At 38.6% G+C, this 230,686-nt stretch carries 229 protein-coding genes, 2 tRNA genes, 1 rRNA gene and 1 pseudogene (1 of these 233 cut by a window edge); 125 read left to right on the forward strand and 108 right to left on the reverse strand.

The features are described 5' to 3' along the window. Positions 1–58 precede the first annotated feature (58 nt). Both CSP5_RS00005 and CSP5_RS00010 read left to right on the forward strand, forming a co-directional pair. Positions 59–2,446, forward strand: coding sequence for a DNA topoisomerase I (locus CSP5_RS00005; RefSeq protein WP_148689384.1), 2,388 nt, complete (start codon positions 59–61; stop codon positions 2,444–2,446). Further along, entirely contained in the window at positions 2,439–3,323 is an 885-nt protein-coding gene (locus tag CSP5_RS00010) for a presenilin family intramembrane aspartyl protease PSH (protein ID WP_021789619.1), read from the forward strand. The genes CSP5_RS00005 and CSP5_RS00010 overlap by 8 nt, the downstream gene beginning before the upstream one ends. Before the next feature lie 59 nt (positions 3,324–3,382). Here the strand turns inward: CSP5_RS00010 and CSP5_RS00015 are convergent, their stop codons facing one another. Beyond that, complete coding sequence (locus tag CSP5_RS00015; protein WP_148689385.1) at positions 3,383–6,490, reverse strand: S41 family peptidase; 3,108 nt, start codon at positions 6,488–6,490, stop codon at positions 3,383–3,385. Between the two features lie 138 nt (positions 6,491–6,628). Here CSP5_RS00015 and CSP5_RS00020 point away from each other — a divergent pair, with 138 nt between their 5' ends. Beyond that, positions 6,629–10,012 carry a S53 family peptidase gene (locus CSP5_RS00020; RefSeq protein ID WP_148689386.1) on the forward strand — a complete coding sequence of 1,128 codons (3,384 nt, stop codon included), beginning with the start codon at positions 6,629–6,631 and terminating at the stop codon, positions 10,010–10,012. 2 nt (positions 10,013–10,014) lie between these two features. Here the strand turns inward: CSP5_RS00020 and purH are convergent, their stop codons facing one another. Further along, entirely contained in the window at positions 10,015–11,484 is a 1,470-nt protein-coding gene (gene purH / locus CSP5_RS00025; protein WP_021789616.1) for a bifunctional phosphoribosylaminoimidazolecarboxamide formyltransferase/IMP cyclohydrolase, read from the reverse strand. Between the two features lie 268 nt (positions 11,485–11,752). Here purH and CSP5_RS00030 point away from each other — a divergent pair, with 268 nt between their 5' ends. Both CSP5_RS00030 and CSP5_RS00035 read left to right on the forward strand, forming a co-directional pair. Then, entirely contained in the window at positions 11,753–12,955 is a 1,203-nt protein-coding gene (locus CSP5_RS00030) for a methionine adenosyltransferase (protein ID WP_021789615.1), read from the forward strand. A gap of 327 nt (positions 12,956–13,282) precedes the next feature. Then, entirely contained in the window at positions 13,283–14,077 is a 795-nt protein-coding gene (locus tag CSP5_RS00035) for an MBL fold metallo-hydrolase (RefSeq protein ID WP_021789614.1), read from the forward strand. Positions 14,078–14,121: 44 nt separating this feature from the next. On the opposite strand, the gene CSP5_RS00040 is transcribed toward CSP5_RS00035, so the two are convergent. Further along, positions 14,122–14,361 (reverse strand): hypothetical protein, encoded by a 240-nt coding sequence (locus CSP5_RS00040; protein WP_021789613.1) that lies wholly within the window; start codon positions 14,359–14,361, stop codon positions 14,122–14,124. A 142-nt stretch (positions 14,362–14,503) separates the two neighbouring features. Between CSP5_RS00040 and CSP5_RS00045 the strand changes: the two genes are divergently transcribed. Continuing rightward, positions 14,504–15,034 carry a DUF367 family protein gene (locus tag CSP5_RS00045; protein WP_021789612.1) on the forward strand — a complete coding sequence of 177 codons (531 nt, stop codon included), beginning with the start codon at positions 14,504–14,506 and terminating at the stop codon, positions 15,032–15,034. Here the strand turns inward: CSP5_RS00045 and CSP5_RS00050 are convergent. The 5 genes from CSP5_RS00050 to CSP5_RS00070 form a co-directional block, all read right to left on the reverse strand. Next, entirely contained in the window at positions 15,024–16,415 is a 1,392-nt protein-coding gene (locus CSP5_RS00050; protein ID WP_148689388.1) for a metal-binding protein, read from the reverse strand. The genes CSP5_RS00045 and CSP5_RS00050 overlap by 11 nt on opposite strands. A gap of 2 nt (positions 16,416–16,417) precedes the next feature. Further along, entirely contained in the window at positions 16,418–17,449 is a 1,032-nt protein-coding gene (locus tag CSP5_RS00055; RefSeq protein ID WP_148689389.1) for a DUF1611 domain-containing protein, read from the reverse strand. Beyond that, on the reverse strand, positions 17,449–18,402 hold the full coding sequence (locus CSP5_RS00060) for a pyridoxal-phosphate dependent enzyme (protein ID WP_021789609.1): 954 nt from the start codon (positions 18,400–18,402) through the stop codon (positions 17,449–17,451). Before CSP5_RS00060 ends, CSP5_RS00055 begins: the two co-directional genes overlap by 1 nt. Positions 18,403–18,649: 247 nt before the next feature. Further along, a complete protein-coding gene (locus tag CSP5_RS00065; protein WP_021789608.1) occupies positions 18,650–19,405 on the reverse strand; it encodes a D-aminoacyl-tRNA deacylase in 756 nt (251 codons plus the stop codon). Then, the gene (locus CSP5_RS00070) at positions 19,405–19,824 is read right to left on the reverse strand and encodes a hypothetical protein (protein ID WP_172399360.1); all 420 of its coding nucleotides are present in this window, start codon (positions 19,822–19,824) and stop codon (positions 19,405–19,407) included. Before CSP5_RS00070 ends, CSP5_RS00065 begins: the two co-directional genes overlap by 1 nt. A 57-nt stretch (positions 19,825–19,881) precedes the next feature. Between CSP5_RS00070 and CSP5_RS00075 the strand changes: the two genes are divergently transcribed. After that, entirely contained in the window at positions 19,882–22,227 is a 2,346-nt protein-coding gene (locus CSP5_RS00075; protein WP_148689391.1) for a valine--tRNA ligase, read from the forward strand. 57 nt (positions 22,228–22,284) lie between these two features. Further along, positions 22,285–22,788, forward strand: a complete 504-nt coding sequence (locus CSP5_RS00080; protein WP_148689392.1) for a hypothetical protein — start codon at positions 22,285–22,287, stop codon at positions 22,786–22,788. Between the two features lie 50 nt (positions 22,789–22,838). On the opposite strand, the gene CSP5_RS00085 is transcribed toward CSP5_RS00080, so the two are convergent. Then, entirely contained in the window at positions 22,839–23,828 is a 990-nt protein-coding gene (locus CSP5_RS00085) for a VIT1/CCC1 transporter family protein (RefSeq protein WP_148689393.1), read from the reverse strand. Positions 23,829–24,072: 244 nt separating this feature from the next. Here CSP5_RS00085 and CSP5_RS00090 point away from each other — a divergent pair, with 244 nt between their 5' ends. Continuing rightward, positions 24,073–25,431 carry an acetyl ornithine aminotransferase family protein gene (locus CSP5_RS00090; RefSeq protein WP_021789603.1) on the forward strand — a complete coding sequence of 453 codons (1,359 nt, stop codon included), beginning with the start codon at positions 24,073–24,075 and terminating at the stop codon, positions 25,429–25,431. On the opposite strand, the gene CSP5_RS00095 is transcribed toward CSP5_RS00090, so the two are convergent. After that, positions 25,423–25,944: a PDDEXK family nuclease gene (locus tag CSP5_RS00095; RefSeq protein ID WP_077076747.1), complete on the reverse strand. Its 522-nt coding sequence runs from the start codon at positions 25,942–25,944 to the stop codon at positions 25,423–25,425. The two genes, CSP5_RS00090 and CSP5_RS00095, sit on opposite strands and share 9 nt — an antisense overlap. 185 nt (positions 25,945–26,129) lie before the next feature. Between CSP5_RS00095 and CSP5_RS00100 the strand changes: the two genes are divergently transcribed. Next, the gene (locus tag CSP5_RS00100; RefSeq protein ID WP_021789601.1) at positions 26,130–28,007 is read left to right on the forward strand and encodes an AMP-binding protein; all 1,878 of its coding nucleotides are present in this window, start codon (positions 26,130–26,132) and stop codon (positions 28,005–28,007) included. Here the strand turns inward: CSP5_RS00100 and CSP5_RS00105 are convergent. Next, positions 28,004–29,029 (reverse strand): hypothetical protein, encoded by a 1,026-nt coding sequence (locus tag CSP5_RS00105; RefSeq protein ID WP_077075761.1) that lies wholly within the window; start codon positions 29,027–29,029, stop codon positions 28,004–28,006. The genes CSP5_RS00100 and CSP5_RS00105 overlap by 4 nt on opposite strands. Before the next feature lie 419 nt (positions 29,030–29,448). Between CSP5_RS00105 and CSP5_RS00110 the strand changes: the two genes are divergently transcribed. Continuing rightward, positions 29,449–29,829, forward strand: coding sequence for a DUF6015 family protein (locus CSP5_RS00110; protein ID WP_241810760.1), 381 nt, complete (start codon positions 29,449–29,451; stop codon positions 29,827–29,829). 50 nt (positions 29,830–29,879) lie between these two features. Here the strand turns inward: CSP5_RS00110 and CSP5_RS00115 are convergent, their stop codons facing one another. Continuing rightward, positions 29,880–30,248 carry a hypothetical protein gene (locus CSP5_RS00115; protein WP_021789597.1) on the reverse strand — a complete coding sequence of 123 codons (369 nt, stop codon included), beginning with the start codon at positions 30,246–30,248 and terminating at the stop codon, positions 29,880–29,882. Positions 30,249–30,411: 163 nt separating this feature from the next. Between CSP5_RS00115 and pyrG the strand changes: the two genes are divergently transcribed. The 7 genes from pyrG to CSP5_RS00150 all read left to right on the forward strand — a co-directional run bounded on the left by pyrG (position 30,412) and on the right by CSP5_RS00150 (position 39,189). Next, entirely contained in the window at positions 30,412–32,025 is a 1,614-nt protein-coding gene (pyrG, locus tag CSP5_RS00120; protein WP_021789596.1) for a glutamine hydrolyzing CTP synthase, read from the forward strand. A 6-nt stretch (positions 32,026–32,031) separates the two neighbouring features. After that, a complete protein-coding gene (locus CSP5_RS00125; RefSeq protein WP_021789595.1) occupies positions 32,032–35,298 on the forward strand; it encodes a DNA polymerase II large subunit in 3,267 nt (1,088 codons plus the stop codon). Beyond that, the gene (locus CSP5_RS00130; protein WP_021789594.1) at positions 35,295–36,074 is read left to right on the forward strand and encodes an ATP/GTP-binding protein; all 780 of its coding nucleotides are present in this window, start codon (positions 35,295–35,297) and stop codon (positions 36,072–36,074) included. The genes CSP5_RS00125 and CSP5_RS00130 overlap by 4 nt, the downstream gene beginning before the upstream one ends. 141 nt (positions 36,075–36,215) lie before the next feature. Then, the gene (locus tag CSP5_RS00135; RefSeq protein WP_021789593.1) at positions 36,216–36,554 is read left to right on the forward strand and encodes a PadR family transcriptional regulator; all 339 of its coding nucleotides are present in this window, start codon (positions 36,216–36,218) and stop codon (positions 36,552–36,554) included. A 34-nt stretch (positions 36,555–36,588) separates the two neighbouring features. Next, positions 36,589–37,251 carry a DUF3834 domain-containing protein gene (locus CSP5_RS00140; protein WP_021789592.1) on the forward strand — a complete coding sequence of 221 codons (663 nt, stop codon included), beginning with the start codon at positions 36,589–36,591 and terminating at the stop codon, positions 37,249–37,251. Further along, positions 37,244–38,455, forward strand: a complete 1,212-nt coding sequence (locus CSP5_RS00145; RefSeq protein ID WP_148689394.1) for an MFS transporter — start codon at positions 37,244–37,246, stop codon at positions 38,453–38,455. Before CSP5_RS00140 ends, CSP5_RS00145 begins: the two co-directional genes overlap by 8 nt. Before the next feature lie 116 nt (positions 38,456–38,571). Then, positions 38,572–39,189 carry a superoxide dismutase gene (locus CSP5_RS00150; protein WP_021789590.1) on the forward strand — a complete coding sequence of 206 codons (618 nt, stop codon included), beginning with the start codon at positions 38,572–38,574 and terminating at the stop codon, positions 39,187–39,189. A gap of 236 nt (positions 39,190–39,425) precedes the next feature. On the opposite strand, the gene CSP5_RS00155 is transcribed toward CSP5_RS00150, so the two are convergent. Further along, a complete protein-coding gene (locus CSP5_RS00155) occupies positions 39,426–40,331 on the reverse strand; it encodes a phospholipase D-like domain-containing protein (protein WP_021789589.1) in 906 nt (301 codons plus the stop codon). Between the two features lie 111 nt (positions 40,332–40,442). Here CSP5_RS00155 and CSP5_RS00160 point away from each other — a divergent pair, with 111 nt between their 5' ends. The 11 genes from CSP5_RS00160 (at position 40,443) to CSP5_RS00210 (ending at position 50,073) form a co-directional block, all read left to right on the forward strand. Next, the gene (locus CSP5_RS00160) at positions 40,443–41,117 is read left to right on the forward strand and encodes an N-glycosylase/DNA lyase (protein WP_083705150.1); all 675 of its coding nucleotides are present in this window, start codon (positions 40,443–40,445) and stop codon (positions 41,115–41,117) included. 67 nt (positions 41,118–41,184) lie between these two features. After that, complete coding sequence (locus CSP5_RS00165; RefSeq protein WP_021789587.1) at positions 41,185–41,463, forward strand: hypothetical protein; 279 nt, start codon at positions 41,185–41,187, stop codon at positions 41,461–41,463. Positions 41,464–41,641: 178 nt separating this feature from the next. Continuing rightward, positions 41,642–41,941 (forward strand): hypothetical protein, encoded by a 300-nt coding sequence (locus CSP5_RS00170; RefSeq protein ID WP_021789586.1) that lies wholly within the window; start codon positions 41,642–41,644, stop codon positions 41,939–41,941. Between the two features lie 7 nt (positions 41,942–41,948). After that, positions 41,949–42,518 carry a V-type ATP synthase subunit E gene (locus CSP5_RS00175; protein ID WP_077075765.1) on the forward strand — a complete coding sequence of 190 codons (570 nt, stop codon included), beginning with the start codon at positions 41,949–41,951 and terminating at the stop codon, positions 42,516–42,518. Then, the gene (locus CSP5_RS00180; RefSeq protein ID WP_021789584.1) at positions 42,518–43,576 is read left to right on the forward strand and encodes a V-type ATPase subunit; all 1,059 of its coding nucleotides are present in this window, start codon (positions 42,518–42,520) and stop codon (positions 43,574–43,576) included. The genes CSP5_RS00175 and CSP5_RS00180 overlap by 1 nt, the downstream gene beginning before the upstream one ends. Continuing rightward, complete coding sequence (locus CSP5_RS00185; protein WP_148689395.1) at positions 43,573–43,902, forward strand: V-type ATP synthase subunit F; 330 nt, start codon at positions 43,573–43,575, stop codon at positions 43,900–43,902. The genes CSP5_RS00180 and CSP5_RS00185 overlap by 4 nt, the downstream gene beginning before the upstream one ends. 4 nt (positions 43,903–43,906) lie before the next feature. Beyond that, a complete protein-coding gene (locus CSP5_RS00190; protein WP_077075766.1) occupies positions 43,907–45,661 on the forward strand; it encodes a V-type ATP synthase subunit A in 1,755 nt (584 codons plus the stop codon). Then, positions 45,661–47,037, forward strand: coding sequence for a V-type ATP synthase subunit B (locus CSP5_RS00195; protein ID WP_148689396.1), 1,377 nt, complete (start codon positions 45,661–45,663; stop codon positions 47,035–47,037). Before CSP5_RS00190 ends, CSP5_RS00195 begins: the two co-directional genes overlap by 1 nt. Positions 47,038–47,041: 4 nt before the next feature. After that, the gene (locus tag CSP5_RS00200) at positions 47,042–47,707 is read left to right on the forward strand and encodes a V-type ATP synthase subunit D (RefSeq protein ID WP_021789580.1); all 666 of its coding nucleotides are present in this window, start codon (positions 47,042–47,044) and stop codon (positions 47,705–47,707) included. Positions 47,708–47,815: 108 nt separating this feature from the next. Next, the gene (locus CSP5_RS00205) at positions 47,816–48,142 is read left to right on the forward strand and encodes a hypothetical protein (protein WP_148689397.1); all 327 of its coding nucleotides are present in this window, start codon (positions 47,816–47,818) and stop codon (positions 48,140–48,142) included. A gap of 2 nt (positions 48,143–48,144) precedes the next feature. Continuing rightward, positions 48,145–50,073: a V-type ATP synthase subunit I gene (locus CSP5_RS00210; protein WP_021789578.1), complete on the forward strand. Its 1,929-nt coding sequence runs from the start codon at positions 48,145–48,147 to the stop codon at positions 50,071–50,073. A gap of 3 nt (positions 50,074–50,076) precedes the next feature. Here the strand turns inward: CSP5_RS00210 and CSP5_RS00215 are convergent, their stop codons facing one another. The 7 genes from CSP5_RS00215 to CSP5_RS00245 form a co-directional block, all read right to left on the reverse strand. Further along, positions 50,077–50,715, reverse strand: coding sequence for a hypothetical protein (locus CSP5_RS00215; RefSeq protein WP_021789577.1), 639 nt, complete (start codon positions 50,713–50,715; stop codon positions 50,077–50,079). Beyond that, the gene (locus CSP5_RS00220) at positions 50,693–51,724 is read right to left on the reverse strand and encodes a pyridoxal phosphate-dependent aminotransferase (RefSeq protein ID WP_148689398.1); all 1,032 of its coding nucleotides are present in this window, start codon (positions 51,722–51,724) and stop codon (positions 50,693–50,695) included. Before CSP5_RS00220 ends, CSP5_RS00215 begins: the two co-directional genes overlap by 23 nt. Positions 51,725–51,993: 269 nt before the next feature. Then, a complete protein-coding gene (locus CSP5_RS00225) occupies positions 51,994–52,623 on the reverse strand; it encodes a cupredoxin domain-containing protein (RefSeq protein ID WP_077075768.1) in 630 nt (209 codons plus the stop codon). Between the two features lie 165 nt (positions 52,624–52,788). Next, a complete protein-coding gene (locus tag CSP5_RS00230; RefSeq protein WP_021789574.1) occupies positions 52,789–53,742 on the reverse strand; it encodes an NAD-dependent epimerase/dehydratase family protein in 954 nt (317 codons plus the stop codon). A gap of 59 nt (positions 53,743–53,801) precedes the next feature. After that, the gene (locus CSP5_RS00235) at positions 53,802–54,350 is read right to left on the reverse strand and encodes a ZPR1 zinc finger domain-containing protein (protein ID WP_021789573.1); all 549 of its coding nucleotides are present in this window, start codon (positions 54,348–54,350) and stop codon (positions 53,802–53,804) included. Beyond that, entirely contained in the window at positions 54,334–55,392 is a 1,059-nt protein-coding gene (gene fni / locus CSP5_RS00240) for a type 2 isopentenyl-diphosphate Delta-isomerase (RefSeq protein ID WP_021789572.1), read from the reverse strand. The genes CSP5_RS00235 and fni overlap by 17 nt, the downstream gene beginning before the upstream one ends. After that, a complete protein-coding gene (locus tag CSP5_RS00245; protein WP_021789571.1) occupies positions 55,392–56,120 on the reverse strand; it encodes an isopentenyl phosphate kinase in 729 nt (242 codons plus the stop codon). The genes fni and CSP5_RS00245 overlap by 1 nt, the downstream gene beginning before the upstream one ends. A gap of 131 nt (positions 56,121–56,251) precedes the next feature. On the opposite strand from CSP5_RS00245, the gene CSP5_RS00250 reads away from it, so the two are divergent. Together CSP5_RS00250 and CSP5_RS00255 are read left to right on the forward strand one after the other, a co-directional pair. After that, positions 56,252–56,323, forward strand: a tRNA-Ala gene (locus tag CSP5_RS00250). A gap of 49 nt (positions 56,324–56,372) precedes the next feature. Continuing rightward, positions 56,373–57,662, forward strand: coding sequence for a site-specific integrase (locus CSP5_RS00255; RefSeq protein ID WP_148689399.1), 1,290 nt, complete (start codon positions 56,373–56,375; stop codon positions 57,660–57,662). A gap of 28 nt (positions 57,663–57,690) precedes the next feature. Here the strand turns inward: CSP5_RS00255 and CSP5_RS00260 are convergent, their stop codons facing one another. Beyond that, a complete protein-coding gene (locus tag CSP5_RS00260; RefSeq protein ID WP_148689400.1) occupies positions 57,691–58,206 on the reverse strand; it encodes a hypothetical protein in 516 nt (171 codons plus the stop codon). Between the two features lie 353 nt (positions 58,207–58,559). Between CSP5_RS00260 and CSP5_RS00265 the strand changes: the two genes are divergently transcribed. The 11 genes from CSP5_RS00265 to CSP5_RS00315 all read left to right on the forward strand — a co-directional run bounded on the left by CSP5_RS00265 (position 58,560) and on the right by CSP5_RS00315 (position 66,251). Next, positions 58,560–58,910, forward strand: a complete 351-nt coding sequence (locus tag CSP5_RS00265; RefSeq protein WP_148689401.1) for a hypothetical protein — start codon at positions 58,560–58,562, stop codon at positions 58,908–58,910. A 3-nt stretch (positions 58,911–58,913) separates the two neighbouring features. Beyond that, the gene (locus tag CSP5_RS00270) at positions 58,914–59,321 is read left to right on the forward strand and encodes a hypothetical protein (protein ID WP_148689402.1); all 408 of its coding nucleotides are present in this window, start codon (positions 58,914–58,916) and stop codon (positions 59,319–59,321) included. A 6-nt stretch (positions 59,322–59,327) separates the two neighbouring features. Further along, complete coding sequence (locus tag CSP5_RS00275) at positions 59,328–61,103, forward strand: ATP-binding protein (protein WP_148689403.1); 1,776 nt, start codon at positions 59,328–59,330, stop codon at positions 61,101–61,103. A gap of 188 nt (positions 61,104–61,291) precedes the next feature. Continuing rightward, positions 61,292–61,519, forward strand: coding sequence for a hypothetical protein (locus CSP5_RS00280; protein WP_148689404.1), 228 nt, complete (start codon positions 61,292–61,294; stop codon positions 61,517–61,519). 123 nt (positions 61,520–61,642) lie between these two features. Continuing rightward, positions 61,643–62,395 (forward strand): ParA family protein, encoded by a 753-nt coding sequence (locus CSP5_RS00285; RefSeq protein ID WP_148689405.1) that lies wholly within the window; start codon positions 61,643–61,645, stop codon positions 62,393–62,395. After that, the gene (locus tag CSP5_RS00290; RefSeq protein WP_148689406.1) at positions 62,395–62,667 is read left to right on the forward strand and encodes a hypothetical protein; all 273 of its coding nucleotides are present in this window, start codon (positions 62,395–62,397) and stop codon (positions 62,665–62,667) included. Before CSP5_RS00285 ends, CSP5_RS00290 begins: the two co-directional genes overlap by 1 nt. Positions 62,668–62,774: 107 nt before the next feature. Then, positions 62,775–63,308 (forward strand): DoxX family protein, encoded by a 534-nt coding sequence (locus CSP5_RS00295; RefSeq protein WP_148689407.1) that lies wholly within the window; start codon positions 62,775–62,777, stop codon positions 63,306–63,308. A 183-nt stretch (positions 63,309–63,491) separates the two neighbouring features. Then, a complete protein-coding gene (locus CSP5_RS00300) occupies positions 63,492–63,929 on the forward strand; it encodes a P-loop NTPase family protein (RefSeq protein WP_148689408.1) in 438 nt (145 codons plus the stop codon). Beyond that, positions 63,907–64,212, forward strand: coding sequence for a hypothetical protein (locus tag CSP5_RS00305; protein WP_148689409.1), 306 nt, complete (start codon positions 63,907–63,909; stop codon positions 64,210–64,212). Before CSP5_RS00300 ends, CSP5_RS00305 begins: the two co-directional genes overlap by 23 nt. Positions 64,213–64,299: 87 nt before the next feature. Continuing rightward, positions 64,300–64,905 (forward strand): recombinase family protein, encoded by a 606-nt coding sequence (locus tag CSP5_RS00310; protein WP_148689410.1) that lies wholly within the window; start codon positions 64,300–64,302, stop codon positions 64,903–64,905. 260 nt (positions 64,906–65,165) lie between these two features. Then, on the forward strand, positions 65,166–66,251 hold the full coding sequence (locus CSP5_RS00315) for a Cdc6/Cdc18 family protein (RefSeq protein WP_148689411.1): 1,086 nt from the start codon (positions 65,166–65,168) through the stop codon (positions 66,249–66,251). 630 nt (positions 66,252–66,881) lie between these two features. On the opposite strand, the gene CSP5_RS00320 is transcribed toward CSP5_RS00315, so the two are convergent. After that, positions 66,882–67,262, reverse strand: a complete 381-nt coding sequence (locus CSP5_RS00320) for a winged helix-turn-helix transcriptional regulator (protein ID WP_241869820.1) — start codon at positions 67,260–67,262, stop codon at positions 66,882–66,884. An 80-nt stretch (positions 67,263–67,342) separates the two neighbouring features. On the opposite strand from CSP5_RS00320, the gene CSP5_RS00325 reads away from it, so the two are divergent. The 7 genes from CSP5_RS00325 to CSP5_RS00355 all read left to right on the forward strand — a co-directional run bounded on the left by CSP5_RS00325 (position 67,343) and on the right by CSP5_RS00355 (position 72,015). Continuing rightward, the gene (locus CSP5_RS00325; RefSeq protein WP_148689412.1) at positions 67,343–67,576 is read left to right on the forward strand and encodes a heavy-metal-associated domain-containing protein; all 234 of its coding nucleotides are present in this window, start codon (positions 67,343–67,345) and stop codon (positions 67,574–67,576) included. Positions 67,577–67,589: 13 nt separating this feature from the next. Then, positions 67,590–69,029, forward strand: a complete 1,440-nt coding sequence (gene merA, locus CSP5_RS00330; RefSeq protein WP_172399361.1) for a mercury(II) reductase — start codon at positions 67,590–67,592, stop codon at positions 69,027–69,029. Between the two features lie 5 nt (positions 69,030–69,034). Next, complete coding sequence (locus CSP5_RS00335; RefSeq protein ID WP_148689414.1) at positions 69,035–69,409, forward strand: DUF302 domain-containing protein; 375 nt, start codon at positions 69,035–69,037, stop codon at positions 69,407–69,409. A gap of 467 nt (positions 69,410–69,876) precedes the next feature. Next, entirely contained in the window at positions 69,877–70,419 is a 543-nt protein-coding gene (locus tag CSP5_RS00340) for a cupredoxin domain-containing protein (RefSeq protein WP_148689415.1), read from the forward strand. A 20-nt stretch (positions 70,420–70,439) separates the two neighbouring features. Beyond that, positions 70,440–71,000 (forward strand): helix-turn-helix transcriptional regulator, encoded by a 561-nt coding sequence (locus tag CSP5_RS00345; protein WP_172399362.1) that lies wholly within the window; start codon positions 70,440–70,442, stop codon positions 70,998–71,000. A 56-nt stretch (positions 71,001–71,056) separates the two neighbouring features. After that, positions 71,057–71,416, forward strand: a complete 360-nt coding sequence (locus tag CSP5_RS00350) for an SHOCT domain-containing protein (RefSeq protein WP_172399363.1) — start codon at positions 71,057–71,059, stop codon at positions 71,414–71,416. Positions 71,417–71,424: 8 nt separating this feature from the next. After that, positions 71,425–72,015, forward strand: a complete 591-nt coding sequence (locus CSP5_RS00355) for a rusticyanin (protein ID WP_241869821.1) — start codon at positions 71,425–71,427, stop codon at positions 72,013–72,015. 321 nt (positions 72,016–72,336) lie between these two features. Here CSP5_RS00355 and CSP5_RS00360 read toward each other — a convergent pair whose 3' ends face one another. The 4 genes from CSP5_RS00360 to CSP5_RS00375 form a co-directional block, all read right to left on the reverse strand. Further along, complete coding sequence (locus tag CSP5_RS00360) at positions 72,337–72,729, reverse strand: DUF302 domain-containing protein (RefSeq protein WP_148689419.1); 393 nt, start codon at positions 72,727–72,729, stop codon at positions 72,337–72,339. 4 nt (positions 72,730–72,733) lie between these two features. Then, positions 72,734–72,925 (reverse strand): SHOCT domain-containing protein, encoded by a 192-nt coding sequence (locus CSP5_RS00365; RefSeq protein ID WP_148689420.1) that lies wholly within the window; start codon positions 72,923–72,925, stop codon positions 72,734–72,736. A gap of 88 nt (positions 72,926–73,013) precedes the next feature. Next, positions 73,014–73,427, reverse strand: coding sequence for a hypothetical protein (locus CSP5_RS00370; RefSeq protein ID WP_148689421.1), 414 nt, complete (start codon positions 73,425–73,427; stop codon positions 73,014–73,016). Between the two features lie 144 nt (positions 73,428–73,571). Further along, positions 73,572–74,099 (reverse strand): TRASH domain-containing protein, encoded by a 528-nt coding sequence (locus tag CSP5_RS00375; protein ID WP_148689422.1) that lies wholly within the window; start codon positions 74,097–74,099, stop codon positions 73,572–73,574. A 75-nt stretch (positions 74,100–74,174) separates the two neighbouring features. Here CSP5_RS00375 and CSP5_RS00380 point away from each other — a divergent pair, with 75 nt between their 5' ends. Continuing rightward, positions 74,175–74,315 (forward strand): YHS domain-containing protein, encoded by a 141-nt coding sequence (locus tag CSP5_RS00380; protein WP_021795528.1) that lies wholly within the window; start codon positions 74,175–74,177, stop codon positions 74,313–74,315. 11 nt (positions 74,316–74,326) lie between these two features. Beyond that, positions 74,327–76,435 carry a heavy metal translocating P-type ATPase gene (locus CSP5_RS00385; RefSeq protein ID WP_148689423.1) on the forward strand — a complete coding sequence of 703 codons (2,109 nt, stop codon included), beginning with the start codon at positions 74,327–74,329 and terminating at the stop codon, positions 76,433–76,435. 53 nt (positions 76,436–76,488) lie between these two features. On the opposite strand, the gene CSP5_RS00390 is transcribed toward CSP5_RS00385, so the two are convergent. Next, positions 76,489–77,307 carry a DUF4396 domain-containing protein gene (locus CSP5_RS00390; protein WP_197685805.1) on the reverse strand — a complete coding sequence of 273 codons (819 nt, stop codon included), beginning with the start codon at positions 77,305–77,307 and terminating at the stop codon, positions 76,489–76,491. A gap of 980 nt (positions 77,308–78,287) precedes the next feature. Next, positions 78,288–79,538: an MBL fold metallo-hydrolase gene (locus CSP5_RS00395; RefSeq protein WP_148689424.1), complete on the reverse strand. Its 1,251-nt coding sequence runs from the start codon at positions 79,536–79,538 to the stop codon at positions 78,288–78,290. Positions 79,539–79,783: 245 nt separating this feature from the next. Here CSP5_RS00395 and CSP5_RS00400 point away from each other — a divergent pair, with 245 nt between their 5' ends. From CSP5_RS00400 to CSP5_RS00410, 3 genes are all read left to right on the forward strand, one after another. Beyond that, positions 79,784–82,153: a site-specific DNA-methyltransferase gene (locus CSP5_RS00400; RefSeq protein WP_148689425.1), complete on the forward strand. Its 2,370-nt coding sequence runs from the start codon at positions 79,784–79,786 to the stop codon at positions 82,151–82,153. Next, the gene (locus tag CSP5_RS00405; RefSeq protein WP_148689426.1) at positions 82,153–84,942 is read left to right on the forward strand and encodes a BPTD_3080 family restriction endonuclease; all 2,790 of its coding nucleotides are present in this window, start codon (positions 82,153–82,155) and stop codon (positions 84,940–84,942) included. Before CSP5_RS00400 ends, CSP5_RS00405 begins: the two co-directional genes overlap by 1 nt. A 637-nt stretch (positions 84,943–85,579) precedes the next feature. Continuing rightward, positions 85,580–87,415 (forward strand): ATP-dependent nuclease, encoded by a 1,836-nt coding sequence (locus CSP5_RS00410; protein ID WP_171970398.1) that lies wholly within the window; start codon positions 85,580–85,582, stop codon positions 87,413–87,415. 157 nt (positions 87,416–87,572) lie between these two features. Here CSP5_RS00410 and CSP5_RS09635 read toward each other — a convergent pair whose 3' ends face one another. After that, positions 87,573–87,749, reverse strand: coding sequence for a hypothetical protein (locus CSP5_RS09635; RefSeq protein ID WP_171970399.1), 177 nt, complete (start codon positions 87,747–87,749; stop codon positions 87,573–87,575). Positions 87,750–88,419: 670 nt separating this feature from the next. On the opposite strand from CSP5_RS09635, the gene CSP5_RS00415 reads away from it, so the two are divergent. Next, on the forward strand, positions 88,420–88,800 hold the full coding sequence (locus CSP5_RS00415) for a hypothetical protein (RefSeq protein WP_145983887.1): 381 nt from the start codon (positions 88,420–88,422) through the stop codon (positions 88,798–88,800). Here the strand turns inward: CSP5_RS00415 and CSP5_RS00420 are convergent. Next, entirely contained in the window at positions 88,797–89,615 is an 819-nt protein-coding gene (locus CSP5_RS00420; RefSeq protein WP_021789429.1) for a hypothetical protein, read from the reverse strand. The two genes, CSP5_RS00415 and CSP5_RS00420, sit on opposite strands and share 4 nt — an antisense overlap. A 399-nt stretch (positions 89,616–90,014) precedes the next feature. Here CSP5_RS00420 and CSP5_RS00425 point away from each other — a divergent pair, with 399 nt between their 5' ends. Both CSP5_RS00425 and CSP5_RS00430 read left to right on the forward strand, forming a co-directional pair. Further along, positions 90,015–90,851: an ABC transporter permease gene (locus tag CSP5_RS00425; RefSeq protein WP_077075776.1), complete on the forward strand. Its 837-nt coding sequence runs from the start codon at positions 90,015–90,017 to the stop codon at positions 90,849–90,851. Between the two features lie 2 nt (positions 90,852–90,853). Next, a complete protein-coding gene (locus CSP5_RS00430; RefSeq protein WP_021789427.1) occupies positions 90,854–91,786 on the forward strand; it encodes an ABC transporter ATP-binding protein in 933 nt (310 codons plus the stop codon). Positions 91,787–92,329: 543 nt separating this feature from the next. Here the strand turns inward: CSP5_RS00430 and CSP5_RS00435 are convergent. Then, complete coding sequence (locus CSP5_RS00435; protein WP_145983889.1) at positions 92,330–92,875, reverse strand: hypothetical protein; 546 nt, start codon at positions 92,873–92,875, stop codon at positions 92,330–92,332. Positions 92,876–93,233: 358 nt separating this feature from the next. Then, a complete protein-coding gene (locus CSP5_RS00440) occupies positions 93,234–93,803 on the reverse strand; it encodes a dihydrofolate reductase family protein (RefSeq protein ID WP_077075778.1) in 570 nt (189 codons plus the stop codon). 1,137 nt (positions 93,804–94,940) lie between these two features. On the opposite strand from CSP5_RS00440, the gene CSP5_RS00445 reads away from it, so the two are divergent. The 6 genes from CSP5_RS00445 to CSP5_RS00470 all read left to right on the forward strand — a co-directional run bounded on the left by CSP5_RS00445 (position 94,941) and on the right by CSP5_RS00470 (position 98,766). Further along, on the forward strand, positions 94,941–95,201 hold the full coding sequence (locus CSP5_RS00445; RefSeq protein WP_021789424.1) for a ribbon-helix-helix protein, CopG family: 261 nt from the start codon (positions 94,941–94,943) through the stop codon (positions 95,199–95,201). Positions 95,202–95,388: 187 nt separating this feature from the next. Further along, a complete protein-coding gene (locus CSP5_RS09850) occupies positions 95,389–95,628 on the forward strand; it encodes a PIN domain-containing protein (protein ID WP_197683163.1) in 240 nt (79 codons plus the stop codon). 281 nt (positions 95,629–95,909) lie between these two features. Next, positions 95,910–96,470 (forward strand): helix-turn-helix transcriptional regulator, encoded by a 561-nt coding sequence (locus CSP5_RS00455; protein ID WP_077075779.1) that lies wholly within the window; start codon positions 95,910–95,912, stop codon positions 96,468–96,470. A gap of 56 nt (positions 96,471–96,526) precedes the next feature. After that, positions 96,527–96,886 carry an SHOCT domain-containing protein gene (locus CSP5_RS00460; protein WP_021789421.1) on the forward strand — a complete coding sequence of 120 codons (360 nt, stop codon included), beginning with the start codon at positions 96,527–96,529 and terminating at the stop codon, positions 96,884–96,886. A 1,180-nt stretch (positions 96,887–98,066) separates the two neighbouring features. Next, entirely contained in the window at positions 98,067–98,351 is a 285-nt protein-coding gene (locus tag CSP5_RS00465; protein WP_021789420.1) for a DUF6364 family protein, read from the forward strand. Further along, positions 98,326–98,766, forward strand: coding sequence for a type II toxin-antitoxin system VapC family toxin (locus CSP5_RS00470; RefSeq protein ID WP_021789419.1), 441 nt, complete (start codon positions 98,326–98,328; stop codon positions 98,764–98,766). The genes CSP5_RS00465 and CSP5_RS00470 overlap by 26 nt, the downstream gene beginning before the upstream one ends. 191 nt (positions 98,767–98,957) lie before the next feature. Here the strand turns inward: CSP5_RS00470 and CSP5_RS00475 are convergent, their stop codons facing one another. Then, the gene (locus CSP5_RS00475; protein ID WP_172399364.1) at positions 98,958–99,401 is read right to left on the reverse strand and encodes a type II toxin-antitoxin system VapC family toxin; all 444 of its coding nucleotides are present in this window, start codon (positions 99,399–99,401) and stop codon (positions 98,958–98,960) included. Further along, a complete protein-coding gene (locus CSP5_RS00480) occupies positions 99,376–99,612 on the reverse strand; it encodes an AbrB/MazE/SpoVT family DNA-binding domain-containing protein (protein ID WP_148689428.1) in 237 nt (78 codons plus the stop codon). The genes CSP5_RS00475 and CSP5_RS00480 overlap by 26 nt, the downstream gene beginning before the upstream one ends. Before the next feature lie 1,317 nt (positions 99,613–100,929). Between CSP5_RS00480 and CSP5_RS00485 the strand changes: the two genes are divergently transcribed. Next, positions 100,930–101,193, forward strand: coding sequence for a hypothetical protein (locus CSP5_RS00485; protein ID WP_021789413.1), 264 nt, complete (start codon positions 100,930–100,932; stop codon positions 101,191–101,193). Positions 101,194–102,124: 931 nt separating this feature from the next. Here the strand turns inward: CSP5_RS00485 and CSP5_RS00490 are convergent. Next, on the reverse strand, positions 102,125–102,361 hold the full coding sequence (locus CSP5_RS00490; protein ID WP_021789411.1) for a hypothetical protein: 237 nt from the start codon (positions 102,359–102,361) through the stop codon (positions 102,125–102,127). Positions 102,362–102,695: 334 nt separating this feature from the next. On the opposite strand from CSP5_RS00490, the gene CSP5_RS00495 reads away from it, so the two are divergent. Both CSP5_RS00495 and CSP5_RS00500 read left to right on the forward strand, forming a co-directional pair. Beyond that, the gene (locus tag CSP5_RS00495; protein ID WP_171970401.1) at positions 102,696–102,956 is read left to right on the forward strand and encodes an antitoxin VapB family protein; all 261 of its coding nucleotides are present in this window, start codon (positions 102,696–102,698) and stop codon (positions 102,954–102,956) included. Between the two features lie 192 nt (positions 102,957–103,148). Then, positions 103,149–103,364 (forward strand): hypothetical protein, encoded by a 216-nt coding sequence (locus tag CSP5_RS00500; protein ID WP_021789409.1) that lies wholly within the window; start codon positions 103,149–103,151, stop codon positions 103,362–103,364. 272 nt (positions 103,365–103,636) lie between these two features. Here the strand turns inward: CSP5_RS00500 and CSP5_RS00505 are convergent, their stop codons facing one another. Next, positions 103,637–104,425 (reverse strand): dioxygenase family protein, encoded by a 789-nt coding sequence (locus CSP5_RS00505; RefSeq protein ID WP_083705153.1) that lies wholly within the window; start codon positions 104,423–104,425, stop codon positions 103,637–103,639. Between the two features lie 345 nt (positions 104,426–104,770). After that, complete coding sequence (locus tag CSP5_RS00510) at positions 104,771–105,403, reverse strand: winged helix-turn-helix domain-containing protein (RefSeq protein ID WP_021789407.1); 633 nt, start codon at positions 105,401–105,403, stop codon at positions 104,771–104,773. A 50-nt stretch (positions 105,404–105,453) separates the two neighbouring features. Here CSP5_RS00510 and CSP5_RS00515 point away from each other — a divergent pair, with 50 nt between their 5' ends. The 4 genes from CSP5_RS00515 (at position 105,454) to CSP5_RS00530 (ending at position 108,965) form a co-directional block, all read left to right on the forward strand. Beyond that, positions 105,454–106,686, forward strand: coding sequence for an MFS transporter (locus tag CSP5_RS00515; RefSeq protein ID WP_148689429.1), 1,233 nt, complete (start codon positions 105,454–105,456; stop codon positions 106,684–106,686). An 87-nt stretch (positions 106,687–106,773) separates the two neighbouring features. Then, positions 106,774–108,141 carry a dihydrolipoyl dehydrogenase gene (locus CSP5_RS00520; RefSeq protein ID WP_148689430.1) on the forward strand — a complete coding sequence of 456 codons (1,368 nt, stop codon included), beginning with the start codon at positions 106,774–106,776 and terminating at the stop codon, positions 108,139–108,141. A gap of 242 nt (positions 108,142–108,383) precedes the next feature. After that, positions 108,384–108,635 carry a hypothetical protein gene (locus CSP5_RS00525; RefSeq protein WP_021789404.1) on the forward strand — a complete coding sequence of 84 codons (252 nt, stop codon included), beginning with the start codon at positions 108,384–108,386 and terminating at the stop codon, positions 108,633–108,635. Beyond that, entirely contained in the window at positions 108,636–108,965 is a 330-nt protein-coding gene (locus CSP5_RS00530) for a type II toxin-antitoxin system VapC family toxin (protein ID WP_148689431.1), read from the forward strand. Positions 108,966–109,262: 297 nt separating this feature from the next. Here CSP5_RS00530 and CSP5_RS00535 read toward each other — a convergent pair whose 3' ends face one another. The 4 genes from CSP5_RS00535 to CSP5_RS00550 form a co-directional block, all read right to left on the reverse strand. Beyond that, a complete protein-coding gene (locus CSP5_RS00535) occupies positions 109,263–112,427 on the reverse strand; it encodes a DUF3427 domain-containing protein (protein ID WP_148690251.1) in 3,165 nt (1,054 codons plus the stop codon). Between the two features lie 218 nt (positions 112,428–112,645). Next, entirely contained in the window at positions 112,646–113,434 is a 789-nt protein-coding gene (locus CSP5_RS00540) for a nucleotidyl transferase AbiEii/AbiGii toxin family protein (protein ID WP_148689432.1), read from the reverse strand. Positions 113,435–113,436: 2 nt separating this feature from the next. Beyond that, complete coding sequence (locus CSP5_RS00545) at positions 113,437–114,060, reverse strand: type IV toxin-antitoxin system AbiEi family antitoxin domain-containing protein (protein ID WP_148689433.1); 624 nt, start codon at positions 114,058–114,060, stop codon at positions 113,437–113,439. A gap of 167 nt (positions 114,061–114,227) precedes the next feature. Then, positions 114,228–114,884 (reverse strand): DUF6058 family natural product biosynthesis protein, encoded by a 657-nt coding sequence (locus tag CSP5_RS00550; RefSeq protein ID WP_148689434.1) that lies wholly within the window; start codon positions 114,882–114,884, stop codon positions 114,228–114,230. Between the two features lie 83 nt (positions 114,885–114,967). Between CSP5_RS00550 and CSP5_RS00555 the strand changes: the two genes are divergently transcribed. Further along, positions 114,968–115,669, forward strand: coding sequence for an ArsR/SmtB family transcription factor (locus tag CSP5_RS00555; protein ID WP_148689435.1), 702 nt, complete (start codon positions 114,968–114,970; stop codon positions 115,667–115,669). A gap of 74 nt (positions 115,670–115,743) precedes the next feature. On the opposite strand, the gene CSP5_RS00560 is transcribed toward CSP5_RS00555, so the two are convergent. Next, positions 115,744–118,107, reverse strand: coding sequence for a plasma-membrane proton-efflux P-type ATPase (locus CSP5_RS00560; RefSeq protein ID WP_148689436.1), 2,364 nt, complete (start codon positions 118,105–118,107; stop codon positions 115,744–115,746). Between the two features lie 371 nt (positions 118,108–118,478). On the opposite strand from CSP5_RS00560, the gene CSP5_RS10015 reads away from it, so the two are divergent. Further along, positions 118,479–118,697 (forward strand): GNAT family protein, encoded by a 219-nt coding sequence (locus CSP5_RS10015; RefSeq protein WP_338417452.1) that lies wholly within the window; start codon positions 118,479–118,481, stop codon positions 118,695–118,697. A gap of 17 nt (positions 118,698–118,714) precedes the next feature. Here the strand turns inward: CSP5_RS10015 and CSP5_RS00565 are convergent, their stop codons facing one another. The 6 genes from CSP5_RS00565 to CSP5_RS09860 all read right to left on the reverse strand — a co-directional run bounded on the left by CSP5_RS00565 (position 118,715) and on the right by CSP5_RS09860 (position 122,882). Further along, positions 118,715–118,921, reverse strand: coding sequence for a type II toxin-antitoxin system RelE family toxin (locus CSP5_RS00565; protein ID WP_021789396.1), 207 nt, complete (start codon positions 118,919–118,921; stop codon positions 118,715–118,717). A 46-nt stretch (positions 118,922–118,967) separates the two neighbouring features. Next, positions 118,968–119,198, reverse strand: coding sequence for a DUF7557 family protein (locus CSP5_RS00570; protein WP_021789395.1), 231 nt, complete (start codon positions 119,196–119,198; stop codon positions 118,968–118,970). Positions 119,199–119,360: 162 nt separating this feature from the next. Continuing rightward, positions 119,361–119,921, reverse strand: coding sequence for a 2-oxoacid:acceptor oxidoreductase family protein (locus CSP5_RS00575; protein WP_021789394.1), 561 nt, complete (start codon positions 119,919–119,921; stop codon positions 119,361–119,363). Continuing rightward, a complete protein-coding gene (iorA, locus tag CSP5_RS00580; RefSeq protein WP_021789393.1) occupies positions 119,918–121,768 on the reverse strand; it encodes an indolepyruvate ferredoxin oxidoreductase subunit alpha in 1,851 nt (616 codons plus the stop codon). Before iorA ends, CSP5_RS00575 begins: the two co-directional genes overlap by 4 nt. A 125-nt stretch (positions 121,769–121,893) precedes the next feature. Beyond that, positions 121,894–122,343 (reverse strand): hypothetical protein, encoded by a 450-nt coding sequence (locus CSP5_RS09855; RefSeq protein WP_021789392.1) that lies wholly within the window; start codon positions 122,341–122,343, stop codon positions 121,894–121,896. After that, positions 122,340–122,882: a dienelactone hydrolase family protein gene (locus CSP5_RS09860; protein ID WP_197685808.1), complete on the reverse strand. Its 543-nt coding sequence runs from the start codon at positions 122,880–122,882 to the stop codon at positions 122,340–122,342. The genes CSP5_RS09855 and CSP5_RS09860 overlap by 4 nt, the downstream gene beginning before the upstream one ends. A 173-nt stretch (positions 122,883–123,055) precedes the next feature. On the opposite strand from CSP5_RS09860, the gene CSP5_RS00590 reads away from it, so the two are divergent. Further along, positions 123,056–124,648 carry a fatty acid--CoA ligase gene (locus CSP5_RS00590; RefSeq protein ID WP_021789390.1) on the forward strand — a complete coding sequence of 531 codons (1,593 nt, stop codon included), beginning with the start codon at positions 123,056–123,058 and terminating at the stop codon, positions 124,646–124,648. A 69-nt stretch (positions 124,649–124,717) separates the two neighbouring features. Next, complete coding sequence (locus tag CSP5_RS00595) at positions 124,718–126,358, forward strand: glycoside hydrolase family 36 protein (RefSeq protein WP_021789389.1); 1,641 nt, start codon at positions 124,718–124,720, stop codon at positions 126,356–126,358. Positions 126,359–126,519: 161 nt separating this feature from the next. Here CSP5_RS00595 and katG read toward each other — a convergent pair whose 3' ends face one another. From katG to CSP5_RS00615, 4 genes are all read right to left on the reverse strand, one after another. Beyond that, positions 126,520–128,694, reverse strand: coding sequence for a catalase/peroxidase HPI (gene katG, locus CSP5_RS00600; protein ID WP_021789388.1), 2,175 nt, complete (start codon positions 128,692–128,694; stop codon positions 126,520–126,522). A gap of 130 nt (positions 128,695–128,824) precedes the next feature. Then, positions 128,825–129,256: a DUF1801 domain-containing protein gene (locus CSP5_RS00605; protein WP_021789387.1), complete on the reverse strand. Its 432-nt coding sequence runs from the start codon at positions 129,254–129,256 to the stop codon at positions 128,825–128,827. A gap of 256 nt (positions 129,257–129,512) precedes the next feature. Beyond that, positions 129,513–129,872, reverse strand: a complete 360-nt coding sequence (locus CSP5_RS00610; protein WP_021789386.1) for a hypothetical protein — start codon at positions 129,870–129,872, stop codon at positions 129,513–129,515. 183 nt (positions 129,873–130,055) lie between these two features. Next, on the reverse strand, positions 130,056–131,135 hold the full coding sequence (locus CSP5_RS00615) for a M24 family metallopeptidase (protein WP_077075793.1): 1,080 nt from the start codon (positions 131,133–131,135) through the stop codon (positions 130,056–130,058). Between the two features lie 547 nt (positions 131,136–131,682). Between CSP5_RS00615 and CSP5_RS00620 the strand changes: the two genes are divergently transcribed. After that, the gene (locus CSP5_RS00620; RefSeq protein ID WP_021789384.1) at positions 131,683–133,617 is read left to right on the forward strand and encodes a hypothetical protein; all 1,935 of its coding nucleotides are present in this window, start codon (positions 131,683–131,685) and stop codon (positions 133,615–133,617) included. A gap of 129 nt (positions 133,618–133,746) precedes the next feature. Here CSP5_RS00620 and CSP5_RS00625 read toward each other — a convergent pair whose 3' ends face one another. After that, on the reverse strand, positions 133,747–134,631 hold the full coding sequence (locus CSP5_RS00625) for an SMP-30/gluconolactonase/LRE family protein (protein WP_077075794.1): 885 nt from the start codon (positions 134,629–134,631) through the stop codon (positions 133,747–133,749). 190 nt (positions 134,632–134,821) lie between these two features. Between CSP5_RS00625 and CSP5_RS00630 the strand changes: the two genes are divergently transcribed. Both CSP5_RS00630 and CSP5_RS00635 read left to right on the forward strand, forming a co-directional pair. Then, positions 134,822–135,493, forward strand: coding sequence for a type IV toxin-antitoxin system AbiEi family antitoxin domain-containing protein (locus CSP5_RS00630; protein WP_021789382.1), 672 nt, complete (start codon positions 134,822–134,824; stop codon positions 135,491–135,493). Next, positions 135,483–136,226: a nucleotidyl transferase AbiEii/AbiGii toxin family protein gene (locus CSP5_RS00635; protein WP_077075795.1), complete on the forward strand. Its 744-nt coding sequence runs from the start codon at positions 135,483–135,485 to the stop codon at positions 136,224–136,226. Before CSP5_RS00630 ends, CSP5_RS00635 begins: the two co-directional genes overlap by 11 nt. A 35-nt stretch (positions 136,227–136,261) precedes the next feature. On the opposite strand, the gene CSP5_RS00640 is transcribed toward CSP5_RS00635, so the two are convergent. The 8 genes from CSP5_RS00640 to CSP5_RS00675 all read right to left on the reverse strand — a co-directional run bounded on the left by CSP5_RS00640 (position 136,262) and on the right by CSP5_RS00675 (position 142,928). Beyond that, positions 136,262–137,149 carry an aldo/keto reductase gene (locus tag CSP5_RS00640; protein WP_148689438.1) on the reverse strand — a complete coding sequence of 296 codons (888 nt, stop codon included), beginning with the start codon at positions 137,147–137,149 and terminating at the stop codon, positions 136,262–136,264. Between the two features lie 69 nt (positions 137,150–137,218). Then, entirely contained in the window at positions 137,219–137,797 is a 579-nt protein-coding gene (locus CSP5_RS00645; RefSeq protein ID WP_148689439.1) for a M48 family metallopeptidase, read from the reverse strand. Positions 137,798–137,999: 202 nt separating this feature from the next. Further along, positions 138,000–138,197 (reverse strand): hypothetical protein, encoded by a 198-nt coding sequence (locus tag CSP5_RS00650; RefSeq protein ID WP_148689440.1) that lies wholly within the window; start codon positions 138,195–138,197, stop codon positions 138,000–138,002. Positions 138,198–138,207: 10 nt separating this feature from the next. After that, on the reverse strand, positions 138,208–138,534 hold the full coding sequence (locus tag CSP5_RS00655) for a transcriptional regulator (protein WP_148689441.1): 327 nt from the start codon (positions 138,532–138,534) through the stop codon (positions 138,208–138,210). Between the two features lies 1 nt (position 138,535). Next, positions 138,536–139,216, reverse strand: a complete 681-nt coding sequence (locus CSP5_RS00660; protein ID WP_021789375.1) for a hypothetical protein — start codon at positions 139,214–139,216, stop codon at positions 138,536–138,538. Next, positions 139,213–140,019, reverse strand: a complete 807-nt coding sequence (locus tag CSP5_RS00665; protein WP_021789374.1) for a hypothetical protein — start codon at positions 140,017–140,019, stop codon at positions 139,213–139,215. Before CSP5_RS00665 ends, CSP5_RS00660 begins: the two co-directional genes overlap by 4 nt. Further along, positions 140,016–140,807 (reverse strand): ATP-binding cassette domain-containing protein, encoded by a 792-nt coding sequence (locus CSP5_RS00670; protein WP_172399365.1) that lies wholly within the window; start codon positions 140,805–140,807, stop codon positions 140,016–140,018. The genes CSP5_RS00665 and CSP5_RS00670 overlap by 4 nt, the downstream gene beginning before the upstream one ends. Positions 140,808–140,906: 99 nt before the next feature. Continuing rightward, the gene (locus tag CSP5_RS00675) at positions 140,907–142,928 is read right to left on the reverse strand and encodes a M13 family metallopeptidase (RefSeq protein ID WP_148689443.1); all 2,022 of its coding nucleotides are present in this window, start codon (positions 142,926–142,928) and stop codon (positions 140,907–140,909) included. 162 nt (positions 142,929–143,090) lie between these two features. Here CSP5_RS00675 and CSP5_RS00680 point away from each other — a divergent pair, with 162 nt between their 5' ends. From CSP5_RS00680 to CSP5_RS00690, 3 genes are all read left to right on the forward strand, one after another. After that, a complete protein-coding gene (locus CSP5_RS00680) occupies positions 143,091–144,080 on the forward strand; it encodes a BadF/BadG/BcrA/BcrD ATPase family protein (RefSeq protein WP_172399366.1) in 990 nt (329 codons plus the stop codon). A gap of 125 nt (positions 144,081–144,205) precedes the next feature. Next, complete coding sequence (locus CSP5_RS00685; RefSeq protein ID WP_148689445.1) at positions 144,206–145,789, forward strand: hypothetical protein; 1,584 nt, start codon at positions 144,206–144,208, stop codon at positions 145,787–145,789. Between the two features lie 444 nt (positions 145,790–146,233). Next, positions 146,234–146,440 (forward strand): hypothetical protein, encoded by a 207-nt coding sequence (locus CSP5_RS00690; protein WP_148689446.1) that lies wholly within the window; start codon positions 146,234–146,236, stop codon positions 146,438–146,440. A 305-nt stretch (positions 146,441–146,745) separates the two neighbouring features. On the opposite strand, the gene CSP5_RS00695 is transcribed toward CSP5_RS00690, so the two are convergent. The 9 genes and pseudogenes from CSP5_RS00695 to CSP5_RS00735 all read right to left on the reverse strand — a co-directional run bounded on the left by CSP5_RS00695 (position 146,746) and on the right by CSP5_RS00735 (position 156,367). After that, on the reverse strand, positions 146,746–147,729 hold the full coding sequence (locus tag CSP5_RS00695; RefSeq protein WP_148689447.1) for an aldo/keto reductase: 984 nt from the start codon (positions 147,727–147,729) through the stop codon (positions 146,746–146,748). 59 nt (positions 147,730–147,788) lie between these two features. Further along, the gene (gene bgaS, locus CSP5_RS00700; protein WP_148689448.1) at positions 147,789–149,261 is read right to left on the reverse strand and encodes a beta-galactosidase BgaS; all 1,473 of its coding nucleotides are present in this window, start codon (positions 149,259–149,261) and stop codon (positions 147,789–147,791) included. A 131-nt stretch (positions 149,262–149,392) separates the two neighbouring features. Beyond that, positions 149,393–150,412: a TrmB family transcriptional regulator gene (locus CSP5_RS00710; RefSeq protein ID WP_148689450.1), complete on the reverse strand. Its 1,020-nt coding sequence runs from the start codon at positions 150,410–150,412 to the stop codon at positions 149,393–149,395. 385 nt (positions 150,413–150,797) lie between these two features. After that, positions 150,798–151,586 carry an ABC transporter ATP-binding protein gene (locus tag CSP5_RS00715; protein WP_148689451.1) on the reverse strand — a complete coding sequence of 263 codons (789 nt, stop codon included), beginning with the start codon at positions 151,584–151,586 and terminating at the stop codon, positions 150,798–150,800. Continuing rightward, entirely contained in the window at positions 151,567–152,526 is a 960-nt protein-coding gene (locus tag CSP5_RS00720) for an ABC transporter ATP-binding protein (RefSeq protein WP_148689452.1), read from the reverse strand. Before CSP5_RS00720 ends, CSP5_RS00715 begins: the two co-directional genes overlap by 20 nt. A gap of 17 nt (positions 152,527–152,543) precedes the next feature. After that, positions 152,544–153,203 (reverse strand): ABC transporter permease, encoded by a 660-nt coding sequence (locus CSP5_RS00725; RefSeq protein WP_241869822.1) that lies wholly within the window; start codon positions 153,201–153,203, stop codon positions 152,544–152,546. A gap of 150 nt (positions 153,204–153,353) precedes the next feature. Next, positions 153,354–153,470, reverse strand: a pseudogene (locus CSP5_RS10020) (hypothetical protein); the annotation flags it as partial. After that, a complete protein-coding gene (locus CSP5_RS00730) occupies positions 153,467–154,474 on the reverse strand; it encodes an ABC transporter permease (protein ID WP_241869824.1) in 1,008 nt (335 codons plus the stop codon). The gene CSP5_RS00730 and the pseudogene CSP5_RS10020, both read right to left, overlap by 4 nt. Before the next feature lie 9 nt (positions 154,475–154,483). Further along, positions 154,484–156,367, reverse strand: a complete 1,884-nt coding sequence (locus CSP5_RS00735) for an ABC transporter substrate-binding protein (protein WP_148689454.1) — start codon at positions 156,365–156,367, stop codon at positions 154,484–154,486. A 117-nt stretch (positions 156,368–156,484) separates the two neighbouring features. Between CSP5_RS00735 and CSP5_RS00740 the strand changes: the two genes are divergently transcribed. Beyond that, entirely contained in the window at positions 156,485–158,437 is a 1,953-nt protein-coding gene (locus CSP5_RS00740; RefSeq protein ID WP_148689455.1) for a glycoside hydrolase 5 family protein, read from the forward strand. Positions 158,438–158,456: 19 nt separating this feature from the next. On the opposite strand, the gene CSP5_RS00745 is transcribed toward CSP5_RS00740, so the two are convergent. After that, a complete protein-coding gene (locus tag CSP5_RS00745) occupies positions 158,457–159,635 on the reverse strand; it encodes an MFS transporter permease (protein ID WP_148689456.1) in 1,179 nt (392 codons plus the stop codon). A 119-nt stretch (positions 159,636–159,754) separates the two neighbouring features. Here CSP5_RS00745 and CSP5_RS00750 point away from each other — a divergent pair, with 119 nt between their 5' ends. Further along, on the forward strand, positions 159,755–160,708 hold the full coding sequence (locus CSP5_RS00750) for a Gfo/Idh/MocA family protein (RefSeq protein ID WP_148689457.1): 954 nt from the start codon (positions 159,755–159,757) through the stop codon (positions 160,706–160,708). A 47-nt stretch (positions 160,709–160,755) separates the two neighbouring features. On the opposite strand, the gene CSP5_RS00755 is transcribed toward CSP5_RS00750, so the two are convergent. Continuing rightward, positions 160,756–161,994, reverse strand: a complete 1,239-nt coding sequence (locus tag CSP5_RS00755) for an NAD(P)/FAD-dependent oxidoreductase (RefSeq protein ID WP_172399367.1) — start codon at positions 161,992–161,994, stop codon at positions 160,756–160,758. Between the two features lie 188 nt (positions 161,995–162,182). Between CSP5_RS00755 and CSP5_RS00760 the strand changes: the two genes are divergently transcribed. From CSP5_RS00760 to CSP5_RS00775, 4 genes are all read left to right on the forward strand, one after another. Beyond that, complete coding sequence (locus tag CSP5_RS00760; RefSeq protein ID WP_148689459.1) at positions 162,183–163,709, forward strand: MFS transporter; 1,527 nt, start codon at positions 162,183–162,185, stop codon at positions 163,707–163,709. A gap of 219 nt (positions 163,710–163,928) precedes the next feature. Continuing rightward, positions 163,929–164,363 carry an Lrp/AsnC family transcriptional regulator gene (locus CSP5_RS00765; protein WP_021789362.1) on the forward strand — a complete coding sequence of 145 codons (435 nt, stop codon included), beginning with the start codon at positions 163,929–163,931 and terminating at the stop codon, positions 164,361–164,363. A gap of 122 nt (positions 164,364–164,485) precedes the next feature. Continuing rightward, positions 164,486–165,208, forward strand: a complete 723-nt coding sequence (locus tag CSP5_RS00770; protein WP_145983896.1) for a hypothetical protein — start codon at positions 164,486–164,488, stop codon at positions 165,206–165,208. Between the two features lie 34 nt (positions 165,209–165,242). After that, on the forward strand, positions 165,243–166,307 hold the full coding sequence (locus CSP5_RS00775) for an SLAC1 family transporter (RefSeq protein ID WP_148689460.1): 1,065 nt from the start codon (positions 165,243–165,245) through the stop codon (positions 166,305–166,307). 331 nt (positions 166,308–166,638) lie between these two features. Here CSP5_RS00775 and CSP5_RS00780 read toward each other — a convergent pair whose 3' ends face one another. From CSP5_RS00780 to CSP5_RS00835, 15 genes are all read right to left on the reverse strand, one after another. Further along, positions 166,639–167,124: a GNAT family N-acetyltransferase gene (locus CSP5_RS00780; protein WP_010900802.1), complete on the reverse strand. Its 486-nt coding sequence runs from the start codon at positions 167,122–167,124 to the stop codon at positions 166,639–166,641. Next, positions 167,108–168,313 (reverse strand): MFS transporter, encoded by a 1,206-nt coding sequence (locus CSP5_RS00785; RefSeq protein ID WP_077076051.1) that lies wholly within the window; start codon positions 168,311–168,313, stop codon positions 167,108–167,110. The genes CSP5_RS00780 and CSP5_RS00785 overlap by 17 nt, the downstream gene beginning before the upstream one ends. A gap of 19 nt (positions 168,314–168,332) precedes the next feature. Next, positions 168,333–169,442, reverse strand: a complete 1,110-nt coding sequence (locus CSP5_RS00790; RefSeq protein WP_048161557.1) for a SagB/ThcOx family dehydrogenase — start codon at positions 169,440–169,442, stop codon at positions 168,333–168,335. 13 nt (positions 169,443–169,455) lie between these two features. Then, complete coding sequence (locus tag CSP5_RS00795; protein ID WP_010900799.1) at positions 169,456–170,517, reverse strand: SagB/ThcOx family dehydrogenase; 1,062 nt, start codon at positions 170,515–170,517, stop codon at positions 169,456–169,458. Positions 170,518–171,637: 1,120 nt separating this feature from the next. Then, on the reverse strand, positions 171,638–171,856 hold the full coding sequence (locus CSP5_RS00800; RefSeq protein ID WP_021794328.1) for a hypothetical protein: 219 nt from the start codon (positions 171,854–171,856) through the stop codon (positions 171,638–171,640). Continuing rightward, positions 171,856–172,194 (reverse strand): hypothetical protein, encoded by a 339-nt coding sequence (locus CSP5_RS00805; RefSeq protein ID WP_021794329.1) that lies wholly within the window; start codon positions 172,192–172,194, stop codon positions 171,856–171,858. The genes CSP5_RS00800 and CSP5_RS00805 overlap by 1 nt, the downstream gene beginning before the upstream one ends. Before the next feature lie 641 nt (positions 172,195–172,835). After that, a complete protein-coding gene (locus tag CSP5_RS00810; protein WP_021794330.1) occupies positions 172,836–173,183 on the reverse strand; it encodes a hypothetical protein in 348 nt (115 codons plus the stop codon). Continuing rightward, a complete protein-coding gene (locus CSP5_RS09645; RefSeq protein ID WP_021794331.1) occupies positions 173,173–173,340 on the reverse strand; it encodes a hypothetical protein in 168 nt (55 codons plus the stop codon). Before CSP5_RS09645 ends, CSP5_RS00810 begins: the two co-directional genes overlap by 11 nt. A 33-nt stretch (positions 173,341–173,373) precedes the next feature. Further along, positions 173,374–173,643 (reverse strand): hypothetical protein, encoded by a 270-nt coding sequence (locus CSP5_RS00815; RefSeq protein ID WP_021794332.1) that lies wholly within the window; start codon positions 173,641–173,643, stop codon positions 173,374–173,376. Beyond that, positions 173,640–173,927 carry a hypothetical protein gene (locus CSP5_RS00820; RefSeq protein WP_021794333.1) on the reverse strand — a complete coding sequence of 96 codons (288 nt, stop codon included), beginning with the start codon at positions 173,925–173,927 and terminating at the stop codon, positions 173,640–173,642. Before CSP5_RS00820 ends, CSP5_RS00815 begins: the two co-directional genes overlap by 4 nt. Further along, positions 173,924–174,097: a hypothetical protein gene (locus CSP5_RS09650; protein ID WP_021794334.1), complete on the reverse strand. Its 174-nt coding sequence runs from the start codon at positions 174,095–174,097 to the stop codon at positions 173,924–173,926. Before CSP5_RS09650 ends, CSP5_RS00820 begins: the two co-directional genes overlap by 4 nt. Next, the gene (locus tag CSP5_RS09655; RefSeq protein ID WP_021794335.1) at positions 174,094–174,234 is read right to left on the reverse strand and encodes a hypothetical protein; all 141 of its coding nucleotides are present in this window, start codon (positions 174,232–174,234) and stop codon (positions 174,094–174,096) included. Before CSP5_RS09655 ends, CSP5_RS09650 begins: the two co-directional genes overlap by 4 nt. Then, a complete protein-coding gene (locus CSP5_RS00825) occupies positions 174,231–174,935 on the reverse strand; it encodes a hypothetical protein (protein ID WP_021794336.1) in 705 nt (234 codons plus the stop codon). The genes CSP5_RS09655 and CSP5_RS00825 overlap by 4 nt, the downstream gene beginning before the upstream one ends. Further along, entirely contained in the window at positions 174,932–176,791 is a 1,860-nt protein-coding gene (locus tag CSP5_RS00830) for an ATP-binding protein (protein ID WP_077076053.1), read from the reverse strand. Before CSP5_RS00830 ends, CSP5_RS00825 begins: the two co-directional genes overlap by 4 nt. 2 nt (positions 176,792–176,793) lie before the next feature. Beyond that, positions 176,794–176,982 (reverse strand): hypothetical protein, encoded by a 189-nt coding sequence (locus tag CSP5_RS00835; RefSeq protein ID WP_172399368.1) that lies wholly within the window; start codon positions 176,980–176,982, stop codon positions 176,794–176,796. 208 nt (positions 176,983–177,190) lie between these two features. On the opposite strand from CSP5_RS00835, the gene CSP5_RS00840 reads away from it, so the two are divergent. Next, positions 177,191–177,484, forward strand: a complete 294-nt coding sequence (locus CSP5_RS00840; protein ID WP_162053233.1) for a hypothetical protein — start codon at positions 177,191–177,193, stop codon at positions 177,482–177,484. On the opposite strand, the gene CSP5_RS00845 is transcribed toward CSP5_RS00840, so the two are convergent. After that, positions 177,481–178,764 (reverse strand): site-specific integrase, encoded by a 1,284-nt coding sequence (locus CSP5_RS00845; RefSeq protein ID WP_148689461.1) that lies wholly within the window; start codon positions 178,762–178,764, stop codon positions 177,481–177,483. The genes CSP5_RS00840 and CSP5_RS00845 overlap by 4 nt on opposite strands. 50 nt (positions 178,765–178,814) lie before the next feature. Further along, positions 178,815–178,886, reverse strand: a tRNA-Val gene (locus CSP5_RS00850). Positions 178,887–179,092: 206 nt separating this feature from the next. On the opposite strand from CSP5_RS00850, the gene CSP5_RS00855 reads away from it, so the two are divergent. From CSP5_RS00855 to CSP5_RS00875, 5 genes are all read left to right on the forward strand, one after another. Continuing rightward, complete coding sequence (locus tag CSP5_RS00855; RefSeq protein WP_021789338.1) at positions 179,093–179,938, forward strand: isoaspartyl peptidase/L-asparaginase; 846 nt, start codon at positions 179,093–179,095, stop codon at positions 179,936–179,938. A gap of 100 nt (positions 179,939–180,038) precedes the next feature. Next, a complete protein-coding gene (locus CSP5_RS00860; RefSeq protein WP_021789337.1) occupies positions 180,039–181,097 on the forward strand; it encodes an NAD(P)-dependent glycerol-1-phosphate dehydrogenase in 1,059 nt (352 codons plus the stop codon). A gap of 18 nt (positions 181,098–181,115) precedes the next feature. Next, positions 181,116–181,568, forward strand: a complete 453-nt coding sequence (locus CSP5_RS00865) for a UPF0179 family protein (RefSeq protein WP_021789336.1) — start codon at positions 181,116–181,118, stop codon at positions 181,566–181,568. Between the two features lie 8 nt (positions 181,569–181,576). Continuing rightward, positions 181,577–182,734 carry a GTPase gene (locus tag CSP5_RS00870; RefSeq protein ID WP_148689462.1) on the forward strand — a complete coding sequence of 386 codons (1,158 nt, stop codon included), beginning with the start codon at positions 181,577–181,579 and terminating at the stop codon, positions 182,732–182,734. A gap of 143 nt (positions 182,735–182,877) precedes the next feature. Beyond that, entirely contained in the window at positions 182,878–183,630 is a 753-nt protein-coding gene (locus CSP5_RS00875) for a hypothetical protein (RefSeq protein WP_148689463.1), read from the forward strand. Between the two features lie 27 nt (positions 183,631–183,657). Here CSP5_RS00875 and CSP5_RS00880 read toward each other — a convergent pair whose 3' ends face one another. Beyond that, on the reverse strand, positions 183,658–184,197 hold the full coding sequence (locus CSP5_RS00880; protein WP_148689464.1) for a GNAT family N-acetyltransferase: 540 nt from the start codon (positions 184,195–184,197) through the stop codon (positions 183,658–183,660). 103 nt (positions 184,198–184,300) lie between these two features. Here CSP5_RS00880 and CSP5_RS00885 point away from each other — a divergent pair, with 103 nt between their 5' ends. Then, positions 184,301–184,888: a hypothetical protein gene (locus CSP5_RS00885; protein ID WP_021789332.1), complete on the forward strand. Its 588-nt coding sequence runs from the start codon at positions 184,301–184,303 to the stop codon at positions 184,886–184,888. Here the strand turns inward: CSP5_RS00885 and CSP5_RS00890 are convergent. Further along, positions 184,872–186,596: an FAD-binding protein gene (locus CSP5_RS00890; RefSeq protein WP_148689465.1), complete on the reverse strand. Its 1,725-nt coding sequence runs from the start codon at positions 186,594–186,596 to the stop codon at positions 184,872–184,874. The two genes, CSP5_RS00885 and CSP5_RS00890, sit on opposite strands and share 17 nt — an antisense overlap. After that, positions 186,593–186,913, reverse strand: a complete 321-nt coding sequence (locus CSP5_RS00895) for a Rieske (2Fe-2S) protein (RefSeq protein WP_148689466.1) — start codon at positions 186,911–186,913, stop codon at positions 186,593–186,595. Before CSP5_RS00895 ends, CSP5_RS00890 begins: the two co-directional genes overlap by 4 nt. 197 nt (positions 186,914–187,110) lie before the next feature. Here CSP5_RS00895 and CSP5_RS00900 point away from each other — a divergent pair, with 197 nt between their 5' ends. Genes CSP5_RS00900 through map form a run of 3 tightly spaced genes read left to right on the forward strand, consistent with a single transcriptional unit; the run spans position 187,111 to position 189,593 of the window. Continuing rightward, positions 187,111–187,995, forward strand: a complete 885-nt coding sequence (locus tag CSP5_RS00900; protein WP_148689467.1) for a DUF6159 family protein — start codon at positions 187,111–187,113, stop codon at positions 187,993–187,995. Positions 187,996–188,049: 54 nt separating this feature from the next. Further along, positions 188,050–188,685, forward strand: a complete 636-nt coding sequence (locus CSP5_RS00905) for a helix-turn-helix transcriptional regulator (protein ID WP_148689468.1) — start codon at positions 188,050–188,052, stop codon at positions 188,683–188,685. Between the two features lie 35 nt (positions 188,686–188,720). Then, on the forward strand, positions 188,721–189,593 hold the full coding sequence (gene map / locus CSP5_RS00910; protein WP_148689469.1) for a type II methionyl aminopeptidase: 873 nt from the start codon (positions 188,721–188,723) through the stop codon (positions 189,591–189,593). A gap of 37 nt (positions 189,594–189,630) precedes the next feature. On the opposite strand, the gene tmk is transcribed toward map, so the two are convergent. After that, positions 189,631–190,254, reverse strand: coding sequence for a dTMP kinase (gene tmk / locus CSP5_RS00915; RefSeq protein ID WP_148689470.1), 624 nt, complete (start codon positions 190,252–190,254; stop codon positions 189,631–189,633). Positions 190,255–190,368: 114 nt separating this feature from the next. Between tmk and CSP5_RS00920 the strand changes: the two genes are divergently transcribed. After that, positions 190,369–191,541 (forward strand): trans-sulfuration enzyme family protein, encoded by a 1,173-nt coding sequence (locus tag CSP5_RS00920; RefSeq protein ID WP_148689471.1) that lies wholly within the window; start codon positions 190,369–190,371, stop codon positions 191,539–191,541. On the opposite strand, the gene CSP5_RS00925 is transcribed toward CSP5_RS00920, so the two are convergent. Further along, complete coding sequence (locus tag CSP5_RS00925; RefSeq protein ID WP_148689472.1) at positions 191,525–192,832, reverse strand: APC family permease; 1,308 nt, start codon at positions 192,830–192,832, stop codon at positions 191,525–191,527. The genes CSP5_RS00920 and CSP5_RS00925 overlap by 17 nt on opposite strands. 92 nt (positions 192,833–192,924) lie before the next feature. On the opposite strand from CSP5_RS00925, the gene CSP5_RS00930 reads away from it, so the two are divergent. Then, positions 192,925–193,752, forward strand: coding sequence for an ABC transporter permease (locus CSP5_RS00930; protein ID WP_077075835.1), 828 nt, complete (start codon positions 192,925–192,927; stop codon positions 193,750–193,752). Continuing rightward, the gene (locus CSP5_RS00935) at positions 193,752–194,687 is read left to right on the forward strand and encodes an ABC transporter ATP-binding protein (RefSeq protein ID WP_077075836.1); all 936 of its coding nucleotides are present in this window, start codon (positions 193,752–193,754) and stop codon (positions 194,685–194,687) included. The genes CSP5_RS00930 and CSP5_RS00935 overlap by 1 nt, the downstream gene beginning before the upstream one ends. Before the next feature lie 69 nt (positions 194,688–194,756). Here the strand turns inward: CSP5_RS00935 and CSP5_RS00940 are convergent, their stop codons facing one another. The 3 genes from CSP5_RS00940 to pdo form a co-directional block, all read right to left on the reverse strand. Beyond that, entirely contained in the window at positions 194,757–196,724 is a 1,968-nt protein-coding gene (locus CSP5_RS00940) for a 3-hydroxyacyl-CoA dehydrogenase/enoyl-CoA hydratase family protein (RefSeq protein ID WP_021789321.1), read from the reverse strand. Positions 196,725–196,728: 4 nt separating this feature from the next. Next, positions 196,729–197,037, reverse strand: a complete 309-nt coding sequence (locus CSP5_RS00945) for an SCP2 sterol-binding domain-containing protein (RefSeq protein WP_171970407.1) — start codon at positions 197,035–197,037, stop codon at positions 196,729–196,731. Positions 197,038–197,136: 99 nt separating this feature from the next. Next, complete coding sequence (gene pdo, locus CSP5_RS00950; protein WP_077076757.1) at positions 197,137–197,796, reverse strand: protein disulfide oxidoreductase; 660 nt, start codon at positions 197,794–197,796, stop codon at positions 197,137–197,139. A 250-nt stretch (positions 197,797–198,046) separates the two neighbouring features. Here pdo and CSP5_RS00955 point away from each other — a divergent pair, with 250 nt between their 5' ends. Next, entirely contained in the window at positions 198,047–198,694 is a 648-nt protein-coding gene (locus tag CSP5_RS00955) for an MBL fold metallo-hydrolase (RefSeq protein WP_021789318.1), read from the forward strand. A gap of 109 nt (positions 198,695–198,803) precedes the next feature. Here CSP5_RS00955 and CSP5_RS00960 read toward each other — a convergent pair whose 3' ends face one another. Together CSP5_RS00960 and CSP5_RS00965 are read right to left on the reverse strand one after the other, a co-directional pair. Continuing rightward, positions 198,804–199,961 carry a citrate/2-methylcitrate synthase gene (locus tag CSP5_RS00960; protein WP_148689473.1) on the reverse strand — a complete coding sequence of 386 codons (1,158 nt, stop codon included), beginning with the start codon at positions 199,959–199,961 and terminating at the stop codon, positions 198,804–198,806. A gap of 102 nt (positions 199,962–200,063) precedes the next feature. Next, positions 200,064–200,642, reverse strand: a complete 579-nt coding sequence (locus CSP5_RS00965) for an isochorismatase family cysteine hydrolase (RefSeq protein WP_021789316.1) — start codon at positions 200,640–200,642, stop codon at positions 200,064–200,066. Positions 200,643–200,792: 150 nt separating this feature from the next. Here CSP5_RS00965 and glgX point away from each other — a divergent pair, with 150 nt between their 5' ends. Beyond that, complete coding sequence (glgX, locus tag CSP5_RS00970) at positions 200,793–202,898, forward strand: glycogen debranching protein GlgX (protein ID WP_021789315.1); 2,106 nt, start codon at positions 200,793–200,795, stop codon at positions 202,896–202,898. 10 nt (positions 202,899–202,908) lie between these two features. Here glgX and CSP5_RS00975 read toward each other — a convergent pair whose 3' ends face one another. Continuing rightward, a complete protein-coding gene (locus CSP5_RS00975) occupies positions 202,909–203,304 on the reverse strand; it encodes a hypothetical protein (protein WP_021789314.1) in 396 nt (131 codons plus the stop codon). 6 nt (positions 203,305–203,310) lie between these two features. Then, on the reverse strand, positions 203,311–203,481 hold the full coding sequence (locus CSP5_RS09660; RefSeq protein ID WP_021789313.1) for a hypothetical protein: 171 nt from the start codon (positions 203,479–203,481) through the stop codon (positions 203,311–203,313). Between the two features lie 180 nt (positions 203,482–203,661). Between CSP5_RS09660 and CSP5_RS00980 the strand changes: the two genes are divergently transcribed. Genes CSP5_RS00980 through metG form a run of 4 tightly spaced genes read left to right on the forward strand, consistent with a single transcriptional unit; the run spans position 203,662 to position 208,330 of the window. Next, positions 203,662–204,087 carry an HIT domain-containing protein gene (locus CSP5_RS00980; RefSeq protein ID WP_021789312.1) on the forward strand — a complete coding sequence of 142 codons (426 nt, stop codon included), beginning with the start codon at positions 203,662–203,664 and terminating at the stop codon, positions 204,085–204,087. A 25-nt stretch (positions 204,088–204,112) separates the two neighbouring features. Next, positions 204,113–204,709, forward strand: coding sequence for an orotate phosphoribosyltransferase-like protein (locus tag CSP5_RS00985; RefSeq protein ID WP_021789311.1), 597 nt, complete (start codon positions 204,113–204,115; stop codon positions 204,707–204,709). Between the two features lie 5 nt (positions 204,710–204,714). After that, positions 204,715–206,217: a lysine--tRNA ligase gene (gene lysS / locus CSP5_RS00990; RefSeq protein ID WP_021789310.1), complete on the forward strand. Its 1,503-nt coding sequence runs from the start codon at positions 204,715–204,717 to the stop codon at positions 206,215–206,217. Between the two features lies 1 nt (position 206,218). After that, positions 206,219–208,330: a methionine--tRNA ligase gene (metG, locus tag CSP5_RS00995; protein ID WP_021789309.1), complete on the forward strand. Its 2,112-nt coding sequence runs from the start codon at positions 206,219–206,221 to the stop codon at positions 208,328–208,330. Between the two features lie 5 nt (positions 208,331–208,335). Here metG and CSP5_RS01000 read toward each other — a convergent pair whose 3' ends face one another. Further along, on the reverse strand, positions 208,336–208,500 hold the full coding sequence (locus CSP5_RS01000; protein WP_021789308.1) for a DNA-directed RNA polymerase subunit K: 165 nt from the start codon (positions 208,498–208,500) through the stop codon (positions 208,336–208,338). Between the two features lie 137 nt (positions 208,501–208,637). Between CSP5_RS01000 and CSP5_RS01005 the strand changes: the two genes are divergently transcribed. From CSP5_RS01005 to CSP5_RS01040, 8 genes are all read left to right on the forward strand, one after another. Further along, positions 208,638–209,333, forward strand: coding sequence for a GNAT family N-acetyltransferase (locus CSP5_RS01005; protein WP_148689475.1), 696 nt, complete (start codon positions 208,638–208,640; stop codon positions 209,331–209,333). Between the two features lie 211 nt (positions 209,334–209,544). Further along, complete coding sequence (locus CSP5_RS01010) at positions 209,545–211,491, forward strand: APC family permease (RefSeq protein ID WP_172399369.1); 1,947 nt, start codon at positions 209,545–209,547, stop codon at positions 211,489–211,491. 272 nt (positions 211,492–211,763) lie between these two features. Continuing rightward, positions 211,764–213,232, forward strand: a 16S ribosomal RNA gene (locus CSP5_RS01015). 106 nt (positions 213,233–213,338) lie between these two features. Further along, the gene (locus CSP5_RS01020) at positions 213,339–213,551 is read left to right on the forward strand and encodes a protein translocase SEC61 complex subunit gamma (RefSeq protein WP_021789305.1); all 213 of its coding nucleotides are present in this window, start codon (positions 213,339–213,341) and stop codon (positions 213,549–213,551) included. Between the two features lie 9 nt (positions 213,552–213,560). Continuing rightward, positions 213,561–214,442: a transcription elongation factor Spt5 gene (locus CSP5_RS01025; protein WP_021789304.1), complete on the forward strand. Its 882-nt coding sequence runs from the start codon at positions 213,561–213,563 to the stop codon at positions 214,440–214,442. After that, the gene (locus tag CSP5_RS01030; protein ID WP_148689477.1) at positions 214,439–215,848 is read left to right on the forward strand and encodes a hypothetical protein; all 1,410 of its coding nucleotides are present in this window, start codon (positions 214,439–214,441) and stop codon (positions 215,846–215,848) included. Before CSP5_RS01025 ends, CSP5_RS01030 begins: the two co-directional genes overlap by 4 nt. A gap of 3 nt (positions 215,849–215,851) precedes the next feature. Further along, entirely contained in the window at positions 215,852–216,313 is a 462-nt protein-coding gene (locus CSP5_RS01035) for a DUF1947 domain-containing protein (RefSeq protein WP_148689478.1), read from the forward strand. Between the two features lie 44 nt (positions 216,314–216,357). Further along, positions 216,358–216,816: a peroxiredoxin gene (locus tag CSP5_RS01040; protein WP_148689479.1), complete on the forward strand. Its 459-nt coding sequence runs from the start codon at positions 216,358–216,360 to the stop codon at positions 216,814–216,816. A 3-nt stretch (positions 216,817–216,819) separates the two neighbouring features. Here the strand turns inward: CSP5_RS01040 and CSP5_RS01045 are convergent, their stop codons facing one another. From CSP5_RS01045 to CSP5_RS01055, 3 genes are read right to left on the reverse strand one after another with little or no spacing between them, the layout of a single operon-like run. Next, on the reverse strand, positions 216,820–217,221 hold the full coding sequence (locus tag CSP5_RS01045) for a Zn-ribbon domain-containing OB-fold protein (RefSeq protein ID WP_148689480.1): 402 nt from the start codon (positions 217,219–217,221) through the stop codon (positions 216,820–216,822). Continuing rightward, positions 217,222–218,397 carry a thiolase domain-containing protein gene (locus CSP5_RS01050; RefSeq protein ID WP_241869825.1) on the reverse strand — a complete coding sequence of 392 codons (1,176 nt, stop codon included), beginning with the start codon at positions 218,395–218,397 and terminating at the stop codon, positions 217,222–217,224. After that, a complete protein-coding gene (locus CSP5_RS01055; RefSeq protein ID WP_148689482.1) occupies positions 218,381–219,442 on the reverse strand; it encodes a hydroxymethylglutaryl-CoA synthase in 1,062 nt (353 codons plus the stop codon). The genes CSP5_RS01050 and CSP5_RS01055 overlap by 17 nt, the downstream gene beginning before the upstream one ends. A 202-nt stretch (positions 219,443–219,644) precedes the next feature. Here CSP5_RS01055 and CSP5_RS01060 point away from each other — a divergent pair, with 202 nt between their 5' ends. Genes CSP5_RS01060 through CSP5_RS01070 form a run of 3 tightly spaced genes read left to right on the forward strand, consistent with a single transcriptional unit; the run spans position 219,645 to position 221,693 of the window. Further along, positions 219,645–219,860 (forward strand): hypothetical protein, encoded by a 216-nt coding sequence (locus CSP5_RS01060; protein WP_021789297.1) that lies wholly within the window; start codon positions 219,645–219,647, stop codon positions 219,858–219,860. Positions 219,861–219,912: 52 nt separating this feature from the next. Next, entirely contained in the window at positions 219,913–221,043 is a 1,131-nt protein-coding gene (locus CSP5_RS01065) for a DUF373 family protein (protein WP_077075840.1), read from the forward strand. Further along, entirely contained in the window at positions 221,040–221,693 is a 654-nt protein-coding gene (locus CSP5_RS01070; protein ID WP_148689483.1) for a 6-hydroxymethylpterin diphosphokinase MptE-like protein, read from the forward strand. Before CSP5_RS01065 ends, CSP5_RS01070 begins: the two co-directional genes overlap by 4 nt. Here the strand turns inward: CSP5_RS01070 and CSP5_RS01075 are convergent. Next, entirely contained in the window at positions 221,674–222,333 is a 660-nt protein-coding gene (locus CSP5_RS01075) for a 2-phosphosulfolactate phosphatase (RefSeq protein ID WP_172399370.1), read from the reverse strand. The genes CSP5_RS01070 and CSP5_RS01075 overlap by 20 nt on opposite strands. Positions 222,334–222,387: 54 nt before the next feature. Here CSP5_RS01075 and CSP5_RS01080 point away from each other — a divergent pair, with 54 nt between their 5' ends. The 5 genes from CSP5_RS01080 to CSP5_RS01100 all read left to right on the forward strand — a co-directional run bounded on the left by CSP5_RS01080 (position 222,388) and on the right by CSP5_RS01100 (position 225,040). Continuing rightward, positions 222,388–222,861 (forward strand): 50S ribosomal protein L11, encoded by a 474-nt coding sequence (locus CSP5_RS01080; RefSeq protein ID WP_021789293.1) that lies wholly within the window; start codon positions 222,388–222,390, stop codon positions 222,859–222,861. 92 nt (positions 222,862–222,953) lie between these two features. Beyond that, on the forward strand, positions 222,954–223,595 hold the full coding sequence (locus CSP5_RS01085) for a 50S ribosomal protein L1 (RefSeq protein ID WP_021789292.1): 642 nt from the start codon (positions 222,954–222,956) through the stop codon (positions 223,593–223,595). After that, positions 223,595–224,521 (forward strand): 50S ribosomal protein L10, encoded by a 927-nt coding sequence (locus tag CSP5_RS01090; RefSeq protein WP_021789291.1) that lies wholly within the window; start codon positions 223,595–223,597, stop codon positions 224,519–224,521. Before CSP5_RS01085 ends, CSP5_RS01090 begins: the two co-directional genes overlap by 1 nt. Positions 224,522–224,535: 14 nt before the next feature. Continuing rightward, on the forward strand, positions 224,536–224,841 hold the full coding sequence (rpl12p, locus tag CSP5_RS01095; RefSeq protein ID WP_021789290.1) for a 50S ribosomal protein P1: 306 nt from the start codon (positions 224,536–224,538) through the stop codon (positions 224,839–224,841). A 4-nt stretch (positions 224,842–224,845) separates the two neighbouring features. After that, positions 224,846–225,040, forward strand: coding sequence for a hypothetical protein (locus tag CSP5_RS01100; RefSeq protein WP_077075842.1), 195 nt, complete (start codon positions 224,846–224,848; stop codon positions 225,038–225,040). Positions 225,041–225,304: 264 nt separating this feature from the next. Here the strand turns inward: CSP5_RS01100 and CSP5_RS01105 are convergent, their stop codons facing one another. Next, on the reverse strand, positions 225,305–225,826 hold the full coding sequence (locus tag CSP5_RS01105) for a hypothetical protein (RefSeq protein WP_077075843.1): 522 nt from the start codon (positions 225,824–225,826) through the stop codon (positions 225,305–225,307). A gap of 343 nt (positions 225,827–226,169) precedes the next feature. Between CSP5_RS01105 and CSP5_RS01110 the strand changes: the two genes are divergently transcribed. The 4 genes from CSP5_RS01110 to ilvA all read left to right on the forward strand — a co-directional run bounded on the left by CSP5_RS01110 (position 226,170) and on the right by ilvA (position 229,697). Beyond that, complete coding sequence (locus CSP5_RS01110) at positions 226,170–226,787, forward strand: pyroglutamyl-peptidase I family protein (protein WP_148689485.1); 618 nt, start codon at positions 226,170–226,172, stop codon at positions 226,785–226,787. 156 nt (positions 226,788–226,943) lie between these two features. Then, complete coding sequence (ftcD, locus tag CSP5_RS01115) at positions 226,944–227,840, forward strand: glutamate formimidoyltransferase (RefSeq protein ID WP_021789287.1); 897 nt, start codon at positions 226,944–226,946, stop codon at positions 227,838–227,840. Continuing rightward, on the forward strand, positions 227,837–228,469 hold the full coding sequence (locus CSP5_RS01120; protein ID WP_021789286.1) for a cyclodeaminase/cyclohydrolase family protein: 633 nt from the start codon (positions 227,837–227,839) through the stop codon (positions 228,467–228,469). The genes ftcD and CSP5_RS01120 overlap by 4 nt, the downstream gene beginning before the upstream one ends. Position 228,470: 1 nt before the next feature. Then, on the forward strand, positions 228,471–229,697 hold the full coding sequence (gene ilvA / locus CSP5_RS01125; protein ID WP_148689486.1) for a threonine ammonia-lyase: 1,227 nt from the start codon (positions 228,471–228,473) through the stop codon (positions 229,695–229,697). Positions 229,698–229,797: 100 nt separating this feature from the next. Here the strand turns inward: ilvA and CSP5_RS01130 are convergent, their stop codons facing one another. Beyond that, a protein-coding gene (locus CSP5_RS01130; RefSeq protein ID WP_148689487.1) for an OBG GTPase family GTP-binding protein crosses the window boundary here: on the reverse strand, positions 229,798–230,686 show its 3' portion. 200 nt of this gene lie beyond the right edge of the window; the window shows 889 of its 1,089 coding nt (coding positions 201–1,089); its start codon lies off the right edge, out of view — the gene reads right to left on this strand; its stop codon occupies positions 229,798–229,800.

Below are 230,686 nucleotides of genomic sequence, written 5' to 3' on the forward strand. Positions count from 1 at the left end.
AAAATAAGAAGATTGAATAAAAAATATTATATATCATAAAAATACATTGGGATATCTATTGCCAGATACATTAATTATTTCAGAGAAAGCAGATGCAGGAAGAAGGATTGCCTATTTTCTATCCGATGGTAAATCAAAACAGAAAAGATCAAAGGGTTTGAGTTACATAGAATATGAGAATGAGGTTGGTGGTTTTTATCTGGTTCCACTGAGTGGGCACATTGTGGAAATTGATTTTCCAAAAACACTCAAGGATTGGAAATTAGAAAATCTGAAAGAACTTATTTCATCAAATGTAATTCATAATGTTAAAAACAAGACCGCCTATGAGAGCTTAAAAACGCTTTCTGCAGGCATTAAAAGAGTTATAATTGCTACTGATTATGACAGGGAAGGAGAATTAATAGGTACAGAAGCTCTGGATATTGTTAAAAAGGACAAATCCTTCCATGGAGAAATCAAAAGGGCTAAGTTCAGCGCTCTAACAGGCAAGGAAATAAAGGACGCTTTTGCAAACTTTATAGATGTGGATTACAATCTTTCAGATTCAGCTGCTGCAAGGGAGGAGATTGATCTTTACTGGGGAGCAGCTCTTACAAGGTTTTTCTCGCTTATAACAAACAGGCTAGGTAAGAATTTCCTATCCATAGGAAGAGTGCAAACACCCACTCTTGGGCTAATCGTAAAGAGGGAAAGAGAGATAGAAAACTTTGTTCCGGAAAAGTTCTGGGAAGTTAAGGTTGACTTTCTCAAGGATGACGTTTTTACCGGTATCTACGAAGAAGGCAGAATAAACGATGAGAAAAGGGCAAGAGAAATCCTTGAAAATATTATAGGAAAGGATGGAATTGTAAACGAGTTTGAAAAGGGAATGGAAAGAATCTACAAGCCTGCTCCCTTCAACACAACAGAGTTCATGAGAGAGGCTTCTAGAATAGGAGTTATGCCTTCGAGAGCTATGAAGATTGCCGAATCACTGTATGTAAAAGGATTTATAAGTTATCCAAGGACTGATAATACAGTATATCAGAGAAGCATAAACCTCAAGTCAGTGGTAGAAAAACTGAAAAACAGTGAATTGAAGAAGGAAGCAGAAATGGTTCTTTCTCAGGAAAAAATAATACCTTCCAGGGGTAGAATGGAAGCGACCGATCATCCGCCAATCTATCCAACAGAGGTTCCAAAAAGTGGGAGCCTGAGAGCAGATGAAGCAAAGGTCTATGAACTCATAGCCAGGAGATTTCTGGCTACACTTTACAGGGAGGGTACCCGAGAGGTAAAGTCAGCAAAGATAGAAATTGACCATTATAACTTTAAGACAAATGGAACCAGAGTGGTCGATCCAGGATGGCTATCCATATATACATATAGAAAGTTCAAGGACATCTTTCATCCCGATCTTGAGAAAGGTGAGAAGGTAAAGGCTGAAAACTGGAGAATAGAGGAAGGAGAAACAAAGCCTCCATCAAGATTTGATATGGCCTCGCTCATTAAGGAAATGGAAAACCTGAATCTAGGAACGAAGAGTACCAGACACGATATTATTGATAAGCTCCAGAGCAGGGGGTTTATTGAGGGAAATCCAGTCAGACCAACGGCCCTTGGCTCATCTCTTATAGATGGGGTCACAACAGTGGATTCAAAGATAGCTGAGCCAGACATGACTGCAGAGCTCGAATCGTTCATGAACAACATTGCAGCTGGGGAGAGAACAAAGGATTCAGTAGTTTCAACATCAAGAAACATGCTTTCCAGTGTTTTAGAAGAGCTTGGAAATAACAAGGATTCCATAGCAAATATAATTCGTGGAGCACTTGAAACAGGTACTGTTGTAGGTAAGTGCAACATAGACGGAACCAATATACAGGCAATAAAGATCAGGGACACAATAAGGTTCAGATGCGAGAGGGATAACTGCATCGATTACTACCACAAGATAAGGGGGTTAATCAAGCCATCCGAAGAGAACTGTGTGGTTTGTGGAAAACCTGTAGTAACTGTTATAAGAAGGGGACAATCCCCAGAAAAATTATGCATTGATCCCTTATGTAAATTCAACACAGAGAAGAAGGACATCGGTCTCTGTCCACTTGACGGTGGACATATGATTATAAGACAATCAAAATATGGAAAAAGATTTCTTGGCTGTTCTAATTTTCCAAAATGCAGGCAAACATATGCACTTCCACAAAAAGGTGAGATTAAGATGACAGGAAAGATTTGTGAATACTGTCATGCTCCAATAATATCCGTTTCCTTCGGGAGTGGATCAAGAGAAATGTGTCCCAACATATCATGCGAAAGTAATAAAAAGTCAAAATCCGATATGGAGAAAGTGAAGAGTACTGCTGTGAAAAAACCATTAACCAGAAAGAAAACTGTGAAGAAATCAGGTTCATCTGCATCTAAGGAGAAAAAAGCCAGGAAGAGTGTAAAAAATGCTTAACAGGAGAATTGCTACTGAAATTGGTACTGCAGTATTATTTCTGGTAGCCTCTCTTATCGGTCTCGTTATGGCTCTCGAACTGGAGAGCGTTAGTCCAACAAACCCAAGCCAGAATACTTCTGCAGGATTTGGATACGTGATATATTTCATAGTTGCAGTTATATTAATGTCTGTTGTGATTCTATATATCTCAAAGAAGAAGAGGCTTGGAATACTCAGGATCATTTTTGTATTATCCATGGTTTTTGTAATCTATATCGTATCAAGTCTTCTTTATGCACTTCTTCCAATTACATATCCTGAATACTATTTTCTCAGTTTTGGAACACCTGTACTTTTCCTTTATCTACTCCTTTTCAAACAGAACTGGATCGTAATAAATATTGCAGGGATTCTTACCGCAGCAGGTCTAGCAGCAATTTGGGGTGTAGATCTTGGGCTTTATGCAGCCATTGTTCTAATGATAGTCTTTGCCATTTATGATTACATAGCTGTTTACAAGACAAAACACATGCTTGATATTGCAAGAGCTACAACATCTTCAAACATGCCACTTTTTTTCATAGTGCCGGAGAACATGAACTTTGATATGAAGGATGCAGACATAGACATACCAAGAGAAGAGGGAAGAGAGAGGGGTGCAATAATGATAGGTTTTGGAGATATAGCAATTCCTAACGTAATGGTAATATCATCCTTCCTCTATTCCGGAGCAACAACTTCAAGTCTTTCATTTTTCATACTTCCCCTCCTTGGAGGCATAATAGCAATGTTCATTCTCTTCAGTTTCATAAAAAGGCCAGCCCCGGGATTGCCATTCCTGAACACTGGAGTTCTAATAGGTTTTATAATAGCACTGGTTCTCAGAGGAATCTGATATTGCTTAAAAAATAGTTTAATAACTAATCAAATAAAAAAATCATAGAAATGAAAGACTCATTTCTTCTTTTCACTCAGTTTTATCATCTCCATGATCTTACTAAGAGCAAGATCCATCTGTGGATCTTTTCCACTATGCCAATCTTCAGGTTTTATTTCCACTTCATATGTTGGATCCGTTCCGTAATTTTCTACGCCAAACCCAACATCCCTGAACTTCATCCCAAATCTTGGCTGAGTCACCTGAGTACCATCTGCCAGCCTTCTTTCAGGGCTTATTCCAATTACTCCACCCCACGTTCTGGTACCGATTAGTGGCCCTAGGCTTAACAGCTTGAAAGAATGACTGAAAATATCCCCATCAGATCCTGCATTCTCGTTTGTAAGAGCTATCATTGGCCCCTCAACAGAATAGGATGGATATGGGGAATCCTGCCCTCTCCTTGGATGAGTAAGTGCTATTCTTTCCCGCATTAGCTTTTCAAGGACAAGTTGTGAAACATTGCCTCCCCCATTGAACCTGACGTCAACTATAAGACCAAATTTCTTGAATTCCCTTGTATAAAGCCTGTAAAATTCTGCAAGTCCATCCAGCATCATGTTTGGGATATGAACATAACCTACCTCCCCTCCAGTTTTTTCATGTACCATCTTCCTGTTTTCCTCAACCCAGCTCCTGTATCTGAGATATCTATCATCTGGAATTGTCTTAACGTAGTTTGAAAATGCCTTCTTGTCCTGAGTTTTGACATCAATTCTGATTATCTCAGATGGTAGATTAAGTAATATCTCATCGATTGTTTTTCCATCGGGTCCAGGGGACTCTCCATTAATGGACACAATCTGGTCACCCTCCATGAATCCTCCCAGGAGCAGTGGACTTTTTTCATTCTCATTTGAAAGATCTCCATGATAAATTTTCTTTATGTAGTATTTCTTTCCTCTTAATTCAAAATCAGCCCCAAGATGTCCTATGGGTATGGCATCAGAAGAAAGGAAGTCTCCACCTGTTTCATAGGAATGTGACGTTCTGAACTCTCCCTGCATCTCTCTCATTATTTCAGACAGTTCAAACCTTGTGGTGATCTTGCTAACAAGGGGTTCATACTTCTCATATATCTGCCGTGCATTCTTTGTTGCAAACTCCTCCTTCCAGAAAAAGCTTGTTGCCAGCAGCCATGTCTCATTGAACATCTGCTTCCACTCTTCCAGAGGTTCTATCCTTATTTTCAGATCTTTGAGATGGATTTCCTTTTCCTCGTCAAAACCACTCACCATTTCCTTCGCAACCTTTGCCTGTAGCTTGAAAACTTTATTTTTTTCCTTTCTGATTAACACAGATTTTTCATCCACTGAAACTCTGAAATCAAGCACCTTTTCCGCAACAGTCTTAGGCTTCTTTGTTTCAAAGCTGAAGAAAACAAGTTTACCAGCTCTCTGTCTCCCCGATGCGGCATTCTTTAGCAAGCCTTCGGCCCTGTATGAAAGGTATAGCAAGCCTCCTTTTATGGCCCTAAGAGAATTGAAGTTACCCGAATCTATGGGTAATGAATCGGAAAATGATCCTGCACTCTCTCTTTCAGATTTTAGTCTCATGGATTCTGGTATCCTGACTGTTGGTGAAAAGTCACCACCATCGATCTTCATATAATATATTCTAGTCATCAGGGGAAATGAGTAGTTGAAAGTTGCCCTGTCCTCTACTGGATCAAAAGTCCTGTCAGAAAGATAATAAAGATAAGACCCAGAAGGATCAAAGGATGGTGAATAGTCATTAGCCGTTCTTTCTGTTATTTCTTTCTTCTCCATCCTGTCAAGCACCACTGTTTTTACAATGGAACCGTCCCTCTGCCCAAAACCTCCTGTCATATATGGGAATGTATATGCAATTTTGCCTGAGTCATTTGACCATGCAACATCCCTTATTTTTCCTGCCTCACTTTCATCAATCAGATCACAAGACATATTCTCTATATTCACCATATAAAGCTGAAACAGAATATTTGTAACCGCAATCTTCTTTCCATCAGGAGAAGGAAACGTGTTATCTATCAGTCCAATATTTCTTTTAAGCTGCGTGTGCTTCGAAATGTCTGAAATTTCAGATATGCATAGAAATTCCCCATCCTTATCCTGCCTTACATAGGAGACTCTTTTTCCATCAAGGAACTTCATCAGTCTTACCCTTCCATGTGATTGAATTTGCAACTGTGGACTCATTTCTTCAGATGTTATGATGCCTTTACCCCGGAGGACAAATCCATATGTATCATCCTTTCCGTTCATTGTATATTCTTCCAGGTAGTTTGCGGTATCCGGGAACTTCGATGATGGAAACGTTATCCCTGAGTCCATTCTTACCTCAATTTTCTTTTCCTCCTTTTTTTCTGGATTTAATGTAAATAATTCGCCTCCCATGGAATACAACAGAACCTCACCATTCGATGAAAGATGCCTTGGATAATAGGTCTTGAAATCAGAATGCTTCGTTAATTTTCCACCCTTTACATCAACGGAATATATCTGTCCATTGCCTTCATGATCGGAAACAAAAAACACTTTTTCACCATGGATACATGGAGAGGAAACGTGTCCATCCAGGTCTACTATTTTGTTAAATTTTCCATTGAGCTTTCCTGACCAGATAACGCCTCTGGTTCCACCTTTATAACCCTTCCAGTGTGGCATATCGTATGTATATCTTCCTATTACCACATCATCTCCGTGGAATAATATGTGAGATCCTGGACCAAGATTCAGAGGGTTCAAATTTAGTGTTTCTGTATCAAGTTCATAGAAGAATGTAAGAGCTCCAAACGGTGACATTGCATCTGTTGAAATAATTGGTACATCTCCCTTCCAGCCTGCAACATCTGTAAACATCCTTCTTGGTACACTTTTGCCGTTAAGGAAAGTAACCCTCTTCACCATACCTGTTACCCTGTCATACATATACAGGTCTGCCAGTGATCCATCCTTGCCCCTCATCGATCTGAAAATTATCTTATTTCTGTCTGGAGAAAATCTCGCATTATTTATTATACCTTCATTTGACACTACAACCCTTGAGCTTCCATCTTTCAAATCTCCGACCCAGATTTTATCATTGGAAACAAAAAGAAATTCGTTACCCATGATATCTGGCCCATGCTTGTAAAATACCATTGTTCTGTAGTGTAATTATATTATATAGCCATTTTCTATGAAACTCTTAATTTTTATACCTGTTCAAAGTTTAAAATATCTCTCAAAAAATCAAAACAGTTTAAAGAACCATTTTATAAGATTAGAATATTTTCATTGATGAAATTGAAAAGCAATAAAAAAATCATATCCATTCTTATGGTTCTTGGTTTCCTCTTTTCAACCATGGCAGTACTGTCAGGCACGGACCAGGTTTCAGGAATGATTACACATTCATCCGGTTCGCAAAACAAATCAATAGAAAACAACCTCCTCATTTCCTCCAATTTAGTTCCTTTAAGAAATTATGTAAACACATCAGAAAAATACAGCATAAAAAGCCCAAGAGAAGTTAACACAACAAACAGTAACAAAAGCGAAAGTATTCTCGTGGGATTCCAGTTCTCAAATCTTTCAGAACTGGTGAGTCTACTTTCGAATATATCTAATAAAAATTCTCCACAATATCACAGGTATATTTCCAGGGCTCAGTTTGAAAGGAGGTTTGAACCTTCAGATGCAATTTATAATAATTTTATAAAATATCTTCAATCAAATGGTATATATCACATCACAACCTATAAAGGAAGATCCATAGTTACATTCACATCCACAACGAAATTAGTTGACAAAATGTTCAGGGTTAAGACAGAAGATTTTGTAAATGGTTCTCAGAATTATTATGCAGCAGTTGGTGTTCCTAAAGTCCCATCATACTTCAATAACTATGTAACTTCCATAATAGGCCTGTCAAATTATTCGCAGTATGTAATGAGTCTGAATCTTCAGCATAAAGTGGCAGTGCAGAAAAATGCATCAGTTAAAAAAACACCGCAGGGAAACATCATTTCACCTGCCTGCTATGATGGTACACAGTATTTTTATGCTCCAGAATTTCAGTCTGCTTACAATGAAAGAACACTATTCAGAGAATATGGATATCCAACCTCTTCTGTTGAGGCAACCATATTATGGGGTGGTGAATATAATGGAACAAACACAAGCACTCCTTATGGAACCCTAACACATGACGAAAGAGTAGGTTCATTTGTTCCATCAAACGTATACTGTTACTTCAATGAGACAATGCCAGCTGGTGAACCACATGCTAAGGTTGTTGGAGTACCTCTTAACGGGGCTGTATCGCCAGGCCCTCTAGCGCAGTATGACAGCACTGGAGCAAATTTTGAAAACACTCTGGACATGGAAATGCTTGGAAGCACAGCACCCGGTTCGACCATATATAATGTATATGGAAACAGTTCCTCTTATTACAATATTAATCTGGCTTTCAATTATATACTGAATCCAGGGAGCAAAAGTTCTAAACTTAACAACGTTTCAGTAATTTCAAATTCGTGGGGAGGATGTAACGTTAACTGCACTAGCTTTTGTGAAGATGACATGGAGGCTCAGGCAAGGGGAATCACAGTTCTTGCCTCATCAGGCGATGCTGGCGATAATGCCAATAGTACTAAATGGGTAGGGACAAATGTGGAATTTCCATCTGTACTTGGATACAATAACTTTGGGGTAGTTGCTGTTGGAGGAACAACTTTCCAGTTGAATGCAACGTCTAACATCGAATCTCAGAGGAACTGGTACGTCCCAGAAGGGGACAAAAATTTAAGAGGCCCATATGGAACAAGTTCAGGAATTGACACATGTCTCAAGGAACCAACTTGGCAAAAGGATTCATCAGCGAATCTTGTAATTAAGGGGGAAGGAAGAGGTGTTCCAGACATATCTGCCATAGCCAACGATACACTGGTAACCATCTCAATTTCTGGATATACCTATGATGCAACAAACGCAACATACGGAGGTAGATTCGAATATGCATGGGGAACAAGCATTGCATCACCTGTCACGGCTGGAATACTTTCAGAAATTGATTCAGTCTTATATAAAAATAATGATAGTCGTTTAGGTTTTCTGGACTCTTTGCTTTATAAGTTAGGAAATGAACAGTTTGAAAAGGAATCTTCAAACAGCACCACAGGATACATTGACACTGGAACATATAATTCTACATTGCCTGCACTTCCATTCTATCCTGTAGAAACTGGAAGGAACCACATATATCACGCAAGATATGGATACAGCCTTCTTGATGGATGGGGATCAATAAATGCCTATAACCTTACGATATATACTCTGAAAAGGAACTTCAGGAACAATAATTCTGATCTTTTGGGAATCGATAATAATCTTACCTTAAAGTCTCTGGATGTCAGTTCATATAACTCGACCGGTTCTCTCAATAGATTCTATAATGCCTCAGTTCAACAAAATTTATTTCTTGCCAATGAAATGGGACAGCCACTTTACTGGATTCAAAATGTAATTTACTTAAACAAGACAGTTTCAGGAGGATATGTGGTCAATTACACCGGATGGGTTAACTATCCATTTTATGGAATTTATCAAACATCAACCGTATATCACTACACGTTCCCTTCAGGAAGAATAATCTTACTGCCACATAGTTTTAATATTTCTACACAGTTAAACGTCAACGGAAACCCCATGGACAGTTATCTCAAATTTTTTGTTAACAGGCATGAAATAAAAATGAATGTTACAGGGGCTGCGTTTATAATAGGGGCAAGAAACTATTCATATTATTATGAAAACAATCTAATTTATAATGGACCATATCCCAACAACAAATTTCAGGGTGGATTAGATCCACAATTTGGTCTTGTTGGTGGCCCTTCTGCATATCTTGGAATATTCAGGAATTCAACAACCGCTTATGTGAAAAGTTACATTGAAAATGAAGAAGGGCATTGGATAGTTCCTAGAACAAGATCATTCAATGAATCAATTGATCAGACAGGTGAAAATGCAACAAACCTGATCTACTCCCCGAATGGAACAGGATGTTACAGTATTGGCATAAAACCAGGAAGTAAGGAGCAGGGACTGGTTTTCTATACTACGACAGGAAGAGAAAAATTCAAGCTAGACTTCCTTGAGACAAATCTTACAGACGGAACAGTTTGGAACCTGACATTTGAAGGGAAGAAATATTCATCAAATCTGAACAACATTACTGTATATTCTGTCAATGGAACCTATACATACGAAGCTGAAAACACAACACTGTTTTACAACCAAAATTTTCATAAAGTTATTTCAGTAAGTGGCAAAAATATAACAGTACAGATCATTTACATAAGGTATTCATACATTCACGGAACTGTATCACCTTCAGATACAACTCTGTCATTTAACGGAAAGAATGTGCAAATATCCGGAAATGGTCAGTTCAATATAACAACCACTTACGGAAGTTTTGTTCTAAAGGCATCATCGCCAGGCTTTAAAACAAAATACATGAACTTTACAGTTCAGAAGGGGAAATCACTTAAACTTAATATTTCCCTTTCAGAAATTAAACAACATGGTCCGAATTATATTTACCTTTACTTAACACTGATCCTGCTTGTCATCATAACAGTAATTGCAGTCGCTATAAATTTAAAAAGGAGGAGGTAGTATTAGTGAAGAAAAACCCTTCTACCGGTAAAGTAAAGAGAGATTTCGTGTTTCTGACAGGATTCTATTACATCCTGATCCCTGATTGATCCTCCCGGTTCAACAATGGCCGAAATACCATTTACTGCAGCCACATCAACATTATCAGAAAATGGCAGATACGCATCTGAGGCCATTATGGACCCCTTTGCCTTTTCACCTGCCCTGCTGCATGCTATTTTCGTTGCCTCAACGCGGGAGGTCTGACCGGCACCAACACCAACTGTAACACAGTTCTTTGTCAGTACAACAGCATTGCTTCTGCAATGGGCTGCTATTTTCCACGCAAACTCTATCTCTCTGGATGAAAATTCTCTTCTGGTCTTAACTACCTCTTTCATCTGATCTATGCTTGTATTCATTCTTGTCTGTTCAAGAATTCCATTAAAAAGCGTTTTAAAGTTCCTATCAGGTCCATTGCCAGAATATTTTATCATCCTGATATTTTTCTTTTTTCCTATAAGTTTCCTAGCATCACTGTCAAAGTCCTTTGCGATTATTATCTCTACGAATAGATCTTTTATTGCCTCTGCCACTCTTTTATCTGCATTACCATTAATGCATATAACCGATCCATAGGCAGATTCTCTATCTGCTTCTATAGCTTTCTCCAGAGCATCTCCATGGTCAATCCCAGTTGCCGCACCACAGGGAGTATTATGTTTTATAACAACTGCGAATGGATCTGAGAAATCGAGAGCTGTCTCAATAGCTGAAGATGCATCGACGTAATTATTATACGACATCTCTTTCCCGTGGAAGACCTCCATCTCTCCATACTCTGGAATTTCATAGATAAAACCTTCCTGATCCGGGTTTTCACCATATCTAAGTTTCTTTCCATTTTCGAGTTCAATTAGTTTTATGCTTCCTGCATCATTGAGGGAATTATATATCATCATGTCATATTTGTAGGTTAGTTTAAAAGCGTCTAGGGCAAGTTTTTTTCTGGTTTCTTCCCTGATCGTCCCATGGTCAGCAATGTCTTTCTTTACAAGTTCATAATCATTCCTGTTTTTTACTACTGTAACTCTTTTCCAGTTTTTAGCTGCTGCTCTTAATAAGGAAACCCCTCCAATATCTATGTGCTCAATTTTTTCATCCTCTGTTCCATTTATATATTTACTGAAGTCGTATAGATTGCACATAACTATATCGAAGGGAAAATAGCCCTTTTCTTTAACTTGCCTTTTATCTTCATCACTATCACGCATTAATATTCCAGAAAAAATAGCCGGGTGCAGTGTCTTGACCCTTCCACCAAGTAAATCATCAAAGCCAGTCAATTCAGAAATGGAAAGGCTTCTCACACCGTGTTCTTCAAGGTATTTTCTGGTACCATCTGACGCATATATTTTCTCTATCTTTCCATTTATCGCCTTAAGAAACTCATCTGATCCTGATTTATCCGTCAGGGATGCAAGCACATTCATGATCTCTAAGCACTTCATTTTTAATATGCTTTAAGAATTTCAACATCAAAATGATGCTGTGTTCATTTTGTGAATTTAAAGTTAGCGCGAATAATATAATGAATAATCGTACGATCAACAGTCTCTAACTATTGGTGAAACGATGAGAATTGTGTAATATTATAGCAACTATATTACTGGTAGTAATGGTAAATATGTTTCTGTAATTTATTTTTAAAGTTGACAAAAGATTTTATAAAAAAGAAATCTTAGCGGTTTAGGTAAACAAATGGTTAGAAATATTTCAGTTGAAGCAATCAACCAGGTTCCAACACACCTCAGAGGCGTGGAACTAGTAGAAAGAAAAGGCCTTGGTCATCCAGATAGCGTATCAGACGGAATAGCAGAGTCAGTAAGCAGAGAATTGAGTAAATATTACATAAAGCACTTTGGAAAAATTCTGCATCACAACACCGATCAGGTGGAACTCGTGGGAGGACAGTCAGCACCTAAATTCGGTGGTGGAGTAGTTCTTGATCCTGTATACATTCTGCTGAGCGGAAGAGCAACAACAACAGTTGATGGTGAGAGAATTCCAGTTAAAGCAGTTGCAATTAAGGCTGCAAAGGAATATCTGCAAAGCAATTTCAAGCATCTGGACATGGATAGTGATATCATGATAGATTCCAGAATAGGGCACGGTTCAGTTGATCTGAGAGATGTTTATGATACAACAAAACACAGGGCCAACGACACTTCATTTGGTGTAGGTTTTGCACCATTTACAGACACGGAAAAGCTTGTAAAGGGAACAGAGAAATTCATTAACGGAGAAATGAAGAAGAAGTTACCAGCTATTGGTTATGATATTAAGGTAATGGGTTATAGACAGGATAAGACAATCAACCTGACAGTAGCGGCTGCATACGTTGACAAGTATGTCAAGGACAGCAACGAATACTTCGCCATAAAAGAACAGTTCCAGCAGCTAGTTGAGGATAACGCGAGCAAGATATCAAATGAGGATGTCAATATATTTATAAACACAGCAGACAAAGATGGAGATAAGATCACAAGCCATTATCTAACAGTAACTGGTCTTTCCCAGGAGAATGGAGATGACGGATCTGTCGGAAGGGGAAACAGGGTAAACGGAATCATAACTCCTTACAAGCCAATGAGCATGGAAGCAGCAGCAGGAAAGAACCCAGTAACTCACGTAGGAAAATTATACAACGTTCTTTCAAACAAGATTGCTGAGCACGTTGTCAAGGAAGAAGGCGGTGACGTGGTAGAAGTACTTGTCAGGATTGTTTCACAGATAGGAAGAAGCATAGACAATCCTCACGTAGCAAGTCTCCAGATCATTTATGGGGATAATGTTGATCCTTCAAAGCACAAGAAAAACATAGAAGCTATTACAGATCACGAGCTGGAACACATATTTGATCTGACACAGGGATTTGTTGAGGGAAAAATACCAGTATTCTGATCTGGCATTTTCCAAAATAACTTTTTCTTTTCATAATTCTATTAAACTCATGGTAATTTTCTCAAAGTGAAAAAGTCGTTTTTCGGATAAATATTATCCTGCCTGTAGAAGTAATCAATATATCACCATAATAATTGTTGATCGTGTATTCGCTGATTCAATAATACCCTGAGAAGTTGTCATTAATAGAACTTATAACGTATGTATAACTTTTTATCTCTTTTAAATTAAATTTTGTAATTTAAACCCGTTTTAATTCCTTGAGTTAAATGTTGTGTCTACTCAATCAAAATGGAAAAAATTAAGCCCGATTGAAGATGATCTATCATGAGTAGCGAGACCACGAAATTCGATGTTATAAACGATGGAACATTTTCTCTTGATCCGGGTGCTGCTTTCGGAGTTACGCCTAAAAATGTATGGTCAAAAGAATTTCAGCCGAATGAAAATTACAGAATAAGCCTTAACTGCAATATATGTGTAATTTCTATGGACGATAAGCATTACCTGATAGATTCAGGCATTGGAAATAATCCTGGAAAGTATCTGGAGAAATGGTTCGAGGCAAAACCCAACAGGAACCTTGAAAATTATATGAAAAAAAATGGAATTGAGAAATTTGAGGCAATTTTTCACACACATCTTCATTTTGATCATATGGGACACTCCTTTACTGACCTGTCAGAAAGTAAATCGTATGTGCACCATCTGGAGATTGAAAACTTTAGAAAACCTGAAGACTTCGCAGCAGCCAGTTATACATACAAAAGCAGTGAACCAGACGTTTCAAATCTTATTCCTCTTTTTTCCGATACTAGAACGGGGAATTTTGAATTGATTCATACGGGAGGTCATACAACAGGACATATGGCAATAATTTTTCATAATGAAAGTCTTAGATTGATGTTTCTTGGTGATCTTGCACCGACTACCTTCCAGCTAAAACCTACGAGATTAACTGCCATAGATTCAGAACCTCTAAAATCAATGAACGCAAAGAAGATCCTTCTAAAAAAGGCGATCAGGGAGGAATTTACCCTTGTAATGAGTCACGATCAAAAGAATGAGATAGTAACGGTAAGTGGAGATGCAGACGATCCAAAATACAGGAGTATTTTTTAGAGCCTTTAATTCAAATAAGTAAAACTGGGAATATTTGCAGTCTATTAGCTTTTAACACTATTTATTCTCAGCTCTGTATATTTTCTCAGGGTCATTATACCCCAGGCCAGTTCTATAACACCGAAGGGCCAGGCACCAGAGAGAAAACCATAGGATGATGAGAAAAAGCAAGTAAGTCCAAAGAGAAGTGTGTAAATTTTCCCATACTGTTCTCGAAAATAGAAGACCATCATTATTATAAGGACTATAGCCCCATAAATATTGACAGGAGATAGAAAATCCATATCATTGCATAATAACCAAGAATTAAAAGGTTATACATTTAATTTGAATTATAATATCTCGAAAAAAACATTCTCAGAGGAGGCATTGAGGTAAATTTATCGCAAACAACATTATTATATCTTTAGAAGTGATGGTTTTACGTTGGTAAGCGCTATAAAAAAAGATGTGAGGATAGGTTATGTCTATCTTCATCAGGATGATCCAGCAAAATCAACCATGAAGAAATTACAGAAATTCAAAATGGCCGAACAGATAAACAGAGACAGGATGGGTGGATATGTTGTATTGAGGTATGACGCAGATAGGACATTATTGCCAGATGACAGATCGGCCGTAGAAAGAAAAGGCATTTGCATCATAGAAGGTTCATGGAATCTTGGAGACCTTCTTGGCTCCTACAGAAAAGGAATTGAGAGAAAACTCCCTGTTCTGATGGCAGGCAATCCTGTTAATTTTGGAAAGTTCAATAAACTATCATCAGTCGAGGCGGTAGTAGGGGCTCTTTTTATAACGGGGCACATAGATCAGGCAAAAGTTATGATAGGAAAATTCACATGGGGGCACACATTTATTGAACTGAACATGGAACTGTTTAAGTCCTATTCAGCGTGCCAGACCATGGAGGACCTTGAAAATGTTTATCTTGAATTTGACATAGATCCTAATATTTGATCCATTTACTATTATCCAGTTTCCAGTTACCGTTTGTATATTCCGATATTATTGAATATATGCCTTCCCTATACTCCACAGGTATTTGTTCCATTATTTCAGTCTCTCCCGGAAGCAAATGGATTCCCGTAATTTGTGTATTCATGTCGTAGTCTCCGCTTTGAAGACCGTCTGTTAAAAATTCCAGTTCATCGGGATCTAGTTTCATTTTTTCCTCCTTTACCATATCAAGGAGATTGGTCTTCAAAGGATAGTGTATTTCCTCAGGGTCACCGTGAGCGTATTCAATAAATAATCTAACACCCAGACATTTAGTGCATTTTCCACATGGATAAACATCACCATTCTGATACCTGCATGAGTGGCATGATCTCTGTAGTAAGTAAAGATCATGATACCTGTTTACCAGTATATCTTCAACCACAGAGCCATATATATCGTAAAGGGCTGACCACAGTGTTATCCCGAAACCTTTTTCCTGTGTATATTTTGAAAATCTCCTCTGAAAATCAGGACTCTGATCGTACACGCCATAATAATGCTTTATTCCCCTGTATGGAGGCTCTTCTGCTGGATCGTCCATTTCATTTCCCATTATAATATCCTTTATCCCCTTTAACCTGAGAGAGGGAAATGTTGCGAACAGATAAACTGGAAATAGGAAAAGCTGTACAGGATAGTCATCAGCCCAGGAAAATGATACAACAGGATCAAGAATCGGCATCCTGTGATTCATGAAATTATAAAATCTATCAATGTTTGACCAGACCCTCGCACTCTCAGTGACCCTGCTGAGATAATCATGTGAATGCTTGGCTGCTTTCCAGTGACCTCCCGATTCATTGAAGAAATACGGCAGCGCATTTCCAGTAAGCTCCCTCATAATTCCATATGAGAGAAGGCTTTCCTTCCCTCCAGATAGCATTATTGCAGATCTGCCATTAGGGCTTCCCGAATAATTATCAACATATTCAGACCTAAATGTGAGTTTTGTATTTCCATTTGCATTCTCCTGTGTAACTTCTTCATCTGCAGGTAAAAATTCGTTCCTGAAGAAAGGGTATCTTATCCTGCAGAGACGGTTTATAAAAACTTCAACATTATTGATTTTAACCATTTCCTCTATCATTTTTCTGTCCGACTCAGAAGTTGGGAAATCAAATATAATTTCCCCGGTAAATAATGCATAGTTTATGACAGCTGTAGCGCCCATTAGACCTGCGAGATTTTCATTGAGTTCAACTTCATGATCATACTTATATTCAAGAGTGAATTTTTCTCTGTTATCCAGGGATATATTGATCTTTGCAAAATTTTTAGAAAAAGAATGCACACTTATCTCAAGTGTTTCAAAGCACCTGATCCTGTCGAGGAAAGGCAAGACTAAAACCCGGAAACTATGATTTCTGCCATTCTTTTTGAATCGAACAGAGGATCAAAAGCAGGGAGGCCATACCTGCTTTCCAGGTCTTTCTTAGCATCACTAATCTCCTTTTCAGTCAGTCCTTCTCTGTTAATTGCTATGCCCATAACCTTTTTGTCTGATAACTCTTCAAGTATCCTGATGAATTTTTCAACAGGTGGGATTTTAATTCCTGGAAAGCCATCATAATCAATTCTCGTCGGGGCGTGCTGTAATATTATGCCATCTGGCTTCCCTGCTGCTATTATTTCAAAACTTCCTGGGTATGCAGGGTGCAGAACTGAGCCCTGTCCCTCAAGGAACATGAAATCTGGTGATTCCTTCTCCCATGCTTCAACTATGGCACTTTCTATCCCACCGGCAACGAAATCGTTTATCATTGAATCTATTACCACTGTATAGGGAAATCCCTGCATCCATGCTGTCTGGCCTGTACCTATCATGACCGAACTCTTACCTAGCTTTTTCACCTCTTCGTTCAGATAAACTGCAGTAGTTCTCTTTCCTATGGCACTATCAGTACCCAGTACTGCAATCTTTTTAGATTTTACATCCCAGATCTTGCCTGTAAAAAAGTCTCTTCTCATCATAAACATTTTCCTAACATCAACTATCTCGGAACCAGATTGTTCACTGAGTTTTTTGAATTCTGGGTCATCTGAAATGAACTGGTGAAGTCCACTAACAACAGTCATCTTCTCCCTTATTGCCCTTGATACAAACGGTCTGAAATATTCAGGGAGAAAGCCTCCATCCGTTGCAACACCAACTATCAGGGTATCGGCACCCAGATCTATGGCTTCTCCCATTGTTGAAATGATCTTTATATCTGGTCTTGCCTTAGGTACAATCTCCTGTATGCTGGCTCCTGAATGGGTACTATCTATGACACCCAATATATCATAACGCTTTGAAAATCTGCACAGGCCATTTGCAGTTTTGCCATATGTAGACCCAAGGAAACCCTCGGCAAGTATAACCGCTTTATCCATCAATTTCCCCTTCCAGTCAATACGGCAACTACCTCTCCACTGACATTTCTGTTATTTAAGTTCTTATGGGCTGCTGCCAGTGCTGATGCAGAGGCTGGAAGAACCTGAATAGATTGTTGATTCTCTATCATCCTTGAAAACTTCACCATTTCCTGATCGTTAACTCCTATTGCAACGCCTTTACTTTCATAAATTGCGTTAAGTGCTTTTTGGCCATCCATGGCACGGAATGAAACCAGTGGTTCGTTGGTTTCTGTCTCAATTATTGTTGATGGTTCCAGTTCCTGAATCTTCCTGAATCCGTGTTTCCATGAATACACGATAGGATTACCAAGAGATGTAGAAGAAGCAATGAATTTTGGGATATTACTGATCATTCCCCTCAGGTACAGTTTTTTGAAACCGCTGAATATCCCGGCAAGTGTTGTTCCATTACCCACTGGCGCCGCCAAATAGGCTGGTGAATGTCCTAGCTGCTGTACTATCTCATTTGCAATACTCTCGTAACCAAGTATATCAACTATTGAATTTACCGAGCCAGGACTGCAGTCATACCAGTTCTCATCCCTCGATTTGTCCTTGATATATTCAACAAGATCCTCATATTTCATGTTTTTCTGTATGATCTTTGCTCCGTTTCCATAAATTTCATCACTTCTTGCGTTAGTGTAGAAGGATGGAATTGCAACAACGGATTTGATTTTATATGCAGAAGCAAAATAAGATACAGATGCCCCGTAATTACCACATGTTGCAACTGCGATGGTATCATAACCTAATTCTATAGCCCTCCTAACATGAAGGCTTGAGATCCTGTCCTTTTGGGTTCCTGTAATGCTGGCACCTTCAAACTTAAAAAAAATCTTATTCATTTTCAGGAACCTCTCTATATTTCTGGCCCTGAAAAGAGGTGTCAATCCAGGAGGCTTTTCTTCCTCTGTAATCTGTTCCATTATTTAATACACCGACCACTCGGTCATGTAATGATGAGTACATTCTATTTAAATATATCTTATAAAAATTTCAATATATCTATAATCAGCAAATTGGCTGTTTTCCAAGAGTTTTAAATATCTATTCATATAAATGTATAAATAATTATATTGTATATTTTATTTTTAAAATTCTTAAATATTTTTGTACTATTCAGGTCTAAAAGATATTTCTAATAAACCAAAAAAATGAGAGGATTGGAGATGTTTATATTGTTATGACTTCAAGACCTAATTGATCTGCAACTTCCCTTATCATAGTCAAGCCTGCAGACTTTATCCCTTTCTTATCAACCAGGAAACCCTTACATTTATCAGTTTTCTCAACTGCCATCAGGATTTCATCCTTTCCGATCTCATCCATTCTGAACTTGGAAATAATATGGCCAACATTGACATTCTCCTTCAGAACATATGAGGAAAATTTTGGAGCGTAATGCCCTCCACCGGCACCAACATAGTTCGGATAATTCTTCGGTGTGGCATCTCTCACTCCCAGAAACAGAGTCCTAAGTGCATCGACGTCTTTCCAATTTTCTGGCTCAGTGCCTATCTCTGCAAATATCAGTCTATTATTGGACTCTGGACCATGATGAGTTGCCTCAAAGGTCACCTGATACTTTTCTCCACTGTAAACATCGCACATTTTTCTAAGTATTGCAGTCTGTATTTCGGGTGCACATCTTGCAATGTTCCTTTCTCTTCCACCAATATCATTAGTTGAGAAGTTCCCTACAGGATGTACTGTAATGGAGTTCACCTTTGCCTTGGAAGAATGTCTGCTAAGAAAAATAATAACCCTGTCTTCATTATCTATAAGCTTTTCTGGAAATTCTAACAGTGGTAGTCTGCCTTCAGTTAGTATATATTTTCCAAGTCCGGGACCATTAGAAATGAAGTAGTTATAAATACTGAAACTGGCATCATCGCTTTTCGTTGCAATAAACACAGGATCGTATTCCATTATCTCTCCACCAGATCGTGATACAAATTCTCGCTTCTTATTCTGAGTCTTTCAATGTTGCTTGCGTAATTTTCAAGATAATCCTTTCCCTCTTCATATTTTCTTATGGTTCCAAGGACAATGTCATGCTCCCTTCCAAGTGTGCTTGAAATGAAGAGCAATACACTCTGAATGCTCTCAGGATCTGGTGCTTCTACTTTCCTGTGGTTATATATCCTGATATCTGGTTCCCTTTCGAGTTTCTCAAGAGTTTTCTTCTTTTTAAGTGCCTCATTCATGAGGTTCAAATTGGCTATAAAATAATCAACAATCATCGAGATATTATTGTGAAATGTCTCATCCCTAATATCCTTAAGCTGCTCCTGAATTTTTAAGTTACTTTTTGTAATTTCATCAATTAACTCATCTTCCTTACCCATGCTCACTCCCATACCTAATATGGAAAGTGTTTTAAAAACTTTTGAGATAACAAGCCAATGGACTTTGACATTCCAGAAATGGAAAAAGAGATACTGAAAAAATGGGAAAAATCCGATCTCTCTAAACTGAACGAGGATGCAATTAAGGATGGAAAAATATACTCAATAGACACACCTCCACCCACAGTTTCAGGGGAAATCCATATAGGACATGCATATTCATACCCGCATCAGGATATAGCGGCAAGGTTTAGAAGAATGATGGGTTATTATGTTTTTTACCCGTCTGGTTTTGATAATAATGGGTTGGCAACGGAGAGATTTGTCGAAAAAACTCTGAAGCTCAGCCTCAACAACATCCCTGTAAAGGATGCAATAGAGAAGTGCGAAACGGTATCTGGAGAAGCAATAGCGGAAATGAAGAAATCATTCATCAGGCTTGGTCTATCACAGAACTTTGAAAATTCATATATTACTTACTCTAAGGGATCCTGGAAGATTTCACAGGGCTTCTTTCTTGATCTGTTCAAAAAAGGAATAGCATACAGGAGTGAGGGAATGACCATAAGCTGCCCAACTTGCAGGACTGCAATTTCACAGATTGAAATGGAAGACAGTGAAAGGGAAACAGATTTCGTTTATATAGACTTCAGGTCAGATGATGGCGCAGTTATCCAGATAGCCACAACAAGACCTGAAATGCTTGCAGCTTGTGTGGCTATTGCACTGAATCCGGAGGACGAGAGGGCAAAAAAATTCTCAGGAAAGAAATTCAGGGTACCTCTATACAGGCAGGAAGTTGAAATTATAACAGATCCGCGAGTTCTGACGGATAAGGGCACGGGTGCTGAAATGGTATGCACCTTTGGGGATCAGACAGATTACGAAATATGGAAAGATCATTCCCTGAAACTTATAAGATTACTTGATGAAAGGGGATTCATAAGAGATGGTGGCCTCCTTGAAGGTCTTAAGGTAGAAGAGGGAAGAAAAAAGATAAAGAATCTTCTGAAGGAGTCAGGAGATCTTAAGTCCATAGAGAGAATAAAACATTCTGTCAATACCCATGAAAGATGTGGAACTCCAATTGAGATCGGCGTGAGCAAACAGTGGTATCTCAGGTATCTTGACATGAAGGACGATCTTATACAGCAGGGAAGAAAGATAAAATGGACACCCGATTTTATGAGAATACGTTATGAAAACTGGGTAAATGGCCTGAAATGGGACTGGTGCATATCGAGGCAGAGGATAATGGGAATATCAATTCCAGTCTGGTACTGCAACAGTTGTGGTGAGGTCATTCTTCCAGAAAAAAGTGAGTTGCCAGTAGACCCAAGGTTTGATGAGAAGAAAAAATGTCCTAAATGTTCATCTAATGATGTGACTCCAGAAACAGATGTTCTGGATACATGGTTTACATCATCAACATCGCCTACAATTTCTCTTAGAGATTCTTCCATAGAAAATAACGGAATTCCGATGAGTGCAAGATTTCAGGGGCATGATATCATTACAACATGGGCATTCACCACGATTTACAGATACATGGTTCATTTCCAAAAGATACCATGGGATAATATCATAATAAGTGGGAACGTCTTTGATTCCAAGGGTCAAAAAATGAGTAAGAGCAAGGGAAACGTGGTCTATCCAATGGAACTTGTTGACAAGTATGGAGCTGATGGGGTTCGGTTATGGGGTTCTTCCTCGTCAACCTGGGACGACATTTCACTAAAGGAACAGGAGCTCACAAGGGGAAGAAGAACCATAATAAAGATATACAACGCAATAAGTCTTATCAGTGCACTACCAGATAAGAGAAAAATAGAAATAAAGCTGCCATTCAACAGATGGATTGCACAGGAGTTAAATAGAACCATTAAAAAGGCAGAAGAACTATACTCAACCAATGACTTTGCCAAAGCTAGGACAGAGATTGATAACTTCTTTTGGACAATGTTCTGCGATAATTATCTTGAGATAATCAAGTCCTTTGTATCAAGGGGTTCAGAAGAGGAAAAAGATGAAATTGCATATGTTGCAAGAGAAGTTGCACTGGATATTATGAAGCTTTATGCACCTATTGCCCCATTCATCACAGATAAGGCATATGAAATGCTGGGCATGGAAGGATCAATTCATGAACAGAAGTGGCCTGAAGCACTGGAAGATTATGAAAAAGATGCAGAAATATTCAGCAATGTAATATCAGTAATCTCTGGGATTAGAACAGAAAGAAGTAAGCTAAAATCGGGAAAACAGGCATATAAAGGATTTATTATTTCCACACCTGTGGATTTGAAAGAATTCGATAAAAGGGTGATCAAGGAGACACTGAGGGAGGAAAATCTTGTATTCAGGAAAGATAGGGCAATTAAAATTGAATCAATAGTTGAATAGGTTCATACATCGGCGTAAATTAAAATACATTGGATAACATGATAGGAAAGGCTTGAAATGTATCTCACACCTGAAAGAGCAGTAAAAATAGGAATGATACTGGTAGTTGCATCAATTTTAATACTGGGTTATTCTGCCTTTGGATTTTACACGTCATCCTCAGCCACAAAGGATACAGTTATTGCTGGTGGTTCCGAAAAATCTATGGATATAAACGTAACGTCAGGATTACTTCTGACATATACGATCACAGCAAATTCTACTGGGAACTTCAGGGCATGGTTCAGTGAACCATCAGGCAATACTGTTGTGGAATCAAACTTCACAGGATCGGGCATTTCAAAATCCATAGTGGCACCTGTTTCAGGACAGTGGGTTTTTCACGTGGAAAATCTGGAAAAAAATAGCTCTGCCCTGAAAATACATCTCGGACAGATTTCATATTACCTTGAAGCGGGATTATACTTTGGCATTACTGTTCTTATTTTGGGCATAGTTTTCATTCTCTATTTCTTCAATGTACAGAAGAGAGAAACCATAAGAAAGAGTAAGCGGTTTTAAAAATCTGTTTTTTATGTAAATATTTAAGTTTTAATATTTCACCAATTCTTCTAACCTATATATATGTGGAAATGGGTGTGGAATATAAATCCTATTGTGTAGGTGATTGCCGCGGCTAGCAGTGACAAAATGGCTGCCCTGCTTGAGGATTTCAATATAGAGATGTTCAGTGCTATTGCTATAATGGAATTGCTTACTGCCTGAACTGCAGCCACAAGTATAACGGCAATGATCAGTGAAAGTATGCCAAGAGGAAAGAGGAAAGGAATTATTGGAAAAGCAGCTCCTGCTATATAGGAAAGACCGGTTGTTCCCGCTGAAACCTTTGTACGGTTCTCTTCATTTTCAATTTCAGTCTTCATCTTATGAGTGCTAGTGTTTGTAATGAGACTTTCCCTTTTAATATTCCTTATCCTGTACTCAATTTCGGAGGATTTTGAAAGATATGCTCCAAGGGTCATGCTTATGGTTCCACCGACTCCTATAACAAGTCCACTCATCGCAATTATGAAATTGTTACTTATAATTGCAGTTAATCCTGCGATTGCCGCCAGAACCTCAACGAGTCCATCACTCATACCATATATGAAAGCCTGTATTCTATCAAGATAGGCTTCCCTGTTAATCCCCATCTGTTCAAAGACGTTTTCATGACCTATCTCATCATTTATAATAGATTTTAATGCATTTACTTCATCGGTATCCTTCATATTCTTTAAAAAATCCCTGTATTTTCTAATACTTTCAACCTCTCCTCTTTCCAGAAGATTGACAGTCAGGTTATTACCCAAGATTCTGGTAAGGAATAGGAGAAAGAAAATCTTCACACCTCTAGGCTTGATCTCATTTTTTTCAGAGCCTAACTTTATGAGTCTTTTCATCCAGAACTCAGAATGGGACTCCTCCATTTCAGCGAGATAATCAAGTTTCTCTTTTAAAACTTTATTTCGGGATCTTTTGGCAAGTTTTCTATAGAACTCTCTGTCTGTGATCTCATCTCTATAGAATTCTGAAACCAGTTTCTCTTCTTCTCCCATCATTCAGGTAGGATTGTACATGAATATTAATAATTTTATATTGCATGAAAATAAAATAAGGATTTCCTTACATTTTACACAATTGTCACACTATATGTTATATTTAATATTCTGATATAACTCAACAGGGCAAATCCTCCTTAGAATAAGAATAATTTTTATATATGTTACGAAATACGTAACATTATTTCGTTTTTCATTCAATAAGCTATATATTTTCAATTGACATCTATTTTCAGGTGAAATTATGCAAACAAATGAAAACGATTTCGAGATGAAAGTGAATATAAAGGTAGTGCCGCCAGGACCAAAGGGTAAGAAAATAGTTGAAGAAGATACTGAATATCTGGCAACAAGTTCCAAGTCACTTCCTATAGTGGCCAAGAGAGGAAGGGGGGTTTATATACAGGACGTAGATGAGAATGTATATATTGACTTCGCAGCAGGTATTGGAGTCAACAACATGGGGCATATTCATCCCTATATTACCGAAAAAGTTCAGGAACAGCTGTTTAAGCTCTGGCATTTTGCAGGAACTGACTTTTATTATCAGGAACAGGTAGATGCAGCAAAGGCAATATCCAGCGTGACACCAGGTAAGTTCAAGAAGAAGGTCTTTTTCACAAACAGTGGAACAGAAAGCGTTGAGGCAGCAATCAAATTTGCCAAGGTTGCAACAAGAAAACAGGAGTTCATCTCATTCATAGGAGCATTTCACGGAAGATCACAGGGTTCACTTTCCATGACCGCTTCAAAGGGAATCCAGAAAAAGTATCTTTTCCCATCAATGCCAGGAGTTGAACATGTTCCATTTCCTAACCCATACAGGAACATTTTTGGAATAGACGGATATGAACATCCTCAAGAACTCACCAACGCAGCACTGGATTTCATAGAGAAATACACGCTGAAAATGTACATGCCTCCAGAAAACGTTGCTGCATTTGTAGTTGAACCAATACAGGGAGAAGGCGGCTATATCGTTCCACCAATGGATTTCCACAAGAAACTCAGGAAACTGGCAGATGACAACAACATGCTAGTTGTAATGGATGAAGTTCAGGCAGGCTTTGGTAGAACAGGAAAATTCTTTGCCTCAGAACATTTTGGTGTTGAACCTCAGATCATTACACTGGCAAAGGCAATTGCAAACGGGCTTCCAATGGGAGCTGTGGTGGTAGATTCAAAGCTGGACTTCCCAGAACTCGGGCTTCACTCAAACACATATGGTGGAAACCTTCTCGCTTCAGTTGCAAGCAAGGCAACCATAGAGGCCATGAAGAAGGAAGGTGCAGTGGAAAATGCAGCCAAGAGAGGAAAGCATCTCAGGCAGAGACTGGAAGAACTAAAGGAAAGATATGATGTCATTGGAGATGTAAGGGGTATTGGGCTCATGCAGGCAATCGACTTTGTAAAGGACAGAAGAACAAAGGAACCGGCCGTAAAGCTCAGAAACGATGTTGAGTATAAAGGCTTCCAGAATGGAATAATACTTCTCGGAACAGGAGAAAGTGCAATAAGGCTGATTCCACCTCTGATAATCACTGATGAGCAGATAGATGAGGGAGTTGAATGCCTTGAGAAGGCAATAAAGCAATCACTTTGAATTGCTTTCCATTAAATATTTTAGCATATTACTCAGTGGGGCACCATCCTCCCACTTCATTACAAAATTTTCATTTCTGGTTATTTCAATTTGAGGAAGTATATTGTAAAGATTCCTGTATCTGCCCATGGGTTCTCCCGGGACTTTGAACATTCTCCAGGGATCGCCTTCTGTATTTTTTAGCCTGAAGGCGTAAATTAGAAATATGCCAGAATTAAGGCACTTCTTGGCCAGTCTCTCAGCCTGATCCTGATTTTTTCCAGAGGAGGAAGAAAAGGCGAGTACTGGATTCTGTGAACTCTTTACCTCAATTACCATAGACATGTCAAATCTAACAGCAATCAGATCAGCACCTTTTGAACCTGCTGCCCTGGTCACAAAAAAAGGGTATTTAATCAGATGTTCATATGCTTCCTTTGATAGGAAATCAAGTTTTTTAGACAACTTTCCAATAACTTTCTGGCTTCCTGACAGTATGGATACCAGTTCCCTTTCATAAATACTTCCATTCAACACGCGTTAATGTCTCATGCATATAGAAATTTTCTCTGCATAACAATGAAAGCGAGTAATAAAAGAGGTAATCTGACCTAAGAAGGTTTTTTGCACAACCTAAACTGTAATATGTTTTTATTCTCCAATTATTGCATTTTTAAAAGCCGCATAGTTTAAAATAAAGGATTTTTATCTATTGAATTATGGACACACAGAGTGAAACTGTATTTTTTCCAGATCAGATGACAATTGATAACAGCAATATCAACGCCCTCAAAAACTTCATAGGGCTGAAGACTATTGATGAACTCTACACATTTTCAGACAGCCATATTGAACAGTTTTATGATTCAGTGGTTAGGCACTCAGGTATCTGGTTTTCGAGACCATATACAAAGGTTAGGGACAGCTCAAAGGGAAAGGAATTTTCAAGATGGTTTATAGATGGTGAAATAAATATAGCTTTTAACTGTGTTGAAAGATATAAGAAAAGTAAGAAACCCGCAATAAAGTGTGTTTATGAGGATGGTAAATTCAGAAGCATTTCTTATGAGGAACTTGACGTGTTAACAGGTAAACTATCAGGAGCAATGAAAAATCTTGGTATAAAGAAGGGAGACAGGGTAGGGATATACATGCCAATGGTTCCAGAGGCAATTATTTCCATGTATTCTATAATGAGAATGGGTGCAATCGCAGTTCCAATGTTCTCAGGATATGGAAGGGAAGCAGTGGAAACCAGGGTTAGGGATAGTGATATAAAATATATTTTCACCATTGAAGGCTACAGGCGGAAGGGTAAGGAAATAAAAATGGCCGCCAATATAAAAGATATAAAAGGAATAAAACTCATAACACTCGACAGGATCAACAAAGATGAGCTTGATTTCAACGAACTTCTCCAGAACGGAGAATATATGGAAAGTGAAAAAACGGGCTCAGAAGATGGTGCAATCATGCTCTATACATCAGGAACAACTGGAAAGCCAAAGGGCACAGTTCACGTCCATGGTGGATCATTCATCAACATTGTTAAGGAGGTTAAATACTACCTTGATTTCAAGGAAGATGATACAATCTTCTGGATTACTGATCTGGGGTGGATGATGGGACCATGGGAAATAATGGGAGCCAACGCTCTGGGGGGGACACTATTTCTCTATCCAGGTGCAGTGGATTACCCAAAAAATGAAAGAGTATGGGATCTTGTGGAAGAGCATGCTATAACCATTCTTGGTATTTCTCCTACCTTTGCGAGAACAATGAAATTCAATGGAATAAGTAGGTCATTCAAACATCTTAAAGCCTTTGGCTCTACAGGAGAACCGTGGGATAGGGAATCGTGGGAATATGTATTCAGGGTATGGGGCGAAAGCAAAGTCCCCATATGTAATGTATCAGGAGGAACAGACATAATAGGGTGTTTCCTTGCATCAACTCCCATAACACCACTCAAGCCAAAATGTCTTTTTAAAGGACTGGGCATGGCCATAACAGTTTTTGATAGCTCAGGTAAGGAAATCTATGATCAGATAGGCTATCTTGTGTCCAAGGAGCACCTGCCATCAATGACCCGTGGTGTTTGGAATAATGAGGAAAGATACAGGACCTCGTACTGGTCTCAATTTCCAGGGTTCTGGTCACAGGGTGACTGGGCAATGCAAAGCAAAGATGGTTATTTCTTCCTTTATGGAAGGGCAGATGATATTATAAAAACCTCTGGAAAGAGGATTGGTCCTGGAGAGATTGAAGACGCTGCAGATAGGGTTTCGGGCGTAGTTGAATCCGCTGCCATAGGAGTGCCTCATGAAAAGAAAGGCGAAGCAATTGTTATTTTCTACAGGGGAAAAAATGATGAGGCTGTTAGGGAGGGGATAAAAAAGGAGGTTGAGAAATCGCAGGGAAAGTCATTCAGTCCAGATAAAATACTAAATATAGATGAGCTTCCAAAGACCAAAAACGGGAAAATAATGAGGAGAGTAATCAGGGCAGCGTATTTAGGACAGGATCCTGGTGACATAAGTGGCCTTGAAGATCCATCAGTAATAGAAAGAATAGGGAAAATGAGGATAAAGAATTAGTCTTTCTTTTTCCAGTAATATACAGGCAAAAGAGCAAGGGCAGCAATTGCAGTTATTCCACCATAAATATCATTTACATTCAGCCCTGGTGGATTAGTTCCATCATAGATTTTTGTAGGTCGATTAGGAATGGATATGGCGCTCCCATGTGGAACATGGTCTCTAATTTCTCCGGTCGTCCTGTCATAACACACAATCTGTCCGTTCCCACCATTTCCGCTGCTACTTTCACCATTTAGACTGTAAACACCCTGGCCACCTGATACATTACACTTATTTTCAAGGGATATATTATCAAAATAGGAGAGAAATATTACTCCTCCTCCGCCTCCACCTATAAGACCTGTACCACTTCCGGTTCCACTCCCATTTGCACCTGATGCTATTATTCTTCCCACATATATGCTATGTGCACATATTGCTATTCCATAGGCCCCAGCGGAATATGGCAACCCGTTGAGGCTCTGTGCTCCAGCTCCTGAAAGGAAATTACTGAAATTGTTTCTGTACCAGTATGAGAAAAGGTTTTCTGTAGTGCTATTTATCTTTAAATAGGGGGTCGCTCCATTCCCTCCGGGTACAGTATTACTGCTTGAACCCTTACCGCCAGGGGCCAGGGTTGAGAATCCTGAAGAAATACCTGCATTTTCAGACTGGCTCTGTGCCCCTGCTCCTGAACCTCCGTAGGAAAGTGGATATGAGTCCATTGGGGTCATTCCGGTAATTATAACGCCATAGTTACAAAAGCTTCCGTTTGCAAAAATGTTCCATCCATCTGAAGTAACAACGACACCCGGTTCTATGGTAATGTTCGCCCCTGTTAGATTGGATGTTAGTGTAATATTAGATTTGATTATTTTATTTTCATTTGAAGTGTTTACTGAGCTATGGGCAAATTTACCTTCATGACTTAGCATATTGAAATTATGGGTATTAACTGAAGAGAAATTATTGCCAGACATAAAAATTAGAAGAATTGCAAGTAACACAGTTGCAATTAAACCTATATATTTCACTTTCAACGGATAAGTATTTTAAGAGTGATATTTAAAATTACCCTTACCGATTTGAATAGAAAAATCATCCTATTAATTCATTTTCCAGAGGTTCATGGAACAAATGTATCTTGAAAATGCTGAAATTATACTATTTAAAAAAACAGATTATTGACTAAATTATATACGCAATTCGCAAGTTATAAAATTAAAACTAACATGACTGCTATTCGGTAATTAGATAATATTGGAATTTTAAACACAATTTTTGTTTTATTATAAGTCTATGGAATAATGAAAATATCCCTGTCAACATATAACATGTATGTCCTTAACATTTAACACAAACAAATTAATAATAAAAAAAGGAGAGAAGCCATTCAAATACTATAATATAAGTTTTTTCCCGAGCATAGGAAATTTAATTAAGTAGTTGTAATACTCACATGATTTCAATGGTTGTCCTGAGACGCGAAACCCTGATAAAGGCACTTGAAAATGTTTACGGAACAAAGGGATTAACCAGAGGAGACGTCCTGGATCTATGTGATTTCCTGCTCGATTTTTTTGGATATGAGGACTATGTGCTGGACAATGTTCTATCACCACCAGAAAGGGACGCATTCTATGATCTTGAAGAGAATGGGATACTGAAAACACAGGCAGAGGAAGTAACACTAAGCAAGGGAAAAGTTTGGAGGGTAAATCAGTGGGTATTCAGAAGAAACAAAATAATTCAGTTCGCAAGCCTATCAGTTCACGAAGATGGACTTGAAAAGAAGTATGAAGATATTTTCAAGGAACTGGAAAATCAGGAAATACTCTGAGGAGTTAACCCAAACTTTTAAAAAAAGAAATTATTTTTCCTGTTTTTGATCTACTTTTTTCTCAGGAGTGTTCTCACTACGGCAAGTGTCGCTACGGCACCTGTTGCAATTATGGCTGCATATTTTGGCGAATCATAAAGGAGATGTTCCAGAGGTTTTTTCCCAGGATCATACCTGTCCAGATGAACTTCATATCTATCCCTGTACTCAACGGCGTGGACACACTGGGTTGTGCCTGGAACAGATGCTCTCCAGTCTGCTATCTGACCCTTAATCTCACCAAGAGATCTCCTGAATAGCCCAGAATCCCTGGGCTTAGGAACATTGCTGATCCCATCATTCTTTGGCACAACCACAACATCTCCCTGTATTGCCTCAGTTATCTTTATCTGCCAGAATGATCTTGAATTCTGATCCATATAATTCAGAAATGCCAAATCTTTATAATAACATTGGGTGATTCTATTTACCGGCATGCGGATAAGGCCAATTAAGGTATTTTGACGGTTAATATGTGAAGATTGTAACATTATTTTAATCATTGATACAACAATTTTAATAACAGCCAACTATTCATTAAAAATGAAGTATATTGTAATTACAGGAGGTGTCCTTTCCGGTATTGGAAAGGGAACAATTGCCTCAAGTTTATGTCACATACTTACTAATAGTGGGGTCAAGGTAACAGCATTAAAAATAGACCCATATCTCAATTATGATGCAGGAACAATGAACCCATACCAGCACGGAGAAGTTTTTGTACTGGATGATGGAAGTGAGGTCGATCTAGATCTAGGAAATTATGAAAGATACCTGGATAGAAGTCTAACAGGAAATAACAATATCACAACAGGAAAGGTTTACAAGGAAGTCATAGAAAGGGAAAGAAGGGGAGAATATCTTGGTAGTACCGTACAGATCATACCTCACATAACAAATGAGATAAAGAGAAGGATAAGAAAAGTTTCAAGTGCCGAAGATCTCGATGTGGTTGTAATCGAAATAGGGGGAACTGTGGGAGACATAGAGTCAATGCCATTTCTGGAGGCAATAAGGCAGCTGAGAAGGGAAGAAAAAGGACAGGTGTTTCTCGGTCACGTAACACTTGTACCGGAAATAGGAAGGGAAGAGGAACAGAAGACAAAACCAACACAGCATAGTGTTAGGGCATTGAAGGAAATTGGACTGCAACCTGATCTCTTACTTTGCAGATCAAAGAACCCACTGTCTAAGGAGGTGAAGAAAAGAATATCACTGTTCACTGATGTGCCTGAAGAGGCCGTTATAAGTGTTTATGAAGTGGAAAATGCCTATCAGGTTCCTGAAGTAATAGAAAAACAGTCTGTAATCGATATTATTAAATCACAGCTGGGTTTGCAGACCACAGTGTTCAGGGACAGCTGGGAAACGTACAAGGAAAATCTGCTCTCCCCGGACTCTTTTGTTGATATAGGAATAATAGGAAAGTACACAGAGTTGCATGATGCCTATATTAGTCACAGAGAGGCAATGAACCACGCAACTGGGAGTACGGGCATTGGAGTTAATATTATCTGGCTGGATTCAGATATGGTAAAGGAAAATCCATCAGTACTGGAAAAATTAGATGGAATACTTGTAACACCCGGATTTGGATACAGAGGGGTAGAGGGTAAAATACTTGCAGCAAAATATGCGAGGGAAACCAATACACCATACCTTGGCATATGTCTTGGATTTCAGGTTGCAGTCATAGAATACGCGAGAAACGTTCTAGGGCTTGAAGACGCAAACAGCACGGAGTTTTCAACAGATTCAAAAAATCCTGTTATAGATATCCTCCCAGAACAGGTTGGCGTCAAGGATATGGGTGGTACCATGAGGCTTGGAGCCAAGAAAGTTGTTGTAAGTGAAAATACACTGGCCTTTGATCTTTATAAACAGAATGAAATAATGGAAAGGCACAGGCACAGATTTGAGGTTAATCCAGAATATATTAAAAAGCTGGAAGATCATGGTCTTATATTCTCAGGAAAAGATGAGGAGGGAATAAGAATGGAAATACTTGAGATTAAGAACAGAAAGAATTTCATTGCATCCCAGTTTCATGCAGAATTCAAGTCTAGACCACTTAAACCATCTCCACTGCACTTACATCTTGTTAAGATGGCATTTGAATTCAGGAAGGAAAAAGTACAAATGGAACAGAGAGCATGATATGGTATGGCCACCATAAGTGAAACTGATTATCAGCTGCTGGTCAGGAAAAAAGTCAATGAATGTTATGATGTGGCCAGGGTGGCAAGGTCAAGGGGACTGGACATTACTGACAGGGTTGAAATACCACTGGCCAATGATATGGCAGACAGGATAGGAGAACTGCTAAATCTAAAGGATATAAGTCAGGAAATTAGAGATTTATCCCTGACAATGAGCAGAGAAGAAGTGGCCCTTGAGATGGCAAAGAGGACCGCACAGAAATATTCCGGCGAGGGGATGGATAAGGCCGTTGATATGTCAGTGAGGGTCGGTCTCGCAATTCTTACCGAAGGCATCCTTGTTGCACCTCTGGAAGGGATTTCCAGGGTAACCATAGGTAAGAATTTTGATGGCACAGATTATGTTTCAGTTGTATATGCAGGGCCTATAAGGGGAGCTGGAGGAACCGCTCAGGCTCTTAGTGTACTTATTGCAGATCTTGTGAGGAGACAGCTAAATATAGGAAAGTTCCAGATCACAGATGAGGAAATAGAAAGATATATTGAGGAAATTCAGAGTTACAACAGGGTGAAACATCTTCAGTATCTCCCGGATGATCAGGAGATAAAGAATGTCCTGAAGAACTGTCCAGTATGTATAGATGGAGAGGGAAGTGAAGATGAGGAGATCTCAGGTCATAGAGATATGGAAAGATTCAAAACTAACAAGATCAGGGGTGGAATGTGTCTGGTTTTATGTGAAGGACTTCTCCAGAAGACAAAGAAGGTTCTGAAGCACACCACTAAACTGGGAATAAATGACTGGGACTTCCTTGAAAAATCAGGAAAGAACACAACAGATGTTGCAGTTGATCGGAAAGCCACAAAATTCCTTGGAGATCTTGTGGCAGGCAGGCCTGTTTTCGGCTACCCAAACAGACCTGGGGGCTTCAGGCTTAGATATGGAAGATCAAGGTTATCAGGACTTGCTGCAGCTTCCATACACCCTGCAACAATGATCATACTGGACGATTTTGTTGCCACCGGAAGCCAGCTGAAGGTAGAGCTGCCAGGAAAGGCAGCCGCAATGACACCCTGTGATGAAATCGAAGGCCCCATGGTTCTTTTAGATGACGGAAGACATCTCAGAATCAGGGACGAAAAGCAGGCTAAAGAGGTTGTAAAAAAGGTAGTTGAGATCACAGATCTGGGGGAGATACTCATATCATATGGTGATTTTCTTGAGAATAACCATGTTCTTGAACCCTCTCCATTTGTAATGGAATGGTGGAATAAACTCGCAGTTGCAGCAAATGTTCCAAGGGAAAGAATTATAGTAAGGAATGTAAAGGATGCAATTGACCTAAGTAAAGAATTCCACATACCTCTTCACCCGGACTATAACTTTTTCTGGCATGATCTCTCTGTTGAGGAAATTAACGAACTAGGGGATATCATAACTGATTCTGTGAAAAAAAAGAATTACCCATCAATCAGTGGTGCAGATAAAACTGAGGATATATTGAAAAAATTAGGAGTTGAATATCACACAGTAGGAAATGAGATCATACTTGATGACAAAAACATACTCAGGGAATTAATGGGCAATTTCAGGCATATAGAAACAACTGATCCTATGGAATGCATAAGCAGTATTGCGGGAGTTACCATTATGCCAAGAGCTCCGGTACGAATAGGTGCAAGGCTTGGAAGGCCAGAGAAAGCGGGAGAAAGAAAGATGAAACCAAAGGTGCACTCCCTTTTCCCAATTGAAAACACAGGCTCTTCAAGACGTTCAATAATGGATGCTGCAAAGTCATCACACTCCAAATATGAGGTTGAAGTAAATGTCAGAAAGTGCACAAACTGCAATCATGTGGGACCGGAGGTAAGATGCAGCGAATGTGGCTCTCCAATGAAGGATTCCGGGACATATGAAAAAATCAAGGTTGATCTATCAAAGATATGGAATTCAGCGCTGGATAATCTCGGGGTTAGTCCAAATGATCTAAAGGAATTCAAGGGCGTAAAGAAGGTAATGTCAAAGGGAAAGCATGTTGAACCACTGGAAAAGGGAATTCTACGCTCGCTGAATAATGTATCAGTGAATAAGGATGGAACATGCAGGTATGATATGAGTGACGTACCAATAACACATTTCAAGTCCTCTGAAATTTTCCTTCCTGAGGAGAAGGCAAGGGAGATCGGGTATGAACCAGGAATGAATGAACTATTCACGCAGGATATCATAATACCGATGGACTGTGCAAGATATCTTTTAAATGTCTCAAAATATGTTGATGACTTACTGGAAAAGTATTATAAAATGGATAAGTTCTATAATTGCAGGGATGAAAGTGATCTTATAGGACATATTGTCATAGGACTTGCTCCGCACACTTCAGGTGGTATAGCCGGAAGAATTATAGGTTTCTCAAGGGTGAACGGGGGATATGCACATCCGTTTTATCACGCTGCAAAGAGGAGGAACTGTGATGGTGATGAGGATTCTGTAATGCTCCTGATGGATGGACTTCTCAATTTTTCTAAAGATTTCCTTCCTTCAACAACCGGGGGTCTAATGGATGCTCCACTTGTAATGACTCTTTTGCTGAGACCTGATGAGGTTGACAAGGAGGCCCTGAATGTGGACTCACAATCAGAATATCCACTTGAATTTTATGAGGCAACACTGAAGAGGATTAAGCCTGCAGAGATAGAAGAAATGATGAAACCTGTGAAGTATATGGTAGAAAAAACAGGGTCTGCCAGAGGAATGGACTTTCAGTTCAGTACAAAAGACCTCAATTCAGGGGTTTTATTATCATCATATAAAACTCTTGAAACAATGTCAGAAAAGATAGAGAAGCAACTCAACCTTGCAAAAATCATAAGGGCAGTTGATCAGGACGATGTAGCATCCAGACTTATAAATTCACACTTCCTTCCGGATATGTTTGGAAACTACAGGGGCTTCTTCTCTCAGGAAATGCGCTGCACAAAATGCAATGCAAAGTACAGGAGAATTCCACTTTCAGGAAAATGCCAAAAATGCGGAAATGATAACTTGATCCTCACCATACACAGAGGAGGAATAGTGAAATACATGGAAGAAACTAGAAAATTAATGAAGAATTTCAACCTGCCACCTGCACAGATGTACAGGATAGAGAATATTTTCAGGTCAATAGACACATCATTCAACAGTACCGAGGATATTCAGAGGGTCGAAACACACATTGAAAATCCACTGGATAATTACGGTGAAATTGAGGAGGAGATTCTGGAATGAAAGGGGCACTTTTTGTAGCCGGACCAGCGGGAACAGGTAAGTCGACATTCTGTGCTTCATTCAAGGACTGGCTAACAACCAACAACATGGATGCAGCCATTGTGAATCTGGACCCTGGGTCAGAATTCATTCCATATGAAAGTGATATAGACATAAGAGAATGGATATCCATAAGCGACATAATGAGCGAATTCAACCTGGGACCAAACGGTGCCCAGATCGTGGCTTCAGATCTCATAATAGAAAATGTAGATAGAATAAAGGCACTTCTGGATGAACTCACTGACTACTATGTAATCTTCGACACACCGGGACAAATAGAACTCTTTACCCTGAGATCTTCAAGTTCAATGATAGTGGACTCTCTTGGGGGCAAGAAATCCATGCTGGCATTCATTGGAGATTCTATCATATCATCAATCCCATCCGGATATATATCGCAGAAACTTATGTACGCATCAGTAATGACAAGGTTCTTCAAACCAACACTGTATATAATGAATAAATCAGATATTCTTCAGGATGATCAGCTTGAAACGATTTCGCAGTGGGATGAGTCTGTTGACAACCTAATGGACAGCCTGATGGAGGAAAAGGTAGATCTTAGAAAGGACTTCTTCTACAACGTGATGAATTCTTTCGATGAAAGCGGTCTAAGCAGTAAGATGATACCTGTGTCTTCAAAGAACATGTTCGGAATGGAAGACGTTTATTCTGCCATGTCGCTCTTCCTTTCAGGAGGGGAAGATGAGGACACTATGTATAAAGATGATTGAAGGAAGACATTTCAAAACTTCCAATTTCGTCAAAATTTATCCATTATCATTTCATATCTTTTGAGAAATTTTATGGAAAATTATCTGGTAAACATTGAGAAAGTTTAAGTAAATAGTTTACCTATTAGAATGTGGCATCATATGAAACTGTCCGATGAAAAAATACTGAGAGGATTGCTCAGTATATACCTCTTAAGGGAAATGTGCATTAAACCACGTTACGGATACGAACTAAACAGGGAAGTTACGGAAAAAATAGGAGTGGAACTTCCAAAGGGTACAGTTTATGTTTTGCTCAAAAACCTTAAAAATAAGGGGCTTATAGAAAATGAAGGATCCTGTGAAGAGGATCATCAAAAGGCAGTAATATACAGGATAACAGATAAGGGACATGAGTTCGTAAAATCCCATTATCAGGCTCTGAGACTTGCCAGAGGCATGATAGATGATATCCTTATGACAATTGATAATAATTTATGACTAAGTTATTTATCCTTATTTGTAATCACTAATTATGAGCATTAAAGTTTTAACAGCACCAGGACCAGTTTGTTTTCCACTGCTTGCAGTTGACAGTAAGGATATAGATGTAAAATTTGGAAAGGATGGGAATGCTGACATAATCATGGATTCTTCAATCTCACTGATCAAGAGAAAGTTGCCAATTCATATGGTATTATTAAGTGGATTATCGATGGTTAGCCCAGATTTCAATGGAACAACAGCAATATTGAGAAAGGGTGGAGCAAGTGATGTTTTATCAAAAATTATTGTGAGGAATGAATCCTTGCCAGTAGACTTTGTTTATGGAGAGAATATGGAAGAAATTAAAGCACTGTTAAATAAGGGTAAGGCAACTTCAGCAGTAGTTATGTCCATGAGTGGAATGAAAGGTATTACACTGGAGGAAAGGGCTAAGAAAGCTGGGATCTATGTCCCAGGAAGCTGTTCAGCCTCATTTGAGGATAGGAGCACTCTAAACGATTTCAGGACCATTTACAACCAGGGACTGGAGGAATTTAATAAAAATCCGGAAAAGGCTGCAGAGACAGTTTCAAAAAAATTACCGAATAAATTTCCTCTTGAGTTCATAATTGGCACCATGAAATCCATGAAGCCAATACTGGAAAAACCTCAAGATTACAGCAAGCTGGAAGGGGCAGTACTTAATGCCTGAAAATTCAAACACAGATAGGCAAATAGATCATAGGACAGTAATCGTAATCATAGCGGTCATCCTTTCGATGACCTTTGCCATCAGGTCCAGTAACAATATGTATGTTACATCTGTACCTCTCTTGGCAAGGTACTACTTTTTCTATTCCAACGTCGAGATAGGTCTTCTGGCTTCAGCTGCATCCCTGACTACCTTTATAATGAGTACATTCATCAATGCAAGAGCTGAGTCCAAAACAAGAAGGAAAATTTTCATTATTTCGTCAATAATATATGCAGTTACTTTTCCGCTCTTCTATATATCAACTCCCTTCACAATATGGATAATTCTGCCAGTTGCATCTTTCACACTGGGTTCCATAATGCCCAATATTATCACATCAGCGTCTCTTTTTAAGGATAAACGACAGAGGGAAAGAATCCTTTCCATTTACACCCTCACTCTCAGTCTTTCATTGATACTTGGACCGTATATTGAAAGTGAACTGCTCCACTACGTATCATTCCAAGAATCATTCCTTATATTCTCCATTTTACCGGCCGTAGGAATGATCGATTCATTCTTCATAAAATTTCCAGATGAGATGGGTGTCAGGAGAAGAGGATTTGATATAACAGTACTAAAGGATAAGGGATTTCAATCATCACTTCTCAACATCCTTGCCTATAACATCCCCTTTGCCTTTCTCACCACGTATGGTGGGCTCTTCGGCATATCTGACTTCAATATAAACATCTCTACGGTCAATCTGACATTCAGCCTTTTCTTTCTAACATCATTCATATCAAGACTTGTATTTTCTGTGAGGGTACCAGAAAGATTGCCAAGATTGATGTTTTCAGCGGTTATTCTTTCCGCCATAGGATTGCTTGTACTTGGAACAGCAAAATCCTATGATTATTTTATGTTAGCATTCCTGATCCTCGGCATCCCCCATGGACTTACATATCCACTTTCTGTAATGTCCATAACAAGGAGTTTTCCAGAAAACAGGAGAAATATGGCTAACAGTTATTTCTTTTCCATAATGATGGCCATTGGTACAGTAATGCCATTCATATCTGGTGAGGTAATAAAAATAGTAGGATACAGAAACGCATTCCTCGTGGTCATACCTGTCATATTTGTAATTCTGGCAACTCTGTACATTGTACTCAAGGCTAAGGAGCGAGAAGAATCAACCTCAACAATGGAAAAAACATAATCATAGGGGTCTTATCTTCCGGTAAAATTTCGGTGATAATAATTCTTAAAAAACAATTATTTAAACGTTATCGATACAATTTTTAAACCAGTAAATAATATTGATCTGGTGAAAAAATGGTAGAAAAATGGGAAAAGAAAAATCAATTCAAGCCAAAGGGACTGGATGGTATATCAGATCAGCAAATAGAATATCACTTTGAGACGCATTATAATGGGTACGTCACAAAGTTGAATGAGATTTGGGAAAAACTTCCAAATGCAGACAGAAGCAAGGCAAACCAGAATTACAGCGAATTCAGGGAACTTAAGCTGGAAGAAACCTTCAATTATGATGGTTCGCTTCTTCACGAGATATATTTCGAGTCACTGAAAAAGGATGGTCTCAAGAATCTATCTGAAGAACTGAAAAAGAAGATCTCAGAAGATTTCGGAAGCTATGAGAAATGGGTTGAGGACTTTAATGCTACTGGTACTGCATTCAGGGGATGGGCACTTCTTGTATATGACCTGAACACCGGAAAGCTGAGAAACATTGGTGCTGATGTACACAACACAAATGGAATATGGAATGCCATAGTCGTCATGGCTCTAGATGTCTACGAACACGCATATTACGTAGACTACGGGGCAAAGAGGGCACCATATCTGGACGCATTCATGAAGAATGTAGATTGGGCATCAGTGAACAAGAGATTCGAAAAGGCTCACAAGGCATATCTCGCATTCAAATAAACCCTCATTTTTCATTTTAATTTACAACCATAATTTTTTAAAAGTGGTAATTCGGTCTATAAAATTTGTGAAATCATACTTAAGAAATAAGAGCATATCTGCGAAATTATGTAATTTTAAAAATGTAGAATTGAAGGCAGAGGTAGTTATTTAGAGATTTTTAATTTAATGTCGTTACAAACCAAATACAATAAGCATAAAAGTGGAATAATTATTTGATCTAAAGTTAATTTAAATCAGGATTTTGCGCCCTTCCTCATCTTTCTGGTAATAGTCTCAGAGTTTTTCCAGTCCTCCTTGAACTTGTTATTGAATATCTTCTTCATCCCGTATTTCTTCACCATGATCCCTACTTCCCTGTTTTTCAGTAGACTTGTGGATGAGAAATTCTGTGAACCAATGAACACGAACTTTCCTGTATGGATCATCTTGGCGTGCATATAGAGTTTTTCAGCAGGCATTACCCTAATTTTTGCACCATTCTTCATGAGTTCATCTGCGTTATTCATGTCCTCATCGGAAATGCTTGAAGGAAGTATCATCCTTAATTTCTTTCCCTTGGTCTTCAGGGTGTCAAGAATTACCCTGTCATTACCAAGTTCTTCTGTTTCTATGAATAGCTTCTTTCCGTCCCTCAGTATTCCAAGGATCCTGTTCTCAGAGTCTGGTGAAACAATCAGATCCTTTCTATCAACCTCACCTGCTCTTTCTCCCTTCCAGTCTGATTCAAATATACTTGCAAGGGATTTTAGAACCTTTCTTTCATCGCCTATTACAAAGTACTCCCTGTTGCTCTTGAATGCTGCATCTGTCAGATTCATTGTTCCTATTAGGAACCTCTTTTCATTGTACATGTATTTCGCATGATCAAAAACGTCAGTATTATCAAATCTTGAAGGAGAAAGATTAACCTGTGCGCCTGTCCTTCTGAGTGCCTCAAGGCTGGAATGACTGCTTCCCTCATATGGCTCGCCATCAATTATTATCTGAACGTTTACCTTATGGGATACCCTGTCCTCGATTGCCTTCATGAATTCAGGATCGTCAATGAGATAGTAGTTCAGGTGCAGGAACTTTTGGCTTTCCCTTATGATCTCAAGTACAGGATTCTTTCCATCTTCGGGTTCAGTATGAATGTTCATATAGGGGACTAATAGCGTCTACCTTTTAAAAGTTAGCAGTAAACCTTTTAAGGGAATATCAAGGCAATATTCAAAAGAAATAGAACTGAATAGAAAGACTAATTCACATAAATGCGGTACAGAGTCAACAAGGATAACATGACTGGTAGCAATATAACAGCACAGAAAGTATGGTTCACAGAACTGGAAGATCTAATTAATTCCAAATTCAGGGACGAGGTGAATGAAAGAGTTAAGGAATTCGAATCATTCAGAAAGAAGGATGGACCAGAGATTTTTTTTGAGCTATGCTACTGCTTCCTGACAGCCAATACTTCTGCAGAATTAGGCATAAAGATGCAGAGAGAGCTGGGAGTACAGCCATTCATAGAGGATAGTACAGAAGTTTTAACTGCTAAATTAAAAAATGCGCATTATAGATTCTACAATACGAGGGGTAAATTTATTTCGGAGAACAGATGGATAATACCTGAACTACCTGTACTGTTGAATCATCCCGATCCATGGGTCGCAAGAGAGTTCATTGTGGAAAATGTTAAGGGAATAGGGTATAAGGAATCATCTCATTTTCTAAGGAACACTGGTGTTTTTGACTTTGCAATACTTGATAAACACATCATAAGAATGCTGGACGGGGAATTTGCAAGATCAGGTAAGGCCCTGAATAGAAAGCTTTACATGAAGTATGAACAACAGGTGATCCAGATTTCAGAACAGCTTGGGCTGAAGCCAGGTGTACTGGACCTTTACATGTGGAAGATGGCAACTGGAAAGTTAATAAAATAATCTAATTAGATTGAATGTAACAATCAAAAAACACAAAAAAATATCTAATTTGGTGCAATTGTAAAGCATGGGAAAACTGAGAAATAAATTTATCAAATATATTATCAATGGAACACCGCTTGCTTCTGTAGTAGCTCTTGCCGGAAGTTTGTATATTCGTATTTCCACCTCTACATTAAAAGGATCCATTTCACCCTATACTGCAAACAGGATCATTTCACCGTATACGTCAACTTCTGGTCCATATGGCCTTAGCTCATCTTATATTTATATAATAGTGGGTGATATAATTATACTACTTTTTATTGCGCTTGCAGTTGGTATGTTAAAGAAAAGGGGGCAGTAAATTTATATATAGATCAAAGGAAAATGATCATTTTTTAATTCATTTGTTATATTTTATTGTAAGTTAGTGAGATAGTGCGAAAATTATTAGTAATTTCCACAAATATAATAAGCTGAATTTAAAAGTGTTTTCCAATTAAATTTAAATAAAACATCTTTATAAGCGTTTGAGGATTTTCATGATTTATAGCGTTGGAACGTTTGCATGGAGTGCTGTGGTAACAGCAATGGCGACAACCAGTTCGTCTAACTATGTGGTTAGTACTTATGCACTGGAAGCTATTGCGGCTGCCATAGCCATTGCAGGCGGATTGATTGGAACTGGAATGGCCCAGCAGGGAATAGGTGCATCGGGTATGGGCATCATAGCCGAGAAGCCGGAGAAGTTTGGACAGGTACTGATATTTTTCGTCATTCCAGAAACCCTGTGGATTATAGGTTTGGTTCTTGGATACGTGCTTTTGAAAGCCATACTGTGATATCAAAATGTCAGCAGAGGATATAATAGAAGAGATAGAAAAAAAGGGTAAGGAGCAAATCAATAGAATATCCGCTGACTGTGAAAAGAGCCTTAAGGAAATAAGGGACAGAAGTCAGGAAAGACTGAAAGAACTTGAAAAGAACATGTCACGAAAACTCGAGGAGAGCCTGAAGAAAATTGAAGTGACATCAAAAGACGAGATACTGATTGCAATTAAAACCATAGAGATGGAAAGGAAGAGAAAACTTCTTGAGGATTTCTGGGAAATTGCATATAATTCTGAGTCTATCATTAGGAAGGACCCAAAATATGAAGAGTTTATCAGGAATTCCATAAAGGAAGCAGGTTCTAAGCTTGGAAAGGGCTTCAAAGTTCTAGGTTCCAGTGAAGATAAGAACATTATAAGCAAGGTTAATGGAGATTTTACCTTTGAGCAATCAGAAAGGATAAGGCTTGGGATACTCGTCACATCATCAGATGGAAAGAGGACCCTTAATATGACTTTTGATTCCATTATGAGCGATCAGAAAGAAAAGATCGAGGAGATGATAATGGAAAAGATGGGTGCGGATTAATGGATGCAACTTTTTTCGGGAGTGCGTCCAAGTGCCGATTACTCAATGATGAGCTTCTAAAGGAAGAAACCTTCAGCGAACTCATAAATGCAGAGAGTTTTTCAGATGTTTTAAGAATAATGGACGGAACCCCGTACAGCACCCATATTCAGGCTCTATCAGGATTATACAGTTCCTATGAACTTCTTGAGATTGCATCCAACAGAAGGATGATGAATCTTGTACTGAAAGTTGCAGAATCTCCTCCAGCAAATGGAAGGGAAGCAATTAAGAGTTACATATCACGATGGGATATAGATAGCATAAAAAACATCATTACTTCAAAGTATCTTGGGAAAGATATAAAGAAGAGTGATATCTTTGTTGTTGACAGAAACAACTACCCTGTGGGTATGCTTGGAAACGTGCTTACACCAGAAGATTATACATTAATGATAAATGAAAACGACATAGAGGGAATTTCTAAATATCTTGTGAAGCTAAGTTACGGAATATACCTATTAAAATATCTCGATGAGTACAGGAAGGAGAGAGATGTATCAGTGCTTCTGTATTCACTGGATATTGCATATTACTCAAGGCTTTTCGAAAGTGTTAAATATTTTCTTGGGAATGAGGAACCAGCGAGATTTTTTATAAGGGATGAGGTCGATCAAAAGAATCTTATGACACTGATAAAGGCAAAGACCCTGGGACTGGATTTTGAGGCCATAGATAATGGTCTAATGAACATGGGTAATATTGACATACAGAAGCTGAGAGAGATGTACAATTCAAGTGAATCAGAAAATATAGCAATAAAGTGTTTGAACCTTTACGGAGTAAAAGGAATAGAAAATGAAAATGGAATTTCATCAGGAGAAGCAGAAACTCTCATGAAGAGGACTCTTCTGGAGAGGACCCTTCCGAGATTTTCCCTTCAATCGAATTCCATAGGTTCCATATTTAATACGCTTCTAAGGTTTGAGAATGAGAGAAATAATCTGAGGATAATATTTGCTGGAAAGGCATATGGAATGGATAAGGAAAGAATAAGGAAGATGATGGTAAATATATGATCAATCAAAAGCAGGATGAAGGTAGAATTGCGGTAATTGGGGAAAGATCAATCTCAATGGGGTTCAGGCTCATAGGAATAGAAGATACTTTTGAGGCTGAGGGCAAGGAGGCACTTGAAAAACTTCAGTCAATTGAAAAGTCAGGGAAGTACTCCGTGATCTTTGTATCAGAAAGCCTGAAGTCAGTTATGGATAAAAGACTGCTTAATTATTATGAGAGCACACTTAAGCCTCTCGTTATGTTCATCCCCCTGCCAGGTGTGGACAGAGAAGAAAGTTTAGAAACAATGGCCAAAAGAATATTGGGCGTAGATATAGGAAGGTGAAAAATTGGGAAAGATAATCAGAGTTTCCGGTCCAGTAGTGGTCGCGGAAGATATTGAAAACCAAAAAATGTTTGATGTGGTTAGAGTAGGTGAACTCAACCTCGTGGGAGAAATCATAAAGCTGAACGGTAACAGGGCAACAATACAGGTATACGAGGATACAAGTGGGATAAAGCCGGGAGAAAAGGTCGAGACAACCGGAAAGCCTCTTTCAGTTGAACTGGGACCTGGATTACTTAAATCCATTTACGATGGTATCCAGAGACCTCTGGACATCATACGGGAAAGCAGTGGAGATTTCATAAGGAGAGGTTATACAGCAAATCCCATAGATCTGAAGGCGAAATGGGAATTCAAGCCTCTGGTGAAAAAGGGTGATGATATAAAACCTGGACAGATACTGGGAACAGTTCAGGAAACATCTCTTATAGAACATAAAATAATGGCTCCAAGGGACATAGAAGGTCAGATTAGTGAGATCCTTGAGGGCAGCATGACCGTTACAGACGTCTATGCTCATGTTAAAACAAAGAATGGAGATAAAAAATTAACCATGAGGCAGGAGTGGCCTGTAAGGACTATCAGGGGTGTAAAATCAAAATTACCACCTTCCATACCACTTGTAACAGGTCAGAGGGTAATTGATACATTTTTCCCTGTAGCAAAGGGTGGAACAGTTGCAGTTCCAGGTCCATTTGGATCTGGAAAGACCGTGGTTCAGCACCAGCTGTCCAAGTGGGCAGACAGCGATATAGTTGTTTATGTGGGATGCGGTGAAAGGGGAAATGAAATGACCGAAATTCTCACAACATTCCCTGAACTGCAGGACCCAAAGAGTGGAAAGCCCCTCATGGAGAGAACAATATTAATAGCAAACACCTCAAACATGCCTGTTGCAGCAAGAGAAGCCAGTATTTATACTGGAATATCCATAGCAGAATATTACAGGGATATGGGATATGGAATTGCTCTAATGGCTGATAGCACATCAAGATGGGCAGAGGCCTTAAGGGAAATATCTGGTAGACTTGAGGAAATGCCAGGAGAGGAAGGATATCCAGCATATCTGGGAAGGAGGCTTTCTGAGTTCTATGAAAGATCGGGAAATGCCATAATCTCTGGAAATCCAGACAGAAATGGTTCAATAACCATAGTGGGTGCAGTCTCACCACCTGGTGGAGATATATCAGAGCCTGTTTCACAGAACACCCTGAGAGTTACAAGAGTTTTCTGGGCACTTGATGCATCTCTCGCCTCGAGGAGGCACTTTCCATCAATAAACTGGCTGAACAGTTATTCGCTATATGAAAGTGAACTTCTGCCATGGTTCAGTGAGAATATATCCAAGGATTGGCCAACAATTTACAGTAAGATGATGAATATACTTCAGAAGGAATCTGAATTGCAGGAGGTTGTCCAGCTGGTTGGATATGATGCCTTACCAGACAGGGAAAAATCAGTTCTGGATGTTGCCAAGATAATAAGGGAAGATTACCTGCAGCAAAGTGCCTTTGACGATGTGGATCAGTTTTGCTCACTTAATAAGCAGATCGTGATGATGAAACTGATCATGCACTATTCCAATGAGATAGAGAAGACAATTGATCAGGGATTCTCAATGTCTCAGATAGAGAATATACCTTCGAAGGAGAAAATTTCAAGGATAAAAGAGGTAAGAGATCCGGATCTGGAGAAGTATTTCAATGAAACAGTGACCAGCATAGATTCAGATCTAAAAAGAATCAGGGGTGAAAAGTAATGGTTAAGGTTGGATACAAGAATATAAGCGAGATAAGTGGTCCACTGATCTTTGTGGAAGGGATCTCAGACGCAGGCTATAATGAAATGGTCACCATAGAGACACCCAGTGGGGAGATAAAATCAGGTCAGGTTCTCGACACAAGAAATGGGCTTGCCATAGTACAGGTTTTCGGCTCAACATCTGGTCTGGACAGCAATAATACAACTGTAAGATTCAGGGGTGAAACTGCCAGGATCAAGGTATCTGATGAGGTTCTTGGAAGGATTTTTAATGGTCTTGGTGAACCAATAGACAACGGACCACAGCTTCTGTCCAAAGAAAGTGTTGAGATAGTTGGAGATGCAATAAATCCATATTCAAGAGAGGAGCCATCAGAATTCATTCAGACTGGAATATCCACAATAGATGGAATGAACACGCTTGTAAGGGGACAAAAACTTCCCATATTCTCAGGTTCCGGTCTCCCACATAATGTGCTTGCATCGCAAATTGCAAGGCAGGCAAAAACCCTGAAGACTGGGGAAAGCTTTGCCGTGGTGTTTGGGGCCATGGGTATTACAAGCGAAGAGGCAAATTTTTTCATGAACGAATTCAGGAAGACAGGAGCTCTTTCCAGGGCTGCAATATTCATGAATTTATCATCCGATCCATCCATGGAAAGGATAATTCTTCCCAGGGTTGCCCTTACAACTGCAGAGTACCTTGCGTATGAGAGAGAATACCATGTTCTTGTTATACTTACGGATATGACAAATTACTGTGAATCCTTAAGAGAAATATCATCAGCAAGAGAGGAGGTTCCAGGGAGAAGGGGATACCCAGGATACATGTACACAGATCTTAGTACTATTTATGAAAGAGCAGGAAAGATAAGGGGAAGAAATGGATCAATAACACAGCTACCCATACTTACAATGCCAGGTGACGATATAACAAATCCAATACCCGATCTTACAGGATATATAACAGAGGGCCAGATCGTAATGAGCAGGGAACTCCAGAGAAAGGGCGTTTATCCTCCAGTGGATGTTTTACCCTCACTTTCAAGGCTGATGAATCAGGGAATTGGAAAGGGAAGAACAAGAGAGGATCACCGTGGTGTTGCAGATCAGCTATATTCAGCCTATGCAACTGGAAAAGATCTCAGATCACTGAGTGCAATAGTAGGAGAGGAATCTTTGAGTTCAAGCGATAAGAGCTACCTAAAGTTTGCAGATAATTTCGAAAACAAATACGTAGCCCAGAAGCTGGACGAGGATAGGACAATAGAGGATACACTGGAAATAAGTTATGATCTTCTATCTGAACTGCCTGAGACAGAAATGAAGAGGTTGAAAAAGGACTTCATACAGAAATACGGAAAATGGAAGTGAGAAATTGGCAGACCTTAACATAAAACCGACCAGAATTGAGCTCATCCAGCTAAGGAAGAGAATTAAGCTGGCACAGAGGGGATATGAGCTGCTTAAGATGAAAAGATCAGCACTCATAATGGAATTCCTGAAGATGGCAAAGGACCTAAGGGGCATGAGGGAGAACTTAAGAAAAGAAGTTGAGAATGCACTGGAAAAAATGGCCATTGCAGAGGTCAGAGAAGGAAGGATGAAGGTCGAGAGTTATGGTTTCATGTCAGGGTCTGCTGATGTAACCTTAAAGGCGAGAAATGTAATGGGCGTGAGGATACCTGAACTGGGCATAATGATGGAAAAGGCCGTTCTTACAGAACGATTTAGGGCCATTTCTGTTCCTGCACCCATAGACGATGCCATAGATGCATATGATCGTCTGTTCCGAAGTCTTGTGGAAGTTGTGGAGAAGGAGAAATCCATGAGAAGGCTTCTTATGGAAATTGACAAGACCAAGAGAAGGTCAAATGCCATTGAATTCGTTATGATACCAAAGTTAAAGAGCCAGTCACAATATATAAGAATGAGACTTGACGAACTTGAGAGAGACACGTTTACAACTCTTAAATTTGTCAAGAAGAAGATGATATCAGAGGAGGAGGACAAAAATAAGGAGGGGGAATTACAGGCAGTATAGTATTAATGAAATGAACAGACAGCAGTTGATCCTGTTCACCCTTAGGAAATACATGTTTCCCATAAGGATCATAATAATTGTTGTCGTACTTTTTACACTGGTGAGATTATGAATGCAGATGGAATTGATAAGATCAAAAAGATAAGGGAAACAGAGGAATCTGTTAACAGATCAATAGAGGAAGAAAAGCAGAAATGCAGGGAAATGACAGAGTCTGAAAAGGCAAAGACAGAGAAGGAATATAAGGATCTTGAGGACAGCCTCCAGATAAAGTATGAACTTGCACTGAAGGAAAAGAAGGCCGAATTTGATAAGCTGATGCAGGAAAAAGTCAGGGAAGAGAACGAAAAGGTGGCTGGAATCAAGCTGAACATTGACAGTAAAAGTACTGTAGATTTGTTACTTGGCATTATGAAGGATTATGTGAGTGACTAAAGATGGGTTTTAAGCCGGTGCCAATGGCAAGGATGAGGATAATTGCCTACAGGGAGAAGGCCGCAGGTCTACTTACACTTCTACATGATATGAAATCCATTCAGTTTGAGGACGTTACGGATTCCTACAAGGAGGGAATGAAATCCTCGACAGAGATAGAGGGAAGAGGAAGGGTAATAGAACTGATGAATGAGATCAGGGGAATGGAAAATCTCCTGCCTCCAAGGAAAATAACTGGAAAGAGAAAATTTTCAAGCGTGCAGGAAATAATCTCCGCAGCTGAATCAATAAGGATCGGTGAAGATCTGAGAACTGCTGTCAATTCCATAAATGACCTGAAAACGGAGCTGAAGAGCATAGATAACAGACTTGAAATTGTGGAACCTCTTGAATCACTTGATGTGGATATGTCCTGTTTTAACAATTCTGTGATCTCATCCTATCTAATCCAGGGAGAATACGAGGGAAAGATAGGGGAAAATTACATTGTAAACAGGGTTAACGGAAACACGGTGCTTTCAATGCCCAAGAGTGGAGAAAAGGAGTTCGCCCAGAGCATTGGTTCTCAGTCTGGAAAGGCAATTTATATAATGCAGATGCGTGGAAAGCCCAGGGAGATCAGGGATGATCTTCTGAATCTCAAGAAGAACATAAACGAGAAGATAAGCGAATTGGAAACAGGTATAGGTGAGCTATCCGATAAGCATTATTCAGAAATAGTTTCTGTCAGGGAGGCCCTGGAAATAGAGGCAAAGAAGATAGAAGCAGCAATGAAGATGCCATCTTCCCAGAGTATATTCGTTATGGAGGGCTGGGTTCCAGAACCCAAATTCCAGAAGATATCAGATGCCGTTGAAAGGAAAGCTGATCATCTCTGCATCATAGAAAGGGTAAAAACAGATGAAATAGGTCCAACACTACAGGATAATCCAAGGAGATTCAGGCTGTTTGAGTCATTCATACGTTTCTATTCACTACCTCAGGATATTGAGATAGATCCCACCATAATATTTGCCATAGTTTTCCCCATATTCTTCGGTATAATGGTAGGTGATTGGGGATTTGGAATAGTAATACTTCTACTATCGCTCTGGCTTATAAAAAGAATCAATTCAACTGGACCCAAGAAGCCACTTCCAAAAAAGATGACTGGATTCATCACGTCCATATTCTCACCCTATCAGCTTCAGATACTGGCAAAGGCAATGCTTCCGGGTTCAATTGTGGCCATAATTGTAGGGATTCTATTCAACGGCTTCTTCGGCTTCGCCATACTGCCCACAACCATAGGGCCATTCCACATAACATATTTTAATCCAATTGTGTATACATCAAAAATACTGCTGATGACAGGCTATTTCGGTGTTGTAATGGTGTCATTCGGTTTCATCCTGGGTATACTGAATGACTATTATTACAATCACAAAAAGATGATCATCGGGAAGGTAGGGTGGCTCCTTTTCGTCTGGGGAATAGTAATTTACGGATTATCACTAATATATAAGTTAAATCTCAGCCTTACCACAAACCCATTTGCTGATATTGACATAGCATCAATGATACTTGGAGTAGTAATGATAATAGGCACGGAGAAGGGAATAGGTCTCATAGAATTGCCGTCGGTTATAAGCCACGTTCTATCATATCTGAGAATTATGGGAATCCTCCTTGCATCGGTAATTCTAACCAAGCTTGTGAACACATTCTTCATTTCAACACTGCATGATCCGGTTCTCATAATATTCGGTGTTATCCTTCTGATCATTGGGCAGCTGTTTGCTTTGCTGCTGGCTATTGTGGAATCTGGTATCCAGGGTGTAAGGTTGCTGTATGTTGAATTCTTCTCAAAATTCTACAGGGGAAATGGTAAACCATTCACACCCTTTGGATCAAAGAGAAGATATACTGAAGAAGTGAACGAAATAGAATAGTGTTCAGGCATCCTCATCAATGGGGATTCTTACAAAATTCACAAGGAATCTCGGGTCAATACCCTTCCTTATGTGATAACCACCATTCTTTCTTACTTTCCTTACCTTAATTCCTGATTTTTTTGAAAAACCTGCGATCTGTGTATGTATGCTCCTCATGATTTTATTATTCACCGGATCTTCACTGGTGAATCCTATTCTGAGGGAAACGCCTGCCTTTCCACCTCTGTGGTGATAAATTGCCACGTCAAGATACACGTCATTCTCAGCAACATTATGTATAAATGCTATATTCTGAAGGAGTGACGGAACCATTATTGGACCGTCAGCTCTGTAGCTGGTTACCCTGTACAGGTTGAATGCCTTTACTTCTTCCACACTCTCTTTTTCCTCCTCATATTTCAGGGGGTAGAGCCTAGAGAAGAAGCTCTTCATGAACCTGAGAGACAGGAGATCATCACTGCCTAAATAGAAATCAGTTATCTCTCCAGTTGCCTTTATACGAAACCTGTTTGTACATCCCTTCTGCGGTATGAGCATTTCACACATCTGCCTGTAAATGAAAACATCTGTTTCAGGCTTCAGATCTGTGAAAATTATCTTTTCCCACTTAAATCTATCAGGACTTTTCCCTTCCTTCATGATATTCACATAATTTTTCCAGATCCTTCCTGAACTGATCTGGGCTGGATGTAATGCATAGCCTGTATCCTGTGGGTATACCAAAATATTTACCCGGACTTACAAAAATGCCCTCTTTGGATAACATATCCTCTGCCATTTGAGACGAATCACCATCTGTATGAACATAAACGAAAGAAGATCTGTCTGGCGTGGTGAACTTAAGGCCTGCCTTAGGAAGCATCTCCTTTACCGTCTTCCTGTTTTCATCCATAACTTTTTTTACAATTTTCTGAACCTCATTTCTCTTTTCAAGTATTTTCATGCATGCGTAAAGTGAAAATCTGGCTGTGCTTCCTGTTGTTAGGGATCTGTAACTCCTTAGCTCCCTGATTTTCTCCTTATTCCCCAGCATCCATCCAACCCTCCATGAGGCTCCTCCAAAGAATTTTGTCATGGTGGTTGATACGACTGCCTCCGGATATTTATGCAGAAGGGTATATGGTTTTTCTGGAAACATGAATTCCCTGAAAGTCTCGTCTATATACATCTCATGTTTTCCATCAAGATATTCTTCAAGATTTCTTTCACCTTCAAGGTCACCTGTTGGGTTATTCGGAATGGTTGTGCTCAAAGAATTTCCCTTACCAGGATGTAGTTTAACGTAAGGATTTACCCTCTGTGTTTTGAAACCCATGGATTCAGGAACCCTGTACATAGGTTCATATTCAGGCACCGGTACATCTATACAGTCTGAATTTTTATGAAGAAAGATTGAACCAAGAGCGATTCCTTCGGTACCACCAGTAGTGGAAAGTACCTGATCTGGTTCCACATCAAACATCTGTGCGATCAGGTCGTTGAATTCCCTTTCTATATTCTCTCTTCTCTTCTTGTACTCATCATAATCAACTTTCACTCCAATAGAGTTCAGATCCAGCTCGGGCATTCCACTCAGGCAGAAGTTGTGTTTGGATTTACTCATTCCTCCAGTAATCCAGGTGAAAAGGTTATCATTAATATTATACATGGTGACTCATAGTCTTATCGAGGAAAAAAAGTTTGGGGAAACTGCAAAATTTCAGGTAAGTTCATTACTGTATATAGGACTGAATAAATGTGATTATCTAAAATATAGTTATTGAAAAATCTATTCTTGAAATTTGTTTATGAATTTGGAAATATGGTTAAAATATTAATGCTATATTGAAAAAATTTACTTACAAAACAATAAGTTAAAAAAGTCAGTCGAAGGAAACAAAACCTTAACCTAACAAAAATTAAAATTTAATAGTACCTTTAGTCAAGTACTATTTCTCCCTGCATCCAGCCAGGGGTCTCCATTGCTCCTCCCCAGCCGCTTGCTCCTGTACCACAGTCAACTTCACACTGCCAGTTGTATACACCAGATGCTGGTGTGTGGAAGTAGGCAACCACAATGGATTCAGATGGAACCATTATGTTAAGGTTCATGTTTGGTACTGTGAATGTATGTGCAAGATCAGAGAAGGGAACTGAGCTAATCCAGTGACCTGTCTGGGCCGTTGTGTTAACGCTTGTATCATTGAACACATATTCGGTGTTGTTTAATGTTCCAGTAACCTTGTTGTATGTTGAGGATGTAGTTCCAGGTCCGGTATCGTAATTAATTATGGTCATTCTTATGAGTGAATCACCAGGCAGATATATCTGGGCGGATGACATTAATTTTCCATTCTCAAGTACATAATAGGCGGGCTGGTTCTGTCCTGCACTTGCAAGATAATTCTGGTTTGTAATAACTAAGGTAATATTATACTCATTAGTTGAACTCTGGGTTGAAGTTGAAGGTGAAGCGTGGCTTATTGCTCCCTCGTAATACATCCCAACACCAAATATCAGGATAACAGCCAACAGTCCTACATAGAACCATGTTTCAATCGTTTTCATTTTTTCTCACTAAGTAAACAATGCATAATTTCTATTTGAGAAGTGACCCTTACATATGAGGCAACTTTGATTTTATGTGTTAAAAACCAGCAAAACACGGGATTACTGAAAAAAATTAATTAAAACAGGTAATTAATCTGTACAATTTATTCAAAATAGTGAAAATCAGGACATCTGGGAATATATTTCTTTCACTGCCAGTGCAACAGATTCATCACTGTTCAGTTTGTTCACATATCCATATTTTCTGATCCTGTCGGTTGAAAGCTGTGCTATTTTCACATCTCCCTTCCATCCCCTTCCCTCTGATCCACCTGTAAAATTAAATTTCACATCCTTTAAACCCATTTCACTGCACACTGCATGTGCAATGGTCTTTACACTGGTTCGCTGGTCATTTCCCAGGTTTACAACATCTCCTTCAGTTGAATTCTCATATACATGCAGCATTGCATTTATGCAGTCATCAACATGTATGTACGATTTCTCCTGTGTACCATCACCAAGTATCTCAAGTTCTGAAGGATTCTTTTGAAGCTTTATGACGAAATCATGTATCACACCATGGGTTGAATTTCTTCCCACAACATTTGCAAACCTGAAGATCAATGGTCTTATGCCGTAATAGTGGTAATATGACCATATGTATCCCTCATTGGCTAGTTTGGATGCGCCATACAGTGATATTGGTAGTTCCGGACCATAGTTCTCTGGAGTTGGTATGGTATTCGCTTCACCGTATACTGTGGATGTGGAAGAGAAAAGCAATTGCTTTATGTCTGATCTCCTTATAAATTCAAGAACATTGTGCGTTCCAATAACGTTTGTCTGCATATCTATTTCAGGATCATCGCTGCCAGATCTTACATCTGAATTTGCTGCCAGATGCACAACAAGATCAAAATCCTTCTCAAGCTTGAAGAAGAAATCCCTCTTTGTTATATCACCCCTTATGACCTTTATACTTTTCCCAACCTTAGATTCGTCAAGGTTCTTTAAGGTACCACCACTGAAATCATCAAGCACTGTAATCTCATTGTTTTCAGATAATAAATTAGCCATGTTGGATCCGATGAATCCCGCTCCTCCCGTTATGAGGATCTTCTTTGAACTGATCATTGATGTGAATTAAGCACCCGTTATTAAATCATGGTTGTTAAGAAATGAAAAAGTTGCTTCTATACTGAACCAACATCTATTTTCTCAATGGTTGCCCTGCTGCTCTGTATCCTGCTCATGCCGCTTTCATCCTCCATGACAAGGGTGAATGGAAATATCTGCCATTTTTCTATCATATCCATCTTTTTCCTGGCAGCTTTCTCCTCATTCTCCGTACCCTCAAAATCAAGGAGTGCCGAATACATTCTTTCCCACATCCTTGTGACAACACCCTCAACAGTTGTAACCTCACCATCAGATATCTCTCCAGGATCAATCTCTGCCCCTATTTCCGGGATAACGACCCTTGCCTGAGGTGATCTGTAGACAACAACCCTGAGATCATCCATGTTTCTGATTAAAAGGCTTTCTCTCACAGGCTCACCTGATTCTATCTGTGTGACCTCATTCTTTTTGAAAAGGCATTTCTTGCAGAAATATGTCTGTATAAGTATCTGCTTTTCATAGGCAATGCTTGTCATCATCTGTATAAAGTACAATCTTTCTCCGCATACAGGGCACTTAACCTCTGTTAGCTCTTCCTTCGGTGGATCAAAATCTTCTGTCATAGTAATCACTCCACTCCTTCAATTCACCATGGATAAATTTATCCGCCCTCTTCAGGTCTTCAACATTTCCAGAACCTGTAAGGAACATGGCAATCTTCAGTTCCCTTATGATTGCGTTTATGTTTTTCTCAATACTCTCTCTGGATTCATCAGCTCCCTTCAGAAGTGTTCTGGCAAAGCCGCCCATGGATGCTCCCATGGATATGGCCCTTGCAAGATCCAGGCCATTTCTTAAACCACCACTTCCAATTGCTGGTATCCTTCCATTGATGATCTTCAAACTTATGGGAGATGGCACACCCCAGTTCCAGAACGTCTTTCCTGCTATGGCCTTCTCACCCTCACCCTGCCTCTCTGCCCTGTAATATTCAATGGCTGCGAATGTTGTGCCTCCGAGACCACCAACATCGATGGCCTTAACATTGGCATCTATAAGCATGTCAATATCCCTTTCTGAAAAACCTGCACCAGTTTCCTTGGCTATTACAGGGTAACTGGCTGCGAGTTCCTTCACCTTTTCCATAACGCCCTTTGCATTTCTGTCCCCTTCGGGCTGTATCATCTCCTGAAGAAAATTGAAGTGAATTATGAGGAACTTTGCATCTATGAGTTCCATGAGATAATCTATCTTTTCCCTGCTCATTGCATCCTTGTCCTGCCCGATAAGCTGTGGTGCTCCAATGTTGGCCAGTTTGAATGGTATTTTGTAATTATTTATAACCGAATATGTACCTGCTAGCTCCTTCTTTTCAGCCGCGGCCCTCATGCTCCCCAAGCCCATGGGAATATTGAATTTTTCAGCAGCCCATGCGAGATTTTCATTGATCTTCTTTGCAAGATCTGTACCACCTGTCATTGACGATATCAGGATGGGATATTCTACCCTGTTGCCATGGAAATTTACCCTGGTGTCAATGCTGTCATAATCCACCTCAGGGATAGATCTGTGAATTAGAGTAATGTCATCCCAGTAATTGTGAGATGCATTGACTTCCTTTCCCTCTGCTATCCTTATATGATCCTCCTTTCTGTTTTCTATCATTAAAATTCAGTCCCCACAAAATCTTCTTTATCTATATTTTCAATTCTTTCTGGAAAATTCCCGTTGAGTAAATATGTTTTAACACCTGCTTTTTTGCAGTTTATCATTGATCTGAACTTGAGTTCCATGCCACCAGTAACATCATTGGATATGGCACCAAAATTCACTATTTCCTTTGAATACTTCCTGATCATTGCTGCATTTCTGTATTTCTTTGGATCCATGTCAAAAACACCATCAACATCACTGAGGAAGATTGCCCTCTCAGGTTTGAACATTTCAGCAAGTGAAACCATAATATGATCTCCTGACAGGATTCCAATTTCATGATTCCTTAAATACACATCCCCATAAAGTACAGGAATGAAATTCATTTCCAGTACCTTCTTCACCAGATCGTAATTGAATGAGTTATTTCTATCAAGGAAAAATGGTGAGATGCCAATTGCAGGTCTTCCCATGTTGTTAAGCATTTTCACTATCCTCTGGTTCAGATCAGCCATATCATATTTGACTATGGCTGCAGCCTTTATTCTCTCCTCTGATACCTCCCCCGGCAAACCGTATTTTTCACTGATGTAATGACCGAAGGAACCTCCCCCATGAACAAGTATGAAACTTTCCAATCTTGAGAGTCTCTGGATGATGGTTGATGTTTTTTTCTGGTAAAACTTCCTGTATACTGTCTTGTCTGTAAGCAGGCTACCACCGATCTTGATTATATCCATTTCACTAATGATGTCATTCGCTCTTAATTATGTTTTTGAAGACCTGTCCATGACAGTATATGTTGAAATGTGCAGTTCCTACGGTGAATCAAGCAAAAATTAAATTATGTATTAACACATACTGGTGAAAAGGGCCGGTAGATCAGCGGTAGATCGCTTGCTTTGCAAGCAAGAGGCCTCGGGTTCAAATCCCGACCGGTCCATTTAATTTATTAATCGAATACTTTTTATCTCGGCACTCGTTATGTTCTCATGACCATGCAGCCGAAGTACCAGGAACTGCTTCTTGACGAGGACGTGCGAAGATGGTTTGAGAACCTCAGGGCAAAGTCCGTTCTTACTGCAACAGTGGCATTGAGAAATCTGGGCCACTATTGCGAACTTACTCAGACCAACCCAAAAGAGATCCTGAAAAAGGCAGAGGCAGATGAGAAGGATTTCAGGTACGAATTCACAGATTTTGTCAGGAAGATGGAGAAAGAGGGCAAGGCAGGCTCTTACATAGCGAGGTTCAAGAAGGTTATTTTGTCATGGTTGAAGTTTAACGGTATCAGTTTGCAGTTAACCGTTAACATATCCGGGGAAAACGAAACACCGACAATCGTTAACGAAAGAGTACCTAGTAAGGAGGAATTGGCCAGAATATTAAGGAAAGCCACTTCAAGAGGCAGAGTTGCCATAGCAATTATGGCATTCTCAGGCCTTCGACCAGAGTCCCTGGGAGACTACGAGGGCACAGATGGTCTCAGACTTGGAGATATCAAGGACCTGAGGATATCGGAAGAAATCAAGTTTGACAAAACACCAGCTATGATAGTGGTAAAGAACAAGCTTAGTAAGGCAAGGCACCAGTATTTCTCTTTCATAGGAGAAGAAGGAACCACTTACATAATGGAATATCTGGAAGAGCGGAGAAAGCAGGGAGAGGAGCTAACTTACGAATCACCATTACTGCAATTCGATGTCCGTGGGGTGAAGAAAAACGACTTTCTGCGCACTACTCTCGTCACAAGGGATATACGGGAAGCAATAGAGAACTCAGGGCTGAAGATGCGCCCTTACGTTCTCAGGGCATATTTCAGCACAGCCCTTGATATCGCAGAAGCAAAAGGTCTCATTTCCCATCCTTGGAGACAGTTCATCATGGGCCACAAGGGCGATATCGAAGCGAGATACAGCACAAACAAGAGATTGCCTCCAGATGTGATTGAGGAAATGAGAGAAGCCTACAGAAAGAGCACAAAGTTCCTTGAAATCAGATACAGCGAACTTGAGGAGGACAAGGCAAGAATGTACCTGCAGCAGCAGCTCTTGTTGGCAGTGGGTTACAAACCGGAGGAGATTGATAAAATGGATCTAACGGAGATAAGCAACGATGATTTCCAGAAGCTTCTCAGGGACAAGGTTGCAGGTGCAATGGCGAGCAATGGCTCGAAGCAGAGGCTCGTTCCCATGAACGAGATTGAGAAGCTCCTTAGCGAAGGATACGAATTCCAGGCAGTTCTGCCAAACGGAAAGGCTATAATGAAAATGCCTTTTTAATTGTGGGGTGCTTACTGCCTAACCATTTCTACTCAAAATATGTGTCGATTTTCTTCATATGAATCAGCTTCTTTGAATTGTTGTAGTGAGTACTGCACCTCCAGACCAACTCTCCTGTCTCTTTTAAGACGTATTCCCCATTTCTTGAAGCCACCTCTTTCTTAACCTGCAATTTTGGTTTTACTTCCTTACCACAATGACTGCACTCTGCTTTTAGGTAGTTCCTCCACTCTCTTACTGACGTTATGAAATCCCATATTACATGAGTTTGAAAATCATACATCTCTTCGGGAACATAACCTATCCTCTTTATGTAATCACACAGAATTTTCGATTCGTTCAGGGCTAACAGAGTAATATTGTTCTGAGAATCGTATATTTCTTCCAAATACCCATTTCCTTTCAACTCATTTATGTGATCCACAACAGTATCATATGCGAGTATCTTCTTCCGCGGGATTTTGATCGGCGTCTCTCTTTTAGACCTCCTGTGACCAAACATTTCAGTGATTCTTTCCTGTTGAAAAGCAGGACTTTCTGCCATATGGGGAATCTGAGGTGGTTCCAATTCATCATATTGCCTGATCATTGCCTCAACTATTTGTTGACAATGTGGACAAGACACAGTTAATCGGACTCCGGCGAATTCCATATTTAAAGACCATGATTTGTATTTCAAATTAAAGCTTAACATGATCGTAATGGAAAACAAAAATCCCTTGCTAGATGCACAACAAGTCTCTTTGATTAGCTTAAAAAAAGGGTTCTCATCGAAATTCCCAACGAGTCCTCTAAATCAAATACTTATCTCGGAGCCTGACTATGTAACTATAACTGAGCTTCTAGCGAAATCACAGACATGGTTTTCCATTTTGGAGAACAAGAGGAGGAATGGAAATGAATAAAGTGAGAAGAACTGTTTTGAATGAACCTGAGTATTTGGGAGAAGACCAGCCCGAAATAATACAATATGAAATTGCCCCACAGAAGAAAGGCACCATAGAGAGACTGCAGGAAACCGTTATCGATAACACGGTTAACCGTTACGAGATTGAAGATCGCAGGCAGATAGCAGCCATAAGAGAGTTTATGGAGCGGAATCCCGACATCAGCTATGTGGAATATGAGTCCAATCCGGTGCTCAGGATGGATCTCGTAATAACGAGACGTGGTCTGATTTTCAAGCGGGAAGAGGCATCAATATCGGCCACACTGACGCCAAACAGGAGATTCAGGGCCCAGAGGTGAGTTATGGAACTTGATGAGAAAGCGGGCCTTATATGCGTGATATGGGAATTATTCCTTATATTCTCAGCTATTTTCATGCCATCTGTTTGGCATGCTTTCCTCTGGCTTCTGGCATCAGGAAACATCTTTTTGGAAATCATAGGAGTAATAGGTATAGCAATAGCCCTCATAGGATTCCTGATAATCCTCTACTACGTTATTTCTTACATTGTCCTTGCATTGGTCATCCTTTTCACTTTCGGTGCTCCCGCCTTGGCGCTTTATTATTTCCTTGGGCTAGACCATTCCATCATCCTTGCTCTGGTGATCGCAGTGGCCATCATTCTATATCTTGTAGAGACCAGAGCAGTGAGAGTAGAACACCACACAGTCACCGTGGGCTTGAACAGGCGATACGTAATTAAAAGGTAGGGAAAAATGGATAAATATTTGAAAAGCCCAAGTCAAATTATGCGAGAAATGGGCTTTTCTGAACTTATCAATGCACGAAAGGTTCTATCCAGACCCATAATCGAATTGCCCTTAAAGAACGAGGAAAGGCTATTTTATCATCCAGAGAAAAGGCTCAAGAGATTCTCTGGCCGTACTGCTATTGCTTATGCCATCATACCCGACAGTGAGAGGGGGAAGTTCAGGAGAGAAGAGTGCTCTCCCAAGGTCTCATCTCTCAGAGATTATGTGATTCATAAGGGAAACAGGAACGTATCAATAACAGGAGTGTCAGGACAGGGGAAAAGCTATCTGACCACGCATCTTATATCCATATTCAGCGACAAGGAGACGATCATATTCTCATTCAAGCCCAATGACCATGAACTGCATCTCGGAATTCCAGTGATAGATGCAAAAGAGTGTTTGCCAAATCCCTTCAGGGACGTGAATGCTTTTTCAGAGGCTTATATGACGGCTTTCTTTGGAGAGAAGACGTCATCAGGCATACAGCTGCAGCAGACTCCTGGATTTCTGCAGGAGATCGCTTCTGAAAGCGACACCTGGAAAGACTTCATGAAAAGCCTCTCTGAAAGAAAGAGAACTGCGTCAAAGAATCAGGTTGAGGCCCTGAATGCCATAGAGCAGAACGTGAAGACCCTCGTTATTGAGGACATGGATAGCGTCACTCTGAACAATGGGAGCATTGTCTTTGACTTCTCTTCACTGCCGACAAAGCAAGCCCAGAATTTCTATGCCGAGCTTATGCTGAGGCAAATATACAGGGAAATGGAGGAGCGCAAGAGGGAAGACGTTCTTGTACTCATAGACGAAGCTCATAGACTCACCAAGTCATATCATACAATCCTTGACATCATGTCCAGGGAGATAAGGGACAAGGGAATGCTTTGGATTATTACGCAAAATCTCATCGACATACTACCTGAAATGAGGGCAAACTTCGGAACAAAGTTCACCTTCAGACTTGGTGATGCCGATCTAAACATGCTGTCATACAATCCGCTGATGAGATTTGCCGTTGAGATACTACAGCCAAGGCAGTTCATAGACATAGAGTTCCCGGAAGGCTCATCATTTTCGCCGGTATTCACATACGTTTCGAATGGCTTGGAGCACAAGGAAACACAAAAGGTCGCGGCGGAGGTATCGGAGCCAAAGAGGGAAGTGGGAGTCGGAGGGAGAGGGGAGATCATCGACTTCAGGAGGGAGGCCCAGGAAATCCTCAGCGAGAAGATGTCTTATGCAACAGAAATGGGAAAGATAATCGCAGAGAAGTATGGTATCACGAAGGATCAGGCAAAACTCAAGCTGAAATCTGCTCTTGAAGAACTCAAGAACAACAACGAAGTTGGTAGGGTGAAGTATCTCAGGGAAGGAAAGCCAATAGTTATGTATTATTCCAGGAATCCGAATCTGTCGAATCTGCATACAGGAATGCAGAGCCAGGTGGTGGGAATCCTGAATGATCTCGGTGTAACTATAAACAGGATATCCACCACGGGAGAAAGGAGTGCATTTGACATCGAAACAGACTTCTTCATGATCGAGATTGAAACGGGCTTGAAACACAGCATGGAAGACCTGAAAGACAGAATAAAGAGCACCAACCTGAGAGTGATCATTATTGTACCGAACAAGGAACTAATGGAGAAGTATATAGGATTAGAAGAGAACGTAATTGTTGCTACCATTGACTCCTTCAAGGTCCTTCTTGAAGAGCCTCAAAAAAATAGAGGCTCATAAATGAAGCATGAAGAGGATTGCCAAGACTATAACGAATGCGATACCTGCTTTGACTAGACTCTTGAAAATGACGAATAGGATGAAGAACACAATCAGTGCTCCCCCAATAGAGGCTTCAATCGGTGAAATTGGAACTGCCACATGGGTTGCGCGCAATATTTAAACCTGAACTTGCATGAGAATGAACAATGAACTGGAAGCTGACATCCATTCTTGTGATTGTTGTCGTGGCATTCATATTCTTAGTTCCTGTAGTTCCCGCTGTTGGATTATTACCCGGTGTTGCCCAAATCCAGAACCATCCAGTATATTTCCACTATTACAAATCGATAAGCGGTGTATTCACTCCATTCGGGACAAGCTTCTATGGGAAATACTACTTCCATCCGTTTCCGTTTTGGGGTACTTATGCTTAACAGTGATTATCGGCAATAGACCGGCAAGCCCTATTTTTTCAATTTTTGAAAACGTTAACCACTAACCGTTACTCCAAGCAGGTTAACCATAAACTTATAACCCTTTCCAGACAAGTTTGATTGATGATCATCGCCATCGCTAACCAGAAAGGAGGTTGCGGAAAGACAACCACCGCAGCGAATCTTGGAGCGTTGCTATCGAAGAAACACAGAGTGCTTCTGATTGACATCGACCCGCAGGGAAATCTCACCACTCATTTTGGAATCAACAAGGCAGATCAAAAGCGCACAATATACGATGTAATGTTAAATGGCAGGATTGAGGAATCAATAATCCGAAAGGACGGGATCGACATCGTACCAAGCACCATCGACCTTGCAGGTGCGGAGGTTGAGCTAACAGGAAGGATTGGCCGCGAGTACATTCTGGATAATGAACTCAAGAGGATTGCCAGGAAATACGACTTTGTAATCATAGATACTCCACCGAGTCTGGGAATATTCACAATCAATTCGCTTGTTGCATCAGATTATGTTCTGATACCGGTGCAGGCTGAATTCTTCGCCTTGGAGGGATTGACCCAATTAATGAAAGTCGTCGAACTCGTGAACTCACGGCTTTCAAAGAACTTGAAACTGCTTGGAATGGTCATGACTATGTTCAATTCAAGAACAAGATCCTCTAGGGAAGTTTTTGAAGACGTACGGAAGCACTACTCAAAGAACCTCCTTAAGACAGTTATACCCAGAAATGTCACCATAACGGATTCAACCATGGCAGGTTCTCCTGTTGTGAGATATCGGAAATCGGCACCTGCATCAAAATCATATATTGCGCTTGCAAAGGAAATTGAGAGAATCTTGAAGGTGAAATAATGGCAGATATCAAGAAGAGAGGATTGGACAGTCTCATATCACAGAACTCACACTCCGAGGTCGCGACAAATAGGCAAGAGGAGAGATTCACAAAAACGGTAGGCTTCAAGGTAACTGAAAAGCAGTACGAAACCTACAAGAGATATTCAAAATACTTTGGCTCTGACAACCTGATAAAGAAATGGCGTTCTGATCTTGACATGATAGAACAGGAGAAAGGCAAGGACATGGAGAGCGTTGAAACAGAAATCAGGAAACGGTTAACCAAGTGACGGATTATTTATCCTTTAAAGGCCAATCCTATTTATATGGTTCACTCTGGATTACGCGGTTACAGGAAAGAATATTATACATTGTGAAAGTATAATGTTTTGAAGTTATGAAGATACAAAGCGACGCTTGGTTTGTATCGCACGCCGTGATATTAAAGAACACAATTCGTATGGTTTTCGGTTTAGTATGGGCCATAGATGCATCATTTAAGTTTCAGCCAAGCTTTATCAACTCATTTCCAAGTCTTATTGCTTCTGCAGCTGCGGGACAACCATCCTGGCTCTCTGGGTGGTTTACATTCTGGCAAACAACGACTTCTTCCAACCCGGCCTTATTCGCCTATTCTGTTGCGATTCTGGAAAGTGCCCTGGCTTTTTCCCTGATTTTTGGGTTCATGAGGAAAATTGCATATGGTGGTGGGTTCTTCTTCAGCCTGGTTATCTGGTCAATACCAGAAGGATTTGGTGGACCATATGGACCAAGCTCCACAGACATAGGTACGAGTATCATTTACGCTTTTGTATTCCTCCTTCTTGCCATCATATCTGCAACTTATGGAACCAGCAAGTATTCTCTGGATGCCTTGATAGAGAAACGTGTTTCATGGTGGCATAAAATTGCTGAGATAAAGCAGGGATAAATGAGGATATGCCCTTCAACACCAACAATCTAGAATACGTGAAAGGCAAGGACATGGAGAGCGTTGAAACAGAAATCAGGAAACGGTTAACCAAGTGATGGTTAACTTGTAACGTAAAGTTATAAAGCGTTGAAAGGTTAACATTATAAGGGTATTAATACTCCAGACATTAGAGGGAGTAGAATGTCATTCTCCGGCAGATTTTCGAGATGGATCCCGTTATTAATCGTAGCGGTTGTTGACTTCTTTGTCCTCTTTTCAGTACTCTATTTTTTACCCAGTTCTTCTCCTTATTACACGCCACTTTACTACATAGTATGGGCTCTGACCTTTGCTGCTGTAGTTCTCACTGGCAATTCCATAAGATTTAAAACAGGTTTTGGAAGAAGAGTTGTTTACAGATCAAAACCTAACTTCATTTACAGCAATATAGTTGACGATTCCGACACAGATGAATACAAGAAGAAGCTTAAGGAAGCATCCGATCTCTACCTTCAAGGGAAAATAAGCTCCGATGAGGAATTCTTCTCAGCAATAGGCGAGCATACACCAAAGGAGGAAAGTATTTTCCGCGCTCTGAAAGTAGCACGGGAAAACTTTGGAAAAATGGGCAGGAGATAATCATGCAAATGCAATACCTGCGTCTTCTGATAACTGCAGGTTCAATAAGACGGGAGAACCTATGGCTCAAAAGCTAAGCCAGAGAGAATACTTCATCATTTCTACTTCTTTTGCAGCATTAGGTCTTGTTGCTTTGACAGCTGGCCTTTACTACTTTTTTGGATACGTGAGCTCAAGCTCAGTATCTAACATTGTATTCTACTCTGCTCTATGGATTGTTGGAGTATTAGTTCTCCTAAGAAGATACTCAAAACGCAGACCTTCGAAAGGCAATAACCAGTGACTTCACTGTCACTAAACTTGTAATTTTAGTAACGCCACTAAACACTGGATTTTAATAACATATGCGCCCCTAAATTCTATGAATTAAATGGCACTCGCTTTCGCTTATGTTCGTGCCAGCACCCAGGAAGAGGTCAGGCAGGGCTCAAACGAGAGGCAGAAGGCCATAATCAGAGAGTACGCGAAGTCCAGGGGCTATGAACTTGAATTCTTCGAAGACAGGGCGAAGTCCGGGAAGAACATCCAGAGGCCGGATTTTGAGAGGATGCTAAATTCTCTTGATGCCAAGCCGAAGCTTGTCATTGTCGCAAAGATCGATAGATTTGCCCGTTCCCTATCAGACCTGCTGAGAATGCTTGAATATCTGGACCAGAAGGGCATAGGATTCATCAGCGTCAACGACCCAGGCATAGATACAACCACACCCAACGGAAGGCTCCTGCTGCAAATCCTGGGTGCTTTTGCGGAATTCGAGAGGAATATGATCAATTCCAGAACAAAGGCAGGAAGGGAACAGGCCATGAGCAGGGGAGTCAAATTCGGGAGGCCTGCACTGAAAACGAGGAATGGAAGCTTCATAGACAGGAGGAAGGTCATTGAACTGAAAGAGAGAGGCCTTTCTGCAAGAGCCATAGCAAAGTCCATGGAATGCTCAATAACGCCAATACTGAAAATCCTGAAAGAAAGCCACTGATTCTCAGTGAAAGAGAGAGAGTCGCCGAACGCGTCGGCGCTCTTCTTATATATAATATATACCTGATACAATGAACATAACATTCTAAAAAAATGGAATTTTCTTCTATTTTTCTAAAGTAAAACCAAACAAACACATCCACTCGTTTTCTGACACTCTCTCTTCTGAAATGAAAACGACTGTTCTACGACACTCAATGATTCGACTCGTTCGGAACTTTTAATAATCTTACCAGTGAATCATAAAAGTGCAGTGATCGCATGGCTCTGAAAGATCCATATGCGTTCTTTGACAGCAAGGTCAAGCAGAGGGCAAAGGAAACCAGCAACATAAAGAATGCACAGCTATTCGACATGGATTTCAAGCCAAATCGCATCCTCATAAGAAAGGAACTTGACAAGGTTACCAATGACCTTGCAGACTACGTGAACCTAAACCTTCCCAGGCACATAATCATCTATGGTTCAAAGGGTTCCGGCAAGACGCTTAGTGCTTTGATCATGGCAAAGGCCCTGAAAGAGAGCAAATCTGTGCCATATTACTACATAAACGTAAGAGAGAACCCAACCTCCATAAAGATATACAGGTATCTGACAAGGATATCCAGCAGAGGCCATGACATTGATGAAGTAAAGAACAAATTTGACTCGTTGCTGTCTGGAAAGTCAATTGTTATACTGGACGAAGTTGATTTTCTCCAGGACTATGATGTCCTATACCACATAACGAGACATACAAAAGCTAACCTTATCCTGCTGACCCAGAAAGTCTACTGGTACAAGGACATGAACGACGAGAGCGTGAAGAGTTCCCTGCAGCCTGACCACATAGTGTTCCATGAATACAACGCAGATGAGATTCGCGAGATACTGAAAATGAGGGCAGAAGAAGGTCTTAACAAATTCGACAAGGTTGCTTTAGGCCTCTTATCCGCCATGCTTGTCAGGGAGTACAGGAGCGATGCGAGGATCGGCCTCAAGGCACTGGAGATACTTGGAAGAGTTAACAAATGGACTGATGAGGCAGTCATATCAGCATTGAGGCAGGCTTATGTGGAGGTGGAGGGAGAAACTCTAAGGAATCTTGGAGACAGGGACTTATTGATTCTGGCGTCATTGATCAAGAACCAGGACACGAATAAAGCCTATGCTGAAGTGACGAATATCAACAGCTTCCTGGTTAAGGGAATGAGCAAGTCAACATTCTTCCAGAGCGTCAACTACCTGCAGAACCTAGGTCTGGTCACGCTGATTAAGAAAAAGATTGGCCGGTACTACACAATGGAATCGCAAATTTTATTATCTGATGCGTCGATTGTATCTGTCGAATTAAGAAAAAGGCTTTGAAGAGTTTCAATGATAACCATAAGACTATCCAGGTAATATTTTGGTATCTATCGGTAAGACTTCGGCTCAAATTCACCCCTAGCCCCTCGTTGAGCCTTCGTCAATTGCTATGTGCCCTTCGCTCGCCTGCACGCCGAGCACAGGACCCCATGCTTCGCCTACAATCAAAATTCACCCCTAACCCCTCTTTTGATTTCCATCTCGCACTCTTCTGCGAAGAGCCCCTCATTCGCCTTGCTCATTCAGGGTGGTGTCCTGTGCTCGCCGCTCGTGGTGTATGTGTGGTGTTACACACCTTCGCTTCGCTTGGTGTTCCACACCACCCACCGCTAACGCTTACACCACTCGGTCTTGCTACGCAAGACTTCCGGCTCGCTTCGGGCACATTACTCTCTCCTGCGGAGGTCAATTTGAGGGGAACAGGGTAGGGGAATTTTTGACCGCACCATCTCGTTGCACTCGGTGCGGGATTATTGGAATATGAGAGAATTCTTCCGCTAGAACTAATCAAACAACGGAAAGCGCTATGCGAAATTCGTAATCAGATCTATCAGGGGTCAAACAGAAAGTTGCAACCAAATTATTTTCGTTCTCTGGTTTCTCACGTGAAAAAGTAGCATTTTTCAGTTTTCAGTGTAATGAAGTCTGTTCGATTAAACGCAGCAGTGGAAGCAAACTCTCCCTCACATTACGGCCAAATTCAGTGAGTGAATAATTAACTCCTTCTGTTTCTTCTCTTCTCTGGATTAAATGTAAATCCTGCAACTCCTTAAGCCTACTGGAAATAATCGTTGAGCTTGAATAGGGGATGTCTCTCAGTATTTCATTGAAATTCTTCCTGTTTCCATTGTTTCCTATTACACCCAATATCATCATGGTGTATTTCTTGCCAATCAGGCTAAGAAGAGGCAGGGACGGATCAACACACACCGTAGATTCGCGATCCTCGATCATGCAGGCCTTGTTCTTGTTTTGGAATCTCGTGCGTTCATCATTCTGGATTTTCCCCAATTTATATCACCCACATATCATCCAGGAAGGTTAAAAAAAGTTTACGTTTCCATATTAATATCTGCCTGCGATGTGAAATAATGCCAGAAGAAAGAGTGAAGCTCAGAATATATGGAATGACGTGCGATGACTGCGTTAGGACAGTAAGCAATGGTCTCAAGAACCAGGATGGTGTCCTCGATGTAAGAATCTCCCTGAAAGACGGCACCGGAGAAGTTAATGTGGATTCGGATAAAGTAAATCCAGAGGAACTTCTTAAGAACAAGGTATTCGAAAAGCCGTCACACTACAAAGCAACTCTCATGGATCAATAAAGGGGGCATAGATTTGAACAGTGATGTACAGAAATTCGATCTTGTAATACTGGGAAGAGGCGCAGCTGCATTTTCGGCCGCAATCAAGGCTTCGGAACTCAGCAATGGTGAGATGACCGTTGCCATGATAGGCACGGGACCGCTTGGAGGTACATGCGTCAATGTGGGTTGCGTTCCATCAAAATACCTGCTTGAGGCATCTCATTCTGTCTTCAGGCCGGAACATCCAATGATGGCGGGTATTCACGCAACACCAGTGAAACACGACTTTTCAGAAGTAATGGAAGGCCTGAGATCATATGTTGCACACGCAAGGGATTCAAAATATGTCCAGGTGATTGAAAACTACAGCAATGTGAATCTTTTTGACGGTCTTGGGAAATTCGTGGATAAGAAGACCGTAATGGTATCAGATTCTGAAGGAAATGATATTGCTTTAGTCTCAGGATCCAACATTCTCATCGCAACCGGATCACATCCCACCGTGCCCAACATTGAGGGGTTGAAGGAAACAGGATTCCTCACCAGTGATACAATATGGGCACTAAAAGAACTGCCGGAGTCAGTTGCCATAATAGGTGGAGGTGCCATTGGACTTGAACTGGGACAGGCACTGCTACATTTCGGCTCAAACGTTACTGTTATAGAGGCTCTGGATTCCCTTCTTCCCCAGTCCGAACCTGAGATTGGATTTGCGCTTAAGAGCAAACTGGAGGAAGAGGGCATGAAGTTCTACCTGAGGGCAAGAGTTAGCTCAGTAAGCTCATCAGGAAACAGAAAAACAATTCATGTAATAACACACAAGGGAGAGGAAAAAGTAGAAATCCACGAGATCATAGTTGCAACCGGAAGACAGCCCAACACACCATATCTGAATCTCAAAGCTGCAGGTGTTGACACCGATTCCAGGGGGCAAATTGTCACTTCCGAAACAATGAAGACATCCGCACCTGGAATTTATGCTGCAGGTGACTGTGTTTCAAAAAATATGTTTCTTGAAACTCTAGCGGCAAGGGAAGGTGTCATAGCCCTGAGCAACATGTTCGGTGAAGACCTTAAGATCGATTACGACTCTGCAACATGGGCAGTATTTACCAGCCCACAGGTTGCAGGTGTGGGAATGACAGAGAATGAATTCTCCCAGAAGAATGGATCGTGTTCGTGTAGGGTATTTTCCCTTGAAAATTTAACAAAGGCAAGCATAATGGGAGAAACAGAAGGTATTATAAAGATCACCGTCGATCCAAAGGACAACAGGGTAGTGGGAATGCACATCATGGCTCCAAATGCCACAGATATAATAACAGAGGGCACATATGCTGTCAGGAACGGATACACCATTGATGATATAATCGCAACAAGCCACATATTCCCGTCATTTTCAGAGGGTGTGAAACTTGCAGCCCAGTCGTTCATCAGGGATCTGTCCAAAATGGCGTGTTGCGTGGAGTGATAGAAATGAAAGTGGAAGAAATAATATCAAAATTCGGATTCGACCAGACAGTTGAGTTTCTTGAGAGATCTGTAGATGAGAATGGCCTGAAGACCGTATCAGTAATAAATGCTCAGGCAAATTTGAGGAAAATTGGTGTTGAGACAGGTGGAAACAAAATTCTGGAAGTTTTCCACCCAAAGCTTGCCAAGGAAGTTTTCGACAGCGATCTGAGAGCGGGCATAGTTCCGCCCTTGAGAATTTACATATACGAAGAAAATGGCACAACCCATGTAGAAACGCAGAATGCGGCGGAACTTTTCTCCGAGTTCAACGGACTGGAGGAACTTGGCAGAAAAGTAGACGGAATGCTAAATTCTGTGATCAAATCTGTCAAATAATGCATTTATGGGAAATAAGATAATGGAGTGAAGAGACACGAATGGCTCCAAATGCCATTTTATCAATTATATTTCTCAATAGATAAGGAATCTGATGGATTACAGTACTCAAAAGCACTTAAGGTTTTCAAGAATCATTACTTAGAGTTGATTCTGCTAATCAATGCCTCTAACACGACGAATGGTGAGAGTTCTAAAGTGATAAGCATAGCTGTCCTAATTTCCCCATCTGGGTCATGATACTAAAACTGCACAACAATTTTTCACAGATCTTTAATTGCTATACATTATGAACAGTCATGATGCAATTCCTTTGCATTGTGATAAGGGAACTTTTAAGATTTCTCAACCATTCTTTCATTATGTAGGAAAAGGTTTTCTACGCCATTGTTTCCGCGATAGTGATTATAGGAGGAGTGGGGATTGGTGTTGCTTATGACCATCAGGTCGCTGTCAGCAGCAGCCATATGAGTAATCAGCAGATTGGTGGCACATATCACCTTGACTTGGTAGAAGTCATGGACGCAAACTACAACAGTTCGATCGGGGCACAACCCAGATACTATGAGGTTGTGAATGGCTCTCTTCAGTCCCCTTCCAATATCACGCTGCCTACACACACCAAGATAACTGTCACCATCACTTCTTACGATATGGGTAATGCCTCTGTACCATCGCAGTATTTGACAGCCAGTGGAATACAGAATGACAAGGTTCTTGCAATAAACGGCACAACGGCAATGGGAAGCAATACTTCAAAGTCATGGTCAACTAATATGACATCATTCCCCGCATCAAAAGTGTTGCATACTTTTACCATCTTACAAGGATCAAGCATCATTGTTAACATTCCTGTAATGGCAGGATATACTGAAATCGCATCATTTTATCTTAACAGCACCGGAAGCATGACCTGGCAATGCGAGGCTGCTTGTGGCACAGGATCATCAGGATGGGAGGGTGCAATGTCCACTGCCGGCTGGATGACAGGAACAGTTTATGCCCAATAAATGATAGAGTATATCGATCTATGAGAAGGAGCAAAGATTCTGCATTTCCAGCATCCGGGGATCCACAGGGCATAAGACGGCTTATATTCTACGGTATCTCCCTGATGCTCTCTCTCCTTATCATAGTCATCTCGATAACATTTTTTGTGGTTGTTGTTTACCTTGAGGGCAGGGTAACTGAAGATTTTTTCTACCTTTTTACAGGAATTATTACCGTTAACCTTGTAATTTCAGCACTTTCCGTTAAAGGATTGATGACTCTCTATCCCATATTACAACCTAAAAATGGAGAATTCAGAACTATGATCTTATCAAGGTCAGATGAGATGCGCTCATCTGGTGACACCACTTCAATGACTAGAAAGAACTCGGAATACTTTACAAACTTAGAGCTTGAAGTGATAGAACTTATAAGAAATAATGGAAATAAAATGCTTCAAAGCAAGATAGTAACCACAATAGAAGCATCGAAGGCATCAATTTCCAGAACGCTTACATCTTTAGAGAACAAAGGAGTGGTTGTGAGGATGAGAAAGGGAGTAACAAATGAAGTAATCCTCATTGAAACCTATTCCAATTAGTTCCGTGAAACATGTTTCAACCTAAACTTAAGTGCCTTTTCATCATATATAACTTCATGGAAAAAAGAGTTGAAAACCTGATATGGATTCTTGTAGCACTTGTGTCGGTGGTTGCTGCAGTTGCAATAATTATCTCCATACTGTTTGGAGGCAACTACTATAATGGAACCTATGGGCCCTTTGGTATGATGGGTGGCTTCTATGGAATGGGGATATTAATGCCGATCATTGGCGTCATTTCGGTAATCTTGGCAATAGTGTTCATTTATTTCATCTTTGAAGCAGTTCAAACTCCAGAATCGTACAGACCTGTTGAGAAAGCCGCAAATGCAGAGGAGATAGCGAAAGAAAGGTTCGCAAAGGGAGAGATTTCTGAAGAAGAATACCGCCAAATAATTGAAACTATAAGGAGGTGAAAATTAGTATGAACACGCATAAAACCATTGGAATTGCGGCGGGTGCCTTCCTTGCTGCTGTTCTTGTATTTTCGGCTTTCTATTACTACGGCGGATATAATACATCTAGCGGTTCCCAGTACCTAACGCAGTCACAGCTTGAAAGTCTGAATGTAACTGAGCAGGGAGTTTACGTTTCACACGTGAATTCAACTGTTTACATAAACAGTTCCACCAGTTTGCTTGTGATGGCTGGTCCAATGAACGCGCCGAGCATGTACAGCTTCGAGATACAGGGTTTGTTCAACCCAACAATAGTAATTAAAGAAGGAGTGACCATTAACTTCACAGTTGTAAATATAGATACCGACTCTGAACACAATTTTGTGTTGAGCAGCCAGGGACCGCCATATTCGTACATGAATGGCATGGGCTCCATGGGCTCGGGAGGATATGACTCTATGACGTCTATGAGTTTTCTTCCACCAACAAATTCTGGTCACTTCTATTATTACAATGTCAGCTACGGTTTTTCACAAACCGGAACTTACTGGTACCTGTGTACCTATCCAGGGCACGCCGAAAACGGGATGTACGGAAAAATAGTCGTAGAACGGTAATTAATCTGGCGGTAGCAATACTGCCTACCTAAATTTTCTCACTAAGAAGTAAGGTAAACTCCATCACTTTATGGCAAATTGCTGGGATGTCCAGGAAAATAAATGAGTGTCTTGAGTTCATTATCAAAAATAACTCAAAGGATAACAATTACCATAGTTGACAATAAAACCATCCTGATGGTTTACTGCCTTACCTGAATAAATTCACACACAGAAATTCTCGCGCATGCATTTTAGACCATATGATAACTAATCCCTGCACTAAAAGACTGGTGCTCCAGAAGCAGTCTTTCCTGCTTAACTCTGGAGCCTATTCAACGATTATATAAATGAGTCCACAATGGTTTTGAGTTTGGTCTCAACCTCATCCAGAAAGGCCGCATTCTGTTCCGTCTTATCTGTTTTAAGAGTTCGGAAAATTTCTGCAGGCAGTTGAGCAGATATTTCCGTACCACCTTCCACTGATTTCGCTATTAGATGGCATGGAATGAGTGTCTCTACCCTATTGTCTAAGGAAAGAGCCTCATGTGCATATTTAGCATTGCAAATATCAAAGGTTCTGAGATTTGGATATTCAAACCCCTTTGACCTCAGTATGTCACTTGTCCTGATCTCAGATAATATTGAGAAACCATTTAGAGGCACTACCTCTCTTATCTTATCGCACACCTCGTCGAAGGAACGTTCTGATTTAACTCTGTATTCAGTTGCCATTTCTTCACCTGGATAAAATTTGTTTCTTCATGCTTAAATATTCTTCCTTCTCGATTTCTCCCCTTGCATATCTCTCGTTCAATATGCCAATTGCAGTTTTAGTTTCATTCACTGTGGGGTTTTCCTCACTGCCGTGACTGTGCATATGGTGCTTTCCCATATCATTTCCTGCATTCTTCATACATCCGCAAGACATACTTACGAAATCATGTGAAGAGATAAAACAATATCCTATTCAATTTGTAATTTATGATGACTGAAAACATACATAATGATAAGAGGTATCAATAGGTTAGCGAGAATCCTTTCACGGTCAGACTTCCAAATCGTCCTTTCCTGATGGAAATGTCTTGCCTGCCCTTATCTATGGCTCGCCACACAGCTTTGCTGATGACAAACGTGAACTTCTCAGTTTTAATAATTTCATATGAGGATGAGTCATTGATGCTGTCAAGAATTCCTGCACTGATTTTAGCTTCCAATTGGCACATATTATCGGGGCACGGGCCCTTTTCCTGCACCAAATCCAGGACAAGAAATTTTCCTTCTGCAGCCTTTACTACTCCTTTTCCCGATTCGACTTTCCCCTTTCCAACAGATATTAATTCTGGAGTGTTGGAATTCTTGACCGACGGGTCATTATCAACCGCACCAGGTGTCGAATGCCTCCCGGTAGTGAAATCTCCTCTCCCACTCATAGATAATTATAATTCTTCTCAGTTATTTATAATATAACTGTCCAAACTGTCCAGAACGCTCCAATTTACTAAACACTATGAGAACAATTTGAGTAGAATGCTTCCATGCCCTTTTCCACATGTTTTGGTTCGTATATGCTAATGTCAGTTTTCCTCCATAATTAACTCTCCTCTTTTCTTAAGATCTCTTTCACAGTTCGGACAGCACACGTAATATGTCTTTCCCCTTATTTCAACTGAGATCGGATTATCTTTGATCTCCTTTCTACAGTAATCGCAGTGGAGGTTTTCTGCCCTGTTCATGTTTTCATACGATTCCCTGGAAGTGGCAATTTCAACTCTTTTTATGTTGGCCCCCTTTATCTTTATGAGGTCCTCATAGTAGAGGATCACCATGTAGGTTCCGTCTATTAGAGAGAAACGCTCCAGGATGATATTCCCCGGTATATTATCTAAATTGTCAGTGTATATGAGAACCATATCCTTTTCTTCATCTGCAATGGAGATGGTGAATTTCTTGATCCTTCCGCTTGATATGATTGAATCCATGGCCTTCTTGGCTGTAAGCCTGCTGGTCCCCAGTTCACTTGCTATGTCCACTATGCTCATCCTGGAATTTCTCCTGAGCAATAATATGAGTCTCTGTTCCAGTTCAGAAAGATTTCTTCTCATAATGTAATGATTTTACTCAACTACTTTAACATTATGCATAAGGATAATATTTGTATCGCAACACAATTCATAACCATGGCAACAGATGTAATATGCGGAATGAAAGTGAAGGAGAGCACTGACCTGAAGAGTGAGTTCCAGGGAAAAACATTCTACTTCTGCAGCAGCCACTGCAAGTCAGAATTTGACAAGAACCCCCTGAAATACAGCAGGTAAGGAGAATATAAATGCCAACCGATCCTGTATGTGGAATGTTTGTACCGGAGGATACCGATCTGACGTCGGTAGTCGACGGTCAAACATACTATTTTTGTTCAAAAACCTGCCAGCAGAAGTACAGCTCACCTGAAAAAGAAGCGATCCGCTTAAAAAGACGACTTGCTCTTGGGTGGGGCCTAGCGATACCAATCATAATCATAAACTACCTCGTTCCAGGAAACCTTTTTCTTGGACAGGCATACAAGGATATTGCCCTATTTATACTAACTCTTCCGGTTCAATTTTACTCAGGCTACGGATTCTATGAAGGAGCATATCATGCCATCAAGAGCAGATCCGGAAACATGGATCTTTTGATCTCGATGGGAACACTGACTGCATTCATATTCTCAAGCTATGTTACCTTCTTTCCGGGAAGAATACCTGCCGCAGACGTCTACTTTGACGCATCCGCATTCATCATCACACTCATACTCACGGGCAACTTCATTGAGAACTTGACAAAGGTCCGTGCCAACAGGGCCGCAAGTAAGCTTCTGGAGCTTATCCCAAATGTTTCACACGTGATCACAGAAGATGGAAAGGAAGTTGACACACCAACAGACGAACTCAGGGAAGGCGACATTATACTTATCAGGCCGGGCGAATCCATCCCTGCAGATGGGATGGTCTTCGACGGTTCAGCTGAAGTGGATGAATCCATGCTCACTGGAGAACAGGAACCGGTATTGAAAAAGAAAGACGATATGGTTTCATCTGGCACTTCCAACCTCAATGGCGTCCTTAAGATAAGTGTTACAAGAACGGGAAAGAACAGCACCGTCAGCCAGATATATGAACTGATCCAGAGGGCAATTTCAGGCAGGGCAAAGGTGCAGAGAATTGCAGACGTATTTTCAGCAATATTTGTTCCTGTGGTGATTGCTGCAGCCCTGGCTTCAGGACTCTTCTGGTATTTCTACCTCAACAGCACAGGTTTTGCCCTTCCACTGGAAATTGCAGTTCTGGCATTTGTCTCAGTTGTAGTCATAGCCTGCCCGTGCGCCATCGGGCTTGCCGGACCAATCACATTACTCATATCCTCGAATTACGCATCCGAGAATGGTATAATTATAAAGAATACCAGCGCTCTTGACAGGCTGTCAAAGGTCAATATGGCTGTATTCGACAAGACTGGCACACTCACGGAGCCAGATCCGGCCATTACAGACATCCTCCCAGAAAAAGAGTGGTCAAAAGAAGAAGTGCTGCATATGGCAGCATCTGTTGAGAGATCTTCCAACCATCCCATAGCCAAGGCCATAATAAAGGAGGCTGGAAAAGCCTCAATTTCGATCGATGAGGCACAGGAGGTCAAAGAGATACCTGGTATGGGGATATCGGGCACTGTTAATGGCAGGGAGGTAAAAATAACTAGGGCCAGTCGTGCAGGAGGATCTGTGGTATCCGTTTACGTTGATGAGGTAGGTATAGGTGACATAACGCTTGCATACACCGTCAGGGAGAGTGCAGTTGAAACCGTCAAAGAGCTCAAAAAGCTTGGCATAAGGACTGCCATGGTATCGGGGGACTCGAAATCCGAGGCCGAAAGGGTTGCCAATATTCTTGGAATCGATGATATCCACGCGGAGGTTCTTCCGGAGAACAAATCAGAAATTATCAAGGAATACCAGATGAAAGGAGACTTCGTCATGTTTACAGGAGACGGGATCAATGACACTGTGGCACTTGAAACAGCGGACGTTGGAATTGCAATGGGTTCAGGTACGGATATAGCAAGGGAAAGCGGTGACATTATACTCATTAACAACGACCTGAGACAGCTCATACTGACTAGGATTATAGGAACCAAGACAATTTCAAAGATAAAGCAGAACATTGGGTGGGCTGTGGGTTACAACACGCTGCTGATGCCAATTGCCGGCGGAGTGCTGGTCCCATTCCTCGGGCTGTCTGTCTTCTCTGTTCTTCCAATACTTGCTGCATTTGCAATGGGCATGAGTTCATCATCTGTGGTGATAAACTCCCTGATGCTTAGAAAAAAAATTAGAAATGAATGGAAAAGAAGTGACTTCCGCCTGTATTCTAAGTCGGCGCAGCCTCATCTTTCACAGTGAAAAATGGGTTAAATAAACAAACATTATACCTTCTATTTTACTGGAACACACATTTACAGGCCACCAAAAAACCATGCAATTATTATTCCTGCGGCTAGCGCTAAAATTGATATAGATGCCATTATCGATATGATCCCTCTGCTGGGATATACTTCTTTCATGTGGTGCATATCTGTATGTTTGTTTATCATACTTTCTGAATCGTGTGTTTTAGGTCTGACAGTCATCATGCCGTGCTTAAGGTGATTTGATACCAGCCACCAGTTCATTGGGTAAGCCATCCCTAAGCCTCCCAAGAGAGCCATGGAGAATATAAACCAGAACACCACTCCTAACGGGTTATGACCTCCAGGAATGTTTGCCAGGGAAATGGTTGAAATGGGAATCATTGCAGTCATCAGAAGATTCATGGAGAGCAGTTCTGGTATAAAAGTCGAAGCTAAGGAACGCTTGTAAGAACCACCTGCCATGTCACGCATGAACAATGACTGGAATATCGCCCATCCAAAAAGGAAACCCATGGAATATTCAATAGCCACGTCGACAAATGGAGAAAAGTGTATTACAGAACCAATTACCGCGCCCACTAATATTCCTATGCCGTCTCCCGCAACGCAATGTATAGTAGACCCAAGTACCTGTCTCCACCTTGCAGAAACGTAGCGTTCATGTAGACCAGGTAGAGGCTCTCTGCAACCTACCACATACAGGAAGGCACCTATGACTCCAGCATACGCTGTCACCAAGACAAATCCCAGTTTAAGGATTGGATTCTCTGGAGTGGAACGTATATCCAAGATTACGAAAATCAGGAAAGGGATTGTAAGCGCAAACCAAAGCAACATCACTCCTTCAAGAATTGAGGTGTACATTTCACACAACTTCTTCTAAGTCTTGTGATATTATGTTAGACTATGTAGTTCTTATCTCTTTTCTGAGACAGTGGTTGAGACGTACCTCATTTCTTTTATCACCAGCCAAAGAACCCAATATGTTGAGGTCTCAGAAGTTGTAGGACGCCGTAAGCTACCATACAGAAGGTAACAAATGCTTTGTTTTCACCACAAAATGAATTTACATTGGTTTTATGAGAATTCATAGTATTCGCTTAAAACATTAAGCGAATCCCGACCGGTCCATTCTGAATTTTTCAGTTAAATGAGAAAATCTCAAAATCATTCCTAAGTTTATTGTCCTTTGCTTATTCAAGAAATTTAGAGATTTTAACTCTGCATCTTTGTGCCTCCTCCAACAATTCTTCATGGACATTAAAGTTTAGTTTCCCTTGAATGTGCATGCATACGTTCAAAAAAGAATTAAATGATACAATGTTGAACAGAGACTTGTACCATTTCTTTGTTGGCATATTTCCAATGGCTGTAAATCATACTTTCTTTGTCCCACTCTTTCCGTACAAACAAATTTATAATTATTCTTAATATCTCAATTTCTAATCCTGATATTGCTGGCCAAACTGCTAAACTCAATACCACACAATAAAAATATCTGTATGTCTAAGAACGTGTATACTTCTCTGACAATGGAATAGGAATTATGAGGTTTCAGTATTTTGAATATGGAATATAGATACTCAAATCACCAAATTGTTAATTGGAAATAACCTCTGCAATGTATTTCCTCGTACACCAAATTTCCTACTATAGTGAATTTAAAGTTGTTTAACAAACTAGACGAATCTAAATGTATCAGGTCTACATTGTCCGATCTATTGATAAATGAAAGAGAGAGGTTAGGAAGACAGAATTAAGATCGCATTCTCCTAGTTAAAACATCCAATACAAATTAACTTTTCTTTTTAATGAAACATTTCTTAGAGCAAGTCACATCTATTTCACGGAAAAACGTATTGGTCAATTCTATTAATATCATTGCAAAGTGAGACTGAATTACCACTAGTAACAATATCTGATATTACATCAGCGTTTGGATGATGATGATTATTGCCCAATCCAAATGATACAAACCAATGACCAGGGCTCACAACGTGTTTCATTATATCTAGATTCCAATTTCCTTTTGATCCGTGATGAGGAATAAGCAAATTGTTCATTTGATCAAGACAATCACTAAAATGTTTAAGAAATGCACTCGATACCTTTTTGAAGTTTACATCTCCGGTTAATACCCATCCAAATTTAACATTGGATTCCAATTCTGTTTTGCAATGGTAAAAATAATAATTTGATGGCATATTTCTTGTGGAATCTGCAGGGCATAAGAGTGAATGAATTTGCTTTTTAGTTGGTCCATGGAAAACTATTAAGGAAGTATCGTTTAGCTCTTTAAAAGTATTTTTATAGCATTTTTCGAGTTTATCTAAATGGCCTTTATTTAAAAGTATTTTTTTTAGCATTACATTATTTATATTTCCTGTGTTCGGTAATATTTGTTTAACACATTTTTCTAGTTGCGATAAGTTCTGTTTTGTTGGAGGGGAGAAAAACCTGAAAACCCATTTCTTTCTTAAAGTAACCAATCCAGTATGGTTTTTTAATAAAATTTTTCCCTCAAAATTCTCTTCAAACAATTGATTATCATAATCTCTAATCATCTTTCTAAGATCTTCATTATCAGAAAGCTTAATTGCTTCATCATTTAAATCTTCGGAACTCAGATCAAACTCACCACCTGGAAATTCATCATTATTTCTTTCATACCTTTCGTCATTTTTACTATTATTACCACTGATTAAAACAACTTTATCAGCCCCTAGTTCCAAAAAGTAACTTACCGGATCGATAAGTAAATTTAAGTATGATTCAGTTAAATGTGCATGCCCACCTAAAGCCAAAAGAAGTCTTTGAATTGGAAGCAGGTAAGGTAAGAACACATATCTGACTTTAGTATTTTTCATTAATTCTTCGATCCCACTAACATGATCCAGGTGCAGGTGAGATATAATTAACATGTCAATTTTAGAATTCCCCAATCTGCTTTTGTAATCTCCTATAATACTGGATATCTTATTTAGAGCTTTCATTGAACCACAATCATAGACCATATTAAAGCTACCAATTTTTCCAGTGTAGAAAAGCCCCTGCCCAACGGGCTCTAAAGAGAATCTGGCACAATATTTAATCATATATATTATAAGTGCTGACTGTATAAAATTGTTTCTGTAATAAATTGTGCAAACTTTGTTAATTTATTATTCAAAAGGAAGATTTAAAAAAAATGTTGAATATTTTTATAATAACATCTTTGTTTTTTTCCAGCCCTGAAGATAAATTTTTTAAACAGTCAATCTAACATTTTCCTTCATCTATAAAGATAGGAAAAAATTATATGGACTAGACGGTTATTAATTTCAATTATTAAGGGAGTTTAATGGCTAGAAAAAGTGAGAAAAAAGAAAATAGAGATGAACTGACACAATACACATTTGAAGGAGAAAAGAGACTCAATATCCCACAAACAGGACTGGTTTCAGCGGGAACTGATCCAATTAACGGGAAGAAGACGTATATGTTTGATCCACACTTGGATCCCGAGTTGCAATGGGCTGGAAAAACTGAAGGAACAAGCTTTGAAGTGGACACAGTATCTTTACACGTTCATGAAAGAATCGATCCTCTAACAATAATTGAAGCAGTCAGAAATAAGGAGCCAGATACCCAAAGAAACTTGTTCTACTATTTTGAGGAGCCAGAAAACAATCTTCCTATTAGGGAAGCAATAGAATTCTACAAACACTCTGAAGGCTGGTCGAATAGATTGATTGCAGGAGACTCTTTAATTGTTATGAATTCTCTCCTTGAGAAAGAAGGTATGGCTAGAAAGGTTCAGATGATTTACATAGATCCACCTTATGGGATAAAGTATGGTTCTAATTTTCAGCCGTTTGTAAATAAGCGAGATGTTAGGGACGGAAAAGCTGAAGATCTGACACAGGAACCAGAGACCGTAAAAGCGTTTAGAGACACTTGGGAACTTGGAATACACTCTTATTTGACCTATTTAAGAGACAGATTGCTTCTAGCAAAGGATCTGCTATCTGAAACTGGCAGTATATTTGTCCAAATGAATGATGAGAATTTGCATCATGTTAGAGAAATAATGGATGAGGTATTCGGAAATCAGAACTTCGTCGCGATCATTACGTATCAAACAGCTACAAATCAGAATACTAAGACCATCCAAAGATTGCATGATTACTTGATCTGGTATTCAAAAACTGATAACCCAAAGGTAAGACACCTGTTTAGAAAATATACACAGGAAGAGCGGGCCAACATTTTTAATAATATTGACAGTAAAAATAGGAGATTCAAGGCAGCTCAGTTTAGAGATAATTGGACAAAAAGTCAAATAGAAAATCTAAGAAAATCAGATAGAATATATGGTAAATATGTTAAACGGTTTGAAACAGATTTTGAGTATACTGAATATGACACTGTTTGGAATGGGACCGTAATTTCAACGTTCTCTAAGGAGAAAGTTTACGCTGTCCAAACTAGCACAGTTCCTATTAAGCGTTGCATTCTGATGACAACTGATCCAGGGGATCTTGTTCTGGATATAACTTGCGGTAGTGGCACAACGGCATACGTGGCAGAGCAGTACGGTCGAAGATGGATTACATGCGACACCTCTCGCGTTTCAATAACTTTATCAAAGCAAAGATTGATGACATCCATATTTGATTTTTACGAGTTAGCACATAAGGATGAAGGTGTTTCGAGCGGTTTTAATTATGAAAAAGTACCACACATCACACTTAGTTCTATCGCGAATGAAGAGCCTCATATAGAGGAAATTTTGTATGACAAACCTATTATCGACCGCACAAAGAAAAGAGTGACTGGTCCTTTTACCGTTGAAGCAGTGCCGTCACAGCGTGTAGTAAATCTGGAAGAAGTTGAAGAAAATTCTAGTGCCCAAGACCCAGATAACACAATTCCCAGAACTGGAGAAACTATAAGACAGAGTGATTGGATTGATGAATTGAGCAGAACTGGAATAAGGAGTGTCAAGGGAAAAGAAAACATCAAATTCGTAAGAATTGGAATATTACAGGGGACGAAGTGGTTACAAGCTGAAGGGGAGACAGAAGACGGGCAGAGAGCAGTAATTTCTTTTGGGCCCACTTATGCTCCATTAGAACAAAGACAGGTTGAATTGGCTATCGAAGAAGCACAGCAATTAGTTCCCAAGCCCAAGCTCGTTATATTTGCTTCATTCCAGTTTGATCCTGAGGCGGCAAAGGATATTGATGAACTAAAATGGCCTGAAGTTTCCGTTATAAAATGCCAGATGAATACAGATCTCTTGACAGAAGATCTTAAGCAAAAGAAGGCGAATGAGGAATCGTCTTTCTGGCTCATTGGACAGCCGGATATCGAATTGACAAGAAAAGAAGAAAAATACATTGTAACAGTGAATGGCTTTGATTACTACGATACTCGGACTGGCGAAATAAAGTCTGGAAATCCATCAAATATTGCTATGTGGGAATTGGATACTGACTATAACGGCAGGAGTCTTTATCCCAGACAGGTATTCTTCCCTCTTGAGGGCGAGAACGGTGGTTGGAGTAAGCTCACTAAAGCACTTCGGGCATATGTTGATGAAGATCTAATTTCTAGCTATTCTGGCAACCAGTCTTTACCATTCAAAGCCGGCAGAAACAAGCAAATTGCGATAAAGATCATTGATGATCGTGGCATTGAATCTTTGAGAGTTTTAAAGGTGGATTAATGACTTACGATAAGGTACAGCACCTAATAATTAACAGCCCTTATGAGAAGCCAGACAAGCACCTCAAATATGATCGCAATGAGCGAAAATTTGAGCTGGTTGAAGGAAGACGTCCTGCAGGATATACAAAAGCTTCAGAACAATCAGAAAAGTTTGATGATCCCGGATTCTTTGTAGAGCTGCCTGAAGTTAACAAAATCAGGGAACGAGTCGATAAGTGGAGAGATTCAGGATATCAAGGTATTACAAAGGTAACAAAGGAGTTGCTGGACTATTGGAAGAAACCGGACAGAGACAGAAAACTCTTCTTCTGCCAACTTGAAGCAATTGAAACACTTATATGGTTCATAGAGGCTCCGCCCACGGAGAAACAAGGAATAAAGTTAGAGGGTGATGGTGGTAACATAGAGCGGTTATGTTCTAAAATGGCCACAGGGACAGGGAAAACAGTTGTCATGGCAATGCTCATAGCTTGGCAGATCATCAATAAGATGACTTACAGACAAGACACACGATTCTCCAAGGATATCCTTGTTGTGTCGCCTGGGCTTACGGTAAGAAATAGACTCCAAGTCCTCAGTCCAACGGCCTCAGAGGGAAGCAACTACTACATAGAATTTGATCTGATTCCTTCTGGAATGTATGACAAGCTCCGCGGTGGACATGTCAAAATTATCAACTGGCACCTTCTCGAATGGGAAACGGAAGACCAGGTTAAGAGGAAAAAAAGTGTCGACAAGCGTGGTGTGAAAAGTGATGAATCTTATGCAAGAGAAGTGCTTGGCGAACTGAAAGATGCAAAAAATATTATTGTGATAAATGACGAGGCGCATCACGCCTGGAGATTTAATCCAGAAGCTCTTGGAAAATACGTAAGGCAGAGAGACATGAAGGACAGTGCCAATGAGAGCACTGTATGGATAGGTGGCCTTGACAAAATCAATAATGTTAGAAATATCATGCGATGCTTTGATTTCACAGCTACTCCCTTCCTCCCTTCTGGAAAGACAGCAGACGAAGACTCACTATTTGGGTGGATTGTAAGCGATTTTGGTCTAAACGAGGCAATAGAATCCGGCCTTGTAAAGACCCCTAGGGTTGTTGTCAGAGATGATGGAACACCAAACGCCAAGACAATGAAATCAAAATTCTACCATATATATGTTGATCCGAAAGTGAAGTCAAATTTAAATCAAGCAGAAGGGAAAGAAGTTCCTTTACCAGACCTCGTAACAAAAGCATACTACTTCTTGGGCCTTGACTGGCTTGAGACGCTTAAACTGTGGGAGAATAGTGCTGAAACTCCTCCTGTGATGATATCAGTATGTAACAGGACCGAAACTGCTGCCAGAGTCAAGTTTTCACTAGATAAAGGAAAGATCATGATCAAGGAACTGCAAAATCCCGATGCTACTCTTCAAATAGATACAAAAGTGCTTAACGAGGCTGAATCTGGGCTTAATGTCAAGGGTGGTGCTTCGAAGAAAACAATGGCGGAAGAACTGCGTGAAAAAGTAGACACGGTAGGGCAAAAAGGGCATCCAGGAGAAAAAATTCAACATGTTATCTCAGTCGGAATGCTTTCAGAAGGCTGGGATGCAAAGACTGTAACACACATCATGGGACTGAGGGCCTTCACAAGTCAGCTACTTTGTGAACAGGTAGTGGGAAGAGGCTTGAGACGAACATCCTATGATGTGAATAAAGAGACTGGTCTTTTCGAGCCAGAATACGTTAATGTGTTTGGTGTGCCGTTCACATTCCTCCCACACGAAGGAGAGGGTGTTGGTCCGGAGGGTGGTATCCCTCCGCCCCCTCCTACACCTAAGACAAGAGTCCATGTTGACGATGATAAGAAGAAATTTGAACTGACCTGGCCAAACGTCCTGAGAATCAATCACACATACACTCCAAGGTTAAAGATCGATCTTGATAAAGTTCAAGAACTACAGCTCAACCCTGAAGACACACCACTGAAAGCCGAATTGGCGCAGATAATCGAGGGTAAACCTGATGTTACAAAGGAACTGAAAGTAATCGACCTGTCAAACAATCAGGTTGAAAAATTGATCACGAGTTTGAGAAAGCAGAGATTGATATTTGAGGCCGCAAGAGATGTTTTTGATCAGATGCAACCATCGTGGCCAGGTAGCAAGGAATATTTAATAGCACAGTTGATAAGAATAGTCGAGGCATTTTTGGATTCAGATAAGCTTGTTATTCAGAGTGAATCATACAGGGAGAATCTAAAAAAGAGGCTTCTAATCCTATTAAACATGAACAAGATAGTTCAGCATCTCTTCAGCGCAATACGTGCAGAAAATACCGAGAAACTGGTACCTATTTTTGACAAGGAAATGCCCATAAAGTCCACTGGAAAAATGATCACCTGGTACACAAGCAAGCCGTGTGAGCTGACTAATAAGTCCCACATCAGCCATGTTGTTTACGACAGCGCATGGGAAGCATCAGAGTCGTATGAGTTGGAAAATAATGGCGCAATTTTGAGTTGGGTCAAGAATGATCACTTGGGGTTTGTCATAAGTTACCTTTACAAAGGGGTGGTTCACAGTTATTATCCAGACTTCCTTATTAAGTTAAGCAACGGGAAGATGTTGGTGCTAGAAGTAAAAGGGATAGACGATGAAAAGAACAGAACAAAAAGAACAGCTCTAAAGGAGTGGATCGATGCAGTCAACTCTGACGGACGATTTGGACCATGGGAATCTGATGTATCGTTCAGACCCTCTGATATTAAGGACATAATAAGGCGGCATATGGTGGGATAAATGAACTAAAAAGTGGAACTTGCCTAATCTTTTGCAAAGGAACTCTCCAGAAGGAATATTGTTAAAAAGGACCGGCTTGAGCACATTAGTGAGAGAATAGAACAAGAGTGTCAATTCTTCAAGCCCCATAAGAGGCAACTTGCATGGATTGTGATAACTGAGAATAGGTCATTTTAGAGAATAGGGTAACGCAGGAGCTATTGCACACAAAAATGGTGCTATAAAGTATTATAGAGTTCCTTCAAGAACTTGCTCGCATCCCTAACTCAGTCATTCTTTTGTTCTCCTTCGAAATGACTTCATTCGCTCTATTCATTCCTGGATTGATAGGTAAAAATTTATTATTATATATAAGTTAATATAATAGAGTTTTTCACCATTCAGATTGGAGGTAGGCTTTGTTTTTGATCATGAAATAATCGCATACCAGAGTTCACGTCTCAAATCTATGTTCAGTATTTCTGATCTGATCGTAAACGTAAATGTCATGTAAAAATTTTGTATTCCTTATTACCTGAAAAGAGCGTTCATAATTTGTTTTGTTACAATTAGATTAAGATTAAAAACTGGAACGTGGTAATCTATTTATGGCATAAAATTATAAATGATATTATATTATATATTTAGGCATCAGATTATGAAATTTGTACGCTTTAATTTTGAAAACTTTAAAGGCATAAGGAAATTGACTTTTGAACTGAACCAATCCCCCTCTTCAAATGTATATACATTAGTTGGTTTAAACGAAAGTGGTAAGACTACTATTTTGGAGGCGATAAGTAACTTTGACCCAAATCTAGAACGAGGACCAATTGAAAAACCTGAAAAAACTATAGATAATGACCCTAATGCTTTTTTACCATTAAGTGAAAGAGCTAACTTTGGAAAAGCAATAACAATCGGTGCAGAGTTAGAATTTGAATCGGAAGACATTGAAGAGCTAAACAAATACTTGAATATAAACAAAAAATATTCCGAAATAAAGGACGTTACCAACACTATTTACAGAAGGTTTTATAACTTTGAGAATTCAAAGTTCAAGGACATAAATAGAACTTGGAGCCCTGGATTCAAGGTCAGTGAGAGAAATGACCCTAAAGGTACTGGAGTCAATCTCTATGAAAAGGACAAAAAAACATGGATAGAATTGGATAAGATCTGTAACAAACGTATACCTGACATTGTATACTTCCCTAATTTCCTTTTTGACTTTCCTTCAAGAATATATCTTTCTATTGATATTTTATCAACTGATGAAAAAGAGGAGTTTTATAAGAAGCTTATTCAGGACATCTTGTATTCTTTAGATATTAACGTTACAATAGAAGAACATCTTATTAACAGAATAAAGAGTGACAACGAAAACGACAAGAGCAACCTAAGAAGAATAATTCAGTTAATGGAAGATAAGGTCACTAACGTAATATTTGAATCATGGTATAAAATGTTTAAAAAGGAAGTCAAAGCATCTAGAATCAAGATCGAAAGTGGAGAGGACAGCATAAAGGGGGCATATCTTGAATTCTATATCGAATCTTCAGACGGAGTATACAATGTAAAGGACCGGTCTCTTGGATTCAGATGGTTTTTTACCTTCCTACTTTTTACGCAGTTTCGACCTTATAGGCCAGATTCAAAAAAAGGTTTGATTTTCCTATTTGATGAACCAGCTTCTAATCTGCATTCTTCAGCACAAAATCAACTACTAAAACATTTTGAAAATTTTGGAAATAAAGTTACCATAATTTACACTACCCACAGCCATTATATGATAAACCCAAACTGGCTCGAAAGTACTTATGTTGTCAAAAACGGAGGATTTAATGTAGAATCATCAGAAGATGATGTCCCAAATAGTACTAACGTTACCGTTGAGCATTATAGAACATTTGTTTCTAAAAACCCTAAAGAAACTTCATATTTCCAGCCAGTCCTAGATATATTAGAATACGTTCCAAGCGAATTAGAAAAGATCCCAAGCTGCGTGTTTCTAGAGGGAAAGAATGATTTCTATACGCTAAAATATTTTAACGAGGTAATTCTTAATAACGAGGTAAAAATCAACCTTATGCCCGCTTTTGGCGCATCCACTATGGATGCTCTGATTAGTATGTATATGGGTTGGGGGAAGAAGTTTATTATACTACTTGATGGAGACAAAGAAGGGAATGAACAAAAGCATAGGTATTTAAAAAAGTTTGGAAAGTTCGTATCATCTGTAATTTTTACTTTAAAAGATATCGATCAAAAATGGGAGAACAAGTCTTTAGAAGACTTATTTCAATCTTCTGAAGCTCTTTCTTTTCAACAGATTGCAGCTTCCGATTCTATAGAATTTAAAAAGTCTCAGTTCAACTTGGCTATTCAAGAGTGTCTAATATTGAAAAGAAGATTTAATTGGCAACCAGAAACAGTTAGTAGAATAGAAAAAATTCTCAATTTCTTACACACTAAAATTCAAAATAATCCATAATAATGAATCCTTTAATTATTTTAACGGCAAGCTAGCTACAGTAAATAATTCATTTCTAAATTCTGATGCTTCTATAGATCTGAAATGAAATAAATGAAGAGCAGAAGAAAGTAACGCTCAGAGCAACCCTTCACAAAGATGAAGCAAAGAAATATTACTAGAGTTCTTTCATAAACTCTCTAACGTTCCTTACTTTCCCATTTTGTATATCTTTCTCGCTCCTTTCAAGCTGATCCATTACATACTCATTTTCAAGAGCCTCGATGGTGGCATAAAGACTATCCAAATCTGACTTCGGTATGCTTACAAGCCTTGACTGTTTTGCTGTGGTCATAATATAACTCTATATTCTTTCAGATTTTAATATCTTTTAGTATGATTTGGCTCAAATTCTCCATCCGACTTTTAGCAATCCTCTCTTTGAGCCTTCGCCAATTACCATTTGCATTTAGCTCGCCTGCAAGTCGAACATAATACTCCATGCTTAGTTCCCAATCAAAATTCATCCCTAACCCTCTCTCGATTTATGCCTCGCACTCATCTTGGAAAAGCTTTCATTCGCTATGTTCACTCAAGTTGAGGTCCTGTGCTGGCCATTTATGGTTTATGTGTGGTGTTCCGCACCACCCACCGCTAACGCTTACACCACTCGGTCTTGCTTCGCAAGACTTCCGGTTCGCTTCGGGCACATTATTCTCTCCTGCGGAGTGCAATTTAGGGGTGGGTATTAATGGGACTCTCGACCGCACGATAAGGATCCAATCCACTATATTTTTTGGTTAATCCAAACTAAGAACTGTTAAGTATTATTTTAATACTACTCTCATATACTTATTTTATGAGATGAAATTATGCGAAATAACAACCTAAGATATTATTCAATCACCTACCTATTTCACCTAAACGGAGGCATTAGGGGTATTTTTTTCTCTAGAGGATCTTTGGATTTTTACATCTCACTCTTAATAGTTTCGATATTAACTTTGTTCCATAAACTTCATCCAATGAGCACAACAGAAGTAATATTCGTAATTGGCTTGGATGTTGCACTTCTGGGCCTAATTTTAGCAACATATGCAATAATTTACTCAATCCAAGACGAAAATTATCTATCTGCCTTAATAGCTTCTAGAAACTATCAATATCTATTATTTCAAACCTCCTGGTCCTCGTATTGGATCTTCCTATCTATCCCATTATTTGGTTTTATAGAGATGGTATATTATAATGTTACAATTCAAGCGTTAGCATTATTTGCAATAATATATGGGTTTCTTGGTACTTTCGTCCTTATAACTAAAGCTTTAAGAAAAATAGCAATAACTGCTGCCAGAAAAAGTGAGAAACTAATGAAGAGTTGGGAAGAAGCAGAGAAAAATAATTAAATCAATTCCTTAATTTTTTGAATTAGTTTTGACATTACACTCTCATCACGTTTTCCTTTCTCGTATTTTACCTTCTCCTTCTGCTTGTTCCTTCCTTTTGAAGAATTAAACTCTTGTTTCTCCCCCCCAATTTCTCCTTCTATTTTAACATTAAGTTTTTGCATTTCGGCAAGTTTTAGTCCTCCTTTTACAATGCTAGATTCCTTATTTATACCCTCTCCTGAACTGTTTGAAAACTCAGTATTTTTACTGTTAGAATCTTTTATGATTTCTTCAAATCTTTGAATATTTCGATCTGGATTGTCAGGATTGAGAATTATATTTGAAAACCTTATTAGTATTATTTTTTCTTGAGTTTCAATAAATTGATCCATCGCCTTACTATCTGTGACAAAATCTATGTCTAATTTTTCTATTTTGATTTTTTCCTCACAAAATTTTAAAATTGCGTTCAGAACTTGTCTTTGTCCTAGTATTCTACCCTTTTGCTCGATCCAGATATTTTTATTGAAAACAACGAAATTTGAGTATCCTATGATTGGTGGATTGTTTGTTTGCTCCTGTGTTATACTATCATTATCTATATTAAAAGAGTCTACTTCTCTTTCTCTTTTAAACTTTACAATCTGACCAGAGACATATCTAATGTTTTTAAACGGATTATTTCTAAATTCGTGTATTGCATATTGATATTCCTCCTCTTCATTCAAAAGAATGACCCGCTTAAACGAATATGCATTCTCTAGAGAATCAAACAACGAATCCAGTTTCCTATCATTTCTTTCAATAGAGGTCCAGATGGTTGATTCCTGCATATAGTTCACCCGAAGATAAAATTGATAGACGTAATTCAATATAACTCTTTCTACAAATAAGCCTACCTTTAGGTTTAAATTTATGTCTTTCAAATCATCCTTAAAAACGGGTTTAGTCCTTAATAACTAAGTATTCACTTAAAACTCGAACAAAATCCCTGTCTATCAATTCTAACTATAATAGAACTCGTTTATTGAAGAAAGCTGATCCAGTCCGATTTCCTATTTTCCCTTATTCCTTGGAGTTGTGATAAGTTTTAGTGTTTTAAAGGGCAACAACCCTTCCTGTATTTCACTATATGCGTGAGTTATAAAGCACATTTAAAAATAACAAAACAATAAAATATCATTAATAGAATTACAATTTACATGAACAACACGATATCGCGTCTGTTCGCGGTGGCACGTTATGAATTTACTTGGGACATCAGAAAGTACCGTACCATAGTGATGTTATTTGTTATTTTGCTGGCAACTATCGGTTATGGTATTCTTCAGCCAATGCTTTTGCTTACTCCTGCTGAAAGATTAGCCCTGGGGAATAACTGGTGGATGAATGTGATTGGGCAGCACTTATTCACAGAAGTTGTTATTGGCGTTCTTCCACTGGTTGTGGGAGGTACTCTTGCTACCGATTCAATTTCACAAGAATTTGACAAAGGGTGGATAGTGCCCCTCCTGTCTCAACCAGTTTCTAAAGCTGAGATCTATATTGGCAAGGTTTTCGAAAAGGTATTTCTTTGCTGTATATTCTCTCTGGTTGTAATTACAGTAAGCCTTGTATCATCATATGTTGTTGACAGCCCTGCATCCTATCTGAACCTTGTACCATATATTTTCCTGTCAGTAGTAGTCACTTTTTTTGGATTTTCTGCAATAGCCTTGCTGCTTAGTTCGGTGATCAAGAATTCAAGCGTTGTGTTTGGGTCGTTACTGGGATTGCTTGTTCTCCTTATAATAGTGTATTTCACAGTTGTTTTCTACTCGAACAGTTACACTCCGTGGATGAATGCTGTGCCAATGATCAACGAAAGCATGTTCCCCTCAGTCATTGGACAGTATCTGCTGAATCCCAACGGAAACCTTCCTTTTGCAGCCTCATCTTTTGGAGTCACAAAAACTGAGTCAATAAGTGCATTTAGCTTCTTTTCATCAAGCATCATATCAGTTCTTGTAGAAATTGGACTGGTTCTTTCTGCAGGTTTCTATTTCTTTAGAAGGAAGGAGGTAGTTTAAACATGAACAACAACATAATTCTCCAACTAGATAGCATCAAAAAAGTGTACAGGGGAGGATATGGTATTTTTGGCATTAACATGAACATCCACAGTGGAGGAATACACGGATTTCTTGGACAAAACGGAGCTGGAAAAACAACGACGATGAAATGCATCATGGGTCTGATCTCATATGATTCCGGCTCCATGAGAATGTTCGGAGAGGAATATAAACCTGGTAACTGGAAACTTAAGGCCAGAATAGGCTTTATGCCAGAAATTCTGGCATTTCCTCCCTATCTCACAGCACTGGAAGTTATGCTTACCTATGGCAGAATAAGGGGTGTAGAAAAGAGCGCCCTAAAATCCCAGGCAGAAGTTCTACTTGAAAAGGTTGGGCTCATAGAAGTGAAGAATAGGAAAGTCGGAACCTTCAGCAAAGGAATGACTTCCAGGCTGGGGATTGCCTTCTCAATGAATGGAAATCCAGATATATTGATACTTGATGAACCTACTTCTGGTCTCGATCCCGTGAGCAAGACTGCAATTCTAAAACTTTTCAAGGAGATAGAAAATGAAGGTAAGACCATTGTGCTATCATCTCACCAGCTACAGGATGTCGAGAATCTCTGTGGTAGTGTAACAGTAATAAACAGGGGTCTAACTGTAGCAGAAGGCCCGACAGAAATGTTGCGCAAGAAAGAAGGAGCAACTTCATACAGGGTAGAATTTTCAAAGGTGGATACTAGACTTCTAAGTAGTTTGAGGTCTCTGGAAGGAGTCGCTTCTGTTAATGAAATTGAAGGAAAGAATATGGTTAGAGTAGTTGTGGCAGGAGAAAAAGATATCAGGGAAATGCTTGCAAAAGAGGCTGTGGCACTTGGAAATGCCATGCTATCTTGTGAGGAGGAAAAAAAGACCCTGGAGGAACTCTTCTTCCAGCTAATCAATTAGATTAATGAGTGTAATAAAAGAGAGGAGGATTTAAAATTATAAACCATTCAGGCAAGTGATGAAGAGGTGTCAGGAAAAGTTGAAAGTAATGTCATTAGAAATAGGAAACTGGACGTTTCAATCTGCCTAAATAGGTTTTTGAGACTTCTTTATTTGCACTAATATAAATGCCACTTGTTGCAGTATCTCTGATCACACTCTATAGTGACACATTCGGGACCGGTAATAATGTCTGAACTAGATCAGCAAGCTTCAAACTTTGAAAAAAAAGCCGTATACTTTTTGATTACTGTGGAGTTAGCTGTGGCATAGGGATGAAGAATAAATCTGGAAAAAGAGTTCTAAATATACTTGAGAAATATATTTACCAAAATTATGACACTACTATTATTCGACTCGGTACTTAGAGGTTTTTAATTGTACTTTTATGATAGAACATCCTACCCGTACCTCATAATTGTAATACATGATTTATGCCTTAAAATACCACTTTAATCATGCCAATAATATCATATAAAAGCCAGATTATTTAAATTCCTCGATTCAAATTATACTATATGTGTAGCTCAAGCCAAGATCTGTATCAATAGACAGCACTTCATTAGTTTCACGGGCACTTACAAACAATAGAATGTAACTCTTTCCTGGGATGAGGTTCCACGACAAAGGCAAATTCCCTGAACCTTTTTGGTTATTTATATAACTAACTGGAGTTAAATTAGTTGTTATGGTTAAGATTCCTACTGGAACTGTTCCGTTAAACACTCCCTGAATAGCTTTGTTCCCCCATATAGACCTGTTAGATTCGTTCAACCATCCAAACAACTGTCCAGGAGTCATGAGAAATGTTAGGTAACTGGTAGAATTAGACTTTACTATACCAGATATATGTGTGTAATTTAGCGACCGAAATGCAAACATCATACCATAATAACCAAATGTTTTATTTTCTGTAACACTCAATTTCCCCTCTTCAGGGAACGGTTTATTCACCGTTACTGGTTGAGACAGTACCACCAGTGTTGAAGATGCAATAACTATCACCACTGCTAGAATAGATATTACCTTCAAGTGGTTTCTGCCTTTCATAAACGTAGATACCGATTATTAAAATATAAGGTTTTTTATTCTGGTTGTGCCATAAAGAAATATGTAAAACAAAAATTCAAATTCGCTTAGTCACTATAAAATACAAAGTCTACACTATCATAGATTAAATCTTTTGGATATTCATATAACCAGAATAGTTTTCAATGTGGTGAAGAGGGTATTGACCAGAAAATTATATGGCAAAACCCTAGTGTTCACTTATATTATCAATTATCATAAAAATTCTCCATGCGCTCATAAAGGAAAGAATTTCCAACTAAGTTAAGTTTGATATGAATAATTCTGTTGAAATTTAGACTAAAAATCAAAGCACGCTGTTCAGTAAATTATGTCATGATCACATTTGAATTTCTGGCTCATAGTGCAGGGCCACCACTCCATTCGAAAACTTACTGGTAGAAATAAGTTTGAGTTTGTGCCTTTTATTTTTGTCGTTGAAAAGCGTCTTCCCTGAACCCAGAATTATGGGTCTAATACGAATGCGGTATTCATCTATCATCTCCTTTGCAACAAGAGAAGACACAAGAGTCCCACTCCCAACGATCACCATATCCTTGCCCTTCTCCTTTTTGAATCTGGATACTGCCTCAACAGGATTCTCACGTATTAAAACTGCAGGACCCCATGGAACATCTTTGATGCTGCTTGAAAACACCACCTTCTTAAGGTCATTCAACTTTCCTATGATTTCTGCGTCAAAACCTTCTGGAGTCGGAGAAGCATTTGGCCAGAACTCGCTGAACTCCTGATATGTTACACGGCCATAAAGCATTGTATCTACCCTTCTGAGAATCTCCTTAGACCATTCAATTTCCTCCTTGCTGAAACCAAACCAGTCAATTTCATTATTCAGACTTGTATAATAACCGTCCAGAGAAATTATTGTATCAAGGATAACCTTTCTCATACTGTTACAGCCAATGTGGATATATAAAACATTCTGGCGTTATATTTTCTTTATTAGAAGGAAGTTCAACTAATACGGCGATAAACAGGTTAAGCCATTTTTATAAAGTATCGGTTTTAAATCAATGTCTATAGATAAAAACGGACCTAAATCGGTTGCTTTCATTCGTTCCATTTCACATTATCTCTCTTCACTCTGAATTTGTTGTAAAAACTATTTCAGTTGAATGCAGGTTAAACCTGAAAATTATAAGGCATTTCAATCAAAGCAGTTTGCGCAAATTCTAACAGTAAATGACAACATCCGATCGAATAATCACTTAAACTTTTAGAAAGTTGATGTAGAGCTTAAAAAATTCAAAAAAAGGGGTATACACAGATATACATAATCAATTTGAATTTTGAAAAGAGCTAACTTTTTGTTATCCACTTAAGAGAAAATCATTTAGTTAGATTGAATAGGAGTAGGTGAGGAGGCACAATAATATTTATAACAGGTTTATGCACATAAATGGTCAAATGCTACACTCAAATAACAAGGATACTTTGAATCTATAAATAGAGAATTTAAAGGAAATCAAGGAAATCATAGGAGAGGAGTATCCTCAAAACTCAGTATAAAAGAAAATAAATCCCTTATCTTTTCTTAGAGTTCTTATCACTGATAATTCAATAAGGTATCACTAAATACAGATACGATATGAAAGAGAACCTTGAAATAACTTCTCAGTTTTACCTGATAAACTTAGGGTCTCGCACGAAGCAAAAATGGAATGGTCATATCCAATAGCCATTGGGGAAAGGGAATTACTATTAGATCTGGTTATTGAGTCCAAAGAAACTGTGACCATTGTTGAAATCAAGTCAAGAATAAATGGGTACTCTAAAGTTATCTAATAAAAAGGTCGCCTCCATTTAGTTGGTGGTGAAGTATTCACTTAAAACTTTAATTAAATCCCCGCCGGTCCACTCTGAATTTTCCTAATTCCTTAATCAAAAATAACGATGAATTCTTGCGTCAAATTTTCAGGAGGAATTTCTTGCATTCTAATTGCTGTTACACTGAGCCTACATTCAATGCTCGAAGTGACGGCTTGCAGGTAAATAATCATATACCAAAATACCATTTTTTATTAACATGAACGTGAAAACGAGTATATCTATAGATAAAAAGATTTGGATGGAACTCAAGAATCTTGCCTTAGAACGGGGTAAAGACGTAAGCTCCATACTAAAAGATGCTATAGAAAATGAACTGAATTCAAATCTTGACAAATCTTTAATGAAATATTCAATTCAGGGCACATTTGATTTAGATTTTGAACCCATTAAACCCAAAAGCAAAATATCTGATCTTATAAGGAGCATGAGGGATGACAGAGAAAGTCATATATCTTGACAGTAGTGCCATAATAAAAAGATATGTGTATGAAAACGGATCGTAAATTATTCGTGCACAATATCATGAAGCATATTTTGGAAATGTTCTGCTTTCATTTAATATATGGAATATTGGGGAAGTAATTGGGATATTTGACAAGGCACATAGACAAAAGAGAATAACAAAAGAACAGCTAAATGTGGTTATGGGCAGATTCTCAGATGAGACTACAAGGCTTAGAAAGATAGGCATGGTTAGGATAATCCCACTATCAGAAAGGATAATAGAGGGTAGCTGGGATTTTGTAATTAAGTATCATATCTATGCTGCTGCTCTACAGATCACAAGTGCCCTTGAAGTTAAATGTAACGAGTTTTATACTGGAGATGAAAGACTTCACAAGGTTACTCTTTCATCCGGTCTGAAGTCCGTTTATCTGGTATGATAGTTAATGCTTTAATAAACAACAAAACAGCAACTGAAATTAAGTGTTTTAAATTAGTGTCCACTTAAAACTTAAATCAAATATCGACCGGTCCAATTTAGCGTCAATAAAATTTTTACATTTGGATGAATATCGTAGAATGAGAAAAATTTTCTACAATGTGAGGCATCTTAACCTTGATAGGATTATCAGAGGGATCTAATCATATACGTTGTTTCGTTTATTTTTTTTAAATTACAAGCAGAATTGATATTATAATAATGATCTATTATCTATAAAGGATGAAAAACAGCATGAATAATGGCTTTGATCCATCGGAGAGACAGAAAATCCTAAGAATAGCTATATTCTATGGTATATCCCTTCTTCTGTCGCTTCTGATCATAGTCATATCCGTGACGTTTTTTGTAATGATTATTTACCTTGAGGGAAAAGTCTCCAGCGAATTCCTATACATTTTTGTCTCAGTTGTAATAGTCAACTTTGCAATATCGGCGCTATCAATAAGGGGTCTGATGGGCCTTTATGGTTCGTTTCAATCAGAACATACGGACCGCAGAACCATCGTTTTTTCAATAAACAATAAAAGTCATGCAAGTGCTGAAAGGCCCTCTGCACCAAAGTTAAATCCAGAGTATTTCACAGATTTAGAGCTGGAGATTATAGACATGCTCAAGAACCATGGAAATAGAATCCTTCAGAGTGATATCGCAAAGACGATCAATGCCTCAAAGGCGTCCATTTCCAGGGTCATTACTTCTCTGGAAAGCAAGGGAGTCGTCGTCAGGATGAGAAAGGGCGTCACGAATGAAATAATCCTAGTTGAAACCAATTTCAAATAGTTTCATGAAACCTGTTTCAGACAACAGTTAAGTGTTCTTTCAGGATACATTGCATTATGGAAAAGAGAATTGAAAATCTGATATGGGTCCTTATAGGGCTCGTTGCAGTGGTTGCAGCAGTGGCGATCATCACTTCCATCTTGTTCGGAGGCCGGTACTACAATGGAGGATACGGACCATATGGAATGATGGGTGGCTTCTATGGTATGGGCATAATAATGCCAATAATTGGGATAATATCAGTGATACTGGTTCTGATATTTGTATATTTCATACTTGACGCCATTAGAGGTCCAGTCAATTATGTCCATACAGAGAGCATATCCAGAGCTGAGGAAATCGCCAAAGAGAGGCTTGCAAAGGGAGAGATATCTGAGGAGGAGTACAGGAAGATCATCGAAACGATAATGAGATGATAATAAAAATGAGCGCGCATAAAACTTTTGCAATAGTGGCCATATTTTTTTTCGCCGACCAGCAGGTTCACTCTGGCCTCCTTCTCCTTTCTTTCATGCAGCTTCTTTTTCGCAAAATCATATATTCTTTCTAATGAAAAGCCCACAATATATGGATAAACTTCCTTAATAATTGTAAGTACTTCGCTATAAAAAGCTTGATCTAAAGGGGTTTATTTACGGAATATTTATAATCATAATCCTGAAAATATCTCCCAATAAATTGGTTTGTTAAACTATCAAATGAGGGCTGTTCGGGCATTATTGAAGATGGTCTTTCATAATATATACTTGTTTAAATCAGTATTCACTTAAAACTTCAACCAAGTCCCTACCTTTCCATATTTAAATTTGGTCCCGATGATTAAATATATCAAGTATTAGCAGACACATACCAAATCAGATAAATAGGTTCTTTGACCATGAGGAAGATAGTATTGTTGTCTGTACTTACCAACTTAGGGTTGCGTCCACCCGAAGTTTCTAGTGTACCCGGATGTGCGAAGGCTCCATGAAGCGCTGAGGGAAGCTGGGTTCTACAGATTCTTCATTTAAAAGGAGGGAATAGATGATGGAGCAACAATCCCGGACTAATACCCTGATAAAATTTCATCTGGAAGAATACGAAATGAGTATGAAACACTAAAATATTCCAAGAAAATTAAAGAACTAATCATAGGAATATTAGAGAGTGGAAACACTCTTCTTGTCATTGGTGGTGAGGATCTTGCTAAATTGGTGAACTTCTTGGCACCGGGCACTATTGGTGCTGATGTCACTATCTTTAATCCGGATCCCGACCCGGATGGAAAATATGCTATTTATGTAGTCAAAATTATTTCTGAAGGATTGAGGTACCTCGGCGTGATGCACGTGTGATTTGTTCTGAATGTGCGCAAAGGGAGCACTGATATCCCTAAAGAGGCAACGTTCAGGACTGGAGCGGCCTCAATACTCGGTAATGGGTCCAGCAAAACAGACTGGACCGTGAGGGACGAAGACGAAACCGAAGCAAAAGTGCGAACCTCACAATCTTCAGCTGTGAGAGTATGTCAGACCTGTTTATTGCTGTTGAATATGTTCTCGGCTAAGAACCAAATGAGTGGAAATACTTAATACGGTTTACCATATATACGGTTAGATGGTTAAAACCAAGATAACTGTATCGGTAGAAAAACCAGTGGTGGAAAACGCAAAGTTGGCACTATTGAAAAAGGGAAGGACCCTCAGCGACTACATAGAAAAATCACTTCGTTCCCTTTCCACAGCTGAGTTTCTAAGCGATCTGTGCAAGGAGCTTAATCTCGATTGCGGATACATGAGCGGGGAAGATGTAGAGAAGAACAGGCCTGATCTCACTGGTAGAGTGGAATCGGAAAAAGAAGTAAGGGAAATGCGAAATGAACGTATCTCACGTCTATCTTGATACCAGTATACTAATCAAGAGGTACGTTAAGGAGGAAAACAGTGCCCTAGCTGACAGCTACTTCCATCAAGCCCATCGAGGGGAGACAGTTATTTGCCTGTCTGAGATCAACCTTGGCGAGGCAGCTGTTGTTTTTGATAAATACTCCAGGAAAACGGGTATTGACGCTAGAAAACGTCTCCAGGCAATGCTAAGTGAGTTGGCCATACTTGAAAGATCCTCCTCGGTTGAAATATATCCTGTTAGTAGCCAGATAATAAGGAAAGCTGTCGAGACAGTTCTTGAACAACGCATATACATTGTAGATGCAATTCAACTAGAAACCTGTATTGAATCGGGGACGACTGTGTTCTGCTCGGCTGACAGGGGACTTAATGCAGCAGCCAGGAAGCTTGGTATAGAAACAGCCCTGTGAGTGCCGTAATATACTTTTTCTCTTCTATTTACTAAGCTTCCAATCAGGCATAAGTATCAATCCCAGGTATAATGCGAGAACAGCAACTCCCTTCTTGTCCCAAGAACCTTCAACAGTATTCACTTAAAACTTTAATCAAATCCCGACCGGTCCATATTAAGTCATCTTGGTCAGGAAACATTTTCTATTCATCATCTAATTTCATCAATTACTTTTATATCCTTGACGTTCTTGAAAGACTGGTCATGAGTGATGAGGGTGTTGGATCCTACTGACTTCATTGTGGCAAGAATTACACAGTCCCTCGAGCCAAGCCCCATGGAACCATAAGTTGACAGAAGATTAATTGACGATTGCATGATAGTAGCGGTGAAATCAACTAGACTAAGAGTTGTGAGGTCAGCTATGATTCTCATTTTCTCGTTCAAAATATCCGGTGGGATCATCCTAAAGTAGTGTGCTACTTCCATTAAGGTAACAGTGCTGACCACTACATCACCCTGAATAGTTCTTTGCATTACATCGTCAACTGAATCATGCTCTGGGAGTCTTTCATCGAACCAGTAAATCCAGTAATTAGCATCTACATATGATAGGACCAATGGAATCTCACTTCCAGATGTGTTTAAGCTCAAGAGGATCGCTTAACGGTATCTCAGAACCTTTTTTGATAAATCCTCTCATCTTTACGCGAAATTCATCCGGGGATACAGATTTTTCAATTATTAGACGATTGGATTCAATGTACATTTTTACTCTCATTCCATTCTTGAGTCCGAGAGAGTTTCTGACATTTTTCGAGATCACTATTCTACCCTTTTCATCTATCACAGTCTCTTGTCCCATTCCCACTTCATTTCCCACATATCAAATCAGTATGTAAAGTTTTCGCCGATTTTCAAATTGTAATTATTATGGGATACCGACTGATTTGAGGGCGAGGAATCTCCATGGATTGCTTGAAGAAATTGGTGTTCCCTTAAAACTTTAATCAAATACCGACCGGTCCATTTTAATTTTGCTCTTATATATACACCAGTCGGACTTAGAACATTTATGCTCAACTCTCTCGTTGCATTAGATTATGTCTTTATTCATGATTGGCACAATTCATCTCAGCGTATCCTTTTACACACTTCATGAGAGTTATAAAACTCGTAAACTCCAGATTATTAAGAGGTTTAAAAGTGTTAGGCATAATACTGGCAATTTTCAACTCACTAACAAAGCCCTGAAATGAGGTCTTAAATGAATTGAGGAAGCATTACCAAGAGAACCTTCTTAAAATGGTCATACCAGGGAATGTAACTATAATAGATTCCCCCGATGGCAGGTTATCCAGTGGTAAAATATCGTAAATCCACACTTGCATCAAAATCATACCTTGAACTTGATAAAAAGATTGGAAGAAAATAGTCGAAAACCTTTCTGGCGCTATAGAAGAATTTCCTGATGATTTAGTAAGTTGCATAATTAATATCCCTCACTTAATTTATTATATTCATTGTAAAAATAAACATTTAACATTATCTCCTGAATTATACATTCAGGTTTAACGGCCCTTACTGTTTCACCGAATAATCTCTTCATTCCGGGGAAATATATTTCAATATTCCATCTTAGGCCGTAATTATTCTTAATCTTCCATAATTTTTCATTGAATCTTTTAATAAATCTTGTAACTTTGCATCTATAGGGAGGTCCCTTAGGTAATGTCGATGAGTTTTTTCTTACAGGTATTGCAGTTTTATTTTTTAATTTATTGTAAATTAATTTGAAATCATATACATTATGTCCATATAGTTTCTTTATTTTCTTTTTAATTCATCTTATTATTTTTATACCCTCCATGACATCATTGGTATTTTCACTGTGAATAAAGGAAGTCAATAAATATTATATCACTCTATATTCATTATGAATGCATGTTCTCCGATTATTAAATTTACAGAAAGAGAGAAAAATGTTTGCAACATAATTTGCAATTCAGGCAAGATAAGATTTATTGATATTAAAAATAAGAGTGGTCTTCATCAGGAAATCCTTTCAAGAACATTGAAAAGAATAAAGGATGACTGCGGTATATCTAAATGCATTAATGGTTATGAATGCAATAAAAGTGGTCAATAAATAGCATTAATGAATACATTAATTGGTGAGAAAATGGCGGAAAAGGAAGTTGTACAGAAGAATGATGGCGTAGAAATTATAGTGCCAGAAAGTGCAGATGCTGATGATATTAATGAGGTTATTAGATCATGTTCCTCAGGCGAAAATTCATGCTCATGCTGTTCTTCTGATTTTTTAAGTGAAAATAAGGTAGGCGTGTATGAATTGAACGGGCATGAAGTTATAAAAATAATGGGTAATGTCAAAAAGGATGAAATCGAAAAGAAGATAAATAGCTGTTCATGCTTCGACAAATAAAAATTTTAAATTTTTTATTAAATTTTATAGTAAGTTGCATAATTCATTTTAATAAAATTTACAATTAAATCTAAGTCAACTGCGCTTTTAAATGGACGGAATTGACTGGTTTTCTATAACTCCAAAACCCATCAGATTTGGTTCAAATTGTTCGGCATTTCGGTATTCGCATAAAGCTTTAATCGAATCCTAACCGGTCTATTTAACATTGATGATCACAATTCAAGAAATACAAAACCATGAGCACTGACTCAATTTTTAATAGGGAACAGAGGAACCAAATGTAATGGTAAGTCCACATGCATGGTCATAAGAAAATTCTAGAGGTAGTAAGGAGAAATGACAAATTCTCAAGTATTTGTGACTCATGTGTGACAATGTTTAAGAAACACAGGGTTTCGGTAAATGAATACCTAAATGGGCACAGAGATTTGGTCTAACTAAATGAAGTTCTTCTTAGTGACAATATCAGGATATATGCGGAGACAATCATGGCATTGTATTCACTTAGCTTTTCTATATTAACAAAGGAGACATTTAGCCTTTTTGCAGCCAACCAAAAAACCTATAAATACAGGATAGTTCATCTCAAAATATTCAAAACGTACTACAGTTAAGGAAAATTATTCCTGAACTGCCTCTATATAATTTCAACAAAAGACAACAATCCGGTGGTAGAAATACAAGTGAATTTCCTCAATTATAATTTTTCTATTCGTTGCAGAATTACATCATTCACTTCTAACCATTTTGTTAATACTTAAAATTCTAAATTATATTTTTTAAACCTAACTGATTGTCTAATTTGTCCAATATAAGATAAATATGCATTCACTAACGATTCATACATTATGAAACAAGCCTTCTTTTTTGGATAGCATCGACATAAATGTCTGAACACATAAAACCGTACTATCCCTAATCTGATATTTTATTTATCTATTTTCTGACCAAGATATACCAGATTAGTCTTAAGAGGCTTATTCGGATCAACTTCAGGAATGTTACAATCACATTTCCACTTGCAATCTAATGTAATTACGTGTCCAGCAGGCCAGTGTGGTAAACCCAGGAGCTTACTTCTTGTTATGTGATGCAACCATTTTGAATTATAATTAACAACAGTATGTCCACAATTCTTACAGACACCAAACTCTAAACGAACCATATACAAACACTACTCACTGCTCAATCATATTGACATACTATTACAAACATATAACCTTTAGCAGAAACTATATACTAATCAATTAAATTTTCTCTGCAGGCATTCCTGGTCTGCTTTTCAAACAAAATCAATCCCTTATTTTTATTTCATAGAAACATGATTGAGATTTAATGATTTTATTCAAGTTTTTTCGCTATTTCTCAATCTAACACAAAGAAAATAACCTATATGGTATAGTTCATAGAATATTGGATCAATGATCGAGGAGAATAAGAAGGAATGCTCCAGTGTGGAATATGGTTCAGAAGAAAGTTTATATCTTTTACAAATGTGTATGAAACTGAATCAAATGGGAAGCAAGAACATATCCATTTCGGAAGATGCATACTTAAGATTATCAGAGTTAAAGCTAAAGAACGAAAGTTTTACAGAACTCATCTATAGGCTGACAAATAAGTCAAATGTGCTTGACCTAAGGGGAATCATGAGTGAAGATGAGGGAAAATCCATAGAGAAAAATATTAGAGAGTCAAGGAAAATGAGTAAGGAAAGAGTAGATAGAATTACTGACGAGTTAAATAGAAACGTTAGCTGATACTTCATTTCTAATTGACATATTGAAATTTGACATGATAATTGAAGCTCGATAATATAGCATCTAAAGAATTCATAAGATTTAAATTCTATAAGACAATATTATTAACAAAAGGATAAATGTAAATCACATGGACGTTAAGATTAGGAATACTGCACCAGAAGTGTATAATGTAAGTAGGGGTAACAAAAGATGAAACCTATTTCAAACAGAATTATGATCCCACTCATGGTTATTGAGATAATTCTAATCGCAGTTACGCCATATATAATGGGAGGTTTTGTGAGCCAGGGATATTTTGCTACTTTGTTCACTGAGTTGCTAACCCTGGTTTCCATGATTGTAGGCATTAAGGCGAGAATAAACTGGGAACGAAATAGAGATTACCAGAATAGTGTAAAAATTTAAATTAAGTGATTCAGTACCTATTTTTAGATACATGAAATATAAGATCATTTTATCACTATTTTTTTGTTTTTCCAGATCATATATCTACCTATAGTTTCTTAAAGAGTGAACGAGGATTGTAGGTAGATATTTTATAGATCTCTTCTTAGTTCATCATCGAACCAAATCATTAATGAATATGATAAATCCTAAAAGAATATTTCAGATCAAAACGTAACTATTTTCAATGGTTCATTCAGTTTTTCAAAATGATTCATAAAATCAAAAATAAATCAAAGGTTCTTGAAAATAACTGTTGTTAGGGAGGCAGCATTGAATTCGATTTCGTTTGACAAAACTCTTGATTTGAATTTCTCACCAACTGCTCCCTGAATGAACCTTAGGGGAAGATTATGTCCCTCCGGAGAGGCTGCCCTTACAATATCTGGTGGAGCATTCCAGATCTTTTCCCAGTTACCTTCATTAAAGGCTGAAATGCAAAGATTCAGATACTCAACCGCCGCTGGAGGTGTTTCCTGATTGCCTCTCTGGAAAAGATCAAGCCTGTGAATCAGAGATCCTGTTGAAAGGACGCAGATATTTTTCTTAATAGATTGGGATCTCATAAGCTTGCCTAAAAGTACATGAGCCTGTGGACCGATTTCAGGGCATATTGATAGGGGCACCACTGGCACATCTGAATCCCTGAAAATATGAAACAGCGGAGACCAGGCACCATGATCGAGCCCCCAGTTTGTTACTTGACCAATTCTTATAGAATTTTCAGATCCAAGTTTCATTATTTCCTTTGCAAGATCTGGATCACCTGGTGGTTCGTATTTGATCTCATAAAAATCAGATGGAAATCCATAGAAATCATAGATCTGTTTCAACCTTGGGCTTGAAACTATTCCGAATGATCCTGAAGTCTGAAAATGGGGTGACATTATAATGACAGCATCGGTAGTATCTCTGATCTCATCACCTAATGATCTCAACGCTGATAATGTTTTATCGTTTTTGACACCCAGATCCCCAATAAGTGTTGGGGTATTAGGCAGAAAGCACACGGAACTAATCACATCCCATCCATGTGAAAAATAATTATAAACATTATTAGTTTAATACAACAAGGATATCTAATGTATTCCAGTTCATCTTGGTTTATGCAGTAAGAGAGATTCTGTCATTTCTATGGCTTGTAACCGAATTCATTTAACTGTAGTGATAAAGGTGTTAAGAAGGAAGATAGAAATAAAAACCCATTTGCGAATTAAAAAAAAGAACTAAAAAGAAAAAGACCGCTCAATCCTATAACCTCCGGTATATGATAGATGTCTGGCAATGAACCATTGAAGAGTTGCTATAATCGTGAAAATCCTTCTTTATCAAAATAAAAAGAATTAATTGAAGTATCGCGTTCCTTCTCACTTCATCTTCCTGAGAGACTTAAGGAGATATTCTGGTATGGCTACGACGAGAATCATGTTATGATCTCCATCTTTTTTTTCATTCGTATCCTCAGGCTTAAAATTCTCAGGAGTGTCAACATAATCCATAAAAGGTTTGAGTTTTTTAACGCCCGTTGAAAAGTGATCATTTGAAAGAGTGCTGAAAGAAAGATTTAGATAGCTTTTCGTTCCATCTTCAACAGCCCTCATCATGTCTTCATCTGAAACACTCATTATCTCCTGCGCAATGACTTTCAGGTTAAGTGACTGAGATAGTAAGAATGTGGCCATGAGGTTTCTCAATTTGTCAGGGGACATCTTCTTAAACTCTTCATTCATCTCTCCTGCCGTTGTCTGGTTAAAAGCAGAATCATTTAGAGAATAATATTTCTCCACATAATTTTTCCTGACAACAATATCTGGAGGATTCACGAAACCCTGTTCCTGAAGGTCTGAAATGGCCTGATAGAGATTTGACCTGCTGGTTTTGATATGTTTCGAAATCTGTGTAACAGTCATTTTTCCACTCAATGCGAGTAAGGCTATTATGTGGCTCTTTGTCTGGCTAGACATCACATCAAAGAGTTTTTCCAGTCTGTCCTGAGGCATGCACTAAGATTTATATATAAGATATAAATCTACGTATAAGGCAAATTTATATGAGTAATGAAAACATACACGATTATAACCAGTGGAATAAGTTCCTGAAGTATCTTATGGGAAGAAATATCATCAGGGTAGCCTATTTTATATTCAACATATTCTTCGTTTGGAGAACAATTGTCGCGTACAATTCAGTTTTTCTTGCAGGATTAATACCAGCATTCTCACTGCTTGGATACCTGATCATAGTAATACCAGAGGGCCATATTCTTGACAGGCATAACAGAGGCACAGTTTTCAGGATATCCTCTTTGCTGCTTGCGTTCACATATCTGATACTGGTTTACAGTGACAGCCTTGCCATTGTTTATCTGGTCGCACTCGTATCTTCCATACTATCATCAATAAATTCTGATGCTTTCAACACAATTCTAAAGGAAACCGTGAACGAGGAAAAAATTCAGTCTGCAGTTTCCCTGAGTCAGGGAACAAATGCGGTTTCAGAACTGTCAGGGATCATAGCAGGAGGGATTCTTCTATACCTTCCCTTTGAGTTTCTTGCCATCACCCTCTTCTCTCTACCTGTCATATCTCTCCTATTTGGGTTAGGTAAAACGCTGAATAGATCAGGCACGGTGGACAAATACGGTTTCAGGGGAGCATACCGTATTATACTGGTGCTTGTGCCTTTCCTAATGCTATCTTTACTCCTAAACGGTCTGTTCATCTCTCTGGATGTCTTCGGATCCGGTCTAATACACATAATTCTACATGGAACGCCATTTGATTATTCTTTATTTATTGCCGGATTCCCGTTCGGGATCATAGTTGGTTCTCTCTTCACAGGAAAGCTTTCTGGTGTAATAGCGAAGACAGGTACAATTTCCATACTTCTCGTTCCCATGGGAATAGTGCTTCTATTTATTGCACTTTCAAGAATCATCTATCTTGATATAGCACTGGGAATTTTACTTGGGGTCATAGTGATATTTATAAATATAGGGCTTCAGACCATTTTCATGAAGGCAATACCGGATGGTGTTATGGGGAGGGTAAATTCCCTTGTCACAATTTTTTCAATTGGAGGTTCACCCCTGATGGCTGCACTTTTCAGTATACTCTCTAATTATTTCTATTTCCCATATATAATGGCTGCTGCAGGAATCTGTGCAGTTCTAGTTTCACTTCCTGCATTTAGGATTTTGAAAAATTTACCCGAAAAAGTGTCAGGTATTGCCAGGTTAGTAGAAAGTGAGGGTGAGTCCAATCTTATTCAGCAACCCTCTTAATTAAATGCAATCTTTAAACAATGAATTATTAACCAACAGTCAAAATATGAGGTTCCCTTCTTAAGTATTATGAATAAATGTTTAGATATGAAAGTTGACGTTCTAATTATAGGCGCAGGGGGTGGCGCATATCCTGCCGCATTCAGGCTTGCTGGATCTGGAAAGACTGTTCTTATGGCTGATCCAAAAGGTGTGCTTGGGGGAAACTGCCTCTATCTGGGGTGCATCCCGTCAAAGACAGTAAGAGAGCTTATCGAGATAAATGAAAGGTCGGGCAGATTGCTTGGTTCAAAAAATCATGCTGATTTCAGATTGATTCAGCAGCATAAGGATGACGTGCAGCAAATGCGTTTTGACCAGCACAACCGGGAAATGTCAGAATTCCAAAGTCTGAAATTCATGAAGGGAAAGGTGAGTTTTACAGGAAAAAACAGCGCAAAGGTATCCACTGAAAGTGAAATGATCGATGTGGAATTTGATTATGCAATCATTGCAACAGGAACAGTCGTTTCAAGGATATCGTTCCCGGGATCTGATTTTTGCATAACAAGTGATGATATATTCTCATTCGGTTCAGAAATCAGGGAAATTCCAAAGAAAATGGTGATTGTGGGCGGAGGTTACATAGCACTTGAGGTTGCAGATATGTTCCACGCCCTTGGAACAGAAGTGCATCTTTTTGTTAGGACAGAAACGGTCCTCAGGAACGTTGACAGAGATCTTGTGAATATTGCTTATCCACTTATAACACCATACCGGGTTCATATGAATACAATCATTAGAGATATAACAGGACAGAGGGGGAATCTAAAGGTCAACTACACTGAGAATAGAGATGATCTTAACATGGAGGCAGATGAGGTTCTACTTGCTGTAGGAAGAAAGGGTGTTGTTCCCGAAGGATTGGATCTCACTGGAGTGAAATACAGCAGCAGGGGCATTATAGAAGTAAATGACACACTACAGACAAATGTTTCACACATTTATGCAACCGGTGATATAACAGGAAGAACACCGTATTTTCATGCTGCGGTCAGGGAATCACTGGTTGCAGCAAACAACATTCTGGGTGATACCACAGACAGGATGGATTTCCTCAATGTACCAGTCTCAATATTCACCTACCCTCCAATTTCATACATAGGTATATTGAGAGATGAGGCAAGGAAGAGGGGTATGGATATAGTGGAGACATCCTATGCCATGTCAGGAGATTCACGGGCGCAGATGTATGAGGAACAGGATGGTGAGATAAGGCTATTCTTTGAAAGAAAGACAGGAAGGATAGTTGGGGGATGGGTTGTAGGATTAGATGCACCACAGCTCATTAATGAAATAGGCACAGCTGTTTTTAATTCGCTGACAGCATCCGATATGTCCAAGTTCCCGGATCAGCATCCCACCACAAATGAAGGGATATCCAAGGCAGCAAGAGCCTGGAAGGGTCCCACATAATCAGGTCAACATTTTTACATAAAAAATACAACTTTTTTCAGTTCACCTTTCACGCATTAACCATGAAATGACATTAAAAAAATAGTGTAATTAGAAATTTACATTAGGCAATCAGACCGCATGTATTATCAACCCTTATTTTAAATTAAAAAATAGCCTTATAGCCTGTTTCTCTATGATTTATTTTTTACTTTTCATGTAAAGCAGAACATCTTATTTATAGAATATATATTCATTAACATATGAAAACAGATTTTATTAGCCTAAGACTTGACACGAAAACTTCAACAACTGTAAGAAAATTAATCTCACTCCGTTTGGTTAAAACCAAGACGAACGCTCTGAAATTCATAATGAAACACGGTATAATGGAAACAACACATATAATCGAAAACAAAGAAGAAAGCCGTAGAATAATAAAGAAATGGAAAGAGGAAGGATTTCCAGTTCTATCTGAAGATCTATCAGACATATCGATCAAAGAAAGAGAATAAATGAATTATATAGATAAGAATGTCATTCTTTGTTACCTTAATAAAAACGATTTAAACCATGATAAGGCAGCAAAGTTATGGGCAATAAATGAGCCAAAAGTGATATCTAAAATTACCTTACCTGAGCTTAGGTCAGTTCTTTCAAGGAAAACAAACCTAAGTGAAGCAGAAATAGAGGCTTATGTTGAACATTTACCCGATATAGGTTTACAAATTGTAGAATCTGACCTAAACAGAGTTTTCAACCGAGCTTCTGAAATGGTATTTAAAATTAAAATGAAAACGTTTGGCACTTTGCATATTTCTGCCTGTTTAGAGATCAATGCTTGAAACCTGGTAACACTTGATTACGAGTTTGTGGAAAAAAATAGAATCATATCTGAACTTGGCATAAACATAGTTTCAAGATAATCTTTAAAAAATTATGGAGATTTTTGATACATAACCATCTAAATCTCTAAAAATTTTTAAGTTGATCGAAAGTCCAAAGTGTTTTTAAAAGGATTCATATTTGAATTTTTCCTTAAATTAGTTGTTAGGTTTTTACTCTAAGTGCAACGTTGAAGAAAATCTTAAAAATGACTTTGTAACCAATACTCTTCACTTCATATAATAAACATAAAAACTCTAAGATGAAAGTAAACTATTAGACACTTCAAGATATTTTCCAGGTATTGGATTTTTCAGTTTCCATATTATGTTCATTGGTCTACTGCCCTCATGGCTATAATATTCCACTGTGCCAAGGAAAGTATATGGAAATGCACCTGTTTTATCTTCTTTATTTTCTCTGACAAACAGTAAAACTTTACTTCCATATTCTTTATGATTTATGTATCTCTTTCCAGTTTTTGAATCGACTGATGTTGTGCTTTGGCTTTGCCAATGGAACAATGTATCATTAATCGAGTAATCTTCGTAGAGTGTTGTTGGAGTATAATCCCCTTCTTTCTTGTTTAATGTCACAAATAATAAATCTATTTTCCATTTTGGAATGTATTTGACACCTTCTCTCATATTTTCAGGAGAATCAATGTCCATTGCCACTAAAATTTGATCTCTTGTGTAATTGCAATGTAGGTCAAGCGGGCAATCAAAACCAACATTAACTGGACTGTCCAGGAAATCTATCTTGTCCAGTCTTAGCTCCAGTAACTCTATTATTTCATCCAGAAATGGGCCACTTGACTTTATTCTATTAATTGCTTCCTCCGGAGATTTAAAACCACATTGGTCGAATGATTTTTTCCAAACAGTGTATTGAAACATGTTCAGCATCCTTCGTTCTGTTTGAGACATTTTACTAACATCAGGTAGATTGTTTGATTTAAGGACATTCAATAGGAAGTTAATCCACCTTCGTGAGTCTATGGAACAAAGCTTAAGAAATGCTTTAGTCATTAAAGTTTCCATGTCACTATTAAAATCAGGGGCTAAACCAGAATCTGCCTTTAATCTTGAAAAACTCGTTTTTGAATAGATTTCCCTCAAGTCCAATTGATAATATTCAATGAAATTTTTGAGTGTTAATGGTAGCCCAGTATCTGCAGTAAAAGTGGAAACCAGGGACTTTAACTTAGATCTTGATCCAACTGCCTGTCTTATATTATCAAGTATAAATTCCTGAGCTCTTCTTTCAAGCTGAATATAGCATCCCTTAGGTACATCTGGAAATCCATCTGTAATCTCTCTTTCCAATCTCATATGGGTCTTAGAAAGCATTGCAGAAAATTTTTCTCTGAAATTATAATTTTTATTAGCCTGTCCAACAAAATCAAGGACAGTCAGGCAATCTTTTCCCTCAGAAATCCTTAGTCCTCTTCCAAGTTGCTGCAAGAAAATGGTAAGACTCTCAGTTGGTCGAAGAAACATGATTGTGTTTATACTTGGAATATCCACACCTTCATTATAAATATCCACAGTAAACACAAATTTTATCTCTCCTCTTTCCAGCAACTCTTTTATATTTTTTCTTTCATCATTCTTAGAGTTGCTGTCAATGTACATAGACGTTATTCCATAAGAATTGAATTGTTCAGTCATGAATTTACAATGCAATTGTGAAACACAGAATCCTATGCCCCTGACGTTCTTTATATCGTCTACATACTTTGTAAGAGCATCAACTATGTTGCTAACTCGTTCCATTGAAGACCTGTTTCCATCGCTATATATCTGACTTAATTGGTCCTTATCATATCCTCCCCTAACCCATTTCACATCTTTTAGATCTATATTGTCCGTTATCCCAAAATACTGGAAAGGTGATAGCAACTTTCTATCAATCGCTTCTGGGAGCCTCATTTCGGCTGATATTTTGTTTTCAAAATATTTTAGGATATCCTGCCCATCCATCCTCTCTGGTGTCGCTGTCAGACCAACCAGTATTTTTGGCTTATAATAAGTAAGTAATTGTTGATAACTTGGAGCTGATGCATGATGAAATTCGTCTATAATGATAAAATCATAATAATCGCTTGCGGTTCTAGTTGTCATATCCCTTGAGTTGAACATTTGTATTGACATGAAAAGATGATCCAGTCTATTTGGAATATTATCTCCAACGCCAATCTCTCCAAAGTTTTGATCCCTTAGCACACTTCTAAAGCAATCTATTGCCTGTTCAAGTATTTCTTTTCTGTGTGATACAAATAGTAGACGATTAGTTTTCCCTTGATTTTGGGTTCTGAATCTTTTATAATCTAAAGCAGATATAACAGTTTTGCCTGTTCCGGTTGCCGCAACTATTAGGTTTTTATATCTACCATGAACAACCCTTTCTGCTTCGAGCCTGTCAAGGATTTCCTGTTGATATGCAAATGGATGTATGTCTGCTATGAATTTTGAAGGATTCTCTTTTCCAATATTTCTTTCAGAATTTATAGCAGAAACAAGTTTATCCCTTTTACCATTTGAATAAGACTCAAAATCATGAGACTCCCAATAACTTTGAAATGTTGCCTTGACCTTATTCATCGTTTCTAACATGTCCTTTTCCGTTATTTTTACATTCCATTCAAGTCCACTGGAAATGGCTACATTAGAAAGATTTGAGGACCCTATGTAAGCAGTAGAAAAACCGGTGTCACGATAAAATATGTAAGTTTTAGCATGTAACCTTGTACGCTTGGTATCATATGAGATTTTAATCTCTGGGCTTTCACCGTTCTTGTTTTTAAGATTATTCAATTCTTCTATCGATTTTACGTCAGTTGCACCCATGTATGTTGTAGTTATAATCCGAAGTTTACCATTTTTTTCAAAGAATTCCCTCAATTCATTAATTATTAATCTAATACCACTCCATTTTATGAAAGAAACGAGAATATCAATTCTATCAGATGATAAGATCTCTTTTTTTAGTTCAGAATACATACTAGGCTCCCTAGATGCCCCAGTAAAGAGAGAACTTTGTGAAATAGAAGTTATTGGTCTTTCTATTTTATCTACTGTGCAACCAAGACTCTGGCTTTCCTTTTTATCAAAAATCGCCAAAAGGTTTTCAATTCTTTTCTCATGATTATCAGAAATGTTTGGATAGAGATTTTCATCTTTTCCCAGAGAGTCTAAAATTTTATTTACAATATCTATTTGCTCACTAATTCCATGTCCACGGCTCCTTACATTATCAAGGGTTTCCCTTATTAACCCACTCAGGTATAAGGTAAGTACTTTGGAAGAATCATCATCATCTATTGGAGATTTTTGAAAATCAGTATGGTTGGACATAGATTCCAATTCGTTTTTAATCAAATCGTTAATGAGTTGTTCATAAATCCCTTTCTTGAGCATATCTAAACTTTTAAGTATACTCCCCATTGTATAAATAACATGCTTACTCGTTTGAAAATAGAATGAATGGTGGGAATCTCACGTTCCTGATTGTAAGTGAAGTCGGCCATTTGTTGACTTCTTCAAGGAACCAGAGAGATTTATAAAGGAAAATTTCGGGTCATGTCTATTTCTGTCCATTAAATTTAAAGTTCATTCTATTTTAATTCAAACTAGAATTAAAATAGTATGTTCTCAAGTGTTTTAACAACGGTCAAATTGTCAGGTAGGGGATTAACGAGATAAGATAGTTCTGAATTCCATTTCATACGGCTCGAAGCAATTTGTATCTTTTCCATTAGTTTATTTCTTTCAAACTTCTCATTCCTTCTATTCATTTTTTCATTAACCAAAGATTCATCATATTTCACTTTTTTTATGTCCAGAAGAAAATATAGATCATATATATCCCTGATCTTGTCTCTTTCTATTATGGAAGCAACCTTCTCTGCTACAATTTCTTCAAGATTCAATACAGGTACCAGAAAGAGCGGAATATCCTGATAAGGTGGTAGCATGTACTTATTTTCAGATTCCCTTAGAACATCTCTTCTAAGGCTTATATCAATATTTATATTCTGCATCTGTCTTGAACTTTCATAGAGAGGACCCTGAATCCTTAGTTCAAAGTTCATTCCCACGACAGTGTCATTTTCCCTGCGTCCCCTATGTTCATTTCTGTTAATGATGTATTGCTTCCCAACACTTTCCATGACTGTTTCAAATTTCCTGTTTATTTTTCCTCTTTCCATGGAATTGTTCTCACCTGTGTAAGAGAAATCAAGATCCTCTGAAAATCTGTTAAGATTGTAGAAGTATTTTAGTGATGTACCTCCCTTGAAAATTAGTTTGTAGTCAAAAACCCTGTAAATCTCGAAGAGCAGAAGTGTAAGAAGATAGTCCTTTTCAAGCTGCCTTGCATCTCTGAATCTTCCAGACTGCTTCAGAAGATCGCCCGGATCAATCATTTTTAATCACCTTCTGATCTTCTAATTTCATCATCCTCATAAAGCAGCTTAGAGAGTTTCCTGTTCACACTTCCAGAATTCATTCTATGGGCGTACTCCCTTAACACTTTGAGGTTCAACATTGAATTCTGTCTGGATAAATCGAAAGCTTCTTTTACATATGAGAAAGCAGGTATATTCAGATAAAGGGAATCAAGGATTGCCTTTTCTATGGAGGCTATGTAGGCATTCTGTACTCTATTGAATCCAAAAAATCTTTCTCTTCCAATCGTCCTGAATTCAATTATATTTTCACCAAGGTTAATCTCCCTGTGCCTTTTAATTGATATAACGCTGTATTTTTTAATAACCTGATCTGTAACTGAATAATATTGGAATGCAGCGAATAGACTTATGTATGATGGAAAAACAATCTGGGACGCAATCTCATATAGATTATCTCCTCTTGAAGAGCTTATGAAATACAGTCCTCTTTCAATTCTTTTCACCTTTCTGTTGGACGATAATATCTTGGAAACATATTTTTTTGGTTTTTTCATAAGCATTGATGCATCATTTATTGTGAATACAGTTTTTCCATGTAACTGTAATTCTTCAAGAGTATCCATAACTCTGTTGTAAATCATACAGGTAAATATAGTAAAAGAAAATAAAGTTTATGTAACATTATACCCACAATTCTGGTGATAATGTTACATAGATTTAAAATAAAAATCTTAGGGACCCCAATAAGTGAAGAATCTTGTTGAATCAAGAGACTATCGCTGCATTATATCAATTATGGAATTTTGAATCACCTGATGTTATTTTTTTCAGTGAATATATGACTGTATTGCTTCTTTATGCTGGTTATGTAAACGTCCCTTGAGACAGTACCTCCAAATCTTTTTCTGTCAAAATCTGTGAACTGAGCTTCAACTGAATCCAGTTCATTAACTGTCTTACGCAGTTTTTCACACCATTCAACATTTTCCGGATCAGGATTTGCTAACAGTTCCTTTATGGTCTTTATAAGGCTTCCTTTTGCCATAATACTTTTGGGGTCAGGTTTTCTAAGGCAGGCCCCATAGAGGCCAGATTTAAAGTCATCCCACATTTTCTCTGCGTCTTCATCATCTGTACCTGTTTTTTCCACCTGTCCAAACCTGTATACGTATCCTGGTTTCTCCAGTACCTTTTTTGCGTCCAGTAAAAATTCGTATTTTGGATTTGTATCATTACGGAGACTCCTTTCTATAAGAATAACAAGATATGGTGGGTACCAAAGTACACCATCCTGCGTCACATAGGTAGGCTCAGGAAACTCACCTCTATCATGCCACTTTGTGATAACATCATGGGTAACCCCAGATTTTTCCATAACATTATTCATATTCAAAAAGTTTCCCCTGATATGGGAAACATCTGACTGGCTCAATTCAGTATTTTTTTCATGTTCATTCTTATTCATGTCTTTGTCATCGTAAAATTCTATGTTAATTGATTGACATATCCGAAAAACATAATATGTGATCGGCAATGGTTGTTAAATAAATGAAAAATATTTCAGCGGAACACATTAGCAGCGTTATCAGGGCCATATCAAATCCAGAAAGGTTAGCTATCATTGAGATCATGGCTGAGGGGCGATCTAATGTTACAGGGATTGTAAAGAAAACAGGAATTGCGCAGCCGAAGGTTTCCACATATCTATCCATGTTACAGAACGCAGGCATTGTAGATTCCTTTCGTTCAGGAAAGGAGATCATTTATTCCATCGTACCAGAGGTGATGGAATCCCTTTTGTCATGGGCAGAGGATCTTTCAGGGAAGATGAATAGAAGCTTACATGGGGAAATGAATGTTATAGTTCCCTCATCAGATAGTTTTTCTTATGCAAGGTGCTGCTATGACCACCTGGCAGGAAAAATTGGAGTGTATCTTCTTGAGGAACTTCTCAGAAGAGGATGGATAGCAGTTGAGAATAGTGATAAACCCACATTTATGCTTACCGATTTAGGTGAGGACAGCCTTAAGAACTTAGGTGTAAATATACCAGTAAAGAAGAAGCATGGCAGGATATTTGCCTATGGATGCAGGGATGTATCAGAGAGAAAACTACATCTTGGCGGATCACTGGGTCATGCAATCTTTCAGGACATGATAGTGAAAGGTATAATACAAAGATCTTCAGGGACCAGATCACTGAGGGTAAATTCAACAGTGGATGAGTGGTTTTCTGGAAAGGGAACCTGATAAACACTGATAGAATTTTATACACAAAATTAAAATGATTTTGTATCACTTCAGGTACTTTTTGTTTATTTAAATCAGATACCATAATGCCTGAAAATATAATTTTTACCAAGATCAATTATGGCCATTGAAAGGAACGTAAGGGCGAGAACCAGTAGAATATTACGCAGTGGAATAGCAGTAACCAGTATTCCCAGCCATGAGATCAGACTGATAAATATTAAATCTGCAACTGTCGCAGACAGTAACCATTTGCTTGGCCTTGAATTCCAGAATCTTCCCCTCTCCCTAACCATATAGACGGTGAACTGGCCAGAAAAGACCAGCATGTCAAATATGAATGTATGGATCTGATTGTTGTTTAGGCCAAGCCTCATTCCTATAATCAGGATAGCAAAGGATTCCACAACAATGAACATTGCAAGGCTAAAGGAGGATCCAACAAGCGATCTCACATTCCACTTCTCAGGGTTCTTTGAGAATCTCACATTGTCAGTTGCGATGGACATTGTAACGAAATCGTTCGCAAAAAGTAGCAGGATTATATCAAAGGGTGTTGTGACGAAGAATCTGAATATGAAAAACGAAGTTGTGAGGAAAATTGCAACCTGTACTGTTTTTATTATCTTGTTAAGAGTGTATGTAAGCATTCTCTGAAAGATCTTCCTTCCGTCCTCGACTGCACTGACTATATCTGTAAGCCCCTCATGGGTAAGAACTATACTGGCTGAAGCCTTGGCAACATCTGTGGCCGAGGCAACTGCAATACCAACCTCTGCCTGCTTCAGTGCTGGAGCATCATTGACACCATCACCAGTCATTCCTGTGATGTGTCCCTCCTTCTGCAGGATTTTTACAATGGAAAATTTATCCTCCGGAAATACCTCTGCAAAAGCATTGCAGTCATCCACCTTCGTTTTTCCAGAAATAACATCAGAAACCCTGCTTACATTCTGTCCTATACCAACTTCCTTTGCTATCTCCTCTGCAATGGGTGTAGAATCACCTGTAATCATTCTAGGTACAATACCCATGTCCCTTAGTTTTCCTATGAGTTCTTTCGAGTCATCCCGTGGAGGATCATGCATGGGAATGAGTCCACTGAATTTCCAGGTAGTTCCATCATTTACCGCCACAGCAATTGTTCTATATCCTCTTAGAGAAAGTTCCCTGGCCTTTTCCATAACCTCATCTACTTTGATTCCAGGACACATGGCGGCTAAAACCTGTGGTGCGCCCTTTGTGACAGTGATCATTCCATCAGGTGTTTCAACCTTTGCCTGTGTCCTCTTTGTGGCGGGTTCAAAGGGTGTGAAATCAGTTATCCTGTACCCTTCCATATTTACTCCTGCTGATTTCCCAAAATTTATGATTGCAAGATCTATTGAATCCAGGCTGGATTCATCTGATGCAAGCATGGCATATCTTGTAATATCTTCTCTAGAGGATTCAAATAGAACAGGTTCCTGCACTGTCAGTTCATTTTTTGTAAGCGTACCGGTTTTATCAAAGCATATGGAATCCATGGAAGCAGCGTCCTCAACTGCATTCAACCTTGTAACAAGTGCACCCTTTTTTGAAAGGTCTATTGCACCGTATGCAGTTGCGATCGTAAATGTTGCAGGCAGGGCAACGGGTATTGATGCTATCAGAACTACCAGTGAGAAAGGTATGGCATCGATAAGAGGAACGTTATAGATAAAGGAGAATACGACGAGGCCGAGTACAAGAATAACATCTATAACTGCAAGGTATTTCACAATGCTGAGAATGAGCTTTTCAAGATGTGATTCTGATTTTGCGCTGCTGACAAGTTCTGCTGTATGTCCAAATAGTGTTTTAGCTCCAGTTGCAACTACAAGTCCTGTTGCCTCTCCCTTTTTTACAATTGAACCTGAAAATATCTCTCCATTTTCTCCCCTTCTAACAGGATTTGATTCTCCTGTGAGTGCTGATTGATCGACTTCTACCTTTCCTCTTTCAATCTTAACGTCAGCAGGAACAACATCTCCCATTCTTACATGAACCACATCTCCTGGAACAAGTTCAGTTGAGATGATCTGTTCCCAACTTCCATTCCTCAGCACCCTGGTTTTTACAGTGATCCTGCTCCTGAGCATCTCCACTGCATCACTGGCCCTGGATTCCTGAAAGAAGCTGATGAAGCTGTTGAATATTAGAAGGGATAGGATGATATATGTATCCAGATCCTTCCCTATAAAAAATGTTATGATCGCAGTGATTTCAAGCATCCATGGTACAGGCGCCCAAAACTTCTTCAGAAATTTCAGGACAGCGTTCTCCTTCTTCTCCACAACCTCATTTTTACCATATTGCCTGATCCTCTGTTCTACATCGGAAGAACTGAGACCGGAAGATGAAGAATTGAGTTTATTGTAACATTCCTTTGTGGACAGTTTCTCGAATTCATTATCCATTCTATCAGTTCTCCCTTACAGAATGTGAATTAGTGAGGGTATAATAATAAAACAATATTGAATGAACAACACGTTTTAAAATAGTTTCTGAATTTGTATTTTCAGTGCCCGTCACTTTTCACCTGATTTTAATATCCCATTATAATATTTTAACTATTAACCTGAGAAATCATGCAATAATTAGCCATCTATCTCCGTTCTAAAAATTCCTAGCAATCCTTTCTATATCGATTCAGCCAGATCAAACTCCAAATTCCTGATCAAGACACCAACAAGTCAATGTTACATAAAAAGAATCATGACCACAGAACTTTTGCTCAGAGGGCCTGTAGAAGCAGACATTAAAAGCATGTTCATGAGGGAATTTTTACATCGAAGATGTAGTAATCAATTTCCCACACAGAAGAAAAGGCACATGTAGTTTTCTGTTAAGAGGAATTCCAAAGGATCATTTAAAAGCTATTGTGGCAGATACACCATTAATTAACAAACAGGCTATTGCATTTTATCAAAAAATGGGATTTGTAAAGGCCTTGGGATTATCCGGAGAGTTTAGTAAAACATGGAACAGAATGTCAAAACCTGAGTGAATGCATTTTACCGTGATTTATAAGTCATCATAAACATTCTTTCTGTTTCCCACTTCAATCACAAAGATAACAAGTTTCTCCCTTTCTATACTCATGATCACTCTGTACTTTCCAGCTCTCAAACTATAAAGCGGTACTCCCCTGAGACGTTTGATGTAATGAAACGGATTTTTGCTGATAATCATCATATTTTTCAAGATATTTTCGACGCCAACACTTTTCATTTTCTTCAAGAATCAGACAGTTGTTTCTATCAATTTTACCTCGTAATCAGGCAATTTTTAGCCTCTTCCTCACTTCATCGGTTGAATATACCCTACCCTCTTTAATATCCTTTAGAGACATTTCTATCTTCTCAATTGTATCTTTGGAAAGAGGTTCCTCGTCCTCTGCAAGTTTTAAAAGTCTTCTTATGACTGAATCGTAGGACTCCTTTGGATTGAGTCTCAAAGAATTGAGTCTTTCCTTAAGATCCTTTTTTATTTGGATAGTTGTCTCCATACTTATGTAATTATATGATACAGTTAACGTTTATTATGAGTACTTATAACAAGATATGGCAGCTTATGGGACAATCCATTTATTCAATAGTTTCCTATCTATTCAAATCAAAGAAAAATTAAGTATTCGCTGACCTGAAAGTCAGTTCCGTTCTATTTCTGATCAGTTGGTTACATTACCGAAAATTCTAACTCCTGCCTCATATCCTCTCCTTAGCATGGTCGTGTTTCTTTCAGTATATTTTCCCCCAAAAGCATTACTTACATATTTCATTGCATCATCAAAATGAATTTTCGGATCCATGGAACTAATAAATCCTAGAAGTACCATGTTGATGCTTCCACTGGAATCATCACCGGCTATGGACTGGCAGTCAACCCAGTAAACCTTCTTTCCCTCAACAAAGTCAATGACAACATCCTTCCCCGGATCATTAATTCTGTTTCCGATACATATTCCAGTTTCTTTCAGGACATACATGTTTGATAATGCCTCTGATGTTTTCATTCCAATAAGTACATCTGCATCATTTTTTGTAAGTATGGGCGATTTTGCCCCATCATATTTTATATCTGAAACAACACTTCCGCCCCTCTGTGAAAGACCATGAATCTCAGACATGACTGGATCAAGATTCTCATTCATAAGAATGGTTGAAATTGCCTTTGCCATGGTAATCACTCCCTGACCACCAACACCGGCAATCCGGTATGCACCTGTCATTGTACCACCTCTATGGCCTTGAATGGACATACATAAATGTCAGAGCACATTCCGCATCCATCACATTCCCCAGAATCTATGAATATGGTTCCATCTGGCTTTTCCTGAATTGCTGGACAGTGAAAATCATCAATGCAGTTTCTGCAAAGGCTGCATTTTTCAGTGTTGATCTGATACTTCAGTCTCCGTGCCTTTTCTTCTCTGTTTATGAGGGCACATTCTCCTCTTGTTATAACAACTGTAATCCCAGAGGATTTTAACGCTTTCATGGTTGTAAGCATGAGCTCTTTCTGGTTATAACTGCTTGCAGTTATAACATCCTTTACACCGCATGCCCTGATCATTCCCTCAAGTGGAATTCCTGTGAATTCTTCACCGTTTACAACCGCATCCTTCTCTGGTGTTGGTTCCTGACCAGTCATTGCAGTGGTGCTGTTATCCAAAATGAATATTAGCATGTTAGCTCCTGATCTTACTGCATTTGCCAGAGCGGTTATGCCTGAATGGTAAAATGTTGAATCACCGATGAACGATACCACTCTCTGTCCTGTGGCGAGGCTTATGCCTGAACCGGTGGAGATGGACGCTCCCATATCAAGCATCGTATCTCCAGCAGAGTATGGCTCATAGTAACCAAGTGAATAACATCCGATATCTGAGGTGATCACAGTCTGCGGCTTTCCTGCAAGTTTTAGTGCCCTCTTTATTGTGTAGAAGGATGATCTGTGAGGACATCCGGGGCAGAAATCAGGTCTGGAAGCAGGCTTGGGGATTGATGTGTCTTCAATATTAAGGCCAAGTATCTTCCTGATGCCATTTTTTACAATGTCCGGGTTCATCTCATATGACCATGGCATATATTCATCCAGCTTTCCGTGAATGATTGCACCACTGCCAAGAATATCCCTGTATGTCCTTATCTTTGTCTCAAGATATGGATCAAGTTCTTCAACAATAAGAACAATATCATTTTCCTTCAGGAATTGAGCCGTTATTTCCTGTGGGATTGGATTGGTAAGCCCAAGTTTCAGCACATTCATTTCAATACCCATAGAAAAGATCGCATCAGTGGATTGGTTATACGAGGACCCTGAGGTGATTATACCAATTCTGGAACTCCCATATCGCTCAATTCTGTTGAGTGAGGAGAAGAAGCTATCATTTCCTAGAAGAGCCATCTTATGCAGCAGATCATTTTTCAGAATACGTGCATTGGAAGGGATGGCCGTTGTCCTGTTTCTAATGCTTTTTACATCAATATTCTTCCTCTGAGCATTCATGATTTCTCCAAGTTCCACTGGCGCTCTCATGTGGCTTACCCTTGTTGATGTCCTGTATAAGACAGGTATGGAATATTTCTCTGATATCTCAAAAACAAATTTCACAAAGTCCTTGCATTCCTGCGGAGTTGACGGCTCTATCATCGGAGCATGTGCAAGATCAGCATATCTTCTGGAATCCTGTTCATTCTGAGAAGAAAACATTGATGGATCATCCGCAACCATTACCATCATCCCAGCGCCAATTCCAGTATAAACTGAACTGACAAATGGATCAGAGGCAACATTCAATCCAACGTGCTTCATGAACACAGAAGATCTTAGACCTGCAAGGGAGGCGCCATAGGCGGTCTCATATGCAACCTTCTCATTTATTGAATACTGGAAATAGGATCCATTCTTACTTCCATCCCGTGCCATAACATTCCCAATTTCGCTGGAAGGTGTTCCAGGATAGGTTGCAGAGAACCCATTTCCATTCTCCAGAAGACCTCTTGCAATGGCCTCATTACCAAGCATTAGCTTTTTATTGCCATTTTCAACCCTCAAGGTTTCGGAAAGAATCATGGTTATAAATAAAACTTGAGATTATTTCTATTACGAGGCTGATATATGAGGCTAAACCGGCATGCTCCTCATTCGCACGGCACAATAAATATGCAGAAAATCTTATCTCCCTGAAGTTTTATTCCTCACGAGTTTTCAATCCTTTCATTCAACCAGCTTAAAATATTATTGGGGGCTTCCTCATCAAGTATTCTATCTGAAGAATTATAGTTCAGAGAAACATACTGTGCTGATAATTTTTCCAGAGGAAGCTCCTCATGTTTCAGCAAATGATTTGCATTCTCCGGAAAAACGAAAGAGGTGTTCATATTTTCAGAAAGCGACTTCTTTAGCATATTTCCATCATCATTCCAGCTTACCTGAATATCCTTCTTTCCAATCAGCACCATTATGGGATCCTTAACTATACTGATGTGATCACCAAGATTGTATGCCCAAAATTCCCTAGAAAATGGTAAATTTATGGGTGTTTCTAAGCTGGAAATTAGTTGTTTCATTAGCAATGGCAGATCATCATTTACTGTAACAGGTTTCTCTGAGATAAATTCCCTTATGGCAAGATCATATGCTTTCATAATTGTATCTGCATTTGGCAGTTTTCCAAACTGTGACAAAAGCTGGCTTCTGGCAACATCTCCAACAGATCTTCCATGTGGACCTGTAAGAATGAAACCCCTGAAATTTTTTCAAAATTCCCAAGCTGGTAATTAACCGCATGTATGGCACCTTCACTGTTTGTTAGAGCGAATATAAGGTCCATGTTAACTCCATCCTCCCCGGAAAGTTTTTCAAAAGCACCATGTAATTCATCTGCAAAATATTGCATATTTACCCTGCCTGCAAACTTCTGAATATTCTCCTTTGCATGTACACCAGAACCGGCCTTATCGTATCTTAGGGTTACAAATCCATTTTCAGCCAGTCTTTCTGCAATTAACCTTCCACTTCCATTAGATCCTGGAAGAAGCGGAGAGCACCAGTCCCTATCAGTAGATCCGCTGCCTGCCAGAAGGATCACAGCGGGAAGATTCTCTCCTGCGACTGGTCTGGTAATGGTCCCATAGATATCAATATCATGAACCCTCCACTGAACTTCCTTACTCTGTATCTCCATGGTATTCCTTTTATGCTTCTATACCCCTGTTAGGAATAAACATTTCCAAACCTGATTAATCGCATCAGAAATGAAAATTCATAACCAAAGTTCTATTTTATGGAAAATGATTGAAAATCGAACCATGTTTAAAGGCACCAGAAAATTTAAGCCATGCCTGTCCATGTAAATATATGTCAAACAGGTATGAATTGACCATAGACAAGATATTGATAAGCTCAGTGAGAAACAACCCTGACCAGATCATTTCTTACCAGGGAAGGGAAAACATAACATATAAAGAATTCAATGATAGGGTAAGAAACCTTGCATTTTCATTATTAAAAATGGGTATCAGGAAGGGTGACAGGATCGCTGTGATTGACTGGGACACCACAAGATATCTGGAAGCATACTATGCAATTCCCATGATTGGGGCTGTACTGCACACTGTAAATATAAGATATCCACCTGAAATGATATTCTATTCCATGCAGCATGCAGAGGACAGATATGTGATCATAAGGGATGAATTCGTACCTCTTATTGCACAGAATAAGGCTATGTTTTCTTTTATCAGAAAGTGGATTGTATATTCAGAAAGTGGAAAAATTCCAGGTACTTTAGAGCCTTCTGTGAATTTTGATGATCTTGTAAAAAGCCAGGACCCTGTGAAACTTCCAGAAATAACAGAAGACACAATCGCAACAACTTTCTATACATCAGGAACAACAGGTCTTCCCAAGGGTGTTTCATTTACACACAGGCAGATTGTGCTACATGCACTGGCTTCCATAGCAGGACTCAGCGATCAGCCCATTGGATTGAAGAGCAGTGATGTTATGATGCCCCTTGTACCCATGTTCCATGTTCATTCGTGGGGGATTCCATATTCCACCATAATGAAGGGAATGAAATATATTCTTCCTGGAAGATACGATGTACCACTGATTCTCAGTATAATGAAGAAGGAAAAGGTCACTGTAAGTGCCATGGTTCCCTCAATCCTATACATGATCATAAGTAATCCAGATGCTTCCGGGGCGTTGAAAGAAAATCACCTGAAAGTCATAGTTGGAGGAGGGGCCATTCCAAAAGGGCTTGCAGTTAAGGCAAGCTCTATTGGGATCGATACAGTGGCCGGTTATGGAATGTCTGAAACCGCTCCAATTCTAACTCTTGGAACATATACACAGAAAGTCATGGAAATGGATGAACAGAAGAAATCTGAGTTCAGGATAAAGACAGGTGTACCAATAAGTCTTGTTGATCTAAGGGTTGTTGATAGGGAAGGTAAGGAGGTTCCATGGGATACAAAATCAATTGGCGAAATAGTAGTCAGGGCACCATGGTTAACTCAGGAATACGTAAAGGATAAGGAAGGAACAGAAAAACTCTGGAATAACGGATGGATGCACACTGGCGATCTGGCAGTTGTTGACAGTTATGGTTATATATCAATAGTGGACAGGGAGAAGGACGCAGTAAAATCTGGAGGTGAATTCATCCCAACACTTGTTCTGGAGGATCTTATCAGTACTGCTACAGGTGTAAATGAGGTTGCAGTTGTGGGAAGAAGTCATGAGAAATGGGGTGAAAGGCCTGTTGCCTTCATAACAGTAAATGATAAGTTCAACCTTGAAAACCTGAAAAAACATATGGAGTCATATGTTGAATCAGGAAGGATAGCCAAATTCTGGCTGCCGGATGATTATATGGTGATAAAGGAATTCACAAAGACAAGTACTGGCAAGATAGACAAAAAACCACTGAGGAAAAATCTATAAAAATCCCAAAAAACACTTATCTAGAGGAAATACCAAAACATTATTTACTATTTTTTCGAATTCTCTGTCATGAAATTACAAAACGGTTCGGATGGCATATATCTCCTGTATGAAAATTATGAAGCCATGAAGAAGGAAAGTCTCCATGGTACAATCTATACTCTGAAGCCACTTTATGAATGCAGACTTGAAATACACATACCCCTAATTAATATACAATTTTCATGGTTCACCACCTCTGGAAGGAGCAATGGGCTTGAACCAGACTGGAACGGAGAAGTGAAGATAAGGCCAAACATTAACATTCCAGTCATTTCATTCTATAATCAAAAAGGGAAAAACTCATGCACTGTAGCAATATCAGACTGCCTCAACCCCATTAATATATCCTATGGAGTAAGTGAAGAGGATAAAGAAATCATAATAAAAATAAAAAGAAAATCACAGGATTCTTTCAGCGTTCTCCTGAGCACATCAGGGGAAGAGATTACAGACGTCATATTTTCCGCATCCTCATGGGTTAGTTCATTTTATCCAAAGCCTGTTATCCCTAATGAATCGGAATCCATAGTATATTCAACATGGTACTCCATGCACCAGAATGTTAGTCAGGAAGCCGTGGAGCAAGAAGCTAAGTTAGCAAAAAAAATTGGGTTTGAATCTGTATTTCTAGATGATGGATGGCAGACATCGGACAACAGAAGAGGGTATAAATATACAGGTGACTGGGAATTCGACAGGTCAAAATTTCCAGATCCTGTAGGTCATGTAAAAAGGATACACCAATTAAATTTAAATTACGTAGTCTGGATTGCACTTCCATTCATTGGCAAGGAATCAAAAATATTCAATAAATTTAATAAGAAACTGCTGAGAGTCAATGAAGGATGGGGCACAGGCATAGTGGACCCTTTAGATCAGGAAACGACAGATTATATTAAAGAAAGGGTAAATTATCTTGTAAAACTGGGTTTTGACGGTCTAAAGGTTGATTTTATAGACTCAATAATAGATCCTGATGACAGGGATGATGTTTACAGGAAAATACCAGAGTTTCTGAGAGAGACACTGGGTCCAGCCAATGGGAAGTTAATAGAGTTCAGGCAGAGATACATCTCTCCCATAATGCTGCAATATTGCAATATGATAAGATCTGCAGATTGTCCAGGGGATCATATAGAAAACAGGATCAGATCCTTAAGCACAAGACTGATATCCGGTATAGTTCCGGTACACAGTGATCCACTTATGTGGAACAGTGAAGACTCAATGGAAAACATATCCTTTGCATTTATAAACGTGCTATTTACGGTACCACAGATATCTGTAATGCTGAAAGAACAGAAGAGTGAAAATCTGGAAGTTTTGAGAAAATGGATAGAATTCTGGAAGGAACACAGATTAACTTTACTCCATGGAAAGATAAGTGTTAAACATATGGAATTGAATTTCCCTACCGTCTCTTCAATAATAAACAATCAAAAGATCACTGTTTGTTATTCACCAATTCCAGTTAATGTGGATGGAAAGGAAGAAATCATAATTAATTCATCCGGTAGTAATTTACTGCTTGAAAGCGAAACTGAGGCTGTATACACAGTTAAGGACTGCAATTTCCAGGAAGTTGGAAAAGGAAGGCTTTCGACAGGTTTAAATCGCATATCAACTCCATTTTGCGGTCAGATTTATATTGAAACCTCAAAGATTTAATCGCAACTTTCATTTTCAAATTAAAGGAGTAAATATTCTAAAATTTCTATATAAAAAATAGGAAAACAACTTTTGATTAATATGAACCTTTTATCCCACGATCAGTTACAGTTCATTCCACAATTTTTAGATAGAGTGGGAAAATTGAGTTTTTATCTGATTCAATGACTCATGTAATACAGGTCAAGGTTCATAACCTTAGTCCATGCTGAAACAAAGTCTTTTACAAACTTTTCTTTACCATCAGAACTGGCATATACCTCGCAAACTGCCCTCAATTCTGAATGTGCGCCAAATATCAGATCAACCCTTGATCCCTGCCACTTCTTCTCACCATTATTCCTCTCATGGCCTTCAAACAGGTTCTCATTTCCATTCACCTTCTTCCACTCAATGTTATTATCAAGCAAATTTACAAAGAAATCATTGCTTAGCACACCCTTCCTGCTGGTAAATACACCCATATCTGTATTTTTATAATTCCCACCAAGAACCCTCATTCCACCTATTAATACTGTCATTTCAGGAACCGTTAATGTGAGTAGCTGTGCCTTATCAATCATCATTTTCTCTGTCTTTCCATGAATTCCTTCATCAAGATAATTCCTGAAAGCGTCTGCCTTTGGCTCCAATACATTGAATGATATTATATCTGTCATTTCCTGTGTGGCATCGTTCCTTCCAAGTGTAACAGGAACATCTATCCTGAATCCACCATTTTCTGCTGCATGTTCAACCGCAGCTGATCCGGCTATAACGATCAGATCAGCAAATGAAACTTTCTTTCCACTGTTATTTGTTGAATCAAATTCTTTCTTAATCCTTTCAAGTGTTGATAAGACCCTTTCAAGCAATTCCTGATCGTTAACTTTCCACTCCCTTTGAGGAAGCAACCTAATCCTTGCTCCATTTATCCCGCCCCTCTTGTCACTTCCACGAAAGGTCGAAGCGGCAGACCATGCTGTATAGATAAGATCTGATATAGATAAACCTGAATGGAGAATTTTTTCTTTCATGGACTTAACATCATTTCTGTCTGGCAATTTGTGTTTCAATGGAGGAACAGGATCCTGCCATATCAGGTCTTCTTCCGGAACTTCTGGCCCCAGGTACCTTGATCTGGGACCCATATCCCTGTGGGTTAGCTTAAACCATGCTCTGGAAAATGCATCGGAAAATTCATATGGTTTTTCATAAAATTTTCTTGCTATTTTCTCATATACTGGATCAAAGCGCAATGCAAGATCTGTTGTAAGCATGGTGGGTTCATGGTATGTATTGCTGTGGTAAGCGTCTGGTATAGTTTTTGCATTACCCTTTGCCTTCCACTGATATGCACCTGCCGGGCTTTTTGTCAGTTCCCAATCATAGTGAAACAGATTATAGAGGAAGTTATCACTCCATTTTGTTGGCGTTTCTGTCCATGTAACCTCGGGCCCACCCCCAATCGTATCTTCTCCGCTTCCAGATCTGTAGGTACTTTTCCATCCCAGTCCCTGATCTTCTATGGGTGCACCCTCAGGCTCAGGTCCGACACTGGAGGCAGGACCAGCACCGTGAGTCTTTCCGAATGTATGTCCTCCGGCAATGAGTGCCACGGTTTCCTCATCATTCATTGCCATTCTGGAAAACGTCTCTCTTATGTCCCTTGCGGCTGCAAGTGGATCTGGCTTTCCATTTGGCCCCTCTGGATTTACATATATTAGACCCATCTGAACTGCTGCGAGAGGGTTTTGAAGTTCTCTGTCACCGGAATATCTCCTATCGTCCAGCCACTTTCCCTCTGGCCCCCAGTACACAGAAAGATCAGGTTCATAAACATCTTTTCTTCCTCCTCCAAATCCAAATGTTTTAAATCCCATTGATTCCATGGCGACATTTCCAGTTAAAATTATCAGATCACCCCAGGAGATCTTTTGTCCATATTTCTGCTTAATCGGCCATAGTAGCCTCCTTGCCTTGTCCAGGTTCACATTGTCTGGCCAGCTGTTAATAGGTGCAAACCTCTGCTGAGCAGATCCAGCCCCTCCCCTTCCATCTCCAATTCGGTATGTTCCAGCACTGTGCCAGGCCATCCTGATAAAGAAAGGACCGTAATTTCCGAAGTCTGCTGGCCACCATTCCTGAGAATCAGTTAGGATTTTTGCAATATCCCTCTTCAGGCCAAAGTAGTCGAGTGAACCGAACTCCTTTCTGTAATCAAACTCAACATTCATCGGATTAGATTTTTCCGAATTCTGTCTTAATATTCCAAGATCAAGTCTTTCTGGCCACCATTCATTTAACGACATATGACTTTCATTTCCATGGTTCACAGGGCATTTATTTTCTTCCATTCATATTCAACTCCATTTTACAAGATTAACTTAGTATTAGATAATAATAATTATAATCTATTTAAAGGTTGTCAGAATCTCTTCATCTTAATATATACCTAATATTTTTCAGGGAAAGTAATTAATGAAATCATTTCTTTTTTAATGCGTTTTTCTCATTCATATCAATGATCTGCAAAATAACACTGGTAAGTTTTTTCTCATCAATAGTATCATTCTCAAAATAATCAACCGCCCTTACAGTTTTGCTGTCCATTCTTGAATTGAATAATCCATCTTGGTCCACGACTTTTACTCCCTTAGGGAATGTTAACCTTACCGAATTCTTCAAAATGTTACCAAAGCAGATTATGCCATTATATGACCATACAGGGATGCCTGCTGGATTGCTCGGCTTTTTCCATTTTACCTCTTCATATATTCTTGGATCTGTCTCATTTATGACCTTCCGGATCTTAATTAGGATTTCTCCCTTCCAGGTCCTCTCTTCTTTTATTATTTTATCTATTTGCATTGAGGCAGATTTGTTTTCTTCAGGATTGTTAATACCTCCTTTATCCATTATTCACATCGCCACTAGAGGAACAATCTTATTATCTATAAATATTTGAATTTTTTACTAAATAAGGACTTACATAAAAATATACCTAACAAGACGAAGTGAATAAAGAGAGTTACCAAAAAGCATTGAAAGAAGAGGAAAAGATGCTCTTATGAACTGGGGTTCTAAAGCAACTTTGAAGCATTTGTCAAAATTAAATATTACTGGGTATGAGGTACTTACAAAAAGTATTTCATTTGTAAACGAAAGTGTGAGTCTACTGCCTCACACTTTCTACCTTGTGGAATTTCTTCTCTGAGAATTTTCTGAAGTTTCTCAGCCCCTTGGAGAAATCCAGTGCACTGGGTTTCAGGTAGAGATCTATATATTCCACAATGTCCATCTCATTGTCCCTTGCCTCTTCTGAGATTTTTGCCACAAGGTATGGAATAATATTTTTTGCCTCCCAAATGGACAGATCGTACTTCCTGAAAACTTCGAAGATGTCCTCAGAAATTTCATCCATCTGGATCATTGTGTCCCTTGTCACAACATCTCTGGTATGGGTGGACTTACTCTCGCTGACCAAACTCTTTCCATCTTTTTCGGTTTCCTTTATCTCTTTTACTTCTGCCATTTTTTCACCTCCTTTGAGGCAATATAGTAATTCTAAACTTCTATAAAAACATATCGCAAATTAGGCTTATTGTTAATATATTTTTCTTACTAATTTAAACATCATATCATTGAAATTAACAGTAATGTTATTCCATACACACAAGTACCGGAATGGATCAAAGGATTACAAAGAAAACTTGCCCTAAGAAACCTCAATGAGGTCTTTTGGGGGCTTCTGGGTAAGAAGTTCAAATCCATCATTCTTAACCAAAACGTCGTCCTCTATCCTCACGCCTCCGTACCCGGGGATGTATATTCCTGGTTCTACTGTAACAGCCATGTCTTTTTTCAAATCAAAATCATAACCACCAAATGCTGGGTGATCGTGAACATCAAGACCTATTCCATGTCCAACACCATGCATTAGCATCCCCTTATAGGGAGAACTGTCTATAATTTCATATGATTTTGCATTGACATCCCTTCCATTTACCCCCTGTTTGATCATGTTCATGCTTGACTTCTGTGCATCAAACACTATGCTGTATATCTCTTTTTGTTTCTCCGTTGCTCTTCCAAACACTGAAGTTCTTGTTGTATCTGCATGATATCTTTCAAACGCTGCTCCGTAGTCAGTAAGGACAAAATCACCAGATTTTAATTTTCTATTTCCTGGAGAATGGTGTGGTTCAGATGCATTTGAACCAAAACAAACAATCGTGCTGAATGAAGGCTCTGATGCACCATTTGACATCATTAGATATACCATATATGCTGAAAGTTCCGTTTCAGTCATACCTTCTTTCAGATGATTCATTGAAGCATCGTATATCTCACTGCTAATTCTGGCAGCTTCTCTCAGCTTTCTTATTTCAGTTTCATCCTTTATCATCCTTGCCTCCGCGATGTTCCTTGACACATCTACAAGCTCTGCATTTCCTGTTGTTTTCCTGACACTTTCAAACATGTTTACGGTTAGGGAATCTTTGTTAACACCTATTTTAGTTTGACCACGTAACTCCCTTTGAATCATATCATTCATCTGTGCTGAAGACTTTGCAACATGTACTTCATGGTCTGTTGACCTTGCTATCTGTTCCTCAAGTTCATATACGAACATCTGAATGTGATCTCTATCTGCAATAATTGATGAACCCTCGAACAACCCTCCGTTTACCTGTGAAAGGTAGAAAAAAGAACGGTCAATGGCATTCTCACCACCGTTCTTTATGAGAATCTTTTCAACTCCATCCAGATTTTTAAAAATATCCTTAACTGTCATAGATTACAATTATTCATTGTTTAATTTATTTTCCTAAATTAAGTATGCAGGTACACTAGTTCAGCAAATCATTTGCCTCACACCATGATATAATAACTTAAAATATACTATAAAAATATTATCATACTGAAGTACTGTATTTCATCAGGTTTTAAATGCGTCTACAGTCTGGTATGTTGGATAAATTCATTAAGAATACCATAAATAATAGAATTGCTGATAAGTTGAAGGATGAATATTATGTTTAATTGGGGCATTACCATTTAAAACGTAAAATTTCATTCTGGCAGAACTAACACCTATAAATGCATGACAATTCTTTCTATAGGAACCATCTTTAGTTTTTTTAGACCATCCTTAATTGTGATTCGCAAACGACAGAATATACCAGGTTGAAATATATCTAAGAGTAGTGATGATAGGGTAGGCAGTGCACTGTTCTTCACCGGTGTATGGCACAACGTGTTCAACATGGGCAAGTCTTAGAATAGAGTCACACACTTCTGTTCCAAGAAAAATATTAATACAACGAGTTGTTCATATATATATGAATAACAAAAAGCTGACTTCTGTTTTAATTATCTCTGTGATGATATTCGCAGGAGCTATATCAATCACGGAATATTACAGGGATAACGGGAGTTCGCCAAATAACGCTGGTGTAACTGGGGTGTTTGGACCGTCTGTTAACATATCCTGCCCCAATACTTTAGAAGGTGACGGGTTTCATCTTTCCAACAATACGACAATAAATATTCAGTTGTACCTACCTGTTCCACAGGCAGTTCACAAAGGTCTGAACACAGTTGATATGTTAGGAATGAACAGGTATAACAACAGTGTTGAAGACCTTTTAATGAATATAACAATATACCCACTGAATGACACCTACACAAAATTCTTCCTGCCAATAACATTTGACCGTGTATCACATGAATGGAGTAATATCACGAAGCACTACACGGGAAATACCGATCTGTCTATGACTGTTGAGGCAATAAAGACAGTTACTCATGATAATGGTACTTTGTACATATACCAATATTACAACAATGTACCTTTTAATCCATTAAATGTACATATAGGAAAACTTTCAGCAGTTACAGAAGTTTCTGATTCATCAACAGGAGCTAGTATAAATGTGTTAAACAGGTGGTTCAATGGTAGTGATGTTAATGTGACACAATATTCACAGGTGGTTTATACACCTATTAATTTCAACGTAGGTCTTTCTTTTTCAGATAAGCCTTTAGAGATTGTACATGAAAAACATTCCGTTCCTAATATTTATGTTTCCAATAACAACATGAAGAACGAACAGATGAATGCTTTGATAACGCCTGTAAAATGTGGGAACCCAATAGTCAAATATGAATGCAAGTACTACAATGTGACATCCAGCATCATAGAAAATGTAACTGACTTCCACGGCATGTTGCCACTATCAATTGCACACATAGGAAGGAATGCTGATAATGGAAAATCATTAGTGGACACAGGTAACACCATTTCCCTTTCTGATTCAATCATAAATTTAAGTTCTAATCAGGTATATGAAAGTTCATCAGGCCAGATCACCACTACCGTATCACCAAATCCTTCCGTTTCCAAAGTTTTTAGTTTTATAGGGGGTGGTTCAGCCACAGGGGCAAATGCTTATCCAACAGCAATGTGGAATTCTCTTGTCAAAAACTCTACAGAAGGCAAAGCACTGAACCATACAACAGTAGTAATAGGAATTCATGGTGTTTCATACTACTTCGAAAGATATTCAACTTATACATATCTTCATAAAGAAAAACTGAAAATACTGGAGTGCCCAAATACAGGTTCTTATTCAATCAATGTTTTATCCAATAGCATACTTAAAACCACCTTTGATGGCAGGTACACAGTAGGGCAGATCACCAATATAAATACAACAAATGGCCTCCAGTTGAGTTATTCAAACCTGCCGATAAGCGCTGTGTGGGTAATACAGCACTACTTGAAAACTAAGACAGGATCATTTAATCTCAATGACAGCGGGCGAGGAGACACCTATTCTACAGCAACATTTTACGAACATTCAGCCGGATGGCTCAATGTATCAAGTGCCTACAAACAGGTATCGGACGGTCTTAAGATCTTCTCCGCCGCATTGGGGCTTGAACTTGCTATAGTATCTGCAGAATCCGCTGCAAACGGCGCAGATATGGATGCAACAGAACCGGCTGTCATACTTGCAGTGACATCCATAATAGCACATGTGATAGGACTCAGTGGAGATATACTAGGAGACATGTCCTCAGTTGGATCATTTTCCAATACTGGAAACGCACAGATCTTTTCATTTATATCGAATTCACCAGCACCGGGATCAAATTATACTGTGAATTATTTTGAATCAAATAATCCCATAGAACTGAATCTAAACGGACAAACATATTTCTTCCATGCACCTGACAACTTCTATAACGCAACTGAAATCACAACTGCATGATTTTTTATATTCATTCCCTTCATTAGCTCAACTTCACAATTAGTGGTTCCCAAAAGGTAAAAGGGAGTAACAGGAAATACAGTGAAATCTTAATTAGAGACTATTGTTCAGGAATTTCCTACTTGTTCATCACAACTTTTGCTTTGAGTCATCATAATAATAGGTTTCTACGCCCTTGATCCCGGTATCTACTCTGAATATAGAACCTCCGATATCTTTCGGATCAGCTGGTTGATTACTGGTGAGTTTTGCCGAACTAACAAAGAGTTCTGTCATGTTTTTACCGCCAAAAGTGCAGGATGTTACATTTGTAGCTGGAAAAATAATCTCGCTAAGTTTCTTTCCTGTTGAGGGGTTCCATCTTGATATCCTGTGTCCTCCCCAATGGGCAACCCATATCATTCCCTCTGTATCTATGTTCATCCCATCTGGAAATCCCACTTCTGTGGTAAAATCTACAGCTATCCTTTCATTCGTGAGCTCACATTTCTCATTGTATGTGTATGATCTAACCTTTCTGGTTGGAGTATCTATGTGATAGAACATCATTCTATTCACATCCCATGCAAGGCCATTGGAAATGGTTTGTCCTCCAAGAACCTTTCTCAATTCGCCTGACTTTGTGTAGACATAGAGTGAGGCTACAGGCTCCTTCTCATTCATATCCATAGTTCCTGCCCAGTAGTTTCCATATGGATCCACCTTTCCATCATTGAACCTGTTATTTTCAAGAGAATTTTCAGTCTCCACAAGTACCTTTTCCTTACCAGTTGATGGATCGATGGATGTAAACCTGTGGCCAATTGTTGCATACATCTTTCCTGATCGAGAGGGAACAAGAGAAGATATCATACCGTCTGTCTTCACAGTTTCTATCTTTCCGGTGGAAAGTTCAAAGGATCTAAAAAGATGACCCTTAATATCTACCCAGTAAACTTTGTTATTTCTCCTGTCCCATGTTGGCCCTTCGCCAAGTATCTCGGTTTGCTTTGAAATAATTTCAACGTCTTCCATAAATCCTTAAGACTTCACTTCATAAAACATGTGCGATTGAAATATTAATCAAAAATTTGTAATATAATTTTAGGCCAACTAACCGGTCATATGCCAGTCTACTTTTAAATGCTAATGTTGTTGTTAATACATCTGTATATATGAATACTCATAATAGTATGTTTTAATACATACAAATGTATAGAGTATTATGAAAAGGGAGGACTTCCTAGAAAAGATAAACTATTTTCAACTGGAAGTTTTTAGCATACACGATGCAGCTAGAATCTTCGGCAAAAGTGAAAGGTATGTATCTAACAGGCTTTCTACTATTAAACAAATCAAGAGAATAATGAAAGGAATGTATTACGTAGAGGGTACGTCAGTATCCACCATTGCCTCAAGCATCATTTCACCTTCATATGTGAGTCTTATTTCTGCCTTCTATATTAGGGGCTCCACCACACAAATTCCTATAGAAATTCAGGTCATTTCCCCTATCCAGCACAGGTCTCTTCTAATAGATCAGACAAGAATCATTTTCATTAAGTTGAGTAGGGGAAGAATATTTGGCTTTGAACGGACAGATGTTGGCATGGTAGCCACTCTTGAAAAGGCTATTGTTGATTCACTTTATCTGAACACCTTTATAGGTGAAACAGAAGAGGCTCTGCAAAACAATAGTGGATTGAATATTAACAGACTACTAGAATATGGAAAGCTCATGCATTCAGGTGCAACTGTAAACAGGTTAGGACACGTATTGGAGAAATTTGGATATGATTGTGAAGCTTTACTTAAATACAGATCAGAAAGGTACGTTAATTTTGGAGAATCAGGTAACCTAAAAGATTCTAAGTGGAGGGTAAAGTATGCTGAGTAGAGAGGAACTATTAAGTGTACCCTTATCATTCAACGCCTACCAGAAAGAAAAAGACTATCTTCAGCATATAATTTTATCAAGGATATATGCAAATACAGGAAACCAATTGATTTTCAAGGGTGGTACATCTCTCCAGAAATGCTGTGGCCTAAACAGGTTCTCAGAAGATCTAGATTTTACAGTTAAAGACAAATTAAGATCCGAGAAGATAGAACTCGCCTTGGCAGAAGTTAACCGTTACTATCCATCATCTTATTCAGGTTATAAAGCAGATCATTCAATGGGGTACATAATAAAGATTCATGGACCTTTATATAAATCCCCCATATCATTGCAGACAATACGATTAGACATTAGCATGCGTGAGAAGGTAATCCTTCCATCTGTAAACTACAACATCATTCCCATATATAGAGATCTTATGCCTTACTTGGTCATTGCAATGGACCTGAAGGAAGTATTCTCTGAGAAGATAAGGGCACTTTTGACAAGAAAAAAAGCAAGGGACCTTTATGATATATATTTTCTGATAAAAAGAAACATAGCGCTCGACCTTAACTTAGTAGAAGAGAAAATGAAATTTTATAACAAAGCATATGAAGGAAAAGAAGCAGTTGAGAGGATCAGAAGCCTCAAAACTCAATGGGAAAAAGAAATTCCGGCACTGGTGTTTAACCCACCTCTGTATGACACTGTCTCTTCAGAAGTAATTGAATTTCTGCTTTCCTCTTAGGATAATGAAAGAGTACTCTAGGTCTTAATTATGGATCATGTGGTATTGTCTCCACTCCAGGACGGACCCTGAACACCACTGGCAGCCTTTTCCACAAGTTCAATTTCTTCCGGCGTCATTTTCCAGCCCATAGACCCTGCATTCTCCTTCACATGATCGGGATTTGATGCCCTAGGAATGGGATACACAAAGTCATATTTACTGAAAAACCAGTTGAGTGCAATTTGAGGCATGGTCTTCTTTCCATGATTCTTTTCAATTTCACTTAATACTTCCTTTCCCAGTGATGATTCAGACGTGAGCATTCCATGAGCAAGTGGATAATATGCAAGTATGGCAATACTGTTTTCCCTGCAGTACGGAACCAAATCTTTTTCTATATTTCTATGGGCAACGTTGAAGTTCATCTGTGTTGACTTGATCTCATATTTTTTCATGAACGAGACCGCCTCCTTTGTTTGCTCAAGATTGAAATTGCTTATTCCTATGTGCCTAATCTTCCCCTCATCCTTAAGATGTTCCAGTCCTCTCAAAGCCTCCTTAACCTTATCGGCACTTGAATGCATATGAAGCTGGTACAGATCTATATAATCTGTCTGCAGTTTTCTCAGGCTCCTCTCACATGATTTGATAACTCCATCATATGAATAATGCAGTGGAAATACCTTGGTCGCTATAAAAAGTTCATCTCTTTTTCTTCCCTTCATGGCTTCAGCCACAAAGGGTTCTGTTTCATATATTTCTGCAGTGTCGATGAAATTAATGCCAGCATCTAAGGCAGCTTTTATTGCACTAAATCTCCTTTCCTTTCCGGGCCTTATCCTCAGAGTTTTTGCCAGACCTATCCATTTGAAATCATAATAGGTGCCAACACCCATAGGTGTAATCATGGAATCAGTATTTCCAAACTTAACTTTCTCCATGGTGGTTCATCTGTAAAGTACTTATAAAAGCTTTGTGAACTATTTTCTTATTTAATATCAGGCATTGCTTTATACGTAAGATAAAAGTAGGTCACGGTTTTCCATGAGCCATTTTCTCTTTTCTTTCCAGTTCGGCATAATTTTTTCCACCTCATTCCAGAACAACTTTCCATGGGCAGCAATTTTTGTATGAACAAGCTCATGGATGATCACGTAATCTATTACTCCAACAGGAGCCATTGCCAGTAGAAGCGTGAATCTTAATATGGTTTTGTTACTACAGCTCCCCCACGTTCTTGTTGCACTTCCTACAGAAAATGAGGAGTAATTACAGTTTATTCTGCTGGAAAATGCATTTAATCTCTCATCAAAATAACTTTGTAATGCATTACGGTAGAAATGCTTGAAAACCTTTCTTCCTTTGTCCTTACAGTTCTCTGAAAGATTGAAAAAACCATCGAAGGATAAACATTTACTATCCTTTACTATCTTAATCTCATACTCTTTTCCAAATAGCAGATGTTTCTCCCCATCCTCAAATCTGACATTTTTCTTCATTTCTATCGCTTTGTCAAATTTTTCCTTTGTTTTTCTCATCCAACTGGCGTTTGTGTCCAGAAAAATATCAATCTGAGTGCCTGTTACCACCGTTTAAGCAGAAAGCCCACGACTTAAGTCGTGGGATGAATGCGAAACTCTTAATATGGTAGAAAGTGTATCTAATCCAGTACCGCAGGGCATGCGGGATTTGAAGCCTGATAAGCTGCCCGAAAGGGATAGTGAGAGATGGAGTAAGCCCTCTGGATCGGATGAAAGGGGCACTGTCAATGAAGCAGGAACCTCACAAGCTTTAGCTGTGGGAGGATGTCAGATGACTGGATACTCTGAGAGAAAAGGCGCCATCACTTTTTAATCTCAGAACCATGTATTTCCTTTTCCCTCTCACTTTTATAATCTCAACATTGATCATCTTATTTCCTGTATAGAGGATCGGATAATTACAGGGTAAATAGGGTTTTTCATTGCTGTTACCATAATCAACCTGCACTGGGTGAAAACTACTTCTCTTTGAAAATTAGTTTCATCAATTCAGCATAGGTGGAATATGCCTCCTTTCCCTTATCAGTAATTGTTACTGAGATACTGGGGCCTTTCCTCTTAAGAACAGTCTTCACAGACACCAATCCACTCTCCTGAAGTTTATCCAGATGATTGCTCAGACTCCCCTTTCCACAGGATGTAACTGCCATTAGTTCCTTGAGATTCATCCTTCCGTTGATTGCCAGTGAGAGCAGTATTATCAGTCTTGCAGTGGACTTCATAACTGGTTCCTTCAAGTTATTTCCCAGTTTCTCAAGGAGCTGTGCAACTCTCTCATCACCCAATTCAATCAACCCTTAGACTTTCATCCGCTCCATTCACCATTTTCCTGTAGTCTCTCAGGGAGATGTATCCAGATAGGAACCACATGGCTGAAGAAACCAGCCATAGTAGTCCGTATACCAAATAGCCATAGTTAAGGAATAAGGATACTGTACTCGACACAGCACTGAAGAGAAAGGCCCCAGATGACAGATAACCCTCAAATGGAATCTTTCCCATGCTTTGTTTTATACCGCCCAGCATACCAATATAAATCAGTACTAAAACAAAGAACAGTCCAATCACTCCTTCTGGGTATTTTAGAATACCTGAGGCAAGGAAAAGAATTAGGATGAAGAGCAACACGTTGATGGATATGCTCCTAATTTCGTTTCTCCTGTTTTTTCCTTTAAAACCAGAGTTTATCTGTCCTATCATATAGGCTCTCCTGAATAAAGTCATCGTAACAAATATTGCAACTATGAAAACGATTCCGTAGGCAGTGAAAAAAAGTATATCCTGATATACTGTGTTGGATATATTTTCCAGAGGAATATATATGGTTGAAAAAAGTGTAATCGCTGTTGCCCAGATCATATAGTAAAAACCCCACGTCTTCTTGAGTATCCTCCTGTCCAGCCTTACTGCATTCATGCTGGCAGTTTTTATCTGATCTATTGCCTGAGTTAATTCATTTTCAGTCACACTCTCCTCGCCTCCTCAATAGATCTGTACTTTATCCTCTTCACGAGAATCATATCCAGTCCCAACAGGGCAAGTAACCATATAACCATAGACCCCACCAAAAGATAACCGTTTACGTTTCCACCTGCTAATGTCACCATGTTAAGTGGAAGTTCTCTTCCATAGAATGCCTGTAGGAACAGTCTCAGAATAGCAGTAAATGGTGAACCATAGACAATATATGACGGAAGGCCAACATCGAGAGCGCTAAATCCGAACAAATAGGATAATAGCTGCGGCAACAGCATTACAAATGATATATTTTTCAGACCAATGTAGTTGTTTGCTGCGATTACGAAGAACACTGCGAGCAGTAACATAAATACTCCCGTTAAAACAAAAAGTCCTATGGTCTCCGGTACTTCCACAGGATAGATCAAATATCCGGCCCTTAGGCTGAAAACAATAATTATAAGTGCTGTAAGAACAGCTCCAATAATAAGACTCACTATGGCAGAAGATACCACAAAATTGTAAAGGTAATTAAACGGTTTCAAAACTGTAAATTTGAAGGAATATATCAGTGAGGAATTTGCATAGTATACTGAATAGGCTATGGAGGTAGAGAGTACCGATCCGGCTATAAGTCCTATAAACGCAAACCATCCTGAAGTGTATTCCAGGCTACTGTTGTGTGTAGAAAAGCTAGAGGTACCATCAAGCAGGTAAGCCCCCATTACTATCCAGAAGAACATGAAGCCTATGGACCATCCCAGAAGGGATTTATTTGTGAGAAGGCTTTTTATGTCATATCTGACTATCACAGGGACACCTCATCAAAGAGAGAGTTAAGATTACTGACAGATGAAATTGGTACATCTCCACCATTAATTGTTATGGAAAATTTTCCAATATCAGATTCGATCAATCCCAGGTTTCCAGGAACATCTCCTTTCGATACGTAAAGTTCTTTCAGCATACCCGTATTGAATTTACCATAAATCTGCCCATCAAGTATGAAGTAGAGGGACCAACCATCAAGATAATTCAGCAGGTTTAATTCATGAGTGTTCAGAAGGATATCAGATTTCACTTCCTTCAGTAGTCTTATCAATTTTATCCTTCTTGACTGGTCAACATTATCGAAGGGTTCGTCCAGTAGTATTATGGAAGGAGAAAAGCTCATGGCAAGGATATTTCCTATCATCTTCTGTTCTCCAGAGCTAAGCTGGAAAAGTTTCTTCCTTAGAATGCTTCCTAGCTGAAAATGGTCAATCAGTTTTAACGCATTAGAAGGATCACTATTTTTTAGCTCTGCAAAGATCCCAATTGTGTCAGAAACTGTTCCACCCATTAATTTGTAAACATCGGCAAGATTTGTTGAAAGACCAAGGTAGTCATGAATTTCATTCGTATCCACACCATCAACCGTGACTTCTCCCTCTGTTTTTTCAAGAATACCAAGAATAAGTTTTATAACGCTTGTTTTTCCAGAACCATTAGGTCCAATCACTACAGCCTTTTCCTTTCCAATGGAGAAACTTATGTTCTTAAGTGCTAACCTCTTTTCAGCACCCTCATATGAGGCCGTTACATTATGGATTTCAATCATAAACATGAAATATCATGGAATGTATTAAAAAGGTATATAAGTTCAAAATTTGAACCAATAGCACTTAGAAAAATAAAAAAAAGTTATTGAAAATATGGTTTACCAGATGAATATCTTCTTAGCCAGTCCCTTCTTGACCCTGGAAAGTTCAACAAATGAGGAATCAAATTTTTCATGATTCATAACAGGTATGGAACCCCTGAACACATTGGGAGAATGTGGATCTATAGATATTCTTCTCCTGATCTCTGGTTCCCTGTTGTTTCCTCTCCATATCTGAGCCCAGGATAAAAAGAACCTCTGCTCCGGTGTGAAGCCATCTATCTTCTTATTAAGTTCTGGGTTTTTCCTCAATCTTCTCTGTAATGCTTCAAACGCAATACTAACCCCGCCAAGATCTGCGATATTTTCTCCCAGAGTAAGTTTTCCGTTAACATGGAGACCAGGTAAAACCTCAAGAGAATCGTATAGTTTTACAACCTCGTCTGCTCTTTCTGTAAATTTCTTTGCATCTTCCTCTGTCCACCAGTCCTTTAGGTTTCCATCCATATCATATCTTCTTCCCTGATCGTCAAACCCATGGGTAATTTCATGTGAGATAACTCCTCCAATTCCACCATAATTTACCGCATCATCCATGGTAGCATCAAAGAATGGTGGTTGAAGTATACCTGCAGGGAATACTATCTCATTTTCTGTTGGGGAAAAATAGGCATTTACTGTGGGAGGCGTCATTAGCCAGAGTTCTTTGTCAACCTGTTCACCGATTCTTGATGCCTCTCTTCTAAACTCAAAATTTTCAGATCTCATAACATTCCCAAGAAGATCATCCTTTCTTATATCAATGGACGAATAATCAATGAACTTCGATGGATACCCGATCTTTGCCCTGAACTTACTGAATTTTTCAAGTGCCTTTTTCTTTGTTACATCACTCATCCAGGGCAAATTCTTAAGTTTCTCCTCAAAGACAGATCGTATATCATCTACCATTGTTTGCATTCTTTCTCTTGCTTCCTTACCAAATTCCTGTTCCACATATAGTTCTCCAAGAGCCTCACCTATGGATCTGTCTACAATATTCACTGCTTTTTTCCATCTTTTTTCTGGCACTTCCTGTCCCAGTAGTTTCCTGTTGAAGAAATCAAAATGTTCCATCTCAGCGGCCTCGTGTAAATAAGGTGCAGCGTAGTTAATTGTGTTCCATTTGAGATACGTTTTCAGGTCTTCCAGAGAATACTCTTCCAGCATTTTTTCCATGGCATCTAGAACTTCAGGCTGCCCAACAACTATGTATTCAGTTTTAGGTACCTGGGAAATTTCCAGGTATTTTACAAGGTTTAACCTGCTGAACTTTTCATTTAGTTCACTGTATGGTATTCTGTTATAGTTCTTTTCAGAATCTCTTAGATCTGCCTGAGGTCTGCTTGCCTTTGCTATGTAAGTTTCTATTTTCATTACCTTTTCTGCGGAATCCTTTGACTCCATAGGGGAGTATCCATACATGGTAAACATGTTCTGCATATGGGCTACAAACTCATCCCTTGTCTTCTGGAATGAATCCTGAATATAATAATCCCTGTTTGGCAGTGAAAGTCCACCCTGATAAATATAGAATGCGTAGACCGAACTGTTCTTTTCATCTGGCATTGAAAAGACTGAAAAGAAATTTCCTATGCCATTTGAATGGAGGTATTGAGAAACTTCCACCATCTCATTTTTATCCCTTACTTTGTTTATCTTTTCCATTATGGGCTTTATGGGATCAAATTTTTTCTCCTCCAGTTTCATCTGATCCATTATGGAAATATAGAAGTCACCAACCATTTTTTCTATACCTCTTTTCTTTCCATCATCAAGCGCACATTTTTCAAGTATCTTTCCCAGGATGTATATATTTCTGTCTCTGAGCTCCATGAATCCTCCCCATGAGGATTTGTCAGGAGGAATTGGGTGTGTATCTATCCATTTTCCGTTAGCGAATCTGAAAAAATTCGACATTGGGTCTTCGTTCGTATCCATGTTTTGGATGGAAAATTTCGCTTCTTCCGGCCTTTCTTTAGGGTCTATCCTTTCAATAAAACTATTACCAGCCATGTTACCTGTATCCACTAATTCCATTATAACTCTTATCTGCTTTAATTAACGCAATGGCTGGCAATAGAATCGTATTTCTGCATTTCGAGATTAATATAAAATATTATATGATCTAAGGAATATATTTTTTTAAAATTTACGGCACTCACTATATAAAAAATATAAGACATGTTTAGATTACCAAAGATGATTCTTTCAATAGACGGCGGAGCCACAAAAACATGTGCACTTCTTTTCGACGAGGGTTCCATGAAGTTATTATCTGTAGGTCTGGCTGGACCATCTAACTTTACAGCTGTACCTGAAACTACAGCCTCAGAAAATATACGAAGTGCAATTAAACAGATAGAAAATAAGAGTGGTATTAGTAAATCTGACAAGGTAAGAATTATAATAGGATTAGCAGGAATCGGAGATTCAACAGAAGCAACAGAACGGGGAGAAAAAATGCTATGGAGCATTTTTCAAAGGGAAGACCTGAGGATAGAGAATGATGGATTTGTTGCATACCGAATGTCAAACATGTTCAGTGATGGAGTAGTGTTTGCACCAGGTACTGGTAGTGTTGGCATGTTCCAGAAAGATGGAAAAATAAAAAGGATTGGTGGTTGGGGATGGTTTGCTGGTGATGAGGGTTCAGCCTCATGGATAGGAAAAGAAGCAATCAGAACCGCGGAAAGGCAGATGGATGGAATACTGGAAGGAACTGACTTTGTTGACCTTGTGTCAGGGCATTTCGGTGAGGATTTCAAGGAAGTTGTGGGTTCACTTGAAAGAGATCGTAGCAAGAGAAAGGTAGCATTGCTAAGTCCAAAGGTAGTTGAAATGGCCAGAAATGGGGAAAAATATGCCATGGAAATCATTAAAAATGCAGCGGACTATGATGCGATGATCGTGAACTCAATGCTCAAATTTTTCGATGAATGTCCTGAAGTTTCTGTACTTGGAGGTACAATGATTGCCGGGTCCATAATCCGGGAAAGGATTTCTTCCAGTGTCAGGTGCAAAATCAAATTTTTCAACGGATATCATGTTGCAGTCGGAGGTATAGTACTTGGTTTAAATGAACAGGGAATCACACCAAACATTGCAATCAGAGACCGTATAATAAAAGATCTGGATGAAATAATCAAAAATTTCGATCACGAAATTAGGATAAATTCACTGGGTTACTAAAAACAAATAATTTCATTATAATAAAAGGCTTTTTGCGAAACAAAATTTCATAATGTGTTGAAAAATATATAAAATAAACTAATAAAAAACTTTATTATATAAGTGAAATATTTCAATAGTTTCCCATGAATGCTGTCAAAGACATATTAAATTCAATTCGCTCAAAAATGAAGCCAAGAGTGATCATTTCTCTTTCACTGGTATGCGTACTAATCTTTCCAGCTATTCTCATAGAAAATAGTTCCATTCCAACAAGTGACTCAAACATGTTCCTTCTAAGCTGCCCTAATGGCCCTAATGATTTGAGACCCACATTCATAGGACTTTCCAATCTAAGCAGTAGTCCTCCTCAAACATATTACTTACTAAATAACAGACTGGATCCTGGTGTGAATTTGTCAATGAAACTTAACGTGTCTGTCCAAGCCCAAAATTTAATAGTCAAAAGCTTCACATCCTTCAATATATATTTCGTGCAAAAGACAGGCAATCAGGGTAATTTCACACTCAATAATTCATATTTAATGTCACTTTCACCAAAGATATATGATAACAAGGAATATTCAATTTTATACTACTGTGTAGAAAACTATTCCGTGCTTAATACTAAGGGATATCAGTTGGCAAACCAAAAGGATGACAGATTCGGCTTCAGCTCTTATCAAATTATAAACACGAAAAATAAAAACACAACGAGTAACATGTACATAGCTTACCTGCCCTCTTATCTTTTAGGATATTACGGGCTTTCCCCAGTCATTTTAGTTCAGGGACCTAAAGGGGGAATTTACAACCTATCTTACCACCTGTATAATCCTCAGCAAAATAATTCAGTGGGACCAATGGTCTATCTGGGAAATTATTCATACAATAAGATTTATGCATTTAACTCAAACGAGCAACTTGTTCTATCAATGAATGAAGCATACAATGTAACATTCTTTATTAATGGAACATTTATGAGTACTAATTTTAGAAGTAGTCTTTTTTCCTCATCATTATCAGTAATTTCCCTGGTGGGATTACTTGGCAATACCGGCTCTGAGATAATGCTTCTGGTAGCTGTTTTTATGGTGTTAATGCTATTTGTACCAATGTTCAACCCCTCTGTTTATAAGTATTATCTGTCACTGCCCAGAAAGAGATGGCACACAGTAATGATTGAATTCACCTCATCCCTCATCACTATGTCAATATTTGAGGGTTTTGCGTTTCTTGCCACATATGTCATTTCAGAAGCAGTGTTAAAATATTCTCTTTCAGGTCTTGCTTTTCTCTATATCTATTTATTTAGTCTTGCTGCATATACAGTATTTGCATCCATTTATCTCCTCGTAGGTACCTATTTCATAGGCAGATCAACCCCTAAAACATTCCTAACATTATTCCTGGTATTGGGGTATCCCATAATCTCTTCTATCCTGCAATCCATACTTGAATTAGGTTCTTTTTTGCCATTTAATACAGATAACTCTCTATTTAAGCCAGTGCTTGATAATATAAGAACCCTGAATGTGATGAGCGGCATATTACCCGTTCTCAATGTAGAGGAACTGAATAGCTATTTCCTTAGAAGTCCAACCAGTGGAGTTGTAATGTTGAATCATCTCTCAATTTTTGATCTATCTCCCATAATATTCCTGTCATCCATAGTAGGAATTTCGGTGGCCTTATTTTACCTGTCAATCAGGAGATATGACAGGTATTGAAATAAAGAACAGGGAAATATAAACCTCTTCACATGGCAGGTCAATAGGACCTCCTATTTTTTTATTTGGCATCAGTTTTTGATTTCAACAACAAAGCCTATGTTAAACCTTTCAGATTTTCTGAAGATTTGTTGTTACATGTTATTCTCAATACAAAATCATAAAGCTTTCTTTATATTACTGCAAATTCTGTTTTAATCTTATAGCAATTTTATATCCAGTACTAGATTATCTCATTATATCTTGCAATTAACTTCTTGATGTTACTTGACCAAAGATCGTATATGGTTTCACATCAATTCCAAGCACCCGAAGATTCTCTTAATGGTCAAATTGGTTGTGTTTTATTTCATTTTTAAAATTAGATACAAACTCCTTGAGTCATCAAAGTCTGTCTTTCAGAGTAAGGGATAGGTTTATTATGCACCTGTAAGTAATAACTCGATGAAAAAGAGCATCTATGCAATTATTACTGTTGGCATAATTTCTATAGTTATTCTGGTTATCAATATTCTTGCTTTCTTGAACAACGATGTTACTGAATATTTATACATACTGGACATGGTATATGTTATTGGGAACAGTGCACATCTTGTTGCTTTATCACTCTCCTCAAGCGGACTGGATATAAGCTCAAAATATGAAAGGTGATTTTTTTAAAGAAAGAGCAATGTATACACAGCAGTTTTTAAGATGATGTGACCTGTGATAATATCACAACAGCACAAAAAATCTATTATTACAATAAAACGAGCAATTAAAAGAACCTTAAAATATCATAATTATAAGATATGTATTTCCTTTAAGATCATCCTAGGAAGTTTTTTTTTGAAAATGCATTTATTTCAGAACCATGAGTGCTTAAAAAGGTTTCATTGAAAAAGAAACAAATTTAAGTAGACAATGGAAAATAAATTATCAATTAACATCACATAGCCAACTGATAAATCCACTCTTTACCAGTACTGATGCACCAAGGGTTTTATTTTTTGTTCATACATCTCATTAACTATTTTCATTGTATTATCATTTAAATCTGGCATTTCCGAGGCATGTGCATTTTCTAATATCTGTTTAATCGTTTTAGCCCCTGTAATTACAGTTGAAACCTGTCTGTGCATTAGAATCCATTTTAGAGCAAATTCAGTCATTGTAAATCCATTTGGTATGTATTTCCTTAGTTCATTCACAGTTTCTATACCAGTTTTGAAATCAACACCTGCAAAAGTTTCTCCTCTATCGAAAGCCTCTCCATTCCTGTTAAATCTTCTGTGATCATCCTCCTCAAACTCCTCTTTTCCTGTAAATTTTCCGGTCAATAGTCCTGATGCCAACGGAACTCTAGCAATTATACCGATATTCTTCTTCTCTGCAAGGTTAAAGAAATAATCTGATGGTCTTTGTCTGAACATATTAAATATAATCTGGACCGAAGAAACACCTGGATATTCTGAAGCTTTTATGGCTTCTTCAACCTTTTCAACACTCACACCATAATTCAGAATTAACCCCTCCTCCTTCAATCTATCCATGGAATCAAAAACTTCGGGATTATAATATACTTCCCATGGTGGGCAGTGTAGTTGAAGTAATTCAATTTCTCTAAGATTCAAATTTTTGAGACTTCTTTCAATAAATCCTTTTATATTTTCGTAGTTGTAACCTACAGCAGTGTGCGGATTTAATCTTCTTCCTGCCTTTGTAGCAATATGGACCTGATCCCCATATTCTTTCTTTAGCTCTCCAACAAGTCTTTCAGATCTACCATCTCCATAAACGTCAGCAGTATCAAAGAAATTTATACCACTGTTCACTGCGGCATTAAGAGCCTTCCTTGATTCATCATCATTCACTTTCCCCCAAGTTCCACCTATGGCCCAGGCCCCAAACCCTATTTCTGATACTTTAATTCCCGTTTTTCCAATAGTCCTATACTTCATACACTCTACCTCTATTTACACAGTATAAAAATGTTTTAAGTGTCCTAACATTTCCTATTTTATTTTACCATCCATTCTAAATCTTCCGGTATGCCTCTGTGTTCAGAAATGTACTTAAAAACTAACGCGCTTGGTCGCATTTGAATCTTTTTAGTCTCTTGATCAACGCCAAGTAAACCAAATTTCATCCCAAAACCAGATGACCATTCGTAGTTGTCTAAAAGTGACCAATGAAGGTATCCTCTAATATCCATACCATCCTTAATTGCCTTTTCCACTTCGTAAAGATGACAAACAAGATATTTTGGTCGCAGCGAATCAGTTGAATCAGCAATACCATTCTCAGTTACGATCATAGGAAGCCCATAGTGTTCATGGTAATCTTTAAGAACGTGGTATAGTCCCTCTGGATACAATTCCCATCCAAAATCGCTCACTTCACGTCCAGCTTTACTTTTCATTCCAGCTACTGCGTTGTGACCATAACCTTTCACAGTTACATATCCACTTTCTTTGCTAGCTATTACGTTCCTGGTGTAATAATTCACTCCTATCCAGTCCAGTTTTCCTTTCAGGTCTTCTCTTCTTTCTTCTGATTTCTCTTTAAACTCTTTGGCTTCGTTTATGATTTTCGCCCATTTCATGTCTCCAAAAATCAGAGAATTAAAAAATGAATGCCTTTCATTGAAAAGAGCCATTTTTGTAGCTTCCTTGTCATTCTCTTTCTCTGGTACCAGATCTGCGTTTGCGTAAATCAATCCAATTGGTTGCTTAGTAAACTTTTTCATTTCGTCGTAAGCTCTTCCAATTGCTTCTATAATATGTTTTTTAGCGAGGTTTCCTGCTTCAATTGAAGGGTATGCCGGTGGAAAACCAGTTTTGACGTTGAAATATCCATTTCCAAAAACCACGTTGGGTTCATTCATAATTGAAAACTGATCTGCTATATAATCAAATTTCCATGCCAAATAAGCTGAATACTTTACAAACTCAATAACAGTCCTGTGATTCAGCCAGCCATTCTGTTCATTCTTGAGTCCATTTTTTCTAGAAATTATTGGATCATGCAACGAAAGAGGCAATGGCCAGTGATAAGCATTTATTATTAGCTTCATTCCATTTTCCTTAACGTTTTCAAATATTTCCTTATAGTGTTGCAGCGCTTTCTTATTTACAACATTATCCATATCATTTAATATTTTTTCAGTTACATTTATGGATATTATATCGTCATTGTTTTGTTCAACGTCTACCTTAATCTCAGGAGTAGCTTTTGGAAAAAGTCTTGTCCACTCTACCCCTAACCTAAACGCATTAGAACCAAGTGACCTAGCCATTTGATTGTATGTTTTATAAAGATCCCAATATGCAACACCAGTTTCTGGTTGGTCCCCAGAAACTAAACCTGTCTTTATGTTGTTTTCATCGTGAACCCATTTCCACCAGTCTGAATTTTCGTCATTATCACTAATACCCATTTCAGATTGAAAACCTGCGAGAGAAAATCCAAGCAAAAAGCCATCCTTAAACATATTTTAGAATCGGTCTTTATCATAAATATATTTGCAAATACTACTAAGATTAATTGCTTCTGGTAATACTTGGGAGAAAAATGAAAAATTAACAACTGGTGATATTTTGTAATCTTAATCAAACACACAAATTAATGTATTATGTAAAAAGTGACATCGATCATCTTTACTTGTTCCAGTTTCCCATTTCTTCCTCCGACTGTAATTTCACCATTTTCACTCAAAATGTTAAATGATTGTATTTTACCAGGAATTCTTGTTATTGAAATAACATCACCTCCTATTGTTATAATTTCTTCATTCATCACTCCAAGTACCGTAGCTCGAAGACGTTTTCCCTTAGCCATTAGGTTCTCTATGGCATCACATGCTAGCCAAGAAGTGGTCACTTTAAATTCGTGTTTGTAGAAATTAAAATCGATAATATAATTTGCTGGAAGCCAGTTCATAAAAAAATAATAATAACTCATTATATCCATTAGTTCATCTTCCTGCAAGAAGACTGAATAGTTTGATTCGAGTGAAACGGATCTTCCATTAAAGAAAGAAATCTTTCTGTCAATTATTACCATCTCTGCGTTAGTCATTTCACTCGTTTTGAGTATTCCTATTTCTGAGATAATGTCAATTATCTTTCTATCTAGGTTGTTATTTAAAACGAAACATAGGGTAACCCCATTCTGATGTGCCTTTTTTAAGCTAGATATAAGCGTCATTATTTTTTCGCTCGGTAAAGAAAAAAGAATCTCAGACTCTGCATTTTCTATAGCATTTTCTAATTTATTTTCAGCGGTGCTACTATTTTGGATAAATAGCATATTAGGAACCCTAACAGGGAAATTCTTTCTACTTTTCTTAACGTAGTCTTCAAGGCTGGATAAGTATTTCTTCATATCATCCAGTTCTGACTTAAAAGCCTCCTCTGGCATGACTGCTTCATAAGATTTTTTTAGTCTTGAACTAATAATTACCAACCCTTTCCTTTGAAGTTTACCAAGTATGTCGTAAATCCTAGGTTGTGGAATTCCCGTTTCTTTTATTATATCCGTTGGTTTCATTGCACCGTTTAACAAAAGGCAGGAATAAGCTTTAATCTCATACTTTGAAAGATGGAACCTTTCAAGTTCTTCAAAAATTTCTTCTTCAACCATAAATTGATAGCCTTAAACAACCTAATAATATTTTGCAACCATTCGCGGAAATTTACTAAATAAATGTTCATAGAATTTAATCTCAGAGTCGGGAAAACCTTTAGGGTTTAAAGACTCTATCTTATTTAAACAATTCCAAATATATACTTACTTTATAATATGATTCTCCTATGGTTGCTTTTTAAAATTAAAGAAAAAATCTTTATATATTCAAATATAAGTGAGCCTTTACCACGAGAAAAGTCGTTCACTGTTATTGGAAAAAGTTAGTTAGACTGATATTAAAGATTCGTATGATATTTAAAAAAGCCTTAGCCTGAAAAAGCAATATTTTTCCATTTAAACTCTATAAAAAATGTGGCATGATCTTATGTTAAAAAGATTTTTAACCTATTCTTTTGTAAGGATCAGGTGCAGCTTCTATTAGTTTCTTGGTATAGTCTTCACTTGGAGAGCTGATAACATCCGCTGTCTTACCAGATTCCAAAATTCTGCCATCATTAATGATGTAAAGTCTATCAGTCAGGTAACTAACTGTGCTTAGATCATGGGTTATATACAGAATTGAAACTTTTCTTTTATTTCTTAGATATTTAAAAAGTTCTAAAATAGTTGCTCTAATAGAGGCATCTAGCATGGAAACCGGTTCATCAGCTATCAATAGAGACGGAGACGTTGCCAGAACCCTTGCTATGTATGCCCGTTGTCTTAAACCTCCTGAAAGTTCATGTGGCATTTTCCACCTGAAATTTTCCTGAGGTATTAGAGATACGTCTGCTAGAATATCATTTATTGTTTCCTCGATATTTTGTGCATTTCTAAGTTTTAAAGGGCGTCTTATATGCCAGTCTACATTGTGTGTTGGATCTAGAGATGAGTACGGATCTTGAAAAATAAGCTGAACATTTCTCCGATATTCCTTTAATTCTTTTCCTTTAATATTTGTTATATCCTTTTCATTGTATAGCAATTTTCCTTCCGTAATTCTGTTCATCTTAAGTATTAAATTAGCTATTGTAGACTTTCCACTTCCACTTGCCCCTACCAAGCCAATTATTTCAGCCTTATCAACAAACATGTTAATGCCATGGAGAACTTCCACAAAATTCTCAGATCCTCTTTTGCCCTTTACATCAAATCGTTTAACTACATCTTTAAGCTCTAGAACGTGCATTGTTTATAGCCTCCTTTTTCCAATCTGGGTATCTTATGCAACTGTATTTAGTTCCATCTTCCTCTATTAGGATTGGTCTTCTTTCTCTACATTCATTAATCACAAAAGGACATCTTGCCGAAAAAACACAACCTTTCGGCGTTTCTGAGAAATCCAATGGCTCTCCCGGAATAGGATTTAACTTGTTTATTGACTTAGACATAGTGGGAATGCTATCAAGAAGTAATTTAGTATATGGATGTTTTGCATCTGTAAGAAGTGCCTTATAAGGTCCCATTTCCATTATATTTCCACCATATAGAACCAGTACTCTATCTGATATCTGAAAAAGTACCGAAATATCATGTGTAACTATAATTATAGACAATGACAGTTTTTTTTGAATCTCTTTTATAGTTTTTAAAATCTCATATTGAACAAGCACGTCAAGTCCTGTGGTAGGTTCATCCATAATTATAATTTTGGGTGAATACAACAGTGCCATTGCGATTATGACTCTCTGTTTCATCCCACCACTTATTTCATGAGGATATCTATAAAGAACATCATAACCCAGATGTACAATATCAAGAACTCTATGTAAATCCTCAGTATTCATTTCTCTTTCATGAGACTCTATTATGTCCATAAACTGATCTATAATTTTTTTCACGGGATTTAGAGAGTTCTGTGTTCCTTGTGGGACAAAACTAATAAACTCTCCTCTTACTTTTCTTAGTTCCTCTTCTTTCATTTTTAACATGTCTTTATTATCTATTTCCACGTTTCCTCCCAGTATATACCCTGGATATGATAGTGAGTTAAAAATTGAATAAAGCAGTGTAGTCTTACCCGAGCCAGATTCTCCGGATATCCCTAAAATTTCCCCATCCATTAATTCAAAGCTGAGATCATCAATTATCTTTACAAATCCTGATTCACTCAGATACCCGGAAATCATATTTTTAACCTCAAACTTCAATTCTTATCACCTATTTTCTTTAACGACTTTTGGATTTTTTTCCTAGAATAAACTCTCAGCGTTGGATTTGCTATTTCATCAAAGCCACTGTTGAGTAATGAAAAACTCATCGCCAAACCCCCGATCGCAATAGAAACGGGTATATACCACCACCATTCACCTGAAAGATATGCTTCATTGCTAATAGCCCAATACAGCATTGTTCCCCAGTTGATAGAATCAACGTTACCAAGACCAAAGAACTCTATCCATGTTAATCCAAGTACTCCGTACATTGCAGCGAAGAAAAAATTGCTAACTATCAATGGAAACATATTTCTAATAATCTGTCTGAATACTATGCTTAAATTTGACTCTCCTATAAGTTTTGACGATTTAATGAAATTTCTGGTAGCAAGACTCTTAGTCTGAGACCTTAAAACTCTTGCACCCCATGCCCAACCAGTAATCGATAACGCCAAAAAGATAGCAATGTAACTGAAAGAGATCCCTATTCCAATAAATAAGCTACCAATAATAATTACAATCATGATTCCAGGGATTATGACAAAAACATAGCTAAGACCATCTAAAATCTTATCTGTTTTGCCACCAATCAAACCAGCACTCAATCCAACCAAAATAGAAATTAAAGTTGATACAAGACCAACTGCCAAACCAACACCAAGAGTGGGAGCAGCCCCATATAAGAATCTTGAAAACAGATCTTCTCCATACGCATTAGTGCCTAAAATATGGGAAAAACTTGGACTCAAATTGATAGCGAAAGAATTAAAACTTGGTGAATACGGCGAAAAGTCGGGCCCAAAAATTGCCAATAAAATGTATGCTATTAAGAGGAAAAACCCAATTGATGATTTTTTGTTCGAAAAAATTCCAGAATTTATAAATTTTTTAATTAAATTTGAGAGTGATAAGGTCATTGCGAATCACTCCTAATTCTTGGGTCCATTATTCCATATAATATTTCTGTAATAAAGTTAGCAACTAACGAGATCAAAACTATAACAATGAAAATACCATTAACAAGTGGATAATCTAAACCTTCAATTCCTTGATAAAGGTATTCCCCCAGACCTTGATATGAAAAAATCTGTTGTATTAGTATAACTCCAGTTATAGAAACTCCTATGGATATGCCAAAGCTAGTCATGTTTGGTAAAATGGCGTTTCTTGTAGCATTCTTTCTCATTAATTTCTTCTTTACGCCCATAAGTTCAGAAAATTTAAGGAAATCGCTATTCAGAATGGTTACCATGTTGTTTCTCATACCAAAAACCCAACCAGACAGGGTAGTAAGTACAAGAGTTGAAACTGGTAATATAGCATGATAGGCAACACTGGATATAAATGTTAAATTTAAGCCTGGGGTTAATCCCAGTTTGTAGGCATTTAAAGCTGGAACAACATTCAAGTCAACAGCAAATATTAGCATAAGTATGACTGCAAACGCAAATGCTGGAATTCCATACATGAACATTGGGATGAGTGTTGAAAGAGAATCTTTCCATGTACCTCTGGATAATGCAGCCACTCTTCCTAGATAGTTTCCAACATAAAATGATATGACTATTGGTACAACCACAAGAAAAATAGTCCACCAGAACGAGTCTGCTATAATTGTTGCGACAGGCTCTGGAAAATATATGATAGAGACACCAAGATTTCCGTGAAACAAGTTTGATAAGTAACTAAAGTATTGAATATATAATGGTTGATGTGATATTCCTAGTTCAAGGTCTATTGCTTTAATCAGAGTAGGGCTCACATATGCTCCATTAGCTGAAAGTCTTGCAATCACGGCCTCGGCAGGATTACCTGGAATTAATCTTGGGAGCGCAAATCCGACAGTAACTGTAATAAAAAACAAAACTATGAAGTAAACCACTCTATCAAAAAAAAATTTATATCTCATACTCTCACTCATAAAAGAAAATTATTTGTTAAATTTTTTCTCCTTTTTGTTTTTATTTATATATGCATAGGACACAGCAACTGCAGCAATTATAACGATCGCAGCTATGATCCCATAGATGTAGTTAGATATTGGGGTTTTTGATGGTGTAACAGTTACGGATGGTTTTTGATCTGCTCTATCGAAGAGGTGAAGTGCAACAACTTCAAGTGCTGGGTTTTGCCATGGTGCCCCAACCCAGTAGTTATTGTTAGCAGTTGGGAATCCTCCTATTGTTTTGTTGTTGTATTCATACCATATAGCTGCGTTAACCGTAGTTACAACAGGGTCGTTTTTCATAATTATGCTTGCCATTTTATTTATAAGTATGTTTTGGTCGTTAACGTTTGTGGTCTTTGAATATTCCTGTAAATATGTGGAAAAACCATCGGTCGAGGAATTGAATCTTTCCCAGTCAGTTGTTGCTGTTTGGCCTATTGGAGTTACATTTCCACCATCATAATACTGACCATAAAACCCGTAGTATGGATTAGGCCCCCATTCGGTGTTGGAGTACTGAATTATCCAGTAATTTCCAGTTTGCATATCGTTGTACAAAGTGCTATAAACCGGAGTAACAACTGTTAATGTTATACCTATGGCAGCCTCTTCCTGAGATATGATTGATATATCTGCATCCCAGTCTGTCCATCCAGCTGGAGTCATTATTGTCATCGTTGGAACTAGGGTTCCATTTGGTTCAACCAACTGTCCTTTACTATTCCACGTATATCCGTGTTCACTTAATATTTTTTTGGCAAGAGATACATTATATTGAGAAAGGTAATTCGCTAATTTTAGATTTGTACTGTTTAATACTGAAGATTGGGATTCCATCAAACTTAATCCAAGGGCTGGTGTTTCATACCCATATTCACCCTGCATGTAAAGTTTAGTCCTGTTAATAGCGAAACCCATAGCTTCTCTGAAGAATGTTTGGTTTAATGGAAATCTCATATTGTTCATCTGCTCGGCAACTGGCGTTTCATATCCAAAGTAGTAACCATAATTAGCTGGGTCTTTAGACACATATAATTTCTGAAGTCCTGGTATGAATAAACCACCCCATGACACCTGCCCATCTTCAAGCGCTAAGTCTGCTGCATTGTTACTGGTATAAGCATAATAAACTATGTGCGATAAATGTGGTTCATTAGGCTGCCAGTAGTGGGCATTAGCACTTAATTCTATCTCACTTGAAGAAACACTTGTCAATACGAAAGGACCTGTTCCAACAGGTTTTGGATTGGTATATGTCACAGGATTTGACACATTTTGCCAGATCTGCTTTGGAACAATTAGGACTAAGTTCAGGTAGTAAAACGATGGTACATTTGGTGTCTTGTAAGTGAACTGCACTTCATATTGGTTTACCTCACTTACGGAAGTGATATAATCCCAAACAGAGTATGAGTCAAGTGCAGGATACTTCTTCATAAGGTTAAAAGTAAAGACAACATCACTTGCATTGAATTTCATTCCATTACTGAATGTTACATTCTGTCTGAGATGCACAGTAAGTGTCAAATCTCCATTGCTCCATGCATAACTAGTCGCGAGCCAGGGAATCGTGGTGCCATTTAATGGATCAATCTGAAACATTGGTTCATATATTAATGACTGGACTCCATTAGGGTATATAGAAGAGCTGAAAGGATTAAATGAATCAGTGAATGACTCATAAGGGGATGGTAAAACTATGGCTGTCCCTCCAGATTTAATAGCAGTACTATTGGCTACATCACTAGTTACATTTCCACTTTGTGAACTATGTCCCAAGGGAGTATCGCTGGCAATGATTCCATAAAATGCGGTACCTACCATGAGAAGCGTCACAAACACTATCAATAATTTTGTCGCTTTCATAAAACTAAATATCTAAAACAGTATTTATAGATTCAAAATACTTACAGTCAGTAGTGACATTTGGTCAAAACTCGATCATCCCTATCAAATATAAATATGCGTATTTTCTAGGCATACATGATGGAAAATAAATGGAAAGATAATTTCTTGTTAGGGGTAAATTATTGGCCAACAAGACAGAATATAAAAATGTGGAAAAACTGGGAACCAGAAGAGATTTCAAAGGATATAACTTCCCTATCAAAGCTTGGTACGACAACATTGCGAGGTTTCATTCTGGACGAGGATTTCATAGATAATTATGGGAAAATAAATCAGGAAGCGCTGAAAAACCTATCTCAATTTCTAGACATCTGTGCTTCCCGTGGGCAAAATGTAATGCTTACATTCATGGTAGGTCATATGAGTGGAAGAAACTGGTTTATACCGTGGGCACCTGAAAACCGGATCTATGACTATGAGTCCATAATCAAATTCACTGAGTTTGTGAAAACTATAGTGGTTAGATTCAGGAATCATCCAGCTATCGAAGGATGGTTAATGAGTAATGAAATGAGCATAGTTTTAGAGCCAAAGGATAAGTATCAAGCTCTTTCAATTGAAAAATCATTCTACCAAACTGTAAAACTTTATGATCCAAAACATCTGGCTTCATCCGGAGAAGTTATTTCTTATCTCCAGGAACCACAAAACATAGAAGGCTATTCGGACTATTCTGGGCTGCACATATATTTTTATGATAATGATAAAATAAGACATAGATTCACCTATGGCTCTATGTTAAGAATATACTCAAACGATGGAAATAACAGAAGTTTTCTTGAAGAATTCGGGTTTAGTACAAATCAAGTATCAGAGGACTCTCAGGGAGAATTCATTTATTCCATACTATGGTCATCCTTTATTAATGGCTCTCTTGGTGCCCTTATCTGGTGTAGTTCAGATTTTGAACAGATAGAAGACCCACCTTACGAATGGAGATTGATAGAACTTAATTTTGGATTGATGGATAACCACAGAAATCCTAAACTATCGGGAAAACTATTCAAGAAATTTTCAGACGAAATAATGGAACTGGAAAGCAGTGGAATAAAAAGTAAAGATTTTTCAGAATCATCTAACGCCTCTGTTCTTGTACCTTTCTTTATATCCAATGAATATACGTCAATTGATCCTAATTACAAGAGACAGCTTTTCAGTAGATTTCCAAATGGGCTTACAATTTCCATTCAACTCATGAAAATGGCAAACATTGAGAATAGTGCATTTTACGAAGACAACATTACAGAAAAGATAGAATCGAAGAAACTCATAATAATACCATCAACTCCTACATTGAAGGCAACATCTTGGTCGAAAATCATGGAAGCGAGTGAAAAAAAGCAAGTAGGCATATATGCTTCAACATTCCGGGGAATTAGCGGTAAGATTTCGCTAAATAATTATCATGAATCATTTACTTATCTCTGGGAAGAATTATTTGGATTGCAAAATGTACTGGAAGCTGGTGAAAAAGGAATTCATTACAGCGAAAAAATCACATTAAACTTCCTGACAAACTTTGGGAAGATTAAAAAGGGAGAAAAGATAGAACTCATTCTTGACGAATTGCAAGTATATTCATATAGGGTAAAGGTAAAAGATGCCCAAGTAATTGCTCAGGATCAGTTTGGAAATCCTATTTTCACCAAATCAAACAAAGGCAAGAACTTCTTTATGAATATCCCAATGGAGCTTATTCTATCTTCTATTGAAGAAAATAATTGGAATCAAAAATATCACGAGATATATAGAGAGATAGGGAAAATGAGTGGAGTAGCTGTGGAACATGAATCAACATGTCCATGGATAGAAATAGGAAGAAAGGAAGTTAACCATGGAGAATTCTTGGTAATGATTAATCATGGTCCGGAATCAGTATCTATTATATCAGACATAAACAACGATTTCGTTAAAATTGGTGGAAACGCTGAGATAAAAAAAGTGGAGAGAAATAATATAGAAGTTCTGTTCCCTTCCGGAGGCATACTGGTGTTAAAGATTAATAAAATGAGAAAGCAAACTAAATAGAATCAAATATCACAACCAATCACTTCTTAGAATTTCTCAATACTGGAATATATCCTAGAACAGATGTGGCAAAAAGTGGCAACGTTGCTATCGCATCATAAAGTGAGAAGTAGTCTGCCACAAATAGTATACCGGCAAGAGAAAGAACACGTCCTGCTACCAGATAGTATTCCCTATTTATCCAAAAGTGTCTTGTTCTCTTAAAACCATCAAGATATTGCATAAATTCACTCACACCAAGATTAGAAAGAGGTGTTATGAAAAACAATATTATAGAAGATGCGAGAAATATTAATATTAGGGTATATGAGAATCTGACAATATAGGCAAGTGACGAAAGTATAACAAGAAATATTGCATAAGGCACATAACGTTTCACTTTCTTTTTCATATATGGAGCAATTGCATTGGAAACGAACCCAACAGAAGCTGTAACAGTCCCGTATATACCTGTGAGGACAAAATTCCTAGTCAAATAGAAAACATAAACTGGAATAACTGCACTCATCACCATTCCCAGAATTGATGAAGTAAAAAATAATAACCTGAACTTTCCATATTTATCTTCCTTTATTATTGTATTTTTTACATGAAATTCTCCCCCCTTTTCTCCGCTTGATCTAACAAGAAGGGATACAATTCCTGAAAGGAGAAGCAGAATAGAGGCAAGAAGAAAATCGTTAAGATACCTTTCTATACCTGTTGCAAAAGAATAGGCAATAAGTAGACCAGCAACTAAAGGTGCAACGAGTGAATTAAGGTTTGATACTGCAGAATTTATTGAAAGAAAGTTAAACCTCTTTATCGTCTTTGAGATCGCCAATGTAAATGTCGCATTGCCTGCCCAAAAAATACCTGATGAAACCCCATACAGTAACCCAAAATATACAGCATTTCCCGAGAAAAAAGGAGAAATAAAAAGACTTGATATTACAGCAGCTTTAAGGAAAGTACCGATAGAATATAGAAATCTAGCACTAACGTATGCAATTAAATATGTGCCAACAAGAAAGAATAATGTTTGAGAAATCTGAAGTGATAACTGGTAATATATCACATCACTTATGTTATTTGAAGTGAAGAAAAGTACATTTATGAAGATCCCAAACAACCCATTAGAAAACGAGAATAACCCATATGATACATAGTACTTCAAAGGGTCGAAATTGGATTTCCCTTCTCTCCCTTCTAAATTCATCCACTTATATCTCTTTAAATAAAATAGTAATCCCGTTTATATCCATTTTTCTTTACTACTGTAAATAGTTTAAAGATCACAAATATTAAGGTAAAATATGAGTTTGTTATTTGATCAATATGAATATATTGCTACTGGGAGGAAATGGTTTTGGTTTTGTTCACGCAGAGAGCTACAGGAAACTTGGGTACGATTTTTCAGTGTTTTCAAGAAATGAGGAAGTTTTGAAAAGATACAGAGACGAATTTCATGTTAAGAATACGTATAATGATCTCAACGAGGCAATGAATTCTTCTCATGACGTAATTGATATGGTAATGCCACATTATATGCACAGAGATCTGGCTGTGAGAGCCATGAAGGAAGGCAAAAATGTACTGATAGAGAAACCTATCGCAGGCACTCTCGAAGAAGCAAGAGAGATGATAAAAGTGTCCAAAGAAAACAATGTAAAATTCATGGTAGCAGAACAGTATCATTTTGACTCCTCACTAATTCATTCAATGGAATACGAGAAAAAAGGGATGATTGGAAGAGTACACACAATCATAGTAAGAAGTCAAAACCAGTTCAACAACCAGGGATGGAGAACTAATGAAAAGATGATGGGTGGTGGTGCGCTAATAGATGGAGGAATACACTTCATTGAAGCATTGCTGGATCTGGGTGGAGAGTATGAAGATATAATTTCAAGGGTGTATAAGGGAAAGTCATCTATAGAGGGAGAGGATAACACTGTTTCTCTTATCAAATTCAGATCAGGTGCCACAGGAATTTTCTACTATTCATGGAACTATATTTCTTCCCCTGATGTTCCGTCATTTGAGGTAATAGGAACTGAGGGGAGCATATATGAATTCAGGGGTATGAGGGAACCTGGTCAACCAAGAACTGCTTTCGGTATGCCTGTACTCAATGGAAAGATACAGAAAATTAAGGAGGTTGATGTTTTCGATGCAGAAATATCTGGGTTCCTGACAACTATTGAAAGAGACGAGGAAGTTCCATATTCCCCTGAACTGGCATACAGAAATCTAAGTACAGTTCTTGAAATGTATAGAAATTCAAGATAGTAAGTTTAAGTGCAAATAAAATATTGAAATTTTATTTTTCCAGAATATTACACACTGAATCTTGATGGAGAGAAGAGATCAAATTCTTCAGGTATTTTCCCACCATCAATCAGTATGGAAGCCAGCCTTCCCATCTCACCTGAATGCATTACCCCCTGTCTGCAGTTACCTGTTGCCCAGAAGAGATTGGTGAATTTTGAAGACTTTCCAAGGATGGCCAGACTATCAGGTGTGCAGGGTCTCATTCCTGAACTTTTACTTGCAGGTTCTATTCCATCCAGAAATTTGAACTTATCACTCATTACTCTCTTAAGGTATTCAAAGCGTTCAGCTGGTGGTTTGAATGACTGCCCTCTAAACTCGAAGAAGCTTGTCGCCTTGAGACTGTTACCCATTGGTATTGCATACACACCATCCTCACTAAATTCAACAGGCATATGAGGTCTTTCCTTTACATCATCATATGTAATACTGTGACCCCACCCTGGGGCAAGTGGCAGCTTCAGACCAAACATGGAGGCAATTACGGTGCTACCCATTCCAGATGAGATAAGAAATTCATCGCCTTTTATAGCATCACCACCAGAAACAACGTGTTTCACTGAGCTACCATTCATTTTTACACTTTCAATATCATTCTCAATTACCTCAATGCCTGATTCCCTGTTAATCCTCCTCATTTCGCTTAGTAGTTTTCTAGGATTAAGTGAAGATTCTTCCGGGTAATAAATGCCAGATAGCTTTTTTGTTCCAAGTGCGGGCTCCCTTTCAAGGCATTGTTCAGGTAAAAGAACCTCAAATTTAACTGTTCCATCTTTCCTTAACTCTTCTGAAATCTTTGTCATCTCTTCCTGAGTTTTGAAGGTTTGCAACAATCCGGTATGTACAATATCAATACCCATACTGTAATTCTCAACAAATTCATCCAGAATTTTCATCGATCCAGTAGTCAGCATATACTGGCTTTTCTTCCCACTTTCAGATAAAATCTTATGCCTGCTTCTTGAATAAGCAGAAAACCATGATAAATTGGAAAGCATGAATCCCATGCCAAGCCTGACAGGGGAATCTCTCCTGAAGAGCCACTTCATATTGCCTTTCAACCCCTCATAATCAGGAAGAGGAAAACTTAACCCTGGTCCCACAAGTCCTGCGCTTGACCATGCAGCCGAATTCGTGATTTTCTTGCCTGAAATCCATTTTACACTGTTTCCACTTTTCCTGAGAAAATATGAGGAAAAGGCCCCAACAGGTCCCCCACCGACAACAACTATATTTTCATTCAATTCAGGAATGAGATCAATTGCCTAATTAAGGTTTTGGAAAAGGGTGTTAGCCATTCAGTCAATAAGTTTCTCTCAGAATAAAAAAAATTATTTAATTTAAATTCACTATATATTATCATTATCATTTATTAGTCTCTGTATGTCTATATATTTTATATATACTATTAAGAAAATCTATAAGGAAAATCATGCAATCTACTTCTATCGGGAACGGGATGGAAAATAATATTCTTGGAGGTCTAGATAATTCAGGTCTTAGAAGAGGTCATGTCAAGACAATGTTTGTAGCAGGTATGGGATTCTTTACAGATGCCTATTTACTGTTTGTTCTTACTGTAGCAAGTCCAATACTAGCATCAACCTATGGTTTCAATCTGGTAGCAATAAAGGGAACAACCAATCTTCTAGGATTTCAGGTTCTTAATATTCAGATAATAGAAGGTCTGATCTCATCAGCGGTACTGTTTGGAGCATTCTTTGGAGCAATGGTATTTGGACATATTGCAGATAGATATGGAAGGAAGAAAATCTATGGTTTAGAACTTAGTATCATGATAATATTTACGATCCTTTCCGCTCTTTCGGTTAATTACCCAATGCTCATAATAACAAGATTCATTGTTGGTATAGGTGTTGGTGGAGATTACCCAATAAGTTCAACAATAATGAGTGAGTATTCAAGCAGTAAACACAGGGGCAAACTGGTAAGCATGGTATTTGCAATGCAGGGATTCGGTCTTGTATCCGGTGCTTTGGTAGGACTCGGATCAATATACATACTTCCAATAGCAGATTCATGGAGACTAATGCTCGCCTTCGGTGCAATACCAGCAATATATGTGGTATATCTGAGAAGAAAGCTGATGGAAACACCAAGATTCTCATTACAGGTCGAGGGAAACAAGGGTGCAGCTGAAAAAGCAATCTCAACAATAACTGGTGTTGGTGCTGGTTCAGTAGATCAGACCATAACAAAGGTAAAGAAATTGAGCAGTAAAGATTATATGCATTCACTGAGAAAGTACCTAATATTTGTGCTAGGAACCACAATTTCCTGGTTCATATTCGATATGGCTTTTTACGGAACCACATTAAATAATGGATTCATACTTCAACAGATAGGATATGGTTCTTCTGCTTCCCTTAGAACTACCATATTCAACACTGCAATAGGTGATACAATACTGGCAGGTGCTTTTGCACTTCCAGGATACTGGATATCGGTTGGGTTGATAGACAAAGCCGGAAGGAGGTTGCTTCAATGGTTAGGATTTGCGGTGATGGCTATTTCCTACATTGTACTTGGTTTTGAATACTCATTCCTTAAAACCGATATTGATCTCTTCATAATGGTCTTTGGAGTATCATACCTGTTTGGAAACATAGGTCCAAACACAACAACATTCATCCTTCCAACAGAACTCTTCCCAACAAAAATAAGATCTACAGCCCATGGAATTGCAGCATCAATTGCAAAACTTGGTGCTGGAATATTTACATTCCTTTTCCTTATACTTGGAACAGCACTTGGAAATGGTGGTGAATTCGAGCTACTTGGAGCAATGGCAGCTATAGGAGCAGTTGTAACATTGCTGACAATACGTGAAACAAAGGGATTGAGTCTGGAAGTATCATCAGAAGATCCTGCAGAAGGCGTTTGGGATTTTAAGCCAAATCAGCCAATATCTGTAGAATCTGCAACTAAGGGTCAATAACAATTGATCACAAAAATTTAGAGCAATACTAAAATTTAAAATATTTATAGTTTTTTGAAACATTCTTGAAGTGTTAAGTCTCATTTAAATTTTAAAATTATATACCATTTACCAGAAACAACGTCACTCTCAATAGTAGTATTCATTACAAATATGTGCACTATTATTCCCTAATCAGAAACTGGAAATCACTATATATGCAAACTATATGTTCTGTTAATGAAACCCTTCAAACTTGATCAACTCGATCTGGATATCATAGAGATAATGGAGGAAGACTGTTCACTGACATATAACGATATCGCAGAAAGAACAGGAAAGAATCTCTGGACAGTAAGGGACAGGATGGTACTTTTGAAACAGAGAGGTATAGTAAAGGGATGCAGGGGTGATATAGATTACACAAAGCTAGGCATGGGATGCAAGGCATACATATCATTCAACATTCCGGCTGAGAAAATAGATGAATTTGTATCCTTTGTAAAAGGAGAAAAGAGGATCAAGAAACTCACAATTACCACAGGTTCGAGGAGATTCAGCATACATATTATTGGGGAAGAATGCGGTGAAATAAGGAATTATGCCAGAAAAATACTTCCAGCATTTGGTGTATATGACGTGGACTTTGAGGTTATACTGGATGAAGTACCATAGATACACAGAAGTGCGTCACAAAATTACATGAATGAATCAAAACACAATTTTTGTTTAAATTCAAATCAATAATGAAATTTTTTGCCAGACATTACTTAGTACAAATAACACATCCTTTGATCATGACAGACGAAATGGAAGAAATAGAAAGATTTGCAAAGTCGACTCTTGGAGGAATGCCAGAAGTTATAAAGCTGCTCGGCCACCATAACGTGGAACTGGCCAAGGAACAGTTCAGAGAGAATAATGAAATGTATCTCGGGAGAAAGTATGTTCAGAAAAAAACACTGGCTCTAATGGCGATGTCAGTATCACTATCAAATGGTCAGGAAAGCTCCGCCATGATACATTTCAAGCTTGCTCAGAATTTTGGGGCTGAAATGTTGGAGATACTGGATTCCATAAAAGTTGCAAAAATGGTTGTAATGGCTTCAACAATGTCAGTAATGACTGCAATATTACCAGTTGTACAGAAAAGGAATGTGAAAGCATCGGACGATGTTGAAATAAAGAAGATACTGGCCAAGATCCAGTCAGAATCACACATGGAATCTCTTCCGGAAGATCTCGTATCACTCGCTTCAATTTCATTTGGACTTTTGGATGAACATCTGAAGGAGAAGTCAGAGTTACTTTCACCGTTTATAATGAGCCAGAAAGATGTCTTTCTTATAGCATTTGCAGATGCTGTTTCTATAAGATACCCAGAATGTGCAAAGGTGTATCTATCACAGTTCTTTATAAAGGGAGGAACAGAGAAGGAAATGGAAGATGCACTGTTTCTTACAAGATTCATAACAGGGAACAGAACACTTACTTCCGCTACGGGGATACTGAAATGGTAAACTGCAAACACGATTATATTCTGAGGGAATGAAAATGAGGAAAAGTACACTAAATATGTTTGGGTCAGAGTGGTTCGGGATAGCCATATCAACTTTGGCTCTTTCACAGATATATATTCTTTCATATGGAGAAACAGGAAATGTATGGTATAATTACCTTGCTGAGGCGTTTTCCATAACAGGAATCATCCTATTTCTTGTAATCCTGGTAATATGGATTATACGTGGGCTCGCTATAAGGGATAAGGTGTTTACCCACTGGAACAATCTTACGAGGCTGAGTTTTGTAGCACTCATCCCGATTATAGGTTTTGTGGCTAATTATCAGTTGATATATTTCTTTGGCCTTTCCGGATGGTCAGCAGATCTATCCGTCCTGAACTTCTATGGTGAGTACCTCTTTGCACTTATTATTGGTGTTCTGCTTGGTTATCGACTATACACAAAGGAAATCAATCCCAGGGAAATGAACTATGCAATTGTGATCCCACCCCTTGCAATAGGAACAAGTGTTTTTCTTGCGACACCTCTCATGAAGTATTTTGGAGGTTTTGAAGCACAATCTATGTATTTTCTCGTCCTGATGGGACTTGGTATATTCTTCTTTCTGTACATATTTATAGGTTCGCTCGCATTATCCGGGCACGTAACTACCAAGGTTCATGATACACTCCCAACCACGATGCTTCCAGTGGGTATTGCAAGTCTAATAATCATAAATATATTCACAATTTCAGGGTTCAAAGTAATAGGCAATATCTCCCTTTCAGCATCCACAGTAGAACTTGTTTCTATATTGCTATGGGGATTTGAAGTCTGGAACTTTTTGGTGGTTCTTATACTTATATTCACTAAACCATCAAGAGGAACACTCAGTGTCTGGGCATATGGATTTCCTCTTGGTCTTTTTGCAACATCCACAATGAAAATATTTGATTTCACAAGTTATTCTGCACTGCTCTGGGCATTTATTGGAATATCAGCTGCACTGAATATACTGTGGGTTTACGCATGGATCAACACTGTCTCATTCATTAGATCAAAGTTGAGGGAAGAGGTTAGGGAAAAAAATGCAACTGTATCGGGAAGGATCGAATGACATTCTTCCATCTTTACTATTTAATCATTCAAAATTCATATTGATTTGAAAGTAGAAGAGTTTCTCTCAAAAAGCTTTTCACCAGCTTAGAAAAACAATATGAAATAATTCCGAATTCTTTCTAATAATTACAAATCAAAGATTTTTTATTTTTGTGTAAAGTACAATAGAAATGGGCCCGACCGAGCCCGTTTAAACTTTTAAGCAAATCCTGTAATATTAGAGATAGGTAGAGTCCCATTTACAACTGTAAGCAAGTCTTCTTTTGTATGAGTAACATGGTGTCCATTAAATGAACATATGAATTTGGCCCAGAAGAATTTTCTATAAATTATGATTCGTATTTTTTTTCCATTATAAAATCGCTTCCATCAGTATCCTCAACCTTGAATCCGTTCTTATAATAGAACGAAAATCCCACAGAATTTTGTCTGTGAACATATAGTCTGCATTCCAGAATACCTTTTTTCTTCATAATTTTCTCTGCCTCTAACAGTAATGTTTTTCCAATCTTCTTGTGCGTGTATTCCGGTTTAAGATATAAGCGAAGTAATTCAGCTTTATTAGCAATAATCTTCAATTCAATAAATCCAATTAACGTCGAATCTGCAAAAGCTCCGAGGAATAATATATCAAGGTTAGATTGAGATCTTACTATTTCATTTAGCAGTTTTTCCTTAGAATATTTCTCCCTTATCCAACTCTCGATATATTCCTCACTGTATATGCCTGCGTAAGTCCATTTCCATGATTCTCTAGCAACTTCAATCAGAGTTTCTAGATCCTCAATAGATAATTTCCTAATTTCTATGGACATGGGTAATTGTTCGCCTCCAAATAATTATTAATATTATTGCTAGTGAAAAGGTTGAAATTAAGAAAAATGTATTATGATAGCCAGTAAACTGCACCAAAATTCCGGTTATTGGTGCAGACAAAAATGTTAAGCCAGTAGCAAGGCTATTATAATAACCTTGAATTGTTCCCGTTATCTCTTCAGGAACATTATTTTGAATTCCGGAGAAAATTATAATTTCACTAACCCCAATAGATATCCCAATTATAAACATAGGCAGAAGAACGTATATAAATTGAGTAATGTAACTTAGTGCTATAAGCATTACCGCCAATACAGCTATTGACCAAAAGACTCTGTTCAATCTCGGAAATCCTTCCTTTCTTTCTAAAAAGGATCCTATGGAAATCCCTAACGTAAGTATAAGATATATAACAGAGAGGTACAACGCTGGTAGTTGGAATATTCTAACCACCATTACAGTAGTCAAAACTCCAAACATACCGAATATAAAATTAACCAGAAATCCCTCTGTAAAAAGGACTAAAACTATTGGAGATTTTCTTATAAAGTTCAAAGGGTCACTTAACTTTCTAGCACCAGCCTTTAGCTGGTGTCTTTTAGGTTCTTCGTAAACTTTGATGAGAGAAATTGGGATTGTTGAGGTCAGGTAAATAAGTAATACAAATATTAATGTAAACGTTACTCCTGTTGAAATTAAAAAGCCTACTAAAATGTAACCTAATCCTTCTGAAATGTTGTATAAAATATTTGAAAAAGCCCTGTATCTTTTTACTTTCTCTCCTTCTTTTAAGAATTTCTTTATCCAGACTGCTCTAACGGAGTTAATAAAATCAGATGTCAGTCCAACCGAAAATGCGAACAAGAATAGAAAGATAATAAGGAACGCTTTTTGGTTAAAGAGAAAAGTGAATAATAAAGGCACCACTGAACAAGCCCGAATAAGAGAAAACAGGATTGCTATAAATTTTTTATGTATACTATTATCCACAAAAGAGCCCACAGCAAAGCTCAAAAATAATGGTAACGTAACAAGTCCGTCGGCAATTCCAGTATAGACCGGGGAATGCGTGACCGTAAAAGAGACCCACAGAATGCTAATATAAAAGATGGCAGTAGCTATTCGAGATAGAGAAATACTTGAAGCAGTAAACATATAGTTTCTAATATCGCGGTTCATATTAGTCATAAATAATTTACATTAAATTTTAAATCTCATTAACCCATTGCAAGTTTAATATGTTGCTGGAGGTGTTGTCCATAAGTAAAGAAGGTGAAGGTTTTTTTCCGACCGTTATCGTATACAATACAAATTGTTTGTTCCTTTTCAAACTAAGCATCTTGTCAAATGAAGAATCTCTAGTTGCGGGTGTTGGTAACGAACCAAACCCCATTCGCTCCGCTTCAAATATCAATCTCTGAGCTATTCTTCCCGCTTCTATGAATATGTTTCTAAGTGCCCTTTCATGCCTATATCTCCATTGGTATTGTTCAAAATCAGTAACGAAAAGGATAGTAAAATTAGCTGTTTTTGGTGCTTGATGCCACCATAAATTATGTATCATCTCCTCTCTAAAATCTCCAGACTTTAATTCGGAAAGGAAATGGTCCTTTACGTCATAAAGGTATATTCCATTTTGTAAGTGATTAATATTATAGGCAATCACGTAAAAATCAAATTCTGTTCCATGGCTTGCAAAATAATCTAAAGGGTCTTCATAACTGAGGTTTCTAACGTGCCTAACTCTTGAAAGAGCATTCCATAAAATACTAGAAAAATCCTCTAGTTTCATTGATTCATTTTGAAAAATTCTGGTCGTTCTTCTGCCTAAGAGTACATTTTTTAAGTTTACCTCTTCTAGACCTACATTTTTAGGTATTGGCATTTTAATTTTTGTAAATTCGAGGGATTCGACAATCCTATCCGGCAAACTATTTTCACTTAAATATGCATTTATCAAACCTCTTCTTAGGTCTCCTGAATAATCTTCATCGTCAATGAATTTCACCTTTTTAGACCACACATAATAAATTAATGAATCGTACCATCCTCTTTTAAACCAATGTAAGATGCTATCCAAGTTCTCTGTTTCTGGCTCCTCGTTTGTATTAATTAAAAACCCTATTTCTCTTAAATATGAAAAAATGGTTAAATCAGAATTTCCCATTTGATTAAATAAAAGAAATTCTATGAATGCGTCTAATTTAATTTTTATTCTCTTATAAAGTAAAGGATTTGAAATTATAAGTCTAGATGGTTCAGTAAAATTATCAATAGTTGTCAATTCTTTCCATTTAATATTTTCAAGTGTTTTCAAAACTTCATCTCCTCTAGTTTCCTATAGCCATAGATGCCATATAGCCTTCTTTCAATGGGCTTAATCCTAGAAATTTTTCTATCCCTTCATCATTAGCTGAATATTGAACTAAATACTTATATCCTAACTTTTCACATATGATTTCAGTTGTCGCCGCTAAATGTCCCACGTCCATATGTATAGTTCGGAAAGTCCTAGGTTCTCGATATCTATACATATTTCTCTCAAATATACTGGTAAATATTAAGATTAAATCAACATGAAAATCGGGTCGCACATATGTTGTAGGAAAAAGAAGTCTTAGGTCATCTGGGTCTGTTCCACCAATTTTTATTTGTTCAAGTTTGGAATCTTTAACAGAAATGTGGTACCACCCAGACTCCAAACCTTCCACATTTATCGCTACAATGTATGTCTCAGTAGGATGTCTGGACCCCCCGGATGGACTGGTTCTCAATATTAGTGGGTCTCCATTCCAATAAACTCTTAAGCTCCCAACTCTTGTATAACCAAGTGATGCCATCGTAAGCAAATCGGCAAAATTGACACATTTTTGCTTAGAGGTATTAGTTTCTCGTATTTTCACCTCTGTAGCTTTGGGGATGTCATACGAAACCTGCGAATTATATTCCTTATATCTGTTAGAATCAATTTCTTGACTACTATAATTAATCATCCGTTGTTTTGCAACATAATCCTCGATAAAGGGATAATCATAAGACACTAGATGATAAAGTAACGCCATATACCAATTATGTTTATACCAATTATCAAACTCTAAACCAAACACTTCATTAGAACCATCCATTTCTTGTTTAACTTCCAGTAAAAGGTCAGTTGCCATAAGTTTTTTCAGTCCAAGATGAATAAGCTCATTTTTGATTCCATATTTCTCATAAAAGAAATCTAGAATATCTCCCACAGTATGTGGAATTTTGCAATATAAAAGTATTGCCAAAGTTGGAGAACTTACCTTATAATTTCTTTTAGTGACCCAATTCCTAACAATCCATAGATCCCCAACAATCCTATCTGGTGGATATATTAGAATTTCGGAAACTGATTTAACCTTCATTAATTATAATTACTATTACAATGTAATAAGCTTATGTAGTAACAAAAACTAAATAATCTTTAAATAAGATTATTCAAATTGAAATTTGGAGGTGAAAAAATGACTGATGCGGATTTTGTGGTTGAGGAAGTAAGTTTGGACATGCCAGCCGCCAAGCAAAATGGGGGATAATGAAACAATAATCACTATTTTTTATACTTTTTTATTTTTTTGAAAATCAAGAAATGGAGTAAGTAAACATTTTTTAAGATATGATTTTTCCGAGTCGGACTATCATACTTGTGTCAGTAATGGGGTTTTATTTTCTCATAAAAATAGGGACCAAACCACCCTTATTCTTGTTCAAACTTCTTTTGAAGAAGTTTGTCGCAAAGGAAAGCCCGTATTATTAAATCTGAAATTTTAAGGGCTTTCCTGCGAACCCCCTCCTCCGCCGAGCGTAGCAGGTCTGAACGAAGTGAAGACCCGAAGTGTCCCGAAGGGACACGTAGCCCACACGTGCATAGCACGGGTGGGTGCGAAGCACAGGGCACGGGGGGTCGGTGGACAGCCCGAAGGGCTGGACAAATCAGGATAATAGGCTGTTGCGAAGCAACAAGTGAACGCCGAAGGCGTACACGTGCCTATACCTGATTAGACCTCCGAGACGAGCGAAGGCAAAAAGAGGGGGGGAATTTGTGAGCGAAGCGAACAAAGGAGGGGTGAATTTTTGCCGTAGCGAAAGCCAAATCCTCCGTTCAGGAGGTTGGCGTGTCGCAGAGTGCCCTGTGCTTCGCACTTGTGCGTAGCGAGGCGGGGGCTTATTGCTCTTGTGGACTTCTCACGAGAAGTCCGTAATTATAGTTCTTGTAGACTTCTTTCAAGAAGTCTGAAATAAAAAGTAAAAGGAAATAAGGAGGGCATTAAGCGCCCCGTGTATTGACACACGGGGGCACGTGTGGCTCTCACGTGCTAAGCTTACGTGGTCGTTTAGCTGGTCTTTTACTAACGTAATGTCTGTTGGATACTCTGCTGGCTGATAGTGTGAGCCATTTCCTGCACTTCGGACAATACCAATTCTCCGTTTCCTCTAACTGACATAATGGCGTTCCGCAAAACATACACTTTATTCTGTATTCCTTCATTTCATTGCCTCCTTCCGCATTGCTTCATATTGCTCTGTCTTGGCCTTTAACTGCCGTTCTAACTGCTCTATTTTCGTGTGTGGGTCTACATATCCTTTATTCTCCTTATATTGCGATATGAGAAAATTCAGGACACGTGATAACTCCTTGTGCTTTGTGAGTTCCTCCACGAATTCCACGTTTTCTGGCTCTATATGAAATGTAGTTATGTGCATCACTTACTCACCTCTGCCTTGTGCAATATGATTGCCTTGTAGTAGCTGTTCCCTGATTTCCTGCTAATGAGTTTATCCAATACGAAAAAGGTATCAGGTTTTAGATAGCCTAAATCGTATTGCTCGTTCAATACTGATGAGCCATAGAAAGATACAATCTGTCCGTCAGAAGTCCGTTTTGCGTAATAGATATATAGCTCTGCCTCCTGACCTTCCCTTTCTATTTTCGTTTTTTCTACACTTGAGAGTTGTAGCTCCTCTCCTATGAGAACGTCCTTTTCCACTTGTAGCATACCTTCGGTATGCTTTTGTTCGTCTGTGTTTTCTTGTTCAGCCATTCAATCACAATAATATTGGGTAGAAAAGATATAATAAGGTATCTGCAATGAATATTGAAGCAAAGTAAAAGATAGTCATATTACTTGGAATATAGCTGAAAAGAAATGCACAATGTAAGATATGGATATATATTTATATCTTGATGTTCATATATTATATACGGGCATATTCTCGGTTATATAACTTGGAATAATTAAAAGGGAATGGTGAGCAAAATATAAAAGCACCACGAAAACAATAGATTTTTTGTTGTTGTTTCTATCCGTTCGTCTGTGCTGGTTTCTCTGTTCGCAATATAGCGTTTAGACGCTTTTTTTGCTGTTCTTCCTCCTCACACATAGGGCAACACTCCTTGAGCCTTGAGCCGATAAGGAATAGATGGCCTCTTTGGTGTATGTGTATTAGAGGGTATATTTCTTGCATTTTGCCACCATAAATATAACGAAAAATAGGATATAAACTTTATCGGGGAAACGTGGCGGTGGCAAAGCCACGCTCCCTAAGAAATCGTTATTTTCGCAACAACGAGCTTAAAAAGAGGGTGGTGTGCATACATTCTACGCATAGCCCTGAATTATTGACCGCTGTTATCCCTGCTTCCTCGTCATCTATCCTGACCTTGCATATTCTACACTTCATTTCATCGCCTTAACAAATGTCCTAAGCGTTCCTTATCGTATTCTTGCATTTCCTCTTTGCTGGCTCTTTCCAATACGACAACGTCCTCTTTTCCGTATTTTGCGTATGAGAACTTAATGTATTGTGCCTCTGCACAACTGCCGTCCCGATATACAGGATAATATATGCCTATTCCCTCCCTCTCGCCATAGCGTATCTCGGAAAATACAGAAGGAGTAAAAAGCTCCTTTTCAATCGTAATCACTGACCCTGCTCCAAAAGATAACAAAGTGTGTAATTCATTTTCCGTCCGCCATTTCATCGTTTTTATGTCGTTTTTTCTCTCCTTCCCATTTCTTTCAGCTTCCATTTTTCTCACCTATAAAGTGTGAAATCCTTGCGTGATACCTTCCTTTTTTGTGTTCCTTAACGTGCAAGACTACGTGCTTTCTCCTTCCCTCCTCGAACCATTCTATTGTTATGAGAAAACTAATCAGTTTTCCCTTCGGTGCATTGGGTATTTTCATACTCTCACTTATTATATTTGAAAAGATAGATATTTATAGATTTACCTCCATTTCCTCTGTCTTAAGAACTACAATAATTCTGATGAAATATGAGCATACAGCTATTGCAATGAAAGACCAAAGAAAAGTAATTCCAATTAATTCAATCCACATTCCTGTAATAGACGCTGGGCTATTCGTTGTAGCGTCCTGCACGGATACACGAACAATAATCATTAGGAAAGCCAGAAAATATGTAAAGAAAACTGCAAAAATAGAGATAATAAGCTTAAGCCACGCAATCTCTTTTTTTTCTGATTTCAAAAGATGGCAATTTCCTCGCCTCCCTCGTCAATACGGATTTTCGGTTTCCTAAATAGACGATATTCTATCTCTACCCTACTTCCTGATTTCCTGCCTATTACTGCACTATTGGGGTGTTCATATTTGATTTGTGCCAATTCCTGTCTGAATTCACGATACATATTTTGTTGCATTGCCATAACCGATAATACAGGATTGTGTCCGTATTCTGCGTTCCTTGCCCTCTTTTTTAGCTCTCGTAATTCATTCACATTAACGGCTTCCATTTCCATTATCTCGCTCATTCTTTATCACCTCCTTTCCGAGTCTCTTTCCCCTGCTTATTTACCGCTTTCTCAATTTCACGATATACTATGTCGTCTATTTGCTCTCCCAGCATATTAATGCGGTTAGCTTCCCGCTCCTCGCAAAGTATCTCTCTTATTTTTATCTTTGTTTTGTAATCTAAATTCATTTTTTAACCTCCTCCTCGTCTTCTTCCTTATAGCCTGCCGTCCACTTTACAAAATCATCTAATGCGTCTGTCCTCTTCTTATTATCTTTCTGCATCTTCTTTATCTGACGGTTCAAGAACCAATCTCTTATGCTCATTCATTATCACCTCCTTGCGTGAGCTTCGCTCTTTCTTCGGGGGTCGTCCCGCTCTTTGCTTTCAGCTTCTCTAACTCAGTCTGATATTCTCGAATTTTCTCATTAGCCAATTTCCTTCCCTCCTCTGTTGTTGCTTGAGCATACTTCTGTTGCCATAAATTCAGTAATCGTGCCAATTCCTCTTTAGTGTGTATCATTACAGGCTCTCTTTCTGCCGTTTCGTTGCCTGGCTCTTCTTCTTTTGATTTAAATTTTTTCTCGTATTTTTTCCTCGCTCTATCCTCTGGTGAAGTCCAATATGTTCTTGTAAGCAAAGCGTGGATTGGTGGATATAAGTCAAAATACCAAACCACGTCAATAATTAATAAACTAATACTCATAGAACTTTGCAATATCGGGTTTTCCAGAGATACCCACGAAAAAGAATAAAGCCCTGTAAAAGAAAAAGCGTAGACCATCGCTACAATACCTAAAACTTCCAAAAAAATCATAATTACAAACCAGATAATAATGTCAATAAAAGCGATGGCAAAAGAAAAAATGAGTGGGTAAAAGAGCCAATTCGGAACGAATGTGTATTGTGGTAATGTGTTCCACGGAACTTGTTGGAAAAAGATAGGAAAGTTAAAAAATATGAACAATAAGGATAGAATGATAAGCCTATGTTTATAGTTAAAATTCTGCTTCCCCACGATATTCATAGCTTTTCCTCCTGTAATTCGGGCAAAGTAAGCACTTTTACGTCTGGGTATTTCTCAACATACTTCTTTTTCTCACTCTGGTTTGGGACGATGATAATTGTTTCCTTGCCCTGTTTCTGATAATAGGCTATCCTGTCCTTGATGTCCGAGATATCGTTTTTAAGCCCTGTTTCAATCTCAAAAACATATTTATCGCTTTCAATATCTGCCGTGCTAATACCCGATGGTTGTATTTTCGGATTAATTCCCTTATGATAAATCACGTCCGCCGTTCGATTCACAAGATAAGTATGAAGCCCAGATGGATTTTCTCCGTTTCGGAAATAGATTTTTGTGTCTTTGATGTCAGGTTTATCATTTACAAATTTTACGTTATTAACTTCCTTCACGTCTATTTTCTCTAATTTTAAAAGCATCGGCAATGTCTTACGATATAAAGTTAAACGATAATTCTCTCCCTCCCCACCATATCTCTCGGCAAAACGCTTTCCCAAATCCTGTATATTTCCTGCCTGTGATAGAAATTCAAAGATAACTTTTTGATAGTCTATATCCTCCTTCCTCTCTTCCTCGGAACTCCCTTTGCCTTTGCTGTCATTATTGTTTATTGTAATCTCCTTCACGGAATATAACTTCGGTTTTGGGTTCTGCAATCTATATATTATCACATATTGGTCGGGTCTATCCTGCCCGATGTCCGTAAACTCGTAAGTAGAGAGCATTTGAGCTACAACTTGGTGGAATAAATCACTAATGGCACTTACCTCGTCTAAATTCTCCTTGCCAGATTGTTTGAAGCTGAATTGTGTTTTACAGTTATCTAATGCCTGTCCTCGCAAATCCGCTATTCTTTGAGAAGCTAGTATCATACTACCTTTTGCACCAATGAGAGCGGACATCTCTGGTATTATAGAAAACCCTGATTTTGTCAATAAATGAGCCTCGTCTATTACGAATAAAGTATTTTGCCTCTTGTTCCATACCTCTTTAGAGAGTTGATTAAGCAAGAACTCTGCATAGAATTTGAAAAATTGCATATCTACCTCGGTGTTCTCTGAACCCTCAAAATCAACTACACAAGTATTGGGTAATTCATAATTCAAAACATTTTCCCGATATATGATTGGCAAATTGTTCTGTATGAACTTTAATGCTCCTTTGGTAATGCTTTCACTTTCGGATTTTAGCATATCCTCCAATATCTTTTTGAAATCTTGCCAATTTTTGCTCTTTTCCGCTATCTGCTTTACCTGACCTCTGACTGTTGAAGCGGTTATGCCCTGCATACTCGCGCTGATTGGAAATGCCGTTATAAACGCCCTTGCCACTGCCTCTGGACTTATAAAAACATTAGGAACTGCTTTGTGGATATAGAGTGTAGGATAGCCTAACCTTGTGTAATCATCTGTTGCCTTAAACATAAAAATTATTTTCTTTTCTTCTGATAAGGATTGGATTAATTTATAGACCAATTGACTTTTACCTGAACGGGAAGCCCCCATAACTGCTATAATGCGATTATGTCCCTTTCTTTCGAGATATTCGTTTATGTCCATTTTCCCTTCATATATTGTTTCTCTGTCCTTCTGCCAGCCCCTCCCGCTCTCGTCCTCGTGCCACGTTAGTTTTACATCTGCAATAGCTAAAATCTCATTCTGTATTTTTTGCGGGCTCACAAACTGCGCTCTCCATAGAATACTCAAAACAATACAAAAAATAATCCAACTCGTTATTACTGCCCCTACCAAAGACACGGGTATTAGAAGTATAGCCACGAGTAAAGCGAATAAGCCTGCCACACTCACAACTGCGACACGTCCGTGTTTACGTCTGGGGCGGCTAAATGCTTCCATCATAATTATATTTCACCTCCAATATTATTATGGGTTTCTCTATCCAGCAAATCCATCAAAATAGCGGTTGCACCGACAAGCTCCTCTCCTGAAACCACGTCTGGCAGAGATAAGAGAATTGGTAGGATGGGGGAATTTGGGAATTTCTTAGCAAAGCTATGTTTAAGGTGTTTTATTGATGTTTTTTTAACCAAAATCAAATCAACGTGTTCGACCATACTTATCTATTTGTAATTCAATGAGAGAATATATATGGTTAATACCATTACTATACCTATGAGCATATATTTATCGTGGGTAGAATACTATTCATGTGCTTACTGCGAGGAAATCATCAATACTATGCTATCTGCTGATAAGACAATGAGTCAATATAAGATTACTAAACTTGTAAAAAGTAAAATGAACTCAAAGACCGCAATAAAACATATTGAGGATTTAATTGACGTGGGGATTATAATTGATTATGGTGGTCCTGCTCTTCGGCTTTTGGAAGATATAAAATCAGTATTTTTAGAAACATCTTATGAACCATACGGGAAACCTGCTCGGAAAGGCATATTAGATTTTTCAAATGAAAACGATGTTGAATTATTGTCAGAAATTATAAAAGCTCAACACAAGAAACGAAAAAAAAGCTATGCTTTATGGTTTGATTACGCATTCTTATATGAAAAGTGTATGAAAAAGGACTAAAACCTCAACCTCATTACCGCTTTTCCGTTCGGCAATACTGCTTCAAAGTCGTATCCATCGCTGATATATTGCTCTATTTCGTTTACAGGTATGACCTTCTGCTTCGCTCCGTTGTCGCTCATCGCACCTGCTACCTTGTCCCTTAACAACTGCTGAAAGTCCTCATTGCTCACGCTTGAAAGGTCTAACTTGTCTATCTCCTCCTGCTTGTAGCCCACTGCCGATAAGAGCTGTTGCTGTAAGAATAGCTTTGCGTTGTCCTCTGAAACATCGGATATTCTCGTTTCAAGGAATTTTAAACACTTACGATAACTTTCCCTCATCTCCTCTATCATATCTGGCGGTAGCCTCTTATTTGTGCTGTATCTTGCCTCTATATCGCCCTTATGACCCATAATAAACTGCCTCCACGGGTGCGATATTAGACCTTTGCTCTCTGCGATGTCTAACGCCGTGCTGAAATATGCCCTTAAAACGTAAGGTCTCATCTTTAGACCTGCTGTGGTTATTGCCTCCCTGATATCCCTCGTTACCAACATAGTCCGCATAAAATCATTCTTCTTTGTGCCTCTTACATCAAATTGCAACAGTGGGGATTCATAAGTTAGCTCCTCTCCGTTCTTTTTTCTCTCCTCCAAATATTCCTTGATATACGTTATACCCTCCTCTCCAATGAAAGAAAAGTATTGGTTTCTTGCCTTGCTTAGCCTTGTCTTTACCATTATTGTGGCTGGAATCTTGGTGAATTCGATTTCATCTGAAATCTTAAGCTCTTTAATATCGCCTAATCGTAATCCATCTGTGCCCTCGTAATTACCCAATGTTTCGGGTCTAAAGCCTGAAAATGCCATAATAGAGATTGATACCCTGCCTCTTGATGTCGCTTTTCTTAAAAGCCTGCTCAATTCTTCCTTGCTTGGCACTCTTTCGTTGTCTAACGTTGGACTTTCGTTTTCATTTGCTATATTTACATCTAACTTTATATCGATTCCATTAAATTTAGCCCAAGACCGTAAAACCTTTTTATATCTTACAATATATGACCCTGCTTTCCCCTCTTTCTCTAATCTTCTAACAAAATCCAAGAAATTATCTCTAAACTCTAACTTTTCCATATCGGTTAGAAGTTGTTCAGGCGTAGTTTTCTCCAATTCACAATAGTAGCCTAAAGTCCTTCGGTAAACGGTTGCTGTAAGTATTGATTTAGCCTTTAGATTCTCAAACCATCTTCTTATTTTCGGGTTTTCCATTAGGTTGTCATACTTCGGTTTATAGGTCATACATCATATAGTCTAAAATCATAAATAAAGTATTCGTTTAATACTTAAAGTGGGCCCGACCGGATTCGAACCGGTGACCTCCTCCGTGTCAGGGAGACATCATACCGCTAGACTACGAGCCCTCGTCTGTGGATGTGATTATAGATAATTAGTTTTTTTATCAATGTCACTAATTTGATGAATTGAGTAAGGATAAGTCCCTCAACATTTATTTTGGTCAGATTCACCATAAGATTTCCTGTTATAGCATTAATGTAATTGAGAAACAACCTTATTGTTTGTATATATCTTTCATCTACAATTTTATATTGAATTGATATGTGCATTAATGAGTGGTGTCATTATTGTACATGGTGGAGTTGGAGCCAAGGGAAGATCGCTGGAAGATATGAATGGTGTAGCTTCAAAAAGCAAAGATGACGATCCACTAAAAACTGTAGTGAATGCAGTAAGGTATATGGAGGATGATCAGAGATTCAATGCTGGAACAGGCTCAGTTATAAGAATAGATGGTTCCATACAGATGGATGCAGCTGTAGCTATTCCTGGTTCTTTTGGTTCAGTTATAAACATAGAGAGAGTGAAAAATCCGGTACTGGTTGCTCTCGATGTAATGGAAAAAACTCCGCACATAGCACTTGCAGGTTCAGGAGCCATAGACTTTGCAAGAAGGTCTGGCTATCCAGACTATGATCCAGTAACAGAAAAGGCTAGAGTAGCGTATAAAAAGATGGTAGACGCCATAAAGGATAAAACAAATTCTGAAGAAAGGTACTCAACAATAAAGAAACTGATAGATGATGGCCTTGTGGAAGAGCCACATGATACCGTAGGTGCAGTGGCATATGTTAATGGAAAGTTCGCCGCAGCAGTTTCTACCGGAGGAGCTTCTCCAATGATGCCTGGAAGAGTAGGGGATGTACCACTAATAGGTGCAGGAATTTACTGTGGACTTAATGGTGCAGTGGTTGCAACTGGACTGGGTGAAGAGATAGCAAAAAAGCTTCTGTGTTACAGAATTTACTCAAGAATAGGAGAGGAACCCCTTAACAGGATACTAATGGAGGAAATAGACAACATGGAGGGAAAACTTGCAGGTGTTATTGCTGTTTCAAGAAATGAGTATGGTTTTTTCTCCAATGGAGCTATGCCAATAGACACAACTCAGTTTTGATCTTTAAACTTTACAGTTATCTTATTTAAAAAGATGTGACAAATGTCATTTTTTTATGAAAATTTATATTGAAAGAATACATGAATAGCAGTCTGGGAATATGGAGTTTGATAAATTTAAATTTATGCAATTCCCACGTGATATCTACGTGGGTCACGGCGTTTTACAGAGAATCAGTGAAGTAACTGAAAAAAATCTTAGAAATGGAAGAGTTTGTATAGTAACAGGTGAAAATACAATTAAGGTTGCAGGTAAGGAAATTTCAGACATGTTGTCAGACAGCTCCATAGACAATCAGATTATAATAGCGGGAGGTGCAGACGAAACAAACCTTACAAAGGTTACAGAACTTGCAAAGGACTATGGTGCAGGAATGATCATTGGCGTTGGAGGTGGTAGCAAGATCGATCTGGCAAAGAAAACTGCATATTATCTTGGGGTACCACTCATAAGTGTACCTACGACTCCAAGCCATGATGGTATAGCATCACCGCGGGCATCCATAAAGAGGAACGGCTGGTCCGTTTCTGAAGAAGGAGTAATGCCCGTATCCATAATAGCCGATACCTCAGTCATGATAAAGGTTCCATTCAGGTACCTTTCAGCTGGAGCGGCAGACGTAATTTCAAACGAAACTGCAATAATGGACTGGAAATTAGCGAACAGAATAAAGGGGGAAGATTACAGCAGTAGTGCAGCTGCCATAGCAGAGTATGCTGCAAAGGAACTCATAGAAAAATCTCATTTAATAATGCCCGGCGTGGAAGAATCTGTCTGGCTGGTTACCAAACAGATACTTGCATCTGGCACTTCAATGGCAATAGCGGCTTCATCAAGGCCAGCGAGCGGAGGAGAGCATTTGATTGCTCACGCTCTGGATATGATGGCACCCGGAAAAGCCATTCATGGGGAACAGGTCGCACTTGGATCAATAATAACTATGTTTCTGCATGGTGGGGACTGGAAGGGCCTTGCCGAAATATATAGAAATATCGGTATTAAAACCAGGGCAAGCGACTATGGTATAAGTGATACCGTAATGGTACAGGCCGTAAGAACTGCTCACAGGATAAGACCAGAGAGATTTACGATCCTTGGAGACATGGATCTGAGTTACAGCGCTGCTGAGAATGCCCTCAAAATAACCAATATAATTTAATAAAAGAAGGGAAAGTAAATGGCAGCAAAAATATCCTTAATAGGATTAGATCAGGCGGAAGTGGGTCATGTATTCAGGTTTGTGCAACCGTTACAGACCTGTTCTGAATGCAAGATTAAAAATGTATGCTTTAATCTTGAACATGGTAAAAGATATAGAATAAAGGAAGTGAGAAAGCAACAGCATCCCTGTATGGTATTTAATCACGACAAGGTAGCAACAGTTGAGGTCGAAGAGGTGGACGAGGATCTGGTTGTTGAATATGGAAACAAGATTCAGGAAGGCTCTACATTATCACTTAAGAGCAGGAAGTGCGATCACATAACCTGCGAATTCATAGAAAAGTGTAATCTCACATACTATGGTGACGAGGTAAAATTCAATATCAGGAAAATAATGCATAAGGTAGATTGCCCGAAAGGATACAATATGAAAATGATTGAGGCAAAGCTGGTAAACGGAAAGAATTAAGAAAAATCATGTCAGCAATTAAAATAGGCATAGCGGGAAAGCCAAACGCCGGTAAATCAACACTTTTTTCAGCCATCACAGGTACAATGGTTGCAATAGGAAATTATGCATTCACCACAACACAGCCTAATGATGGGATTGGTTTTATGGATACTGTATGTCCGGATACTGAACTGGGTAAGCCATGTAATCCCAGAAGAGGAAGATGTGAAAACGGTACCAGATTCATACCCGTGGAAATGGTTGACGTTCCAGGATTAATAGAGGGATCAAGTGAAGGAAGGGGAATGGGCAACATGTTCATGGACGCGTTGAGAGATACCACTGCCATAATCAACCTGCTGGATCCCATAAATGAAGAAAAGCAGATTCTGAGTCCAGAGGAACTGATTCACGATGCAGAATCAACTGAAAATGAAATAATGAGATGGTTCACCTCAAGATTTTCCAGCGACTGGGAAAAATTCACAAGAAAGCTCTCACAGTCGCACATTACACTGGAGGAGGCTCTACTGCAGAAAGCAGCATTTTTTAATCTGAAGCAAAAAGACATCAGGGAAATATTACAGAAACATCATTTCACAGAAGATATTACCAAATGGAATGAAGATGAGAAAAGGGAGTTTTCTTCCACAGTCATGAGTGAAATTAGACCCATTGTAAGAGTACTGAACAAGGGAGACTTGATTGAAAATCGGAAACAATATGTGGACAAAGGATTCGTTATAATATCATCAGATTATGAGCTTTCTATAGAGAGAGCATTCAACGGAGGTCTGATAGAAGGCATAAAAGATATCAGACCACGAGAAAAAGCAAATCAAAAGCAAAGGGAAGCAATCCAGAAGATGGATATGGATTATAGATCAGGAACACTATCAAGAATTTTCGATGTGCTGACGGATATAATAAGAACTGATCTGAAAAAAATAGTTGTGTATCCGGTTTATGATGAAACAAAATGGTGCGACAAGGATGGAAATATTCTCCCAGACGCCATAATAATGAGTCAGGGCCAGACTGCGGAAGATCTTGCGTATGAAGTTCATACAGACATAGGAGAGGGATTCATAAGGGCAATTAATGGGAGAACAAAGATGATCCTTGGAAGAAATTACGAGTTAAAGGATTCAGATGTCATAAGGATAATTGCAAGGACGAAGTGAATTTTCCCATTCGTTATGTCAATAAAACTTTATATGATACGAGTTAATTTTTAAGGAGTGATATTATAAGAAAGAGACGATGCAGTCAGTGCGGATCAGTTATCACAAATGGTTATGATTATTGCACTTCCTGTGGAACTATTTTGGGCACAGATATGGGAAATGTTGGGGCACACTCATTAAAATCAGGTAAAAATATAGTCGATCTTGGAGATATATTGCCTGGGGAAAAAATACTTGGAGAATACTCACCGTCCCGAGAATCTTACAAAAAAAGTATAACTTCTAGGGTATTTTCAAATCTTATATCACTCCTATCTCCAGTTGTTATAGCATTGGTTGAATTCATTGGTTTTGGTTCAAATTCCAATTTAACCGTTGAAGAAATCCTAATTACAGTTGGAGTTACCACTATAGTGACCTTAGTCATACTTGGATTTTCACTGGCTAAATTTAAAACGGAATTTTCTGCACGGTATGTTATTACTAGTACCAGAGTCGCCAAGATTATAAAAAACCGTATAAAGATGGATATTCCGGTTGAACAAATCGAGGATGCCGTAATCACGTTTGGGGCAGTTCTTCGATTAAAGGATTATGCTGTATTTTTCCCACCAAGGGGTTACATGGACCTTAAGGGAGTCAACCTTAATGTTCCAATGGTAACAAGTAGAGTGGTGGAATTAGAAAGAACGGAAGAAGGAAACAATAGTAAAATAATGAAAAATAAAGATGGGAAAGTAACCATAAGCAATGCAAAAATTGCAAGATCACATCTGAAGAATATTAGAAGAACAAGGAAGGATATTATTAAAAGATCATTTCTATTTCTAACAGAGGAAATGGCCAGAGATGCGGCTAAAAAATACTGGGATTTTGTCAAAAATACTATTTAATCACGTTCAAGAAAGAGCAGAACTAAATTATTTGTAATTTTTGTTTATAAGTTCATAGTAAAATTCATCAACATACCCATAACCAGGGACAAAATGATGATCTTTCATTGTTCCACTGTGTTTGAATCCGTTTTTCTCTAGAACTTTTTTCGATGCCTCATTAGGTTTGTAAACGTTTGTATAAAGCTTGCGTAGGTTCATAGTATTAAAAGAAAATTCCACCATCAGCTTCAGAGACTCAGTCATATAACCCATTCCCCATTTATCCCTCGAAAGGAAATATCCAACATGTCCATTCCTGTCAGAATCTATTGGATTTATGCCTATTATCCCTGTAACTTCCTTTGTTTTATTTTCAATGATTGCAAAATTTACACTCTTTTCATAAATGTTTGCTGAGTTATCTATCCATTCATACTCATCAACAAGTGAATAAATTCTTGATGGTGATGAGAGGAATCTGTGTACTTCAGGGTCATTTATTATTCTGTAAAGAACAGGAGCATCCTCACGAACAAGTACTGCAAGGGATACATGATCTCCACTGCAAATGATCACTCTTTCCATTGTAAACCTAATTCATGCAAACTAGTTAAATGATTATATCTCATTATTTTTATAGAGTGGTTATCATGATCATAAAATATAAGGAGTTTATATCATATTATAAATGGATTTTGTAGTTTCACACCACCTGCTACCATCTAATATACTTGGCTATTCATCTTTTACAGTTAATCTAATTCTTTTGCTAATAGGCATAGGCTTGAGTTTTAGAGGAGAAAAGTCATGGAAACTAATAATGCTGGCTCTTGGAGCGTATGGAGGCTTTGTAATCACTGCATACATTCTGGTAAGATTCCATTTTACGGGTCTACCGACAATACTCATATTTGCAATAGGTGCAGTAATAGGTGCTGTCGCATTCAAGTTCCTTGCTGAAATTGCCATCTGTGCATCTATCGCATTCACAGTTTTTATAGGACTGAACTACGTATCTGGAGCTGGTGTGGTCATTGCAGGCATTGCAGCACTGATAGCGTTCGTTGTAACATATTACAGATTCAACAAGGTTGTTATTTATGTAGCTGCATTCGCAGGCGCTCTCGCAATTTGGATTGCACTATATGGTATGGGTCTGCCTGACGTTAGTGCACAGGTTTTTGCTGCTGCAGCGATGATAATGGGGATTGTATTGCAGAAATACGAGGCAAGTCAGGATAAGATTCAAAGAAGCAGGATCAGGTCAGATTACTGACAAAAGCATCAAGTTTGTCAATAAATTTCTGAGCATCTTCAGTACACCCGTAATCTGCATATCTAAATATTGGCGCATTAGGATCATTGTTAATTGCAAGAATGTTTTTGGCATATCTTAATCCTACAATGTGGTAATCCATCCCAGCAACACCAAGTGCAATATAGAGATCAGGGGCAATGGATAATCCTGTAAGACCAATTTGCTGTTGCCTTGGCATCAATCTCATATCAACCACTGGTCTAGTTCCACCTACTGCAATACCTAGCTTTTCTCCGAGATCAACAACATGATCTATGGTTTGCTTTCCCTTTACGCCTCTACCAATGCCAATAACAATGTTAGAAGATTGCAGCGGAATATATTTTGATTCAATTATCCTGTTCTCAACTATTTCGTATCTTTCCGAGTTCTTCAGATATATTTCCCGAACAGTCATTTCTCTATCCGTTACTTTCTCAAGGAATATCCCCGGTCTTACTGTTGCAATTTCGGGTTTTGTCTTTGATGTTATCCTTGCAACAATTCCTCCACCAAAAGCTGGCTTATATTGAATAAGGTTTTCACCCTCGATTTTTAAATCCACACAGTCTGCAGTTAGTCCGAGGGATAGTTCAGCAGATATAATACCAGCTACATCCTTTCCAGCTGAGTTTGAGGGAATAATCACAAATTTTGGTCTTTCCTTTTTGATGTAATCAGCCAGAAATCTAGAAATTGAATATATATCTTCTGAGTTGAAATGTATATATTCACTTGCACTCATTCCATGCAACAGGTTGGGATCTACATTTCCTATCATAACCGGTTCCGCATTTATCTGGAACGAAAGATCATTGAGTTTGGTTGCAATCTGCATCCCGGAGTCTCTGTCATCAAGTGCAACTCCAAGTATCTTGCCACCTGAAAAATCACTGTTGAGTACAGTTTTTTGAGATCTTTTTTTGCTGCCTCCTTCTTTCATTTTCCTGGATAACAGTTCAAACACCTCATCAAGTGATATCATTTTAACAGTTCTCTCATTGTGCAGTGCTTCAGTTCCAGAAACAACTGTCAGGGATGCGTCGTTGCCATTGATATCAAGTTTCATGCTCTCGGAATTTACAATTTGGACCCTATCCTTCATTGAAGGAGTACCTTCAGGAACCCTTCTCGCCCTGTTAATTTTTTCACTTACTGAAATAAGCACAGGAAGCGAAGTAGTGATCACCCTTGTGCCCTTTTCATAATCCTGTTCTACAGTAACCTTTTTACCATCTTCCATTATTTCAAGCTTGCTTACTGCCGACACAAAATTCATACCTGCCATGTAGGATGTTTGTGGAGGTACCTGACTGGTCTCTCCATCAAGGGAGTACTTCCCTGCAAGTACAAGGTCAGGAGATTTTATTTTTATAAAATGAGATAAAATTTTTGAGGTTGCCCACGTATCCGCACCTCCAAACTTCCGATCAGTTATTAGGAAAGCTTCATCCGCTCCCATCTGAAGGCATTCATCCAAAATATCCACCGCCTGGGGTGGTCCCATGGATGCAACCATTACTTTGGCACCGTTCTTCTCCTTAATCCGAATAGCTTCCTCTACGGCCCTTCTATCAAATGAATTGATGTTTAGTGGTACTCCTTCCCTAACAATTCTTCCGGTTTCCGGGTTGAAGGTTATCTTGCTTACATCAGGTACCTGTTTTGCAAGAACAAGAATATTCATTGTAATTCTACCATTATATCTCCATTCTCTACCTTTGTTTTATATGACTTAAGGGATGAGATACTACCAGAGCCCTCTGGAGGGCTTATAACCTCCCCATTCTTAGGATTGAACGTCGCAAAATGGTTTGGGCAGATCAGTTCATGGTTGTCCATGAAGCCCTCTGAAAGGTCATATTCTTCATGTGTGCAGAGATGTGATGTTGCATAATAGTTGTCTCCATCCTTTATTATTAAAACTTCTTTGCCGTCAACTTTTACCTTTGCCAGATCTCCATCCTTCATGTTTCCGTCTTTCGCAACTTTGTACCATGTCATGGGGTTCCATTGATTTAAACTATAAATTTCTATTGTGTTTTAAATTCTATAGTTCAAACCAGCCCGTTAATTTATTTGAAAAATCATGTTTTTCCTGTAAGGTTATGAACTCCCACATTGGACAATTCCAACTGTTTTTTAAATATCATAAAAACCTTAATTACTCAACTTAAAATATTAACTTAAAATAGATTATCATGTTTGAAAGAATGAAGGCCGGATGGAGACTTGCGAAAAGCGTGAGAAAATCTGTTTCAGGTCATAAAGGATTGGTTACATATCCACTTCTTTCTGGTATCACAGCTATTATTATTTTTATTGCAACGTTCCTGTCACTCTTTTTCACAATTCCATTAGATTCAGGTGCAAATAGTAGTGTTCTATTGATTTATATTGGAAGTTTTATTCTGGCGTACATACTGATTGGTTTCCTTGCAACTGTTATTCTACTATCAATGATGATAGCCTACAGATCAATTCTTAAGGGAGACAATAGGGGGATCAGAGAATCACTGAATAAGGGATTCACCTACAAAAAAGAAGCCATTGAATGGGCTATATTCTATTCAATTCTAGTAATGATCATGAGAATGATAGAGTCAAGATTTCGTGGTTTTAGCCAGATAATAATAGGAGCCGTAGGTTCATTTATTATATCTATTTCTACATTCTTTGCTGTTCCAGCAATTCTCGACTATAAGTGTGGGCCTATAGAGGCGGTGAAGCATAGCGTTGAAACCATAACAAGAAACTTTGGTCAGACCTTTGGCGGAATAGCGTACATCGATCTGTATACACTGGCAATAGTTCTACTGGGATTTCTCATCTTTATATTCGGATTGATACTGGGAATATCAACACTGACAGTGGTTGGATTTGCTGCTATGCTGAGTGCTGGTATTATAATCATGGCTATAGGATTGATACTAAACTTCACATATTCGAACATCTTCAAACTTGTGATCTTTGATTATGCAAATGGAAAAGGCTTACCACCTGAATTCAACGAGTCTGACATAAAGATAGCAACAAGACAAAAAAAATCAAGATTTGGAGGAATCATGGGAAACAGTAATCTTTAAAAATAACTGCACAAGTTATGAAAATGATTAATAAAGATAATAAAATATTGAACTGTGAGTGTATCAGCAAGGGGAAAACCATCAAGGGTAAGGGTCCTTGAAACAGTAAAAAAGCTGGATTCTCCAACGCTTTCACAACTAAGTAACGAATTGAAGATGTCAAAAACGGCCATTCTGAAGCAGGTCAGTCTGCTGGAAAGGGATGGAGTAATTTCAAGAACATATGTTCAGACTGGAAAAGGAAGACCGGTATGCAAGGTCAATGTAACAAATAATGCGTATGATCAGCTACAGGACATTTACCGTAGTATTGCAGAAGATGCTCTATCTTATGTGGAAAAAAAATTTGGCTGTAGCATGATAAAGGAGATAATGGCCTTAAGAAACGAGAAGCTCATTGAGGAATACAGAATGGAACTCATGGGCATGGACTGGGAATCAATACTTAAAAAGTTCGAGGAAATGAGGAACAGGGAAGGGTATCTGGCTGAAGTCACAGAAAGACAGGATGGTTCCATAGAGATTTCTGAATTTAACTGCCCCTTAATTAAGATAGCTGAAAAGTACAGGGAAGCCTGCTCCTTTGAGAGGGATTTTCTCAGTTACATATTTGGAATGGAAATAATACAGATGAGCACCGTACTGGAAAACTCAAGATCCTGTAAATTTATATTAAGAGAAAAGTTATAGGCAATCCTATAAATTCTTTAATAAAATACCAACCCATGGATGCAGAAGAAAAAATAAAGATTCTTGAGGCAGGCAAACTGGGTAGGAAAGCCCTGGAAGTCGCCTCATCACTAATAGAACCGGGAGCATTATTCCTTGATGTGGCAGAAAAGACTGAGAATTTTATTCGCGAGAATGGTGGAAAACCATCCTTTCCCCTTAATCTATCAATAAACAACGAGGCTGCTCACTATACTCCAGCCCCAAATGATAAGAAGACATTCAAAACGGGTGATCTTGTTAAGGTAGATATAGGCGCTCAGATAGATGGATACATATCAGATAATGCAACAACAGTTGAAATCGGAGGAAAGGGAGATTACAGTAATCTCATAGACTGTACAAGGGAAGCACTCAATGCTGCTCTGAAGGTACTGAGACCAAACATAGAAATATACAAAATAGGGCAGGCTATTGGCGAAAAGATAGAATCATTCGGGTTCAAACCGGTTAAAAATCTTGGTGGCCACGGAATCAAGAGAAACGATCTTCATTCTACTATATTCATCCCGAACTATGATGACGGCAATGGAAGAAGAATTGAAAACGGACAATTGATTGCAATTGAACCATTTGCCTCCACAGGCATAGGACTGATACACAATGGAATGGGAGGCAACATATACATATTCAGCGGAACAAAACCTGATCCAAAGGATCCAGTGATACAGAACTTCAGTACACTGCCCTTTGCTGAAAGGTGGCTGGCGAAGGTCAAACCAGATTACAAGGATTATCTGAAGAAAAATCTTTTCATGAAACAAATAAGCCATTTTGCAGTGCTTAAGGAACATAAGGGAGCAATGATATCACAGGCAGAACATACCATACTTTTTGATGGCGATCAGATCATAGTGACAACACAGTAAATTCTTAACGATCATGGCAATCAATAAATTACGATTTTTACTGAATGTGGAAAATCTGCAGGATTTCCTTTATAGCCTCATTTAGCATTTCTTCCTTGCTTCCATTTCCACCTATTATCCTTCCCTGATTGAAAAATATCCCTCTTTTTATTGCTTCGGTGTAAATGTTATAAACATCCTTAAGGTACTCGTTCTCCTCAAATATTTCTAGCTCTCTCTTTTCACCATTTCCCTGTCTAAACGACTTTCCGTTGAAGTCTATGAATATGGTAAGATCAGGTTCGATGTGACTTATGGATAGAACATTTTCAATCCATCTGTAAAATTGGTCCTGATCTTTGAAATGTTCCTTTAAGAAAACTCCCTGATAGGCAAGGGATGAAAGGGAGTATCTGTCACATATGACAAAGTCATCTTCGGTCATACTTTTTAGAATATACTTGTTATGTTCAATTCTGTCTCTTATAAACATTGCAAGAAGAATCATGTAGTCCTCTCTTTTCAATTTTGAGAGAATGTCCAGGCCAGAATCAAAGTAGGAAGTTGGTTCATGTGTCAGAATCACGCTCTTTCCTCTGTTCTGAAGATCTATGGCAATGTTCCTCGCAAGAGTGCTCTTACCTGATCTGTCTATACCCTCAATCACAATAAACTTACCCATGACTCTATCTTTTCCATTAGGTTTTGTTTATACTTATTTGTTCCTATGAGAAATATTTCTGGCAGTTTATTAAGTTCAGGAAAGGTTATCTATATTTCTTTTCATGTCAGAATTATGAGTAAGAGAGGATTTAACACCAGAGCTGTAAGTTCTGGAGAACTTAAGGATAAGAAATATGGCAACGTTGTCACTCCAATATTTCAGAACGCAACGTTCTTATATCCAAATTACACAGAAGGGTCATCGAAGGATCCAAATACAGGCGATTCTTTTATCTATTCTAGATGGGGAAATCCAACGGTAATAGCACTTGAAGAAAAATATGCGTCACTGGAAGGAGCAGCACATGCCTTATCTTTTTCCACAGGCATGGCAGGAATAACATCACTCATGATGTCTCTTGTTGGAAAGAAGAAGAGAGTTCTTTCAATAATAGATCTTTATGGCCAGACACTCAGTTTCTTCAAGAATAAGCTCCCAAAATATGGACTGGATGTGGATATAATATCTATAGACAAACTGAACTCTATCGATTTTGATGTTACCAAATATGATGTCATATATACAGAAAGTATAACAAATCCATCAATGAAAGTTCTTGACTTAAAAACCATCGGTGAACTTTGTAACAAGAATGGGATCACACTCATAGTAGATGCGACATTCTGCTCTCCATACAATCAGAATCCTCTTGATCTTGGCGCTGACTATGTGGTTCACAGTGGAACAAAATACCTGAATGGGCATTCTGATACAATGTCGGGGTTTGTCAGTTCCAACACGGATCTTTCAGATATATTCGACATGAGGAAAAATCTTGGGGCCACTCTTGATGCATTCCAGGCATATCTCATCCAGAGGGGAATGAAGACACTTGGATTGAGAATGAGGCAGCACAACTCAAATGCTATGGAAGTTGCCCAATTCCTTAAAGAGAATTCCAATGTCATCTCAGTGAACTATCCCGGATTGAAGGATGATAGATATCATTCTATTGCAGAGAAAAACATGAGAGGTTTCGGAGGAATGTTATCCTTTAGGGTTAAGGGTGGGATCAAGGGAGCACGAAATTTTATGAAGGGACTGGAAAGCATCTCTGCAGCCCCCAGCCTTGGGGGTGTTGAATCCCTTGCCACTCTGCCCATAGATACATCTCACGGTTCTGTAAGTCAGGACGACAGGAAGGTAATGGAAGTTACAGAGGATATGGTAAGACTTTCAGTGGGAATAGAAGATCCTGAGGATTTAAAAGAGGAGCTGGGAAAAGCTCTCAGTCATGTAAATTGATTGAATTTTGACCGATCTCACTTGCCGAATCTTTTTTCGTTCCAAACAATTTTTCTTTTTCTATAAAATAGAGCATGAATCCCACCAATATTGTTATGGTTCCAATGTAAAATGACCTTTCCCCAAGAGCAAACATTATAACTGCTGAGAGCGCAATGGACAGAATCTGAACGAAAGGATAAAAGGGTGATTTGAACTTTCCTTCCATCTTTCTCTTTCTGAGTATAACAACTGCAAGGCCAGTCAGGGAATAGGAGAAAATAACTCCAAAATTTGAGGCAAGTGCTATAACCTGAACGTTTCCTATAAATAGAGATACAATAGCCAGTCCTGCAATCAACAGTGTTGCCCTTCTGGGTGAATCTTTCTCCCTACCCTGTATCCATTTAGGCAAAAGTTTATCCTGGCTCATCTGTAGCAGTGTTCTTGATCCGGCAACTATAAGGGACACGGTTACAGTGAACGTCGCAATTATAGCAACAATATTTATTGCATATTCCACAGCAACAGGTGCTTTGGCGAATACCAGTGCGTTGAAGAGAGGATTGCCAGTAACCCCGTAATCCTCATAGGGCATAAGGGCAAGCATCCCGAAGATTATAATTATGTAAAGTATGGTACTCACTGCCAGTGCTATCAGTATTGCAAAGGGTATGCTCTTCTCAGGATTCTTCGTTTCTGGGCCAAGGGTTGCTATGGTGTTGAACCCTGAATAGGCAAAGAACGCAAGAGAAGCTGCTTCGATTATTGCCATTGGTTTCGATGGTATAAAAGGTGTAAATCTTGGTGCAGTCCAGTGGCCATAAAATATGGAAATTAGTATAAATAGAACAAGTCCGCCAATAGTGATAAACACAAGAACATGTTCAACCTTTGCAACTGTATTTATTCCGCGGTAGTCAATGAATGCTGCGACGGCTATAACTATGGCAGCAAGCAGTAATATGTATACATATGGCAAACTGACAAATGAAAGAAGATAGGAACCAAAGCCTATTGCAACCGCAGAGGCAGCGATTGCGTACGAAATTGCCCGAAGCCATCCCACAACAAATCCAGCGGATTCGCCCATGGTAATTTTTGTAAATGAATAGAGACCACCGTGAGACACAATTTTTGAAGAAAGTTCCGCGCTGTTAAGTGCAATTGTCAGGGCAAGTATTGCAGTTATAACAAAGGCAATAATTGCCCCTGGACCTGCATCACTAATTGCAGTCCCTGCAAGAACAAATATACCTGCACCTATGATGTTACCGAGACCTATGAAGGTGGCCTGCCATCTGCTGATCATCTAAGGTTATTTTCGCACACTTAAAATATACTTTCACATTTTTTAAAAATTTTAATGCAAAAATATTATAAGAGTTTGTCGAATATCGAAAAATGGAAAAAGAGACCATGGCATGGGATCTGAAATCTACATTCATATTGATGAAGTATCAGATGCTTTTCTACCTGAAAACCAGAAGATTTTTAACAATGTTGATTCTAGTAATTTTAATAGTCGCATTAACAGTTGGAATAGACCTCCACGTAGGTGTGAGTACCATAAGGACTGAATATGTTACTTCGGCCGCGTTCTTATCATCAGGGTTAAGCTTTGTCGCCATAAGCATTGCAATACTTGCAGGATTCTATGGTGGTGATGCTACAAGTATAGAAACTGGAACAAATTCAGGATATTTCATAATGGTACAGCCTGTTAGGAAATCTTCGATTCTAATGGGAAGATATCTTGGAGCATTTATACTGGCTGCAGGGACACTTCTGATTGAATTTGTTGCAGTCGGTGGAATGAGTCAGTATATTTTTGGAAACATCAATAATAATTTCTGGCTGGCCATTGGGGAATCACTATTTATACTGATGGCATTTCTTGCACTGGCATTTTTATTCAGTTCCATATTTAAGAATCCACTAATAGGTATACTGTTTTCTATACTCGCATTCGTACTCATAATGCCAATAATAGATGAAGTAATATCTATAGAGAACATTGAACCGTGGTTCAATCTGTACTACGCAACAAGTATTATTCCGGCAGTATTCGGACCAATAACTCACGTAACTAGCCTTAAAAGAGGACCATTTACCATAAAAACTTTCACGCCATATGTCTGGGAGGCTAATTATATAACACTTATTTATCTGGTCATTTCCCTTGGGTTAAGCTATATCATATTCAGAAGAAAGGAGGTGAAACCACAGTGATGAATACTAAGTCAGTGAAGGTAAGCAATTTAACCAAAAAATATGGGAATTTCAAGGCTGTAGATAATATTAGTTTTGATTTAGAGGGAGATGGTGCTATAGCATATTTAGGACAAAACGGGGCTGGAAAAACAACCACATTTAAGATGATGACCGGTCTCATAAATCCAACAGAGGGAAAAGTGCTGATAGAGGGAATAGATGTAACAAAAAATAGAACAAAAGCACTGATGAAGATTGGAGCTCTAATAGAAACACCAGAACCCTATGCAGCCTTAACCGTGGAAGAAGCAGTGAGACTGGCTGGTGAACTTAAGGGCATAAAGAAGAGAGAAGTAATTGATCATCTTGAAACCTTCGGAAGTCGTGTCAAGATACCAGGTCTGGACAGGAAGGTTGGTACATTATCCCGTGGTCAGAGGGCCAGAGTAGTTTTTGTTGCAGCGTTTTTAGGAAACCCGGACATCATATTTCTAGATGAGCCTACAAATGGTATGGATCCTGCAGAGAGGAAAATAATAAGGGATGTAATTCTTGAATGGAAGAAGGAACATATGATCCTAATGAGTTCACATCTGCTCCAGGAGGTAACCGATACGTGTGAAAACATTCTTTTCATCAACAATGGAAAATTACTTTTACAGGATTCTACAAGAAACATCGAATCAAGATTTAATTCAAAGAGTCTAAAAGTGGATTTCCTGAAATCTGTGAACACCAACAATCTAAAGGAAGCACTTGATGGGTTTGCAAGCGATGTAGAACCACAAACCGAGAAATCTGCCATAATATATTTCGACGGTGATCTTTCAAACAGAGTTAAGATACTTAAGGCGGTCCAAACCGTAGGAGATGTAATCACATTTTCAGAGTATGGTTCATCACTGGAAGAGGCATTTGTAAACCTGATTGATGAAAAGAGTCAGGCAAAATAAACCGACTTATATTATCTTTATCAGAATTATAATAAAATTTTGGAAATTTTTTTCAACTATACATTAAATTTACTGGTATTTGTAATCTGGTTTCCGTTTCTGAACAAAGGCAGAAATTCCTTCCATGAAATCCTTTGAATTATAGAGGTTTCCCATGGCTATGGATTCCATTTCCAGTCCAACATCCGCAGGCACCTCAGATCCCTTGTATATTAACTTCTTTGAGAGGGCTGCAGCAATGGGTGACACCTTTTCGCTCAGTTCCCTTGCAAATTCCATCGTCTTTTCCCTGAGTTCTTCCTTCGGATACAGTCTGGACACTATACCATAATCGCGGGCGACATCCCCTGTAAATCTCTCTCCTGTTAGAATTAGATAGGAAGCCCTTGACATACCGATAAGTTTCGCAAGCTTCTGGCTCCCACTCCATCCTGGCAGCAGACCTATAGTTGTTTCAGGGAATCCTATCACACATTCGCTGTGTGAAACCCTTATATCGCAGTTTAGTGACAGTTCAAAGCCACCACCTAAAACATAACCTCTCATTTCTGCAATAACAATTTTTGGAATTTCAGATAGCTTCCTGAATATTCTCTGGCCTTTTCTTGAGTGTTCCATGAAATCCATGAAATCAGGTATGAATTGAGTAAGCTCAGCCCCTGCAGAAAATACATTCTCATTACCTGCAATTACAATAACGAAGACTTCTCTGTCATTCCATAGTTTATCAATAACTCCGTCAAGTTCCTTTAGAACATTTGTATTTAGGAGATTGTTTTTTCCGTTATTCAGCTCAATTCTTGCCACCTTTCCGGAAATTGTGACTTTGATAAGTTTCCCTACTTCATTTACCGAATTCTTAACATTCGATGAGTTCTTCAACCTACCATCCATCGCCTCCTTCATTCTACCATCTTCAATGGATTTGGCAGGTTTGAATATATCTGCGCCAAACTTTTCATATAACTGTGTCAGTTTATCCTTTACTTCCTTGTTAGAAAGACCTTTAGCTACAGAGACTGGACCAAATGGTCTATTCATTCCGAGACAGAATCCCTTTTCAATATCATCCGGGCTTGCAACACCTTCTTCTATGAGCTTTACTGCCTCATTGATTTCCAGACAGAACACATCCAAAAGTTCCACCTTTGAGGATGGATTTGCCTTAGGTATTTGCGCCTTTCCGTCTTTCCATTTGTAAAAGCCTTCCCCCGTTTTAATTCCCAGCTTTTTCTCTTTAACCATCTTCAAAGGTATGGTTGTGTTTCCATATGCACTGGAGAGAGTTTTGCTGTAGTAATCCAGAGAATGTAGTACTGTATCAATTCCTACATAATCCATAAGCTCATAAGGTCCCATGGGTAAAGCCTGGCTCTTCGCAAACGCATCAATGGACTCAGGTGAATCTACTTTTTTCTCCAGTAGAAGGATGAAATAAAGTGATTCAGGTGCACTGATCCTGTTTACAACAAATCCTGCAGTATCCTTTAGTACTTTTATTGGCTCCTTTCCTATTTTCTTCGAAAAGTTATACACTTCCTGAAAGTTCTCTTCAGATGATTTTTCCCCTCTTATAACTTCTACCAGTTTCATCATGACTGGTGGATTGAAGAAATGCATTCCAACCAGCCTCTCTGGTCTTTTCAGCATGCCTGCTATTTCAGTTATTCTTATATTTGAAGTATTGGTAGCCAGGACTGCATCTGGTTCCGCAAACTTTTCAACAGAATTGAAAACTTCTTCCTTTAGTTCCGGAATTTCAGGAACAGCTTCTATCACAAGCTGCGATCCCTTAAGAGATGGCTCCATTTCCTTATAGAACATGATTCTTTCCATCACAAGGTTCTGGTCCTCGCTCTTCATCCTCCCAGCCTTTACAAGTCTTGCTAGGCTTTTTTCTATGCCTGACTTTCCCTTATCCAGTGCTTCAGGATAACTATCAAACAGGTTTACCCTGAAACCTGCAGTGGCAATAACCTGAGCTATTCCGCTACCCATTAATCCTGATCCTATAACCGTAACCTGCTTAATTTCCATAGGATCACTTCCTGAGTTTCTTCACAAGACCCGTCATTTTTGTTGCGCTCATGAGATCTCCAGAAATCTTAATTTTTCCTGTCATGTATGACATTACAGGATCAATTGTGCCATTGAAAAGGCTCAATAACGTCTCTTCCTTTCCACTAATTGTTGCGGTAGGTGCTGAATCAGTTCCCATATTGAATGTTACTTCACCCTTGGTTACCTTGACATAATAGGCCTCACCATCTGTAGGGGCAAACTGGAATGTTTTTTCCATAGTGGCAATTTCTTTCTTTACATCCTCATCATTTCCATATTTATCTAACATTTGTTTTAAAACATCGCCTGAAGACATGGATTACAATGATACAGCATATTATATGTTTATTGGTATTATTTATATTGTTTGGGTATATAAAAAAAAGGATTATGGTGCCTGGGCTGCTGAAAATAGAACCTGATCGAGGAATATCTCTTCGGGTTGGGCTCCGATTATTGGCTCATCAATATTACTTATGGTTGTGTGTGGAACGCTTGAAACTGCTGCGGCTTCTGCCTCTTCTTCAAATTCGTATGATTCTACCATATCTCCAGTAATATTTGGGTTCACAAGGGCAAAATTGTGTGCCATTCTAACTGCTGAAGGGCAGTATGGGCAGGTTGGTGTTATAAACACTCTTATGCTGACCGGTTTTTCAATGGTTTTTAACTTATCAATTGTGCTTTCCCTGAGTTCTATCTTCCCAGTGGAGAATGTTTCTATATCTTCAATTATAGACCTGAATTCATAACCTGATGGAATCCCAAAGTATCTCACATTTCCATTCTGGAATCTGTCTGAAAATAGTATGACCACTGGAGCCTTTTCTATTTTATATTTCTTTGATTCCTCATCTCCAAGTTCATGTATCTCAACCTTAACCTTATCTGTTATTTCTGCTATCTCCCTCATTAGCTGTTCTGTATCGTTGCAGTACTGGCACGACTTATTATCATCCTTGAAGACCTTAATTGTAACTTCATCCACCATTGTGGTAGAAAACTGTTCTTTTAATTTTGTTCTATATTCATCATTTATTAATTGCATGTTTAATGCATTGTGATAAGTTATTAAAACATGTTTGTAAAAATTAAAATGTAAACTGGAAATATCCATAGTTGATGTATTTTAAATTTCACTTTAATCCATATAACATACCGCATTAGGCTAATAAATACAGACCCGTGAAAAATATAATAATATTTTTCACAACAGTCACATCTATCTGAATGAATTATTCATTAATTCCAGTAGTATAAAACATAACAATTTTAATCAAGATACTAATTTCCAAATATTGAAACTTTTAAAGATCAGGAAGATCACAGTTGGTCCACTGATGACGGACTGCTATATACTGTCAAATTCAGATGAATGTGTTATAGTTGATGCAGGAGGAAATCCTGAAAAGATAATAGAAGAAATTGAAAAGTTCAATCTGAAGCCAAAATTTATCATTGCCACACATGGTCACTTCGACCATTTTCTGGCAGCAAGAGAAATACAGAGGAAGTATGATATTCCATTTTATATCAACGAAAAGGATAAAGAAATGCTTCAATCAAAAGATTATTCGGCGGAGCATTTCATAAAGGGTTTAAAGGCAGAAATTCCCGACAGCATTATAACATTCAGTGATGGATTCGTATTCAAGGTTGGGAGTCACCAGTTGAAAATTATGGAAACTCCTGGGCACACACCTGGAAGTTCCTGTATAGTTGGAGACGGCTTCATACTCACCGGAGACACGTTATTCAGAATGTCCATAGGAAGAATGGATTTTGGAGGTAATGAAGAAGACATGATCAGAAGTCTGAAAAAACTTTCCCAGATGAAGGAGTCTACAAGAATATATCCGGGCCATGGTGATCCGAGTGATATACGTTATGAGCTGCTAAACAATTTTTATTTCCAGAATGTTGCAAACAAAAACAGTTTATATTGAATTCACGACGTGAGTATACAGACTGCAACTGTATTAAGATCAAACCACTGCAGTCCAGTTGTAAGTCATATTAAGAATAGTTAAATTAAAAATTTTGATAATTGTTGGTTCACTGTCTCTTATCAATTGGTACGTATTCAACATCCAGCTTGCCCACATAGTTATCCAGTGGTCTAAACAGTCTGTTATTCTCCCAGTATTCAAATAGGTGAGCTGTCCATCCAGCCATTCTAGATGCTGCGAATATTGGGGTAAACAGATCGGATGGAATGTCCATTGCTGTGTAAAGTGGACCAGAGAAAAAGTCTATATTTGGCCAAATCCCTTTTGTCTTACTGAGCTTTTCTTCCATCAGCTTTTCGGCTCTTATGGCAATTTCAAGCAATTTCTCTATCTGTGGATCAGTGGTAGTTTTCATGAAGGACTGAAGATATTTGTATACAACCTTTGCCCTTGGATCATAGGCCTTGTAAACCCTGTGTCCAAATCCCATAATTCTCTGTTTTCCAGCCAGTGCATCTTCAATATATTTTTCAGTATTATCAGGTTCTCCTATGGCCTTCATCATGTTCAGTGCTGCTTCATCTGCACCACCATGGAGAGGACCCCTGAGCGTTGCTATTCCTGCTACAACTGCTGAGTATGTATCAGCCAGTGTTGATCCTGTAACAAGAGTTGAAAATGTAGAAGCGTTACTGCCATGTTCTGCGTGAAGTATGAACATCAGATCAATTAGCTTTGCAGATTCCTTGTCCGGTCTCTTGCCTGTTAACCTATATAAAAAGTTTGATGAATGGGAGAGTGACCTGTCCGGTTCAACGAAGCCTTTTCCTCTCATGGTTCTTCCTATCATTGCAATAATGGTGGGCAGTTTAGCAATAAGTTTTACTGCCCGTTCAAGATTGGCTTCCTTGCTCCTGTCACTCATATCATCATCGTATGTAGATAGGGCTGAAACACATGTTCTAAGAACGTCATTGGGATGAGCTTTACCAGAATACATCTTTATGATCTCCTTAATTTCGCTGGAGACCTCTCTCTCATCCTTTAATCTTGCATCAAAGACATCCATTTCGTGTCTGTTTGGCAGATGTCCATAGAGGAGTAGGAAAGCAACTTCCTCATAATTTGATTTATCTGCTAGAACCTCAATAGGATATCCCCTATACCATAATTTTCCATTAGTTCCATCGATCTTACAGAGTGTTGTATCAGCAATAAAAATACCTTCTAGTCCTTTACTGATTGTAACTTTTTCGTCTGTCATATCCCTATATATCAAAAATATACTTATTTGTTTGTTAAGGTTTAATACTCAGTATAAGCCACATAATAAAAAATTAATTCTGGTTGAATTTCTATTGGGTTTTCATTTCCACAGGTTCAAAAGTTCATCCTTTGAAATGACATTGAACATAAGTTCCATATTTTTCAGTGATCTCTCATGGGCCTCTCTGTTCCCTGAAGAAACTGCGTCCTTTATCACAACATTATAAAAGCCTCTGTTGGAGCCATCTCTCACACTGGATTCCACACCAATTTCGGTGGCAATTCCTGTATAAATAAGGGTCTCTATTCCTGCATTTCTCATCATCATCTCAAAATTTGTTCCTATAAATATGCTTGCGGTGTTCTTGTTTAATACAATATCTGAGTCTTCAGGCTTAATAGTAAGTTCAAACATACTTTTATCCATTTCCTTTGGAAATCCACCTCTTGCAAGTCTCGGGGCAGATTCAAATTTTTCCGGCAGAGGTGTTATCTTCGTAAAAATTACAGGTATTTCAAGTTCATGTGCCCTTTTTATTAGTTCAGTGTTATTTTTAATGAATTCCTCTTTGTTGAATATTCTACCCACAAGCATATTCTGAACATCCCATATTATCAGGGCTGAATGCTCTGGTTTTACTACCCCTCTTATATCTTTGTATATTTCTCCTTTAACCATATTTTTGTATGTTTAGAACATATTTACTTTTTTCCTGTTTTCTTATGTACTGAACTAATTATGGTTGCAAACATACACAGAACTTAGTGAAATAAGTTTTGAAATGCACAATTCAGTAAAGATTAATTGCACCAGTATACTACAGTGCCTATGGGTATTGTTTCAGAAGGGAAGCCTTATCCCCTCGGATCAACTCTTACGAACGATGGAGTAAATTTTGCAATATATTCTGAAGACGCCGAATCAATTGAACTTGCACTTTTTAAACCCTCTGATTTGAAGTGTCCAAATGAAACCATTTCGATGAAAGAAGTGGATGCACACGTCTGGCACTGTGAGGTTTCTGGTATAAAAGAGGGACAATTGTATGGCTACTATGTGGGTGGTCCATTCGATCCATCTCAAGGTCTAAGATTCAACAAGAACAAACTGCTTATAGATCCATACGCAAAGTCACTTAATTCCAAAATAAACTGGGATGACAGCATATTTCCCTATGATATAATGTACGGTTCATCTGTTAACAATGAGGATGATACTGAATTCATGCCAAAGTCAATGGTTGTCAATGATCTTTACGACTGGCAGGATGTAAGAAAGCCTGAAAGGAGATGGAATGATACCATAATCTATGAAACGCATGTAAAAAGCATTACACAGATGAAAGAAGATCTTGATAAGAATATCAGGGGTACCTATTCAGCGCTTGGCTCCTCAAAGGTGATCAACTATCTTAAGGACCTGGGAATAACTGCAGTTGAACTCATGCCGGTGCAACAGCACGTAGACGATAAGGTACTGGTAGATAGGGGACTGACAAATTACTGGGGCTATAATACCATAGCATATTTTGCCCCTGATCTGAGGTATTCAACAAGCCATGATAATCAGATAAAGGAATTCAAGGATATGGTTTTTAATCTTCACTCCAATGGCATTGAGGTAATACTCGATGTGGTTTATAATCATACGGCCGAGGGAAACCATATGGGTCCACTGCTTTCATTTAGAGGTATAGATAATAGAACATACTATTTTCTAGACCCATCTGATCCATCCAAATATGTTGATTTTACCGGAACCGGAAACAGTCTAAACGTAAGCAATCCTCAGGTTTTACAGATGATCATGGATAGCCTGAGATACTGGGCAATAGAGATGCAAATAGATGGATTCAGGTTTGATCTGGCTTCAACACTTGCAAGAAACCTTTACAGCATAAACATGCTTTCCCCATTCATGAACGTGATCCATCAGGATCCAGTACTTTCAAGACTTAAATTAATTGCTGAACCGTGGGATATAGGACCAGGTGGATATCAGGTAGGGAATTTTCCTCCAAAATGGAGTGAATGGAATGGTAAATACAGGGACTCCCTAAGGAAATACTGGAGAGGAGACGATGGAATGATTGGGGAATTTGCCACAAGAATATCAGGCTCACCCGACCTTTATGATGACGGTGGCAAGAGACCGCATTCCAGCATAAATTTTGTAACATGTCATGATGGATTTACCCTCATGGATCTGGTTTCATATAACACAAAGCATAACGAAGCAAATACTGAGGGATTTGAAGGTGGGATAGATGAAAATTACAGCTTTAATTATGGCGTAGAGGGGAGAACAGACGATAAGAAGATTATGGGACTGAGATACAGGAGCATCAAGAATTTCTTTCTCTCACTTTTTGTTTCACAGGGAACTCCCATGATACTTGGTGGAGATGAAATAGGACGAACACAGCAGGGAAATAACAATGCATACTGTCAGGATAATGAAATCAGCTGGTATGACTGGAATATGGATGAAGATAAGCAGAATCTTTACAAATTCGTTAAGAAAGCCATAGCTTTAAGGCGATCAAACCCCGTTCTTGCCAGAAAGAATTTTTTCAGAGGGGATCTTGTAGCTGGGACAGAAATGAAGGATGTTGTCTGGCTTGACAAAAACCTTGAGGAACTTAAAATTGAAGATTGGAAGAATCCATCACTTAAGCATCTTATGGTATGGATAAATGGGGAATACACGAGTGAGGTAGAATATTCTTACAGGAAGATTACAGGTGGTGATCTTTTACTGCTGTTCAATTCATCGGATAGCGATATCATGTTCAAGCTTCCAAATGATACTAAAAAATGGGAACTCTATCTGGATACAAACATCTTGAACATGGACACACTTCCAATAAGGCTTGATTCACCGCAATACCTTCTGAAGGCAAGGGGTTCAGCCATTTTGAGAGAGATAGTTTAGTAAAACAGTATTAACCTGTGTTTCTTATTCTCAACCTGTTTAGAAACGAAAAAAGCCACTGAATTTTTCCATTGTGCCTCTTCCTCGAAACAATTTTATAGGCCACATCACCGATTCCAGATATCTTTAACAGGAACAAGGCAGGCAAAAGAGGAAACAGAATCGTCACTTTCCCTGTAAGGTTGAAAATTGCATCAAATCCTATGTCAGTATTTCTATTCTCATCTTTTAGAATTAATTCATTTGAATTTTGGAAAGGTGTGCCAGTCATAGGAATTGTTTCAATGCCACTTCCCCTGATCAGATCGGTTGAAAATCTACATAGCTCGCATCGATCATCATAAAAAATTTTTGTAACATGTATTTCTGGATGCAGCGAGTTTTTCTGTTTATTTTCAGATTTCATTAATATCTATTTCATTTCTCTGGGCTTCGGAATAGTATAATCTCCCCTGTCTCCACTATAATAGTTGAAGTTTGCTCCGCATTTGGGACAGGTATACCTTGTTACCATGTATGAATTGAAAGTCCATTGTTTATTCTCCTTTATTCCATCAGTATTACCACATACCGGGCATTTCATGAAATAACATGGTATTCTTCCTTAAAATTTTTGCCAGAATCTTGATAGTACTATTTTTCAAAAATCCAAAATTTTCTAATAATGGTAGCTTTTAGTGCAATCTTATTCAGGAATTTCACTTCAGCTAGTTGTCGGTAAAATTTAAAATTGCAGTCTTCCATTACCTATCTGGTAAGTCTATTGGAAAAGTGTGTATTTTGCAGTAATGTTGTAACGGGAAAAGATGCTCACATATTTTACAGAACCAGTACTGTTATAGGATTCATGGACAAATATCCTGTAGAAGAAGGACATGTGCTTATAATTCCCAGTAAACATTATGAAAACATCTTTGACATAGATAGTGAAGTGTACCTGGAGATTCAACAGGCCGCAAAAAAAATTGCGTCAGTTCTTAGAGATGTATTCGAAGCAGATGGAATTAACATAGGCCAGAACAATGGAGAGTGCGCAAGACAGATGGTAATGCACTATCACCTTCACATAATTCCAAGGCACTGTGGAAGGGAAATTGGCTGGAACAGGTTGCAACAGTCAGAGGAAGAGTTAGAAAATGATTGTAGAAGAATAGAAAAGAGATTAAATGAGATTAATAATATAGATTAACATAATAGGATGGGAGGAAATTAAAATGTACAGTTTGGATGAATTATACAATAAGGCATTACAGTTAAAGAATAAGGGAATGTCAGATAAGGAAATTTCCACAGAATTACATCTCTCGGTTAATACTGTCACATGGCTTCTGGCCAGAGACTTTACGAAGCAGAAGAACGTTCAGGACGTGAAGATAGGCTGGAGAAGTGTTGGCGTCTATGGGAACAGGATAGCAAATCTATCACAGATAATGCTGGATATAATTGAGGAGGAATCTGCAGATGGAGATTATGAGACCGACTCTATACTAGGAATCACGGTTAACGGGATACCCTACGCAACCATGATTTCCTATTTCCTTGACAAGGAACTGATTATATACAAGCCCCACCCCTCAAGAAAGGATGGCTATTTCAGCAGTAACTTCGCATCAGTCAAGGGTAAGAAAATAATTGTAATAGACGATGTATGCAGTACCGGCGAAACCCTGAGAAGAACAATCAAGGATATAAGGGAAGAAGGTGGAGAAGTAAAACTTGCCATAGTGATAGCATCTAAAATGCAGGAAGATGAAATCGATGGGGTAAGGCTGAGGTCTTTATTCAGGGCATCTTTAATCGGAAAAGAATGATTTAAATGTACTGGGGTCAATCATTAATTCATGAACTAAAAGGAAAGCAGAAGGTTTCTACCGGAATATCTCCATCGGGTCCAATTCATCTGGGAAATCTTAGAGAAATTCTAACAGGGGATATAATATACAAGAGTCTTCTGATGGATGGTAAGGAATCTGAATTCATATATCTGGCAGATGACATAGATCCATTGCGAAAGGTATATCCGTTTCTTCCCGAATCATATAAAGAGCATGTGGGCAAACCACTCAGGGATATACCGGCTCCCAGTGGAGATGGTACCTATTCAGAATTCTATCTTAACCCCTTTCTGAAAGCCCTGAAGTCGCTGGATGTTAAGCCTCAGGTAATAAAAACCGGAGAACTTTACAGAGACGGCAAGTTTGGAGAAATCATAGAGAAGGTCATAGAAAAGAAGGATGAAATAAGGAAAATACTGGAGACCATATCTGGAAGGGAACTGGAACCAGAATGGTTTCCATACAATCCAAAGTGTTCAGTTTGTGGAAGGATTAACTCAACCACTGTTACAGGTTATAGTGACACCAAAGTTTCGTATTCCTGCAAATGCGGAAGCAATGGTGAAAGTGATATATATCACGATGATGGCAAACTTCCATGGAGGATCGAATGGCCTGCAAAGTGGAAAATATTAAAGGTTACAATAGAACCATTCGGGAAAGATCACGGAACAGTAGGGGGATCATATGACACTGGAAAGGAAATTGTGGAAAAGATTTTTGAATATCCGGCACCATTGCCACTTATTTATGAAAGGATATTACTTAAGGGAAAGGGAGCAATGCATTCTTCCACAGGGGTAAACATACCAGCCCAGGAAATACTCAGTTTTGCACCTCCTGAGATTGTTAGGTATATCATGGCGAGGGTCCCGGCAACTAGGCATATAGAATTTGATCCGGCACTTGGCTTCCTCTCAACAATGGATGAATTCGAGCGTCTGATGAAAATGGAGCAGGAGAAAAACACAACTGAAGAACAGCACTGGATAGCAACTCTATCAAAGGCAGGTAGACCTTATGAAACAGTTCCTGATTACAGGCATCTGACCACACTGGTGCAAATATACAGCTCAGAGGAGAGAATAGGGGAAATACTCAGATCTGAGGGAAAGGATCAGGATCCAGATATACTTAAAGAAACAATTGACATGGCAAGAATCTGGGTACATAACTATGCTCCCGAAGCTTCTAAATTTTCCCTAAAGAATACAGATGATCCAGTAAGTATTAATGAGGATGAGAGAAAAATGTTATGTGATTTCAACAGTAAACTAGGCACACTGGATTCATGGGAGCCGGAAAAAATCCATGAATGTGCAAGGGAATCAATTGGTAATTCAGGTATGCAGCCGGCGGATGGATTCAAGGTGATTTACAGGGTACTTATAGGTAATGAAAGAGGACCGAGACTTGGATTCTTTCTGTCAGTAATTCCAAGAGAAAGGGTGCTGGCAAGATTTAAAACAATTTGTGGTGATTGATTTGAGTGGAAAAATTGTAATCAACTGTGCGTTACCCTATGCCAACAGTTCCATTCATATTGGTCATCTTGCAGGGGCATACCTGCCTGGGGACATATTTCATAGATTCATAAAGATGTCAGGGAGGGATAGCATCTTTATCTGTGGAACGGATGAATATGGAACACCCATAGCACTGAAGGCCGAAAAAGAGAAAAAAACACCAGAAGAGATAGTCAATAAGTATTATGCTGAATTTGTAGAAACGTTCAGCAACGTTGATATAAAATTTGATTACTTTGGGAGAACAACAAGCAAAACTCATGAAACGTTTGTACAGGATTTCTTTGAGGATCTTGAAAAAAAGGGTTATTTGGAAAGAAGAATGATGGAATCTGCATACTGTCCAAGGGAAAAGAGGTTTCTCCCTGACAGGTATGTCAATGGGAAATGCCCAAGGTGTGGATATGAATATGCCAGAGGGGATCAGTGTGATGAATGTGGGAGGACTAATGATCCAAGAGATCTCATAAATCCTACCTGTGCCATCTGTGGTGGACCGGCAGAATTCAGGGAGACAGCTCATATATTCTTCAAGATATCTGAGTTTTCAGATTTTCTCAAAGAGTGGCTGCAATCCAAGAATGAATGGCGGTCAAATGTAACATCTTTCCCATTAAATATCATAGAAAGTGGTCTTAGAGATAGGGCCATTACAAGGGATATGGAATGGGGTGTAAAGTTAAAGGAAAATGAAATGGAAGGTAAGAGGATTTATGTGTGGTTCGAGGCTCTACTGGGTTATCTTTCCAATGCTATGGAATACTCGGAACTTTCTGGAAACAGTGAGTTATGGAAAGAATATTATGATGACGGGGAAACTTATTACTTTCTGGGAAAGGACAACATATTCTTTCATACCATATTTCTTCCAGCAATGCATAAAGCCTCTGGAAAATACCCTCTTCCCTACAGAGTCACAGGAAATGAGTACCTTAGATTCAAGGGACAGAAATTTTCAAAATCAAGGGGTATAGGGTACACAGTAAATGATGTACTGCAAATGGTTGATAAGGATTCTCTCAGATATTACATATCATCAATCCTACCGGAAACATCCGACTCTGATTTTTCACTTGAGGAAATGAAGGAAAAGGTGAATTCAGAATTGAGTGGAAAGTATGGAAATCTTGTAAACAGGGTAGTAACCTTTGCCAAAAATAAAAACGTTCTTCCAATTAAGGGAGAGTCAGATCATTCAGACATAGAATTAATTGTACAAATGGACAAATTCAGGGAAAATTACAGTGAACTGATGGGAAGAATAGAATTCAGAAAGGCTCTCAACCTGTGGCTCGAGAATGTGAAAGTTGTAAACACCTACTTCAACGATTCAAAGCCGTGGGATCTGATAAAAACCGACAGGAAAATGACCGAATCAAAACTATGGCACACACTTAAGGCTGTGGAATATCTAACTCTTGCCATATACCCATTCGTCCCATCTGGGGCTGACAGGGCGTGGTTATCCATACACGGTACATCAATTGAGAACGCGTCAATGTCACATCTTGCTGAAACATGCGAATTCAAGCCATCGGAAAGTGCAATCATATTCAAGAAGCTTGAAATTGAGGAGGAACCTGAGAACCAGATGAATCTAATCGTAGGAAGGATTGTATTCGCTGAATTCCATCCGAATGCAGATTCACTGTTACATCTGAAGGTAAGCCTTGGTGATCATGAGATAGACCTCGTTGCAGGAATAAGAAATTATTATACGCTGGAGGAACTGAAAAATAAGAAAATAATAGTGGTCGAGAATCTGAAACATGCTAAAATTAGAGGTATAGAGTCTCAGGGGATGCTACTGGCAGCACAGGATTCAAAGGGTGCACATTTACTGACAACTGACGAAAATGAGGGAACTAAAGTAACAGTTGGAGACATTCAATGTAACACTGAAAAGAAAATCGATCTTGACATCCTGAAGACTTACGAAATGAGGGTTGACGAGATCAACGGAAAAATGGTACCAACAGCCATGATGGGAAGAAACAGGTTACACCTGATGGCAAACGGCAAGGATGTTAATATAGACGGAAATGTAGAACAAAAATCTATTATCAGATAAAAATATTATTTTATTGTTATTGGTATAACATTGTTGTCATATTCAAGTATAGCTATGTCAACAGGATCAATCATGATCTTTGGGACGTCAATAATAACCGGGGCCCCCATTGATATCTGCAGGGATCTGGCACCTATAATTCTTGCTTTCTCAAATTTTGTGTGCTTCATATAAACCAGTGTGCCATCAGGTAATTTAAATCCATATAATAGCTTTTGTCTTAAATAGGTATTGTTTCAAGTTTTCTGTTTTTAGCTGGTAGCTATGGTGGTAATAAAAACTATTAAGATATATTTCATTCAATTTCATGGAATTAATCCGTCCTGCAACGATTTCTGATTCTGAGAAAATTAAAGATATAGCCTCAAGGGCTGGTTATATAGACTACATAAGTGACAATATCGAACGAATGCTTAAGGACGGAGGAATGTATGTTTATGAGTATGGAGACGTAAAAGGTTTCGCTCAGGCTGGGTTCAGGAAAATCTGCTGGATAAGTGCTATAAGGGTAGACCCAGAATACCGGAGACACGGCGTAGCTGAAAAACTGATAAGGAAGATTGAAGAGGAGGGAAAGGAAAGAAAGTGCAGGGCCTATGGAGCACTGGTTGCAGAGGATAATATAGCCTCTAGATCAATGTTCAGGAAACTTGGTTATGTGGAAATTGAACAGTATATTTCATTTATGTGTGAGCCGCTCAGTCTAACAGAGATTCACGACTTTGATCTAAGGGAAAGGAATTATTTAATGGACTGGGAGATCTGGGATAAAAACGAAATGATAGAGAATTTTCCAGATCTAAAAGTTATGAATGATTCAAAGGGAAATGAATATGTCAAAAGTTCAGAGTCCTATCAAATGATAAAATTTGTATCAAAGCCGGATTACTCAGAAGGTGGAGCATTTCTTTCCATAAACAAGAGATTGTTGAATGATGGAATCATCAAGGAAATGAAAGACACCGATTCCTGGACATTTATATATTATGGAAAAGATATATGAGTTTTTATTTCTGTCTATCTGAACTATATTGATTATTATGCTGAAGAAATATAAAAAATAGGCCTTTGAGCGATCTTTGCAGAAATTGATAACGATCTTCTCTTTCCCTAAACCTAATTTATAGTCATATCTATTTATGGCGCCTTGCCCTAAACATTTTGAATTGATAAGGAAGCATAAAACTTATAACCATGTTATAACATACCATCTAATGGAAAATAATGAAAATGTAAATCCCACTGTATCTGGGGAAGACAAGAAACTTAAAAAAGAATTGAGTTTTGTGCAGTTACTCTTCCTTTCTGTTGGAGGGATTATAGGTTCTGGGTGGCTCTTTGGAGTAAATGCAGGAGCGGCAACTGCTGGTCCCGCAGTAACTCTTTCGTGGCTTATAGGAGGTGTGATGGTCATTTTTATCGCGCTGACTTATTCCGAGCTGGCTGCAATGATACCAAGGAGTGGTGGTATAGTTCGATATCCACACATGACACATGGTAGTTACACAGGTTACATTTTAGGATGGGCATATCTGCTTTCGGCTGTTACAGTTCCATCCATAGAAGCAGTAGCTGCAGTAACATATATCTCAGGGCTAAAGGGTCTGGGATTCATGTCCTATTCGGGAACGACCGTACTAGGTTCCTTTACATCGCTGACAGTATATGGTGTCATAATTGCAGTTTTGCTTATGATAGGTTTCTTCTTCCTAAACTATTTCGGGATAAAATTCCTAGGAAGGTGGAATGAATATTTTGTTTATTGGAAACTTGTCATACCAACAATAACATTTATCCTGCTGTTCTTTATGTTTCGTGCAAGCAATTTCACGGCGCTTGCTGGAGGGTTCAACGCAATTGGCACACCATTCATTTTCACTGCTATACCTGGAGCGGGTATAGTCTTCTCATATTTGGGATTCAGACAGGCACTGGATTATGGTGGTGAGGCAAAGAATCCTCAAAGAGATATACCAAGGGCATTGATACTTTCAGTAGTGATAGGAATAGTAGTTTATGAAATCCTTCAGTTAGTATACATTGGAGCAATAAGAGTATCAGTAGCTGATCTTACAACGTTCTCATGGTCAGGATTAACGGTTTCATCATATGCATCATCGCCCTTCTATCACGTATTTGAAACAGCTGGTATTGCAGGATTCGGGGCATGGGGCTCAGTATTGCTGGTAGATGCAGTCATATCACCATCTGGAACAGGATGGATCTACCTTGGAACATCCACAAGAACAATTTACGGACTGGCAACTGACAGGTATTTCCCTCCTAATGTCATGAAAGTCAATAAGAAGAGCGGAGTACCCATGATACCATTGATACTCTCTACAATTATAGGAATTATATTCATAGCTCCCTTCCCGTCATGGTATATTTTAGTAGGGTTCATATCAAGCGCAACAGTCTTCACCTACATAATGGGAGGCGTCAGCCTGAGAGTGCTGAGAAACACCGCAAAAAATGTGCAGAGACCATACAAACTACCTTATAGCAAGGTTCTTTCAATTATTGCCTTCGTTAGTGCAACTTTAATAGTATACTGGTCAGGATATATCACTTTATCAATATTGATGATGCTGATACTGGGAGGAATACCAATTTACCTGATTTACTATGGAACATATAAGCTTGGAATTTCATTAGGCAAGACAATAACAAGTGGAATCATATACTGGATAATAATTGGAATTTCTTTCTATCTGGTATATTATGATATAATAATACCCGCCGTATCGAACATTACTGCATCAACACCAATAGCTGCTCCAGACTCAGTTTTCTACTACTTCATCGCTGTATATGTAATGATAGTAATATCAACAATTGTTCTGACTTTCCTTATCCATCACTGGGCTAAGGATGAAAACAAGAAGGAAATAAAATCAGGCTGGTGGTTAATTTATTTCGTGCTTTTCATCTTTGGGTTCTCCTATCTAGGTGCGTTTGGACCCTATGTTTCGCCTATTGCGGTAGCAGGTCAGTCATTCCCATACGTTCCCCTGCTTTTGTTCCCATACGACACATTCATAGTAATAGTAGTGGCCATAGCGTTCTTCTTCCTCGCTGTAAGATCTGGATATTCTGAAGACGATGTGCAGTCAATACTCGCAGACCAGGGAGTTCCTCTCAGTACACTGGAAGATTGAAGGGAACAATTTTTAACCAACAAATTACCATTTTTTTACATTTTTCAAAATCGTTATATACTCCGTTACTATACACAGAATTACGCACAAGCCTGAAAATAAAACCAATATAGGCGTATATGGTGAAAGAGAAATATCTCAACGTGATCCATTGATTCATAATTGGTTAAAGATGAAGTTGTGAATTGCTATCACAACCGAGATGAGATAATGGTGCAAATTGTGGCTCGCCAATTTCCAAATTTAATAATAATTGTACGGCAATTGGATTAACTCCGGTTGATCCTGCCGGCGGCTACTGCTATCAGGTTTCGACTAAGCCATGCGAGTCAAGGGGTCGTAAGACACCGGCGTACTGCTCAGTAACACGCGGACAATCTACCCCCAGGTGGGGGATAACCTCGGGAAACTGAGGCTAATACCCCATAGTTGTCATGTGCTGGAATGCTTTGACGATGAAAGAATTTCGCCTGAGGATGAGTCTGCGGCCTATCAGGTAGTATGTGGTGTAAAGGACCACATAGCCTAAGACGGGTACGGGCCTTGAAAGAGGGAGCCCGGAGATGGACTCTGAGACACTAGTCCAGGCCCTACGGGGCGCAGCAGGCGCGAAAACTGTGCAATGCGCGCAAGCGCGACACGGGAAGCCTGAGTGCCTTAACTATGTTAAGGCTTTTCTTGATCCTAAAAAGCTCAAGGAATAAGAGCTGGGTAAGACGGGTGCCAGCCGCCGCGGTAACACCCGCGGCTCGAGTGGTAGTCACTTTTATTGAGCCTAAAGCGTTTGTAGCCGGATTTGTAAATCTCTAGGAAAATACTTCTGCTTAACTGAAGAAATTTTGGAGAGACTGCAAATCTAGGGACCGGGTGAGGTTGAATGTACTTCTGGGGTAGGGGTAAAATCCTGTAATCCTGGAAGGACGACCGGTGGCGAAGGCGTTCAACTAGAACGGATCCGACGGTGAGGAACGAAGGCTAGGGGAGCAAACCGGATTAGATACCCGGGTAGTCCTAGCTGTAAACACTGCCCACTTGGTGTTGCATCTCCGGTAAGGGGGTGCAGTGCCGTAGCGAAGGTGTTAAGTGGGCCGCTTGGGGAGTATGGTCGCAAGGCTGAAACTTAAAGGAATTGGCGGGGGAGCACCGCAACGGGAGGAGCGTGCGGTTTAATTGGATTCAACGCCGGAAAACTCACCGGAGGCGACCTGTGTATGAGAGTCAACCTGATGAATTTACTCGATAGCAGGAGAGGTGGTGCATGGCCGTCGTCAGCTCGTACCGTAGGGCGTTCACTTAAGTGTGATAACGAGCGAGACCCCCATCTTCAATTGCTAAGCTAACCGTGAGGTTGGTAGAACTTTGAAGGGACCGCCAGTGCAGAACTGGAGGAAGGAGGGGTCGACGGCAGGTCAGTACGCCCCGAATCTTCCGGGCAACACGCGCGCTACAAAGGACAGGACAATGGGCTGCGACCTCGAAAGGGGAAGCCAATCCCGAAACCTGTTCGTAGTTAGGATTGAGGGCTGTAACTCGCCCTCATGAATCTGGATTCCGTAGTAATCGCGGGTCAACATCCCGCGGTGAATATGCCCCTGCTCCTTGCACACACCGCCTGTCAAACCATCCGAGCTGGTGTTGGATGAGGGTTAGTTCGAAAGGGTTGATTCGAATCTGATGTCAGTGAGGAGGGTTAAGTCATAACAAGGTATCCGTAGGGGAACCTGCGGATGGATCACCTCCTAAATATATACCTTGGCGGGCCACAAGCACACTCATTTCAGGTTTTTGCGTTTTTTATCAACAAACTTTTTTAATAAGTATTCGTTAACTAAACAACAGGGTAATTTATGTCAGTTGAAGAAGATCTCGTGGAAGTACAGAAGAAAATCGAGAGACGATTTTCTGGGATAGGGAAAGGCAAGTATGCCAGAATCATAAAGATGGCAAAAAAGCCTGGATCTCAGGAATATGTCAAGGTACTGGCTATTACCGGTGCAGGTATTATCTTTTTAGGGGCTCTTGGCTTTTTAATTTACTATCTGATGACTATAGCTTTTTGAGGGTTAAGAATGAGCATACAGGAATATGAATGGATCGAGTGTGAGAGTAAGGAAATTAATTCTTATTGTGGACAGAAGGTAAATATACCTGTCACCATAAGGAATATTGAGAAGGAAAAAAGGACTTTTAAAATAGAATTATCAATGGAATTCATACAAGCTGATTCGTCCATCATTTGGGAAATGGACTTTACAAATAATGATAGAGGAATTCTTCAGTTCAGTCCTGATGGAGATAAGAAATTCGAGAAGAAGCTTGAGCTTGAGGGACATGCGGTAAGAGAAATGATGTTTACCATTGATTCACCTAAGGGGGGAAGTATAGGTGACAGCGTTACGGTACGCATAAGGATAGCATCTGAAGATGGAATCCACTCTGCAAATTTCACAGACAGTATCATCCTCAAACCAGTAATAATTGCCGTAAAAACAAATGTTGGCAAGGAACTTGAGGTTGCCACAAATCTTCTAAATTCCGATGAAAAGGATCTAGAGGAGAGAACTGTTCTTAATCCCACGGCAAAGAGGGAAATAATGGCAATAATGTCTCCATACGAGTTGAGGGGATACTTTTATTTGGAAACCATGCACCCTGATAGAATACCATATCTTGGAAGGTCAATGAGGAATTTCAAGGGTGTTGTTGAAGGAGCAATAAATATAGAGGAGATACAGGAACAACTCACTCCAAAGCCTGCGGTTGCAGGTCTTGAACTGGGATCATTCGTTGAACTTGTAAAGGGGCCATTTAAGGGAGAAAAGGCCAGAATCATGAATATCGACCATGAAAAAGAAGAAGTGACGGTTCAGTTTATAGAGTCTGCTATGCTAATTCCCGTAAAGGTCAAGGCAGAGGATATTAGGGTAATTGAAAGTGGAAAGAAGCAATGAGCTATAAACGGGAATCAAGAGAGAGAAACGAAGCAAGGATAAGAAATATTGAGGAAACGCTAAAACATCCAAAAACCTTAGTTCCCGACTGTCTTGATAAAGTCATGTTCTGCCCTTTCACCGCATATGAAAAAAAACTTAACGGAGAGGTTGATCTCCTAAAATTTGCAAAATCTCATGACGAATTTCTCAGGGGGCTGGCTGAAACAAAGAGGGCAATTGATGATGATGAGTTATCATTCTCTGGGCTGCTTAAAACACCCCATGGGACTGCCACGTTTTTCAAGAAGGGAGACACTGACCAGTATGTACTCGCTGGCATCCAGAACGAAAAGCATGACGTCTTCAGAATGCTGAGTTTTTCACGTATAGTATCATCAGGGAAGGCAGTAATATATTCAGCAGGATCATACTACCGGGCAACCTGCAGGAGCACACCACCAGAATCAAAGTTTATTGAGAACATTTTAAAAGAAGAAAATATCTCATATTCCATAGAAGAAAGTACAGGTCTCTTGGAGGTTGGAACAGGGGATGATTATACTGAATTATACATCTTTGGTTCACCAATTTTGCTGGCTGGTTCAATGTCAAAAATAAATACTCCTACAAGGATATTCAAATACATACTCTGCAAGGACCCAACGCAGCTAATTTCATTCAAAATCTCAAAACTTTCAAGATTTTCAGACAAATCAGAGAGCAGCATTTTTGCGAGCTATATATCTGGAGGAATGACAGATTCAGACTTCTTTCAACAGATTGTATCAAGAAGGAGAAACCTTGCAAAATCATCTGGGCTATTCCTTATCGGGACAGAGGCTTTTCCAGACATCAATGCATTTCTATCAAAAATAGACATTTCCGAAAGAGAAAAAAAGATCATATCTGAACTATGGCCATCAGGGGAGGGCATATACATTGATGATGCTAGCACCAGAAAACTATACGAAACTGTCTGGCCAGAAATTGGGGAACAGATAGTTGAACAACTCTATCCTGGAGCCACAGAGAAGCACAAGGAGGTAATGAAAGGAAATCCAGTCGAAATCCTTGACAGACTTAACAGGGCTGTAAAGCTAGAAGAGACAGAAGAAAGAATGAAGTTGAAGTCATGGTCGACACCTTCATCACAGCTGGCAGATCTTATAGCAATAGGCATCACAGAGCAACCAGAATCACTAACAGATTACATATCAAAAATGTCAATGAAGGAGACTGATAGTCAGGCTGTTGCGTATTGCATACAGGAAATTTACAAGCTTAACAGGAGCCAGTCATGGAAGATATCTAGTGATGCAGTAGTAAAAGGAAGGATGATAATGGAATATGTAATGAGAATTATAAAAGACCCATGGAATAACCCTAATGAAACATTTCAGGAGATATCAAAAATAATAAGGTGAATCATGGCACGTCACGTCCTGTCAAAGAAAGATATGAAGATTTTTTTTGAAAAGTTGAGGGAAAATAATCTTTGGGCTGATTTTTTTTCCAATTCTAACATAGAAGTTGAAGAGCATAAGGGAAAGAAATGCTATTCAATTGGTGGAAGGTTCATTGCCTACGAAGAGGACAGACTCCTCCCATCAATTGATCTTCTGAATGCAATAAAACCTGAAATTTCGTCTGTGACAGTGGATAATGGTGCAGTGCCACACATTCTGAATGGAGCTAAGTTATTTGGTAAGGGAATAACCCAGATAGGTGAAAGCATTAGACCGGGAAGCCTTGTCTACGTAAAGGACCCAACAGGCAGGTTTATTGCAGTGGGCATAGCAACAAAATCAACAGAGGAGCTAAAGGTATCAAGAGAAGGCCCAGCCGCCGAAATAATCATGTCACCAGCCAAAAACCCATGCACCCAGTGAAACGGGGTTAGAAAGGTATTTATTGAAACAATCCTTACTAGATTATGGCAGAATTATTGAAAGTTGGTTCAAAAATACCGGAATTCGAAACATTAGATCAGCATGGAAAAAGCATTGGAACAAAAGAAATTATGGGAAAGCCTGCAGTTATATATTTCTATCCAAAGGACGATACGCCCGGATGTACAGTGGAAGCATGTGAATTCAGGGATAACATTTCACAGTTCAGGGAAAAGGGAGTCAATGTATTTGGAATATCAGTGGATGATCAGAAATCTCACAAGAAGTTCGAGGAAAAATTCAACCTGAATTTTCCGTTGCTTGTGGACAGCAGTAAGAAAATAAGCGAACAGTTTGGCGTACTTGGTGAAAGGTCTGCAAAAAGAGTAACGTTCATAGTGGACAGCAAAGGAACGGTAGTTTATGTCTATCCCAAAGTATCACCAAAGGGTCACACTGAAGAGGTAATGAATAAATTAAAAGAATTAAAATTAGTAAATTAAGGATCAGGCAAGTACAAATTTATAGCCGTAATAGATTATTCCACTTTTTCCATCTTCAGCTATTTTCCTGAAAACTTTTCTAACCCTTTTCCCTTCCTTTATCTCTGCATTTCCCAAATCTACAAGCTGACCTGTGACCATAGGACCCTCATCCAGTTTGATCAACGCCAGAACATATGGTTTTTGTCGTGAGAATGCAGGTGGTGCTTCGTGTACTATAGTAAACGAAAATATCTCACCATCACCTGAAAGCTCGTGATCAACCATTTTCCCGATAGAATCTCTGTGACACACAGGGCAAATGTCCCTTGAGGGAAAATATATCCTACCACAATTTCCACACTTCTTTCCAAGTAATCTATATCTGTTTGGGCTCTCTCTCCACATTCTTGACAATTCTCCCATTTATTCCACCCCCAGTATATGAACAACAGATGCAACTCCTGAACCTGCCATGTTATGTATCATAGCAGTTTTTGAATCTTTGACCTGCCTTTTGTTTGCTTTACCCTTTAATTGCAAATATGCCTCAACTGCCTGGCCAACACCAGTTGCACCATAGGGAAATCCTTTAGCTTTTAAACCTCCAGATGGATTAACCGGCAATCTGTCATTAAGAGCTATACCCTCTTCGATCAGACCTTTTGCCTTCCCTTTTTCAGCAAAGCCCAGATCTTCAAGAGCCATCAACCCGTAAATATTATACGAATCATGGATTTCAACAAAAGACATATCGGAGTTCTTCAGGTTTGCATCCTTAAGTGCCTTTCTTGCCGCCAGCTTGGTAGGTTCAACTGTGTAGAGGCATTCCCTGCTGTGGAGTGCAAATGGACCCTGAGACATAGCAGATGACAAAATCTTAACACCATCTATGGAATGTTTTTTGACATATTCTTCAGAAGCAAGTATAATACTTGATGCACCATCACTTAGAGGTGCGCAGTCCATTAGATTGAGAGGTTCAGCAATCAGCGTAGCATTCAGAGCCTGCTGAATCGTTATCTTATTCCTGAAATGTGCATTCTCATTAAGACTTGCATTTAGATGGTCGTTTACTGACAGTTTTGCAAGAACTTCCTTAGAAACGTTAAAATCCTTCAGGTACTTTCTAGCAGAAAGGGCGGCTAGAGCAGCAGGAGTTCCACCTTCAAATGCTTCCCATTCCCTGTCAAGAATGGAGGAGGTTATGTCAATATTCTCGTTTCCATATAGTTCTGTCATTTTTTCCGCTCCTCCTACCATTACAGTTTCATACTCCCCTGATCTGATTGCCAGATATCCTTCTCTTATGGCTGCACCTCCGGATGCAGTCGAAGCTTCGATTCTCATCGATGGGATGTATTCCGAAGATACCCCTGCCTGATCTGACATCAGTGCGCTTAAATGTTCCTGTCTGCTTATATCTCCTCCAAGGCTATTACTCATATAAATGGCCCCAAGATCTCTTGTTCTAATCCCTGCATCTTCAACAGCCTTTAGCCCCGCTTCCACTGCAATATCTCTCAGTGATCGATCCCACAATTCTCCGTATTTTGCTTCTCCAGCTCCTATTATGTAAACACCCTTACTCAACGTCTTCACCCAGTATTAATTTCTTCTTAAATTTGGCATACATTCCATAATCAAGGAATATTGTATCCTCTAGCAACTCCCTTACAGTTACTGCACTACTTTTATGCAGATTCTCTATTTCCGAATTCACTTCGATGTGAAACGCATCAGAACCTGCCCCTGAACCAAATGATACAGCAAGTATTCTATCGCCATCCTTGGCAACATCAAGTATGGCTGAAAGTCCAACCATCATGGCTCCAGAATATGTGTTTCCAATGTAAGGAGTGAGCAAACCCTCCTTATACTGTTTTTCCTCAAATCCCAGCAATTTCGCCGCCCTGGTAGGGAATTTACCGTTTGGCTGATGAAATACTGCATAATCGTAGTCTTCAGGTTTGGTTTTCATTCTCGCCATCATCTCCTTTCCTGCAGATACAACATGTTTGAAATAGGCCGGTTCACCTGTAAACCTCTCTCCATGAGTTGGATATGGCTGCCCTTCTCTCCTCCAGAAATCTGGTGTGTCTGAAGTAACAGAAAGGGTTGATTTAATCTCTGCGGCAACGCTCTCATTCCCTATGATCATGGCTGTTCCCCCAGCTGATGCTGAATATTCTAATACATCACCAGGTGCTCCCTGAGAGGTATCCGAACCAATAGCCATTCCCATTTTTATCATTCCTGATTGCACCATTGCAAGGACATTTTGCATCCCTGCAGTGCCTGCTTTGCAGGCGAATTCATAATCTGCTGCAAACATGTCAAAATTTGCTCCTATTGCTGAAGACACAATTGTTGCAGTTGGTTTTACTGCATAGGGATGGCTTTCTGATCCTATATACATAGCTTCTATCTGTTCTCCCCTGAGACCTCCTCGTTTTAATGCCGTCCTTGCAGCCTCAACAGATATTGTTGCTACATCTTCATCTGGAGACGGAACAGATTTACTTAGAATGTAAATACCATTCTTTATATTCTCCGGATCTTCACCCCAGATCCTTGCTATTTCATCAGGTTTGATCCTGTATTTTGGGATATAACTCCCATAACTTACTATTCCGTATTTTCCCATATTTAGGGTTAAAATTTCAAAGATATTTAAAAATTGTTAAATATGGCTTCGACAGATGACTAATATAAACTTCATAAGTTAGAAAAAATGAAGATAAAGTCAGTAAACATGAAATCCGACAAGGACACATAATGCAATAAGAATTAGTGAATAATATCAATAAAAAATAAATAGATATAATATCTATCTCAATGGGAACAAAATGGATGAACTATCAGTAAACGCAAAAAAGGTTTACGATGCACTGAAAAAAATAAACGCAGTATCAGAAGATAAACTGAAGACTGCTGATGACATAATGAAAGCCTCAAATCTTGGTAAGGCTCTTGTTAATGCTGCTCTTCAAGAATTGCTAAACAAATCCTATGTTAAGAGGATTGCAAGACAAAAAAGTGCAGGTTATTACGTAACAAAGTAAATTATCTTACACATAAATTTAAGTATATTCTTATACATGCAGATAAGGGGCAATGACCACTCTAATTCTGAATATAGACAGGGATAATGATTACGGAGAAAAGTCCGGTGTGAAGGGACCGGTAGTAGGTTATTCCCAGTGCTATAATGCAGCGGTAAAGCTTATAACCGCTGACCCAGAAGATTCTGATGCAAACGCTCTTTTTGGCGCTCTTAAGCATTATGAAGACCTGCAGTCAAGAGGGGAAGATGTTGAAATATCTCTTGTTACAGGTGATGATGATGTGGGAGAAAAATCAGACGAGATTATTTCAAAGCAGCTTGATGATGTATTCTCCGAGGGAAAATATTCAGATTGTATTCTAATATCAGATGGTGCAGAGGATGATTATGTAATTCCACTAATTCTCTCTAGGACAAAAATTAGATATGTTAAGCACATAATTGTAAGGCACAATCAGAATATAGAATCACTTTACTATTATATTGTTAAGGCAATGAAAGACAAGAAATTACTTAAGAAAATCTTCATTCCCGTCGGTCTGATCCTTCTTGTATATGGTATAGCTGTTCTTTCGTTTGTGGCGTTCTTCGACCTTACTGGAAGATTGACAACAAGTCCTTCCCTGTACGCTTACACGCTTGTTATAGTAGTTCTTGGAGGTTATTTCACAGAGCGTGGCTTTGATATTAGAACAAGAATTGACAAGGTTTTAAACGAGGTTAAGGCATATTCAGAGGAAGCCAGGGTAATGTTCATATCAACAATAGTTTCCATTGGAATATTCCTTGTTGGTATAGCGTCCACATATTCCATACTCTATGATCTTAAGATGCTCCCTCTTGACAGAATACTTTATTTTCTTCAGATATTTGGGTTATGGGTCTACGTTTCGATCGTGACAAGAGCATTATTCAAGATAGCAGATATCTACATCGGCGGATCTCCAAGATCTGATACCCTTTTTTACGCTGTTTCATTTTCTCTATCGGCAGAACTTCTGATTCTTGGGATACTTGGATACCTGAGATATTCACTGAAATATGTTGGGTTTAATCAGGCGCTAGAGTCTTTAATCATAATTATGGTCGGAATAGTTGTTGCATTGGTAACAGCAGCAGTACACAGAAAAAGGACAGCCTTTCTTGGATCAGGAAGTTACACAAGTAAAGATCAGACATGATACAGTGGGAAGACCTATACGAAAGAATCTGCAGGGAGCTTGTAATAGACTGCAAATCAGATTATACTTCTACAAAAGTTCTGAGTGCAATGGCAATTCATCAGGTAACATTCATTAAAAGAATTAATTCGTTCAGAAATGGTAATTTTATCATATACGGACCAGCAGGGAAAATAATAGAAAGAAAAGAAAAAGGTGTGGTATCTGTTGTCGCGGATTCTGCCATAGACCGGTTCAAAAATTTTGTACCTGATATAATTGTAACAGATCTAGATGGAAACCTCGAAAGGATCATGAGTTGCTGGAAAGATGGAACAGTACTTTGCATACATGCCCACGGAGACAACATAAAGAGAATAATGGAGTTCGTCCCAGCGCTTGAAGGAGATTTTCTGGGCACATGCCAGTCTAGCAAAACAGAAAACCTGTTAAATCTACATGGGTTTACAGATGGTGATAGAGCAGTTAAACTGGCACAGTTTCTTGAAGCTCAGACCATTAGACTGGACGGCTTCGATTTCAGGACTCCAGTCAGCAAATATGGAAGCAGAGATAAGGCAAAAAAACTGAGATTCGCCGAGATGATAATACTTGATTCAGCCAGTGAAAGAAATGGAAAAGAATTTAACTTCATTCCTGAGGTTTTCTGATAATCTCTCCATTTTGAAAAATAACTGGAAATGGAACCAGATCTCTTTGAAGGCATAGCTCGACATCTTTCTTTCCACCTATCATGCTAAGTCTTTTTGTACCCTGTCCCTTCCTGGTCTGTTCTATGTAATAATCAAACTGATCTTTTCCAGTTTCCATATATGTTTTAACAAACATTCCAAAGTAATAATCCTCATCTGCATAGCCATCTGGTCTCCCTGAAAGAACAGCCTCGATAACACTGAAATTCTTAAGGAAGGGTAGTGTTGCAAAGACATTGGCATAGGAGCAGATAAAAATCACTTCAGAATCCTTTATTTTATTCAGAACCTTTGTTCCATTTGTTGATGTAAAAATGATTGTTTTTCCATCCAGATCTGTATTCATAACCTCATAGGGGGAGTTACTCATCTGGAAGCCGGGAACCTTGAACCCGTACCTTTCACCGGCAATAATGTAATCAGGATATTCATTTTTCATTTTCTTTGCGACAGATACTGAACTTACTGGAATTATCTTACTCGCGCCTTTCTTAAGCATCAGCGGCATGGTCGTTGTTGATCTGTATATATCTATGAGAATTTTTGGGTTTTTAGAAAATTGATTTTCCTTCCTCCCGTTTACAATATTTACTTCCACACATGGTAAAAGTAAAAAAGTATTAAAATGAAACACATATACCCTTTGATTATCATGGCACAAGAAGTAAGAACAATGGTTGAAGGAGGCAAAGCATCCACAGGACCACCTCTTGGTCCAGCTCTAGGCCCTCTGGGACTTAACCTGGGACAGGTCGTGAAGGAAATCAATGAGAAGACCAAAGATTTCGCAGGAATGCAGGTTCCAATAATCTTAACTGTTACAGACGCAGCAAAGAAAACATACGAGATCAAGGTAGGAGTTCCACCCACATCTGCTCTGCTGAAGAAGGAACTAGGAATTCAGGTCGCTTCAGGTAAAAGAAAGGAAGTAACAGCAGGTGATGCTACATTGGAACAAATCAAGAAGGTCGCTCTGGCAAAGAAAGATTCTATGATGGCAAACGATCTTAAAGGAGCAGTGCTCGAGGTTCTGGGAACTGCTTTTTCATCAGGAATAAAAGTGGATGGAAAGGATGCAAGAGATGTCCAGAAATTGATTATTAGCGGAGAAATAAAGATAGAATAAGGGAAAATATTTAATTCCACATTTCAATAGGGGATAAAGAAGCTATAGTAGAACAATCCCGTTTTACTGCGGCAAAGCCTCAGGAGGGAAATATGTCAATAGAAGAAAAAGTGAAACAAGCATTAAAAGAGTCAAAGGAGAGGAAATTTACAGAATCTCTTGATCTTTCAGTTAACCTGAAAGGGGTTGATTTAAGCAATCCTAAAAACAGAATTAACGATGAGATCTCACTTCCCAAGGGAAGGGGAAAGGAGATCAAGGTTGCCTTATTTGGAAGTGAAGAGATGAGGGGAAAAGTGAAGGATACAGCCGATTACGTTTTTGGCGCAGAGGATCTATCCAAATTCGCCGAAGACAAGAAAGGGTTCAAGAAAATAGTAAACCAGGCGGATTTCTTCCTTGCGGAGGCTAATCTTATGACTACAATTGGACGATCACTTGGTCAGGTTCTTGGTCCAAGAGGTAAAATCCCAAGAGCTGTGCCCCCAAGTCAGGATCCTTCCAGTCTCATAGTCTCACTCAAAAAAACAGTGAGAGTAAGGAGCAGGGATAAGAGAACATTCCACGTACCCGTTGGAATGAAGACAATGCCAGAGAAGGATATAGCTGATAATGTGAGAGAAGTCATAAAACGAATCACAGCCCATCTTGAAAAAGGTTATGGGAACATCGACAGCATATATATAAAAACAACAATGGGTAAGGCTGTTAAGATAGATGAAGGTGATTTGTGATGACAGTTACACCCCAATGGAAAGTTGATTTGGTTGATCATATTGCATCCACAATCTCGGAAAGTCCAGTGACTGCATTTGTAAGTATCAAAGGTATAAGAAATAAACAGTTGCAGGGGATTAGAAGAGCACTGAAGGGAGAGGCAACCATAAGAGTGGTAAGAGGAACACTTCTGGAAAAAGCCCTGGAAAAGGCAGGAAAGAAAAATATAGAAAAACTAAAGGAATTTGTGGGCGGTCAGATAGCACTTGTAACAACATTAGATTCACCTGCAAAGTTATACTCAAAACTGGAAAAGAACCGGCAAAAATCAGCTGCAAGGGGCGGAGAAATTGCAGAAGAGGATATAGTTGTGCCAGCTAAGGATACAAATTTCCCACCTGGCCCAATGATCAGTGAGTTTCAGAAAGTTGGGCTGCAGGCAGCTATCGAAAAGGGAAAGATAGTAATAAAGAAGGAAATGCTATTTGTCAAGAAAGGGGACAAAATATCAAAAGAAAAGGCAAAGATCCTTGAAAAACTTGAAATTCTGCCCCTGGATGTAGGTCTCGATGTAGTTTCTGCATATGAAGATGGCATCATATTTGACAGAGAAGCCATGTCTCTGACACCAGAAAAGGTAATGGCTGATATTGCATCTGCATTCTCGCAGGGTAAGGTACTTGCAACTGACATAACATTCATTGTGAAGGAAATAATGCCAGAATTAATAGTGAAGGCAAGAATTCAGGCAGAGTCACTCGCAATGGAAGCCAATTTCGTAGACGAGAACAACATGGCATCTTTCATTCTGAAGGCTGTATCGCAGGCTTCAGCATTACAGAATGAACTCGAGGGAGAACCCGAGGAAACAAAGGAAGCGACAAAGGAAGAAAAGCCCAAGGAAGAGGATGGGGCTGCAGGGTTTGGAGCCCTGTTCGGATAAAGGAGGTAAAAAGAATGGAATATATATACGGAGCCCTGTTGCTTCATGCAGCAGGAAAAGAAGTAGATGAGGAAAAACTGAAAAAGGTGCTTGAGGACGCTGGTGTAACACCAGATGAGGCAAGACTGAAATCTTTAGTATCAAGTCTTAAGGACGTGAATATTGAGGATGTAATAAAGCACGCAGCAGCTGCACCTGTAGCCGCTGCTCCATCACAGGCACCTGCAAAGAAAGAGGAAAAGAAGGAAGAGAAGAAAGAGGAAAAGCCTGAAGCAAACGAAGAAGATGCAATGGCTGGCCTGAGTTCATTATTCGGATGAACAGATGAACTGGAAAGAGTTTATTTCAGGAATTATTCTTTATTTTCTTCCCATAGCAATTTTCGTAGTGTCTATATTTGTAATACCTAATGCACTGTGGGTTGCAATATCGATAATCTGGATATTCACTTCACTTTTCTATAAACTTCTAACCCTTCCAGATTCTCAGGAACGAAGGGAAAGGAACAACTCTTTTTAATTATTTTATCAATAGGAAAAAATCCGAGAACATTTGTATAACACTTTTAGATGTACATATAGAAATACAAACTACTGTTTTGTTCATCATACATAAACAGGTATTCTCAATAAATCGTCTCATCTGTAAATTTAAAAAATTTTGATATGAACTTATTTCCAGACTTTATCAAATATAAAACCAGACTTAAGCCTTAACTAATTTATGTTTATTTAATTTAGATTGAGTCGGCAATAAAAAGTAAATGATTTTTTTAAAAATTGGTTAATACGTCATATCTGGATTAGGAGGTAGTTGTTTCTTCTTTAACACTAATCCAACTATTAGTACTATAAATCCAACGAACCCTAAAACACCACCGAGTAAAACAGGAAGAAGTGATACAAGTAGTGAATCAATGGATTTTTTAATCATTGTAACCTTCGCCTGATAAGTTCCAAATGTAACAATAACATATGTTCCGGGAGTTATACTGGTATATTCAATTGTTGTTACACCAGACGTAGTGGTGGTAGAACCATTAACCTCATATTTGTCAACATTGCTTGAAGTGACTACACTCGCATCACTGCTGGGAATTAGAGCCGTTTTGCTGTTATTTGAAGTAAGCACAAGCAACTGACCAGATGAAACATTAATGCTGGAACTCTCCCACTTGGAAGTTCCTTTTTCGGTAAACGTTGGAGAAGTGGCAATTCCTGAAATTCCAAGGTCTCCTCCTGCATAGAAAAGAGCCACTCCTACGATAAGTAGAATGAGCCCAATAATAACTATATTTTTACGCATTGAAATCCTACATACCATAGAAAAAGAGTTAATTAAAATTTCCGAACATTGATGTATAATTTTCATTCTCTTAGATAAATAATTGAACTTTAATCCACATATATGAAACAATTCTAACTCAAATAGATAGATCTATACCCATTCACTTGTGCATTAATTGGATTATTTTAGTATGTTGGATCTTATACCATTACAAAATCTTAGATATAAACTTAAAACAAGGAGAAGAGTAATTCATGAATAGAAGTGTAATTGGATAGAGAATATAACTGACAGTTTAATCATTTAGTAGGGTGTAACTCACAGAAAGAGAAGATAATATTCATGATAACACTACATAATAGTGAATAATAAAGTTTTGATAACAGGGTTTGAGCCATTTCTTGAATTCACAGATAATCCGTCTAAAATATTAGCGGAGTATTTTGATGGAAGAATCGAAGACAATATTGAATATCACGGAAAGGTATTGCCCGTAGATTATTCTTTAATAGAATCTAGACTCGTTGAGGCAATTGATAAGATCAATCCCGTTCTGATAATTGGCACCGGATTGGCAGCTGGTAGATCTAAAATGTCAATTGAAAAAATAGGAATGAATTATAAACATTCTACAAATCCTGACAACAGCGGAAAAACAGTAAATGGTGAAAAGATAGATCAAAGCTTTCCCGATGGTATGTTCTCCATGCTGCATGTGGAATCTCTGGTTGACGAACTGAACTTTATGGGAATCCCGGCAGAAATTAGTTTTTCAGCAGGAGCTTATCTGTGTAACAATGCACTGTTCATAATACTTAGAGAATGCAGAAAGAGAAACATAAAAGGCGGTTTCATTCATCTTCCAGTAAACACAGAGTATGCAGCTAAATTAATGAGAAAAAATTACCCCAGTCTGCCTGTGAATTTAATGATTGAAGGGTTAAGGCATGCTGTACAAAGTGAAATTCTTAAAATATAAACCTAAGTGGATATAAGGTATCAGATAAAATTTATCAATTATTCTTAAATCAAAAATTGTATTTCAGGCGTAAATTTTGAACATTTCATTATTGTGGCAGAATAAGGTGATATAATAGTAGAGTTAATTTAATTTCCTCAATTGTATGTGGGTATTATGAAGATAGTGGAGTGTGTTCCAAATTTTAGTGAAGGCAGAGATAGAGAAAAAGTAGAAGCAATCACAAGGGAAATTGCCTCCGTTGGAAATGTTAAAATTCTTGATATGGAAATGGATGCAAGTCATAACAGAAGCGTTGTTACATTTACCTGCGAACCTCAGTATGCAGTGGAAGCTGCTTTCAGGGGAATCAGAAAAGCATCTGAATTAATAGATATGGACAGTCATCAGGGAGAGCATCCCCGTTTTGGGTCGGCTGATGTTATTCCATTCATCCCTGTGTCGGAGGTTTCACTCAAGGAATGTGTAGACCTTGCAAATCAGTTAGGAAAGAGAGTTGGAGAAGAGTTGAAAATCCCGGTATTCCTGTACTCGGATGCTGCTTTAGCGGAAAATAGAAAGAATCTTGAGAATATAAGGCACAAGAATTTTCAGTATGAGCAATTGAAGACAGAGATTGGAAAGGGAGATTATATACCGGATTTCGGTCCTCTTGAATTAAGCAAGGCTGGAGCATCTATTATTGGAGCAAGAGATTTTCTGGTAGCATACAATGTTAATTTAAGATCTCAGGACATGGAAATTGGAAAGAAAATAGCAAAGGCTCTGAGGGCTAAAGATGGCGGACTTAGTTTCGTAAAGGCTCTGGCATTTTATCTTGAAGACAAGAAATGTGTCCAGATATCTATGAACCTAACAAATTACAAGAAAACTCCCGTATACAGAGCATATGAAATGGTGAGACTTGAAGCATCAAGGTATGGTATAGAGATAATGGAGTCAGAAGTTATCGGTCTAATCCCTCTGGATGCAATTATAGAATCCTCAAGATTCTACATGAGAATGAATAGCTTCAAGTCAAATCAGATATTTGAAAAGAAGGTGTGGGAATGATTGATCTAAATAATTTTATGAGAGAACTTGAATCCTCATCCCCTGCACCAGGTGGTGGATCTGCAGCTGCACTTGTAGGAGCAGTATCTGCCTCTCTCGGTTTGATGGTTTCTCGTTTAACTGAAGGGAAGAAAGGTTACGAAGACCAGCAGGAAGAAATTCGCCGAATAACAAATGAAATGATTGAAGTAAAAGAGCTACTAATGGCAGGAATAGAGGAGGATACGGCATCATTTAATGGGATTGGTGCAGCAAGGAAACTCCCTAAATCTAACGATGAGGAAAAAAGGATCAGAAAGGAAGCAATGGACAGGGCAATGAGAGATGCAATTAGGAGCCCATGGAAGATAGCAATGAACTGCCAGAGAGCAATGAGGCTTAACAGCAGGTTACTGAAAATAGGAAACAGGAACGCATCATCAGACGCCGCAGCAGGTCTCATCATGGCCAAAGCCGCCGCTGACTCTGCACTGCTAAATGTTAGAATAAATCTGAAATACATGAATAATAACTCCTACAGTGAAGAACAGCTACTCAAAATCAAGTTATTCTCTGAAGACTGTGAAACCATTCTCAGGGATTCTCTAAGCCTATTCAACAGGTTGATGGATCCTGAAGGTGAGGCGTAGTATGTCAGAAAGTAAACAAATGCCAACATTTCAGGACATACAGGATGCGAGAAAATTCCTCAGGGGAAAAACAGAGATTACTCCACTCATGTATTCAAAAACATTTTCAGACATGTTCAATGCACCTATTTACCTGAAGCTCGAAAACTTTCAGAAGACAGGCTCATTTAAATCCAGAGGTGCGCTTTTCAAGATAAGTATGCTCACCGAAAAAGAAAAGACCGCCGGTGTTGTGGCCTGCAGCGCTGGAAATCATGCGCAGGGGGTAGCTTTTGCTGCCAGGGCAAGTGGAATAAGTTCAAAAATAGTAATGCCTTCCTACACAATAAGTGCTAAGATTAACGCTGTGAGGAACTACGGTGCAGAAATACTTCTTCATGGTGATAGTTACGCGGAATCATATCTGGAGGCAAAGAGGATCGCACTGAGCGAAGGCAGAACATTCATAGATGGATTCAACGACAGGTTCATAATTTCAGGTCAGGGCACCATTGGTCTGGAAATCATTGAACAGTTGCCAGAGGTTGAAAATGTGATTGTGCCGACGGGAGGTGGGGGACTCATATCTGGTATAGCAATGGCAATAAAGGAATCAGGAAAAACAACCAGGGTTTACGGAGTGCAGAGCGAGAACTGTGATGCAGTAATTCAGAATCTTTCAGGTGGACCAGTAGTTGGTTCAAGAGGATTCACAATAGCAGATGGAATTGCGGTCCAGAATCCAGGGGACATGAATATTGAACTAATCAGGAAATATGTGGATAACGTAGTCAGTGTTAACGATGAACAGATGGCATATGCATTATTCAAGTTACTTGAGAGGCAGAAGATAGTAGTGGAGGCATCAGGAGCAGCACCACTGGCTGCCATTATGTCACGAAAGATAGACTTAAAAGGAAAACCTACAGTACTTGTAGTTTCAGGTGGAAATATTGATCTCCTCCTTCTTTCAAAAATAATATTCAAGAGTATGGAAATAGACCTAGGGTTGGTAAGGATCGAGTGTAAGATACCTGACAGGCCTGGGACGCTTCAGAAAATTACATCCTCCATATCCGCGTCAGGAGCAAATATATTTCATGCAGAAGTGGATAACCTTTCTCAGGATACGCCGGTAGGTTACCAGAATATTCGGTTCAGTATTAATGTCCGGGACAAGGATCATCTCGATATACTTCTTGAAAGACTAAAAGAATCTGGCTATAAATTTGTCGTAAAATCCGATTGAGTTTCTTTAAACTTTTACATCATATGATCTGATTATTTTTTAATGAAGGGAATGACTATATTTCTTAATTTGACTAATTAATTGCTGTGATGGTTGAATATCAGAATTTGCTGATTACGGTAACAATATCACCATCTGATACACCGTAGTCAAGGCCAACCCTCATGTCTCTTATTTTTGCAGATTCACTGGTTATTATAGCATATCTGAAAGATTCAATCATCTCCCTGCTTATCTTCCTGCAAACTTCCCTTATGGTTGCCCCTTCTGTAAGAACAAGGGGTCTTTCAAAGTCAATAACTCCTGCCTTATTCCTGAGAAATACCCTTACAAGATTCAACTCATCATAGAGTGCCTCCTTTAGTTCATCAACTCCTACCTTTGATGATGCAGATACTCTTATTACCTTACCATATCTTTTCATTGCATCTATCTTACTTTCATCGTGAGGCATATCTATCTTATTAATGACTACAAGTGCCGGTATATAGACAACATTTCCCCTGAAAAAATCAATAAGGTCATCGTCAGTTATATTCTCCCTTATGTAAAGTTCAAGATTTGTTAGCTTGAATTCCTTGGCAATTGCCTTAATTCTATCTTCATTCAGGTCAAGGCTCCTAGGTTTCCTTATCTTTATTCCACCTGTATTCATGCGCTTCATTGAAATGTTTTTTTTCTTCCTGTTTATCACTATACCTGATTTTCTCAGTTCCTCTATGATCCTGTCCATTCCCTTGCATTCCACATCAGATATAAGCAGAATAAGATCAACTGCTCTAACCATACTTAACACCTCTCTTCCTCTGCCAGACCCCAGGGCTGCATTATCTATGATTCCTGGAAGATCGAGGATCTGAATCTGTGTACCCTTGTATTTTAGAGTGCCTGGAATTACTGTGAGGGTTGTGAATGCGAAATTTCCTACTTCACTTTCTGTTCCTGTAATTGCGTTAAGTAGACTGCTTTTTCCAACATTTGGATAGCCA

The organism is Cuniculiplasma divulgatum, from assembly GCF_900083515.1.
GTDB lineage: Archaea > Thermoplasmatota > Thermoplasmata > Thermoplasmatales > Thermoplasmataceae > Cuniculiplasma > Cuniculiplasma divulgatum.

Excerpts from the sequence above, each read along its gene's own strand:
- CSP5_RS00945 (WP_171970407.1), bottom strand. The coding sequence starts at position 197,037 with ATGTTAGATAAATATGGAAATGATGAGGATGTAAAGAAAGAAATTGCC.
- CSP5_RS01020 (WP_021789305.1), top strand. The coding sequence starts at position 213,339 with ATGTCAGTTGAAGAAGATCTCGTGGAAGTACAGAAGAAAATCGAGAGA.
- CSP5_RS00180 (WP_021789584.1), top strand. The coding sequence starts at position 42,518 with ATGGATGCAACTTTTTTCGGGAGTGCGTCCAAGTGCCGATTACTCAAT.
- fni (WP_021789572.1), bottom strand. The coding sequence starts at position 55,392 with ATGATAGAAAACAGAAAGGAGGATCATATAAGGATAGCAGAGGGAAAG.
- iorA (WP_021789393.1), bottom strand. The coding sequence starts at position 121,768 with ATGATTCTTTCCGAAACCTTGAGGGTTGAAAATGGCAATAAAAAGCTA.
- CSP5_RS00460 (WP_021789421.1), top strand. The coding sequence starts at position 96,527 with ATGGAAAAGAGAATTGAAAATCTGATATGGGTCCTTATAGGGCTCGTT.
- CSP5_RS00065 (WP_021789608.1), bottom strand. The coding sequence starts at position 19,405 with ATGGAATACGATCCTGTGTTTATTGCAACGAAAAGCGATGATGCCAGT.
- CSP5_RS00820 (WP_021794333.1), bottom strand. The coding sequence starts at position 173,927 with ATGAGCGAGATAATGGAAATGGAAGCCGTTAATGTGAATGAATTACGA.
- CSP5_RS00810 (WP_021794330.1), bottom strand. The coding sequence starts at position 173,183 with ATGGAAGCTGAAAGAAATGGGAAGGAGAGAAAAAACGACATAAAAACG.
- CSP5_RS00515 (WP_148689429.1), top strand. The coding sequence starts at position 105,454 with ATGAGTAATGAAAACATACACGATTATAACCAGTGGAATAAGTTCCTG.
- CSP5_RS00680 (WP_172399366.1), top strand. The coding sequence starts at position 143,091 with ATGATTCTTTCAATAGACGGCGGAGCCACAAAAACATGTGCACTTCTT.
- CSP5_RS00245 (WP_021789571.1), bottom strand. The coding sequence starts at position 56,120 with ATGGATATAATCAAGATCGGTGGTAGCCTGCTTACAGACAAGACAGTA.
- CSP5_RS00840 (WP_162053233.1), top strand. The coding sequence starts at position 177,191 with ATGAACTCAAAGACCGCAATAAAACATATTGAGGATTTAATTGACGTG.
- CSP5_RS00060 (WP_021789609.1), bottom strand. The coding sequence starts at position 18,402 with ATGGAACAGATTACAGAGGAAGAAAAGCCTCCTGGATTGACACCTCTT.
- CSP5_RS00150 (WP_021789590.1), top strand. The coding sequence starts at position 38,572 with ATGGTAGAAAAATGGGAAAAGAAAAATCAATTCAAGCCAAAGGGACTG.
- CSP5_RS00400 (WP_148689425.1), top strand. The coding sequence starts at position 79,784 with ATGGCTAGAAAAAGTGAGAAAAAAGAAAATAGAGATGAACTGACACAA.
- CSP5_RS01100 (WP_077075842.1), top strand. The coding sequence starts at position 224,846 with ATGAACTGGAAAGAGTTTATTTCAGGAATTATTCTTTATTTTCTTCCC.
- CSP5_RS00590 (WP_021789390.1), top strand. The coding sequence starts at position 123,056 with ATGTCAAACAGGTATGAATTGACCATAGACAAGATATTGATAAGCTCA.
- CSP5_RS00310 (WP_148689410.1), top strand. The coding sequence starts at position 64,300 with ATGGCACTCGCTTTCGCTTATGTTCGTGCCAGCACCCAGGAAGAGGTC.
- CSP5_RS00710 (WP_148689450.1), bottom strand. The coding sequence starts at position 150,412 with ATGGTTGAAGAAGAAATTTTTGAAGAACTTGAAAGGTTCCATCTTTCA.
- CSP5_RS00100 (WP_021789601.1), top strand. The coding sequence starts at position 26,130 with ATGGACACACAGAGTGAAACTGTATTTTTTCCAGATCAGATGACAATT.
- CSP5_RS00380 (WP_021795528.1), top strand. The coding sequence starts at position 74,175 with ATGGCAACAGATGTAATATGCGGAATGAAAGTGAAGGAGAGCACTGAC.
- katG (WP_021789388.1), bottom strand. The coding sequence starts at position 128,694 with ATGGAAGAAAATAAATGCCCTGTGAACCATGGAAATGAAAGTCATATG.
- CSP5_RS00630 (WP_021789382.1), top strand. The coding sequence starts at position 134,822 with ATGAAAAGGGAGGACTTCCTAGAAAAGATAAACTATTTTCAACTGGAA.
- CSP5_RS00285 (WP_148689405.1), top strand. The coding sequence starts at position 61,643 with ATGATCATCGCCATCGCTAACCAGAAAGGAGGTTGCGGAAAGACAACC.
- CSP5_RS00235 (WP_021789573.1), bottom strand. The coding sequence starts at position 54,350 with ATGACAGAAGATTTTGATCCACCGAAGGAAGAGCTAACAGAGGTTAAG.
- CSP5_RS00140 (WP_021789592.1), top strand. The coding sequence starts at position 36,589 with ATGAGCATTAAAGTTTTAACAGCACCAGGACCAGTTTGTTTTCCACTG.
- CSP5_RS00260 (WP_148689400.1), bottom strand. The coding sequence starts at position 58,206 with ATGGCAGAAAGTCCTGCTTTTCAACAGGAAAGAATCACTGAAATGTTT.
- CSP5_RS00730 (WP_241869824.1), bottom strand. The coding sequence starts at position 154,474 with ATGAGTGAGAGTATGAGATATAAATTTTTTTTTGATAGAGTGGTTTAC.
- CSP5_RS00575 (WP_021789394.1), bottom strand. The coding sequence starts at position 119,921 with ATGACAGGTGCATACCGGATTGCCGGTGTTGGTGGTCAGGGAGTGATT.
- CSP5_RS09650 (WP_021794334.1), bottom strand. The coding sequence starts at position 174,097 with ATGAATTTAGATTACAAAACAAAGATAAAAATAAGAGAGATACTTTGC.
- CSP5_RS00675 (WP_148689443.1), bottom strand. The coding sequence starts at position 142,928 with ATGGAATTAGTGGATACAGGTAACATGGCTGGTAATAGTTTTATTGAA.
- CSP5_RS00920 (WP_148689471.1), top strand. The coding sequence starts at position 190,369 with ATGAGTAAGAGAGGATTTAACACCAGAGCTGTAAGTTCTGGAGAACTT.
- CSP5_RS00080 (WP_148689392.1), top strand. The coding sequence starts at position 22,285 with ATGTATCTCACACCTGAAAGAGCAGTAAAAATAGGAATGATACTGGTA.
- CSP5_RS00825 (WP_021794336.1), bottom strand. The coding sequence starts at position 174,935 with ATGAATATCGTGGGGAAGCAGAATTTTAACTATAAACATAGGCTTATC.
- CSP5_RS01040 (WP_148689479.1), top strand. The coding sequence starts at position 216,358 with ATGGCAGAATTATTGAAAGTTGGTTCAAAAATACCGGAATTCGAAACA.
- CSP5_RS01090 (WP_021789291.1), top strand. The coding sequence starts at position 223,595 with ATGACAGTTACACCCCAATGGAAAGTTGATTTGGTTGATCATATTGCA.
- CSP5_RS09860 (WP_197685808.1), bottom strand. The coding sequence starts at position 122,882 with ATGGAGATACAGAGTAAGGAAGTTCAGTGGAGGGTTCATGATATTGAT.
- CSP5_RS00560 (WP_148689436.1), bottom strand. The coding sequence starts at position 118,107 with ATGGATAATGAATTCGAGAAACTGTCCACAAAGGAATGTTACAATAAA.
- CSP5_RS00670 (WP_172399365.1), bottom strand. The coding sequence starts at position 140,807 with ATGATTGAAATCCATAATGTAACGGCCTCATATGAGGGTGCTGAAAAG.
- CSP5_RS00715 (WP_148689451.1), bottom strand. The coding sequence starts at position 151,586 with ATGCACGTTCTAGAGCTTAAAGATGTAGTTAAACGATTTGATGTAAAG.
- CSP5_RS00895 (WP_148689466.1), bottom strand. The coding sequence starts at position 186,913 with ATGACATGGTACAAAGTTGCGAAAGACGGAAACATGAAGGATGGAGAT.
- CSP5_RS00230 (WP_021789574.1), bottom strand. The coding sequence starts at position 53,742 with ATGATCAGTTCAAAGAAGATCCTCATAACGGGAGGAGCGGGATTCATC.
- CSP5_RS00115 (WP_021789597.1), bottom strand. The coding sequence starts at position 30,248 with ATGGATCAGAATTCAAGATCATTCTGGCAGATAAAGATAACTGAGGCA.
- CSP5_RS00435 (WP_145983889.1), bottom strand. The coding sequence starts at position 92,875 with ATGAAAGGCAGAAACCACTTGAAGGTAATATCTATTCTAGCAGTGGTG.
- CSP5_RS09645 (WP_021794331.1), bottom strand. The coding sequence starts at position 173,340 with ATGAAAATACCCAATGCACCGAAGGGAAAACTGATTAGTTTTCTCATA.
- CSP5_RS00220 (WP_148689398.1), bottom strand. The coding sequence starts at position 51,724 with ATGTATAATATTAATGATAACCTTTTCACCTGGATTACTGGAGGAATG.
- map (WP_148689469.1), top strand. The coding sequence starts at position 188,721 with ATGGATGCAGAAGAAAAAATAAAGATTCTTGAGGCAGGCAAACTGGGT.
- CSP5_RS00205 (WP_148689397.1), top strand. The coding sequence starts at position 47,816 with ATGAATGCAGATGGAATTGATAAGATCAAAAAGATAAGGGAAACAGAG.
- CSP5_RS00385 (WP_148689423.1), top strand. The coding sequence starts at position 74,327 with ATGCCAACCGATCCTGTATGTGGAATGTTTGTACCGGAGGATACCGAT.
- CSP5_RS00030 (WP_021789615.1), top strand. The coding sequence starts at position 11,753 with ATGGTTAGAAATATTTCAGTTGAAGCAATCAACCAGGTTCCAACACAC.
- CSP5_RS00350 (WP_172399363.1), top strand. The coding sequence starts at position 71,057 with ATGGAAAAAAGAGTTGAAAACCTGATATGGATTCTTGTAGCACTTGTG.
- CSP5_RS00165 (WP_021789587.1), top strand. The coding sequence starts at position 41,185 with ATGGGAAAACTGAGAAATAAATTTATCAAATATATTATCAATGGAACA.
- CSP5_RS00405 (WP_148689426.1), top strand. The coding sequence starts at position 82,153 with ATGACTTACGATAAGGTACAGCACCTAATAATTAACAGCCCTTATGAG.
- CSP5_RS00565 (WP_021789396.1), bottom strand. The coding sequence starts at position 118,921 with ATGAAAAGTGTTGGCGTCGAAAATATCTTGAAAAATATGATGATTATC.
- CSP5_RS00975 (WP_021789314.1), bottom strand. The coding sequence starts at position 203,304 with ATGAAATCTGAAAATAAACAGAAAAACTCGCTGCATCCAGAAATACAT.
- CSP5_RS00360 (WP_148689419.1), bottom strand. The coding sequence starts at position 72,729 with ATGGCAACTGAATACAGAGTTAAATCAGAACGTTCCTTCGACGAGGTG.
- CSP5_RS00520 (WP_148689430.1), top strand. The coding sequence starts at position 106,774 with ATGAAAGTTGACGTTCTAATTATAGGCGCAGGGGGTGGCGCATATCCT.
- CSP5_RS00940 (WP_021789321.1), bottom strand. The coding sequence starts at position 196,724 with ATGGAAATTAAGCAGGTTACGGTTATAGGATCAGGATTAATGGGTAGC.
- CSP5_RS00185 (WP_148689395.1), top strand. The coding sequence starts at position 43,573 with ATGATCAATCAAAAGCAGGATGAAGGTAGAATTGCGGTAATTGGGGAA.
- CSP5_RS00525 (WP_021789404.1), top strand. The coding sequence starts at position 108,384 with ATGAAAACAGATTTTATTAGCCTAAGACTTGACACGAAAACTTCAACA.
- CSP5_RS00605 (WP_021789387.1), bottom strand. The coding sequence starts at position 129,256 with ATGGATAAAGGAGGTATTAACAATCCTGAAGAAAACAAATCTGCCTCA.
- tmk (WP_148689470.1), bottom strand. The coding sequence starts at position 190,254 with ATGGGTAAGTTTATTGTGATTGAGGGTATAGACAGATCAGGTAAGAGC.
- CSP5_RS09850 (WP_197683163.1), top strand. The coding sequence starts at position 95,389 with ATGGGCAGATTCTCAGATGAGACTACAAGGCTTAGAAAGATAGGCATG.
- CSP5_RS01065 (WP_077075840.1), top strand. The coding sequence starts at position 219,913 with ATGACCACTCTAATTCTGAATATAGACAGGGATAATGATTACGGAGAA.
- bgaS (WP_148689448.1), bottom strand. The coding sequence starts at position 149,261 with ATGTTTAAGGATGGCTTTTTGCTTGGATTTTCTCTCGCAGGTTTTCAA.
- CSP5_RS00085 (WP_148689393.1), bottom strand. The coding sequence starts at position 23,828 with ATGATGGGAGAAGAAGAGAAACTGGTTTCAGAATTCTATAGAGATGAG.
- CSP5_RS00375 (WP_148689422.1), bottom strand. The coding sequence starts at position 74,099 with ATGAGAAGAAATCTTTCTGAACTGGAACAGAGACTCATATTATTGCTC.
- CSP5_RS00490 (WP_021789411.1), bottom strand. The coding sequence starts at position 102,361 with ATGGTTCGTTTAGAGTTTGGTGTCTGTAAGAATTGTGGACATACTGTT.
- CSP5_RS09655 (WP_021794335.1), bottom strand. The coding sequence starts at position 174,234 with ATGAGCATAAGAGATTGGTTCTTGAACCGTCAGATAAAGAAGATGCAG.
- CSP5_RS09855 (WP_021789392.1), bottom strand. The coding sequence starts at position 122,343 with ATGAAAGCATATGATCTTGCCATAAGGGAATTTATCTCAGAGAAACCT.
- CSP5_RS00270 (WP_148689402.1), top strand. The coding sequence starts at position 58,914 with ATGGAACTTGATGAGAAAGCGGGCCTTATATGCGTGATATGGGAATTA.
- CSP5_RS00225 (WP_077075768.1), bottom strand. The coding sequence starts at position 52,623 with ATGAAAACGATTGAAACATGGTTCTATGTAGGACTGTTGGCTGTTATC.
- CSP5_RS00265 (WP_148689401.1), top strand. The coding sequence starts at position 58,560 with ATGAATAAAGTGAGAAGAACTGTTTTGAATGAACCTGAGTATTTGGGA.
- CSP5_RS00465 (WP_021789420.1), top strand. The coding sequence starts at position 98,067 with ATGGTTAAAACCAAGATAACTGTATCGGTAGAAAAACCAGTGGTGGAA.
- CSP5_RS00555 (WP_148689435.1), top strand. The coding sequence starts at position 114,968 with ATGAAAAATATTTCAGCGGAACACATTAGCAGCGTTATCAGGGCCATA.
- CSP5_RS00410 (WP_171970398.1), top strand. The coding sequence starts at position 85,580 with ATGAAATTTGTACGCTTTAATTTTGAAAACTTTAAAGGCATAAGGAAA.
- CSP5_RS00040 (WP_021789613.1), bottom strand. The coding sequence starts at position 14,361 with ATGGATTTTCTATCTCCTGTCAATATTTATGGGGCTATAGTCCTTATA.
- CSP5_RS00015 (WP_148689385.1), bottom strand. The coding sequence starts at position 6,490 with ATGGTATTTTACAAGCATGGGCCAGATATCATGGGTAACGAATTTCTT.
- purH (WP_021789616.1), bottom strand. The coding sequence starts at position 11,484 with ATGAATGTGCTTGCATCCCTGACGGATAAATCAGGATCAGATGAGTTT.
- CSP5_RS01060 (WP_021789297.1), top strand. The coding sequence starts at position 219,645 with ATGGATGAACTATCAGTAAACGCAAAAAAGGTTTACGATGCACTGAAA.
- CSP5_RS00145 (WP_148689394.1), top strand. The coding sequence starts at position 37,244 with ATGCCTGAAAATTCAAACACAGATAGGCAAATAGATCATAGGACAGTA.
- CSP5_RS00890 (WP_148689465.1), bottom strand. The coding sequence starts at position 186,596 with ATGAATATTCTTGTTCTTGCAAAACAGGTACCTGATGTAAGCAAGATA.
- CSP5_RS00125 (WP_021789595.1), top strand. The coding sequence starts at position 32,032 with ATGGCCACCATAAGTGAAACTGATTATCAGCTGCTGGTCAGGAAAAAA.
- CSP5_RS00625 (WP_077075794.1), bottom strand. The coding sequence starts at position 134,631 with ATGGAAGACGTTGAAATTATTTCAAAGCAAACCGAGATACTTGGCGAA.
- CSP5_RS00620 (WP_021789384.1), top strand. The coding sequence starts at position 131,683 with ATGAATAACAAAAAGCTGACTTCTGTTTTAATTATCTCTGTGATGATA.
- CSP5_RS00415 (WP_145983887.1), top strand. The coding sequence starts at position 88,420 with ATGAGCACAACAGAAGTAATATTCGTAATTGGCTTGGATGTTGCACTT.
- CSP5_RS00345 (WP_172399362.1), top strand. The coding sequence starts at position 70,440 with ATGAGAAGGAGCAAAGATTCTGCATTTCCAGCATCCGGGGATCCACAG.
- CSP5_RS00300 (WP_148689408.1), top strand. The coding sequence starts at position 63,492 with ATGTCATTCTCCGGCAGATTTTCGAGATGGATCCCGTTATTAATCGTA.
- CSP5_RS00800 (WP_021794328.1), bottom strand. The coding sequence starts at position 171,856 with ATGCACATAACTACATTTCATATAGAGCCAGAAAACGTGGAATTCGTG.
- CSP5_RS00090 (WP_021789603.1), top strand. The coding sequence starts at position 24,073 with ATGCAAACAAATGAAAACGATTTCGAGATGAAAGTGAATATAAAGGTA.
- CSP5_RS00745 (WP_148689456.1), bottom strand. The coding sequence starts at position 159,635 with ATGAATTTAGAAGGGAGAGAAGGGAAATCCAATTTCGACCCTTTGAAG.
- CSP5_RS00215 (WP_021789577.1), bottom strand. The coding sequence starts at position 50,715 with ATGAAGGAAGGGAAAAGTCCTGATAGATTTAAGTGGGAAAAGATAATT.
- CSP5_RS00280 (WP_148689404.1), top strand. The coding sequence starts at position 61,292 with ATGAACTGGAAGCTGACATCCATTCTTGTGATTGTTGTCGTGGCATTC.
- CSP5_RS00615 (WP_077075793.1), bottom strand. The coding sequence starts at position 131,135 with ATGACAGTTAAGGATATTTTTAAAAATCTGGATGGAGTTGAAAAGATT.
- CSP5_RS00830 (WP_077076053.1), bottom strand. The coding sequence starts at position 176,791 with ATGATGGAAGCATTTAGCCGCCCCAGACGTAAACACGGACGTGTCGCA.
- CSP5_RS00130 (WP_021789594.1), top strand. The coding sequence starts at position 35,295 with ATGAAAGGGGCACTTTTTGTAGCCGGACCAGCGGGAACAGGTAAGTCG.
- CSP5_RS01070 (WP_148689483.1), top strand. The coding sequence starts at position 221,040 with ATGATACAGTGGGAAGACCTATACGAAAGAATCTGCAGGGAGCTTGTA.
- CSP5_RS01005 (WP_148689475.1), top strand. The coding sequence starts at position 208,638 with ATGGAATTAATCCGTCCTGCAACGATTTCTGATTCTGAGAAAATTAAA.
- CSP5_RS00635 (WP_077075795.1), top strand. The coding sequence starts at position 135,483 with ATGCTGAGTAGAGAGGAACTATTAAGTGTACCCTTATCATTCAACGCC.
- pdo (WP_077076757.1), bottom strand. The coding sequence starts at position 197,796 with ATGCAATTAATAAATGATGAATATAGAACAAAATTAAAAGAACAGTTT.
- CSP5_RS00610 (WP_021789386.1), bottom strand. The coding sequence starts at position 129,872 with ATGGCAGAAGTAAAAGAGATAAAGGAAACCGAAAAAGATGGAAAGAGT.
- CSP5_RS00075 (WP_148689391.1), top strand. The coding sequence starts at position 19,882 with ATGGACTTTGACATTCCAGAAATGGAAAAAGAGATACTGAAAAAATGG.
- CSP5_RS00335 (WP_148689414.1), top strand. The coding sequence starts at position 69,035 with ATGAAAGTGGAAGAAATAATATCAAAATTCGGATTCGACCAGACAGTT.
- CSP5_RS00470 (WP_021789419.1), top strand. The coding sequence starts at position 98,326 with ATGAACGTATCTCACGTCTATCTTGATACCAGTATACTAATCAAGAGG.
- CSP5_RS00480 (WP_148689428.1), bottom strand. The coding sequence starts at position 99,612 with ATGGGACAAGAGACTGTGATAGATGAAAAGGGTAGAATAGTGATCTCG.
- CSP5_RS01035 (WP_148689478.1), top strand. The coding sequence starts at position 215,852 with ATGGCACGTCACGTCCTGTCAAAGAAAGATATGAAGATTTTTTTTGAA.
- CSP5_RS00750 (WP_148689457.1), top strand. The coding sequence starts at position 159,755 with ATGAATATATTGCTACTGGGAGGAAATGGTTTTGGTTTTGTTCACGCA.
- CSP5_RS00690 (WP_148689446.1), top strand. The coding sequence starts at position 146,234 with ATGAAAAAGAGCATCTATGCAATTATTACTGTTGGCATAATTTCTATA.
- CSP5_RS00735 (WP_148689454.1), bottom strand. The coding sequence starts at position 156,367 with ATGAAAGCGACAAAATTATTGATAGTGTTTGTGACGCTTCTCATGGTA.
- CSP5_RS00110 (WP_241810760.1), top strand. The coding sequence starts at position 29,449 with ATGATTTCAATGGTTGTCCTGAGACGCGAAACCCTGATAAAGGCACTT.
- CSP5_RS00935 (WP_077075836.1), top strand. The coding sequence starts at position 193,752 with ATGAATACTAAGTCAGTGAAGGTAAGCAATTTAACCAAAAAATATGGG.
- CSP5_RS00855 (WP_021789338.1), top strand. The coding sequence starts at position 179,093 with ATGAGTGGTGTCATTATTGTACATGGTGGAGTTGGAGCCAAGGGAAGA.
- CSP5_RS00545 (WP_148689433.1), bottom strand. The coding sequence starts at position 114,060 with ATGATTTACAACAGAGTTATGGATACTCTTGAAGAATTACAGTTACAT.
- CSP5_RS00070 (WP_172399360.1), bottom strand. The coding sequence starts at position 19,824 with ATGGGTAAGGAAGATGAGTTAATTGATGAAATTACAAAAAGTAACTTA.
- CSP5_RS00595 (WP_021789389.1), top strand. The coding sequence starts at position 124,718 with ATGAAATTACAAAACGGTTCGGATGGCATATATCTCCTGTATGAAAAT.
- CSP5_RS09635 (WP_171970399.1), bottom strand. The coding sequence starts at position 87,749 with ATGACCACAGCAAAACAGTCAAGGCTTGTAAGCATACCGAAGTCAGAT.
- glgX (WP_021789315.1), top strand. The coding sequence starts at position 200,793 with ATGGGTATTGTTTCAGAAGGGAAGCCTTATCCCCTCGGATCAACTCTT.
- CSP5_RS01120 (WP_021789286.1), top strand. The coding sequence starts at position 227,837 with ATGATTGATCTAAATAATTTTATGAGAGAACTTGAATCCTCATCCCCT.
- CSP5_RS00445 (WP_021789424.1), top strand. The coding sequence starts at position 94,941 with ATGAACGTGAAAACGAGTATATCTATAGATAAAAAGATTTGGATGGAA.
- CSP5_RS01055 (WP_148689482.1), bottom strand. The coding sequence starts at position 219,442 with ATGGGAAAATACGGAATAGTAAGTTATGGGAGTTATATCCCAAAATAC.
- CSP5_RS00960 (WP_148689473.1), bottom strand. The coding sequence starts at position 199,961 with ATGACAGACGAAAAAGTTACAATCAGTAAAGGACTAGAAGGTATTTTT.
- CSP5_RS00055 (WP_148689389.1), bottom strand. The coding sequence starts at position 17,449 with ATGGATAAAGCGGTTATACTTGCCGAGGGTTTCCTTGGGTCTACATAT.
- CSP5_RS00770 (WP_145983896.1), top strand. The coding sequence starts at position 164,486 with ATGACAGACGAAATGGAAGAAATAGAAAGATTTGCAAAGTCGACTCTT.
- CSP5_RS00395 (WP_148689424.1), bottom strand. The coding sequence starts at position 79,538 with ATGATTAAATATTGTGCCAGATTCTCTTTAGAGCCCGTTGGGCAGGGG.
- CSP5_RS00440 (WP_077075778.1), bottom strand. The coding sequence starts at position 93,803 with ATGAGAAAGGTTATCCTTGATACAATAATTTCTCTGGACGGTTATTAT.
- CSP5_RS00255 (WP_148689399.1), top strand. The coding sequence starts at position 56,373 with ATGACCATGCAGCCGAAGTACCAGGAACTGCTTCTTGACGAGGACGTG.
- CSP5_RS00170 (WP_021789586.1), top strand. The coding sequence starts at position 41,642 with ATGATTTATAGCGTTGGAACGTTTGCATGGAGTGCTGTGGTAACAGCA.
- CSP5_RS00210 (WP_021789578.1), top strand. The coding sequence starts at position 48,145 with ATGGGTTTTAAGCCGGTGCCAATGGCAAGGATGAGGATAATTGCCTAC.
- CSP5_RS00160 (WP_083705150.1), top strand. The coding sequence starts at position 40,443 with ATGCGGTACAGAGTCAACAAGGATAACATGACTGGTAGCAATATAACA.
- CSP5_RS01080 (WP_021789293.1), top strand. The coding sequence starts at position 222,388 with ATGGCACAAGAAGTAAGAACAATGGTTGAAGGAGGCAAAGCATCCACA.
- CSP5_RS00640 (WP_148689438.1), bottom strand. The coding sequence starts at position 137,149 with ATGGAGAAAGTTAAGTTTGGAAATACTGATTCCATGATTACACCTATG.
- CSP5_RS01045 (WP_148689480.1), bottom strand. The coding sequence starts at position 217,221 with ATGGGAGAATTGTCAAGAATGTGGAGAGAGAGCCCAAACAGATATAGA.
- CSP5_RS00135 (WP_021789593.1), top strand. The coding sequence starts at position 36,216 with ATGAAACTGTCCGATGAAAAAATACTGAGAGGATTGCTCAGTATATAC.
- CSP5_RS00290 (WP_148689406.1), top strand. The coding sequence starts at position 62,395 with ATGGCAGATATCAAGAAGAGAGGATTGGACAGTCTCATATCACAGAAC.
- lysS (WP_021789310.1), top strand. The coding sequence starts at position 204,715 with ATGTACTGGGGTCAATCATTAATTCATGAACTAAAAGGAAAGCAGAAG.
- CSP5_RS00295 (WP_148689407.1), top strand. The coding sequence starts at position 62,775 with ATGAAGATACAAAGCGACGCTTGGTTTGTATCGCACGCCGTGATATTA.
- CSP5_RS00870 (WP_148689462.1), top strand. The coding sequence starts at position 181,577 with ATGTCAGCAATTAAAATAGGCATAGCGGGAAAGCCAAACGCCGGTAAA.
- CSP5_RS00775 (WP_148689460.1), top strand. The coding sequence starts at position 165,243 with ATGAGGAAAAGTACACTAAATATGTTTGGGTCAGAGTGGTTCGGGATA.
- CSP5_RS00530 (WP_148689431.1), top strand. The coding sequence starts at position 108,636 with ATGAATTATATAGATAAGAATGTCATTCTTTGTTACCTTAATAAAAAC.
- CSP5_RS00020 (WP_148689386.1), top strand. The coding sequence starts at position 6,629 with ATGAAATTGAAAAGCAATAAAAAAATCATATCCATTCTTATGGTTCTT.
- CSP5_RS00195 (WP_148689396.1), top strand. The coding sequence starts at position 45,661 with ATGGTTAAGGTTGGATACAAGAATATAAGCGAGATAAGTGGTCCACTG.
- CSP5_RS01105 (WP_077075843.1), bottom strand. The coding sequence starts at position 225,826 with ATGCGTAAAAATATAGTTATTATTGGGCTCATTCTACTTATCGTAGGA.
- CSP5_RS00155 (WP_021789589.1), bottom strand. The coding sequence starts at position 40,331 with ATGAACATTCATACTGAACCCGAAGATGGAAAGAATCCTGTACTTGAG.
- CSP5_RS00340 (WP_148689415.1), top strand. The coding sequence starts at position 69,877 with ATGAGTAATCAGCAGATTGGTGGCACATATCACCTTGACTTGGTAGAA.
- ilvA (WP_148689486.1), top strand. The coding sequence starts at position 228,471 with ATGTCAGAAAGTAAACAAATGCCAACATTTCAGGACATACAGGATGCG.
- CSP5_RS00370 (WP_148689421.1), bottom strand. The coding sequence starts at position 73,427 with ATGAGTGGGAGAGGAGATTTCACTACCGGGAGGCATTCGACACCTGGT.
- CSP5_RS00540 (WP_148689432.1), bottom strand. The coding sequence starts at position 113,434 with ATGATTGATCCGGGCGATCTTCTGAAGCAGTCTGGAAGATTCAGAGAT.
- CSP5_RS00035 (WP_021789614.1), top strand. The coding sequence starts at position 13,283 with ATGAGTAGCGAGACCACGAAATTCGATGTTATAAACGATGGAACATTT.
- rpl12p (WP_021789290.1), top strand. The coding sequence starts at position 224,536 with ATGGAATATATATACGGAGCCCTGTTGCTTCATGCAGCAGGAAAAGAA.
- CSP5_RS00805 (WP_021794329.1), bottom strand. The coding sequence starts at position 172,194 with ATGGCTGAACAAGAAAACACAGACGAACAAAAGCATACCGAAGGTATG.
- CSP5_RS00175 (WP_077075765.1), top strand. The coding sequence starts at position 41,949 with ATGTCAGCAGAGGATATAATAGAAGAGATAGAAAAAAAGGGTAAGGAG.
- CSP5_RS00325 (WP_148689412.1), top strand. The coding sequence starts at position 67,343 with ATGCCAGAAGAAAGAGTGAAGCTCAGAATATATGGAATGACGTGCGAT.
- CSP5_RS00485 (WP_021789413.1), top strand. The coding sequence starts at position 100,930 with ATGGCGGAAAAGGAAGTTGTACAGAAGAATGATGGCGTAGAAATTATA.
- CSP5_RS00500 (WP_021789409.1), top strand. The coding sequence starts at position 103,149 with ATGAAACCTATTTCAAACAGAATTATGATCCCACTCATGGTTATTGAG.
- CSP5_RS00720 (WP_148689452.1), bottom strand. The coding sequence starts at position 152,526 with ATGATTTCCGGGTATCTGAGTGAATCAGGATTTGTAAAGATAATTGAT.
- CSP5_RS00795 (WP_010900799.1), bottom strand. The coding sequence starts at position 170,517 with ATGAAGGTTAAATCAGTTTCCGAAATTCTAATATATCCACCAGATAGG.
- CSP5_RS00695 (WP_148689447.1), bottom strand. The coding sequence starts at position 147,729 with ATGAAGTATAGGACTATTGGAAAAACGGGAATTAAAGTATCAGAAATA.
- CSP5_RS09660 (WP_021789313.1), bottom strand. The coding sequence starts at position 203,481 with ATGAAATGCCCGGTATGTGGTAATACTGATGGAATAAAGGAGAATAAA.
- CSP5_RS01030 (WP_148689477.1), top strand. The coding sequence starts at position 214,439 with ATGAGCTATAAACGGGAATCAAGAGAGAGAAACGAAGCAAGGATAAGA.
- CSP5_RS00010 (WP_021789619.1), top strand. The coding sequence starts at position 2,439 with ATGCTTAACAGGAGAATTGCTACTGAAATTGGTACTGCAGTATTATTT.
- CSP5_RS00965 (WP_021789316.1), bottom strand. The coding sequence starts at position 200,642 with ATGGTTAAAGGAGAAATATACAAAGATATAAGAGGGGTAGTAAAACCA.
- CSP5_RS00740 (WP_148689455.1), top strand. The coding sequence starts at position 156,485 with ATGATGGAAAATAAATGGAAAGATAATTTCTTGTTAGGGGTAAATTAT.
- CSP5_RS00880 (WP_148689464.1), bottom strand. The coding sequence starts at position 184,197 with ATGGAAAGAGTGATCATTTGCAGTGGAGATCATGTATCCCTTGCAGTA.
- CSP5_RS00390 (WP_197685805.1), bottom strand. The coding sequence starts at position 77,307 with ATGTACACCTCAATTCTTGAAGGAGTGATGTTGCTTTGGTTTGCGCTT.
- CSP5_RS00570 (WP_021789395.1), bottom strand. The coding sequence starts at position 119,198 with ATGGAGACAACTATCCAAATAAAAAAGGATCTTAAGGAAAGACTCAAT.
- CSP5_RS00685 (WP_148689445.1), top strand. The coding sequence starts at position 144,206 with ATGAATGCTGTCAAAGACATATTAAATTCAATTCGCTCAAAAATGAAG.
- CSP5_RS00510 (WP_021789407.1), bottom strand. The coding sequence starts at position 105,403 with ATGCCTCAGGACAGACTGGAAAAACTCTTTGATGTGATGTCTAGCCAG.
- CSP5_RS00535 (WP_148690251.1), bottom strand. The coding sequence starts at position 112,427 with ATGCTCAAGAAAGGGATTTATGAACAACTCATTAACGATTTGATTAAA.
- CSP5_RS00365 (WP_148689420.1), bottom strand. The coding sequence starts at position 72,925 with ATGTCTTGCGGATGTATGAAGAATGCAGGAAATGATATGGGAAAGCAC.
- CSP5_RS00550 (WP_148689434.1), bottom strand. The coding sequence starts at position 114,884 with ATGAATAAGAATGAACATGAAAAAAATACTGAATTGAGCCAGTCAGAT.
- CSP5_RS00845 (WP_148689461.1), bottom strand. The coding sequence starts at position 178,764 with ATGACCTATAAACCGAAGTATGACAACCTAATGGAAAACCCGAAAATA.
- CSP5_RS00900 (WP_148689467.1), top strand. The coding sequence starts at position 187,111 with ATGTTTGAAAGAATGAAGGCCGGATGGAGACTTGCGAAAAGCGTGAGA.
- CSP5_RS01000 (WP_021789308.1), bottom strand. The coding sequence starts at position 208,500 with ATGAAGCACACAAAATTTGAGAAAGCAAGAATTATAGGTGCCAGATCC.
- CSP5_RS00925 (WP_148689472.1), bottom strand. The coding sequence starts at position 192,832 with ATGATCAGCAGATGGCAGGCCACCTTCATAGGTCTCGGTAACATCATA.
- CSP5_RS00765 (WP_021789362.1), top strand. The coding sequence starts at position 163,929 with ATGAAACCCTTCAAACTTGATCAACTCGATCTGGATATCATAGAGATA.
- CSP5_RS00495 (WP_171970401.1), top strand. The coding sequence starts at position 102,696 with ATGAAACTGAATCAAATGGGAAGCAAGAACATATCCATTTCGGAAGAT.
- CSP5_RS00985 (WP_021789311.1), top strand. The coding sequence starts at position 204,113 with ATGTACAGTTTGGATGAATTATACAATAAGGCATTACAGTTAAAGAAT.
- CSP5_RS00785 (WP_077076051.1), bottom strand. The coding sequence starts at position 168,313 with ATGACTAATATGAACCGCGATATTAGAAACTATATGTTTACTGCTTCA.
- CSP5_RS00315 (WP_148689411.1), top strand. The coding sequence starts at position 65,166 with ATGGCTCTGAAAGATCCATATGCGTTCTTTGACAGCAAGGTCAAGCAG.
- CSP5_RS00885 (WP_021789332.1), top strand. The coding sequence starts at position 184,301 with ATGGATTTTGTAGTTTCACACCACCTGCTACCATCTAATATACTTGGC.
- CSP5_RS00430 (WP_021789427.1), top strand. The coding sequence starts at position 90,854 with ATGAACAACAACATAATTCTCCAACTAGATAGCATCAAAAAAGTGTAC.
- ftcD (WP_021789287.1), top strand. The coding sequence starts at position 226,944 with ATGAAGATAGTGGAGTGTGTTCCAAATTTTAGTGAAGGCAGAGATAGA.
- CSP5_RS00865 (WP_021789336.1), top strand. The coding sequence starts at position 181,116 with ATGGCAGCAAAAATATCCTTAATAGGATTAGATCAGGCGGAAGTGGGT.
- pyrG (WP_021789596.1), top strand. The coding sequence starts at position 30,412 with ATGAAGTATATTGTAATTACAGGAGGTGTCCTTTCCGGTATTGGAAAG.
- CSP5_RS01025 (WP_021789304.1), top strand. The coding sequence starts at position 213,561 with ATGAGCATACAGGAATATGAATGGATCGAGTGTGAGAGTAAGGAAATT.
- CSP5_RS00780 (WP_010900802.1), bottom strand. The coding sequence starts at position 167,124 with ATGTCCATAGAAATTAGGAAATTATCTATTGAGGATCTAGAAACTCTG.
- CSP5_RS00455 (WP_077075779.1), top strand. The coding sequence starts at position 95,910 with ATGAAAAACAGCATGAATAATGGCTTTGATCCATCGGAGAGACAGAAA.
- CSP5_RS00420 (WP_021789429.1), bottom strand. The coding sequence starts at position 89,615 with ATGCAGGAATCAACCATCTGGACCTCTATTGAAAGAAATGATAGGAAA.
- CSP5_RS00275 (WP_148689403.1), top strand. The coding sequence starts at position 59,328 with ATGGATAAATATTTGAAAAGCCCAAGTCAAATTATGCGAGAAATGGGC.
- CSP5_RS01085 (WP_021789292.1), top strand. The coding sequence starts at position 222,954 with ATGTCAATAGAAGAAAAAGTGAAACAAGCATTAAAAGAGTCAAAGGAG.
- CSP5_RS00860 (WP_021789337.1), top strand. The coding sequence starts at position 180,039 with ATGGAGTTTGATAAATTTAAATTTATGCAATTCCCACGTGATATCTAC.
- CSP5_RS00760 (WP_148689459.1), top strand. The coding sequence starts at position 162,183 with ATGCAATCTACTTCTATCGGGAACGGGATGGAAAATAATATTCTTGGA.
- CSP5_RS00355 (WP_241869821.1), top strand. The coding sequence starts at position 71,425 with ATGAACACGCATAAAACCATTGGAATTGCGGCGGGTGCCTTCCTTGCT.
- CSP5_RS00930 (WP_077075835.1), top strand. The coding sequence starts at position 192,925 with ATGGAAAAAGAGACCATGGCATGGGATCTGAAATCTACATTCATATTG.
- CSP5_RS01010 (WP_172399369.1), top strand. The coding sequence starts at position 209,545 with ATGGAAAATAATGAAAATGTAAATCCCACTGTATCTGGGGAAGACAAG.